Origin of the sequence: Paraburkholderia phymatum (assembly GCF_038900715.1) — a bacterium.
In the GTDB taxonomy this organism is placed as follows: Bacteria; Pseudomonadota; Gammaproteobacteria; order Burkholderiales; family Burkholderiaceae; genus Paraburkholderia; species Paraburkholderia phymatum_A.
The window spans coordinates 115344-303154 of record NZ_JAYMRZ010000010.1 but is presented as its reverse complement, the minus strand read 5'-3'; the positions used below and the strand labels follow the sequence as shown (position 1 = coordinate 303154).

Below are 187811 nucleotides of genomic sequence, written 5' to 3'. Positions count from 1 at the left end.
GATCATGTGCACGCGCGAACTGGGCGATCCGTTCCGGCGCGACGCGCTGTCCAGACCCGTGCGCCTGCTCGACAAGTACAAGGACTACGTCTGAACGAGCGGTCCCGCAGCGCGGCGTTCCCCGGCAGCTTCAGGCTGTGCCGGGGAACGTCGCTTGTAACGCCGCAATAACGATCACATCTTCGTCCGGGAGTCAGGGAGGCAAGCATCATGGACACGACAGGGTCGTTCGGCCCAGCAGTCGAGCCAGGAGCATCCGAAAACAGGCGCGAAACCACCACATCGGTTCGTTCCGAAATTCGAAATCGGATGGCCTCTGACGCGTCCACTTCGTGTGATTCGGACCATCCGCTCAGCCCACACGGCAAACGCATTCAGTACAATACGGCCGATCCATTTTCCGGAACGGCGGACATGAAAAAGGCTGACACTCCGACGCTGCGCGCGTTCGCTCTGCTCGAACATCTCGTCGCCGCGGACGGCCCCGTGTCGCTTGCCGACATCACGCACGACATCGATCTTCCGAAGGCGTCGCTGCATCGCATGCTGACTTCGCTCGAAGCCGGCGGCCTCGTGATCCGCGAACCGGGGCAGAAAAACGCCTACGTGATCGGCCCGCGCCTCGCGCAACTGGGGCTTGGCGTGATGATGCAGTCGAGTGCCCGGCGCCTGAGGCACGCGATTCTCGGACGCCTCGTCTCGGATCTCGGCGAGACGTGCAACCTGACGATGCTTCACGAAACAGAAGTTCTCTATCTCGATCGGATGGAGGCGCCGTGGCCGTTACGCCTCGACCTGAAGCCCGGTTCGCATGTGCCCGCCTATTGCAGCGCGAGCGGCAAGTTGCTGCTTGCGATGCTACCTCGCGAAGAGCGCGCGGCGCTCGTGCGGGCGCTGCAATTGCAGCGTTTCACCCCTAATACGCTCACCGACCCCGCATTGCTCGAAAGCGAGCTGGACCGCATCGCGCACAAGGGTATCGCTGTGGACAATGAGGAATTTGTCGTCGGAATTGCTTGCGTGGCCGCGCCTGTCAGAAACGAACAAGGGGAATGCATTGCCGCTATCGCCGTGCATGCTCCCGTGTCGCGGACGCCGCTTTCACGAGCTCTGGAATTTATTCCCCGGCTACAGGAGGCGGCGAGTGAACTCGCCAGGACGTTTTGATTCCTTGTAGCCGGCTGCTGGAGATAGCTGGTCTCGGGAATGTATTTGCTTCTGCGACGCTTCTTTTTTGACTCGCTCCGTTAGCACCAGCATTCGCGATACGCCTGCCGCCACGAAAATTACTGACGCGGATGCCCTCTGCGTCACCCGCCCCTACGTCTGCCGGTAGTGAAGATTCTGCGGGTGCGACGCCTCGGCGAAGAAGAACCGCCGCGCACCCACAAGTCCCGCCTGCTGAATCACCGAAGCCGCGCAAGTCAGCACGAACGACAGCCCGAACGCCCGCACGCTTGCGCCCGACACGATCAGTTAGAACGGCACGACGAACGCACCAGCCGATAGTCGATCCGATGATCGGCTGTCAGCCGCATGTACGCTGTCAATTCAGTCACGCGCCGTCCTGCGATAATCGTCGTTCCCTTCCCCGTCTTCTTCCAAGGAGTCACAGTGAGCGATACATCAGCCCCGGTTACGGGCGGCGCGGCACCGCGTGTCGCACGTGTTGCGTTTCTCGGCCTCGGTGTCATGGGTTATCCGATGGCAGGGCATCTGGCGAAGTCCGGCCTCGATGTGACGGTCTATAACCGCACCGCGTCGAAGGCTGCGCAATGGGCGTCGGAATATGGCGGACGCGCAGCCTCGACGCCACGCGAAGCAGCGAACGGCGCCGACCTCGTGCTCGCGTGCGTCGGCAACGACGACGATCTGCGCAGCATCGCGGTAGGTGATGATGGTGCTTTCGCCGGGATGGCGTCGGGCGCCGTCTTCATCGATCACACGACGGCCTCGGCCGATGTGGCGCGCGAACTCTTCGCGCTTGCAACGCAACGCGGCCTGCATTTCATCGATGCGCCCGTATCGGGCGGCGAAGCGGGCGCGAAGAATGGCACGCTGACCATCATGTGCGGCGGCGACGCTGACGCGTTCGAACGCACTCGGGGCACGCTGGAGCGCTACGCTGCGGCTGTCACGCTGCTCGGCCCCGCAGGTGCCGGCCAGCTCGCGAAGATGGTCAACCAGATCTGCATCGCGGGCCTGGTCCAGGGCCTGTCGGAAGCGCTGCATTTCGGCCAGCGCGCCGGGCTCGACATGGCGCGCGTGCTGGAGGTGATCGGCAAGGGCGCGGCGGCCAGCTGGCAGATGGCCAACCGCGGCCCGACCATGCTCGAAGGCAAGTTCGACTTCGGCTTTGCCGTCGACTGGATGCGCAAAGACCTCGGCATCTGCCTCGACGAAGCGAAGCGCAACGGCGCGTCGCTACCCGTCACGGCGCTCGTCGATCAGTTCTACGGCGACGTGCAGGCGCTCGGCGGCAACCGCTTCGACACGTCCAGCCTGATCTGGCGGTTGCGGAAGGTGAATCCCGCGGGCTGAGGTTCGTCGCGCACATCAACGCATCACTTGCGCCAGCGCAACGGGCGACGCAAGTGATGCCGTTCGAGCCGCAGCCCCGGCGCTGCATGCGCGAAAGCAGGCATTCCGCCCATCTCGACGCCTTCCAGACGCTCGCGCTCCTCGTCCGCCTCGACCGTCTTGCCCGTATCGATGAAACATGCCGCTATCACGCCCACGGCCAGCAGTCCCGCCGAAATCGTGAATGGCACGTTGTAGCTGCCCGTCGTCTGGATCAGATAGCCGAACACCACGGGCGACACCATCCCCGCTACGCCGAAGCCCGTGTTCATCATGCCGCCCGCCGTGCCCGCGTACTTGCCGGCGATATCGAGTGGCAACGTCCACAGCACCGGGTTCGTGATCTCCAGGAAGAAAAACGACGCCGACAGGAACCACACAGCCGTCAGCGGATTGGTGGCCGAGACCATGGGCAGCAGAAACGCGAGCGACCCGCCCATGCCGACCACCAGCACCGCGCAGCGCGCGAGACGCAGACGTCCCGTCGCCTTGTAGAGCTTGTCCGATACGACGCCGCCGAGCGTATCGCCGATCACGCCCGCGAGTAGCGGCAGCGCCGTGAAGAGCGCGAGATGCTTCAGATCGAACCCGCGCGATTCCTTCAGATACGACGGCAGCCACGTCAGATAGACCCATAGCAGCCAGCCATAGCAGAAGTCGACGAACGTGACGAGCCACATCCGGCGAATCAGCTTGCGCCACGGTGTCGCCATCCGCTTTGCACGGTCGCAGTCGCCGACGCAATAGCCGATTTCTGCCGTTTCTTCCGGCGTGATGCGCCTGTTCTGCTCCGGCGAATTGGTGAAGATGCACAGATAGAGCACGGTCCACGCGAGACTCGCGACGCCCAGCAGAATGAACGCGTCTCGCCAGCCGCCCGCCGCGACGACGGCAAGCACGAGGGGAGGCGTCACGGCGCCGCCCAGGCGCGCGAAACTGTGCGTGATGCCCTGCGCAAAGCCCCGCTCGGCCACGGGCATCCAGTACGTGAACGCGCGCGTGGCTGTCGGAAACGCGCCGCCTTCGCCGATGCCGAGCGCAAAGCGCAGCGCGACGAGCATCGCGACACTGCCGGCGAAGCCCGTCGCGAGCGTCGCCACGCCCCATATGATCGACAGCACGGTCAGCACGGCCTTGGGCCCGTACTTGTCGGACAGCCATCCGCCGATGATCTGCATCATCGCGTATGGATAGGCGAACGCGGAGAACACCAGACCGAGTTCCGCCGATGTCAACCCCATCTCATGACGGATCAACGGACCCGCCACCGCGATGTTCACGCGGTCGATGTATGAGATGAAGTACATCACGCACATGACCGCCAGAATGATGTGACGCGTCTTCACGCGCCGCGTATGCTTTTCCATGCTGTCTCCTGTGTCTCTCGTTATGGAACGCCTACGACGTCGATGGTGTGTCGATAGCCAGGGCGGATCGAGGCCGCTTCTGTGTGTGTCTCCTCGTTGCGCCGCGCTCAGGTATTCAGCAGCTTGAGCCGCTGCACCTTGCCCGACGGCCCGCGCGGCAGTTCCGTGACGAACCGGAACTCCTTCGGTGTCTTGTACCGGCCGAGTTCGCGCAAACAATGCGCACGTAGATCGGCGACATCCAGCGATACGCGCGCTTGTCCTTCTTCGAGCGCCTCTTCTTCCCGCGCGCGCGCGACGATGAACGCGACGATGTCCTGCCCATACGCGCTATCGGGCACGCCAACGGCGGCTGCATCGAGCACGCCCGGATGTCTGAGCAGCGCTTCGTCGATTTCGCGCGGCGCGATGTTTTCGCCGCCTTTGATGATCAGTTCCTTCGCACGGCCGTTGATGTAGAAGTAGCCGTCATCGTCGCGATAGCCGAGATCGCCTGTGCGCAGCCAGCCGTCCGGCGTAAACGCGGCGAGCGTGTCTTCCGGGCGCTTGTAGTAGCCGCTCATCACCTGCTCGCCGCGCAGCACGAGTTCGCCGCATTCGTGTGGCGCGCATTCGCGGCCTTGCCGGTCGATCACCTTGGCTTCCCCGCCTGAAGGCAAGCCGATGCTGCCTACCCTGCGTGCCTGTGCCTCGTACGGATTGCTGAAAATGGGCGCAGCCGTTTCCGTCATGCCCATCGTCTCGATGATGCCGATGTGAAAGCGCGACTCGAACGCACGGTGATGATCGGCGGGCAATGCCGCCGACGCGCTGCGGCAGAACTTCAGCGCCGACATGTCGTATGCGCACGGTTCGTCGCTGTTCAGCAGATATGCGACGATGGTCGGCACAACGTTGATCCATGTGCAACCGTGACGGACAGCATCGCGCCAGAACGTGCGGGCGGAGAAGCGCGGCGTCATCACGACGGAGCCCGCGTGAAAGAGCGGCGCGAGCAGCGTCACGACAAGACCGTTGATGTGATAAAGCGGCAGCGATGCGAGCACGCGATCGTCGGCGCCCAGACGATGCTCGGCCGTGATATTCGCCGAGTTGGCCAGCAGATTGCGATGCGTGAGCAATACGCCTTTCGGGGCGCCCGTCGTGCCGGATGTGTACATCAGCAGCGCGACATCGGATGCGCGCATATCGTTCGATGCGATACCCGCGTCGCCGGATTCGGCGGCGCGTTCGGCCGTTACCGTCGTGAGCCGCGCGTCGCCATCGGTAAGCGTTTCCGCGAGTGCCCGTTCCGCGCGCGGGAGCGTCGGGATTGCGGATGCATCGGGCGCGGTCTGCACGATATGGATTTCGCGCGCGAGACCCTGCGCCTGCAACTCTGCAATCGACGACTCGATCGCCTGGCGCGTATCGCGTTCGACGAACACGGCACGCGTGTCCGAATGCTCGACGATGTAGCGCAACTGCGACGGCTGGCACAACAGATTGAGGGGATGCGCAACGAGCCCGCTGTACATCGCGGCAAGCAGGAGCCGCGCGGTCTGGATGCCGTTGCTCATATAGACGGACACCGTGTCGCCCGCATGCAGGCCGGCGTCGCGAAAACGCGCTTCAAGCGCGCGGCAGTCGTCGCGCAGTTCGCCGAAGGTCAGCGCGGGGCCACGGGTGGTTGTGCCGCCGGCTCCATCTTCATCGGGACAGGCGAGCAGGAACGGCTTGTCGGGATACTGGGCGGCGCGTTCGTCGATCAGCGCACGGAGCGTCGAAGGCATATTCATCGGCCGTATCTCCGGAAGAAGTCACCGAGCAATTCGTCTGCGTCGGGCACGTGCTCCTCGATCGGATACGCGACGCGCGTGATGTTCAGATACTGGTGAAAGCCCAGATTGCTGGAGAAGTTATTGCGTCCCCAGGTGCCGCAGCCCATCGACAGCGAGAACGGCAAGCCATTGTCGAAGTTGCCACCCGTCGCCAGGCAGTGCGCCTGATTGACGATCACGCGCGAAACCGGCAGCGTCGTGCCGAGTTGGACGGCCTGCCCGGCGTCCGCGGAATGCAGGCCGACGGAATGACCCGCGCCCATATACGCATAGATGTTGCGAACGATCTCCGCAGCGGCGTCGAAGTTGCGCGCGCGATAAACCGTGAGCACGGGGGCCAGTTTCTCGCCTGAAAAAGGATGCTGCGCGCCGAAGCCCGTTTCTTCGACCATCAGGAAAGCAGGCTCGCGCATCGCGATTTCGTCGAGACCGGCCAGGCGCGCTATCGTCTGCGCCGGACGCGCGGTGCATTGCGCAGACAACTTGCCGTCGTGCCACATCGCGGCCTGCAGCTTCGCTTTTTGCGCTTCGTCGAGCAGCACGCCGCCGCACGAGATCAATTCGTCGAGCATCGGCCGATAGACAGCTTCTTCGATCACGACACTGTTTTCCGATGAACAGCTGGTCGCGTTATCGAAGGTTTTCGAACGCGCGATCTTGTGCGCCGCATCGCGCAGATCAGCCGACGCCGTGACGAGCGACGCGACATTGCCAGCACCGACACCGAAGGCGGGCGTGCCGCTCGCATACGCCATCCGCACGTTCGCCTGGGAGCCCGTCGCCACCACGAGATCGCATTGCCGCATCAGCTCCGCCGTCGCCGCCTTGCTGATGGGGGCGGGCAGCATCTGCACGAGATCAGTCGAAAGTCCCGCTTTTGCGAGCTGCGTGTGGATGAAGCCGATCAGCAGCGCGCACGACGAATACCCTTTCGGTGACGGCGCGACGATCACTGCATTGCCGCATTTGAGCGCATTGACGACCTTGTTCGCGGGCGTCGCAGCGGGATTGGTCGACGGCGTGATGGCTGCCACCACGCCCACCGCTCGCGCGATTTCTACGATGCCCTTCGACGCATCGCGCGCGATCACGCCAGTCGTCGTTTGATCGTGCAAATCGCGCAGCAGGCCGAGCGTCTTGCGAAAGTTCTTGCGAAACTTGTCGTCGGCGTTGCCGAGGCCCGTGTCCTGTACCGATAGTTCAGCCAGTTGCCGGTTGCGCGCAGGCTCCATGATCGCCCACGCGGCAGCGGCGGCAGCCATATCGAGTGCTTCCTGTCCCGCGTTTTCGAACTCCCGCTGTGCGGCGCGGGCGCGTTGGACTTGCGCCGCGACTGCTCGCCGGACGTCGGCGTCCTGTTGTTCGCCCATCACTTCGGCGGATGTGGCTCTGACATTCATACGGTTTGCTCCGACTGGAAAGATTGGCTGTGAAGTGAATCTAGCCAGCCTTGGGAACCGCGTAGTCCCGTTTTCCAAACGATCCTTTACTGCGTGGTCCTGAGAATCGGAAAATGTGAAATTCGGGACTTTCCATAGTCCCGAAAACCGTATGAATCGATACAAAATCAATCCTGTCCACAAGAAGCACAGGGAGACAGGATGTCGACTTCGAATCAATCGAATGCGGCAGCCGTGCGCGCGTTTCGCGTACTGGAGACGCTCGCAGAAGCGGGCCAGCCTCTATCGATGATGGATCTCGTCAATGCGCTCGGACTGCCGAAGCAGACCGTGCATCGGATCCTCGTGCAACTGATGGATGCATGGCTCGTCACGCGCAGCGCGGGAAGCCGTCTCTACGAATGCTCGCCGCGCGTGCGCACGCTCGCCGTCAATGTGCTGATGCACGCCGGACCAGCCGCCGCGCGCCATGTGCTGCTCGAACAGCTGGTCGCAAAGGTCGGCGAGACCTGCAATCTGACGATGCTTGCCGGCAACGATGTCGTGTACGTGGATCGCGTCGAAACCGAGTGGCCACTACGAATGCACTTGCAACCGGGCTCGCACGTGCCGCTGCACTGCTCGGCGAGCGGCAAGCTTCTGCTCAGCTTTCTTCCGAAGGAACGGCGCGAGCGGATGATCGATACGCTGCCGCTGCGCGCATATTCGGAGCGCACGATCACCGATCGCGATGCGCTGCGGCAGGAGTTGATGACCACACGCAGGCGGTTGCTCGCGATCAACGACCAGGAGCATCTGCAAGGGCTGATCGCGATTGCCGTCCCGGTCATGCTCGATCGCAACCGCGCGTGCGCGGCGATTGCGGTGCAGGCACCCGTCGGCCGCGTGACGCTCGACGACCTGTTGTTGTTCGTGCCCGACCTGCGCCATGCGGCCGACGAAACAGCGAAGACGTTTCGCGAGTGAGCGGAGGGTCGCCCGGCACGCGCTGCGCCCGCCCCGCTCCGCCTGACCCGACCTTCAGTGCGCGCTTGCCGGCGCGCCGTACGCCACTGCGCGGCGCTCGATCGCGCGCGCGGACCATGCCGACACCAGCGCCGACAGCATCACATACGCGCAGACCATCCACGGCTTGCCCTCGTTGATGCGCAGCAATGCCGTGGCGACGATCGGCGTCAGCCCGCTCGCGAAGATGCCCGAGAACTGATAGACGAACGAGATGCCCGTATAGCGCACCTTTGCATCGAACAGTTCGGCAAACAGTGCCGCTTCGGGGCCATACACCATCGCGTAGAAGATTCCGAACGGCACCACGATCGCGAGCCAGATCATCAGCGTGCTCGTCGGCTGCGTCTCGATCAGCCAGAACGCGGGCAGCACCGAAAGTCCGCAGATCAGCGAGCCCCAGCGATACACGCGCGTTCGCCCGATCCGGTCGGAGAGCGCGCCGAAAAGCGGTATGAAGAAGCACATCACGATGGCCGCGATCATCACGCCGAGCAGCGCGTCGGTACGGCTCATCGACACGTGCTGCGTCAGATAGCCGATCGAGAAGACGGCGAAGATGTTGAAGAACACGCCGTCGATATAGCGTGCGCCCATGCCGAGCATGACCGCGCCGCGATAGCGGCTCATCATGTCGACAAACGGAATCTTCGCTTCGCGGCGGCTGCGTTTGAGCGCGAGAAACTCGGGCGTTTCCATCACCTTCAGACGAATGTACAGACCGATCAGCACGAGCAGCAGCGACGCGCCGAACGCGATGCGCCAGCCCCACGCGAAGAACGATGCTTCGGGCAAGAGCCGCGAGACGCCCGCCACCATGCCGGATGCGAGACACAGCCCGATCGACAGGCCGATCTGCGGCAAGCTCGCATACAGCCCACGCTTGCGCGGCGGCGCGTATTCGTAGGCCATCAGCACCGCGCCGCCCCACTCGCCGCCAAGGCCGATGCCTTGCAGCACGCGCAGCGTCAGCAGAAGGATCGGCGCCCAGATGCCGATCTGCGCGTAAGTCGGCACGAACGCGACGCCTGCCGTCGACACGCCCATGATCACCAGCGTGAGAATCAGCGCGGACTTGCGCCCGACGCGGTCGCCGAAGTGGCCGAACAGCACGCCGCCGAGCGGCCGCGTGACGAAGCCGACTGCGAAGGTCGTATAGGCGAGCATCGTGGACACGAGCGAATCGCCGGCGGGGAAATAGAGCCGGTTGAAGACGATGCCGGCGACGACGCCGTACAGAAAGAAGTCATACCATTCGACGGTCGCGCCTATCACGCTGGCGAGTGCGACACGACGGACGACGCGCTGATCGATTGCCATAGCTGCTCCTCCATAGAACGGCCGTGCTGCCCTTGCACGGCGGCATTAGCAAAGACCCTCGTGGTCTCCTCCCGGGCCCGACGCTGCAACGCTGTAAATCAGGCGGCGACTTCCGCTGGCACGTTCGCGCGATCGTGGAGACGGGATGTGCGCGTGTCGTCGAGAATCATGTCGGACGCTTTTTCCGCGACCATCACGATCGGCACGTTTGTATTGCCGGAGACGAGCGTCGGCATGATCGAGCAATCGACGACACGCAGCCCGCGTGTGCCGTACACGCGCAGGCGTTCGTCGACCACCGCGAGCGGATCGTCGATCGTGCCCATCTTCGCCGTGCCCGATGGATGAAAAATCGTCTGCCCATACTCGCGGCAAAACTGCAGCAGTTCGTCGTCCGTCTGCGCGTCCGCGCCCGGGCGCACTTCGCGCTTCAACAGCGCGGCCATCGGCTGCGTGGCGGCGACGCGCCGCGCAAAGCGCACGCCAGCGACGGCCGTGCGCCGGTCGAGATCGGTGGCGAGATAGTTCGGCTGGATCGACGGCGCTTCGAGCGAATTCGTCGAGCGGATACGCACCGCGCCGCGCGATTCAGGCCGCAACTGGCAGACCGAATACGTGCAGCCGGGGAATGCGTGCACGTCGCCGCCGGCAGAATCGGCGGAGAGCGTCGAGAAGTGGAACTGGATATCGGGCGTCTTCGCTTCGTCAGGCAACGCGCGGCAGAACATGCCGCCCTGGTTGATGCCGACGGCGAGCGGTCCGCCGCGAAACAGCGCCCATTGCAGGCCCATCTTTGCGCGGCCCGTCCATGAGCGAAGCTGGTCGTTGGTGGTGATCGGCTTCGTGACCTCGTAGATCAGCCGGATCTGCAGATGGTCTTGCAGGTTTTCGCCGACGCCTGCGCGAGCGGCCACGACGGGAATGCCATGCTCTTGCAGCAGCGCCGCCGGGCCGACGCCCGACAGTTGCAGCAGCTGCGGCGACTGCAATGCGCCCGCCGCCAGTATCACCTCGCGATCCGCATGCACTTCACGCGCCTCGCCGCGCTGCACGTATTGAATGCCCATTGCGCGCGTGCCGTCGAACAGAATCTTCGAGGCCTGCGCATCCGTTTCAACGTGCAGATTCGCGCGCTGCCGAGCAGGTTTCAGATAGGCGACGGCTGTCGAGCAACGCAAGCCGCGGCGTGTCGTCAACTGGTAGTAGGCGACGCCTTCCTGGTCGCCCGTGTTGAAGTCGTCGACGGTGCGCATGCCGAGCCGGTTCGACGCGGCGATGAACGCATCGACGAGTTCATGACGCTGCCGGATCGTCGACGCCCACAGCGGCCCATCGACTCCGCGCGTCGGCCCCTCGCCCAGCTCGTTGTGTTCGAGCCGACGAAAGTACGGTAAGCATTCTTCCCAGCTCCAGCCGCGATTGCCGAGCGCGGCCCAGCGATCGTAGTCCTCCTTCTGCCCACGCACGTAGATGAGGCCGTTGATCGAACTGCATCCGCCAAGCGTGCGGCCACGCGGCCAATACAGCTTGCGGTTGTTCATGTTCGGATCGGGGTCTGTATAGAAGCCCCAGTTGTAGACTGGATGAAACATCGTCTTGCCGTAGCCGATCGGGATGTGAATCCACGCATAGCGATCGGTGGGACCCGCTTCGAGCAGACAGACGGAATAGCGCCCGTCTTCCGACAGACGGTTGGCGAGCACGCAGCCGGCCGAACCGGCGCCGACGACGACAAAGTCGAAACGACGTGGCATAGCAAATGTCTCCCGCAGTCTCCAGCCTGGTTTGCTCGCGTGTTCTGGTGAAACCAAAAAACCGGAATGTTTCGTGTAAATTTATTGACAGAAGGCACCGACTTCAAGGGAACGGCGATAGCATCGTCGAATCTGGTACAGCAATCGAACTTTTTGTTTCACTTTGCACGTCCGAACTGGGGTCCCGAATGCGAAACGACACCGCGCTGCCGCCGAACGATCCGCTGCATGACAACACGCGCGTGCTGCGTCCGCTCGCCGTGCTCGAACAACTGGCTTCGGCGGGACAGCCGTTCTCGCTGTCGCAATTGTCCGTACGGCTGCATATTCCGAAGGCCACGCTGATGCGGCTCATCGAATCGCTCGAGACACAGGGGTATGTCACTCACATGCCGGATTCGCGCGGCGCGGAGCGCGCGATCGCACTCGGTCCGCGCGCCGCGCGCCTTGCGCTCGCCACGCTTGCGAACAACACGTTCACACGCGCATGCCGTTCGCTGTTGCGCTCGCTTGTCGACGCGCTCGGCGAAACGTGCAACCTGACGGCACTCGACGGCGACACGGTGCTGTATATCGAGCGCGTGGAAACGGCCGAGCCGTTGCGGCTGCACATGCAGCCCGGCACGCACGTGCCGCTGCACTGCACCGCGAGCGGCAAGCTGTTTCTCTCGCAGATGCCGCTGGCCGAGCGGCGGCTCGCCGTGTCGCGTCTGACGCTCAAGCGCATGACGTATCGCACGCTGACGGACCGCAGCCTGCTCGAGACCGAACTCGATCGGCTTGGCGTGCGCGGGATCGGTATCGACAACGAGGAATTCGTCCGGGGGATGGTTGCCATCGCAGTGCCCGTGAGAGATGCCGCGAATGGCAATGTGCTGGCGGCGCTGGCCGTTCATGCGCCGACCGCGCGCGCGAATCTCAGCGACTTGCTGGAGGCCGTACCGAAGATGAAGGAGACGGCATTGGCGATCGCGCCGTTGCTACAGTCTGCCGGGACGCTATCGTGCAAAGGCGTTGAAGAATCTTCGGATCAGCACGCAACGTCGCTTTGAGAATCAGCGGATGCGACATGGCCCCGGGCGCCTGAAAGTGCCCGGGGCCGCTTCTGTCTGAGTTTCCGCTTCAATACCGCCGGCCGGAAACGCGCATCCGTTCAGTATCGATCGAATGCTGCGCATGGCCGACATCCTTGCGCCAGCGGCCGCGCTGCCAGTAGACCGCGATCAGCACCGCGAGACTGACCACACCGAACCACAGCGGCTTGCGCTGATCAGGAATGAACGCCATTGCCACGATGATCGCGCCCATGCCGATGATCGCGAACCACGTCAGATACGGGTAGCACCACATCTTCACGCGCAGCTTGCCAGGCGCCTCCCGTTCGAGCCGGGCACGCAGTTTCAGTTGCGACAGCGCGATCAGCACATACACGAAGATCGCGACGGTGCCATACGAATTGACGAGAAACGCGAACACCGTATCAGGCGAGACATACGACATCACCACCGACGCGTAGCCAAACAACGTGCCGATCAGAATCGCGCGCACAGGCACGCCGCGACGGTTGACCTTCGCGAGCGAGCGCGGTGCATCGCCGCGGCGCGTCAGCGCGAACATCATCCGCGACGCGGCATAGAGGCCCGAGTTCAGCGCGGACAGCACTGCCGTCAGGATGATCGCGTTCATCAGATGCGCGGCAGCGGGAATGTGCATTGCTTCCAGCGCGCTCACATACGGCGTCGACATCGCCGGTGAATTCCACGGCACGATCGCGACGACGAGCAGGATCGAGCCCGCGTAGAACACCAGCACGCGCGTGATCACCGAGTTGGTCGCTTTGGCCACGGCGCGTTCGGGCTCGCGTGCTTCGGCTGCTGCAATCGTGACGATCTCCGCACCGAAGTAGAAGCCCGTTGCCGCGACGGCGCCGCTCAGCACCGGGCCGATGCCCTTCGGCATGAAGCCGCCGTGCGCCGCGATCTGCGCAATGGGCGACGCCGCATGATTCGCGTGCGGCCACATGCCGAGCACGAACAGCGTGCCGACGAACAGGAACACGATGATGGCCGCCACTTTCACCGACGCGAACCAGAACTCGAACTCACCATAACTGCCGACGGAAATCAGATTGGTGAGCGTCAGCACGAGCAGCAGCGCAAGCCCGATGGCCCATGCCGGCACCTGCGGCAGCCAGAACTGCACAAGGTGTGCACCCGCCACTGTCTCGACGGCGACGACGATGACCCAGAAGTACCAGTACATCCAGCCCGTCAGAAAGCCGGCCAGTTCGCCCGATGGCTTGCGCTCGCCGAACGCGAGCCGCGCATACTCGTAGAAAGAACCGACGGCGGGCATCGCGGACGCCATTTCACCGAGCATCCGCATCACGAGCACGACGAGGCCGCCCGTCAGCAGGAACGACAAGATCGCAGCGGGGCCTGCCTGCTGGATCACCACGCCGCTTCCCACAAAAAGCCCTGCTCCGATCACGCCGCCTAGCGCGATCATCGTCATGTGCCTTTGCTTCAGACTGCACTTCAGTTGACTGCCATTTTCCGCGTGCTGCATGTCACCTCCGTATCCGTTCAGGACGGCGCACGCGGGCCGCATCGGCCCGCCTGTACTGCTGCGCCGCGTCGGCGCGCGCGGACGCCGGATGACTCCGGCTGCCCGCCGCATCCCGCTGAAGACGTAGTTGTGTGAAGAAAGAATGCGCGTTTCGTGTCCCGCTCGAGCCGCGCCTAACGCTGCTCGTCGCGCAGGAAATACCAGTGGTACAGCATGCGCTGGCCGACGCGCCTGAACGGCGCGAACATGTGCGGGGGCAGCGGCGACGTGAAGATGGGCAGTGTCTGCTGCGCGCCCTTGCCTGCAATGCGCTCGGCAAGCCGCCGACCCGCCTGCGACGAATACGACACGCCATTGCCCCCATAACCGAGCGCGTAGAACACCGATTCCTTCGGATCGGGCTGGAACACGCGCGGCATCATGTCATGGCTCACGTCGACCCAACCCCACCACGAGTAATCGATATCGATGCCCTGCAGCGCCGGAAACTTGCGCTGCAAGCCGTGCACGAGCAACTCGTAGTGCTGGGGGTTCGGCGCGTCGCGGCCCGTGATCGCGCTGCGGCTGCCGATTTGCACGCGGTTGTCAGGCAGCAGACGGTAATAGAAGCGCAGCGTGCGCGTGTCGGTGAGCACCTGGTGCGTGCGGAAATTGCAAGCGTCCAGTTCGGCTTTCGTGAGCGGACGCGTCACCATCGAGTTCGACAGGATCGGCATCACCTTGCTGTGCAGCGACGGATGCAGCCCCGGCGCGGTATAGGCCCCCGTCGCGATGCCGACCGCGCGCGCCCGCACGATGCCGCCCGGCGTGCGCAGGTGATGCACGCCCTTGACCGTTTCCCACCCTATGACGGGACTCGCCGGATGCACTTTCGCGCCCGCTTCGCGCGCGAGCCGCACGTAGCCATAAGCCAGCTTCAGCGGATGAATGCCGATGCCTTCGGGTTCATGCAGTGCGCCCGCTGCTTCCGCATCGTTCACGTACTCGCTGCGAAACGCTTCCGCGCTCATCAGCTCGGACGTATAGCCGAACACGTCCTTCCACACCTTCGCTTCTGCAGCGAGCTTTTCCATGATGCGCGGCCGATGCGCAATCAGAAAATGGCCGCCCGGCTGCGGATCGCAATCGATCATCGCGACCAACGACTTGAACGTCTCGAAGCCCTGCGTAATTTCGTCGTGCATCTTGAGTGCGACGTCCTTGCCCCAGCGCTCGACCCATTGCGAGCGCGACAGACGCCCCGACGCGTTCTGCCCCTGGCCTCCGTTGCGGCTGCTGCATCCCCAACTGACGCGGTTCGCTTCGAGCACGACAGCCTTGATGCCGTGCTCGCGCGCAAGAAAGAGCGCCGTGCACAGGCCCGTGTAGCCGCCGCCGATGATCGCCACGTCGACGTCCATGTCCTGCGTAACGGGACCGTCGTCGGGCGGCGCCGTGCCCGCCGTCGCGGCCCAGTACGTCGGCGCGTACTGCTTGCCCTGGCCGGGGCCGGGTGAAACGAGCGGATCGTAGGTCGGGTCGTAACGGGTGTCGTTGCCGTCCGTGCGCCCGAACGAGGAATCCGCGCCCTCAAGATGAATCACACCGTGTTTCATGCGACTCTCCTCATCGACATCACGCGACTTGCTTCGGACGTTCCTTGCGGAACGCGCGCTTGACTGCAATCAGCCCATCGCGGAACTCGAAAAGATCGCAACCTTCGGCCTCGATGCGCCAGCCCTCCGCATGCGTGCCGCTGAACACCCATTCGGATACGCCTCGCTCGCCCACGACGCAGTGCCTGCCATGGCCCCAATGCGCATCGGGGAAGGTCTTGAAGACGGCTTCGAAGGCCGCGCGCACGGCGTCTTTTCCGACGAAGCGCGTGCCGTAGACCTCGTTCCCGCCAGCGGCATCGAAGATGCAATCGCCCGTCATGAACTCCATGAGCGCGTCGGCGTCGTGGCGGTTGAATGCATCGGAAAAGGCGGCGAGCGTATCCGCGCTGACGGACGCTGTCCTGAGCGTGTCTGACATACCGTGTCTCCTGTTAGATGACTTCTTGGGCCACGCGACGCCTTATCGCGTACGTGGCATCCTCAGTCGACACGGTAGATAATGCCCGCCTTGCGCGGTAGTTCCAGTTGGCGGCTTTCGCCTGGGCCAGCAGAAGTAGAAGCGGCCATGTCGATGCCGGTGCAATGCCAGCATCAGCGGATGCGTGCGTTCAGGCGCGCGCCCGCGGCTTGTGCTCGCGAATGACACGCGCCAGCGCCTGCACGCCGGCGTCGATCTTCTCCGGCTTGATCGCTGAAAAGCCCATGCGAAAGCACTGCTGCCGCTCGAGCCCTTTCATGAAGAACACATTGCCGGGTTCGATCAGAACGCCATGTGCCTGCGCGTCCTCGGCAAGACGCGTCGCGTCGAGCCAGGGTTCGCCTTCGACCCAGCATGATGCGCCGCCCGTGACGGGCACATAGCGCGCTTCGGGCATGTGCGCATCGATTGAGGCCATCAGCAGTTGCGCGCGCGCGCGGTACGCGTGCGCGAGCTTGCGCAGCAGCGTGTCGTGATGCCCGAGCGCAAGGAAATTCGCAAACGCCCGCTGGATATACGCGGCAGGATGGCGAACCATCAGACGCCGCAACGCGCGCAGTTCGCGAATCAGATCGCGCGGCCCCACCACATAGCCCAGGCGCAAGCCGGGCGCAAAGGTCTTCGTCAGGCTGCCGATGTAGATCACGCGGTCCGCCGTATCGAGGCTTTTCAATGCCGGATGTGGCGCGCCCGAGAAATTGTTTTCGCTCTCGTAGTCGTCTTCGATTACGACGAAATCGTGCTGCTGCGCGAGATCGAGCAGCGCCTGGCGTCGTTCGAGCGGCATCGTCGCAGTCGTCGGACATTGGTGGCTTGGCGTCACGTACACGTAGTCGCACTGCGCGAGCACGTCGCGGTCTTCGTCGGTGCGAACGCCACCGGCATCGATAGGCAGCGGCAACAGCCGCGCGTTGCGGTTCAGCAGGATATTGCGCGCATCGGGATAGCCGGGGTTCTCGAAACCAACCGTGGTCCACTCATTCGCGAGCAGATCCGCGACGAGATAAAGCGCCTGTTGGGCGCCAATCGTCACGACGATCTCGTCGGGTTTCGCGAACACGCCGCGCCTGGGAAGCACGCGCGTGCAGATCTGCTGGATCAGCGTCTCGTCGTCGCGTTCGATCAGATCGGGCGCCCAGTTGCGAATCTCCATCACGGAGAGCGCCTTGATGCAGCACTCGCGCCAATCGTTGGTCGGAAAGAGTGTCTGATCGAACTGTCCATAGATGAACGGGAACTGATAGCTCTGCCAGTTGCCGGGCTTCACGATGTTGCGCTGCATCGACGGCGGACGCGACACGCGCTGACGCCAGTCGGGACGCACGACATCGGTGACGCTCGGCGCGTTCGCGGCCTGTATCGACACGAAGTCATGTTGCCCTTCCAGCATCGCCGGATTCACGAAATGGCCGCTGCGCTCACGCGAAATCAGATAGCCCTCTTCGACAAGTTGCTGATACGCAAGCACGACCGTATTGCGCGCAACACCAAGCTGATCGGCCAGTTCACGGCTCGACGGCAACGCACTGTCGGGCATCAACTGGCCGTCGAGAATCGCGGCGACGAGCATCTGGCGAATCTGCCCTTGCAGGCTCATGGTCGACTCGGTCGACCGCTGGAAACGTTGGGTCCAAAGCGCCGGCGAGGTCCGGCTGGGCATGTTTTCTCCTGATGTGCGGCGCGTGGTGCGCGCGGTGCGAGGGACGCTCCGACTGCGCGCTTCCGCCAGATCGGCACCGGATGACAGCGGCTCCTCAGCTGAGAACCAGTCGCCGGACTGCGGGAAAACCCGCCGGGCGATGTCAACGTGGACTCAACGATCGGCAGCGTCTGGCTCCAATTGCTACCGTTTTAATGACGATACTCGAATCAACCCGTTTCGGGCGATTGGGACAAGCCCCCGTCGATAAGAACGGGATTTGCGTGCCACGCGCGCAATCTTCGGGAGACATGCTATGGAACGCCTTCGTACCCCGCATGTTTTTCTGCTTTCCAGACGTACTGCATCTCTGCTGCAATGCCTGTTACCCTCGCAATACAATCTGCTTGCGCGCGCACCAAGCCGGGACGCGCCATTAGCGCGTTTCGCGATGCGCCAGAAATCCAGAGGCATTACGACACCCTGCAGCGCGCGTCCCATCGTATGTGAGATGACTTGTTCGCCGGCCGTTTTTGCGCGACGATGCAAAGTAGTACGGTTGTCCACCGAAAATTTCGATCGCCCACAGCTAATCGCGTATGCGCACATTCATCTTCAAGGATCGCGCGGCTCATGTGATCATCATCGAGATTGACGACGACGGGAATCGCGCGGTGGCATCGCACCGCGGGGAGCCGGTTGGGTGGATCGAGTTCGAACATTGCTCGAACTCGTCCGCCAAGGCGCCGGTCACGTTGCTTGATGCCTATGTCGTGCCTGGGTATAGAAGAAACGGAATCGCCCATACGTTGATTGCTTATGTGAGCGGCGAAATAGGAGGGCCGATCCGGATCGGTGTTCCCACACGCTCCGGCAGCGCCGAGTTCGACACGTTGTGCAGCAATCTCATGCATGAGGGATTGCTCGTTCGTTAAGGTGTTTGAACACAAACCGATATTGTCCTGTGCCAAGTGGCGACGCTACCGACACTCCAACCGCTCCAGCACGTCGTTACGCAACATAACTTCACGGCTGTCAGCGAGAATGTTTTTTGCGACTAGCTGATTGAGGAGCCGACCAGCGTATTCCATCAGGGACACCAGGCCGAACGCCCGACATCAAAGTCCGGATGTATGGCCGCAATCAACGCCTACGAACCATCGCTCACCGCAAGCCTGGCAAACCGGGGGCGTCCATGTATGACTGTCAGGTTTTTATGCAACTTTTCAGAGTCCTCGCGAGCGCATAGGCTTTTGCTGATCGATTCCAGGCGGCGCTTTTGTTCCGCTATTCGTCGTTCGCGTCGATCATGCCAAGTTTGTCTATCGGCCTGGTCTGTGCCGAGCGAAGTGATACCCTGCTCTTCTTTCCCGAAGGCACGTTCACGCGCTCTGCCGGTCTCGCCTCATTTCATCTTGGCGCGTTCCGTGTCGCATGCCTCGCGCAGCGCCCTGTCGTGCCGATTGCGTTGCATGGTGCGCGGGCGGTATTGCGTGACGGTCAGTGGCTGCCGCGCCGTGGCGGCATTACTGTCACGGTGCTCCCTCCGATCCGCCCCGACGGCAACGACTTCAGAGCCATGACGCGACTGCGCGACCGTGTGCATGCTGCCATCCTCGCTCACTGCGGCGAGCCCAGCCTGCAGACTTACGCAGACTGACCGCTGACGCCCGTCAATAGCCGACGGCAGCCGCCGTAGCCGATGATCACTGTGAGCGGCGCGAAAAAGCGAGGGTTTGTGCGCACTATTTCATGTCACTGCCCCCGTGCCGCATCGAGCGCGAGGGTCCTTGCGTCCTCTGGACATGCTTCGACGCACAATGGCCTGATCGTCAGCATATCTATGCTTTCCCTCTATCGAAATTCCAGATATCCCGCCGGCGCAAACCACGAAAACACCGGAATGCGTGTTGCCGAGCGCGCCCGACGTTCGCCTATCGGTAACACAAACGGGCAGCGTCAGCGAGGCACTTTTGATAGTCCTCCTGGCAATTCTGAGCACACCGCCTCTGTTGTTCCGCTACGCCGTCTCGCTCATTCGTCCGCCCGGAAGCGGTGCACTGACATCGCGCCAATGTCGAATTACATGTGCTAGCCTGGACGGACACACAGAGTTGGTCGACTTTCGCGTGCACGTTGAAAGAGCGCGCCCCGAAGACCAACAGGATCGCGCTGACGATCAGCATGTGTATGCGCATGTTCGTCTGCCACCACATGGTCAAGGTTCTCACCCGAATCTTTCGCCCGGACCGCGCTGCGGTTCCCGGCACCGACGTTCGCCGCCTGCGTCTCCGGAACGCGCTGCGCTGTCTGCCAAGACTACTCAGCAATTGTCACTGTCGATAACGATCCTACGGAACATCGCATAAAGCTTATGCCAGGCTTGTCCTGACCGCATCGCTACGCTTCGCCACGGGCCGGATATCCGTTCTTTACTACGAAATCAATCGCACTCAGCACATCACCAAAATGCGGGCGCGCAAAGGGCATCGAGATGACGGACGACGCGTAGAGCGTGCCGTCCGGCTTGATCAGAAACAGGCCAGGCTCAAAGAATTCGGCAGGCTCGGACTCTTTGATCGCGTGGGAGACAAAGAGCCCCCAGTTCCGCGCCTCACTATCCGGAAAGCCATAGCCCACCGCCAACTCGGGCAGCCCCCATTTCTCGCAGCTCTGTTGCGCGCGCTCCCTCGTGTCGCCACTGATGGCCACTACGTCGACACCGCGACGCGTGAATTCGCTCAGTTTTTTGTCGAGTTCTGCGATGTACGTCTTGCAGATGGGGCAGTGGAACCCCCGATAGAAGACGATCATCGTGAACTGCTCAGGGCGCCGCTCGGCAAGTTGCCAGGACGATCCGTTCGTCATCGCCACATTCAGCGCGGGGACAGGGGCGCGAGGTTTCAAATCAGACATAACTAGCTCCCTCAAATCGAGCGCGATACGTCAGCGCTGTCGCAAATTTCTCGCCCGACATTCGGCATCCGCGCGACGTCGCGAAGGCAAGGTCGCGGTCGCTTCCCTTTCAAGCGAACCGGTCGCTATCGCGATGGCTGCCTATCCCGGCGTGATGCGCCTGCCGCTCGCCCCTGAGGACATGCCATGCCGTGGCTCCCCGTACTGCCGCGTCGCTGACGGCGCGCGCAAACGCAAAACCCCACTGCCGCATAAATCCAGGGACATGCCGGACGTCACCTTCGGGCAGGTGTCGCGAATTCACAGCAGTCTTCGCGGCTTTGCGACGATTGCTCGTACCGACCTCCGGCGCGCCGAGTTGCCACTCGACGTCGCGCAACAGAACGGCCACCGTTGGGCTCGTGTGATGGTGGCGCTGTGCTGGATGGCGGCGCACTGCATCACTGCATCAACGAAACTGTGCAACGCCGGTTCGAGGGCACCTTGTCTTTGGTAAGCGTTAGTTAGCGACTGGCGTCTCCACCAATGTCCCGATCAGGCGCAGCAGTTCGGTATGCTCCGGCCCGTTGCCATTTCGAACAAGGAAGTCGCCAACTGAGATCTCGGACGGACGGCCACCTGAGGCAAAATTGGGCTCATGTCGCACAAACACCCGGCCGGAGCCGTAGTCGTGGACAAGTGACCACCTGTCTCCGTTTGCGCTTCTGTAAAGCTCTCGCGCCCTCTGACTCATCGAGTCCTCCTTCATTGCGGCTGAGCATGCAACACTGCGGCGCCGACGGGAATAACACACTCCAATGTACTCGTCCGGTAGGGCCAGGCCAACTGATCCGGCCAGAAACGGGATCGGATCTTGCTGCGTAATTCGTGCACGAGAGAGACAATCATGCTCGGAAATTTTGGCATCCTGGCGCTGGCGGCGCTGTCGCACTCGGGTGATGCCACGCGTGTCGCGATGTGGTCTTTTCCGGGTATGAACTTCCGCGCCGGCGCGCTCGCGGGCTTCTACGTCCCTGCCTGATCCGGCGCAGCCCCGCGGTCGCCTGCGCGCCGGCCCGCGACCATCTCCACCAGCCAGTTCACCACAAGCGCGGTATACGCACGTTGGCTCGGATCGTCCGATAGCCCATGGTCCGCGCCTTCGATGATCCGGTACGTGAGCGAATGTGCCTGCAAAAAGGCCTGCAGATAGCTGGCGATCACGGTGTGCGGCACGATCTCGTCATGCTCTGATTCGACCAGCAGGACATCGCCACCAAAGCGGGCCGCCGCGCGCAACGCGCGATTGTCCGACGATGGCACGATGCGTTTGCGATACGTGACGAGATCATGTTCAACGTGCAGGGCGCGCTTCGGCATGTTCCATCCTTCGTCGAGGTAGAGCGCCGGTACGCGCAGACCCAGCCAGCGCACGGGGCGCAGTTCCGTCAGGATCGCGGCGAGATAGCCGCCATAGCTGCTGCCGATCACGGCAACCGCATCGCGGTCGATCAACGGATGGTCAACGAGCGCATCGTAGGCGGCAAGCAGATCCTGCAGATTGGTTTCCCGCGTCACGTTTTGCTGTTCGTCCAGCGTGCGCCCATGTCCCGTCAGATCGAAAGTCAGGCAGACGCAGCCGAATGCCGCCGTCTGCCGGGCGCGCTCGAGATACTGCCCCTGACTGCCGCCCCAGCCGTGCACGAAAAGAACGCCTGGCACCGTTGTCTTCGGTGCGAGCAGAGTCCCGTCGAGGTAGCCATTCTCGACCTTGATCTGCACACCATAACGCTCTGCTGTCATATGCCGCTGCTCCGTTGCAAGGTATGGCGATCCACCGTGTAATACTTCGTGATGGCGCCCGCGTGCGCATCGACGCCTTGATAGAGGATGCAGGCGCCGTCGGGAAGCTGCACGTTGTCTCCGTAAAGCTCCCGCGTCGACGCGCGCGCCGCATATACCTGAGGGTCCGCCCTGAACATGCGCAACGCACCGAGCTCGGCGCCCGTTGCGCCGCCAACCCGCCACGACTGCTCGAGCACGCCGCAATGGCGCACGCCCTGTGCATCGATGCCCCAGGCGACGTCATAGTTGCGTCTCGATGCGAAGAAGCCGGCGTAATCGTTTTGCACGGCGGCGTCGAATGCACGCGCCTTGCTGATCGCCTCACGGATATCGCTTGTGACGTCGAGCTTCGCAAGCATGTCGAAGCCACCATGCACGACGACCAGGTCTGTGCCGCCATAGACGTGATGGCCGTGGTTGTTGACGGTCAGATGCTGCACGCCATAGTAGCTCGCGACCAGATCGTCGAGCGTCATCTGGCCGACGCTCAGCGTTTCAATGCTGTCCAGCTGCCGTTCGACGACGATGCCTTCGGCTCGCAGCGCCGCGTCGCCAAGCGCGTCGAGTTCCGCTTCCAGTGCATCCATATCGGCGACCAGTGCCTGTCCCGCTCCGCCGATCCCATAAGGGCGCTTGACTCGCACACGGCCCTGCGTCCAGAGCATGCGCGCCGCGTTGCAGGCATCGTCGCGCGAAAACGCGGAATAGCCCGGCAGAACCAGCGAAGCAGTGTGCTCGCCGAAGACGCGCGACCAGCCAGGCGGCGAAGCCTGCGCGTCATCGGGCAGCGCGTGTGCGATCAGCTTAGTCGCGACGAACGGAAACGGCACGACGCCGCCGAACAGATCGCGCACGGATCGTACGCCGAGCTTATGCGCCTGCGTCAGCGTCAAGGTATCGTCGGGGACCAGGTAGCGATGCGCGGGATAGGCATCGCTCTCATTGAACTCACCAGCAAGCGTCGTGCCCTTGAGTTCAGCGATCTGCCTCGCAAGCGCACAAAGCGTATCGACCTCGTGGCCGGCCAGAGCCTTGCGTTGCCCACGATAGATGAGGACAACGGGCAGCGCTGGCGTCGCCGGCGATAAACGCACCTTCATGTTGTCCTCCCCGCGCCGTGGCGCAATAGTCGCGGTATACGTTGCCATGCGCGGACATCATCGGTCGACGCGAACCCTCGCCAGAGAGCAAGGCTTGTGCCTTTGTCTGCGTCACAGCGGTCGATGGCCAATGGTGCCTGCCTGTATCGACGCATTTTCGTCCAGGTCACTTGCTGCGCAATGCGTGCACGGCAAACGGTCATATACACAATTTCCACGATCGCCATCGTTTCGCGGAATCGTCGTCGGGCGAGTCCTTATGGACGACCTCGACGTCGACGGTAACGTCCGTCGTCGCCGAACGCGCGCGCCTACCGGCGCAGCGCGCGCGTCGCAGACGCATTACGGCCGTCGCCTCGGGGCAATTGCCTGCAGGGGACGCCCGATCACGAAGTGCGTGCGCCAGAGGCCGCGCGATCCAGCAGGGGCAGCCCCGCGCGAGCAGGAGCTGGCATGAAGACTGCGGCGAAATACGCTTGTACAGCCTTCCGGCCGGGGAGGTTGTCTGCGCTGACGAGGCAAGCGATGAATCTCAATGTTTCGCAAAAGCTGATCCGGTCGCACCTGGTTCATGGCAGTTTCCAGACGCTCCAGCCGGGTGACGAGATTGGCCTGTCGATCGATCAGACGCTGACACAGGACGCCACGGGAACGCTCGTGATGCTCGAACTCGAAGCGATGAGCCTCGCCCACGCGAAGACTGAGATCAGCGTGCAATATGTCGATCACAACCTGATCCAGGAAGACTACAGGAACGCCGACGATCACCTGTTCCTGCGTAGCGCATGCCAGCGCTTCGGCCTATGGTATTCGCGGGCCGGAAACGGTGTCAGTCATCCGAGCCACCAGGAAAACTTTGGCAAGCCGGGCAAAACGTTACTGGGCTCGGACAGCCACACGCCCGCTGCCGGGTCGCTGGGTATGCTGGCCATCGGCGCTGGCGGGATCGAAGTGGCACTCGCCATCGCTGGCGAGCCCTTCTTTACGCGCATGCCGGAGGTCTGGGGCGTGAAGCTGACCGGGCAGTTGCCGGAGTGGGTCAGCGCGAAGGACGTCGTGCTGGAAATGCTGCGTCGTCATGGCGTCGATGGCGGCGTCGGCCGCATCATCGAATACTATGGCCCCGGTCTCGACGCATTGAGCGCGATGGATCGCCATGTCATCGCAAACATGGGTGCGGAGCTAGGTGCGACCACCACGGTGTTTCCGTCGGACGAAGCCGTGCGGCGCTACCTTCGTGCCTGGCAACGCGAAGCCGACTGGATCGAGCTGGTGGCCGATCCGGGTGCCAGCTACGACATCCGTGGTGAAATCGATCTGGGCGCGCTCGAGCCATTGATTGCCATGCCTTCGAGCCCGGACAACGTGCAGCCCGTGCGCGAAGTCGCCGGTCAGCCGATCTATCAGGCCTACATTGGCTCTTCCGCCAACCCCGGATACCGTGACTTCGCAATGGCCGCCGAGATCGTCAAGGGACGCGTGGTGCACGACCGTGTGTCATTCGATGTCAATCCCACGTCTCGCGCACTGCTCGAGACGCTGACGCGCGATGGGCATATAGGCAGCCTGCTGCACGCGGGCGCGCGCCTGCATCAGGCCGGTTGCAACGGCTGCATTGGAATGGGACAGGCGCCCGCGACGCACGTGCTTTCGCTGCGCACGGTGCCGCGCAACTTCCCCGGACGCTCCGGTACGAAGGAAGACAGGGTATGCCTTGTCAGTCCCGAAACGGCCGCCGCGTCTGCGCTCGCCGGCGCCATCACGGACCCGCGTACGCTCGGCATGCCGTACCCGCACGTCACCGATTGCGATTCGCCGATCGTCGACCGTCAATTGTTCGTCGCACCGCCTGACGCACAAACTGCCTCGAACGTTACGCTCGAGAAGGGACCCAACATCGCATCGCTGCCGTCGTTCGACCCCTTGCCCGATTCCATCACAGGTCCGGTCATCGTCAAGGTCGGAGACAACCTCTCGACCGACGAGATCATGCCGGCGGGCGCGCGCGTACTACCGTTTCGCAGCAATATTCCCCGGATTGCCGAATTCAGCTTCAACGCCGTCGAGCCGACCTATGTCGAGCAGGCGAAGAAGGTGCAAGGACACCTTGTGGTGGGTGGCTGGAACTACGGGCAGGGCTCGAGCCGCGAACATGCGGCATTAGGCCCGCGTTTTCTGGGGTTACGTGCTGTGATCGCGAAGAGCTTTGCACGCATTCATGCACAGAACCTCGCCAACTTCGGCGTGCTGCCGCTCGTGTTTGTGAAGCCGGAGGATTACGAACGCATCGAAGCAGGTCAAACGGTACGGCTCGATGAAGTCAGGCGTCGGCTCGCTGAAGGCGGGGAACTGCACGTCGAGGTCGACGGCGGAAAGCTGTCCTTCGCGGTTCGCCACTGCCTGTCGCCGCGGCAGGTCGAGCAGGTGCTCAAAGGCGGTCTCATCAACTGGATGAGGGATGCGCTCGCACAGCGTGGGTGAGCGCCGAGGCAACGTCGACGAAGGGCAACAGACGGTCATGAAACACGAGATTCAGCGGGCACATCACTATCCCGAGGTCGGGGTGCCACTGTTCTGGCCGTTCGGCCTTGCACTGGAGCTTGAGGAAACGGCACTGCATACCGTAGAGAAGGCAGTTCGATTCATGCGCGAAGTCGAGAAGACTCAGGTGAGCCGTGCCCCGCCGCAGTGGGCAACAAGGAACCGGATCGTCCTCGATCTGCCCACGATGGCGCTGCGCGAATTCTCGCAGGGTAGTTGCGCACCGGTCCTGGTGCTATGTCCGTATGCTGGCCATTCATCGACGATTGCCGATTTTCTCCCGGGCCAGAGTCTGATCGAAACGTTAGTGAATGCAGGCTGTTCCAGCGTCTTCGCGACAGACTGGCGAAGCGCGACGCCGCAAATGCGCTTCTTTAACATCGGCAACTATCTCGCCGAAATCGATCTGTGCGTGAATGAGCTCGGCAACAGGGTCAACCTGGTGGGCCTCTGCCAGGGTGGCTGGTGCGCTGCGATGTACGCCGCGCGTTTTCCGGGCAAGGTGGCGCGGCTCGTGATCGCTGGCGCGCCGATCGATACCGACGTCGGCGACGGGGCAATCACGCAGGCGGCACATGCGCTCCCGTTACGCTTTTACGAAGATCTCGTTCGGGGTGGGGATGGCCTTCTGAAAGGCACATACATGCTGGAGGGGTTCAAGAACCTGCAACCTGTCACGCAGTATTTTGGCAAGTTCGTCGACCTCTACGAGCATCTGGATGATCCGAGCTACGTGACGCGCTTCGAACAGTTCGAGCGCTGGTACGAATACACGCTCGACCTGCCGGGTACCTGGTACCTGCAGGTAATCGATCAGCTGTTCAAGCAGAACCGCCTGGCCAGAGGTGAGTTTGTGGCACTGGGCAAAAGGCTTGATCTCACGAATATTAAGTGCCCCACGTACCTGCTCGCCGGTGCGCACGATCACATTACGCCGAAAGAGCAGGTGTTCGCCGCGAAGGCGCTGCTTGGTACGGAAACCGGGGACGTGCAGGAGGCCGTGGCCAACGGTGGCCATATCGGACTCTTCATGGGGCAGCGGGCACTGCGCGAGAACTGGGTTCCGATTGCGCGCTGGCTTGCGCAGGGGCGCTGAGCGCGCGGTTTTTCGTATCATCCGCGCGACGGTCATACGGAGCGGGAAGGGAGGTCGAAATGGCCAGGATCATCAAAACGAGGCTGATTGCACAAGCACCTGACATCCTTTGGAGAGAGATCGGCCGGTTTGGCGCCGTCGGTCGATGGCATCCCATGCTGTCCAGGGTCGAGAGCGAAGGCGAGCATGAAGGCGGCCTGCGCATGGCCGAGGGCAAGGACGGCAGCCGGCAGATTGAGCGCCTGACCAAAACAGTCCCGGAAGAGCATTTCTATCGTTACCGGATGGAATTCACACCAATGCCGGTTCGCGACTATGTCGCCGAGTTTCGTGTCGATGCCAATGCGGACGGCACGAGCACGGTCGTCTGGTCCGCGGAGTTCGCGCCGCTGTCGGATGATGAGGGAACGACCGAGGCGATCAGCGGCTTTCTGAACGCTGGCCTCGACAACATCGCGACCCTGTACGGCAACGCGCAGATCGCAGATCAGCGACACCCTCACACAGCGCAACGCAACTTTTTCTCGTGCCGCACGAACGAACTCGAAGTGGCCTATGAGGTATCAGGCCCGGCTGACGGACGGCCGCTTGTGCTTGTTCACGGCTGGCCGGACGACGTCACTTGCTGGGACAAGACGATCGCGCGGCTCGGAGACCAGCATTTGCGGATCTACGCGCCCTATCTCCGTGGATCGGGACCGACGCAATTCCTGCATGACGGTACGATGCGCAGCGGTGCGATCGCCGCACTGACACTCGATCTATCAGAGTTTCTGGACGTGCTGGACCTGAAGGACGTCGTACTGGCCGGCTATGACTGGGGCGCGCGCGCCGCCTATGGCGTCGCCGCGCTGTTCCCCGACAGACTCACAGGCATCGTTGCCGCCGCGGCTGGCTATGCCACCGCTATCCCACCAGCGGAAATGCCTTATGAACTGGCGCAGGCGTACTGGTATGAGTGGTATGTCGCAACGACGTATGGAAACAGGGCTTACCGCGACGACCGTGAGCGGCTATGCAGATACCTTTGGGAAAACTGGTCGCCCGCGTGGGCGGACAGGGACACCGAGTTCGATGCGATGGCGGGCTCCCTCTACAACCCCGACTGGGCCGACATCAGCCTGCACGCTTATCGGCAGCGCTGGCATGACGCAGCCGGCGCAAAAGAGCACGAAGAGGTGGAGCGACGGCTGGCGGAATCTCCCACGATCCGTATCCAGACGATCATGCTTCAGGGTGCGGAGGACCGGGACAATATGCCTGTCACGTCCGAAAACAAGGAGCGCTACTTTTCCGACGGCTATGAACGGCGCCTGCTCCCCGGCATCGGACACTTCGTCCCGCGCGAATCGCCAGATGTCTTTGCCGACGCGATATGCGCCATTGCAGAACGCTGAATCAAAGGGAATTCATCTCCTTCTGCAATGCAGGCCAGTAGCGGCCCAAGGGAACGGCTCTTGCGCGAACGATTTATTGCTTCACCAGTACATGTCTTTTCGCCGATGGACTCGTGCGACACGGCGTCGAATTCATCCCGCGTCAAAGCGTACCGGCTGCGCTGGCCCTCGCCTTCGAAAACCGTGGCATCCGTAACATCACCCTACAGATCACGCCTCGTTCCTCGGCACCCAGGTGTTCGCATTTTTTACACCCCTTCGTGCTCCCAGCGTGCCACCCGGCGTTGAGGGCCCGGCGTGCAGTGCGCCTTTGGCGATGCTGCATATGGGAATCCACTACCTCAACATTGCAGAAGCAACATGGAATCTGCCTCAGTACGTCATCACCTATGAGGCTTTATTTAACACTTTCGCAAAACTCGAATCCAGACGTGGATTCGATGAATGCGCCGCTGAGGCGGCGTGGATCGAAACGCTCGCGCATGCAAACAGATGGTTTCGGACGTTGGAACTTGATATGAGTGGGCGCACGCCCCGTGAACTAACAGGACAGCTCGCATCATTGAGCCGATATGGAATTCACCTGCGCACAACTGTGCCAGTCGAGATCGAAATGCTGCATCTCGAACGCTGGTATCCCGTCACATTGAAAAAGCGATTCCCCCTGATGTCTATTCCAGATTCAGTGGAGCGAATCGGTATCTACTTCTGACAAACGCGGCGCCGGCTATGACCTTGAGAGCTTCGCCTGGCCACAGACCGACCCGAACCCTATGCCACAGGAAAGGGCATGCCTTGACGTGGATACATCACCACCCCCTGACACCAATCATCCACATGTGTCCGCTAACGGCAGCATTCAACCAATATTGCTCTACTCCGCCATCCTCATAGCAAGATTGTCGCGCGCAGCCATCCGGTATTTTCGGTCGAGAAGGTTTTAAAATTCATTAATAATCAATGCATTATAGGAGTTTATAACGGTTCAAAATTACCGAAGGCGTACAACCACTTTGCGGGCCTGAGAATCAAGCGTCTATCGACGCATACGCCGCTGGTCGAACAAGCGCTCATGCCGCCGATTCGGCAACCGGCCTCGCAGAAGTTTGCGCGGCGAGTTCCGCGCCGAGTTGCGTATGCACATCGCCCGTCTGGAACGCGTCGCTCCTCAGTACGGCGAGCGCAAACGGAATGTTCGTCTTCACGCCTTCGACGTCGAATGCTTCGAGCGCATCGGCCATTTGCGTGATTGCCGCGTCGCGCGTCGGCGCATGGACGATCACTTTCGCGAGCATCGGGTCGTAGAACGGCGTCACGCGATTGCCTTCGGCGTAGCCTGTCTCGACGCGCACGCCCTTCGCAACGGGCGGCCGGAACACCGTCAGCGGCCCAGGCGATGGAAAGAAGCGCCGTGGGTCTTCCGCATACACGCGCACTTCGATCGCGTGCCCAGATGTCGCGATCTGCGCGGGCAACACCGCGTCGAGCCGCTCGCCCGCTGCGAGCCGAATCTGCGCCTGCACCAGATCGACGCCGGTGATCGCCTCCGTCACCGCATGCTCGACCTGTAGACGCGTATTCATCTCGAGAAAGCTGAACGAGCCGTCCGGCGCGACCAGCATCTCTGCCGTGCCAATCACGTCGTAACCCAGCTCGGCGAGAATGCGCGCGATGTGCGTCCCCGTTTCGTCGATCAGCGCACGCGGCAAATGCGGCGCGGGCGACTCCTCGATCACCTTCTGATGGCGGCGCTGCACTGAGCAGTCGCGCTCGTACAGATGCCGCACGTTGCCATGCCTGTCCGCGAGCAGTTGAAACTCGACGTGACGCGGGCGCTCGATCAGCCGCTCGACGTAGATGTCCGCGTTGCCGAAGCTGCGCTGCGCCATCGAGCGCGCGCGCTCCAGCGCATCGCGTGCCTCGGCGTCGTTGCGAGCGGGCAGCATGCCGATGCCGCCGCCGCCCGCCGCCGGCTTGACCAGCACGGGAAAACCGACGCGCCGCACCGCGTCGAGCTGCGCATCGGCGTCGCCCGTCAACACGCCGCTGCTCGGATTGAGCGGCATGCCGTGGCGCGCCATCAGCTCGCGCGCCTGTGTCTTGTGGCCCATCGCGCGCAGCCAGCGCGCGTCCGGCCCGATGAACGTCGCGCCCAGCGCGCACACGGCTTCGGCGAACTCGGGGTTCTCCGACAAAAAGCCGTAGCCGGGATGCACAGCGTCCGCACGGCTCTCGCGAATCGCGGCGGCGATTGCGTCGACATTGAGGTAGCTCGCAGCGGGCGCGGCCTCGCAGATGCAGATCGCTTCGTCGGCTTGCGCGACATACGGCAAATCGCGGTCCGCCTCCGAATAGACGACGACCGACGCGATCTTCATCTGGCGCAGCGCGCGCAGCACACGTGCGGCGATCGCGCCGCGATTGGCTATCAGAACCTTGTTGAACATGGCAGTCTCATCGGTCTATGGGCACGTAAGGCGGAACGTGAGGCGTCCGCGCCGCGGCTTGCGCACGGCAACGCATCGAGCCGCCACGCGCGCGGCCACGGCGAAATGCGGCGCAGGCTCAAGGGCGAACGCCCGCGCGCATACGCGGCCCCAGATCGGTTTTCATGCGCCCCTGCACGGCATCGATGAAGCGGCACAGATAGCGCCGCGTATGGCGCGGATCGATCACGTCTTCCACGCCGAACGCCTCGGCGGTGCGCAGCGGCGACGCGAGCGCGCGCAGTTCCGCTTCGAGTTCCTGCTGGCGCGCGAGCGGGTTTGCCGCGCTGGCGATGTCGCGCCGGAACGCCGCAGCGACGCCGCCTTCGACGGGCAGCGAACCCCATTCCGCCGACGGCCACGCGAGCTTCAATTCGACGCCGTTCTTGTCGGTCGTGCTCATGCCCGCCATGCCATAGCACTTGCGGATCACGACGGTCAGCATCGGCACCGTCGCCTGGAGACCGACGTACACGGCGCGCATGCCTTCGCGCAACGTCGCCGCCGCTTCGGCCTGCGTGCCCACCATGAAGCCGGGCACGTCGACGAGAAACACGAGCGGAATGTGGAACGTGTCGCACAACTCGACGAAATGGCTCTGCTTGCGCGCCGCCTTCACGTCCATCGCGCCGCCCGCCGCCATCGGATTGTTCGCGACGATGCCGACCACCTTGCCATTGAGCCGCGCAAGACCTGTGATCAGCGCCTTGCCGAACGTCGGCTGCACTTCGAAGAGCGAGCCGCGATCGACAACCAGTTCGATCAGTTTGCGCATGCTGTACGGCTTGCGGCGATCGCGCGGCACGATGCCGAGCAGCGCCTCTTCCGCGCGATCGATCGGGTCGTCGCACGGCACGACGGGCGGCAGCTCCCACACGTTTTGCGGCAGATAGCCGAGAAAACGCCGGATCAGCCCGAAGCACTGCGCTTCGTCGTCGGCCGCGTTGTCGACGGTGCCGGCGACGTCGACGGCCATGTGCGCGCCGCCGAGCGCCTCCTTCGTCACCTTCTGGCCGAGCGAGCGTTCGACCACGGGCGGCCCCGCCGCGAAAATCTGGCTCGTGTCGCGCACCATGATCGACCAGTGCGACAGGATCGCGCGTCCGGCCGGACCGCCCGCCGCCGTGCCGAGCACCGCGCTGATCACGGGCACGACGCCGAGCAGCTGCACGGAGCGCTCGAAGCCGTGGACGCCCGGAAATACCGTGTGCCCTTTGCGCTTGGCCGTGTTGACCGTGCCGCCCGCGCCGTCGATCAGATTGATGAGCGGAATGCGGTAGTGATACGCGAGATCCTCGACGAAGCCGCCCTGCCCGCCCTTGCGCCGGTCGCCGCCCCAGCTCGTGCCGCCGCGCACCGTGAAGTCCTCGCCGCCGACGGCCACCGCTCGCCCGTCGAGTTCGGCGAGACCCGAGACATATGGCGCGGGCGTGACCTTCGTGACGACGCTGTTTTCATACGTCGCATTGCCGGCGAGCTTGCCGACTTCCTGGAACGAGCCTGCATCGACGAGCCGGTCGATCCGCTCGCGGATCGTCAGCCTGCCCTGTTCGTGCTGCCGCGCCACCGCTTCGTCGCCGCCCAACTGTTCGGCCCAGCGGTAGCGCAGCGCGATTTCATCCGCCTCGTTGCGCCAGTCGTCTGCCGTCATGCTGACTTCTCCCATCGTATCGATCCCCATCTCGTTCATGGCCTACTCCAGCTCCAGCACCACAACCGTGTCGCCTTCCGAAACCGGCTGTCCCTCCGCGACGCGAATCTCGACGATGCGGCCGGCGTCTTCGGCGATCAGCGGAATCTCCATCTTCATCGACTCGAAGATCAGCACGGTGTCGCCTTCGTCGATCGCGTCGCCCTGCACTTTGAGCACCTTCCACACCGCGCCAGTCACTTCAGCCTTCATCTCGAGCTTCGGCATCCCGGTATCTCCTCGCTGTTTCGCTGGATTTCGTGAACGTGTCTTCAGTAACTCGATGGCCAGGTGCGCATCAGATGCTGGCCGACGCCGTTCGTCAGGCGCAGCCGGTGAACATCGAGCATGCGGATCAGGAACGCGCGCGTCTCGTGCGGCTCGATCACGTGCTGCACGCCGTAGTTGCCGGCGATGTCGTATGCGCTGCTGTCCTTCTCCATGTCGGCGAGCGCATCGTCGAAGCCCGGCTCGCCGGGCGCGACGCCATGCACGATCTGCGCGGCGTAATGCGCGTTCATGAAGCTCACTTCGGTGCTCGGCCACGCGGCAACTTCGTCGGAGTTGCGTCCGCCGCCCATGTTCAGATACGCCTGTCCATAGCTCTTGCGCAAGATCACCGAAATTTTCGGCACGGTGACGAGCGACAGCGCGCTCATGAAGTTCATGATCTTGCCGGGCGCGCGGCGGCGTTCCGCATCGAGCCCGATGATGAAGCCCGGCGTATCGACGAACATCACGAGCGGGATGTTGAACGAGTCGCATAGCACGATGAAGCGCGTGATCTTTTCGCACGCGTCCGTGTCGAGCGCCCCGCCCTTGTGCAGCGGATTGTTCGCGACGATGCCGACCGTGCGTCCGTCGATGCGCGCGAGCGCCGTCACGGCGACCTTGCCGAAGCGCGCTTTCAGTTCGAACAGACTGTCGCGATCGACGATTGCGGACAGCAGCGTGCGCACGTCGTAGACCTGCGTGCGCTCGCGCGGCAACAGCGAGCCGATGTCGCGCATCGCCTCGCCGGAACCATGCGGCACCGCGCGCACGGGCGGCGCCTCGTTGCAATGGCTTGGCAGATACCCGAGAAACGTGCGCAGCGCGTCGAGCGCTTCGTCGTCGGTATCGGCGACGCGGTCGATCAGTCCAGTGATCTGCGCGTGAAGACGCCATCCGCCGAGTTCTTCCGGGTCGATGCGCTCCCTCACCGCGAGCGACACAAGCAACGGGCTCGACACCGCCAGCACGGCGCCCTTGCGCATCACGGTGAAGTCCGACAGCACCGAATACCACGTCGACGAGCCGTAGCACATGCCGAGCACAGCGGCCACCCACGGCGTTTCGCGCATCCGCTGATACTGCGTCGGGTCGGCGCCGAGCATGCTGCCCATGCCGCGCGCGCCCATCGTGTCCGGCATGCGCGCGCCCGACGATTCGCCGAGAAAGACGAGCGGCAGCCCGCGCGACGTGGCCGCGCGTTTCATCTGCGCGATCTTCTTGCCGTTGGTCGCGCTGCTCGATGCGCCCATCACCGTAAAGTCGTTCGAGACGAGCGCGACTTCGCGTCCTTCGATGCGCGCATAGCCGGCGATCTTGCCGTCGGCGGGCGTGCGCGCGCGATCCGCTTCGAACACGGACGACGTGGCGAACAGCCCCGATTCGACGAACGACCCTTCGTCGACAAGCGCATCGATGCGTTCGCGCGCGTTCATCACGCCTTGCACGCGACGCTTTTCCAGCTTGGCGTCACCGCCCATCGCAAGCGCGGCGGCGCGGCGTTGCGCGTGCGTGGCGTCCGGCTCCGGGCTGTCCCGCTGTTCGATGGCTTCGTGATTGCGGTCGTTCATGGCGTCACCGTTGCGGATGCGCGCTGCGGCGTGTCGTGCTTGCCCAACGGCGCCGCTGTGCGGATCACGCGGCGCTGCGCGAGTTGCGCGATGTCGGACTCGCCGAGCTGCGCGACGTCACGCAGAATCGCATGCGTGTCGCGGCCGATCGCGCCGCCGCTGCGATGAATCCCGCCTGGCGTGCCCGACAGTTTCGGCACGATGCCGGGCACTTTCACCGTGCCGAGCGCGTCGTCGTCCACTTCGACGAGCATTTCGCGCGCGGCGAAATGCGGATCGGCGAACACATCGCGCATCGTGAAGATGCGCGTCGCGGGCACGTCTGCCTGTTGCAGCGCGAACTCCAGGTCGGCAAGCGCATGGGTGCCCGTCCATTCACCGATCAGCGCATCGAGTGCTTCATGATGCTCCGAGCGCGCGCGTCCCGACGCGAAACGCGGATCGTCGGCGAGCGCCGGCTGCTGCATCGCCTGCACGAGACGGCGAAATACCGCATCGCCCATCGCGGTGATGTGGATGAACTCGCCGTCCTGCGTAACGTAGAGATTGTTCGGCGTGCTGTCGGGCAGGCGCGAGCCCGTGCGGCCCGCCACGAAGCCGAGCTTGTCGAACGCGGGCACATGCGGCTCCATGAAACTGAACGCGCTTTCGTACAGCGCCGCGTCGACGCACTGTCCGACGCCCGTGCGCTCGCGTGCGAGCAGCGCCATCGTCGCGCCGAAGGCGGCGTACAACCCCGTGCAGTAGTCGGTGAGCGAGACGGCGACGCGCGCGGGCGGCCGGTCGGGATCGCCCGTCACGTGACGCAGCCCGCTGACCGCTTCGCCGATCACGCCATAGCCCGGACGTTCGCGATACGGACCGCTCTGCCCGAAGCCGCTGATGCGCACCATCACGAGGCCGGGGTGCCGCGCGCTCAGCGTGTCGTAACCGAGTCCCCACTTTTCGAGCGTGCCGGGACGGAAATTTTCGATCAGGCAATCGCACGACGCGGCGAGGCGCGCGACAAGCGCGCGTCCTTCGTCCGAACGCAAATCGATGGACACCAGCTCGCGGTTGCGCAGCAGGCTCGCCGCATAGAGCGATTTGCCTTCGAACTGCTTGCCCATCGTGCGCAGCGGATCGCCCTCCGGCGGCTCGATCTTGATGACCTGCGCGCCGAAATCCGCGAGCAGCCTGCCACAAAACGGCCCCGCGACCGTCGACCCCAACTCCAGCACACGGAAGCCCGTCAACGGCCCTGCGCGCTCTCGCTTGCCCTGCGTGCTGCCTTGCATCTCTGCCTGCCTGTGTCTCGCGGACATCTGCGACTCCCCGGCCGCGCGCGCCGCGCCGCCTGTTCGTTGCCAGCTAGCTTTTCCTGCTCAGACGATGAAGTTCTTGTACCGCTTGATGAATTCGCGCGCGCTGCGCATGTTCTCGCGCCGGCAGCGCTCGGCTTCCTCCGCGTCGCCGCGGCGCATCGCCGCGAGCACCGCGCAGTGCTCTTTCAAGCCCTGCTCGGCACGCCCCGGCAGGATGATCACGCGGCGGATCACCGCCTGCGTCTTCTCGTAGATGCCGTCGATCATCGTCGTCAGCACGGGATTGTTCGCCGCTTCGAGCACGCGCTGGCGGAACGCCGCGTAGCCCGTCAGAAACGCCTCGAAGTCGTTGTTCTCGACATAGGTGCGCATCGGCCCTTCGAACAGATCGACGAGATCCTGCCAGCTCGAAGGGTCCGTCTTTTCGGTGGCGAGCCTCACCAGCAGTCCTTCGAGCACTTCGCGCACTTCATAGAATTCGAAGATCTGCGACGCGTCGAACTTCACGACGATCGCACCGCGATTCGGAATGCGCTCGACAAGGCCGCGTTGTTCGAGCAACGCCAGTACATCGCGTACGCGCGAACGCGCGATTCCGTATTCATCGGCCAGTTCCTGCTCGCGCAGCCGCCCGCCGGGCGGAATGCGCTGCGCGACGATCGCATCGCGCAGCGTGCGGAACACTTCGTCGCCACTGGGCGCGCGCTTCGGCTTCGCACTCTTCGCGGATCTCGCGACCGTGGCGGCGTTCTTCGCCGTCTTGCGCGCCGGCGTGCCGCCCGTCGCGTTGCCTGCTGGTTTGCCCTGTTTCATCGGTTTGCCGGATTGGGTCCGCATGGTATGCCTTCCATTCGATGCTAGTAATAGTCTGCAAACATGTCAACAATCTTGTTTTCATCGGTGATTGCAATCGGGGCGCACATGGAAAATCTGCTTGATACCGGCACAGCCAAGTGAACACAGGGAAAACGTGCATCCGTCAACATTTTTGTTGACATGATTGCATACGTTTTCTAGGCTGAACCGTGCAGGCTTTCCAGGCGTGCGTCGAGGCGCGCGTCTTGCTGGTCCCACGAGCAGACACGAGGAGACACGATCATGGCAGCCTCGGACTATAGTGCGCAGGCGGTTGCCGCCACGAAAGGCAACCGATGGACGATCGCCTGGCTGTTGTTCGCCATCACGATCATCAACTACGCAGATCGCGGCGTGCTAGGCGTGGTCGCACCCGTGCTGATCAAGTCCTTCGAGCTGGACATGCGCCAGTTCGGCCTCATTGCCAGCGCGTTCGGCTGGGGCTATGTGGTGATGGTGTTTCTGGGCGGCGGCATCGTCGGATGGCTCGGACCTAAGCGCACCTACATCTGGTTTTCGACGCTGTGGTCGTGCGCTATCACTCTGGTTGCATTTGCAACGGGCTTTCTGAGCCTCTTCGTGCTGCGGCTTTTGTTCGGCGTCAGCGAAGGCGTCGTCTTTCCGAGCGGCTCGCAACTGATCGGCAACTGGTTCAGCAAGGAAGAACACGGGCGCGCCGCATCGCTGATGGGGGCGGGCATTCCTCTCGGCTCGCTGCTGATCATCCCGTGCGCGGTGTGGCTGACGTCGAGTTATGGATGGCAGGCGCCGTTCGTCCTGCTCGGCGCGATCGGCATTCTGTGGGCGATCCTTTGCAAGTTCTTCGTGCACGATGGACCTGAGCACGCTCGTGCGTCCGCTTCGCCGGCCGCGGATGCCGCGCCGCGCTCGAAGGTGCCGTGGGGCATCGTGTTGCGCAGCCGCACGCTCTGGCTCACAGGCCTCGCGTTCTTCTCGTCGGCCTATGTTCTGTATTTCCTGCTCAACTTCCTGCCGACGTGGCTCGTGCGCGAGCGGCACATCGCGTTCTCGCACGTGAGCTTTCTCGGCGTGCTGCCGTGGATTTCGATGACGATCGGCGCACTGCTTTCGGGCCCCGTATCGGATTTCGTCTACCGGCGCACACGCAATCTGCGCTGGGCGCGTAGCTATCTGGCGGGTGCATGTCTGATTGCGACGGGCGCGCTGATCAGCCTCTCGCTGGTCCTGTCGGACACGCATGCGATCGTGGCGTTGATCAGCACGGCAAGCCTGATCAACTTCATCGCCAATCCCGTGTTCTTCGCGATCCCCGTCGACGCGTGCCCCGAGCATGGAGGCGCCGCATCGAGCCTGACAACGGGGATCGGATCGACGGCCGGCATACTCGCGCCGCTCATCACAGGATTCATCGTCAATGCGACGGGGACTTTCTACATGGCGTTCGCACTCGTCTCGGTGTTGCCGATCATCTTCGGCCTGCTGCTGATCTTTGCCTGCAATCCGTCGAGACTGTGAGCAAACGCCGAGGCGACTAACGAAATGTTCGGCTCGGCATTCACAGGCCGGGATACGTAGGCGCGTTATTGCAGCGCCAGTCCGCGCGGACTGATCGGGCATGTCGAGCGCGTCGATTCGGTCAATGCCTTGTGCACTGCCATCATCTGAAACGCGGAGCCCGAATGCGCGGTTGCAAGAAGCTTTGGACGCAAGGCCACCGTATCGATGCATACGCATCGGATGATGCCACGCCACCATCAGCACCGAAACTGAACTCAGTGCCATCGCGGCACTCGCGATTATCGGGCTGAGGAGAATGCCGAGCCATGGAAGCACTTCCCGGCGCATGAGCCACCGCTAGAAGACCTGCCGAGCTCTTCTCTGTTGATGTAGGTTGGTTCTGGGCCACGCGGCGAGACGGACGTCAGCAGACGCTCACCTGTCCTACTGCGCCCGCTCGGTAAGGGCGCACAAGATTGCGCCCGATTCGGGGACGGGGTGGATCGAGCGGCCCCGCGCCCTTTTTCTGCTTATCTCGGGAGCACGTCCTTCGCCGGGGTGTCGATTGTCGCCGCGGTCGCAACCGGATTAGTGGCCCGCGTGGCTGAATCGCCCATGCCTTCCTTGAAAGCCTTGACGGCAACGCCCAAGTCCGAGCCGGCTGACCGGAGCTTCTTGGTACCGAAAACAAGCGCAACAATGGCTAACACGATAAGCCAGTGACCGATGCTGAGACTACCCATATTACATACCCCTAAAAGCGAGAGAAACGTTGAAGCTGAAAACGGGATGCGCAATATTTACTGGAAGACCCGCACTTGACCCACGGCAGTTCGATGAGCCCACGCATCCGCCGCGTATTCTGGCATAAAAATCAATCGCTTATGCGTCCCTTTTTCGATTTTGGAACCATCGATGGACAAAAATGGCTGGTTTGATCGCGGCAATAATTGCCGATATACGTGTGCTCAACTCGGCATAATGTTGGCCATTAAAAACAGCCTGGCAAGTCGTTCGACAGGAACGTCATTCAGCACTTTGCGGGTCAGCGCTATCGCTGTGGAGCGACCTAGGTCTTTGCAGCTCACTAACTCACTCACTGAGCAGATTCTGGCGAGCATTCTCCAGTCAGCAAGCTGCCATGCCGCACCTAATTAGTAACGCTAATAAAATGTGCTATTCAATCTATTCAAATGGCGCCGTCGTCGTAAGCGCCGATATTGCCTTGCGCCCCGCGACATCGATCTGACGTGCGCCGCGGGGAAAATTACGATGTGCGTGTTGATCACAGTCGCCGTTCGAACGTGATCTACCGATCGAGAGCAGCATGCCGGCATCGCTCGCGCCTGCCATCAAAGACCGGCGCGATCCGATGCGTGCCTGTCGACTAACAGTAAAACACTAGAGCATCGGCCTACTCTGCGACACTGCCCAGCGCGGCGGCACGAATGAGCCGTGTCTCCTGTGCCGTGATCAGATGGCCCGATGCCTTGAGATAGGCCGGGAAATCCGGATGCGTATCACGTGCAAGGCACCGTCGTTCGTAGTCCGTCAGATCTTCATACCCCCAAAGGTGGGTGAACTGGTTCTGCGCTCCGACCACACTTGTCCAAAAACCGAGCGGATGTCCAAGCGTCTCGAGCAGGATTGGCATGGCGAGCCTGTCAAACACATCGAGAAACTCGGGCATCTTGCGCAGCGCGATGGTGTAGACCCGGAAATCCACGAGAGGCTTTGCCAGATACATTGGGTGGATGCTCATGCGTGTACCTTCTCCTTGCAGGTCATGGCTTTGCTGGCGATGGCATTACCCGTGACATAGCCGAAAGTCATGTTGGGCCCATGGGTGATACCGGCGCCCGGATAGTTGCCGCCCATGACGCTGCGCCGGTCATTGCCGACCGCGTAAAGGCCTTCGATCTGGCTGCCGTCGGCGCGCAGGACCTCGCCGGTGACGCTGGTACTGAGGCCATCGAACGTGCCCAGATCGCCCATCACCACCTTCACCGCATAGAAGGGGCCGGTCGTGATCGGCGCGACGCACGGATTAGGCTTGTTGTCAGGATCGGCGAGATAACGGTTGAACGATGTGCGACCGCGACGGAACGCCGGGTCCTCTCCGCGCTCGGCATCGAGGTTGTACGCACAGACCGTCATCTCAAGCGCATCAGGAACAATCCCGCAATTGCGCGCCAGCTCGCGGATCGTCTCGCCCTTGATGAGGTAGCCTTTGCGTAGCAACGGCCCCACGGGCATCGGCGCAGGCTTGGCATAGCCCAGTCCATACTTGCCCAGCGCGACCTTATCGCAGATCAGCCACATCGCCGTCTCCCGCTCACCCTCGCAGGCACGGATCAGCGCCGAGCCAACATCGTGGTAGGAGTTCGATTCATTGGTGAAACGCCGACCGCTGCGCAGCACGCCGATCACGCCGGGCTTATAGCGGTCGAGCAGGTGCGGGAATACGCCCGTGCGGCCCTTGCCGAAGGGCACGCTTGAAACAGGCATCCAGGCCGACGCATCGGAGAAGCCGAGCTTCACGGCACCCCCCACCTTCTCCGCCATGGTCAGCCCGTCGCCCGTATTGCCAACGGGCGTGGGCGAGAGATGCTCACCTCCACGCTTCACATGCGGATAGACCCGCGCGATGCGCTTGAGATCATGCGGAAAGCCGCCGCAAGCCAGTACGACGCCGTGCCGGGCGGTGACGCGAAGGTCACCGTCAGCCGCGCTCGCGCGCACACCGACCACCTTGCCGTTCTCGCTCAGCAGTTCCTTCACGGGCGTCGAAGTGAGGATCGGAATGTCGATCGCCAGCGCTGACTTCGCAAGCCTCGCGGCGAGCGCGTTGCCGCTCGTTACGTTGATCCCTCGCCGGTAAAGCGTCAGCTCCTTGATGTGCGTAGCCAGCCGGCGGGCCACATAGAGGAATGAAACAATAGACTTCGTCGCGCGGAAGAAGTGCTTGAGGTCCGCGTTCGAGGAATTGAACATCATCCCCATGAAGGTAATCGTCTCGAGCGGCGGCTTGAGGCGTTGCATGTCCTTGCCCAGCCCGCGAATGTCATAGGGCGCGGCGAGAATCGAGCGGCCGATGTCGACGCCGCCGGGCGCATCCGGGTGATAGTCCGGATAGAGCGTGGGCACGAACTTCATCTCGGTCTCTCGCTCGAAGAACTCGACCATTTTCGGCCCATTCTCGATAAAGCATTGGACCGCGGCGGCATCGTAGTTGTTGCCCGTCTCGCTCATCATGTATTCGCGCACGCGCTCGACGGTGTCAGCGGGGTTCTGCTGCCGGCCATACTTGCTCAGCGGAATCCACATGACTCCGCCCGACAGCGCGGTGGTGCCACCGAACACGGGCTCTTTTTCGAGCACGATGACATCGAGGCCGCGCTTGCGTGCAGTGATCGCCGTGGCGAGGCCCGCAGCACCCGATCCAACCACGACCAGATCACACTTGATCTCATTGGTCATATCCAGTCTCCTTGTCGTTATGGTGTGATGGCGTTCACGCGGCCGCAGTGGCGTTGAAGCCGGGGCGCGGGACCATGTCCATCAGCATGCAATCGAGCCCGCCGTCGACAAGCACCTCCGCGCCATTGACGTAGGCCGCCAGGTCGGAGGCGAGGAACAGGGCCGGGCCGGCGAGGTCCTCCGGCTCGCCGATGCGACGGCTCGCGGTAGCGGCGGCGCGGCGAGCCTCGAAGCCGGGCTCCTCATAGAACTTCGCGGACAGCGCGGTACGGATCATGCCAGGCAGCACGCAGTTGCTGCGCACACCGCGTGGGCCCCACTCCGACGCCAACTGCCGCGAGAGCAGCAGCACGCCCGCCTTGCTCGGACTATAGGAACCGCTATTGGTCTGCGGATTGAGTGCCGCAATCGAGGCCACGTGGACGATACTGCCCTTGCCCGCCGCCAGCATGTCGCGTCCGAAAGCTCGCGCACAAAGAAGATAGCCCGTCAGGTTCACGGCGATGGCCTGGTTCCAGTCCTCGATCGAGACCGTCTCGAGAGGTCCGGCGCGCAGAAGTCCTGCATTGTTGACGAGCACGCTGGCCGGTCCGAGTGCCGCGCGAACCTCGCCCGCAGCGGCGGCAACCGATGCTTCGTCCGATACGTCACAGCCGATCGCCTGCGCCACCGCACCGGCCTTCCGAAGTTCGCCAGCGACAGCTTCAGCACCGGCAAGATTCCGATCCACGAGGGCCACATGTGCTCCGACATCGGCGAACGCGCGCGCGATGCCGGCACCAATGCCACTGCCCGCACCCGTGACCACGCAGACCTTTCCGTCCAGGTTCAGCCCGTATGGGGCCGAGGCAGCAGCACGGTTTTCACGTTCCTGTCCCATGTCGTTAACTCTCCTAAGATTGCTCATGCGATTAGCTTCCTGAAATTTGTATCGCCATTGAACGCCTCCAGCGCCTGTGGAACAATGGACAGAGATCACATAGAGCAGGACATAACGTGCATCATGGCCAATGACCAACAGCGCCGCCGGACCGTTCTTCATTTCGCGCTCTATGGCGCGGAAGCCGATCAATCATGGGTCGACATGGTGCATTACGAACCCATTCCCCTGCGTGCCGGCCGTTTCGACTTCGACATCAAGCCGCACGTCCACGATGCGCTGATCCAGGTGCTCTACATCACGAGCGGGGGCGGCGAGACCTTCATCGACGGCAAGACCTGGGCGGTCGTTGCGCCATGCCTGATCGTCGTGCCAGCGCGCGCGGTCCACGGCTTTCACTTTCGCAGCGACATCGATGGCCACGTGATCACCGCCGCGCAGCCTGCGCTCGAATCGCTGGCAATGACGGCCGCGCCCGAGCTGCTGGAATTCATGCGCACGCCGACGGTGCTGTCAATCGACCCCGACGTCGAGCGCGGCACACCCCTGGAGACCCTGTTTCAGTCGATCGGACACGAGGCGGAGAGCCACGAGCGCTGGCAGTTCACCGCAGGCGCAGCGCTGACGATCACCCTGTTCGTCAAGATCGGGCGCCTCAGCGAGAGCGCCCGGCTTTCAGCCAGTTCCGAGCAGCGGACAATGGCCGCGCGGATCGAGCGGTTTCGCGCCCTGCTCGACCGCCATTGCCGTGAGCGGCGGCCGGTCGCCAGCTATGCCGACGAGATGGGCGTCACCACCGGCCAGCTCTCCCGTATCTGCCGCGCCACCTTCGGGGTCTCGGCCATCGAGGCGATCGATGCACGCTCGATCCATGAGGCCAAGCGGCTGCTCGGCTATTCGACGCTCAGCGTGAAGCAGATCGCCAGTGAACTGGGCTTTCAGGACGAGGCCTATTTTGGTCGCTTCTTCCGCAAGCAGACGGGACTCCGGCCGACCGAATACCGCTCTGCAGCCCACGATCGATCCCTGCCGCCTGGAAAGGGAGCGGCGGACTGACTCGACCTCGCTCCCTCATCCCGTTCAGGCCGATAACCCACCCAGCTTGACGAACAGGTTCTGCGGGCCGGAATTGGTCAGGTTGTTGCCTCGCACATACTGGATCGGCCTTGCCGGATCGAGCTCAATGTCGCCGATCTTGCGGGCCAGCGCTTTCGTCGCGATCAGCGTCTCCAGCTTGGCAAGCGGCGCGCCAAGGCATTTGTGCATGCCGTTGCCGAAACCCAGGTGGCCGCTGGAATCGCGGTCGATGTCGAACGTCTCGCCTTCTGCAAACTTGCGGCTGTCGCGGTTCGCAGCCGACAGCAGCAATCGCACGACCGCGCCCTTGGGCAGATCGACGCCCGCGACAGTGGTTGCCTCGGTGGTGATGCGGCTCACGCGCTGGACGGTACCGCGATAGCGCGCCACCTCCTCGACGAAACGGTCAGCGTCGGCGGGGTTTTCGCGGATACGTCCCAGCAGATCCGGCCGTTCGGCGAACATGCGAAAAGCGTTGGCGACGAGGATAGTCGTCGTGTCGTGCCCGGCGATGAACACGAAGGCACACAACTCCTTCGCTTCCTTTTCCGACAGCAGCCCGTCCTTCCACATGCGCGCGATATGCCCGCCGATCGACTGGCTGTCGGTGAGAGCGAGCCGCTCCATCGCTTCCTTCAGGTAAGCGAAGAAGGCCTTCGCGCTCTGTTCGTCGGTGCCCGTCCCAGGCGCATTGCGCGCGAGGCGCCCGAAGTAGCTGAAGGTCTCGTCCGACCAGAACTTCATCTTCTCCTCATCCTCGTTCGGCACGTCGATCATCGCCGAGATGGTCGAGATGCTGAGCGGGATGGCGAAATCGTCGACGACATCACCGCCGCCTTTGGCGATCATCGCGTCGAGCAGGTCCTCCGCCCTTTGCGCGATCTGGTCGATAAACGGATCGAGCGCCAGCGGCAGGAAGGACGGCTGGACGACCTTGCGTAACCGCGAGTGGTCGGGCGCATCGAACAGCGTCAGGAACGTCAGCGGTGGCGGGCTGACGACCTCGGAGGAAAACAGCTTCGGGTTGCGGATCGCCTGGTAGACATCGTCATAGCGCGAGAGGAACCACACGTCCGAAGTCGCCGACTCGCAACGCAGCACGGGCGCATGCTCCCGCATCCAGCGATAGTGCTCGTAAGGGTCGCCTTGTGAGCCGTCGTCGACTACCTTGAATGGCTCCAGCCCCTCGGGCCAGTCCAGTTCGTGTGAATAGGGCGGAAGTGTGCTGCCCGTGAATGGGCAGACCTGCGGCACACTCGCCGGCACGGCAGACGGGAGAGAAAGGGGCGCGGCTGCCACGGGCGCCGCCATGGGTGCCGTCTTGCCCATCGCCCTACGCTCCAGCGCCCTGCTCATCGTGGCCTTGGAATGGAGTGCGTGCAGCGCAATCACGTCTCGCGCCTTGTTCAGGTCGCCCAGTTCGAAGGCGGCGACAATGTCCCGGTGCTGCTGGACGATATCGCCGACGATCTCGATCTGGTCGGTCAGCGCGCGGGCGATGTAGTCCTGCACGGCCAGTTGCCGGTAGAGCGCGATCAGCTGGGCGTTCCCGGAAGCTTCGATCGTGAACAGGTGGAAGGCGTGATTTGCGTCGATGTAGCGCGCAACATCGGTAAAGCGCTGCCCGGACACGAACGGCGCCGTCGCCTCGGCGAGCTGGCGGAAGAGGATCAATTGCTCGCTCGACAGCCGGCCCATGGTCAACTGAGCCGCCCCCAGTTCGAGAGCCATGCGCAGGTCGAAGGCTTCATCGACATCGACAGGAGCGATATGCTCCTCGCCCGTCTGAACCACCAGGCCGGTGCCGGCGAACTTCTCATAGTAGAAGTTGCGCGGCGTCAGCCCTTCGGACGAGAGAAAATCGCGCACCGCATCGACCATCGGCGGCGGGCCGCAGAGATAGACATCCGCATCGCCGTCGTTGAGCTGGGAGGCGATGATGTGGTGGGTCACATAGCCCTTGTTGGGATAGGCACTGTCGGGGCTGGAGACGGTGCAGGCATAGGTGAAGTTCGGCAGGCGCTGCGCATAGGTTTCGAGCCGGTCGATGCCAACCAGATCCTCATCGTTGTTCACACCCAGGATCATGTGGATCGGATACGGACTGCCGCCGTCCTCGACGATCTTGTCCAGCATCGAGAGGAATGGCGCGAGGCCCGTGCCACCCGCGAGAAACAGCATCGGGCGCTCGATGGGGCGCAGGTAGAAGCTTCCCATCGGTCCGCGAAACTCGATTGGGTCCCCTACTTTCGCGGATTCGCAAAGCCACGTCGACATCACCCCTTGACGCACATTGCGCACAAGAAAGGACACGTGCGGCTCGGACGGCCCCGAGCTGAAGGAGTATGAGCGTGTCTGATCGGTGCCGGGCACCCGGACGTTGACATACTGCCCAGGAAGGAAGCTGAGATCCGCGCGGTTCTCGAGCTCGACCGAGAAGACGATCGTGCTGTCCGACGCTCGTTGGCAGGCGACGATCCGTCCGCCGTGGGACGACGGGCCGGTACCCGAGACATCGGAGTTCGTGGCGATCTGGATCACGCAGTCGGAGCGTGGGCTCATCTGGCAGGTGAGAACCTTGCGGGCGCTCGCCTCCTCCGGGCTAAGCGCATCGTCCACGCAGTCGCCCAGAACGTACTCGCCGGACTCGCAGACCGCCTTGCAGGTGCCACACACACCATCACGGCAATCGAGTGGAATATTGAGCTTGGCACGAATGGCGGCATCGGTGACGCGCTCGCCCTCCTCGCACTCGATGAAGCGGGTCACTCCGTCCTCAAAACGGAGGGTGATCTGATGGGCCATGGCGGTGTCTCCTCTAGAGCCGCCCGACCATACCGCTCGGCTGGCGGTATGCCCGGGTGGGTGGCGTGCGAGGTAATCTTGTTTCTCGCAGGCGCCCGGTGGGTTTAGTGACGCCAATTTAGAGCCTGAGCCGCGTTCCCCTCAATGGACAGAGACGACATTAACCCGGACAAAACGTGCATTGTGATCGATGCCGGATGACCGTAGTAACCCGAACCTCACCCGCGTTCCGCGTCCAGAAAATACACATCGGCCACATTGAATCCGCTGCGCTTCGGAGCGGGTTGATCGCCGCTGATCTGTCCGCTGCGCGTGCCTGGTGGCCGAGTCGTGCTACGTCACAGCGTGATGAATTTCGAAGCTGCGCAGATCGATGGCGCAACGCCAACGTGAATTGAACCCGGCAAATCGCTATCCCGCGCGCGCATCGCCGATGCGACCGCCCTCTCTCGGCTCTACTACCCGAAGTAGCTGATGCGCGAGACGATCAACGGCACGTTCACAGCGCGAGCGAAATGCTTGTCTGATAGCCGCTTGTAGAGCGTCATGCCCGCGGCGATTCCGGGAAGCAGAGAGGGTATGTTCGGCAGGTCCGCCTACGCGTACCCAACCTTGCCGGCGGAATGTCGCGGAAGACTGATCGTAGCGAGCGCGGATACGTAGCAGCGTTGCATTGAGACCTCACCGCTTTATTACGGCTGCGCAACGCGCTCTGGAGTCGCTTTCGAAAGCGCTATCGCCTGGGCCTGCTGCCCGTGACCCAGCGCCCCGCCGTCATCCCCCGTGAAGATGTCAGCGGGCAATGACACGTTGATGCCGCCCTTCACGCTGCTCGAACAGGAATGCCGCTGCAATGCGCGCGGTCATATTGCGGCGGGCATGTCGCTGATGAATGCACTTTTCGTGCAAGTAGCAAGGTTGTGCGATGCCGGCGACGAGCGCTGTCGCCGTCGCCGCAGCGGCCAGGTCAAGCGCTTTCGCGAACTGGTCGCCGCGCATTTCCGCGAGCATCGGCCTGTCGAGTTCTATGCGGAAAAACTTTGCATCACGGCCGCGCAATTGCGCCGCATTCGCCGGGACGAACCCGGCCATTTGCCGATGTCACTCTTCAACGAGCATCCGATACGAGAGGCACGGCGCGATCTGGTCTATTCACATTTGACGATCAAACAGATCGCGCACGCGCTTGGCTTCGAGAATGCGGCATATTTCAGCCGTTATTTCCACAAGCAGACGGGCGCGACACCCAACGACTTCCGGGCCGCGGCACACACCGACATCTCATTGCGCTGAACGCATGTACCGCTTATACCGCGACTGCGCCCACATAGTTCTCAGCCATCGAAATCGCCGCGCTGCGTGACGTCGTCACATGCTCGAGTTCCGCGACTTGCAATTGCTGCTCGAATGGCGATGCATCGTCGAGACGGTGCATCATGCGCGTCATCCAGTACGAGAAATGCTCTGCGCGCCAGATACGCTTGAGCGCCGTTTCGCTATAGCTGTCGAGCAGATCCGAGCGGTCTTCCTGATAGAACGCGCGCAGCGCATCCGATAGAACTCGCACGTCGGAGACTGCCAGGTTCAGGCCCTTTGCGCCCGTCGGCGGCACGATGTGCGCGGCGTCACCGGCAAGGAACAGGCGGCCATGCTGCATCGTTGTCGATACGAAACTGCGCATGCCGACGATGTTCTTCTGGAAGATCTTGCCTTCCACCACCTTGTGCCCATCGTCGGAATCGACACGTGCGTGCATTTCGGCCCAGATGCGGTCGTCGGACCAGTTGTCGACGGTGTCCTTCGGATCGCATTGAAAGTACATGCGCTGCACGTTCGGCGACCGCGTGCTGACCAGTGCAAAGCCGCGTTCGTGGCGCGCGTAGATCAATTCGTCTGCGGATGGCGGCGCTTCGACGAGTATGCCGAACCAGCCGAACGGATACACACGCTGATAATCGCGGCGCAGCGCTTCGGGAATGGCATTGCGCGAAATGCCCTGCGAGCCGTCGCATCCGATGATGAAGTCGCATTGCAGTTCGCGTGCTTCGCCTTGATGCCGATAACGAATGCTCGGCGTGTCGCTTTCAATATCGTGCAGCGATACGTCCGACACGTCGAAATGCAGTGCTGCATGCGCGGCGACGCGCGCCGCAACCAGATCCTTGATCACTTCGTGCTGCGCGTAGACGGTAATCGCCTTACCCGTCAGGTCCGTGAGATCGACGCGGCGGCGCTTGCCTTCGAAAGCGAGCTCAAAGCCATGATGTAGCGCGCCCTCCGCTTTCATGCGCTCGCCGACGCCTGTTTCCGTGAGCAGATCCATCGTGCCCTGTTCGAGCACGCCTGCACGTATCGTCGATTCGATCTGCTCGCGGCTGCGCGATTCGAGCACGACCGAGTCGATACCCTGCAAATGGAGAAGATGGGAGAGAAGCAGTCCAGCAGGACCAGCGCCGACGATGCCGACTTGAGTACGCATGTGTGTGTCTCCTGAATGCGTGATTGCGAATTTGATTTGGATCAAAGTCTGCCGGTCAACGTTTTATCGAGCAACACAATGACGCGAATAAGCGATATCTAGATTCGCGATAATGGATGGCGAGGGCGTTCCTTTAGTCGTGCGGGTAGCCTTGCCAGACGCGCAATGCGTCGGCTACTGTTGACTCGCGATCTGCTGGCCGTCAATGTCGGGCTTTGATGCTAGAGCGCGTTGTTGATGCGGAAAGTCGTGCAAAGGTTGACGCGACGTCGAACAAACAAGTCTGCGTGGAATTTTTGATCAATCGATCTAAAAATATTCAATAGAGTCAGTCAGACAGAAAAATCACGACGGAGCACTATTGCCGGGGGCGCGCAACCAAACCACAAACCCCTAGTTATCCGCGTGCCCCGCGACAAACGCGACAAACGCGTTATACGGCAGATTCACCGGCGTACCGTCGATCATGAGGCCGTACGTCTCATCGCCGCTATCGAGCACGTAGTACATCACGGACTGGATATTCTTCGTCTTTCTCGCCTGGTAGTAAGTCGCATAGCGCGTCGTGATGTAGTTCGCGCGATACGACTGGGTCTTCTCCGGCCCGGTGTTCCACTCGGTCAGCAGGAACGGCACGCCATAACGCGCCTTGCAGTAAGTCGGCAGATCGAAGCCGGGACCCGAGCCGTCGGAGCCGATATCGAAGATGTCGCCGTACACCTCGTAGTTGTGCCACGTCGTCAGATCCCAGCGCACCAACGGATGACCGCTCGTCCCGTCCGGCTGCCTGCCGTCCCACAATGCATCGGCGGCGCCGATGTCCGCGACGCAGAAGTTGATCCCGCATTTCGCATTGGATTGAGCCGACTTCACGCCGTCGATCATCCCGCGCATCACGCCGCGCATGATCGGCCAGTAGACGTTGCTGAAGTCGACCGCCTTCGTGCCCGCATTGGTCGAGTCGAGAATGATCGCGCCGTCGCGCGTCAATTCGTTTCCGCACTCGTACATCACGACGCCATACGGCGCGAGCGCACGCGCGACTGTCGCGCCGCATGAAAATCCGCGGCTGTATGCCACCGATTCGCTTGCGAACGGCAAGCCGGTCGAATCGCGGATGCCGAGATTGACCAGCACGAACAGCGTCAGCCCCGCTGCCTGGAACGCCCGCGCAAGATTGACGACAGCGCCGAGCGACGTCGGATCGTCGATGCAGCCGACACGATAGGTCGAGCAGCCCATGTTCCGCATGATCGATACGATCTGGTCCGGCGTGTAGCGATAGTCGTAATGCCCGTTGATGCCGTGGAACGTGCCGCTCGTCGCCGCGACGGCGATGCGCGGATCGCTGCACGCCATCCACTGGTCGAGATCGCTGCACACATGGAACTGCCCGTCCGTCGACCGATACCAGAGCTTGCCGCCATACCACAGCAGCATCGACACGTTCGACGTCACGCCGACGGCAGCGTTGTTGCGAAGGACGACGCCGTTGGCCACCGTCCACAGCGCGCCCGCCTTGTCGATGATGTACGCCGACGCGGGAATCGTCGTGCCGTCCGCGGACGTGCCGCCAAGGCGCGGATCGTTGCACGCGAACCAGGTCGTGCCGTTCCATCCATAGAACTGCCCGCCCGTGCCCTGGTGATAGAGGGCGCCGCCGTACCACAGCAGCAGCGTCACGTTGTACGTGTTGCCCGCCGCTACGCCGTTGCGGTAGACCGATCCGTCGACGAGCGTCCAGACGGCGGCCTGATTGTCAGTAATCGAAGCGGCAGGCGGGATCGCCGTGCCGTTCGGCGATCCGGGCGAGCTATCGTTCGACGATCCCGTCGATGAGTCGCTCGACGAACCCTTGTTCGTTCCGCCGGATGAGGCCGGACCCTTCCCGTTCGACGAGCCGGCAGTCGTGCCATTCGCGTCATTCGCCGAAGCGGGCGTCTTGCCGTTCCCGGCCGCCGCGGTCACGCCTGCGCTGCTTGTAGCCGTTGTCGTCGCGGACGTACCCGTCGTACCCGACGCGGTGCCCGTCGTGCTGTCGGCGCTAATGCCGGTCGCGCCGCCCTCGCCGCCTCCCGAGCCGCCGCCTCCGCCGCATGCGCTCAGCACGTGAGCACCGCCGAGTGCGGTCAGTAAACCGAGGAATTGACGTCGTTTGACCATGACAAAAAAATCCACTGCCAGGTCGCGCCCGGCGAAAAGCTTTGATGTGTGAGTGCAGCGTGCGTGTTGATGAAAAGTCGACGGACCGTCCGATACGTTTCGTCATCCTGATGAATGACGCTCGCTCTATCGCTGATGAGGCCATCGACGGTGCTCCGTCGAGTGCGCACATTCGCGCGTCGGCTGACGGGAGTTCAATACAGGAACGATGCGGTAGTTCTTTCCACTTGCATCAGTGGTGATCTACTGGCTGGATATCGGCAGGCGCGGGTCGCGTGCGCAGGGGCTGGGCGAAATAAAAACGATTCTTTCGAAAGTGCGCGCCGCGTGGCAACGATTCGCTTTTGTCGGCGGTCGTCGCGCGCCGCGCAATGCGGGCCTGGAACAGCGCGCGGATCGCATCAGGCCACGAGCACCACGCGAGAAAAGCGGCCATCAGCTGCGTGAGCAAGCGCCTGTTCAATGCGACGAGACCGAAGAATAACTTCCTCGTTAGTGCCCTGTTTGCACGCGCCGCAAGCAATTATTTCCACCGTGACCGCGACCCTGACCGCGACCGTGACCAAGTCCGGCAGACGGTGCGCGACAAAGCCACAGAGCGCGTCACATGTGGATGCCAGAATCAGGGCTAGGGTCCCCTTCGAGCGACCCCGCCCGCGCGCTTCAGCGCTCCGCATCATATGGAGAAAAAGTTTGAAGCATTTCCTTAAAAATTGTAGGTCGATAGGATGCTAACGAATAAAAACCGACATACAATCCCGCCCCATGGCTAATCTCCATCTCCTGCGCCGCTCGGTCAGCAGCACGCTGGTCGTCGCCGCGCGCCGCTGGCGCCGCACGAGCCATAGCGTGCTGTCCGCGTACAACGTGTCGGAAGCCTGCGCGGGTCCGCTGCTGACGGCCAACCGTCTCGGCGAGGCCGTGCGCCAGGTGACGCTCGCGGAGCAAGTCGGCATCGAAGGGCCGTCGCTCGTGCGTCTGCTCGACCAACTGTGCGCGGCGGGCCTCGTGCGCCGCGACGAAGACCCCGACGACAAGCGCGCGAAAACCATCACGCTCACCGACGAAGGCCGTGTCGTCACCGCGCGCATGGAAGAGCGCCTGATGGACCTGCGCGCGCGCGTGCTCAAAGGCGTGAGCCGCGCGGATCTGGAGACGACGCTGCGCGTGCTGAATGCGTTCAACGCATCGCTGGATGCCACCACGACACCGCCCGCATCCGACAAGGCCACACCCGGCGACGACGGCGCATCCGCACGCGCGCCGGACCGCTCCGGCAGCAAAGGCAACGCGTAAGCGCCATGGCCTACCCATCACTGCGCGACTGGCTGTTCTCCGCCAAGACGTTCGCGGCCGCGATGATCGCGCTGTACATCGGCCTTGCGCTCGAATTGCCGCGCCCGTACTGGGCGATGGCGACTGTCTACATCGTGTCGAATCCGTTCGTCGGCGCGACGCGCTCGAAGGCGCTGTATCGCGCGCTCGGCACGGCGATCGGCGCGGCGGGCGCCGTGCTGATCGTGCCGCCGTTCGTCGAGTCGCCGTTTCTGTTCAGCGTGATCGTCGCGTTGTGGACGGGCACCCTGCTCTACCTGTCGATGAACGACCGCTCCGCGCGCAGCTATGTTTGCCTGCTCGCCGGCTACACGCTGCCGTTGATTGCGCTGCCCGCCGTCACCAATCCGACGACTGTGTTCGATCTCGCCATCACGCGTACCGAAGAGATCCTGCTCGGCATCGTGGTCGCGAGCATCGTGGGCAGCGTCGTGTTTCCGAGCCGCCTCGCGCCGACGCTGATCGAGCGCACCGACGCGTGGTTCCGCGATGCCGCGTTCTACGCAAGCGAGACGCTGTCCGGCCACATCGCGGGCGCGCCGATTTCGGCTGCGCGCCAGCGGCTCGCGGCGACCGTCAACGGCCTCGAATTCCTGCTGAGCCAGCTGACCTACGATCACACGCGTCCCGACATCGTGCGCCGCGCGCGCGCGTTGCAAGGGCGCATGCAGATCTTTCTGCCGCTGATTTCGTCGATGGCCGATCCGCTGATCGAACTGATGCGCGAGAGCGGCACGCAGCCGCCCGAAATCGCGGCGCTGCTCGCGGACGTCGCGCAGTGGATCAGATCGCCCGCGCTCGAAGCGAAGCACGCCGACGAACCCGACCGCGAGGCGGAAGCGCTGCGCGAGCGCATCGCCGCGATGAAGCCGCCTGCGGCATCGCTTGCAAACTGGAAGGTGGCGCTGCTGTCGAACGCGCTCTGGCGTCTGGGCCAGGTCGTCGACGTGTGGCAGGACATCCGCTGTCTGCGCGCGAGCATCGTCCACGAAACGGCGCAGTGGAAGCCGCGCTTTCGTCACTGGCGGCTGGGCGGCACCGAGCGTTTCTTCGATCGCGGGATGATGCTGTTTTCGACGGTGTCCGCGGTCGGCGCGATCATCCTCGCGTGCGGACTGTGGATCGCGTCGGGCTGGAACGACGGCGCGGGCGCGGTGACGCTCGCGGCCGTGTCGTGCTGCTTCTTCGCCGCGCTCGACGAACCCGCGCCCGCCGTCTTCAAGTTCTTTCTTTCGACCTGCGCGAGCGTCGTGTTCGCAGGCCTGTACGTGTTCGCGGTGCTGCCGCACGTGCACGACTTCGCGATGCTGGTCGTGATCTTCGCCGGGCCGTTCCTGATCATCGGCACGCTGATTCCGCGCCCGCAGTTCAATCTCGTGACGATGCTCGTCGCCGTCAACACGGCCACGTTCATCAGCATTCAGAGCGCTTACGAAGCCGATTTCTTCGTGTTTCTCAACAGCAACCTGGCGGGCGTCGGCGGCCTGCTGTTCGCGTTCATCTGGACGCGCGCGACGCGTCCTTTCGGCGCCGAACTCGCGGCTGAGCGGCTCACGCGCTCCGCGTGGTCCGATGTCGTGGTGAGCGCATCGACGGCCGCGATCGAGGACCAGCGCAATCTGTACGCACGCATGCTCGACCGGCTGATGCAACTGCTGCCGCGTCACGCGGCAACCGATTCGCACCGTCATCCGTCGATCGAGAGCTTCCGCGATTTTCGCGTCGCGCTGAACGCGCTCGATCTTCGGCGCACGCGCCGCAAGCTGACAGTCGACTTGCAGGACACCATCGATGACGTGCTTTCAGGCGTGCGGCAGTATTTCGAGCAATGCATCGCACGGCGCGCGCGGCAGCCGGTGCCGCCTGCGCTGATCGATGCGATCGATGCCGCCGTCGCGCGCGTGACGTCGCGCGGCATCGAAGAGGCGCAACGCGCATCACAGCGAGCAGAACCGACGCAACCCGCGCAGCCTGGACAGGAACCTGCGCAAGACCAGGGGCAGAGCCGCACTGCCCCGCCCGCCGAACGCTGGCTGCGCGACACGCTGCATGCGCTCGTCGGCATGCGCCTGTCGCTGCACCCGCCGCATACGGCGCCAGGCGGCAATCCGCCCGCGCAAGAGGAGACGCCCGCCTGATGGCCACTCAACCCTTTTCATTCTGTCGACGCACATGATCGGCGAAATCGACGTTCTCGGCGTATTCGTGCCCGCCGTGCTGGTGCTGATGTTCATCGCCTATCTGCTGAATCTGGCGATCCGCACCGCGCTCGCGCGCCTCGGCGTGTATCGCTTCATCTGGCACCGTTCCATTTTCGACCTCGGCATTTATGTACTGGTGCTGGGGCTTGTCGTCATCGTTTCGCACCGGCTCATAACGTGAAAAAAACCTGGTTCTCCGTCGGGCAGATCCTGCTCACTCTCATCGTCGTCGCGATCGCGGCAGCCGTGCTGTGGAAGCTGGTCGACTACTACATGTTCGCGCCGTGGACGCGCGACGGCCACGTGCGCGCCGACGTCATCCAGGTTGCACCCGACGTGTCCGGGCTCATCACGCAAGTGAAGGTCGTCGACAACCAGGCGGTCAAGCGCGGCGACGTCCTCTTCGTGATCGACCAGGCGCGCTACGAGCTTGCGCTGCGCAACGCGCAGGCCACCGCGCAGCAGCGCCGCGCGACGCTCGATCAGGCGCGCCGCGAAGACGCGCGCAACCGCGCGCTGGGCAATCTCGTCGCGCGCGAATCCGTCGAAGAGACGCACTCGCGCGTCGAGCAGGCGGCCGCCGCGCTCGCCGATGCCGAAGTCGCGATCGACACAGCGCGTTTGAACCTGCAGCGCACGGTGATCGTGAGTCCCGTCGACGGCTACCTGAACGACCGCGCGCCGCGTGCCGGCGAGTTCGTGTCGGCGGGACGCGCGGTGCTGTCGGTGGTGGACATGCACTCGTTCCGCGTCGACGGCTACTTCGAGGAAACGAAGCTGCACGGCATCGACATCGGCCAGCCCGTCGACATCAAGGTGATGGGCGAGCCGAACGTATTGCGCGGACACGTGCAGAGCATCGTCGCCGCGATCGAGGACCGCGACCGCCAGCAAAGCGCCAACCTGCTGCCGAACGTGAACCCGGCGTTCAGCTGGGTGCGTCTCGCGCAGCGCATACCCGTGCGCGTCGCGCTCGACGAAATTCCCGCCGACTTCCGCATGATCGCGGGCCGCACGGCGACGGTATCGGTGCGGGGCCTCGGGCCGTCGATCGGAAGGCATGCTTCGGATGCTATTGCTGCATCGGCGCCTGCCGCACCGGCATCGGCATTGGCCTCCGCACGTGCGGGCGCATCGACGGCGAGCGCGGCTATCGCCGGCGCGTCGCCGTCTGGCGCAACGCAACCTGCTTCGGGCGCATCACGATGAAACGCAAACCGTTCATGACGGCAACGCGCGCTCGCCGCGCCTGGCTGCCCGTCCTGCTTCCCGTCGCGCTGGCGCTGAGCGGCTGCATGACGGTCGGCCCGAACTACAAGCTGCCCGACAACGCGATGGTCAACGCGCCCTATGCGAACGCGGCCATCGACGGCGCGGACAACGCGCCCGTCACACAACAGCCCGTGCCGTCGAAGTGGTGGCGTCTGTACGACGACCCCGTGCTCGATCAGCTGGTCTCGCAGGCGTTGGCGTCCAATACCGATTTGCGCGTCGCCGCGGCCAATCTCGCGCGCTCGCGTGCGCAAGTCGATTTCGCGAATGAACAGGGCGGCTTCTCCGGCAAGACGTCCGCGGCTTTCCAGCGCGCTCAGGAATCGGCCGAACAGTTTCTGCTGACGGAGAAGCTTCCCGTCGTCACGGAAGGGGCGCTCGACCTGAGCGTGTCATATGAATTCGATCTGTTCGGCAAGCTGCGGCGCGGCGTCGAGGCCGCGACGGCCGACGACGAAGCCGTCGAAGCCGCGAGCGATCTCGCGCGCATCACGGTGGTCGCGGATGTCGTGCGCGCGTATGTCGAATCGTGCTCGGCCGCCGACGAACTGAAGATCGCCCAGCAATCGCTGTCGTTGCAGCGGCAACGGGTCAAGCTCACGCAGCGGCTGCGCGACGCGGGACGCGGCAACCAGCCGGACGTCACGCGCGGACAGACGCAGGCCGACACGCTCGCCGCCGACATCCCGCGCTTCGTTGCGCGCCGCCGCGCCGCGCAGTACCGGCTCGCGATGCTCCTTGCGCGCGCGCCGTCGGATCTGCCGCCTGCCGCCCTCGCGTGCAACAAGGTGCCGCATCTGGCGCAGCCGATTCCCGTCGGCGATGGCGCCGCGCTGCTCAAGCGCCGCCCCGACGTGCGCCAGGCCGAGCGGCAACTGGCGTCGTCGACAGCGCGCATCGGCGTCGCGACGGCGGCGCTGTATCCGTCCGTGAGCTTCGGCGCGTCGGTGGGCTCGGTCGGCGTCGCAGAGGACCTGTTGGGCGCGACGACGAACCGCTGGGCATTCGGCCCGCTGATCAGCTGGACGTTCCCGATCAACGGGCAACGGGCGCGCGTGCATGAAGCGGAGGCATCGACGGGCGGCGCGCTCGCGCACTTCGACGGTGTCGTGCTGAACGCGCTGCGCGAAACGCAGACGAGCCTGTCCAACTACGCATCCGACACGACGCGCGCCGATGCGCTGCGCACCGCGTACAAATCGGCCGTGCAGTCGGCGGACGAAACGCATCGGCTGTATGCCGCAGGCCGCGAGTCGTTCATCGACGATCTCGACGCGACGCGCACGCTCACGAGCGTCGCCGCGCAGGTGGCGGCCGCCGACGGTCAGGTGGCGATCGACCAGGTGAACCTGTTCCTCGCGCTCGGCGGCGGATGGGAGAAAGACGAGGACGTGGCGGCGGGCGCGAAGAACGAGTAGCCGGCGAATGGAGCGCGGCGCTCACCCACTCTTCGCTCTCGTCGAAAATTATTTCTCCGGCGCGAACGCCGTTCCCGCGAACCGCTCGATCACACCGTTGAACAGCGCCGGCCTTTGCAGCGGCGCGAAATGGCTGACGTTCGGCAGCACGATGAGTTCTGCGCCGGGGATGGTTTGCGCGAGATACGCGGCGTGCTCCTGCCTGATGAACTCGTCGTTCTCGCCGATCGCCACGACGACGCGCACGCCGATTCGCGCGAGATCGTCGGCCGAATAGTCGGGCTGCGTGCGCTGCATCTCGCTGACGGCGGCGACGAACGCATCGAACTCGTCGGGTGTTGCGGACAGCGTCTTGTAGTCTTCCCGATGCCGCTTGAAGCAGCGTTCGATCACGGGCGTCGACACGAATTCCTTTGCGCCGCCCTGGTCCATGTTGCACGCGAAAAAGAACACGCCCGCAACGCGCTCGGGCGCGCGCCGGGCGAGGACCAGCGCGGTGCACGCGCCGTCGCTCCAGCCGGCGAATGCGGCCTTCCGCACATGCAGCGCATCGAGCACGGCGAGCACATCGGTGGCCATCAGTTCGTAGCTGTAGGGTCGCGCGTCGCGCGTGCTGCGCCCGTGCCCGCGGCTGTCGATCAGGATCACGCGGTAGCCGGCATCGACGAGCGACGGCACCTGATAGGCCCAGTTGCCGCGATGCCCGAGGCCGCCATGCAGCAGGACGACGGGCTGGCTCATCGCGGGCTGGCCGCTGCCGTATGTCGACCATGCGATGCGCGCGCCGTCGTTGTCCACGAAGCCCTCGTCGTCCGCAGCGGGCAGCGGCGCGGCGCCGTGCAATGCGAAGTGTTTCAGCTCGTCGTCCGATTCCATGTCGGTGGCTCTATGTGGCGTGGCGCATCGAATGAACGCGTTGTTGTGGCCTCGGCGTGTTTATTCGGTGCTGTTGGGTGCGCTGTTGGGTGAGTGGTCGCGCAGTGGGTTCACGCGCAATGCCGCGCGCCTTCGTTCGTTGCGCATGCCTGCAAGCACAGCGGCCGCGCCGAGCACGCCCATGCCGAGCGAGATCGCGACCACGACGGCGCTCATCCGTCCGTTGCCCGAAAAGAGCCCGACGAGAAGGCCCGCCAGCGGCTGCGTCAGATTGTTGAGCATGATGACGACGCCGAGCGTCTTGCCATAATCCTTCGCGGGAATGATCGCCTGACGCACGCTGCGAATGTAGATGCTGAACATCTTGTCGAAGCCGACGATCAGCAGAAAACCCGCGACATAGCCCCACACAGACGCACTCGAACCCGCGAGCAATCCGCCCGCGAGAATCGCGAGAAACGACACGACGCCCAACGTCTTGCGCGGAATGCGCACCCTCGCGATCAACAACAGAATGACGATCGTCGCAATCGCGCCCGCCGTCTGCACGAACGCATAGAACGCATCCGGACGGCGATGCAGCCCCGTCACCATCGCCGCCGATGTCGCGAGCGTCACGCCGATCACGAGATTTTCGGCGGCGGCCAGCGCGACCAGCCTGCCGAGTCCCGGCAGATGCACGACGTGTGAGAGCGCCGTCTTGACGGGCGCGAACCATTCGACGGGCGCGCTTTCCGTCATCGTCCATTCGAAACGGCTCGCACGCTGCCACAGCAGCGTCGCGCCATCGGCGGCGAAAAACAGCAGCGCCGCCACGCCGACGACGATCTCCCAGCGCCACCAGCCGAGCAGCAGGCCTGCGAGCATCGGACCGAGCACGACGCCAACCTGATCGGCGATCTGCGCATACGACAGCACCTTTTCGAAGCGCTCAGACGTAAAGACCTGCGGCAGCAGCACTTCGCGCGCGACGAGCCCCTGGCTCGTCAATGCACCGCAGACAGCGGAAAGCGCGATCAGCCAGCCGATTCCACCCGCGAGGCCGAAGCCCGCAATGCCCGCAACACACGCGATCGCGCGAAAACGCTGGCTCACGCGCAACACATTGACAGGCGACATGCGATCGCACAACGCGCCGCACACGGGAAACACGACGTAGCGCGGGAACGCCTCGATGAAGAACGCGATTCCCGACCACGTCGCCTGTTGCGTGGTCTGAAAGACGACGAGCGGCACGAGGAAAAGCAGTATCTGCTCCGCGAGCCGCGAGAAGAACAACGATGCGAAGAACGCTTGATGTTGTGCGCGCATGCGGCGACGGAGTCAGTGAGTTCACGCGTTCGCGGCGGTGGTGCCGGCCATGGCGGTCGCTGCAAGAAAAAAGCCCGCGCACCGAAATGCGCGGGCTTCGTTCACAGCGCTACGCTGCGACGCCTCAGGCCGTCACGGCGGCCAGCGCGCCGTTGAGCGTCTTGCTCGGACGCATCACGCCATCGAGCTTCGCGAAGTCGGGCTTGTAGTAGCCGCCGATGTCCGCTTCCTTGCCCTGCACGTCCGACAGTTCGCCGACGATCGTCTTCTCGTTGTCCGTCAGCACCTTCGCGAGCGGCGCGAACTTCGCGGCGAGTTCCGCGTCCTGCGTCTGCGCGGCCAGCTCCTGTGCCCAGTACATCGAGAGGTAGAACTGGCTGCCGCGATTGTCGAGCTCGCCCGTCTTCGGCGAAGGGCTCTTGTTGTTGTCGAGCAGCTTGCCCGTTGCAGCGTCGAGCGTCGTCGCGAGAATCTTCGCCTTCTCGTTGCCCGACTTGATGCCGAGTTCTTCCAGCGACACGGCCAGCGCGAGGAACTCGCCCAGCGAATCCCAGCGCAGGTGGTTCTCTTCGACGAGCTGCTTCACGTGCTTCGGCGCCGAGCCGCCCGCGCCCGTTTCGTACATGCCGCCGCCTGACATCAGCGGGACGATCGACAGCATCTTCGCGGACGTGCCCAGTTCCATGATCGGGAACAGGTCGGTCAGGTAGTCGCGCAGGATGTTGCCCGTCACCGAGATCGTGTCCAGACCGCGGATCACGCGCTCCAGCGAGTAACGCATCGCGCGGACCTGCGACATGATCTGGAGGTCGAGACCCGACGTGTCGTGATCCTTCAGGTACGTCTCGACCTTCTTGATCAGTTCGGCTTCGTGCGGGCGGTACGGGTCGAGCCAGAACACGGCCGGCATGCCCGAGTTGCGCGCGCGCGTGACGGCGAGCTTGACCCAGTCGCGGATCGGCGCGTCCTTCACCTGGCACATGCGCCAGATGTCGCCCTTCTCGACCTGCTGCGTGAGCGCAACCAGCACTTCGCCCGTCGCGATGTCGACGATGCGCGCTTCGCCGTCTGCGGGAATCTCGAAGGTCTTGTCGTGCGAGCCGTACTCTTCGGCCTTCTGCGCCATCAGGCCGACGTTCGGCACCGTGCCCATCGTCTTCGGATCGAATGCGCCGTTGGTCTTGCAGAAGTTGATGATTTCCTGGTAGATGCGCGCGAACGTGCTTTCAGGGATCACGCACTTCGTGTCGGCGGGACGGCCGTCGGCGCCCCACATCTTGCCGCCTGCGCGGATCATCGCGGGCATCGATGCGTCGACGATCACGTCGTTCGGCGCGTGCAGGTTCGAGATGCCCTTCGCCGAATCGACCATTGCCAGCGCGGGACGGTGCTCGTGGCATGCGTGCATGTCGCGGATCACTTCTTCGCGCTTCGATTCCGGCAGCGCCTCGATCTTCGTGTACAGATCGACGAGGCCGTTGTTCACGTTCACGCCCAGTTCGTCGAAGAGCTTCTGATGCTTCGCGAACGCGTCCTTGTAGAACACCTTGACCGCGTGGCCGAAGACGATCGGGTGCGAGATCTTCATCATCGTCGCCTTCACGTGCAGCGACAGCATCACGCCCGTCTTGCGCGCATCTTCCATCTGGTCTTCGTAGAACGCGACCAGCGCCTTCTTGCTCATGAACATGCTGTCGATGATCTCGCCGTCCTGCAGCGCAACCTTCGGCTTCAGCACGATCGTCTCGCCGCTCTTCGTGACGAGTTCCATGCGAACGTCACGCGCGCGGTCGAGCGTGATCGACTTTTCGCCGTGGTAGAAGTCGCCATGCTTCATGTGCGCGACGTGCGTGCGCGACGCCATGCTCCACTCGCCCATGCTGTGCGGGTGCTTGCGCGCGTAGTTCTTGACGGCGGCGGGCGCTCGGCGGTCCGAGTTGCCTTCGCGCAGAACCGGATTCACGGCACTGCCGAGGCACTTCGAGTAGCGCTTCTGGATCGCCTTTTCTTCGTCGGTCTTCGGGTCTTCCGGATAGTCCGGCACCTTGAAGCCCTTCGCCTGCAGTTCCTTGATCGCGTTGACGAGCTGCGGCACCGACGCGCTGATGTTCGGCAGCTTGATGATGTTCGTGTCCGGGAGCTGCGTGAGGCGGCCCAGCTCAGCGAGGTTGTCCGGCACGCGCTGCTCTTCCGTCAGGAATTCCGGGAATTCGCCGAGGATGCGGCCAGCCACGGAGATGTCGCTCGTCTCGACATTGACGCCAGCGGGCGCGGTAAACGTACGGATGATCGGCAGAAAGGCACTCGTCGCGAGCAGCGGGGCTTCGTCGGTCAGGGTGTAGATGATCGTAGGTTGCTTGTTACTCATCGCTTTGCTCTCGGTCGAGAAAGGTTGGGAAATGCCGCCGGCAGTGCCAAGGCCGACGCGAATGCCCCGAATTTTGCCTTATTTTCAATTTTGACGGTTTGAATCGGGCCAGTCAGCACGGCCTCTCGGAAAAAAATTGCACGATTTGAGTCGTCTTCATGCCCTTTATTGACGGCAAGCGGCATTTCACTTCACATCTGCATTCCGCTGCCGGCACAATTTTTCCGGTGCGCGGTCGGTTCGATGCACGTGACGAATGCCGGTGCATCGACCCGGAATTCAACCTTGCTCGCCGCATATGGCGAGCCGATGAAGCGGATTGCAGCCGTCCGCGCCAAAGTGCCTGCTGAGGCTTCGGCGAAGAAAACAGTGTGCGTCTACACTGATGCACCGTCCACTGCCGGGCTTGCGCCGTTCGACCGCTTCGCGCCCATTCAGCCATTGACGATTCCACGCCCGTTTCGCCTGCCTTTGCTGTGCGCCGCTCTCGCCGTGCATCTGGCGACGGCGCCTTGCGTCGCCGGCGCACAGGAGCCCGAGCCTTCGCCGGAGGGCCTCGCCGCAGCGGGCATCCATCACGCGCCGCGCACGGAGCACGGCTTCGAGAACAACGACGGCCCGCTCGTGCGCGGCTCGTTCTGGAAGTGGCGCTGGAACCGTCTGATCCACGGCTTGCCTCCACCGCCCGCGAACGGCTACGCGTTTCCCGTCGATCACCCCGACGTCGAATGGATCAAGGCGAACCGCAGCGAAAACACGATGACGTGGATCGGCCACGCGAGCACGCTGCTGCAGATCGGCGGCACCAACATCCTGACCGACCCTGTGTTTTCCGAGCGCGCGTCGCCGTTCACGTTCCTCGGACCGAAGCGGCGCGTGCCGCCCGGCTTGACGCTCGGCCAGTTGCCGCAGATCGATGTCGTGCTGATCTCGCACAGCCATTACGACCATCTGGATGCGGAGAGCGTCGAAGCGCTGAACGGACAGCCCGGCGGTCCGCCTCTCTTTCTCGTGCCGCTCGGCATCAAGGACTGGCTCGCGAAGAAGGGCATCACGAACGCGCGCGAACTCGACTGGGGCGATGAAACGGATGCGGCGGGCCTCCACTTCTGGTTCGTGCCCGCGACGCACTGGTCCGCGCGCACGCTGACCGACCGCAACGAGACGCTATGGGGCGGCTGGGTCGTGAAGACGCCGGAAGGCGCCGCGCATCCGTACTCGCTGTATTTCGCGGGAGACACCGGCTTTTCCGATGACGCAAAGCGGATCGGCGCGGCGTTCGGCTGTTTCGATCTCGCGCTGCTCCCGATCGGCGCGTACGCGCCGCGCTGGTTCATGGGTCCGCCGCATCTCGATCCGCAGCAGGCCGTGCAGGTTTTCAGGGACGTGCATGCAAAAAAGGCCATCGGCATTCACTGGGGCACGTTCGAGCTGACCGACGAGCCGCTCGACGAACCGCCGAAAAAACTCGCCGAAGCGACCCGCGAAGCAGCCCTGCCCGACGACGCGTTCACGGTCCTGCATCACGGTCAGATGATCGCGCTCGACGATCCCGGTGATCCCGCCCGTTCGCGCGTCGCGTGCGCGCGCTGACAGGCGCATCGAGCGTTCGCGCTGCACTGTGTCCATGCAATTGCCACAGCGAGCATCGGAAAGCACCCGCGATTGTCGGCCAGCACACGTTCGGACGCACGCGAGAAGACGCACATCCGGTTAAACCCTGTCGTGCAAGGCACAACCTCGTGATATTGTCGTACACACACGGGTTCGAGCTTTGCTACGCGGAACTCACGTCATATCCGTTACCTTCGCGAGCGTCGCCATGAGTGATGTACGCCATCTTCTGAGCCAACGCGACCGCATCGAGCTGCTTTGCTGGCTCACATGCGGGAGCCTCGGTGCCTGGTATCTGAACGAAGCCTGGCCCTCGCCGGCTTTTCACGTGGAGGCCGCGCACAAGTGGCTCGACAGGCATAGCCGCACAGCGGACTGGCTGTGCGTCGCGAAGCTGTCGGCCATCGCACTCGACATCGCGCAGCGCCACGCGTCGTTCGTCGAAGCCGACTGGGCGCGCGACGCCGTCGAAGAAATCCTCGATACCGACGAGCTCGATTCGCAGGCGCGTCTCGTGATCGCCGTGCTCGGCGACTGCGAACGCGCGCTCGCCGACCGCCGCATCGCGGACTGAGCGTTCACGCGGGATCAAAGCAGGCCCGCGAGCAGGCGGCGCGAGCGCGTTCGCGCTCGATCGACCACAACCGCCGCATCACCCGCCATTCACTTCGCGTAATCGAGCTTCGGATACCAGTTCGGATCGCGCCCCTCCGGCGTCATGTCGAAGATCGTCCACATCGGCATCAGATCCGGCGCGCCGCGCGGGTCCTGGCCCGGGTCGGCCGTCGGGAAACCCATTTCGGCCGCGTAGAAATGACGGATCGTGCCGTCGCGGCACGTGAACACCTGAAATGCAGGCTCGTCGCCGCCGTCGCTGCCGATTGCGCCGAAGTCGAGGCTGTACTCGCCGTTGACGTCCGAATACAGCTTCAGATCGCGCCAGCCGCGCTCCTTCTTGAACGCGACGAGCCGTTCGATCGGCGAGCGCGCGACGACGGCCAGCGCGATGCGCTGTGCGATGTCGCGCGCCTCGCCGTCCCATGCGCCCAGCAGCGACGTGCACATCGGACACGGCCGCTCGCGCTGCGGCCCGAACATGTAGCTGTAGATGACGAGCGTGTCCTTGTCGCCGAACAGACCCGCCAAATCGACGGGCCCTGCTTCGCCGACGAAACGGTAATCGCCCGTCACTTCGCCGCCCGGCGGCAAGGTGCGGCGCTGCTCGGCGACGCGCTCGATATGGCGCCGCAGCTCGATTTCCTCGGCGAGCAGCGCGTCGCGCGCCTGCCGATACTCGACGCTTTCGTTCGGATAGTGCCTGCCGTTGCGCTTTACGAGCTCGGCGGCGGGCACGAGAGAAGATGCAGAAGACATGGTCGGCCTCCGTTGAAGAAACGTGGAAAGAAGCTGCCCGATGCGCGCAGGGCAGCCGCTGAAGATGCATCGAGGTCAGTCGCGATCCGGCGCGCCGAGCGGAAAGAAGTGCCGATAAGGCCGCGCTTCGTCGACGGCGCGCGCAAACGACGGCCGTTTCAAGAGCCGCTGGCGATACGCGATCACGTGCTCGAACTTCGGATCGATCCGGTGCGTCCAGTCGGCGTAGAAGAGGAACGGCGCGGCGGCGCAATCGGCGAGACTGAAACGCTCGCCCGCCGCCCACTCGCGATTTCGAATCGCTTTGTCGAGCCACGCATACGCGGTTTCGAGCTGCGCGCGCGCATCGGCAACGCCGCGCGCGTCGCGCTCGCCTTCGCTGCGCAAGCTGTCGAAGACGATCTTCTGCTGCGGCGTCGCGACGTAGTTGTCGAAGAAGCGATCCATGAAACGCACTTCGAGCGCGGCGCGCGGATCGTCCGGTATCAGTTGCACGGGGCCGGGATGAAACAGCGCGAGATGCTCGATGATCACGGTCGCCTCGACGATCGTGCGGCCGTCGTCGACGAGCAGCGGAAAGCGCCTGATCGGCCAGCGCGCGGCGAGTTCATCCATTGCGCCGGGTTCGTCGAGGCGGCGGTACTCGAACGGCGTGCCGTTCTCGTACAGCGCGGTGAGTGCCTTCTGGCAATACGAAGAAAACGGATGGGCGTAGAGCTTCAGAGTCATCGTCGTCGTCCTTGCAGTGGTAGCGGCAAATCGGTCCGCTTGATCTGACGACGAACGGCGGCAACGCGAATCGACACGCCCGCGTGAAAAAGTCTTGCTGCACTGCGGCGTTCATATGCGCATCGGCGTGCGTCGGCGTGCAACGACCGCCGCGCTGGGGCGCGTCCGCGCCGCCGCGTTCGAGCAGCAGCGCCCTATTCGCGCAACGATTGCGCGAGCGCGCGAATCAGCGACGCGCAGTCGCCCTCCCACGCGCTGCCGTGCATGCACGCGAGCATGCGCGGCTCGAGCGCGGCGAGCCGTTCGAGCATCGCGTCGGCGTGTTTCGTGTGCGAGTAGTAGTCCATGCTGCGCCGGAACGCTTCGGACGGACCGAGTATGTCGGAGCGCGTGACGGGAGGATGATCGCTGCCCGGTTGCGTGAAGAGATCGCTGCACAGCAGCGTGCGCGTCGTCTCTTCGATCAGCATCCCGCACTCCCACGCGTGCGGCAGATGCGGCGTCGCGAGCCAGCGCACCTTATGTGTGCCGAGAACGACGGCCTCGCCGTCTTCGAGGCCGCGCGCCGGACGGTCGGCGAGATCGTCGACGGACACCAGCTTGGCGATCGCTCCGCACAGCGGCTGCGCGTCGGGCGCAACGGCGAGCCATTCGTTCAGCGCACCGCACTCGTCCGCTTCGACGTGCGAAAAAGCAAGGTGACGCAGCCGCTCGGGCGGAATCACGCAAGCCACCGCCTCGCGCACCAGCGCGAACATCTTGCGCGGGCCCGTATGAAAGAGCAGCGGCTCGTCGTCGACGATCAGATACTGGTTGAACGAGAAGCCGCCCGGACCGTCTTCGAACACGACGGGCGTGTTGATCCGGTAGATGCCATCCGATACTTCATCGATGCTGGTGCCCGACACTGCGTTCGTGATCGTCATGACGAGACCTCCGCGCGCGAGCGTGCATCAGACGATGCACGACAGCGCGCAATCGTGCGCCGGGCACAGCGCGCTATCCGCCCAGCGCGGCCAGATTCAACTGATGAGAGCGCCCGATCCATGCGGCCGCGTCGCGATGATCGCGCAGCGCGTTACCTGTGTTCGGATGAATGAAGACATCGAGCGCGCCATGATTGAGCGTGAGCCACTCGAACAGCTCCGCGAACAGCTCGCGGCCGAACTTGAGCTGATACGACCACATCGGATGCGGACCGACGAGACGCTCGTGAAAACGCCCCATTTCGAGCCTGCCGCCGAAGCGGGCCTGGATGGTCTCGCGCAAAGCCCACGCGGCATCGCGCGTCGCCGGATCGAAATACACGTGAGCGTGCCAGTCGACGATATCGGTCATGATCGGTTGCGGCCGATGCGGCCCTTCGCTGCAAGTCATGTGACGTTCATCATAGGCTTTCGATTGCCGTACAGCCAGGCGAAGCGGCAACGAGCGAGGCTCAGCGAACGTCGATGCGCGCTTCGATCGCGCCGATCAGACCTTCGATCCACTGGCGCAGCATCGCATCCGACAGCGAAACGGGCAGCGAACGCGCGATGATCCCGTACACTTGCTTGCGCTGGATCTTCGATACCCTCGCCGGTTCGAGCCAGTGCGCATTGTCGACGAGCAGCAGCAGCGTTTCGAGCCCGATCACGATCGGCCATACGCATGCGAGCCGCAAGCGTAGCGAGAAACGCGGAATCGCGAGCGTGTAATCGAGCGCCGCGCGGAAATGATCGAGCGACTTGCGCACGAGTTCATGCATCAACGGCTGCGCGCGCGCCGATGCCTGCGCTTGCAGCAGTTGCTGCGGACTCAGCCCGAACCGTTCAAGCATCGAGGACGGCAGATAGCAGCGCCCGATGCGCAGATCCTTGCCGCAATCGCGCAGCACGTTCGTCATCTGCAACGCCTTGCCGAAGCGCACGCCGCGATCGAGCATCGTCGCGGCGTCCGTCTTCAACGTGCCGGGCAAATGCGCGTAGGTCATCTTCGTCCAGAATTCGCCGACGCATCCCGCGACGAGGTACGTATAGCGATCCAGCTCGTCCCACTCGCGCAGCGCGGCGATCTGGCCCGAACGCTCGTCGGGGAACGTGCGCAGATCGAATTCCATGCCCGTCGTCAGCGTCGTGACGATCTCGCGCACGGCGGCGCGGTCGGCCTCGTCGAGTTGCGACAGCACGCCGAGCGCGGGCGCGATCGATTCGAGCAGCACCTTTTCGTCCGACTGCGTCTGCTGGTTCGCCACTTCGCTTGCGAGGCGGCGCGCGAGTTCGCCGTCGTCGGTCGCGCCGTTGACCTGCTCGCGCAACGCAAGCAGCAGTTCGAGGCGTTGCGCGGGCGGGATCAGCGCGGTATCGGCGATCGTGTCGGCGGCGCGCGCGAGCAGATACGCAAGCCCGATCGGGTCGCGCATGCCGGCGGGCAGAATGCGCAACGTCAGATAGAACGAACGGGACACCCCTTTGAGCAACGGACCGAGCAGAAAGGCCCGAGTGGAACTGGACATGAATTGAGGTCGAATCAGGTTGGATCGCGGTTTGGGCAACGCCTGGACGCTTAAGCGCTGCGGCATTGTATCCGGCACGCCGGCTTCGGGCCCTGAAAACCGGTCGAGTGCCTTTCGATGAACAGCAGATGAAGGATCGATGAACTGCGAATGAACGGGCGACGAACGCTCGATGAAGCATGCATGAAGCCACCGCTTCGCGTCGGGTCAAGGCAATCCGCGATCACTTCGCGCAAGCTTTCCTGCTACAATCGAGCACCTCAGACGCAGTACTTCATCTACTCGTTCACCCAAAGGGAGGCGTTCAATGCACGCAATGCACATCGCAGTCTCTCGCGGGTTTCCACGACGCTTCATCGGCTCTTAGAGCCAGGTCGCCGTCAGCGTGGGCACGCAGAGGCCCGCGCTTTTACCAGACAACCGGTCTTATTCGTCCCTGCCGCAACTGGCGGGCATCGGTCGTCTGCTCCCGAATCTCCTGACTGGATAGCGATGCGCGCGTCGCGCCGCACGCTGTGACACATGGCTAGCAAAAAACTCGACTTTGGCGCGCAAGCGTTCAGAAGCGTTCTCGGCTTCACATTCAATCACTGGCGCAGGCAGCCGGCGCGCATCGTCGGCATTGCGCTGTTCGCGCTGATGGCCGCGTTCGCCGACGTGCTCACGCCGATGTTCGCGGGGCGTCTCGTCGACGCGCTCACGTCGGGCAGCGCAGGCGACGCGAGTGGCAAGGCGGCCGCCACGCACGCGGCGCTGATCGCGTTCGTCACGCTGATCGGCCTCGGCATCGGCGGCACGGTGCTGCGTCAACTGGTTTATCGCAGCATCATCGTGATGACGCTCAAGATGATGAGCGCGATCTGCGCGAACGCGTTTCATCGCGTGCAGCGCTTCTCGACGGACTGGCACGCGAACAGCTTCGCGGGCTCGACCGTGCGCAAGATCACGCGCGGCATCTGGGCGCTCGACCTGCTCAACGACACGCTGCTGATCGCGCTGCTGCCGTCGCTGGTGATGCTCGCGGGATCGACGGTTCTGCTCGGCATTCATTGGCCCGTGATGGGCGTCGTAGTAGGACTGGGCTCGCTGCTGTATGTGTCGGTGACGGTCGCCCTGTCGCTCGGCTATGTCGCGCCCGCCGCGCGCCTCGGCAACCTGTGGGACACGCGCCTGGGCGGCGCGCTCGCCGATGCCGTCAGCTGCAATGCCGTCGTCAAGGCGTTCGGCGCGGAAGAGCGCGAAGAGTCGCGGCTCGGCCGCGTGATCGGCAAATGGCGTCAGCGCACGCGCCGCACGTGGCAGCGCGGCACGACCAATGGCGGCGTGCAGGGCGCGATGCTCGCGCTGATGCAGGCGGCGATACTCGGCGCGGCGCTGCTGCTGTGGCTGCGCGACGAAGCGAGCGTCGGCGACATCACGTATGCGCTGACCACCTTCTTCGTGCTGCAAGGGTATCTGCGCGATGTCGGCATGCACGTGCGCAACCTGCAGCGCTCGGTCAACGACATGGAAGAACTCGTCGCGCTCGAGCGCGAGCCGCTCGGCATCGAAGACAAGCCGGGCGCGCGCACCATCGATATCCGCGAGGGCGAGATCCGTTTCGAGAACGTGACGTTCCGCTACGGCGCGCATCGCACGCCGCTGTATCGCGACTTTTCGCTGCGCATCGCGCCGGGCGAGCGAATCGGGCTCGTCGGCCATTCGGGCTCGGGCAAGACGACGTTCATCAAGTTGATCCAGCGTCTGTACGACATCGACGAAGGCCGCATCACGATCGACGGACAGAACATCGCCGATGTGCAGCAGGCGTCGTTGCGCCGCCGCATTGCGATCGTGCAACAGGAACCGATCCTGTTTCACCGGACGCTCGCGGAGAACATCGCGTACGCGCGCCCCGGCGCTACGCTCGACGAGATCGTGCGGGCCGCGAAGCTCGCGAGCGCGCACGAGTTCATCAGCGCGCTGCCGCTTGGTTACGACACGCTCGTCGGCGAGCGCGGCGTGAAGCTGTCGGGCGGCGAGCGTCAGCGGGTCGCGATCGCGCGCGCGTTCCTCGCGGATGCGCCTGTCCTGATCTTCGACGAAGCGACGTCGAGTCTCGACAGCGAAAGCGAAGTGCTGATCCAGCAGGCGATGGAGCGGCTGATGGTCGGACGCACGACGCTGGTGGTTGCGCACCGGCTGTCGACGGTGCGCGCGCTGGATCGCTTGCTCGTGCTCGACAAGGGGCGCGTCGTCGAGGAAGGCAGCCATGAACAGCTGATCCGGCTCGACAACGGCTTGTATCGGCGGCTGTTCGAGCGACAGGCGCTGGAGCTGACGAAAGGGCTGCTCGACGATGGGCCCGTGCGCGGCAACGAGCGGTTTTCCGGCGATGCGAGTCTGATTGCGGGAAAGTAATTGTTCTGCCGGACTTGATGTCCGAGGTGATGTCCGCGGCGGCTTGGCGCCGTCGCGGACATGAAGCCCGATCCACCACCACTTGCTATCATTGACGACTCCGCGACACACCCTTCATCGCGACGCCGCAGGCACCTTCACCATGACACTGCACATCGATACTCCCCTACTCGAATCGCAACCGCTCAGCCGCGCGCTCGGCCGCCGCGTGCTGCTCAAGATGGACGCGCTGCAACCGCCCGGCTCGTTCAAGATTCGCGGCATCGGCTACGCGTGCGAAGAGCATGCGAAGGCCGGCAAGCGGCGATTCGTGTCGTCGTCGGGCGGCAATGCGGGCATCGCGGTCGCTTATGCGGGCCGCGCGCTGTCGATCCCCGTCACCGTCGTCGTGCCGCAGAGCACAGGCGAGCGCGCGAAGGAGCTGATCCGCATGCAGGGCGCCGATGTGATCGTGCACGGCGCGACCTGGCAGGAAGCCAACGCGTTCGCGCTCGAAGAGGCGGGCCCCGACGACGCGTTCATCCACCCATTCGACGATCCGCTGCTGTGGCAAGGCCATGCGTCGATGATCGACGAAGTCGCGCGCACCGGCGCGAGATTCGATGCCGTCGTGCTGTCGGTGGGCGGCGGCGGCCTGATGGCGGGCGTGATCGAAGGCTTGCGGCGCAACGGCCTCGGCAACGTGCCGGTGATCGCCGTCGAAACGGAAGGCGCGTCGTCGCTCGCGCAATCGGTGCGCGCGGGCAAGCGGATCGAATTGCCGGGCATCACGAGCGTCGCGACGTCGCTGGGCGCAAAGCAGGTCTGCGAACAGGCCTTTACGCTGACACAGACGCATCCCGTCGAATGCATCGTGGTGTCGGATGCGGAAGCCGTCACCGCGTCGCGCCGCTTCGTCGACGATCACCGCGTGCTGGTCGAGCCCGCATGCGGCGCGAGTCTCGCGCTTGCCTATCGGCCGACGCAGGCGCTGCAGCGCTTCGATAGCGTGCTCGTGATCGTATGCGGCGGCGCAGGAACGACGATCGAGCAACTGGAACGCTGGCATCGCGAGATGGCGTGAACCTGCTTCACGCGGCTCGTTCAAAGCAGGATCAAACCACGATCAAAGCGCGGCCACCAGCGATTCGACACCGCGCAGATTGTTCCGCCGGTGCCATACGAGCGCATCGAGATTCGTGACGCGCATCTGCGGCAAGCGCGTCATCAGCGTGCGCAGCGCGATCTCGAGTTCCATCATCGCGAGACGCGCGCCGAGGCAATAGTGAATGCCCGCACCGAAAGTCAGCAGATGGCCTGACGGCTCTCGCTCGATATCGAGCGTATCGGGCCGCTCGAAGCGCTCGGGGTCGCGATTCGCCGAGCCGAGCAGCATGAACACGATCGAGCCGCGCGCAAGGCTCGCGCCCTCCACTTCGATATCGTCGAACGCGGTGCGCACGACCATCTGCACGGCCGTATCGTAGCGCGCGCATTCGGCGACGGCCTTCGACATCAGCGACGGCTCCGAACGCAGACGCGCCAGTTGCGCCGGATGCCGGTGCAGCGCGATCAGCGCATTGCCGAGCATGTTCGACGTGGTCTCGTGTCCCGCGACGAAGAGCAGAATCGCGTTCGACACGATCTCTTCCTCCGACAGCCGCTCGCCGCCCTCTTCCGCCTGGATCAGCGACGAAACGATATCGCCGCCGGGCGCGACGCGACGTTGCGCGACCACGGCGCCGAAGTACTGTTCGAGATCGAGCGCCGCCTGATTCGCGCGCGCGAGCGCATCGGTGGAAAGCGGCGCGAGGTCGAACGTGGAGACGAGCAGACCCGCCGCATCGCCGAGCCGCTGCCCTTCGTCGACGGGCACGTCGAGCAGCCGGCAGACGATCTGCAACGGCAGCGGCAACGCGAACTCGCACACCAGATCGACTTCACGCTTGCCTTGCATCGCGCCGATCAGACTGTCCGTCGTCTCTTCGACGATCCGGCGCAGCGTTTCGATCTGCCGCGCATTGAACGCCTTCATCAGCAGCGTGCGCAAACGCGTATGCACGGGCGGATTCATCATCAGCAGCGTGCGGTCGAGCGCCTGAAACACCGGCTGTCCGCGCGCGGCCTCGCCATAACGCGCGACCACGCTCGGCATATACGTCTTGCCCATGCGCCGGTCGGGCAACAGCGCGTCGATGACGGCGTGCCGGCCCGTCAGCATCACGTTGGGCGCGAGCGGCACGAAAGCGCCCGCGCGCCGGATGTCCTCGTAGAACGGATAGGGATTGTCGAAGTACGCCGGCGACGAAAGATCGGTGAATTTCATGCTCGATGCCGCGAAGTTGAAGGACCTGTGCTCACGCTTGCGGATACAGTCCGCGCGCGCGGGCATGCAGACGCGCGAGCCCGAACAGCGCGTTCGCATACGGCGTTTCGACGCCCGTCAGCGTGCCGAGTTCGCAAACCGCGCCGACCAGCGCATCGAGCTCGACGGCCTTGCCCGCTTCGACGTCCTGGAGCATCGACGTGCGCATCGCGCCGAGCTTCAGCGTGACGGCGTGACGATCTTCGGGCGCCTGATCGATGGGAATGCCGAAGCGCGCGCCGATCTCCTTCGCTTCCAGCATCACGCGCGTGACGAAATCGCGCGCGAGCGGGTCGCTGAGAATCTTGTCGGTGGTTGCGCCCGTGATCGCGCTCATCGGGTTCATCGTCATGTTGCCCCACAGCTTGTACCAGACGTCGCGCTGAATCTGCCCGGACGCGGTGGCATCGAAGCCTGCCTTGCGCAGCAGTTCGATCAGCGACGTCACGCGCTCGCTCGCGCGCCCCGTCGCCTCGCCGACGATCAATCCGCGACCCTGATGATGCGCGACGACGCCGGGGGCATCGACGCGGCAACTCGCATGCACGACGCAGCCCAACGTGCGCGCGGCGGGAATCGCGGCCGCAATCGAGCCGTCGGGATCGACGGATGCGAGCCGCGCGCCCGCGAATTCGCCTTGCAGGCCGTCGCAGAACCACCACGGCACGCCGTTCATCGCCGTCAGCACCATCGTGTTCGCGTCGAGAAGCGGACCGATATGCCGCGCGACGTCGGCCATGCCCGGCGCCTTCACGGCGACGATCACGAGATCCTGCGCGCCGAGCGCTTCGGGCCGCTCGCTTGCATGTACCTTCACTGCATGCGGCTCGCCGTTTTCGACGAGGCGCAAGCCGTGTTCGCGCAACGCGTCGAGCGTCGCGCCGCGCGCGACCACGCTCACGTCGCAGCCCGCTTGCGCGAGCTTCACGCCCATCCATCCGCCGATCGCGCCCGCGCCGTAAATGCATGCCTTCATCGTTCTTTTTCCTCAGTGCTTGTAGCTGGCGTCGATCCTGTCGACCTTGCGCACCAGCGCGTCGAACACATCCTGTCCCGCGCCGTAGCGCACGTCGAATTGCAACGCATCGCGCGAGCACCGCGCCGCGATCGCTTCGGGCACCGCGCGCGCCGGGCCCATCGCGAACGTCGCAATCTGGATCTCGCATGCGCGGTTCAGCGTCCACAGATACGCGAACGCTTGCGGCAGCGTCTTGCCCCACGACAGCAGCCCGTGATTGCGCAGAATCACCGCCTGCCGGTCGCCGATGTGCTCGACGAGGCGCGGCCCTTCTTCGGCGTGAATCGTGATGCCTTCGAAGTCGTGATACGCAATGCGCTCGTGCAGCTGCGCACTGTAGAAGTTCGTCTGCTGCAAGCCGCCCTCCGAGCACGCGACGGCAACGCCCGCCGTCGTATGCGTATGCATCACACAATGCGCATCGGCGATGCCCTCGTGCAGCGCTGCGTGCACGGTGAAGCCCGCCGGGTTCACCCGGTGTGCGGAGCCGTCGAGGATGCGCCCTTGCGCGTCGATCTTCACCAGGTTGCGCGCGGTCACTTCACTGTAGTGCAGGCCGAACGGGTTGATCAGGAATTGCTTCGCGCCGCCCGCCACGCTTTCGGGCAGGCGCACGGTGATGTGGTTGTAGATCAGCTCGGTCCAGCCCAGCATATCGAAGACGCGATAGCAGGCGGCCAATTGAACGCGCGCCTGCCATTCGTCGGGATGCATCGCCGGCGCGGCCGCGTTGTCCCGCTCCAGAATCTCCATGTGTGTCTCCTCGCTGCGCGCGTTACTGGCGCGCGCCCTGGCCTGCGACAGCCGCGATCGCCGACGCCACATAGCCGACGTTGCCGCGATTCAGCCCGGCGACACACATGCGCCCCGAGCGCAGCAGATAGATGCCGTGCTCGTTGCGCAGCGTTTCGACCTGCGCGGCGCTCAGTCCCGTGTAAGTGAACATGCCGACCTGCGCGACATAGCGCGCGCGCATCACTTCATCGACGCGCCCCGCGAGGCCGTCGTGAATCGCGTGACGCATTTCATGAATGCGGTCGCGCATCACGCGCAGCTCGTCGTCCCATGACGCGCGCAGCTTCGGATCGCCGAGCACGCCCGCGACGAGTCGCGCGCCGTGCATCGGCGGGTTGCTGTAGTTCGCGCGGATCGTGAAGGTCAGTTGACCGAGCGCGCGCTGCGCTTCGGCCGCGTCTTTGCAGACGACGCTCAGCGCGCCGCAGCGCTCGCCATACAGCGAGAAGTTCTTCGAGAACGAGTTCGCGACGATCAACGGCACGTCCGCCGATGCCAGCATCCGCACGCATGCCGCATCTTCTTCGAGGCCATCGCCGAAGCCCTGATAGGCCATGTCGACGAACGCGATCAACTTGCGACGCTGCAGCACGGGCACGAGTTCGCGCCATTGCTCCGTCGTCAGGTCGACGCCCGTCGGGTTGTGGCAGCACGCGTGCAGCAACACGATGCTGCGCTCGGGCAGCGCGTCGATCGTGTCGCGCATCGCGTCGAAGCGCAGACCGCCCGTTGCGTCGTCGTAGTACGGATACGTGTTCACCGTATGCCCTGCTGCTTCGAACACGACGCGGTGATTTTCCCAGCTCGGATCGGAGAGCCACACCTGCGAGCCCGCGAAGTGACGCTTCAGAAAATCCGCGCCAACCTTGAGCGCGCCCGATCCGCCGACCGTCTGGACCGTCGCGATGCGGCCCGCCGCGCGCGCTTCGCTATCGCCGCCGAACACGAGCGCCTGCGCGGCGTCGCGATAGGCGGGCAGACCCGCCATCGGCAGATACGAACGCGGCGTGCCCTGCGCGACGATGGCCGCCTCGACCTCGCGCACAGCCGACATCACGGGCAGCTTGCCGCTTTCGTCGAAGTAGATGCCGATGCTCAGATTGACCTTGTTCGTGCGCGGATCGCGCTGGAAGTCTTCGTTGAGGCTCAGGATGGGATCGCCGGGGTAGGCTGGGATGTGTTCGAACATGGCATTGTCTCTATCTGCGTTGATGTTGGCTCGACGGTGCGAGAGGTTGCATGAACCGCGGCCGCACGAACCGGCGCGTCGCAACAGTGTCGCTAAAAGCGCGCCTCATCACAATCAATCGATTTTGGATGATTCGTAAGTTTAGCTTTAGAATCGCCCGATGGCCCTCACACGCGTCACCATACGCCAATTCGAGGCGTTTCTCGCGATTGTCGATCAGAACGGCATTGCCGCGGCTGCGGAACGGCTGGGGCTCACGTCGTCCGCCGTCAGCCAGTTGCTGGCTGAGCTGGAGCGCGAGCTTGGCTTTCGTCTGTTCGACCGCACGACGCGGCGCGTGAGCCTGTCGACGGCGGGCCGCGACTTCCTGTCTTCGGCGGAATCGGTGCTGCGCCACTTGCGCGCCGCCGAGCAGACAGCGAGCGATATCCGCAACCGCGCGGCGGGCATCGTGCGCGTCGGCGCGCCGCTCGTGCTCGCGAGCACGGCGCTGCCCTATGCGATCGCGGGCTACGCGTCGCAGAAGCCGAAGGTCGTCGTGCGCGTGGTGGATACGGATGTCGAGCAGCTGGTGGAGCGCGTCGCCAGCGGCGACGTCGATCTGGCCGTCGGCCCGGATCGCGCAACGGGCGACCGCGTACAGCGCGAAGCGATTTTCCGCAGCCCGTGGGTGCTGTGGTGCGCGGGCGATCATCCGCTTGCGCATCGGCGGCGCTTGCGCTGGCACGATCTGCGCGGCACGCCCATCGTCGCAACGGGCCGCGATCACGAAGCGAGCGTCGCGCAGATGCTGGCCGACCAGCCATCGGATGCGCGGATCGCGCCCTTCGAAGTCGTCGACAACGTGACGACGGCCTTCGGTCTCGCCGCGCAAGGACTTGCCGTCACGCTCGCGCCGGCTTACGTGAAGCCGCTTGCGCAGACGTTCGGCCTCGCGATGCGGCGCGTCGTCGAGCCGGAGACGATCCGCGAAGTGTGCATCTATCGCCCTGTGGACCGTTCATTGTCGCCGTCCGCCGATGGCTTCGCGGAATTTCTCGGCGTCTGCCTCAAAACGTGGGACCGTAAGACCCAGGGCGGGGGTGCGGCGAAATGATCAAGGGCTGCGTTCGATGGGAGCGCAGCGCGTTGTCCTTCGCGTGGTTGCGAACGTCTGGTTGCAAAGTCATGAAGCGCTGCGGCTCGTCGGCCCAGCACGAACGCGTGGCTCAAGCCGGCTCACGCGCAGCCGCCATCTCGATCAGCCCCTTCGCCTTCGCAAAAGAGTCGACGAGCGACGCGTCCAGTCCATAACCGTCGACGAGCGCATCCGTCACGTCGTCGATGGCAAGCCAGGTGGCGCGCGCTTCGTCTTCCCACACGAGCGCCTTCAGCGGCAACAGCAGCGCCGCGCACGGATTCGCCTGCATCACGGGCGTGCCGCCCTTCGGGTTGCCGAACACGATCAGGCGCGTCGGGCGCAACGTCATGCCGACCTGCGCGGCGGCATCCGCCTGATCGATATCGACGAAGATCGTCATGCCCTTGTCGGCAAGCAGGCCGCGCAATCGCGCGACCGTCACGGAAAACCCATGCCCGCTCCTGAACGTCGCAACCGACGCGGGAGCTTTCCCTGCGTAGCTATTCGTAGCCTCAGTCATCGCACACCCCGGTGAGCCCATTCAACGCAGTGTAGCCATTGCATCGCGACAACAGAAGCGCGCAACAAAAGATCAAGCCTGTGTGTGGACTTGAGCCTGGGCCTGTGCGGCGAGCGCGCGGAAATTCTCGGGCGTCGCGAAGCTGCGATACTGCGCCTGCATCTCGGGCGTCAGCAGTTCGATCAGCGTGCCGTTCTCGATCCACAGTTCGATCACGTCGAAGAAGTTGTTGCCGCGCGTGCAGCGCACCGCGCGCCAGCCTTCGCGCTCGCCGATCGCGATCACTTCCTCAACGGAGAGCGGCGTCGCGACGGCCATATGAAAGCCGCTGTATTGCGCGCGTGTGCCCGTTTTCGAAGCGAGCGGCTCCCGTGAGTCGCCGGGCGTGAGCGTCAGATCGCTCGGATAGGTCTCGATGATGGTGCCGCGATCGTCGCCCGCGACCGCCATCCAGGCGCCTTCGAAAGGCGAAAACGGCGCGGCGAAACCGCCCCACAATTCGGCCAGCGTGCGCGCGACGCGCTCGGGGTTGTGCGTGGGAATGGACGCGTGAAAGATCATCGAAGCTCTCCAGTGACTCGTGCAGTGACTCGTATCGAACGACACCCAGGCGCAAGGACGGTCTCGAGATTCGCGCGGCGATTGCACGAGCGCGCGCCTGATGCCGGTGCGTCGTGCGTTTTCGTTTTTGTTTTCACGCGCGCGCCATACGGGCGATGCGGACGATACGGGCGAAGTCGAGGGCTGCTGCATGCGCCTGCCTGCAGCGAACCATTCAGCGATCAGTGAGCAATACGACGAGAACGGGGCCGGCTTGCCGCGTTTGAAAAGACGGCAACGGTATGAGCAATTCGATTCGAACGAGCCGCCGACCCATCGATGCCGCGTGTCTCGACATCGCACAGCACGAGTCGCGGGCACGTTGCATCGATCGCCATGCTAGAAGCGCGGCGCGACGCGACCAATCGGGAGTTTTACCAACGGCTTTCGATTCATCCGACGAACTGCTGTCACGCGTTCGCGGATAGCCGATGGGCGTTCGATGACTGACGATAAACCGCCCGCCGTTGCAGCGGGCGGCATGCGACGTTTGTGCAGACTTTAGACGGCCATTACCGTCACGGCCTTCGTCACGAGATAGGCTTCCATTGCCTCAGGTCCGCCTTCCGAACCGTAGCCCGAGTCCTTCACGCCGCCGAACGGCATTTCCGGCGTCGGCGTGGCGGGCTGGTTGATCCACAGCATGCCGACTTCGAGGTTCTGCGACAGCAGATGCACATTGCGGAACGACTTCGTGTACGCATAGCCTGCAAGGCCATACGGCAGACGGTTCGCTTCGGCGATCGCCTCTTCGAGCTTGTCGAAGCCGCGAATCGCCGCGACCGGGCCGAACGGCTCGTTGTTGAACACATCGGCTTCGAGCGACACGTTCGTCAGCACCGTCGGCGCGAAGAAGTTACCTTCCGAGCCGACGCGCTCGCCGCCCGTCGCGATCGTCGCGCCCGTTGCGCGCGCGTTCTCGACGATGCTCGCCATCGCCGTCATACGGCGCGCGTTCGCGAGCGGCCCGAGTTGCGTGCCTTCGGCAAGACCGTCGCCGATTTTCAGGCCCTCGGCATGCTTGATGAGCGCGGCCGCGAATTCCTCGCGGATGCTGTTGTGCACGAGAAAGCGCGTCGGCGAAATGCAGACCTGGCCGGCGTTGCGGAACTTCGCTGCACCCGCTGCCTTGACGGCGAGCGCGACGTCGGCGTCTTCCGCGACGATCACGGGCGCGTGGCCGCCGAGTTCCATCGTCGCGCGCTTCATGTGCTGGCCGGCCATCGCGGCGAGTTGCTTGCCGACAGGCGTCGAGCCCGTGAACGTAACCTTGCGGATCACGGGATGCGGAATCAGGTAGCTCGAAATCTCAGCCGGGTCGCCGAACACGAGGCCGACGGTGCCGGGAGGCACGCCTGCATCGACGAATGCCTTCAGCAGGCCCGCAGGCGATGCCGGCGTTTCCTCAGGCGCCTTCACGAGGAACGAGCAGCCGCTTGCAAGCGCGGCGCTCAGCTTGCGCACGACCTGGTTGACGGGGAAGTTCCACGGCGTGAACGCGGCGACGGGGCCGATCGGCTCCTTGATCACGAGCGACTGCGCGTTCAGGTTGCGCGACGGCACGATGCGGCCATAGACGCGGCGGCCTTCGTCGGCGAACCACTCGATGATGTCGGCGGCCGACAGCACTTCGATGCGCGCTTCGGCGAACGGCTTGCCCTGCTCCTGCGTCATCAGGCGCGCGATGCTTTCGGCGCGCTCGCGCACGAACGCGGCCGCCTTGCGCATCGTCGTGGCGCGCTCGTTGGCGGGCACCTTGCGCCACGCTTCGAAGCCCTTTTGCGCGGCTTCCAGCGCGCGGTCCAGATCGGCCTTGCCCGCGTGCGCGACCTTGCCGATCGGCTTGCCCGTCGCGGGATTGACGACGTCGAGGGTCTTGCCGCTGGCGGCGTCGCACCACTCGTTGTTGATCAACAGACGGGTATCGGTGTAGCTGCTGGATGTGACCATGCTGTATTCCTGAAAGTGGAAAGACGCCGGGCCGCGAGTGTTGCGCGCGGTCCGGATCGGGCTGCTGGGAACGACGATCTTAGCCGATTGCGCGAATCCTTACCTGCGGGCCGCACGGCCGTCTGCGTGTGAAGGCCCGAAAAAGTTACCGGTCACAACGCGTGGAGCGGCAAGGTTGCATCGTCATCGAAGGGATGGAGCGCGTCAAGCGTACTTGAACACGCCTTGCGCGCTGGCGATCAGCACCTTGTGATCGACCCATGCCTCAGCGCGCGCAAAGAACACCGAGCGGCCGCGCCGTTCGAGAAAGCCCTTGCCGATCACGTTTTCGCCGAGGCCCTTGTCGAGATAGCTGATGGTCAGCGACAGCGTGAAAGCATGGATCGGATCGCCTTCGCTATAGAGGCCCGAGTAGCCCGCCGCCGCATCGAGCAGCGTGGCGATCGCGCCGCCCTGCAGCACGCGCTGACGGTTGAGCGTCGCGGGCCGGATCGGCATCGTGAGTTCGGCGTAGCCGTTCTTCCATTCGGTCAGTTCGACCGACAGCGATTCGAGAAAGGGATTGTCGAGAGTGGGTGGCTGCATCGCGGGCTCCTGGTGAGCCCTCCATGCTAATGCAGCCGCGCGCGCAGCGGGAAAAGGCCCGCGCCTTCACGTGCATGGCCACCGCCGAAGGCGGCATGACATCACACCGCTTTCGGCCGCCCCACCGACGCGCGCGTCGTCACCGTGACAGGAAACTCGCGGAAGATCTCCGACTTCGTGCCATAGCACTGGTTGATCAGCCAGCGCACCGCGTTCTGCGTGAGCTGCGCGGTCGGAATATGCACGGACGTCAACGCCGGCGCGGCATAGACGGCCGAGTAGTCGTCGTCGTAGCCGATCACGGAGACGTCACCGGGCACCGAGATGCCCACTTGATGAAAACGCGCGAGCGCGCTGACGGCCATCATGTCGTTCGCGCAGAAGAGCCCCGTGAACGGCACCTTCGAATCGAGCAGCTGGCACGTCGCCGCATAGCCGCCTTCGGGCGAGAAGTCGGATTCGATCAACGGCACCGTATCGCGCGCGATGCCGTGACGCGCGAGTTCGTCGAAGAATCCGTCGAGCCGCTCGACGTTGTCCGATGCCGTAAAAGGCCCTGAAATCACGGCGATTTGCCGGTGCCCATGTTCGAGCAGCGTCGCCGCCGCCAGTTCGCCGCCGCGCCGATGGTCCGCGCAGAACGACGCATCGGGCAATTGCTCGAACGAACGATTGAGAAAGACCATCTTCGGGTGCATCCGGTGCAGCTCGTCGAGGTCTTCGTCATGCAGGTCGTGGCTGATCACGACGACGCCGTCGCAATCGCGCCCGATCAGAAAATGCACGGCTTCAAGCGCCTGCTCGCGCGGCGACGATTGCCCGCAGCCCGTCGCCACGACCACATGACGATGCACCGCGCGCAGTTCGAGATCGGTCTGCTTGAGGATCGTGCCGTAGTACGAGCCGAAGAACGTCGGCACGAACAGGCCGATGATGCCGAGCTGCTGCGTGGCCATCGCGCGGCCGATCGACGAAGGCCGGAAGTTGAGCTCGGCGATCGCGGCCTTCACGCGAGCGGCTGCTTCGGCCGATACAGGTCCTTTCCCGGAAATGGCGCGCGAGGCCGTCGACAGCCCCACGCCCGCCAGATCCGCGACATCCTTGAGAGTCGCCACGGTATCTCCGTCCGCTTGTGTTGTTGCGCGTGCTGCTCAGAGGCGCGCGCCGCCAGCCTCGTCGAACAGCGATATATGCGCGTCGTCGATCGCAAACGCGATGGAATCGCCCACGGCAACGGGCGTTTTCTCCTGATCAATCGACGCGATCTGCATGCCATGATAATCGAGCCAGACGACGCGGTGGTTGCCCATCGGCTCGATAAGCGACACTTGTCCGCGCTGATCCGAGTCCGCGCCGATCCGCACGCGCACGTCCTCGGGCCGCACGCCGAGCACGCATGGCTGGCCATCCGAGGGCTGCGCGGCGAACGCGTAGCGCGACACGTCGACGTCGAGCTTCGCGCCTGTAAAGCGCACGCTGCCGCCTTGCACCGCGAGCGTGCCGTTGAGCAGGTTCATCGACGGCGAGCCGAGGAAGGTCGCGACGAAGAGATTCGCGGGCCGCGCGTACACCTCGGCGGGCGTGCCGAACTGCTGGATCACGCCGCTCTTCATCACGGCCATGCGCGTGGCGAGCGTCATCGCTTCGACCTGATCGTGCGTCACGTAGATCATCGTCGCGCCCAGGCGCTGATGCAGTTGCTTCAGCTCGCGGCGCAATTCCGTGCGCAGCTTCGCGTCGAGATTCGACAGCGGCTCGTCGAACAGGAACACATCGGCTTCGCGCACGATCGCGCGTCCGATCGCGACGCGCTGCCGCTGCCCGCCCGACAGTTGCGCGGGCTTGCGCTTGAGCAGCGGGCCCAGTTGCAGCATGTCGGACGCGCGCGCGACGCGCCGTTCGATTTCCGCCTTCGGCGTGCCGTTGACGCGCAGCGCGAACGACAGATTGCGCTCGACGCTCATCGTCGGATAGAGCGCATACGACTGGAACACGAGCGCGACGCGCCGGTCTTTCGGATCGGCCCACGTCATGTCCTCGCCGCCGATCTCGATGCTGCCTTCCGTCACGTCGATCAGCCCCGCGATGCTGTGCAGCAACGTCGACTTGCCGCAGCCCGACGGCCCGAGCAGCACGACGAATTCGCCCGCGCGCACGTCGAGATCGAGCGCGTCGATCACCGTGTTCGCGCCAAGCTGGATCTTCAGGTCGCGGACCGCGACGTTGGCCATGTTCGCCGCGCTTGCGATACCCGCTGCCGTATCGGTTGCGATCTCGGTTGCCATCTCGGTTGCCATATCGATCCTCTCAGCCCTTCACTGCGCCCGTCGCGATGCCGCGCACGAACCAGCGGCCCGAAACGAAATACACGGCGAGCGGCACGATCGAAGTCAGAATGGTCGCCGCCATGTTGACGTTGTAGATCTTCTCGCCCGTCGTCGTGTTGATGATGTTGTTCAGCTGCACCGTCATCGGCAGGTTCTTCGTGCCCGCGAACACGAGGCCGAGCAGGTAGTCGTTCCAGATGTTCGTCACCTGCAGGATCATCGCGACCACGATGATGGGCAGCGACATCGGCAGCATCAGCTGGAAGAAAATGCGCCAGAAGCCGCCGCCGTCGATGCGCGCGGCCTTGAACAGTTCCAGCGGAATGCCCGCGTAGTAGTTGCGGAACAGCAGCGTCATCACGGGCATGCCGAAGATCGTATGGACGATCACGATGCCCGGCAGCGAGCTGAACAGATGCACGCTCGCGAGCACGCGCACCATCGGATAGATCATCACCTGATACGGAATGAACGCGCCCAGCAGCAACACGCCGAAGAAAAGCCCCGCGCCGCGCGGACGCCAGAACGACAGCGCATAGCCGTTGATCGCGCCGATCACGATCGAGAACACCGTGCTCGGCACGACGATGCGCACCGAGTTCCAGAAGCCGACGCGAATGCCGTTGCAATCGAGCCCCGTGCACGCCGACTGCCATGCATCGCCCCACGGTTGCAGCGTGAAGTGCATCGGCAGCGCGAGCAGATTACCAAGGCGTATCTCGCTCATCGGCTTCACCGACGTCACGAGCATCACGTAAAGCGGCAACAGGAAGAAGAGCGCGGCGACGATCAGAAAGCCGTACACGCCCAGACGCGCGGGCGAAAAGCGCTTTCTGCGCGCATGACGGCGGCGCTGTGAATCGAAAGAGGATGGAAGCGTCGCGCTCATCACACCTCCTTGCGCAATGAAGCGCGGCTGCGCGCGTACAGGAACGGCGCAAGAATCGCGAGCACCGTTGCGAGCAACACGATCGACGCCGCCGACGCGAGGCCGATGTTCGCGCGCCCGAACAGATAGTCCATGATGAACTTCGCGGGCACTTCGCTCGCGGTGCCGGGACCGCCTTGCGTCATCGCGACGACGGCGTCGAACAGCTTCACCACGGCGACGAACAGCAGCACGAAAGCCGTCGATATCGACGGGCCGAGCATCGGTATCACGATGCTCGCGTAGACGCGCCAGCGCGGAATGCCGTCGATGCGCGCGGCCTTCCACAACTCGTCGTCGATGCCGCGCAGCCCCGCGAGCATCACGGCCATCACGAGCCCCGACGCCTGCCACACGGTCGCGATCACGATCGTATAGATCACCCAGTCCTGATCGACGATCCAGTCGAAGCGCGCATGCGTGAAGCCGAGCTTGTGCAGCAGCGACTGCGCGCCGAGTTCGGGGTTGAGTATCCATTGCCATACGAGGCCCGTCGCGACGAACGACATCGCATACGGATACAGGAACACTGTGCGCAGCACGCCCTCCGCCATCACGCGCTGATCGATGAAAATCGCGAGCAGCGTGCCGATCACGAGGCACGCGACGATGAAGCACACGCCATAGATCGCGATGTGCTGCAACGACACGAGCCACCGGTCGTTATGAAAGAGCCGCGCGTATTGCGTGAAGCCGGCGAAGTCGCTCGACGGGAACGTGTGCGAGTTGCTGAGCGACACGCGCGCGGTCCACAGCATCGTGCCGAGATACGCGAAGACGACCGTCAGCATCATCGGGATCAGCGCGATCCACGCGGCGAGCGGCCAGCGCTTGCGCAACGGCCGCGCGCGCGTTCTCGCGACGGGCTCGTCCTTCGTGCCTTTGGCGTCTTTCGCGCCTGTCGCGCCGTTAGCGGCGATCTCGGACAACGCGTGCGACTTGAGCGTCCCCATCGCGCGTCAGCCTTTCAGTGCGCTCGCAAAGGCCTTTTGCGCATCGTCGACCGACTGGTTCTTGTTCCAGAAGTTCGTGATGACGTCCGTCAACGCGCCCTGCAAGTCGGGCGACACGAGCATTTCCGGATTCGGCAATTGACGCGACTTGTCCTTCATGATCGCGATGCCCTCCTTCGCGCACACGTCGAGCTGGTTCACGTCGACGTCGGGCCTAATCGGAATCGAGCCCTTCTTCGCACTGAACGCAACCTGCGCCTGAGGCGACGTCATCACGGTCGCGAGCAGGTTCTGCGCCTTGATCGAATTCGCGTTGTCCGTCTTCGGGAACACGAACACGTCGCCTGCCACAAGATACGGCGAGTGCGGACCGAAGCCCGGGAAGCAGCCGAAGTCCTTGCCCGGCGACTGCTTCGCCGCCGAGAACTCGCCCTTCGCCCAGTCGCCCATGATCTGCACGCCCGCCTTGCCGGAGATCACGAGCGCCGTCGCGTCGTTCCAGTTGCGGCCCGGCGAGCCCGCATCGACATAGTCGTGCAGCTTCTTGAACGACGCGAGCACCTTCCTGAACGCATCGGAGTTGACGGCCTTCGCATCGCGGTCGCGATACACCTTCAGATAGAGATCGGGCCCGCCGACATCGGCGAACACGGCGTCGAACGTGATCTTCTCCTGCCACGGCTGGCCGCCGAGCGCGAGCGGTATCACGCCCGCTTTCTTCAGCCTGTCGAGATCGGCGAGAAATTCATCGAAGTTCTTCGGGTCGCCGGCGATGCCCGCCTTCGCGAACACCGGCTTCGAATAGAAGAACCACGCGGGCATGTGGATGTCGACGGGCGCCGCGTAGTAGTGACCGTTGACCTTGATGCTGTCGAGTATCGATTGCGGAAAAATGGCCGCCCAGTTCTCTTTAGCGGCGACGGCATCGACGTTGTTGAGCAGGCCCTGATCGATCAGGTCATGAAACTGCTTCGACGTGTTGAACTGCGCAGCCGTGGGCGGATCGCCGCCGACAATGCGGTTGATCGCCGTCGCGCGCGCCTGGTCCGCGCCCGCCACCGCGTTGTCGACCCATTGGCCGCCCGCCTGGTTGTACGCGTCGGCGAACTGCCGGATGGCCGCCGACTCGCCGCCCGACGTCCACCAGTGGATGACATTGGCCTTCAGCGGCTCGGCGTGCGCGACCACGCCCGCGATGGCCAGAGCGAGCGCGACAGCGCTTTTCAACCCCCACTGCTTCGTGCTGTTCATTCCGTCTCCTTCGGGCTCGAGGTCCGATTTATCGGGTCGACTGCGAACCAGGCAGCTTGACGCGGCCATGTGTCATTCTTTTGGATTAACTCTTTGCGTCAGTTCTTCTTGCTGCGCTCCTCGATGAACTTCGCGATCAGCTCGCCGCTGCGCTTGACCGTGCGCTGCTGCGTCGCGTAATCGACATGCACGACGCCGAAACGCCGCTCGTAGCCGAACGCCCATTCGAAGTTGTCCAGCAGCGACCACACGAAGTAGCCGCGAATATCGACGCCCTGCTTGACGGCCTGATCGACGGCGGCCAGATGCCGCCTGAGGAACGCGATGCGCTGCGTGTCCTCGACGCGGCCGTCCCGCACCTTGTCGTCCAAAGCCATGCCGTTTTCAGTGATGTAAATGGGCGGCAGGTTCGGATACGCGCGATCGAAGCCCGTCAGCAGATCGCGCAGTCCGTCCGGATGCACCTCCCAGCCCATCTGCGTGCGTTCGACATCGGGCAGCGGCACGTCGACGAAGCCGCGCGCGCCGTCGCTCTTCACGTTGGTGCGGAAATAATAGTTGATGCCGAGGAAATCGAGCGGCGTCGCGATGCTTTGCAGGTCGCCTTCGAGCACGAGCGGTTCGGCGCCGGGCCACAACGCCCACAGATCCGCCGGATATTCGCCCTTGAGCAGCGGGTCCAGAATCCACGCGTTGTGCTGCACTTCGTACAGATGCGCGGCGCGCTGGTCCGCTTCGCTCGCCGACGCCGGCGTGCCGCGCCCGACGTTCGCGACGATGCCCTTCATCGATGCGGGATCGTTCGCGCGCAGCGCCTGCATGCCGTGACCATGCGCGAGCAGCAGATGATGCATCGCCTGTGTCGCGTATCGCACGTTCGCGCGGCCCGGCGCGTGATGACCGTTCCCATAGCCGAGCAACGCCGAGCACAACGGCTCGTTGAGCGTCATCCACGCATCGACGTGGCCCGACAGTTCGCGGCTCATCAGGTCCGCGTAATCGGCGAAGCGATAGACGGTCTCGCGGTTGAGCCAGCCGCCGCGATCCTCCAGATGCTGCGGCAAATCCCAGTGATAAAGCGTGACGAAGGTCTGCAAGCCCTTGTCCTTGAGCCGGTCGAGCAGACGCTTGTAGAAGCCGATGCCCTTTGCGTTGGGACGGCCCGCTTCGTCCATCACGCGCGGCCATGCGATCGACAGCCGGTACGCCTCGAAGTTGAGCCGCGTGAGCAGATCGAAATCGCTTTCCCACCGATGATAGTGATCGCAGGCCACGGCGCCCGTGTCGCCCGCGAGCACCTTGCCGGGCGTCGCCGAAAAGGTGTCCCAGATCGACGGCAGACGGCCGTCCTCGTCGACGGCGCCTTCGATCTGATACGAAGCCGTCGCCGCGCCGAGCAGGAAATCCTTGCGCCACAGCACGGAATCGGGCGGCGGCGTGAAGGGATCGTTGAGAGAGCCGCTGCGGGAGCTTGTGTTCGCGTCCCGATGCGTATCGCGCTGGTCGCGGTTGCGGGATGCCACTGCGTCGTATGCCACGGAACCTCCTCTCGCTGGACAGGTTGGATTCGTCGCCTGGACTGGTCGACTGGGCCCTGCGGAAGCATTGCGTGGAAGCGCTTCCACATATGACCAGCGCACGATAGCAGCGGCGCTTTCAGCGCAGCAATCAGGGTTTGTCTGGAGCGTGCCACGGCTCTCGCGAAGCGCCATGCAAGGGACATGGCGCGCGAATCGCGGATGTCCGCGAAGCCTCCAAAGAAGAGACAAGCACACGCGGACAGCCACAAAACGACGAACGGCGCATGTCGCGCCGTTCGTCGTTTGAGCAATCGCTCCGAAGCAGATGTTCAGGTGTTCGTCATGCCCAGTGAGCGGGCACCCATACGCGGCCGACCCAGTGCCCAGGAATCCACACGGCGACACGCGGCTTCGGCGCGACGTAGACGACATGCGGCGCGGGCGGCGGCACAGCCACGACGACGTGCGGTGCAGGCGGCGGAACCACGACGGGCGCGGGCGCGACCACGACAGCCGGCGGAGGCGGCGCGACGACGACAGGCGCGGGAGCCGGAACGGGAGCCGCGACGACCACCGTCGACGTCGGCGGCGGCACGACCACCGGAGGCGGCACGACGACAGCCGCGCCGACCGTGGTCGTGGTGCCCGTCACCACCGTCGTTCCGCCCGTCGTGACGGTGCCGCCATGCACGACCGTGCCGCTCGTCGTCACCGTGTTGCCGTGCGTGCCCGTCGCGCTGCCCGATGTGACGACGACGCCGGGTGCGACGCTCGTCGCGCTGCCCGAATGCGTGACCGTTCCGCCGTTGCTGCCCGTCACGGTGCCCGAGCGCGAGCAGGTCCAGCCGCCGCAATTCGTCGACGCTGAGTGGTTATAGGTGTTGCCGTTGCCGCCCGTCACTGTGCCCGACGATGTGTACTGGCCCGGTGCCGTGCGCGTCACGTCGCCGGATGTCGAGGCCGTTCTGCCGTCCGAGCCCGTCATCGAGCCCGTGTGCGAGCAGTTGCCGTTCGCGCAACTGGTGTCGCCGGAGTGCTGGACCGAGCGTCCGTTGGGACCGTAGGCCGTGCCCGTGTTCGAGAACTGGCCGGGCGCCGTCCGCGTGACGCTGCCCGAGTTGCTCGCGATGCCGCCATAAGGGCCCATCGCGCCGCCTGCATGGTTGCAGGTGCCGCCGCCACACGACGCCGCATGCGCGCCGCTATACGTGCCGTGCGACGTGTACGCCGTGCCGTGGCCGTACCATCCCGCCCACGCCGGCACGCTGACGAGCGATGCGCTTGCGCCGACCACGGCGGCCGCCGCTGCGAACGCGATGCGCCGCGACACGCCGCGCGCCGTCGTCGCGGACGACGAGCGCTTCAGCAGATCGGAAAATGAGGAGAAGAATTGCGAGCGGATTTTCACGGCGGTGTCCTTCACGGTTCGGGCCACTTCGCAGATGCAGCGTGGCGACGGATCAAACTGTAGAAGAACCTGAGCGCCAAGTCAGTTCAAAAACTATGTCGGGAAATGTCATGGCGGCGTGCAAAAGCTGCCCGCGCGCGGTGGCCGTCGCGACCGCCGTGACATGAGTGGAACTGCGCGCGTCGGCGCATGAAAAAGCGTGCAAAAAGCCTTTAAAAAGGCGGTGAAAACTTTGGAGACTATGGCGATCGATCGCGGCCGCGCGCGCGGGTCGCACCCGTGGCGACGCCGATGCCCAGCAGGATCACGGCGACGATCGCCACGTAATGCTGCGCGACGTGCATGGTGATGAGAGCCCACGAGACGCCGCCAATGAAAATCAGCCAGCCGATCAGATAAATGACCAGGGTCATCCGGGTTCTCCTTTTCGCTTCGACACGCAGGCGTTTCCGCAAGAAGCGTGCCGCCAGGCGGCGCGGAGATCCATCGATTTACGTCGCGCAAACGTGCGAACGTGCAAAGGCGCAAAGGCTCAGACGATCACGTCGGCTCCGTCGGCGGCGCGCTCGGCCCTGGCGGGCTCGCCCCGGCCAGAAGGCATGTCGCGGCCGGCTCGCGCGCGCTGTAGCGCGAGCACTTCCTGATACGCGATCCATGCGCCCGAGCCGCCCGATTTCGCCGCATACATCGCGGCGTCCGCGTTGAGCAGCAGGGCTTCGGCGGAATCGCCGTCCGCCGGAAACTGGCTGATGCCGATGCTCGCGCCGACGGCCATCTGCCGGTCGCCGACCATCACTTCCTCGTCGAGCGTGCGCACGATGCGCGCGGCGATAGCGGGCGCCGCATCGGCCGAGCGCGCGCCCTTCACGAGCACGATGAACTCGTCGCCGCCCAGTCGCGCGACCATATCGCCGCTATACAGCACATGCTGCAAACGCCGCGCGACGATCGCGAGCACGTCGTCGCCGACCGAGTGGCCGTATTGATCGTTGATCTGCTTGAAGCGGTTCAGATCGATGAACAGCACGGCGAGCCGCTCGCCGTTCGCCCTCGCCTCGTCGATCGCTGCCTGCAGCTTCTGCATGAACAGCATCCGGTTCGGCAAGCCCGTGAGTCCGTCGTGACTCGCGAGATGCGTCAGCTCGTGCTGCTTGCTGTGCAGCTCGTCCATCTGCAAGTGGATTTCGCGCCGCATCCGGTCGAAGCAGCGCGCGAGCACACCGATTTCGTCGGTGCGCTTGAGCGGCAGCGCAACCATCGCGTGCTCGGAGAAGAAGTGGGTCGCCGCGTCCGCGAGCAGATGCAGCGGACGCGTCAGCGCGCGCGCAAAGAGAATCGCGAGCAGGATCGCGAATGCGCTGAAGATCAGCACCATGCGCACGATGCTGTCGCCGAGCATGTTCGCGCCCGTCAGCACGTCGTGCAGCGGCTTCGCCAATCCGAGCACGATGAAGCGGTTGCCCTGCGATTCGCCGAACGGCCGGCGCACGAATGCGTACACGTGCCCATGCGCGTCTTTCGGCTGCGACAGCCCGTTCATCAGCACGGGCTGGACAGACTGGCCGAAAAGCGGTTTCGTCGACGCAAAGCTGTCCTGCATGAAGACGCGCCGGCCCTTGTCGAAGCCGAAGGTCTGCGACGGATCGGGATGCACGAGGAAATCGCCCCACTCGTTCGCGAGATAGACCTGATAGTCGGCGGGCAGATCGGCCTGCGAGAGCCGCAGCAGGCTAGCCAGATCGACGTCGATGACGACCGCGCCGACCACGTCGCCATGCGGATCGGCGACGGGCGTGCCGACCCGCAGCGTCGGCTTGCCCTCCGCCGCGTGCGCGCCGTGCTCGTGATTGACGGCGATCGGCGAGATGTAGATGCGCCCCGGCGTCAGCGCGAGCGTATCGAACACATACGCGAACTGGCCTTTTTCCTGTAGCGCGCTTTCCTGCACGCGCACGGTGCCGCGCGCTTCGCGGTCGATGCGGATCAGCTCCAGTCCGTAGTGATTGCGCGCGATGAGGCGCACTTGCAGATACTCGGGATGCTGCGCGATGAAGCTCGTGAACACTTGCGCGAGCCGGTCGCGCATCGGGTTGTCCGGCGACGTGCCGTCGTCGTTGAGCGCGACAGCCGCCGCGGACGGCATCGTCGACAGCACCAGCGCATCGGCGGCGATGTCGCTGATGGCCACCGTGAAGCGCTGGCCGAGCAGTTCCGTCGACGTGAGCAGGCTGCGCTCGGCTTCGCGCACGAGCATCGTGCGGTTCGCCTGATACGCGTAGAAGCCCGTCGTGCCCGACGCGAGCACGCCGATTAGCGCGAGCAGCACCGAGAGCTTGAACGTGAGGCCCTGGCGCATGATCAGAAACGCTCCGGGCGGTCGCCCGATACGATGCGGCTCCACAGCGCCTCGCGCTTCTGGATGTCCTCGACGGGCTCGATCCAGATGATGTGGCTCTTGCCCGTGCTTTCGGGCGGCTCGGTGAGCGTGTTCGCGAGTCCCTGGCGCTGCGTCAGCAACTGGCTGACGCCCGGTTCGAGCATGTAGTTGATCCACGCGAGCGCGAGCGGCCGGTTCGCGGCCGCGTTCGTCATCGACCAGCAGTCGAGCCATGCGAGCACGCCTTCGTCGGGAATCACATAGCCGACGTCGGCGCCCGCGCGGCGCAGCAGCTCGACCTGCTGCGTGCCGTAATTGCCGAACATCAGCGCGGCCTTGTGCTGGACGAAATAGGCGGCGGCTTCCTCGGGCAGGTTGTAGTAGGTGAGCAGGTTGCGCCGCAGATCGACCAGCTTGCGCGTGATCGTCTGGATCTGCGCGCCGTTCAGCTGGAACGGATTCGAATAGCCGAGCGCGAGCGCCGTGAACGAGAAATTATGCTGCGCGCTGTTGTAGTCGAGCACCTTGCCGCGATAGCGCGGGTTCCACAATTCGTTCATCGAATGCGGCGCGACGCTCACCTGCTTGCGGTCGTAGATGAGGCCCATTGTCGAATACGTGAACGGAATCGCGTAGACGTTGCCTTGATTCGTCAGTCCTTCAATCGAAGAGAGCGCGCGAAAGCGCGGCAACTGACGGCTCGTGTTCGGCAAGTGCGCGAGGTCCAGCGGCGCGAGCAGATGCTCATGCGCGTAGCGCTGGATTTCGGCCGTATTCGCCGCGAGCACGTCGAATTGCGGCTGCGTGCCCTGATGCATCTTGTCCCAGAGCGCTTCGTCGGAATCGACGAGCGTGACTTCGACTCTCGCGTGATAGCGGTCTTCGAAGGTTTTGACGACGTCGGCATCGGCATAGCCCGGCCATGCGAGCACGCGCAACACGTTTTCGCCGGCGCTCGCGTGCGCGATCAGCAGAAAGCCGAAAACGAAAAGGATGACTGAGTCAACGAAATGCCTTCGATGCGCGTCGGTGCATGCGATGCCGGAAGGCCCGCTTCGCCGGAAGACACATGAGTAGCACCACCGCATTTCGTTTTCCTTTTTTGCGATCTGTGTTCGATGCACTCCGAACCACGCTTCAACCGGCTTTCGTCCGACGCGGTCCCACGCGATGCGCTCGTTGCCGATGTTGCAACGGCTGGCGCGGGCGAGGATACGCGGTGTCGCGTCGCTTGCGAATCGCGCGTGACGAAATCTTCAGGCGAAGGAACAGCAGTCTAGCTGGAATCGCGCGCGCCAGAAATAAGAGTTGTCAGCGTGTACACGCTGATAACGGCGCAAGCGAGCGCATCTTTAACCCGTCGTTAACGAGTAGAGCGCTCCATCTTTTCAACCATCATTTCAGAAAATTTTAGCGGCGCGATATTTCGCGAGTGTTTTAAACCCGCGTTTATTTTCGTCGATCGTTTTCGCGCCTTTGCCGGCACTGTGCGTAATACGCGTAACTCCTGCCATGCATGCGTTGCGCTCGCGCAGCGCTCACTGCGCGGATACGGCCACGCGTGCGCCCTTCTGCGCAGCGCCCGCCGGATTCAGCTCGAAGCAGAACGCCGTCCCTGCCCCTTCGCGCTCGACGAGCCGTATCTGGCTGTCGTTCAGTTGCAGCATGCGCTGGACGATCAGCAGGCCGAGTCCGCCGCGATGCGCGCCGCCCGACGTGAACGGCCGCTGGAACAGACCCGCGCGCACGTCGGCGGGAATGCCGGGGCCCGTGTCGCTCACTGTCACCGACACCTTGCCGTCGCGCAGCACGAGATCGACATCGACGGCGCCGTCATCGGGCGTGTGACGGATCGCGTTGTCGAGCAGATTGGTCAGCACGCGCTCGATCATGCCGAGGTCCGCCGTCACGTTCGGCAGACGCGGCGCGATGCCCGCGCGCAAGCGGATGCGCCGCGCCTCCGCCGATAGCTCGAACTTCTGGAACACGTCCTGCACCAGATCGACGAGCGAGAAGTCCTCCAGCGCGAGCTGCACGTTGCCGTGCTCGAGACGCGCAAGCTCGAATAGCGACTGCGCGAGCTTGCCGACCTTCACGCTCTGCGCCAGCGCGATCGCGAGATAACGTTTGCGCTCCGTGTCGCTGAGCGAATCCGCTTTCATCGACAGCGTTTCGAGGTAGCCGTGCAGCGAAGTGAGCGGCGTGCGCAGATCGTGAGAAATGTTCGCAACGAGTTCGCGCCGCTCCTGGTCCTGCTTCGTCAGCGCGCGCCATTGCTGTCCGATGCGCTCGGCCATCTGCGCAAACGTCGATTCGAGCGCGGCGATTTCGTCGCGCGAGCGGGACGGCGCGGCGCGCGCAGCCGCACCACCCGACGCGGGAACGGTTGGCTGCGCATCCGGCTCGCCGTTCGCGTCGAACTTGCGCATCGCGTCCGTCAGCCGCCGCAGCGGCCGCGTGATCAGCCCGAACGCCACCACGCCCGCGACGAGGCCGAGCAGCGCGACGACGCCCATCGACCACAACGTCGTGCGCAACACCGAGCTTGCCCTGAAGCGCGCCGCAAGCTCGTCGTGCGCTTCGCCTTGCAGCACGACGTAGATGTAGCCGGGCGGCCGGCTGTCCGCATGCGGCAGCAGCGCCGCGCTGAACACCTTGTGGCCGTCGACGCTGCGCGGATCGTCGCCGAGTATCGGCAGCGGGTCGCCCGCGACGAACTTGCGCACGGGCGCGACATCGACCTGCATCCGCTTCAGATGACCGGCGGGCGCGTCGTCGCCTTCGATATGGCCGTCCTGATCGAGCAGATACACTTCGACGCTCGGATTGACTACCATCAGCTGCCCGAAGACCTGCCGCAGCGCGTCCTTGCGCGCCGCGCCGCCGCTGTCGCCGGAGAGGGCCGGATTGCGCGCGATGTGGGAGGCGAGATCGCGCGACAGGCTCTGTATCACTTCCTTTTCGTGCAGATCGCTGGAGCGGATCTGCAGCCACGCCGACGCGCCGCAGCACGCGAGCAGCAAGACGGAAAACACCAGCGACAGCCGCTGCGTCAACGACAGGTTCACGGCGCTTCTCCTTCGCGCGCGGCGGGATCGGCGACGAACTTGTAGCCGCGCCCCCATACCGTCAGGATGCGGGTCGGCTCGGCGGGATCCGCCTCGATCTTCGCGCGCAGCCGGTTGATGTGCGTGTTCACCGTGTGCTCGTAGCCCTCGTGCTGATAGCCCCATACGGCGTTGAGCAGGTCCATCCGCGAGAACACCTTGCCGGGACGGCTCGCGAAAAAATACAGCAGATCGAACTCGCGCGGCGTCAGCTCGATCCGCTTGCCGTCGATGCTCGCCTCGCGCGTGAGCGGATCGACGAACAGGCCCGCGAGATTCAGGCTGCCCGAGTCTATGCGCGCGTCCTTCGCCATCGCATCGGCGCGCCGCAGCAGCGCCTTCACGCGCGCGACCAGTTCGAGCACGGAGAACGGCTTCGCGAGGTAGTCGTCGGCGCCCAGTTCTAGGCCGAGTATCCGGTGCACCTCGCTCGAACGCGCGCTCGTGATGATGATCGGCGTATAGCGCGCCATCGCGCGGGCACGCCGGCAAATCTCCAGACCGTCGACGCCCGGCAGCATCAGGTCGAGGATCAGCGCGTCCCAGTTGCCCTGTTCCAGCAGCCGCAGGCCTTCGTTGCCGTCGGCGCTATGGACGACTTCATAGCGCTCGTCCCGGAGATGCAGGCTCAGCACATTCGCTATATCGACATCGTCTTCGACGATCAGTACGCGCTTCGGGTGGTCCATCGGCTTGCTTGAATTTGGGGGAAAGGCCGGATTAAACGCTGCGGCGCAACGTTTACAGGTTAGGGTCTGTTTGCATATGAAACGTGCATGCGTTGCCCCGTAAAGGGCCGCTCGCAAGGACTGCAACGCAGCGAATACTGGACGTATTCGCAAGGAGCGTGACGCAGCGAGCGGCCCTTTACGGGGCAACCCCTGACTTTCGAATTCATTCCAGGGGAACGCCCGAAACCGGCCGCATGGCGGCGTCGCGCGTCGCTTGTTTGGCTCGGCCAAACGGCGCTCCTTGCTCCTTGCCCTGCGGCCGGTTTCGGGCGTTCGCATGTACGTTTCATATGCAAACAGACCCTAGCCATTGTGCAGAATTTTCGGCCGCCGAGTTATCACAATTAATTTAAGTTTCCGTGAGGACCCCGATACCACGGCGGACTTACGCTACGGCCACGTTCAATCGAGTTGCACGAAGGAGCACACGATGAAAAGCCGCAGGCAGTTCCTGTTATCGGGCGGCAGCGCGCTCGCCGCGCTGGCCGCGCTCACGCAGTGGCGCGCGTTCGCAGCGGACCCGGCGCACGCCGGCGACGCGGCGAGCGGCACGTCCGGGCGCTTCGAGGTCGCGCATAGCGACGCGCAATGGCGGCAGATGCTCACGCCCGCGCAGTATCACGTGCTGCGCGAGGAAGGCACCGAGCGCCCATACAGCAGCCCGTTGAACGACGAGCATCGCAGCGGCGTGTTCGCGTGCGCCGGCTGCAAGCTCGATCTTTTCTCGTCGCGCACGAAGTTCGAAAGCCACACCGGCTGGCCGAGCTTCTGGGCGCCGCTCGATCACGCCGTCGCGACGCGCGAAGACGGTTCGTTCGGCATGGTGCGCACGGAAGTGCATTGCCGCCGCTGCGGCGGGCATCTGGGACATGTGTTCGACGACGGCCCCAAGCCCACGGGACTGCGCTACTGCATGAACGGCCTGGCGATGACCTTCGCGCCGCAAGCCGGCTGACGCCCTTTTTCGAAGCCCTGTCTCAAGGTCTTTTTCGACACCCTTTCGACGCGCTTTTTCGACGCCCTCATTCCGCACGATCCATCGGCAAATCATCATGCTACTCATCGTTCTTGCTTACCTCGGCGGCGCGCTCACGATCCTGAGTCCGTGCATCCTGCCCGTGCTGCCCTTCGTTTTCGCGCGCGCCGACCAGCCGTTCGCGCGCAGCGGCCTGCCGCTGCTCGGCGGCATGGCGCTCACGTTCGCGCTCGTTGCGACGCTCGCGGCTATCGGCGGCGGATGGGTCACGCAAGCGAACCAGTACGGCCGCTGGGCCGCGATCGTGCTGCTCGGCGTGTTCGGCCTGACGCTGCTGATGCCGCGTTTCGCCGACCGTCTGATGCACCCGCTCGTCAGCGCGGGCAACCGGCTCTCCGCGCTGGCCCAGGCGGATGGGGACAAGCCGCGCATCGGCTCGTCGTTTCTGCTCGGCATCGCGACGGGCCTGCTGTGGGCGCCGTGCGCCGGTCCCATCCTCGGTCTCGTGCTCACGGGCGCGGCGTTGCGCGGCGCAAGCGTCGGCACCACGCTGCTGCTGCTCGCTTATGCGGCGGGCGCCGCGACGTCGCTTGCCATCGCATTGCTGATCGGCGGACGCGTCTTCACGGCGATGAAGCGCTCGCTCGGCGCGGGCGAATGGGTGCGGCGCGGCATCGGCGCGGCAATGCTGGCGGGCGTCGCCGCGATCGCGCTCGGCTTCGATACGGGCGTGCTTGCCCGCGTGTCGACGGTGGCGACGGGCGGGCTCGAACAGCATCTCGTCGACACGCTGTCGCCGTCCAAAGGCACAAGCGACGCAATGAAAGCCGCGAATGCCACGAGCGGCGCGAACACGGCGAGTGCCACTGACACGACGGCCTCGACGAACACAACGAACGCAGCGAACGCAACGAACGCAACGCAACCCGCCGCCGACGCTTCGAATGCGAAGCCGGGCGAAACCAACCAGGCCGCCACAGGCGCGATGATGCGCGCATCGATGCCAGCGGCACCGCTTCCCGTCGAAGGCACGCTGCCGGCGTTGACGGGCGCCGTGCAATGGCTGAACTCGCCGCCGCTCACCAATGAGCAGCTGCGCGGCAAGGTCGTGCTGGTCGACTTCTGGACGTACTCGTGCATCAACTGCCTGCGCACATTGCCGTATGTGAAGGCGTGGTCGCAGAAGTATCGTGACATGGGGCTCGTCGTGATCGGCGTGCATGCACCGGAGTTCGCGTTCGAGCGCAATATCGACAATGTGAAGAAGGCGTCGCACGATCTCGGCGTCGATTATCCGATCGCGATCGACAACAACTACGCGATCTGGCGCGCATTCGGCAACCAGTACTGGCCGGCGCACTATTTCGTCGATGCGCAGGGGCGCATTCGTCATCATCATTTCGGCGAAGGCGAATATGAGCAGTCGGAGAAAGTGATCCAGCAACTGCTCGCGGAAGCCGGCCATCCCGACGCGCTGAAAGTGACGACGGGTCTTTCGCAGCGCGCCAATGGCGTCGAGGCGGCCGCCGACGGCAACGACATGCAGTCGCCCGAAACGTACATCGGCTACGAGCGCGCCGAGAACTTCGTGTCGCCGGGCGGCGCGGCCGCGGACCGCACGCATGCCTACGCCGCGCCGTCGAAGCTTGGCGTGAACGACTGGGGGCTCGCGGGCACGTGGAAAGTGGGCGCCGAGCACGCGACGCTCGCCGCGCCGGACGGACGCATCGTCTACCGATTCCATGCGCGCGATCTGCATCTGGTGCTCGGCCCGGGTGCGGACGGCAAGCCGGTGCGCTTTCGCGTGACGATCGACGGCGCCGTTCCCGGCGACGCGCGCGGCACCGACGTGAAAGCCGACGGCACGGGCGTCGTCACCGAACAGCGGCTGTATCAGCTCGTGCGTCAATCGGGCGACGTGGCGGACCACACGTTCGCGATCGAGTTTCTCGATCCGGGTGTCGAAGCCTATGCGTTCACGTTCGGCTGATCGCGCAGCGTATCCATGGACAAATCGCCAGCAACGCGTATTCGAGGACCATTCATCATGAACATGAAACTCATCACTAGCGCATTGGGCTGGACCCGCACATCGACGGGCCGAGTGATCGCGCTGATCGCGCTCGGCGTGGGCGCGGTCGCCTGGCAGCATGTCGCATCGGCGGAACAGGCGGTCAGGATTCCGCCGCCCACGCAGGACGAAAAAGCCGCCGGCGCGCACACGGAGACGGCCGTGTTCGCGGGCGGCTGCTTCTGGGGCGTCCAGGGGGTGTACGAGCACGTGAAAGGCGTGAAGCAGGTCGCGTCGGGCTATTCGGGCGGCGCGGCGGGCACCGCGCAGTACGAGACCGTCAGCGGCGGCGACACGGGGCACGCGGAGTCGGTGAGCATCACGTATGACCCGACGCAGATCACCTATGGCCGACTGCTGCAGATCTTCTTTTCGGTCGTCCACAATCCGACCGAGCTGAACTACCAGGGCCCCGATCACGGCACGCAGTACCGGTCGGCCGTGTTTCCGCAGAACGCGCAGCAACGCACGATCGCGCAGGCCTATATCGCGCAGCTGAACGGCGCAAAAGTGTTCTCCGCGCCGATCGTCACGCGCGTCGAGGAATTCAAGGGCTTCTATCCCGCCGAGGCGTATCACCAGAATTTCCTCGTGCGGCATCCGGACTATCCGTATATCGCGATCAACGATATGCCGAAGATCGACCAGCTGAAGCAGATGTTCCCCGATGTCTATCGCAGCGAGCCTGTGTTGCTGAAAGCGTCCGCGTCCTCGTCTGCGTCGTGAAGGGTCACGCGCCGACGGCTTCGACGATCCGCTTGCACATCGCCTTGTCCGGATACGGGCCGACGCCCGCATGAACGTTGTCGGTCATGTATTCGGGCCGGCCCGTGCCCGGAATCACGACGGTCACGGCCGGCTGCGCGAGCACGAATTTCAGCAGGATCTGCGCCCATGTCGTGCAGCCGATATCGGCGGCCCATGCGGGCACCCGCTGCTTCATCACGCGCGACAGCAGCCCGCCCCCGCCGAACGGCTGATTGATCACGACGCCGATGCCCAGATCGCGCGCGAGCGGCAGGATGCGCGCTTCGGCGTCGCGGTCGTCGGCGGCGTAGTTGATCTGCACGAAGTCGGGCTTTTCGCTGCGCATCACGCTCGCGACTTCGTCGAAAGCGCTCGACGTGTAGTGCGTGATGCCGATGTAACGGATGCGTCCGCGCGCCTTCCAGTCGCGCAGCGTCGCGATCTGCGTGCGCCAGTCGACGAGGTTGTGCACCTGCATCAGGTCGATGCGCGGCTGCTGCAAACGGCGCATCGATTCCTCCATTTGCGCGATGCCCGCGTCGCGGCCCTGCGTCCACACCTTGGTCGCGACGAAGGCCTTGCGATGCGCGTCGAGCCGCGTGAGCAGCGTGCCCGCGACGGCTTCCGACGAGCCGTACATCGGCGACGAATCGATGACCGAGCCGCCCGCCGCGAACAGCACGTCCAGCACTTGCGCGAGCCGCGCCTGGCCGTTCGTGTCGTCGCCGACGTCGAACGTGCGCCACGTGCCGCAGCCGACGACGGGCAACGCTTCGCCCGTCGACGGAATCGCGCGGCGCTCGACGCGCGGCAGCGGCGCTTGCTGCGCGTGGACGAATGACGGCATGGACATGGCGAGCGGCAGCGTTAGCGCGCGCAGCAGGAAATCGCGCCGCGTTGACGGTTCGACGGAGTGGGACATCGGATGTCTCGGCTGTAGCGAAGCGCTGGGCGTTTCAGTCCGGCATCAACCTGACATCAGCCAGACATCAAGCCGGACGGCGCGCGATGAAATCGATTTCGACGAGCGCATCGCGGGCGAGTCCCGTCACGCCGACACAGGTCCGCGCAGGCAGGCGGCCGGGTGGAAAATGCGCGGCGTAGACGGCGTTCATCGTCGCGTAGTCGCGCTTGAACTCGGTCAGGAAGATACGCGCCGACACGACGTGCTCCAGCCCGAGACCCATGCCCTTGAGCACCAGCACCAGGTTGTCCATCACACGTTTGGTCTGCGCGGCGACGCCTTCGGGCAACGGCGCCGCATCGTCGTCGGGTGACGTGGGCATCTGGCCCGTGACGAACACCCAGCCGCCCGATTCCGTCGCGTGTGAAAACGGGCCGACGGGCGTTGGCGCGCCTTCGACCATCCAGAACTGCGTGGTTTCGCTCATCTGATGACGCTCCGTGAACATTGAAGGCTCGCGCATCCATCGCAATGGCGCGCGAGGAGACTGAGGCGATACCTTAGCGCGCTTCGCCGGATGCTGCATGAACCTGCCTGCAATCGAACCGGATGCTCGCCAGACAAAAAAGAGGCGCCTCTCTTTGCAGAAAAGGCGCCTCACGCTACGGCCGTTATGCGTTGCGGCCGTTATGCGTTGCGGCCAACCGTCATGTATTGCTCTGCCCCGCTGGCCGGCACGCCACGCGGCGGCGCGATGGCTCGCGCGCACCGGCCACTTCGACAACCTCGACGACTTCGCGCCACCACCGCTCGCCCCGATGCGGCGACGCCAGATGGAGCCGCTCGCCCATGCGCGGCGTCGCGAGCGCAATGCCGCGCGCGGCGGCGAGTCCGACGACACGCTCGAACGGCTCCTGCCAGCGATGCATCGCCAGATCGAACGTGCCGTTGTGAATCGGGACGAGCCAGCGGCCGCGCAGATCGATATGCGCCTGCACGGTATCGTCGGGCTGCATGTGGACGTACGGCCATTGCGCGTCGTACGCGCCCGTTTCGAGCAAGGTCACGTCGAATGGGCCGAGCCGCTCGCCGATCGTCCTGAAGCCGTCGAAGTAGCCGGTGTCGCCGCTGAAGAACACGCGCAAGTCGCCGTCGACGATCACCCACGACGCCCACAGCGTGCTGTTGCCGTCGAACAGGCTGCGCCCCGAGAAATGCTGCGCGGGCGTCGCCGTGAACTGCACGCCGTCGATCTCGACGCCCTGCCACCAGTCGAACTGGCGCACCTTCGACGCATCGATGCCCCACTCGATCAGCCGGTCGCCGACGCCGAGCGGCGTCACGAACACGCCCGTCGTCTCGGCGAGCGCGAGCACCGTCTCGCGATCCAGATGGTCGTAGTGATCGTGCGAAAGAATCACGCCGCGCAACGGCGGCAGCGCGTCGCGCGCGATGGGCGGCGCATGAAAGCGCTTCGGTCCCATCCGCCTGAACGGCGACGCGCGCTCCGCGAAAACGGGGTCGGTCAGCCAGAACTGGCCGCGCAGCTTGAGCAGCAGCGTCGAATGGCCGAGCCGGAACAGGCTTCTGTCGGGCGCGGCGTCGAGGTCCGCGCGCGTCAGCGGATCGACGGGCAGCGGACCGGCGGGCGCGGTGCCGTCGGGCTTGTTGAGCAGCACATTCCACATGATGCGCAGCGTCTTGTGCAGCCCTTGCGCGGGCCGCGGCTTCACGTTGCGAAAGCGTTGCCCGTCGTGCTGCGGCGACGTGCTGGACAGCGCGCGTCCGCGCTCTGCCGCTGCGAAACCCAGAATCTGACTGAGGTTGCCGATGATCGAGTTCATTCGAAGCGTCATGGAGTCAAAGGTAGACTGCACAGTGTAGTTTATTATCTCGAAAAGTAAACCCATCGGTGTAAAATCGAATGATGGACGAGAGCGCCACCCCACAACGTCTGACCGACCGCAAGCGCGCGGCCGTGATCGAAGCGGCCATCGACGAATTTCGCGCATCCGGTTTCGAGGCCACCAGCATGGACCGCATTGCGGCGCGCGCGAGCGTGTCGAAGCGCACGGTCTACAACCATTTCCCCAGCAAGGAAGCGCTCTTCGCAGCGATTCTCCAGCAGCTATGGGACGCGAGCGCGGCGGGCGAATCGCCCGGCTATCGCGCGGACGCGCCGCTGCGTCCCCAGCTTCTCGAATTGCTTGCGCAGAAGATGCGGCTGCTGAGCGACGAAGCGTTCATGTCGCTGGCGCGCGTCGCGATCGCGGCGGGCATTCATTCGCCGGAGCGCGCGCGGGACATGATCGCGCGCATCGGCGAGCGCGAAGAAGGACTGACCGTCTGGATACGCGCAGCGGCCGCTGATGGCCGCCTCGCCGTGCACGATCCCGCGTTCGCCGCGCAGCAGCTTCAAAGTCTCGTGAAGGGCTTCGCGTTCTGGCCTCAGGTGACGATGGGACAGCCTCCGCTGACGGCCGCTCAGCAGAAGGCGATTGCCGAAACATCGGCGGATATGTTCCTCGCGCGCTATGAGGCGGCTGCGACCGACTCCCGTCGATAACGCCTGAGCCAGGCAGCGCGACGTGCGCTCACGGCGCGGCAAGCGCAGTCAGCGTATCGCCGAACCCGCCTTTCACTCTCGATGCGATCCGCGCGCTCGTCACCACGCGCGGCGCCGCGCTCCACGCGATGCGCGCGCCCGTCGCGACGAGCAGCCCGACGAGCGCCACATCCTCGCTGCACGCAAGCGGCGGAAATCCGCCCGCGCGGCAATAGGCGAGCGCCGACACGCCCAGATTCGCGCCATGAACATGCCGATGACCATCGGCGTTCAGGTACGCGCGATAGAACGCATCGCGCGTCATCGCATCGTGCGCGCCCCAGTCGTCGATCGTGACGGGACCGCACACCGCTTCCGCGCCGAGCGCCAGTTGCGCAACGAGCCAGTCGGGCTCGACGCGGCTGTCGGCATCGGTGAACGCGAGCCAGCGCACGCCCAGTACCAGCAGCGCCGTCGCGCCCGCCGCCCTCGCCTTGCCGACGTTGCGCACATCGAGCGTCAACGCGTGCGTGTCGAAACAGCGCGCAATCGCCGCCGAGCCGTCCGTGCAGCTATCGAGCGCGACCACGATCCGAACCGTCTCGCCATGCAACTCCGGATGCGCGGACGCAACACGCGCGGCTTGCAGGCAATCGGCGAGCAGTTCTTCTTCGTTGTGCGCGGGGATCATGATGCCAATCATGCAAGCCCCTCGCATTGCGCGACCGAGCGGCGATCCTTCGACCACGCGTCGAGCAGCAGATCATGCTCCGCGTGCTGCACGAGATGCGTCAACGCGGGCAGCGCACCGAAGGCCGCGTGAACGTCGCCGGCCGATTGCAGCCTGTCTTCGAACGGATGTCGCCAATGACACGCGACGAGCGTGCCGTCTTCCGTCAGCGATGCGTACACGCGTTGCGCGAGGTTCACGGTGTCCGCGCGCGACAGGTAGTAGCCGAGTTCGCTGATCACGATCAGATCGAAGCGCTCGTCGGGCCAGTCTTGCGGCATCGCGCGCAATTCGATCGTCACGTTGCGCGTATCGGCGAGACGTTCGCGCGCGAGACTCACCGCGTGTGCGCTGATGTCGCAAACACTCAGACGCTCGCAGCGCTGCGCGAGCAGCAGCGACATCTCGCCGTTCGAACACGCGGGCTCGAAGCCGCACTCGTAACGCTCGCGCGGCAACGCGGCGGCCGTCAGCAGACGCTTGCGCCGTTCGTACCAGCTGCTTCGATAGCGCCAGGGATCGTCGTCCTGTCGATACAGCGCGTCGAAATAGGCCGCGGGCAATGACATGCGGAGTCCTGTGTTGTCGTTGTGCCGTTTTTCGTGTCGTGTGCGTCGTGCGGAATGTGCGCTCTTTCACGCTTCATTCGCGCTTCGTTCGCTCGCGATTCGCGCGTGATTCACACGTCATTCACGCTTCATTCGTGAGTGAGCTTCCAGTGCTCGCCCGCGTCTTCTTCATCGAGCAGCGTCTTCCCCAACGCGCATTCATCGCGTTCCGCGTGGCTCTGCCGCAGGAACACGGGCAGATCGGCGATCGCGTGCGCGAACCATCCGTTCGTGCAGAACGGCACCGCGCCGAGCGCGCGCGACACATGCTCCATCACCTGCCCGGCCGCCTGCTCGACGGCGACACGCACACGCAGCGCGCATTGCTGCGCGTCGTCGCGCGGATGCTCGTCGATCCATGCAGCCGACTCGCGCAACAGCGCGGCGACGGCGGACAGTTCGGCATCGGCGGCGCCGAGATGCGCGCACGCATGCGGATCGGCGTGGCGCCTGACGCTGTCGCGCAGCACCGACGCGAGCGCCGCAGCGCACCCGTACCAGCAGGCGGCGATGCCCGCGCCGCCGTGCCAGAAACCGGGACGCGCGAGATACGCGCCCGCCTCGCCGACCTTGATGGCGCGCGCGCCGTCGAAGCGCACCGCGCCCGTGCCTGTCGCGCGCATGCCGACGGCTTGCCAGTCGCCGACATTGACGGCGATCGCGGCTTGCGACAGTTCGACGGCGGCCAACACCGGCTCGCCGCTGCGCCATGCCGTCACCAGCGCATGCGTGACGTGCTGCGCGCCCGAGCACCACGGCTTGATGCCTTCGAGCATCAACGAATCGCCGCCTGCATCGCGCGCGATCAGCTTGCCGTTGGGCGGCTCGGCGGCCCATACGGCCCAGCTGCCGTCATCGGCGAGATCGGCGCGTTGCAGCTCCGCGAGAATCGCGAGCGCATCGGTATGGCCTTCGTAGAGCTTCACGAGCGACAAATCGCACGCCGCGACGGCCGCGAGACCGCGCCAGCGCGTCGCCGTTTCGCCGCGTCCCGGAAGCGGCAGCCAGTCCATGCCGCGAGCGCGCAACGCATCGAGTGTCGCGGCGCGGCTCGCTGACTCTTCATCGGCATAGCGCACCGTCGCGAGATAACGCTCCAGCGCGGGCACGAGCGCATAGCGCATCGGCGGCCCCGACTCGGCATCCGCTTCGCCGTCGTTCAGGCGCAGTTCGCTGTTGATGTACCACGCAGCGGGCGCTGCGCGCCGCAACGGATCGTGGCCGATGTCCTTCATCTGTTCCTCCGTGACAAAACCTGGCGACGGCATCGCGGTGGTGTTGGCGCTCACCTGACAGAAGCCGGCGCGTGCGAACGACATGCAAGCGATGTGCCCATATGACGCTCGCGCGATGCTCGCAATGACAACTGCGCGATCACCTGCGCGATCGCATTGCGTCGTGCTGCATTCGCACATGCGTGTGCGCTGCGCATTCGAATCTTGTACGGCATGGCGCTTGCGTAAAGCAAGTGGATCGACGCACCGCACCGCTGCGCCGCGGATTCGACCGAGGAAAACGATGACCCATACCAGCGACATGCAGAAGGTGGCCCGGCTCTCCGATCTCGCTAACGGCATGAAGCGCGTCGACGCAAACGGCACGCCCATTCTGCTGATCCGTTCGGGCAAAGCGGTCCATGCATACGGCGCGGAATGTCCGCATGCGGGCGCGCCGCTCGAACAGGGCGCGCTGTGCGATGGCCGGCTCGTGTGTCCGTGGCACAAGGCAACGTTCGACATCGCGAGCGGCGCGATCATCGAGCCGCCCGCGTTGCTGCCGCTGACGCGCTATCCGGTACAGCTCGCGCAGGACGACGTGCTCGTGAGCAACACGCCGGAACCTCAGCCGACTGAACGCGGGGCCACGGCCTCCGCATCCACATCTGCTGACAAACGCACATTTGCGATCGTCGGCGCGGGCGCGGCGGGCGCCGCCGCGTGTGCTGCACTGCGCGAATTCGGCTTCGCGGGACGCACCGTGCTGATCGACCGCGAGCCGCGCACACCCTATGACCGCACGGTGCTGAGCAAATTCGTGCCGTCCGGCGAAATGCCGCCCGACGACATTCCACTGCTCTTGCCCGACGATTTCTTCACGACGCACGCAATCGAAGTGATTCAGGCCAACGTCACGGCACTCGATGCGCGCGCGCGGCGCATCGATATCGGCAGCGCGCCGTCGATCCGGTATGACGCGGCCCTCGTCGCAACGGGCGGCGTGCCGAAGCGTCCTTCGCTGCAAGGCATCGACGGCGATGGCGTGGCGCAGCGCATTCGTCTGCTGCGCAATCGCGACGATGCGCGAAAGCTCGTCGAAACGGCTGCGCAAAGCGAGCACGCCGTCGTGTTGGGCGCGAGCTTCATCGGGCTCGAAGTGGCGTCGGCGCTGCGCGAGCGCAAGCTGCGTGTGACGATCGTTTCACCCGGGAACGTGCCCTTCGAAAAGCAGTTCGGCCCGGATCTCGGCAGGCTGTTCATGCGGCTGCACGACGCGCATGGCGTGCGCTTCCGGATGGGACGCCGCGCGCAGGCCGTCGAGCGCAACGACGCCGACGACGGCGTCTTGCGCGTGACGCTCGATAACCGCGATACCTTGTCGTGCGATTTCATCGTCGTCGGCATGGGCGTCACGCCCGCGACCGGCTTTATCGAAGGCGTGACGCGCAACGACGATGGAAGCCTCAATGCCGATGCGTCGATGCGCGTGGCGGACGGTCTCTACGCAGCAGGCGACGTCGCGCGCTTCGAGTTGCAGGCGTTTGGCGGCGGGCGCGTGCGAATCGAACACTGGCGCGTCGCGCAACAACATGCGCGCCTCGCCGCGCGCGCGATGCTCGGTCTACCCGCAGGCGAGCCGCTCGTGCCGTTCTTCTGGACGTATCACTTCGGCAAGAACTTCAACTATCTCGGTCATGCACGGCACTGGGACGACACGATCTTCACGGGGACGCCCGATACGTTCGAATTCATTGCGTTGCTCGCCGAAAAAGGAAAGCTGGTTGCCGCAGTGGGCTGCAATCGCGACCGGCAGATCGGCGCGCTGGGTGAAGCGATGCGCAAGCCGTTGGACATCGCCGACGCGATCCGGCTTGCGGAGTCCGAATAGGCACGCATATGCATTGCGCTTCGCATCGTGATGCGAAGCGCAATGCGATAGATAAAAGTGAAGCGATGTAGTGAAGCTACTCGTCGCGCCTGTTCGTCGACGCGGCGCGATGCGAAGGACGTCCGCCGCCGCCCGGCGGTTCCGGATGATCGCCCGTGCCGAGCGGCACCTCGGCCGTTTGCTTCGGATGAGGATTCGAACGCTGCGGCGTCGTGGACTTCATCGTTTCCGTCGGCTCGCCGGGGTCTGTCGTCGTGCCTGTCTTAGACCGATCGCCCGATTGCGTCGCTTGGGTCCTTTGAGTCCTTTGAGTCTTTTGAGTGTGCTCCATGTGGGTACTCCTTCTGCTGCTCGCGCTGCTTCTGGAAGATCTACATGCGCGGCTGAAAGCTTTGCATGCGGCGCCAGGTTGTCCGTGGTGCCGCTCTTCGCACGCTACTGGGACACGGTTGCCGCTGCCCGCCCTGATGTGGAGGTGGCTTCTGATTTTGCTGTTGCTGACCACCATCGCGATTCGGTTGACGAGGATTAGCAGGCTGGTTCTGTGTCGACTTCTGATTCACTTGCGACCTCCTTTCGTTGGTTGCTGCTACGTGCCTTTTGTAGTGCGGCAAGCGGTGTTCCTGTCATGTGCGGGGTTGCGCAGCAGCATGACGGAGGAATGGGATTTGCTCTATCCGATGACGTTTCATGACCCGCAATACATAGCGAGGGTTTCAACAAAACGCACAGCGCACCGATGAATCAAGCCCTCAACGTCACACCACAATTGTCCTCTCGACACGCCGCGCGCTCGCTGCTCCGTCCCACGCGCAACTGCCAGCAGCGAGAAAAAGCCGACCACTTTCGCATCCTGATCGACGCCGCCGACTACTTCTCGACGCTGCGGGCCGCGATGATGCGCGCGACTCATTCGATCTACATCGTCGGATGGGATATCGACAGCCGCCTGAAGCTCGTTCCCGGCGAACCACAGGACGATCTGCCCGCCGGGCTCGCGGACTTCCTCTGCGCGCTCGCGGAAAAGAACCGCCACTTGCGCATCCATATTCTCGCGTGGGACTTCGCGATGCTCTACGCGTTCGAACGCGAATGGCTGCCCGTGTACAAGATGGGCTGGCGCACGCATCGGCGCATCCGCTTTCGCCAGGACGGACGTCATCCGCTTGGCGCGTCGCATCATCAGAAGATCGTCGTCATCGATGATGCGCTCGCGTTCGCGGGCGGCATCGACCTCACGCGTTCGCGCTGGGACACGCCCGCGCACGACCCCGATGCGCCGCTGCGCCGCAACGCCGACGATGCACCCTATCAACCGATGCACGACGTACAGGCGATGTTCGACGGCGATGCCGCGCGCGCCGTCGGCGTGCTCGTGCGCGAGCGCTGGCAGCGCGCGACGGGCAAGCCGCTCGACCTCTCGCACACGCCGGCGCACGAAGCGCATGAACCGCACGAAGCACATGAAGCACGCGACGCGCACGATCGCATGCACATCTGGCCCGCCGATGTCGTCCCCGATATCGAAGACGTCGAACTCGGCATCTCGCTGACGGAGCCCGAGTATGAAGGACGGCCCGTCGTCGCGCAGATCCAGCAGTTGTATCTCGATGCGATTGCAGCCGCGAAGCACAGCGTCTATATCGAGAACCAGTACTTCACTGCGAGCCGCGTCGGCGCGAGCCTCGCCGCGCGGCTCGCGGACAGCGGCGGCCCCGATATCGCCGTGGTCGGGCCCGAGCGGCAAAGCGGCTGGCTTCAGGACGCGACGATGGGCGTGCTGCGCGCGAAGCTGCACGAATCGCTGAAGCGCGCCGACGGTCACGGACGTTACGCGATGTACGCGCCGACCATCGGCAGCATCGGCGGACAGATCATCAACGTGCACAGCAAGCTGATGATCGTCGACGACGAATTGCTGATCATCGGCAGCGCGAACCTGAACAACCGCTCGATGGTGCTCGACACCGAATGCAACATCGCGCTCGACGCGCGTGGCGAGCCGCGTGTGCAAGCGGCCATCGCGTCGGTGCGCGACCGGCTGCTTGCCGAGCATCTCGACGTGTCGCCCGACGACGTTCGACGCGCGCTCGACACGCAGCGACTCAACGAGGCCATCGCGACGCTGCGCCACGGCAAGCGCACGCTGATGCCGCTCGATCCCGTCCTGTCCGGCGATCTCGAAGATCTGGCGGCACGCGTGTCCGTGCTCGATGCCGAAGCGCCCATCGCGCCGCACGAGCTCGTGCAGCACTTTCTGCCGGAAGAGCGCAGCCGTCCGCTGACGGGCAAGCTTCTCGCGTTCGGCGCGCTCGCGTTGATCGTCGTCGTGCTCGCCGTGCTGTGGCGCTTCACGCCGCTTCGCGACGCGATCAGCTTTTCCGCGCTCGTGCACGGCGCGCAACAGTTGCATGCGTCGCGTCTCGGGCCGCTTGCAATCGTCGCGGTGTATGCAATCGCCGCGAGCGTGTCGGTGCCCGTCACGCTGCTGATCGCCGTCAGCGGCTTCGTGTTCGGCGCGCTCGCGGGCAGCGCCTACGCGTTCACGGGCACGATGATCTCGGCGTTCATCACGTATTACGCGGGCGCATCGCTCGGTCACGACGCCGTGCGACGGCTCGCGGGCAGCCGCCTCAACCGCATCAGCGAAAACCTCGGCAAAAGAGGGCTCATCGCGGTGATCGTGCTGCGCGTCGTCCCCATCGCGCCGTTCACCGTGATCAATCTCGCAGCGGGCGCGTCGCATATCGGGCTGCGCGATTTTCTCGCGGGCACGGCGCTCGGCATGGCGCCCGGCATCGTGCTCGCAACGACCTTCGCGCATCAGCTGGTCGCCGCCGTCCGGCATCCGACTGCGGCCGGGCTCGGGCTCGTCGCGCTGATCGGCGCGGCGCTGATCGGACTGTCGATTGCCTTGCAACGTCTCTTCGCGCGCCGCAGATGAACGACACGCAACTGAACCAGCACGCCGAAGCGCCCGACGCAGCGCCCCATGTCGACGCGCACGCGCTGCGCATCGCGACGTACAACATCCACGGCGCGATCGGCACGGACGGCGTGCGTTCGGCCGAGCGGATCGCCGCCGTGATCGGCGAACTCGACGCGGACGTCGTTGCATTGCAGGAAGTCCCGCTGGGCGGCAGCTTCGCGCCGAATGCGCTGCCGATCTTGCGCGAAACGACGGGTATGGAGGCCATCGCCGGTCCGACGCTCGATACGCCCGCGCGCCGCTATGGCAACGCGATCCTGAGCCGCTTGCCGATCCGCGCAACACGTGCGCTCGATCTGTCGTTCGGCAGGCGCGAAGCGCGCGGCGCGCTCGATGTCGACGTCGAAACAGGAGGCGCGAGCAGCATGGCGGGCGCGCTGCGCGTCGTCGCGACGCATCTGGGCCTCTCGGCGCGCGAGCGCCGCGCGCAGATCCGCGCGCTGATCGCCGCGTTCGACACGCCGCGCATGCCCGTGATCCTGGTGGGCGACATCAACGAATGGTTCGTCTGGGGCCACGCGCTGCGCATGCTCGTCACGCATTTTCGCGCCGCGCCCGCGCCTCGCACGTTTCCGTCGCGCTTTCCCGTGTTCGCGCTCGACCGCATCTGGATGCATCCGGCAAGCCGCCTGCTCGATGTACATGTGCATCGCAGCATGCTCGCGCGTGTTGCATCGGATCACTTACCACTGGTCGCGCGGATCGCACGAGAGCATCATGTATAGCCAGCCAGCCGAAGGATGCAGGCGCGCTGCCTGCTCCCTCTGCCGGTCCGTTCACCTTTCTTCATGGAGCTGCCAATGGTCAGAAAGAATTACGCCCCGGACGAAAACGCCCCGCGCCAGCCTTACGCGGACAAGGATGTGGGCGTCGGTATGGGCCGGATCCTGCTCGAAGACGAAGACGAAATCGAGGACGACCTGGATGATGAAGAAGACGAGGACCAAGGCCGCTGATCGCGCGAGCGGACGAGGCGAGGAGCCGCCCGGCATTGCATCGCCAAACGCGTAAACAATCCGGCTCATTGACTCCTCATTGACCCGTATCGCATCGCGCCTGCCCTGAACACACTGAACAAGGGCAACGAACGCGGCGAAAGCCCAATGAAAGAACGCAGCGCGCGGCATCGATACCGCGCGCTGCGTTCGTTTCGTCTATATCGCCGTATTTGACTTTTCGATAGACGCTCTGTCGTCTGTCACGCATGCCGTTCGCGCGGTCTGTCCCCGACAGACTGTTCGGCTCGCATCGGCTGCGGCGGGCGTGTCGGATCGAAATCCGCCCAGCGTCCCTGCTGCCAGCGCCCCGTTGCACGCTCGATCGACGCGCCTCCTGCATCGCCCAGCACTTGCGCGGCTTGCTGCTGCGATTCCGGCGTCACGTGGACGGCGAGCAGCACGCCGGAGTCGCGCTGTTCGTAGTGAACGTGCTCGGGCCTCACGTCCTTGCCGTTGTCGCGCGTCCGGTACATCGCGCCGATCAGCGAGCCGATATACGCGCCGACCCCGGCCGCGATCGCGGACACCAGTACAGGCGCTGAAAACGCCGTAAAAATGCCGACGCCGACGATCGCGCCGATCACCGCGCCGACCGTCACGCCCATGCCCGCGCCTTTCGGCGCATCGACGGAATCGGCGTCCTTGTTCTGGTCTCCGCCGATTGGATAGCGCGCGTGCTGCCCGCGCGGATTGACGAAAAACAGCGACACGTCTTCTTCGACGAAACCGGCTCGAAAAAGCCGTTCGGCAGCGGCTTCGGCTGCCGGAAAAGTGGTGAATCGTGCGGCAACGATGAGCGACATGATGCCTCCCTTCTTTCAGACTATGTCCGATCCGGGACGGCGGTGCTCTGCCGTCCCCTACGCGTTGAATTACGCATTGAATTGAGCAAGGCACGCGCCCGCGCGCGCTGCCCTGCGATCATGCAGCGCATCGTCATGCATCAGGTCTTTCGCTCGCCTTGGTCGTTCTGTTCGTTCTGCTCGTTCTGTTCGTCATCGATTTGCGTGTCTTCGATGGAGCCTTCGGCCAGTTCATCCGTAATGCCTTCTTCCGGCTCGTCCTCTCCCGTCGCGCCGATCACGCGATCCACATCGATGTCCTCGTTCTGTTCGAGCGTCGAATCGCCATCGGCGGATGCGCGTTCGCCCGTGCCCGCGCGATCCGAATCGCTCGCGAGTTCGGCTTCGCCTGTTTCGAGCGCGTGATTGTCGAGTTCGTTTTCCTTGTCGAAGTCGTGACGCTTCGCGCCCGTCACGTCGCTGCCGCTATCGGAAGAATCGCTCGGGCCAAGCGATGCGTTGTCGTGCCCCGTCTGTCGCGCCACGGGACGTCCTTCATCGTCGGGATTCAGTGTGCTCATATTGGCCTCCAGAGTGGGTCATCATTCGGGTACTGCCCCGCTCTGTCGTGCCGCAAAAAGCATTCCGCTGCGTTGATGCAGGCTATGTCGAAGCACGAATGGAAACGTGACCTTGCACGTGACGCGCGAAGGAACATCTATTGCTCGCATCGACGATACATGCAGCGCGCACATTTTCTAACGACGTCATGAGCACTCGCAAAACCACTCCGCCATCCGATGACACGGCTTCGTCGAAACGCGCCGCGCGCAACGATGCGGACGTCGAGCCCGATCAGCAGCCGGAGCGCCTCGACGATTGCCGGCGTTGCGCGTTGTGGTCGAAGGCGACGCAAGCCGTCGGCGGCATCGGGCCGAAGCGCGCGCCGATCATGCTCGTCGGCGAGCAGCCGGGCGACAAGGAGGACCAGCAGGGCAAGCCGTTCGTCGGCCCCGCCGGCCAGTTGCTCGACGATGCGCTCGAAGAAGCGGGCGTGGCCCGCCACGATGTCTACGTGACGAATGCCGTCAAGCATTTCAAATGGGAGCCGCGCGGCAAGCGCAGGATGCACAAGACGCCCGCGCAGCGCGAGATCGATGCATGTCACTACTGGCTGGAGCGCGAGCTGAGTTCAGTCGGACCGCGCGTGATCGTCGCGCTCGGCGCGACCGCGTTGAAGGCGATCCTCGATGACCGCGATGCGCGGCTTCAGGCCGTCGTCGGCAAGGTGCTCGAACACGGCGGCCGGCATGTCGTGCCGACGTATCACCCGTCGTTTGCGTTGCGCGCGCCGGATGAGGCGACGCGTCATCGCGCTTACGCGGCCATCGTCGCGGCGTTGCGCGAGGCGGGAACCGTCGCGCATCGGGAAGCAGTGCGAGAGAGCGGCAAGAATTGAAGGAGACGACGGCAAGAAGCCAAAGCCGTCGAATGCAAGACGATGAATCTCGCGCACTAGTCGTGCTGATCGTGCTGATCGAGCGCGTGCTTCAGCTGATCGAACGAATACGGCTTGCGCAACGAAATCCATGCGAACGTCAGCGATGCGTCGTGCAACGGCGCTTCGGCACCCGAAGCGAATACGACCCTCTCCGCCGACTTCATCCCCATCGCCTTGCGCGCGAGATCGAGGCCCGACATGCCGGGCAACGTGAGATCGGTGAACAGCACATCGAACGGCTGACGCTGCAGCCACGCCAGCGCCTCTTCCGCGTCGCCCGCCGCTTCGTACCTGTGGCCCAGCATGCCGAGCAGTTCGCACAGCGCGTCGCGCGCATCCGGCTCGTCTTCCACGACGAGTATGCTCAACACGCGAGTCGTGGCGGGCTCGTCGGCACGCGTCGCGTGCGGGGCACCGTCGAGCATGTCGCGCAGCTTGCGCGCCAGTTGCAAACGGCTGTACGGCTTTTGCAGCAGATCGGCGCCGTCACGGATCTGCGCGTCGAGCCCCGTCGCGTCGCGCGTATGGCCCGACGTGAAGAGCACCTTCAGCGCGGGCCGCATCAGCAGCGCCTGGCGTGCCATCTCCGGGCTCAGCAGCGGCCCGGGCATCACGATGTCGCTGAACAGCAAGTCGACTTTCGCGCCGCTGCGCAACACGGTCAGCGCTTCCGATGCGTCGTTGGCGGTCAGCACGCTATAGCCGAGCTGCGACAGCATGTCGACCACGGTCAGCTGCACGCGCCGGTCATCCTCGACGACGAGCACCGTTTCGTCTCCGCGCAAGATCGCCTCCAGCTCCGTGCCGGCTGGCTCGTCGGGCCGCGTGACAACCGCTTCGAGCGAGCGCGGCAGATAGATCGTCACCGTCGTGCCCACGTCCGGCGTGCTTGACAGTTCGATATGCCCGCCGCTTTGCAGCACGAAGCCGTATGCCATGCTCAAGCCGAGGCCCGTGCCCTGTCCTTCGGGCTTGGTCGTATAGAACGGATCGAACGCGCGCTCGACGACGTTGGCGCTCATGCCCGTGCCCGTATCGGCGACGGTCAGCTTCACATAGTCGCCGGGCTCGATCTGCGACGCCGCCGTGGCCCGCCTGTCGAGCACGGCATTCGACAGTTCGAGCGTCAGCACGCCGCCTGCCGGCATCGCATCGCGCGAGTTGATCGCGAGATTGAGCACGACGTTTTCGAGCTGATGCGTATCGACGAGCACGTTCCACAGCTCGCCGTCCGCAGGCGTGTCGTGAATGTTCACGCGCACGCGTTCGCCGAGTGCGCGGCGCAACAGGTCTTCCATGCGGCGCAGCACGTCGCGCAGATTCGCGACGACGGGCAGCAGCGCCTGGCGACGCCCGAACGCAAGCAGTTGCGCCGCGAGCTTCGATCCGCGTTCGACGGCCTCGATCGCGCGGCCGATGCGCGCCCTGCTCCACGTATCGTCCTGTCGCGCGCCGAGCAGTTCGAGATTGCCGCGCAGCACTTGCAGCACGTTGTTGAAGTCGTGCGCGACGCCGCCCGTCAACTGGCCGAGCGCTTCCATCTTCTGCGACTGGAACAGCGCGTGGCGCGTCTGGTCGAGCAGTTCCGCTGCCTGGCGGCGCTCGGTGACATCGCGAGTGATCTTCGCGAAGCCGATCAGCGCGCCATGATCGTCGCGTATCGCATCGATCACGACGTGCGCCCAGAAGCGGCTGCCGTCGCGCCGCACGCGCCAGCCTTCCGCCTCGAAGCGCCCTTCGCGCGCGGCCGTCGCGAGCCCGCGTTGCGGCACGCCCGCGGCGGCATCTTCCGGCGTGTAGAAGCACGAGAAATGCGAGCCGATAATCTGCTCGTCGGTGTAGCCCTTGATGCGCCGCGCGCCCGGGTTCCAGTTCGTCACGTAGCCTTCCGGCGACAGCATGAAGATCGCGTAGTCGCTCACGCCCTGCACGAGCAGGCGAAAGCGCCGGTCGCTTTCGATCGCGGCATCGTAGGCCTTCTTCTTGTCGCTCATGTCGCGCACGACGCGGCCATAGCCGAGCAGGTCGCCGTCGGGCGAATACAGAGCGGTCATGATGACGTTCGCCCAGAAAAGGCTGCCGTCCTTGCGCACGCGCCAGCCCTCGTCTTCATAGCGGCCCTCGTCACGCGCGCGCTGCAGCCCCGTCTCGGGCATGCCTGCGCGGCGGTCTTCTTCTGTGTAGAGCACGCGCACGTGCTGGCCGAGAATCTCGTCCGTGCTGTAACCGTGAATGGTCTCGCCGCCGCGGTTCCAGCTGATGATCGTGCCATCCGGCGAGAGTGCGAAGATCGCGTAGTCGGTGGTGGACCCGGCCCACATGCGCAGCCATTCGGTGCTGAGGCTAGTGGCGCGCGCATCCATGCCGCTCGCCTCTGCGCACTGCATCGCGTGCGGGGTGTGTGGTTCCGTGCTGGTTCCGGCAAAGTTGCCAGCGAGTTTATCGTCGTCGCGCATCGCCCAAAGTGTGCTCGTCCCTTCTTGCGCGATCCGGCCTCGTGCGGCCTGGTCCGCGCGGTTATTGTATAAGCGCGCGCCGTCGCGGGCATGCCGTTCAAACCCTGACGTCGCGGCGTTTTGTCCGTATCAAAGCGGAAACCTAGTCGTGGAGAGGATTTCCCTGAGCACCATGAAGCTGCGGATTTGCCGCACGCCGGGCAGGTACAGCAATTGCTCCGCGTGCAGACGGTTGAAGCTCTCGCTATCGCGCGTTCGCACGAGCATGAAATAGTCGAACTCGCCTGTGACGACGTGGCATTCCATGCAGCCCGACACCTTTTGCGCGGCCTTTTCGAATGCAGCGAACGTCTCGGGCGTCGAGCGGTCGAGCACGACGCCGATCACAACGAGCATCCCCGCGCCCACCGCTTTCGGATCGAGCAGCGCGACGGTCGCGCGGATCAGCCCCATTTCCTTGAGCCGTTCGACGCGCCGCAAGCAGGCGGGCGCGCTCAGCTTCACCTTCGACGCGAGCGCGACGTTCGAAATCGATGCGTCCTGCTGAAGCTGCTTGAGGATCGCACGGTCGATGCGATCGAGCTGCGAAAGCAGCGTCTGTTCGGCTGGACTCGTGCCTGTACTCGTTTTGCGTAATTTTGTTGCGCACATATGGCTTTATGAAAAACAAAAGGATGTTGATGGAGGTTGTCGCCTTCTGAAAGTATCTCCGGCCGATTTATTTCGCAAGCTCATTTCGCTGGGTCTTTTTTATCATGTCTGTCAGCGCGCGGCTTCGCTTGCGTGCAAACATCGAGCGCTGATGCGCACCCTTCCCAGACCACCGGACTCTCGACCATGAACCTGCAACGCTTTCCCCGCTATCCCCTGACCTTCGGGCCCACGCCGATCCAGCCGCTCAAGCGGCTCTCGCAGCATCTCGGCGGCAAGGTCGAGCTTTACGCGAAACGCGAGGACTGCAACAGCGGCCTTGCGTTCGGCGGCAACAAGACGCGCAAGCTCGAATACCTGATCCCCGATGCGCTCGCGCAAGGCTGCGATACGCTCGTGTCGATCGGCGGCATCCAGTCGAACCAGACGCGCCAGGTCGCCGCCGTCGCCGCGCATCTCGGCATGAAATGCGTGCTCGTGCAGGAGAATTGGGTCAACTATTACGACGCCGTGTATGACCGCGTCGGCAATATCCAGATGTCGCGCATCTTGGGCGCCGATGTGCGGCTCGTGCCAGATGGCTTCGACATCGGCATTCGCAAGAGCTGGGAAGACGCGCTCGACAGCGTGCGCGCCGCGGGCGGCAAGCCGTATGCGATTCCCGCTGGCTGTTCCGAACATCCGCTCGGCGGCCTCGGCTTCGTCGGGTTCGCGGAAGAAGTGCGCCAGCAGGAAGCTGAGCTTGGTCTCAGGTTCGACTACATCGTCGTGTGCTCGGTGACAGGCAGCACGCAAGCGGGCATGATCGTCGGCTTCGCGGCCGATGGGCGCGGGGATCGCGTGATCGGCATCGACGCATCCGCGAAACCCGAGCAGACGCGCGAGCAGATCACGCGTATCGCGAAGCACACTGCGGAACGGGTCGATCTGGGCCGCGACATCACCGCGCAAGATGTCGTGCTCGATACGCGTTATGGCGGCCCCGAATACGGCCTGCCGAACGAGGGCACACTGGAGGCGATTCGTCTGTGCGCGCGGCTCGAAGGCGTGATGACCGATCCCGTGTACGAGGGCAAGTCGATGCACGGCATGATCGACAAGGTGCGGCGCGGCGAATTTCCCGAGGGCTCGAAGGTGCTGTACGCGCATCTGGGCGGCGTGCCCGCGTTGAGCGCTTATAGCTTCCTGTTCCGCGAAGGCTGATTGCGCGGCTACGCGCAGGCGTCACCTCCCCCAACGAAAAATGGCGATGCCATGCGGCATCGCCATTTGTTTTCTGCAACGTGTCGCGCTTACTTCAAGAGATCAGTTCACGCGATTTACTTCACAAGATCGCTCGACATCCATCCTTCCGCGACACCGATCTGCGCGACCTGCTTCGCGACCGAATCAGCGAGCTTCTTTGCATCGCTCGTGACGGTGTCGCCCTTGTGCTCCGAACCGACATGCAACGCGCCGCCCGCCGCCGCCGACGTCGCGACGTGCCCCGCCGCCGCGCCGACACCCGCCGTTTCCGCGACGCCCGGCATATGGCCGCTGTTCGCATCGGCGTCGAAGGTCTGCACGAGTTGCGGCATGCCGCCCGCCGGCTTGTACAGCACCTGCACGTGCGCCTTCACTTCGCTCTTGCCCGCGCCGAGTCCGATCAGCATGCGGCGGCGATGATCGCCCGCGTCGATCGACGCGACATTGCCCTGCACGATCAGCACGTTCTCGTTGGCGGGCGGCGGCGCGTCGGTGCGGATCGCGTGCACGCCCATCGATTGCAGCTTCGCGACCACTTCGTCCGTCAACTCCTCGCCGGCCGCGACGGCTTCTTTCGTCTGCTGCGACGCTTGCGACGTGCCCGAGAAGCTCGCGCTCAGCTTGTGGACGATGCCGCTGTTGTCGAGCTTCACCGCATCCGGGTTGCTCGCGAACGTGTACACGTAGACGTTCTGCGGATTCGCTTGCGTGAGCGTCGCGTACTGGGCCGTGTTCGTGACGCTGGCTGCCGCGCAGCCGCTCAGCAGCATCGCGCTGAATGCGAGTGCAGCCGAAGCGCTGCGCAGAGTCTTGCCACGAACGGAGTGAAGAGAAGCAAACATGTGAAGTCCTGTCATCGGTCAGAAGATTGCGGGTGATCGTCCGATGGCGGGTTGCTACACGGGTGGCGGCATCGGCGATTTCACGGTTGCGTGAATCGCCGGTTTCGTTGTGTTCTGCAGCTCAGCACGCGGAACGCAGTATGGGTGTGCGGCCGCGTGAAGGCCATCGATCAATTATGTCGGCTCATGTCACAGGCCGCCGCGCCTTGCGGGACGGGCTTCACGGGCTGTTTCGGCGCAGCCTTTTTCTTCGACCCGATTGCCGCGCGGATGTGTTGTAATACAACTTATCGGATGTCGAGAAGTGCCCTGCTAACTCTTTGCCACAAGGTTCGGACCATGACGAAAAAGATTGCGTTGAGCGGCGCAGGCGGCCAGTTGGGCCGCTTCCTACGCGTCGCGTTGAACGGGCGCGGCGTGAATGTGCGTTCGGCGGCGGGTTCCCGCGCGCTCACGCCGCTGTTCGACGGCGAAGACGTGATGCACGGCGATCTGCGCGATCCCGCCGTGGTCGACCGGCTGATGCGGGGCGTCGACGTGCTGATCCATCTGGCGGGCACGAGCGTCGAGCGGCCGCTTGCCGAGATCATCGAAAACAATCTGCGTGCGCTCGTCGAAGTGTACGAAGGCGCGCGCCGCCACGGCGTGCGGCGCATCGTGTTCGCGAGTTCGAATCACGCAATCGGCATGTACCCCGTCGAAGACAAGCTGCCGCTCGACTGCGCGTTCCGCCCCGACGGCTTCTATGGACTCAGCAAGGCATGGGGCGAATCGCTTGCGCGCATGTACTGGGACAAGCATGGCATCGAAAGCGTGTGCATCCGCATCGGCAGCTGTATCGAGAAGCCGACCGAATTCAGGCACCTCAGCACATGGCTCGGTCATGACGATTTCCTGCATCTGATCGACCGTTGCATCGACGTGCCGGATATCGGGTTCGAGGTGGTCTGGGGCGTGTCGAACAACACGCGCAGCTACTGGGACAATTCGGGCGCGGCGCGTCTCGGCTACCAGCCGCGCCAGAACTCGGAAGACTACGCCGCCGAAATTCTCGCCAAGCCGAATCCGCTCGATCCTGTCGCGCAGCGCTTTCAGGGCGGCGCATTCGTCACGATCGACTACACGCCGCCAGAGAAACGCAACTCTGCACGCTGAGCGCTTGTATCTGCAACGACTGCGATCAATAAAAAAGCGCCGCAATTGCAGCGCTTTTTACTGCTTCCGATGCGTGAACAACGATCGGCATCAGAACCGATGCACGATACCCACGCCCACGCCGACCATGCTGCGCGATGACGAAGGCGACGAGTTGAAGCCATCGCCGAGCGTCGCGGTCGCGTTGATGATCGATCGGCCGTTCGTGCCGAGCGTCTGCCCGTTCGCTCGCTGATACGCCTCCAATGCATACAGTCCCGTGCGCTTGGACAGCGAGTAGTACTCGGACAGGTTGAACTGCTGATACTGCGCGCTGCTCGCGATGCCGTTGGCCTTCGTCGCGCGCGTGTAGCTGTAGCCCGTCGCGAAGTCCCATGAGGCCGTCGGCTTCCAGTGCAGCACGATGCCGCCCGTGTTCCAGATCGACTCATCGCGGAACGACGAGCCGGTGCCCGGAATGTACTGCACGTTCGTGTACGTCGCCGTGATGTCGAACTGGCTGTTGAACGTGTAGCCCAGACCGACTGCAAAGCGCTGCTGCGCCTGCGCCGTCTGATAGCCGTTGGTCACGGCGGAGATACCGGCCTGGCCTCCCCCGCTCGACGTCGTCGAATCGGCGCCGAATGCGCCGCCGCCGACCGTCGAGTTGTTGATCCGCGAGAAGCCGACTGCAACGCCGACAGGCCCCTGCGCATACTGGATCGCCGTGCTCCACGTCGAGCCCTGGTTCACGCTGCCCGGTACGCCGGCAAACGAATACGAGCCGCTGAACTTGAAGCCGTAGAGCGTCGGCGACATGTACAGCAGCGTGTTGTTCGCGCGATAGATCGTGTCGAGGCCATCGAGATCGCCAGGGTGCGCGCCATAGAAGCCGGTGAGCCAGGTCGTCGGGCTATACGGCGACAGCAGCTGGTAGTACGACGCGTACTGACGGCCCGCCGTCAGCGAACCATACGTGGCGTTCGTCACGCCGACGAAGGCCTGGCGGCTGAACATCAGGTTGGTCGTCGACATCGCGCCGTTGTTGCCGCTGAAGCCCTCTTCCAATGTGAAGATCGCCTTCGTGCCGCCGCCCAGATCTTCCGCGCCCTTCAGGCCGAAGCGGCTGCCTGCCCACACGCCCGTGATCATCTTGAACGCCGAGTGGCCGCCCGACGTCGAACCGAGCGTCGTCGAGCTCGACTGATAGCCGATGCCGTTATCGACGATGCCGTACAGCGTCACGCTGCTCTGCGCGAACGCGGGCGCCGCCGTGGCCAGCGACGCGCCGATCGCCAGTACCGCCTTCACGCCCGGAAATTGCTTCCTTTCCATCCTTATCTCCTCCTTCACTTCGTCTCGATGTTGTTGCGTGGTGTGATTGCGATGCACGGCATGGCGCCGCGACCGCGAGGTTGCTTCGTTGCTCGCTTCCCTTCTTCAACGATCAAAAGACGGCTGGCAGGTATGACGCGTAATCGCGCGAGATGTACGCGCTCAGTGAATCTCCGGCTCGCCGGACGTGGTGCTCGCGCCGCCGCGTTGCAGGAAATCGAAGTCGCAGCCCTTATCGGCCTGGAGCACGTGGACCTGATGCATCGCGCCGTAGCCGCGCGAGAAGCGCGGCTCGGGCGCAACCCATTCGGCCTTGCGCCGCGCGAGTTCATCGTCGGGCACGAGCACGTTCAGCTTGCGCTGCGGCACATCGAGCTCGATCAGATCGCCGTCGCGCACCAGCGCAAACGGCCCGCCGATAAACGATTCGGGCGCCACGTGCAGCACGCACGCGCCGTAGCTCGTGCCACTCATGCGCGCATCGGAGATGCGCAGCATGTCGCGCACGCCTTTTTGCAGCAGCTTCTTCGGAATCGGCAACTGGCCCCACTCGGGCATGCCCGGCGCGCCCACGGGGCCCGCGTGCTGCAGCACGATCACGCAGTTCTCGTCGATGTCGAGGTCTTCGTTATCGATGCGCGCGGCCATGTCGTTGTAGTCGTTGAACACGACCGCGCGGCCCGTGTGCACGAGCAGATGCGGCTCGGCTGCGCCCGGCTTGATCACCGCGCCATCGGGCGCGATGTTGCCGCGCAGAATAGCGAGACCGTTGTCCGGCATCAGCGGATTGCTGCGCCGGCGGATCACGTCGTCGTTGAAGATCTGCGCGCCTTCCAGGTTTTCGCCGAGCGTGCGCCCGTTGACGGTCTTCTGCGAGCGGTCGATCAGGTCGCCCAGTTCCGCCAGCATCGCCTGCAGGCCGCCCGCGTAATAGAAGTCTTCCATCAGATACGAGCCCGTCGGCCGGATGTTCGCGAGCACGGGCGTGCGGCGCGACAGGCTGTCGTAGCGGTCGAGCGTCAGCTCGATGCCCGCGCGGCGCGCGAGCGCGATCATGTGCACGATCGCGTTCGTCGAGCCCGACAGCGCGAGGCAGGTCGTGACCGCGTTGTCGATCGACTGCGCGGTGAGGATGGCGGACGGCTTCAGGTCTTCCCACACCATCTCGACGATGCGCATGCCCGTCTTCGCGGCCATCTGCGCGTGACGCGAGTCGGGCGCGGGTATCGACGCGAAGCCCGGCAACGTGAAGCCGAGCGCTTCGGCGGCGCTCGTCATCGTCGACGCCGTGCCCATCGTCATGCAGTGACCCGGCGAGCGCGCGATGCCGCCTTCGACGCCCTGCCAGTCTTCTTCCGTGATCTTGCCCGCGCGCAGATCGGCCCAGTACTTCCACGTGTCCGAGCCCGAGCCGAGCGTCGCGCCGTTCCAGTTGCCGCGCAGCATCGGACCGGCGGGCAGGAAGATGGTCGGCAGGTCCATCGAGATCGCGCCCATCAGCAGCGCGGGCGTGGTCTTGTCGCAGCCGCCCATCAGCACGACGCCATCGGCGGGATACGAGCGCAGCGTCTCTTCCGCTTCCATCGCGAGGAAGTTGCGATAGAGCATTGTCGTGGGCTTCTGGAACGGCTCCGACAAGGTCTGTACCGGCAGCTCGATCGGAAAGCCGCCCGCCTGCCAGATGCCGCGCTTCACTTCTTCCACACGCTGCTTGAAGTGCGTGTGGCACGGGTTCATCTCGCTCCACGTATTGAGTATCGCGATGACGGGCTTGCCCGCATATTCCTCGCGGCTGTAGCCCATCTGCGCGGTGCGCGAGCGATGCCCGAACGAGCGCAGATCGTTGACGCCATACCAGCGATGGCTGCGCAGTTCTTCTGGCGTCTTCCTCGCCTTCTTTCGTTCGTTGCCGTCGGTGCTCACGTTCGTCTCACTCCAGATCAAGCATCTGTTCCGCTGCGATGGTTCGGCTGCGATGCAGCTGTGCGTCGTGCAGTTGTGCGTCACGCTGATCGCGCCGCGCGGTCGTCACGCGGCGCATCCGTGGTCATTCGATTCGAGTCATTCGATTCGTCCCGTTCGGCAATTACGCATGCGTATTGCCTGCAAGCTCGCGTTCGAACGCGAGCAGTTCGCGCGCGGCCTGTGCAATGGCTGCGTGCTTTTCGACGGGCGCTCCGCTCAGGAGCGGCAGAATCGAGCCCATATCCGCGATGCCCGACAACGTGACGGCATCGTGCAACACGCGAATCAGCGAAATCTCGTCGCGCAGCGTTTCGAGCGGCATGAACGCGTCGTAGAGGCGCTGTGCTTCCGTGTCGCGGCCGGCCTTGACGGCGGCGAGCAACGCCATCACCGCATGCGATGCGATGCAGCCCGAGCCCGTCGTCCACGAAGCGAGGCCGAAGTCGCGCACATGCACGAGCGCCGGGCGCTCGCCCATGCCCGAGATCACGCGCGACGCGCTCACGCTTTCCAGCAGACGCCGCAGATACGGATCGTCGGCCGGATTGTCGCGGACGATCGCGTATTTCACCGCGATCAGCGTGCCGCGATCGACGAGGCGCGCGAGCGTGTCGACGTCCACGTAGTCTTCGCTCTTGATGTAGAGCGTGAGCGGGATGCCCGCCGTATCGACGATGCGCGTGAGCCCCGCTTCGACGCCCGCAGGCGTGGTGAAGCCGGCGAGCGGCAACACCATCGCGGTGCGATACGAGGTCTGCGACAGGATGCGCGCCTGGTCGAGCATCTTGCCGAAGTCCGGGCCGACGGCAGGAATCACGCGCGTCGTGGGCGCGGCGCTCGCCGCCAGCATGTCCAGTACTTCGCGGTATTCGCTGACGGCCACGTGATAGAAATTCGCGTTGCCGCCGTACAGCAGCGTGCGCACGCCACCCGCTTCGATATGGCGGATCAGCTTCTGGTTGGCGTCGACATCGAGCGACAGGTCCGTGCGCCGAGCGAGCGGCGGGACTGCCATCACGGTCGACGCGAATTCGCGCTCGACGATCTGGGACTCGTTCATGAGATCGGGTGATTCGATGGTGGCTGACAAGCCAGAAAGCTACATGGCCGCCGCGATGTTGTCAAACAACTATTTGGGCTGTTGGTGTTTTCCATGAAATCGTTTGACAACACTTTTCTGACCGCATGCGCGTCGCTGCTGACACCAAACATGACGATTGCGCGTTCACGATCACGGGCGACAATGGTTAACTCGAAGCGCTCACCGGCACACCCGCCATCCCGACAGGAGAGTCACATGACCATCAAGTACGCGTTGTTCGCACGTTTCGAAGCGAAGCCCGGCAAAGAAGCGGAAGTCGAAGCGTTCCTGCAGAAAGGGCTCGAACTGGCGAATCAGGAATCCACGACGCCGATCTGGTTCGCGCTGAAGATCGCCGAGCACACTTACGGCGTGTTCGATGCGTTCCCCGACGAGGCCGGCCGCCAGGCGCATCTCGACGGCCCGATCGCGAAGGCGCTGATGGGCGTCGCCAACGAGCTGTTCACGGGGCCGCCGCAAATCGGCCGCATCGACGTGCTCGGCATGAAGAACACGCTCGGCTGAGGCAAGCTCATCTGAAGGCAAGTCCGGCTGACGGCAAGCCTGGCGCAGGCGCAAGCCGTCTGCGCCCGCGGCAATGCGCGCGGTCAGCCGGTCAGCCGGTCAGCCGGTCAGCCGGTCAGCCGGTCAGCCGGTCAGCCGGTCAGCCGGTCAGCCGGTCAGCCAGCATGAAACCGACATGAAGCCGAATACGAACCGCCGCGAGTCAACCTAAAACCACAATCCACACAGGAAACCTCACCCCATGTCCATTCGTATCGTTCAGCTCGGATCGGACCGCGCGCCCGATGAAGGCGTGCGCATCGGCACGGTGCGGCGGCCGCCGCGCGGCGTGCCGAAGGCCGAGTTCGGCAGTCGCAACTACTACGACGTCTGGCTGCCGATCCTGTCGCCGACGCCGGAACTCGTCACTCAGGCGCTCGCCGCGAATACCGACGCCGAATGGCACGCGTTCGTGCGCAAGTTCCGCGCGGAGATGAACAACGGCGATGCATCGAAGGTGCTCGACACGCTCGCCGCGTTGTCGGTGACGTCGAACTTTTCGGTCGGCTGTTACTGCGAGGACGAGAACCGCTGCCACCGCAGCGTGCTGCGCCAACTGCTCGTCGACCGGGGCGCAAAGCTCGCATAACGCTCGACAACCGCGCGATGCGTGTCGCGCCCGACGCCGCGCGATGCGTGTCGCGCGCGCTCACGCAATCGCGCCGCCTCCGTCGACGAGCACCGTCGAGCCCGTCGCGTAAGGCGTCGTCGCGAGATAGACGATCGCGTTCGCAACCTCTTCGGGCTGGCCGACGCGCTTCGCCGGCAAACGGTTCGCGGCGCCTTCGAACATCGCGTCGCGCGCATCGTCGGAGAGCTTCGACCACAGCGGCGTCGCGATCAGCCCCGGCGACACCGTGTTCACCCGCACGGGCGACAGTTCGAGCGCAAGGCCGCGCGCGAGCGAGTCGAGCGCGGCGTTGATCGCCCCTTGCAGCACCGACGTCCTGCTTGGACGCACGGCGAGAAAACCCGACACGAACGTCAGCGATCCGCCTTCCGCGATCTTCGCGGCGCGCGCGACGCGGTACGCGCCCCAGAACTTGCTGTCCATCGCCTTATAGGCGTCGTCGAGCGCCAGCTCGCGCGCGGGGCCCGACGGCGTCTGAGCGGCCGAAATCACGACGTGATCGAATGGCGGTTGCGCGGCGAAGAACGCGTCGATGGCGGCCGCGTCCGTCGTGTCGAGCGTGGCCGTCTGCACGCCGTGTCCGATGTCGGCGGCGGCGTCCGCCAGCTTTTGCGCGCTGCGCGACGCGATCGTCACCTGCGCGCCGAGCGCCGCGAAAGCCTTGGCCGCCGCAGCGCCGATGCCCGAACTGCCGCCGACGATCAGCACACGTGTGGATTGAGGCGAGTTCATGAAGGGACCTCCTGTCGGATACCGTCGATGAAATAAGGTCGATGAAACCGGATTGATCAAATGCACGTCGCATCGCGACAACGCCAGGCTCTCGCCCGAACGTCCCTATGCTAGTCTTCGCGCCACAGAAGAAATACCGCTTTCGGATTGATGAATCCTTTCTTTTTTGAGAAGAATGAACCCTACCCGGATCGACAGCCTGCCCGCGCTGATTGCGTTTTCCCGTGTGGTGTCGGCGGGCAGCCTGTCGGCGGCCGCTAGGGAAATGGACCTGCCGCTCTCCGTCGTCAGCAAGCGGCTCGCGCAACTGGAGAAAAGCGTCGGCGTGCGGCTGATCCAGCGCACCACGCGCCGTCAGACGCTCACGGAAGAAGGCGCGCTGTTTCATGCGCGCGTTGTGCGCATCCTCGACGAAATCGAGCAGGCGGAAGAGCTGCTGTCGCAGCGCCGCCATGAAGTCAGCGGACTGCTGCGCGTGACGGCGCCTGGCCAGCTCGGGCGCCAGAAAATCGCGCCGCTGGTCGCCGGTTTTCAGCTGTTGCATCCGCAGCTCGACGTGCAACTGGAATTGACGGATGCCGTCGTCGATCTCGTCGAAAGCGGCTTCGATCTGGCGATCCGCTTCGGCAGCCTCGCCGATTCATCGCTGATCGCCCGCACGCTCGCGCCGAATTTTCGCGTGCTGTGCGCGTCGCCGGCTTATCTGGAGCAGCATGGCGTGCCGCGTCATCCGCACGATCTCGCCTCGCACCGCTGCATCCTGATCGGCGACCAGCGGCGCGCGGAATGGCGCTTCGAAGGCGACGAAAGCATCGCGGTACGCATCGACGGCGCGATCGTCACGAACGACGGCGAAGCCGCGCATCTGCTCGCGCTCGCCGATGCGGGCATCGCCGTGAAGTCGATCTGGGATGTCGGCGACGACATACTCGCCGGCCGACTGCGCCGCGTGCTGCCGCATCATTCGATGTCGGCGGCGCCGTTGCACGCGATCTATCCGCATAGCCAGCATCTCGCGCCGCGCGTGCGCGTGTTCGTCGATTATCTGCGCGAGCGTCTGGCGCAGGCATGGCGTTGGGATTCGTTGTAGCGCGGTTATAACGCGGTTGTAGCTCGCTTGTAGCCCGGTTCTAGCGCGCGATCCGGCCGCGCGATCGAATGCCTTGCGCATGGAGTCCGGCGCATGCGTTGCGAAGTGCGGGGTCGACGCTGATTTCCAGCGCCTTTTGCGATAATGAGCTGCCATGTGATCGTGTGGTTTCCCGATAGCGTCGGCCTCGACCGTCGGGACATCGACCACCCGCGCGCCGCCTCACAATTTCACCGGAAAAGTCATCCACAATGGCCACAGCCACGTCCCGCACAAGCGACACCGATCTGCCCAACCCGAAGCGCGGCGCCCGCCTGTCGCTCGGCAACCGGATCGTGCTGAGCTTCGGCGTGCTGTTCGTGCTGATGCTCGCGATGGCCGCCATCTCGTACACATGGCTGCGCGTGATGGACGACGAGGCGCTCAGCATGGGCCGCGATTCCGTGCCCGGCCTCTATCTCGCGACCACGTTACGCGCGACGGCGAACAGCGGCTATTCGACGCTCGAACGCGCGCTCTTCGTCGACAGCGATGACGACGCAACGAAGCGCGATCTCGATCGCCTGCCGCAGATCATGCGCCAGTTCGATCAGGTGTCGGCCGAATATCAGGCGACGCTCTTTCGCGACCAGGACCGCGCACACTTTCGCGACTTCAAGGCCGCGTGGGACCAGTACCTTCCGCAACAGCACGAAGCGATGCGTCTTGCCGCGACGTCGAGGCCCGATGCGCAGGCCGCGTTCGTCAAGCTCGCGCCCGCGTGGGACAACGTATTGCGCACGGCGAACGAACTCGTCACCGAGAATCGCGGACAGGCCGACGATTCCGCGAAAGCGATCCGCGATTCGGTGACGAGCATGGAGATCACGCTCGCGTCGGCGCTCGGCGTGACGCTGCTCGTCGCGCTCGTGACGGGCTATTCGCTGTACCGGGCGATCACGGTGCCGATGTCGAGTGTCGTCGAAGTGCACAACGTGATGCGCACAGGCAATCTCACGCAGCGGCTGAGGCTCGGACGCGGCGACGAATTCGGCGCGCTCGAGGACGGCTTCAACCGGATGGCCGACGAACTGACCAGCCTCGTCGCGCAGGCGCAGAAGTCGTCGCTGCAGGTGACGGCTTCCGTCGCCGAGATCGCGGCGACGTCGAAGGAGCAGCATGCGACAGCCAGCGAAACGGCCGCGACCACGGCCGGGATCGGCGCGACCGCGCGGGAAATCGCCGCGGCTTCGCGCGATCTGTCGCACGCGATGGACGGGTTGTCGGTGGCCGCCGGGCAGTCGGCCGCGCACGCGGGCGCGAGCCAGAACGGCCTCGCGCACATCGAGGAGACGATGCGCAGCGCGACGCAAGCGGCAGACTCGCTGGACGCGAAGCTCGCGATCCTTAACGCGAAAACGGTCGACATCAGCGGGGTGGTCGCGACGATCGCGCGAGTCGCGGATCAGGCCAACCTGTTGTCGTTGAATGCGGCGGCCGAAGCGAAAAAGGCCGGCGAACATGGAGCGGGTTTTGCCGTCGTCGCTGCGGAAACACGGCGTCTCGCGGATCAGACGGCCGTCGCCGGGCACGACATCGAACAGGCGGTGAACGCGATCCAGTCGGCCGTAGCGGCGTGCGTGACGGGCATCGACGCGTTCTCCGAAGAAGCGCGGCGCGGGATGCACGACGTGCAGCAGGTGAGCGGACAACTCTCGCAGATCATCCGCGACGCGCAGACGCTTCCGCCGCGCTTCCAGTTCGTCGACCAGGGCATCCGGACCCAGGCCGCGAACGCCCACCAGATGACGCAGGCGCTGTCGCAACTGTCGCAGACCGCGCGGCAGACGGCGGAGTCGCTGCGCCAGTCGTCGCAGGCGATCGACGATCTGACGCTCGTCGCCAATCAACTGCGCACAGGCGTTTCGCGCTTCAAGATCGAAGGGTAACGGCGCGGGCGTTATCGACGGGACCGAAGGCGCCCTAGCCCGGCTTGCCGTCCGCGCGCGGACGCATCAACGGCAGCGCATACGCGAGCACATAGATGACGAAGGCGGCGATCCAGCACAGGCCCGCGCTCCCGATCCAAACCTGATAGAGGCCCGGCGCGACCAACGGACCGACGATGCGCAACGCCGAGCCCAGCGTGACGAGCGCATAGCTCGTGACGTCGCGCTTGTCAGCGACGAGCGGCCTGCCCGTGTGGCCGCGTGCCGTGCGCGTGATCGTCGCGATGATCGCGCCGCCGATCACGCCCGCCGTGAAAGCATGCAACGCAACGGAATGCGGCACGAACCCGAGCGCGCTCGCGCCGAGCAACGCGAAGCCGACGGGCATCCACGCATAGGCGACGTGCAGGATCAGCAGGATGGCGGGCCCGCGCACCTTGTACGAGCGCCAGCCGATCAGGCGCGCGCAGTGAACCGCGCAGGCCGCGAACGCCAGCGCCGCGATAATGACGGGATGCGCGACGGGATGCGCCACGGCTGCGTCGGCGAACAGCGCGGCGAGCGTCAGCGGCGCGGCGAGCGTTTCGACCGGCTTCCAGCGGCGCGTGACGAAACCAGGAATCGCATTCGACGTGAACATCGGAATCACGCGCGCCCCGATCACGCTGACCAGCAGCACGACGACGCCCGCCGCCGCGTACAGGCAACGCAGCGCGAGATCGGGCCGGCCCGTCTGCACGAGGACATGAAACGCGACGTTGAGCGCGCCGAAAAGCAGCAGCACGGGCACCAGAAAATAGTTGCGGCGATTGCCCGCCTTCGCCAGCACGCGCAGCAGCACGAACGCGACAGCGGGCAGAAACGCGCTGTCGACGACCGCGGCGGGCACGGCGGGCCCGCTCCACACCAGCACGCGCGCGCACAGCCACAACAGTGCAAGCGCGGCGAGCACGCGATGGCTCGTCGTCTGCATGCCCGTCCATGCGCGCACTGCTGTCAACAGAAAGCCCGCGACGATCGACGCGGCGAATCCATACACCATTTCGTGCGCGTGCCAGCCGATCGGGTCGATCCTCAGCAGGTAGTTGCCGTTGACGGGCACGCCCGCGAGCATCGCCAGCCATACGGTCAGCGCGAGCGCCGCAAAGACGGCGCCCGCCAGATAGAACGGCCGGAAGCCCAGGTTGAACAGCGCAAAGCGCCGCCCGGGCCGGTGGCGCTCGGGGAACGGGACGAAGGTTGAACGCGGTTCGACGATTTTCATGATTCGCTCGTTGCAGGCATCGGTAGAACGGAACGCGGCGTGGCCGCTGGGTCGTTCGTGACGGGCTTACTCGCAGTGCGTCTCGAATGCGGGATACAGACGCACTTCTTCGCGCGTCATCCGCTGGCGCAGATGCGCGATCACGCGGCCGATTTCACGCGCGAGCTCGATGCCCGAACGGCCGCTTTCGAGTCGATCGAAGAAGCCGAGAATCTCCGACGAAATCGCGCGCATCTCCTGCGCGTACATCTCGCCGAGCGCGCGCGTCTCGTCGTGCTTGCGCATCGCGGGGTACAGTTTGTCGTCTTCGCGCTTCAGATGCGCCGCGACGACGCCGCGTACCTGCTTGAGCTTGCGGCGTCCCTCGTCGGTGACGACGCCGAGCGCGCGGCATTCATCGAGCAAACGGAAGATCTCTTCGTGGTCGTGCTTGAGCGTGGTGATCAGTGACATGTTTGTTGGCCTGCGTGTTTCGCGTGAGGACAGAGTTGCGGCTTCGTATGGCCGCGTAAACCCTTAAACACGTTTTGTGCCAACTACAAAGGTATGGAAAAACAGTGACTTGTGAAGTTCATTAGTCGGTTCGACTGGAGTCATTATGACTCTACCTAGAGTCTGATCGACGTCATGGAGCCGTTACGCCGACTCCCGCTCCACCACGCTAAACCCCACGTCGACGAACGCGGGCTCATGCACGCCATTCAACCGGTCGAGCAGGAACCGCGCGGCGCTCACGCCGATGCGCGTGCCGTCGATGCGCACCGTCGTCAGTTGCGGCGACGTTTCCGACGCGAAGTCGAGGTCGCCGAAGCCGCAGATCGCAAGCCGCGTTGGCACGTCGAGGCCAAGGCGCTTCGCCGCGCCCAGCGCGCCGATCGCGAGCAGATCGGACCCGCAGAACACGGCATCGACCTGCGGCGCGCGTTCGAGCAATCGCGGCAGCGCGGCCTTGCCCGTCGCCAGCGAGCTTGGCGGCTCGACGATCACTTCGGCGACGTCCGTCATTCCCGCTTTCGCGAGCCGGTCGCGGAACCCGGCGCGGCGCGCGAGCGCGCGCGCATCGCTTGCCGATATCAGCGCGGGCCGCTTCACGCCGCGCGACAGAAAACGCTCCGCCACCGCTACGCCGATCTGGTAGTGCGAAAAGCCCACCAGCATGTCGATCGGCGTATCCGTCATGTCCCACGTCTCGACGACGGGAATGCCGACGTTGCGCAGACGCTCGCGCAATGAATCCGTGTGCGCGACGCCCGTCAGCAGCACGCCTTCCGGACGGCGGCTCAGCACGGTATCGAGCAGGCTTTCTTCGTTGGTGTCGCTGTAGCCGCTCAGCGCGAGCAGCACTTCATAGCCCGCGCGCGACATCGTCTCGCTGAACACCTGGATGGTCTCGGAGAACAGCGAGTGCGCGATGGTCGGCACGATGGCCGCGATCAGCCGCGAGCGCGCCGACGACAGGCCGCCCGCGAGCCGGTTCGGCACATAGCCGAGCTTCTGCACGACCTGGCGCACGCGTTCGAGCGTTTCGGGCGCCACGGAAGCGGGATTGTTGAACACGCGCGACACCGTGATCGGCGACACGCCCGCCTGCGCCGCAACATCCGTGATGCGCACGCCCTTCGGACCGCCGCGCGTGCGGCGCGCGGGCGCGGCGCTGTCCTTGAGCGCGAGCGATGCGTCAGTTGGCTTGGCGGTCGACATGAATGCGTGTACCTGAAAATATGGCGCGGCTATTGTAGCCAATGCCTCGAAGCGCCTTTACTCCGTCACGGGCGCGCTGCTCACGTTGTGCGCCGCGTTGCCGCTACGGCGCAGAACAAAGCTCGTCACGATTGCGAAGATCAGCATGCAGGTGGCGGGAATCAGCATTGGCGCCTGCGTGCTGCCCGTCGTCTGCTTGACGAACGGCACGAGGTTCTGCGCGATGAAGCCGCCGATATTGCCGAGCGAATTGATCGCCGCGATGCCCGCTGCGGCGCGCGCGCCGAACAGGAACTTCGGCGGCAGCGTCCAGAAGCACGGGATCAGCAGATACATGCACGGTGCGCCGAAGCACAGCGCGACGAAGCGCAGCGTATTGGTCGGCATGAACACCGACGACAGGAAGAACACCATGCCGAGCAGCGCCGACGCGAGCATCGCGATGATCGCGCGATTGCCCGCGCGCAGTTTCGACGGCAGCCATGCGAGCACGATCGTCGCCATCAGCCACGGGATGATGTTGAGGAAACCGTTCGTCGTGTTGCTGACGCCGAAGCCCTTCACGAGCGTCGGCAGCCAGTAGCTGACGCCGTACACGGAGATCGACAGCATCATGTAGTAGAGCGCCATGCCGATCACGCGCGGCTCGGCGAGCACGCTCAGCAGCGATGCATGATGCGCGGCGTTCTTGCGGGCCTGCGCGCTTTCCGTGTCGAGCGTGCGCGTGAGCCATGCTTTCTCGTCGTCCGAGAGGAACGTCGCTTCACGCGGCGACGCGGGCAGCAGGTACAGCACGACCAACGTCAGCAGCACGGACGGAATGCCCGTGACGACGAACACGAGCTGCCAGCCTTGCAGGCCGAGGAAGCCGCCCTTGTCGAGCAGCCATCCGCAGATCGGCGCGCCGACCATGTTGCCCAGGCTGCTGCCGACCGTGAAATAGCCGAGCATGCGCACGCGATGCCGTTGCGGAAACCACAGCGTCAGGAAATAGATCACGCCCGGATAGAGCCCCGCCTCCGACGCGCCCAGCAGAAAGCGCAGCACGTAGAACATCGTCGCGTTCTTCGTGAACGCGAGCAGGATCGTCACGACGCCCCAAGTGAACATGATGCGCGCCATCCACTTCGGCGCGCCGTACTTGTGCAGCATGATATTGCTCGGCACCTCGAAGATCAGATAGCCGATGAAGAACAGCGATGCGCCGAGTCCGTACGCCACTTCGGAGAGCCCGAGACTGCCGAGCATCTGCAGCTTCGCGAAACTGATGTTCGAGCGGTCGATATACGCGACCAGATACAGGAGGCCGAGCAACGGCATGAGCCGCAGCCCGAGCCGGTTGATGAGGCGCGATTCGTCGATCGCTGAAGTGACGGTGTTCACGGTGTCTCCCGGGCCCGCTGTCTTTGCGCGGGCCTCGTTGTTCAAGCTGTGTTCGTGACGGATGGCGCTTTGTTTCTGCGGCTTTGCTTCGGCGGCTTTGCTTCGGCGGCTTTGCTTCGGCGGCTTTGCTTCTGCCGCTTTGCTTCGGCAGTCTTGCTTCTGCGGCTTTGCTTCTGCGGCTTTGCTTCCGCCGCTTTGCTTCTGCCGCTTTGCTTCGGCAGTTTTGCTTCTGCGGCTTTGCTTCTGCGGCTTCGCTTCTGCCGTTTCGCTTCGGCCGCGCTACTTCTTCGCTTCGCGCCACGCGTCGTACGCGGCGAGCGTTTCGTCGTTCGGCGGATAGTTGCCGCGCAGCGGATTGCCTTGCGCGATGCGCTCCGTGATAAACGCTTCGAGCCGTTCCTGCTCGATCGCATCGCGCGCGACTTCTTCGGCCATTTCGCGCGGCACGATCACGACGCCATCGACATCCGCGACGACGATATCGCCCGGATACACGGGCACGCCGCCGCACGCGATCGGCACGTTCATGTCGACGGCGTGATGCTTCGCGAGATTCAGCGGCGCGCTCGCGCCCGCGCACCAGATGGGCAGGCCGAGTTCCGAAATCGAGCCGCTGTCGCGCACGGGACCGTCGGACACCATGCCCGCGACGCCGCGTTTCGCGAGCCGCAACGCGAGAATCGAGCCCACGGATGCGACCGAGCGCTCGCCGCGGCAGTCCTGCACGAGCACGCTGCCGGGCGGCGCCGTCTCGACGGCCTTGCGCTGCGGATGATCCGGGTTCTGGAACACGCCGACATGATCGAGGTCCTCGCGCGCCGGAATATTGCGCAGCGTGAACGCGGGGCCGACGAGATTCGGCGCGCCGGGCGCGGGCTTCGCGAGCGGCGCGACGCCTTGCAGGAACACGTTGCGCAAACCGCGCTTGAAGAGTTGCGTGGTGAGCGTCGCCGTGCTGACGTGCCGGAGTTGTTCGAGCGCTTCGGCGCTCACGGTCTGCTGTTCGGATGCGGTCATTTTCGGTGGCTTATTACGTGATGTGCGTTAATGGATTTCGGGCTCGTCGCGATTCGCTTCCGGCGACGCCGCGAGTTTTTCTTCGAGGAAGTCGAAGTCGCAGCCCTTGTTCGCCTGCGTGACGTGCAGTTGATGCATCACGCCGAAGCCGCGCTCGAATGGCCGCTTCGGCGGCGTCCACGCTTGCCTGCGCTTCGCCAGTTCCGCGTCGCTGACATCGACATGCAGGCGCCGCGCGGCGACATCGAGTTCGATGATGTCGCCGTCCTTCACGAGCACAAGCGGCCCGCCGACGAACGACTCGGGCGCGACGTGCAGCACGCACGCGCCGTAGCTGGTGCCGCTCATCCGTGCATCGGAGATGCGCAGCATGTCGCGCACGCCCTGCTTCAACAGCTTCTGCGGAATCGGCAATTGGCCCCACTCGGGCATGCCCGGCGCGCCGACCGGGCCCGCATGCTGAAGCACGATCACCGAGTCGGCCGTCACCTCAAGCTCTTCGCTGTCGATGCGCGCGGCCATGTCGTTGTAGTCCTTGAACACGACGGCGGGGCCACGATGTTTCAGCAGATGCTGCTCCATCGCGGCGGGCTTGATCACGGCGCCGTCGGGCGCGAGATTGCCCGTGAGCACGGCGAGACCGTCGCGCTCGACGAGAGGATTGCCGCGCTTGCGGATCACGTCGTCGTTGAAGATCTCCGCGCCCGCGATGTTCTCGCCGAGCGTCTTGCCGTTGACGGTCATCTGCGTGCCGTCGATCAGTTCGCCCAGTTCGACCAGCAGCGCGCGCAGGCCGCCCGCGTAATAGAAGTCCTCCATCAGATACTGGCCGGCGGGACGGATGTTGCCAAGCACGGGCGTCACGCGCGCAAGATCGTCGAAGCGCGCCGTCGTCAGATCGATGCCCGCGCGCCGCGCGACGGCCACGAGGTGCACGATCGCGTTCGTCGAACCCGACATTGCGAGCACGGTGGTGACGGCGTTATCGAAGGACTTCGCGGTGAGAATGTCCGAAGGCTTCTGATCGGTCCACACCATCTCGACGATGCGCTGGCCCGTCAGCGATGCGTACTGCGCGTGCCGCGAGTCCGCTGCGGGAATCGACGAGAAGCCCGGCAGCGTGAGGCCGAGCGCTTCCGTCGCGCTCGTCATCGTCGATGCCGTGCCCATCGTCATGCAGTGGCCCGGCGAGCGCGCGATGCCGCTCTCGATGCCCTTCCATTCGTCCTCGGTGATCTTGCCCGCACGCAGCTCGGCCCAGTACTTCCACGTGTCCGACCCGCTGCCGAGCGTGCGGCCGTTCCAGTTGCCGCGCAGCATCGGACCGGCGGGCAGAAAGATGGCGGGCAGGTCCATGCTGATCGCGCCCATCAGCAGGCCGGGCGTGGTCTTGTCGCAGCCGCCCATCAGCACGCAGCCGTCGAACGGATAGGACTTGAGCAGTTCTTCCGTTTCCATTGCGAGGAAGTTGCGGTAGAGCATCGTGGTCGGCTTCTGGAACGGCTCGGCGAGCGTCATCGCGGGCATCTCGACGGGAAAGCCGCCCGCCTGCCAGATGCCGCGCTTCACTTCCTCGACGCGCTGCTTGAAGTGCGTGTGGCACGAGTTGATCTCGCTCCACGTGTTGACGACGGCGATCACCGGCTTGCCCATGTAGTCGGACGAGTGATAGCCCATCTGCGCGGTGCGCGAGCGATGGCCGAACGAACGGAGATCGTTGACGCCATACCAGCGATAGCTGCGCAACTCTTCCGGCTTCTTGTGATTCGAGGACAAATGAGTCTCCTTGGTAACGCTATCATTTCCGCTCGAAGCAAAGCGGGCGGACACGACGGGCGTTCTTTCTGTGCGGATCGATGACGATGGGATGAACGGATGGTAGCGTTATCATCCGAGGCAGTCCGCCAGGGATTACACGTAGAGGCAGCCTTGAAAATACGTATGCGGAGCGAGGCCGCGTGCCGCGCAGACGCGCGATCCACACGCGAACGCGCGGCGCGGGCGCGGCGCGTTCCGCGTCAGACTTCCTTTGTGTCGAACACAAGCAGTTCGACGCCGGCCTGCGCGAAGTTCTGCAGGTCGGCGGTGGTCGCCGCCGCTTCGGGCGTGGCCATCGCCTGTTGAAGCGCGTCGAAGCTGTCGAAGCTGAGGATGGCGGCGAGCGCATACGGCGATTCGCCTTTCGCGCTCGCGACGGGCCCCACGCTCACTTCATAGCGGCGCAAGCCCGGAATGGATTTGGCGATGGGTACGTGTTTCTCGAAGTAATGGGCGTCGAATGCGTTGCGGTCTGCGGGTACGTTGTACAGCGCGACGAGCTTTGCCATGTCATGCCTCCTGAAACGGACGTTCAGCGTGCAGTGTCATTCCTCTCGAACGGCCCACGATTTTACGCCCGGCCAGTGCAATCCCATCGTGAAGGGGATGTGTTTTCGAGTGCCGCACGCGCCACGCTCCGCACCCAGCGCACTCAGCGCTGCATGCGGCGCCGGAACCCCCACCAGCCCGCGAGCAACGTGAAACTGACGACCAGCAGCACCATCATCCAGAAGCCGTGCTTGTTCTCCGCGAGCGGAATGCCGCCGACGTTCATCCCGAACAGCCCCGCGATGATATTGATGGGCAGCGCGAGCACCGTGACGATGGTCAGCGTGAACAGCGTGCGGTTGGTCTGCTCGTTCAGACGCGCGGCGATTTCTTCCTGCAGCAGCTTGATGCGCTCCGCGAGGCCGGAGAGATCGCCGAGCACCAGCGAAAACTCTTCCGTCGAATCGCGCAGGCTCTGGACGTCGGCGGGCAACAGCCACGCGGGCGGTCGCACCAGCAGACGGAAGATCGAGCCGGGCTCCGGCGCGAGCAGCCTTTGCAGGCGCACGAGCACGCGCCGCATCGCGCCGAGATCGCGGCGGCTCTCATACGCGCGCAGCGACAGGAAGTGATCTTCGATGCGGTCCACTTCGACGCTGGTTCTGCGCACGATCTCGACGAGCAGATCGGCCTGGTCGCGCAGCAGATGGATCAGCAGTTCGGCGGCCGTATCGAAGCTCTCGCCGTTGCGCACCGACGCGCGCAGCCGGTCGACGGAGCGCAGCTGCTTGAGCCGCGCCGTGACCATGATGCGCTTGTGCGTGTAGACCCAGAGCGTCGAGATATCGGAAGGCGTCTGCTCGAAGTCGTACATCACGTCGTTGACGACGGCGAGCAGCGCGCCGTACTGATGCTCGATGCGCGTCGAGTGCGAGCCTTCGCGAAACGCTTCGAAAAAGCTTTCGGGCAGGTCGAGATGCGTGCGCATCCAGCGCTCGCTCGATACATGCGCGAGATTGAAATGGAGCCACAGGAATTCGCCCGGATTCGCGTTCGGTGCCTTGGCGACCTCGTCGAGCCAGTCGGCGGCGGAGTCGGCATCGAGCGCAATGCCGGGCTTGTCGGGAGCAAAACGAAAGCCGCAGACAAGGCCGGAGCGGTCGGCCCCATACGTGGCGGGCGCCAGGTTCAGATTCATGTGCGTTTCGAGGGTGGGGTCCACGAAAGCGCCATTCTGACATGAGCTTGCGGCACTCGCGTTACGTGACAGCCGCTTGACGGTTGCTTGACGGCGTTTTGACTGCTGCTCGACTGCTTGCTTGAAAGACTTTCGACTGCCGCTTGACTGCGGCTCAACGGCCTTTCGACTGGAGAAAAAAGCGGCTTGCCGATGGCGAGTGCGGTGCGATTGCGCGCCATCGCAGCGACACATCATGAAACAGGCCGTCCGCGTCGCACCCGGACGGCCTTGCTCAGTCGATCACGCGTTGAAGCCGCCATCGATCGTGAGGCTCGCGCCCGTCACGAAGCCCGCTTCCGGGCTCGCGACATACGCGACCATGCCCGCGATTTCCTCGGGACGCGCATGACGGCCGATCGCCATCAGGCCATGCAGCGAAGCGGCGAACTCGCTGGACTCGGGATTCATGTCGGTATCGGTCGGACCGGGCTGCACGTTGTTGACGGTGATGCCCTTCGGCCCCAGATCGCGCGCGAGACCCTGCACGAGACCTTGCAGCGCCGACTTGCTCATCGCGTACGCGGCGCCGCCCGCGAACGGAATGCGCTCGGCGTTGCAGCTGCCGATGTTGACGATCCGCCCGCCCTGCCCCATGTGCGGCAGCACGGCCTTCGACGCGACGAACACGGCGCGCACGTTCACCTGCAAGGTCGCGTCGAAATCCTCGAGCGAGAACGTGTCGATCGTGCCCAGGCGCAGCACGCCCGCGTTATTGACGAGGATGTCGATCTTGCCGAGCTGGCGCGCCGTCTCGTTGATCGCATTGGTCAGCGAAGCGGCGTCCGCGACATCGGCCTTGACGGCGACCGCGCGGCCACCCGCCTTCTCGACGCTCGCGACCAGATCGTTCGCGCCCGCGGCCGAGCTGTGATACGTGAAGGCCACCGTCGCGCCCTCGCTGGCGAGCCGGCGTACCACGGCCGCGCCGATGCCGCGCGCGCCGCCCGTGACGAAAGCGATCTTGCCTTGCAGATTCGTGCTCATGCTGTGTGCTCCATGTGATGTTGAAGTGAGTGCAGTATGGCAAGCGGATTCGCATATCGGTAGGATCGAATGCGGACTAACAGTTTCAACCACAGGTATAAGCCGACATCGCGATGGAAGCGCTCAATCTCATCGAATCGTTCATCCAGACGGCCGAAACAGGCAGCTTTTCGGCGGCGGCGCGGCGCCTGGGCCTCACGCCCGCCGGCGTCAGCAAGAACATCGCGCGGCTCGAAGCGCATCTGGGCGTGCGGCTTTTTCATCGCAGCACCCGCAAGCTCACGATGACGCCGGCCGGCGAGCAGTTGTGGGCCGACGCGAGCGCGCCGTTCACGATCCTGCAGGACGCGTTCGAACGGGCCGCCCAGCACGACGGCAAGCCGTCGGGCGTGCTGAAGGTGAGTATGGCCGTCGCGTTCGGGCGCGAGTATCTGGTGCCGCTGCTCGGCGAATTCCTGCAACGCTATCCCGACATCGTGCCCGACTGGCACTTCGACAATCGCGCCGTCGACCTGATCGCGGGCGGCTTCGATGCGGCGATCGGCGGCGGAATCGAACTGACGCAAGGCGTGATCGCACGCGAGCTGGCGCGGCCGTGCGTGATCGTCGCGGCCTCGCCGGCGTATATGGCGGGCAGGCCGATGCCCGCGCATCCGTCCGGGCTGGCCGAACTCGACGGCATCGCGCGCCGCTCGAGCACGACGGGCCGCGTGCGCGCGTGGACGATGCGCAACCAGATCGGCGAAGAGGCGCTCGCCGAATGCCGCATCCGCATGATCTTCGACGACCCCGAAGCGATGGCGCATGCCGCGATGCAGGGGCTCGGCATCGCGTTCCTGCCGACGCCGCATGCCGCTCCGTGGCTCGAGAGCGGCAAGCTCGTGCGGCTGCTGCCTGGCTGGCACGCGGAACTGAGCCCGCTCACGCTCTACTATCCGAACCGCAAGCTGCTGCCCGCGAAGACGCGCGTGTTCATCGACTTCGTCGTTGGCGCGTTTCGCGAAAGACGGCTCGCCGCGCGCTTCGACGCCCGCTGACACATCCGCGTCTTTATCCGGCATCCCTGCCCCGTGGCAGGGTTTCCCACTACAAAAGTGATGGCGACATCGGTCGATATATCAGGCGGAGACATGCGCGTGTCACGTTCCTCAGCGCGCCCAATTTAAGAACCGCCCACCCTGAGAGGCGTCCCAATGCTGAAGCTGAGTTTTACCCAGAAACTGTGGTTGCCGCTCGTCATCAGCCTGATCGCGTTGTTGCTGGTGTCGTTGTCGGCTGCATGGCTGTCGCGCGAGACGCGCATCGAGGAACGAAAGAACGACCTGGTCAACGTCGCGCATGTCGGCCTGTCGCTGGTCAAGGAGTACGCGGCGCTCGCGGAGAGCGGCAAGCTGAGCGAGGCCGACGCCCGCAAGCAGGCGCTCGACCGTCTGCGTGAGGTCCGTTACGGCGAGGATGGCTACTTTCTCGTGATCGATTCGACGCCGCGCATGGTCATGCATCCGATCAAGCCCGCGACCAACGGCAAGGATCTCGCGGGCACCGCCGACGCCGACGGCCGTCACCACTACGTGAGCTTCGCAAAGGTCGCGCAGTCGCCCGAAGGCGGCTTCGTCGACTACGTGTTTCCGCATTCGAAGGCCGCGTCTTCGGCGGGACCGGCTGAGGCCGTCGACAAGATCGGCTATGTCGTGCGCTTCGCGCCGTGGGACTGGATCATCGCGACGGGCGCCTATGTCGACGATATCGACGCCGCGTTCATGCGCTCGCTGTATTGGATCGGCGCGGTGTTCATCGGCATTGCGCTGCTGCTCGCCACGCTCGTCGCGCTCACGAACCGCAGCATTCAACGCACGATAGGCGGCGATCCGGGCTATGCGGCCGATGTCGCGAACGCGATCGCGGTCGGCGATCTGACCGTTTCGATCGACACGCGCCGCAACGACGAACAGAGCCTGTTGCGCGAGATACGCCGCATGCGCGACACGTTGACGGACACGATCCGCGCGATCAAGCACGCCGCCGATCACGTCGCGACGGGCGCGCATGAAATCGCGAGCGGCAATGCGGACCTGTCGTCGCGCACCGAGAATCAGGCCGCTTCGTTGCAGGAGACGGCGGCGAGCATGGAGCAGATGACGTCGATGGTCCGGCAGACGGCCGAGAATGCAAGGACCGCGAGCGAACTCGCCGAGCGCGCCGCGCGGATCGCCAACGAAGGCAGCGAGATGGTCGGCGAGGCCGTGTCGACCATGCGCGACATCTCCATAGAATCGCAGAAGATGGTCGAGGTGATCGCGGTGATCGAAAGCATCGCGTTCCAGACGAACATCCTCGCGCTGAACGCCGCCGTCGAAGCCGCGCGCGCGGGCGAACAGGGACGCGGCTTCGCGGTCGTCGCGGGTGAGGTCCGCACGCTTGCGCATCGCAGCGCGGGTGCCGCGAAGGAAGTGCGTCAACTGATCAGCCGCGCGGTCGACAAGGTCGGCAACGGCGCGGGCCTCGTCGAGCGCACGGGCACGACGATCGAGCAGGCACGCGACGCGATTGCGAGCGTGACGAACGTGATGCAGGAAATCGCCGCAGCGGCGGCCGAGCAAAGCGCGGGCATCGATCAGGTCAATCACGCCGTCACGCAGATGGACAGCCTCACGCAGGAAAACGCGGCGCTTGTCGAACAGGCCGCGGCTGCCGCGCATTCGCTGACCGAGCAGGCCGGGCGGCTGAAGACTTCCGTCGACGCATTCCAGGTTGCCGAAGCCGCCTGACATGCCTGGCACGCGCGACGCGCCTGACACGCGATAGATGCGGCGTCGCGCGAATCTGGTTGGACCAGTTTTCGCGGCGCCGGCTTCGGACTCAGCCCTCCTGATCGCGGACACTGCGCACGTAGTCGATATGCGTGTGCATCGCCGTGCGCGCTTCTTCCGGGCGTCGCGTGCAGATCGCGTCGCAGACCGCACGATGCTGGACCAGCAGTTGCCCGGATGCCTCGCGGCCGCGCAAGCGCACGTCGTTGCCACTGATCGTGATGTGCTCGCGCAGCATCCCGAGCACGCTCGTATGAAGATGCAGGAACATCGTGTTGTGCGATGCGAGCGCAATGGCGTCGTGCAACTGCGCATCGGCGGCCGCTTCGCTTTCCTTGTCGTCGCACGCATGCGAGCGTTCCAGCTCACGCATCAGCGCGCGGATGCGCTTGATGTCGGCGGAACTCGCGCGCATCGCCGCGAAATAGGCGGTCGCGCCTTCCAGCACGCGGCGGAATTCCAGAATGTCGTCGCGCAGCACGGGATGATCGGCGACCAGCTGACCCCACGGCGACGCGATGCCGGCGCGCAACTGATCCGTCGCGAACACACCCGCGCCGCGCCGGCTTTGCAACAGGCCGCGCGCCGCGAGCCGCTGGATCGCCTCGCGCACCGTGTTGCGCGACACGTCGTACTGCTCGGCGAGCGCGCGCTCGGCGGGCAGACGCGAACCCGGCGGCCACGTGCCGTCGAGCAGCGCCGTTTCCATCTTGCGCATCACGCCTTCCACCCTGCCCCTGTTCCTCGTCCCCGTCGCCATGCGGTCTCTCCTGCTTGAATCGCGTCCAGTGGTCCAACCAATTTGAATTGTCGCGCAGAATTCGGAATCATGCGCCAACGATGCAAGCGATCCGCGAAAGCCGCATGCACATGCAGGCAATGCAAAAAGCGGACGCATTCTGGAGCGAGATATGAAGGAAAGGCAATATCCGGCGGCCCCGCGCGACGTCTATCTGTTCGCGACCTGCCTCGTCGATCTGTTCGTGCCCGAAGCCGGACTCGACGCCGTCAGGCTGCTCGAACGCGAAGGGCTCGTGGTGCACTTTCCTCAGGAGCAAAGCTGCTGCGGCCAGCCCGCGTATAGCAGCGGCAATCCCGAACAGGCGCGCGATGTCGCGCGCGCCCAGCTCGATCTCTTCTCGAAGCCGTGGCCCGTCATCGTGCCGTCGGGCTCGTGCGCGGGCATGATGCGCCATCACTGGCCCAAGCTCTTCGCCGACGAACCGGCGCTGGCGGAGAAAGCCCGCGAGCTTGGCGAGCGCGTGTACGAGCTGAGCGAATTCCTGCTGCGCGTACTGCATATCGAACTCCCCTCCACCACCGACGCGGCCGCTGAACGCGTCGTGCTGCACACGTCGTGCGCCGCGCGGCGCGAAATGGGCACGCGCGTGCATGGCGTCGAACTCGTCGATGCATTGCCGGGCGTCACGCGCATCGAGCACGAACGCGAATCGGAATGCTGCGGTTTTGGCGGCACGTTTTCGTTGAAGCATCCGGACATCTCGGGCGCGATGGTGCGCGACAAGGTGGCCTCCGCGTGCGCGACGGGCTGCGAGCGCATCGTTTCCGCCGACTGCGGTTGCCTGCTGAACATCGGACACGCGGCACGCCATCAGGGCGCGCCCATCGAAGTCGAACATCTCGCGAGCTTCCTGTGGCGCCGCACGCAAGGCACCACGGCCCGCAACGAGGGCAACGGAGGCAACGCATGAACGCGCGCGAACGCATGCTCGGACGGTTGCGCGCGGCCGCGCCCACCGACGTTTCGGGCGACGAACTGAAGCGTCTCGACGCGCGCATCGATCTGCATTACGACAGCCGCCGCGCAGCGCGCCCGGCCGTCGAGCTATCGACGCATGCGCTCGCCGAATCGATGCAGGCCATGCTCGCCGCGTCGCATGCCGAGGTGTTTCGCGCGACGGCACGCACGTGGCCCGCGCTGATCGCGCAACGGCTCGCCGATGCGAACGTGAAGTGCGTGCTGCTCGATACGTCGCGTGAGGAAGGCGCGGCATTGCAACGCGCGCTGCCGCTCTCCGTCGCTACACATACATACGACCGTCCGATCGAAAGCTGGAAAGCGAACCTCTTCGAAACGATCGACGCCGGCTTCACGGTCGCGCGCTCCGGCATTGCGTCGACGGGCACGCTGATCGTCGCGCCCGACGCGGGCTCGCCGCGCACGATGTCGCTCGTGCCGCCGCTGCATATCGCGCTCGTCTACGCCGATTCGCTGCATGCGGATTTGCACGCGGCGATGCGAGCCGAGCAATGGCAAGCCGGCATGCCGACGAATCTCGTGCTGATCTCCGGGCCGTCGAAGACGTCGGATATTCAGCAGACGCTCGCTTACGGCGCGCATGGTCCGCGCGAACTGTGGGTCGTGATCGTCGAACGCGAGACCGACAACACTAGCGACACGCACGGAGACGCCGCATGAACGCCACCCCGATGCACTTCGTGCCGACGCAGGACTTCAAGGCGCGCGCGCGTGCCGCGCTCGACGATTCGAAACTGCGCAGCAGCTTTCGCGGCGCAATGGACTTTCTGCAGACGAAGCGCCGCACCCAGTTTCCCGACGACGACGAGTTGCAGCATCTGCGCGATCTCGGCGAAGCGGTGCGCCGTCATGCGCTGTCGCGCTTGCCCGATCTGCTCGTGCAACTCGAAGAAAAGCTGACCGCGCGCGGCGTTCACGTACATTGGGCCGAAACGGCCGCCGACGCCACGTCGATCATTCACGGCATCGCGCAAGCCCACGACGCGAAGCGCGTGATCAAGGGCAAGTCGATGGCGAGCGAGGAGATCGAGCTCAACCATTACCTCGAAGCGCGCGGCATCGACTGCATCGAGTCGGATATGGGCGAGTACATCGTGCAGCTCGCGCACGAAAAACCGTCGCATATCGTGATGCCCGCGATTCACAAGACCAAGGCCGACATCGCGGAACTGTTCGAAGCGCACATTCCCGACACGCGCTACACGGAAGATGTCGACGAACTGATCCAGACGGGCCGCCGCGCACTGCGGCGCGCGTTCGTCGATGCGGATATCGGCCTGTCGGGTGTCAACTTCGCGGCCGCCGACACGGGCACGCTGTGGCTCGTCGAAAACGAAGGCAACGGACGCCTGTCCACGACCGTGCCCGACGTGCACATCGCGATCATGGGCATGGAGAAAGTGGTCGAGAAGCTGTCGCACATCGTGCCGCTATCGAGCCTGCTGACGCGCTCCGCGACGGGCCAGGCGATCACGACGTACTTCAATCTGATCACGGGCCCGCGACGCGAAGGCGAACGCGACGGTCCGCGCGAAATGCACGTCGTGCTGTTCGACAACGGCCGCACGCAGGCCTACGCCGACGAGCAGTTGCGCGCGACGCTGCAATGCATCCGCTGCGGCGCTTGCATGAATCATTGCCCCGTCTATACGCGCATCGGCGGGCATGCGTATGGCACGACGTATCCGGGCCCGATCGGCAAGATCATTTCGCCGCATTTGCTCGGCCTCGACGAAACGGCCGATCTGCCGACGGCGTCGAGCCTGTGCGGCGCATGCGGTGAAGTGTGCCCCGTGCGCATTCCGATCCCCGAACTGCTCGTGCGTCTGCGCACGGAAGCAAATCGCAATCCGAACGAAGCGGTCGCGAATCCGTTGCGTGGACAGGGCGCGAAGTTCAGCCGCGAGGAGCAGTTCGTGTGGCGCTTCTGGAGCGGCGCATTCGCGCATCCACGCGCTTACCGAATGCTGCGCTGGGCCGCGACGCGTCTGCGCGCGTTCGCGCCGAAGAACCAGATGGGCTGGACCCAGCACCGCGAGCCGCTGAAGCCCGCGGCGCGCAGCCTGCACGACCTGATGCGCGAACGCCGGCAGCCCGAATAGCCCGCGCGCTTCGCAGCTTCGCAACCCACACCGACGCGCACGCATCGCCCATGAGTGGCGGTGCGTCCGCACGCGGCTGCACGCCGCCGACAACGATTCATTGACGCATACTCGGAGGAGACCGACATGCACCCGTGGTATCAGACCTATCTGCCGCTCGGCAGTCTATGGCTCTCCGCGCTCGCGGCCAGCATCCCGATCATCTTTTTCTTCGTCGCGCTTGCGGGACTGCGGCTGAAGGGGCATGTCGCGGCGGCAGGCACGCTGCTGCTTTCGCTTGCGGTGGCCGTGTTCGCGTATGGCATGCCCGTGCAACAGGCGCTGGCCGCGGCGGGCTTCGGCTTCGCATACGGCTTGTGGCCGATTGCGTGGATCATCGTGACGGCCGTGTTCCTCTACAAGCTCGTCGTGAAGACGGGGCAATTCGACATCATCCGCGCATCGGTGCTCGCACTGACGGATGACCAGCGCCTGCAACTGCTGCTGATCGGCTTTTCGTTCGGCGCTTTCCTCGAAGGCGCGGCGGGCTTCGGCGCGCCCGTCGCGATCACGGCGGCGCTGCTCGTCGGTCTCGGCTTCGACCCGCTGAAGGCAGCTGGCCTCTGCCTGATCGCGAACACGGCACCCGTCGCGTTCGGCGCAATGGGCATCCCTATCATCGTCGCGGGCCAGGTGACGGGCATCGATCCGTTCCTGATCGGCGCGATGGCGGGCCGCCAGTTGCCGCTGCTCTCGCTTGCCGTGCCGTTCTGGCTCGTGTTCATGATGGACGGCAAACGCGGCGTCAAGGAGACGTGGCCTGCCGCGCTCGTCGCGGGCGGCAGCTTCGCGATCACGCAGTACTTCACGTCGAATCACATCGGGCCGGAACTGCCGGACATCACGTCGGCGCTCGTGAGCCTCGTTGCGCTCGCATCGTTCCTGAAGGTGTGGCAGCCGCGCCGCGCAAACGATGCGGCACGCGGCACGGTCAGCGGCGGCGCAGCGGCGCTGTCGGGCTTTGGCGGTGGATTCGGTGGATCGAATGGCGCGACGGGCGTGAGCCGCAAGGCATCGCCGTATACGCTTGCGCAGACCGTCCGGGCATGGGCGCCGTTCGGCATTCTGACGGCCGTCGTGACCGTGTGGAGCCTGCAACCGTTCAAGGCGCTGTTCGCCGCGAAGGGCGCGCTCGCCGGCACGATCCTCAAGTTCAACATCCCCGGTCTCGATCAGCTCGTGATGAAGACGGCGCCCATCGTCGCGACGCCGAAGGCCTACGAGGCCGTGCTGAAGATCGATCTGCTTTCCGCCGTCGGCACGGCGATTCTCGTGACGGCGCTGATCTCGATGGTCTTGCTGCGCGTGAAGCCGCGCGATGCGCTCGCGACGTTCGGCGAGACGGTGAAGGAATTGCGCCGCCCCATTCTGTCGATCGGTCTCGTGCTGTCGTTCGCGTTCGTCGCCAACTACTCGGGCATGTCGTCGACGCTCGCGCTGCTGCTGGCCGGCACGGGCGCCGCGTTCCCGTTCTTCTCGCCGGTGCTAGGCTGGCTCGGCGTGTTCCTGACGGGCTCGGACACGTCGTCGAATGCGCTCTTCTGCTCGCTTCAGCACACGACCGCGCATCAGATCGGCGTGTCGGACACGTTGCTCGTGGCCGCGAACACGTCGGGCGGCGTGACGGGCAAGATGATCTCGCCGCAGTCGATTGCCGTTGCGTGCGCGGCGACGGGCCTCGTCGGACGCGAGTCCGAACTGTTCCGCTTCACCGTGAAGCACAGCCTGCTGTTCGCGATCGTGGTCGGCCTGATCACGCTGTTGCAGGCCTATGTGCTGACGGGCATGGTGCCGGGCTGATTCCCTGACGCCCGTTGTTGTCAAAAACGCCCGCTGTCATGCGGGCGTTTTTACGTCTCGCTCCACATGCGCAGCAGGTTGTGATAACAACCGACCAGCGTGCGGCGCGCGGCCTCGTCGCCATTCGATGCATTGAGCCGCTGGATCGCGCCGTCGAGATCGAACAGCATCGCGCGCTGCGCGTCGTCGCGCACGAGGCTCTGTACCCAGAAGAAACTCGACACGCGCGCGCCGCGCGTCACGGGGCGCACCTGATGCAGGCTCGTGCCCGGATAGACGATCGCATGTCCTGCCGGCAGCTTTACTTCGTGTACGCCGAACGTATCTTCGATCAGCAGTTCGCCGCCATCGTATTCGTCGGGCGGCGTGAGGAACAGCGTGACGGAAATATCGGTGCGCACGCGTGCGCCGCTGCCCGGCACGAGGCGAATCGCGCCATCGACGTGATTGCCGAAGTGCATCCCGCCTTCATAACGATTGAAGAGCGGCGGATACACCTTGTTCGGCAGTGCGGCGCTGATGAAGAGAGGGTGACGCTCCAGCGATGCGATGATCCGATCGCCCAGCTCGAGCGCGATCGGCGAGCCTTCGGCAATCTGCTGGTTGCGCTTGACGGGCGCGCCCTGATAGCCGGCTGTCGCGCGGCCGTCGACCCATGCGTCGCTGGCTTCGAGTTGCGCGCGCATGCCGGCGACTTCGGCGGGACTCAGTACGTCCGGGATCGAGACAATCATTGTTCAACGTTCCTGCACAACAGTGCGTCAACGCGCGCTTTCCTGCTCGAAGGGCTTCGTGCAGGAAAGCGCGCGGTTTTTCGTGGACCTGGTGGACCTGTCGCTTCGGGCGATCAGAAGAAGCGATAGTTTAACGTCGCGAGGAACGTGCGGCCGAGACCCGGCACCGCGCGTCCGCCGTCGGATGGAATCAGCGCATCGTAGTAGTTCTTGTCCGTGAAATTCAGCACGTTGAGCTGGACGTCGTAACGCTTCGCGTGATACGCGGCCATCGCATCCCAGCGCGTGTAGCCGCCGACCTGCACGAAGTTATTGTTCGCCGCATAGCGCGACGACACGTAGGTCGGACCGCCGCCGACTTCCCAATGCGGCGTGAACGCGTACGTGGTCCACAGCGTCAGCATGTTGCGCGGCGTATTCGCGGGCACCTTGCCTTGCGTGCCGTCGAACGCTTTCAGGATCTCGCCGTTCATATACGTGTAGCCGCCGAACACCTGCCACTTGTTCGTGATGTGGCCGGCCAGACCCAATTGATAGCCGCGCACGCGGATATCGCCGTCGAGCGTATAGGTGCCGTCCGCATTCAGCGTGCGCGCATTCGTCTTCTCGATGTTGAAGAGCGATTGCGTCACCGACAGGCCACCGCCAAGCAGATCCCACTTCGAGCCGACTTCATACGACTTGTTGTGCTCGGGCGGCAGATTCTGTTGACCGCTGGTCAGCGTCAGCGCTTCGAGCGACGGATCGAACGACGTGCCATACGACACGTAGTACGACTGCCAGTCGGTCGGCTGCCAGATGATGCCGCCGCGCACGCTGGTGAAATAGTTCGTCTGCGTCGCATAGCCCGGCGCGTTGATCGAATTGTGGATCGACGCCTCGTAGCGGTCCCAGCGCACGCCGCCCACCACCTTCCAGTGCTGGCCGATCGAGACCGTGTCGTTCGCATAGATGCCCACGCCGTTCGCACTCGATTCAGCGAGATTGGTGGCCACTTCCCTCACGTTCGACGGACGCGGCGTGTACGGCGGATTGACGAGCGGCACGACGCCGATCGTATTCGAAGGCAGTCCCGGCGAAGTCGCGGTGAAGCTCTGGTTGCTATACGTTTCGTGGCTCAGATCGATGCCCGTGACCACCTCGTGCTTGAGCAGACCCGTATCGAACTTCGCCTGCAGGTCAGTCGAGTTGTAGATCGAATGATCGTTGATGTTGCGGTCCTTGCCCTGCAGCTTGACGAACAGCTTCGACGGATCGAGCGTCGTGAAGTTGCCGTTGGTGAGCGCCGTCGACGTCGCGAGCGGGCCCGTCAGCACCGATGCCGCATTGGTTGCGCGCGCATCCGTGCTGTAGTGGCTGAACTGCGTCTGGTTGCGCAGGACGAGGCCGTCGTCGAAGCGGTGCTGGATGCGCGCGCTGAACGTCTGCACGTCCTGAATCGTGCGGTCGTCGGTATAGCCGTAGAACGTGCCGCGATTCACGGGCGCGGGATGGCCGTTCAGCGGCGGAATGCCGTAGTCGGGCTGATCGCGGTTGTGCTGGATCAGCGCGGACAGCGTGATCTCCGTCGGCGTGCCGATGCCGAACTTCACTTCGGGCGCAACGCCGTAGTCCTTGTTCTTCATCACGTCGCGCGACGAGCCGAGGCTCTGGCCGAATGCGTTGATGCGGAACGCGGAGGTGTCGGTGATCGGCGTATTGAGGTCGACCGTCGTGCGATAGCGGTCGTGCGTACCCGCCTGCACGGAGACGTCGGCGCGCTTTTTCAGCTCCGGCTCCTTGCTCACCTGGTTGATCACGCCGCCCGTCGAGCCGCGCCCGAAGTACAGCGACGACGGGCCATACAGCACGTCGATCGATTCGAGGTTGAACGTGTCGCGATAGTACTGGCCGCGATCGCGGAAGCCGTCCAGATAGATGTCGGTACGCGCCGAGAAGCCGCGCAGGTTGATGTTGTTGCCGATCTGCCCGCCTTCCGCCGCGCCGATCGTGATGCCGGGCACGTTGCGCAGCGCGTCGCTGAACGAGCTCGCCGCCTGCGATTGCAGCACGGCCTTCGGCACCACCGTCACCGCCTGCGGAATGTCGCGCAGCGCGGTCGGCACCTTGGCGCCCACGCTCGACGTTTCCGGCTGGAAGTCGCCGGAGTTGTCGGCCTGGCCCGTCACCTTGACGGCGGGCAGCGTGGCGTTGTCGGAAGGCTGGCTGGCGGAGGGCTGGCTGGCGGGAGGCGTCGACGAGTCGGCCTGGGCAATGCTGGCTGCCGGTGCTGCGGCAGGCGTCGTCGTTTGAGCGTAGAGCGGCGTCGCAAAGACGGCCATGACAGCCGCTGCGAATGGCGTAGTTCGATGCATCTCGATTCCTGTCGTTGTCGCTGATTTTTCTTGGTGCGACGGGCAAGCGGCACCCGTCCGGTTCGCGCGACGGACGCGCGAATCGCCCCGCCAAGCCGGATTTCCGCCGGACTGGCATTTTCCTAAATGCGAATCGCTATCATTACATGAACGGTTACAATTCGCAATATGCCCGAGGCATCTGTGGTCATCGCGCGTCACCCGAGCTCTTTCAGCGCGCGAACTTTCCGTCGGCTTCGGCTAAAAAATGTGCGTGCATGACTGCTTCAACGGCGACACGGGAATAGGGATTCGCACTCGCTCTCGTTCAACGATGCGATGGGGACGAAGGAATCGGATGCTTCACGTCATACGTAAGCGCCGCTCAGCCCACGGTGAGTCGTCACGACACGCGAAGCGCCAGCTTCTTGCCAATGCGTTCGCGCTCGCATCACAGCCACGTTGCAACGCGTTTTCCCGGAGCGCTCCATCCGTGCGCCGTTAGGAAAATGCCTTGTTTTGCAGGGCTTTTACGATCGGCAGCCCGTCAGGACCGCGTTTTGCAACGGCCGGAACCGGATGCGGGTATACGTTAATTTGTACACGCGGCGCCTCCCCGTTTTACTGGATGAAAGCCAGGTCGTCCGAACTACTTTGATCAGACATGATCGAGGGGTCGGACGTCGTTCATTTGTACCGGAGGTGTAGCATGGCGAATCTGTCCAGCAGTGCAATCGATGAATTCAAAGCTCTCACGCGAGGCCAGGTGGTGTTGCCCGGCGATCCATCTTTCGATGAAGCGCGCAGCATCTGGAATGGAATGATCGACCGTCGCCCCGCGATCATCGTGCGCTGCGCGGGCACGGCCGACGTGCGTCGCGCCGTCAATTTCGCGCGCGACAACGGCCTGCTGCTGGCCGTGCGCGGCGGCGGCCACAATATCGCGGGCAGTGCCGTGTGCGAAGACGGCATGCTGATCGACCTGTCGCCGATGAAGTCCGCGCGGATCGATCCCGTCGCGCGCCGCGCCTATGTCGAGCCGGGCTGTACGTTGCGCGACTTCGATCACGAAGCGCAGGCCTTCGGTCTCGCCACGCCGCTCGGCATCAACTCGACGACGGGTGTCGCAGGCCTCACGCTCGGCGGCGGTTTCGGCTGGCTGAGCCGGCGCTTCGGGATGTCGGTGGACAACCTGATTTCGGCCGACGTCGTTACCGCCGACGGCGAACTGCTGCGCTGTAGCGCCGACTCTCACGAAGACCTGTTCTGGGCGATTCGCGGCGGCGGCGGCAACTTCGGCGTCGTCACGATGTTCGAGTTCCAGTTGCACGCTGTCGGCCCGGAAGTGTACGGCGGCCTCGTCGTGCTGCCGATGGATCAGGCCCGCGATGCGCTCGTCAAATATCGCGCCGCCTTCGAAACGTGGCCCGACGAACTGACCGTGTGGGCCGTCGCGCGCTTCGCGCCGCCGCTGCCCTTCCTGAGCGCCGACGTGCACGGCAAGCCGATCATCGCGTTCGCCATCTGCTACACAGGGCCGGCCGCGAATGGTCCGGGCGCGGTCGACGAGGTGCGCAAGTTCGGCACGCCGTATGGCGAGCATCTCGGGCCGATGCCGTACACCGCATGGCAACAGGCCTTCGATCCGCTGCTCACGCCCGGCGCGCGCAACTACTGGAAGTCGCACAATCTCGCGACGCTGGACGATGGCCTGATCGACGCGTTCGTCGATGCGATCGGCAATCTGCCGTCGCCCCAGTGCGAGATTTTCTTCGGCGCGATCGGCGGACAGACGATGCGCGTCGCGCCCGATGCGACCGCCTACTCGAATCGCGACGCGAAGTACGTGATGAACGTGCACGGCCGCTGGACGGAAGCCGCCGACGACGAGCGCTGCATCGCGTGGGCGCGCGCGTTCTTCGATGCATCGGCACCGTTCGCGCTCGGCAGCGTCTACGTGAACTTCATGACGGAAGAAGAAACGACGCGCATCGGCTCGGCGTATGGTCCGAACTACGAGCGCCTCGTCGCCGTGAAGGATCGCTATGATCCGCAGAACCTGTTCCGTCACAACCAGAACATCAAACCGTCCGCGATGGCCTGATTACGAAGCAGGAGCGCGCGTAGTCGTGGCACCGCGCGCATGAACTTCACGATTGCCGGATAGCAAACGCTTTCTCATTGCTGTCCGGCGCTTTCGCATTTGCACTTTCGCATTTGCACTTTCGCATTTGCACTTTCGCATTTGCACTTTCGCATTTGCACTTTCGCATTTGCACTTTCGCATTTGCACTTTCGCATTTGCACTTTCGTTTTTGCGCTTTCGTTTTTGCGCTTTCGTTTTTGCGCTTTCGTTTTTGCGCTTTCGCCATCGCCTTGCGCTGCACTGCGCGATGCGCGCATACCCGACCTGACGTTAAAGTATCGTGCGCACTCCCGACGCAACCTTTTCCTCTCCGCTTTCCATGCGCATGCGCATCGCCTTGCTGACGATCGTCGCGATGTTCGCATTCGCGGGCAACTCGCTGCTGTGCCGCGTCGCGCTCAAAGGCACGTCCATCGATCCCGCGACGTTCACAACCGTGCGCATCGTGTCCGCAGCCGTCGCGCTATGGATCATTCTGCGCACGCGTCGGGTTTCGCTGCCGGTCGGCGGCAACTGGATTTCGGCCTTCGCGCTGATCGCATACGCCGTGGCATTTTCGTTCGCGTATGTATCGCTCGCGGCGGGCACGGGCGCGCTGCTGCTGTTCGGCGCCGTGCAGGCGACGATGATCGGCTACGCTCTCGTGCGTGGCGAGCATCTGCGCGCGCTTCAATGGATCGGCGTCGCATGCGCGCTTGCGGGCCTCGTCGGTCTGGTGCTGCCGGGCCTCAGCGCGCCGGCTCCCCTTGCGTCGCTGCTGATGCTGTGCGCGGGCGTCGCGTGGGGCGTGTATTCGCTGCGAGGCAAAGGCGCCGCCGACCCGATCGCCACGACGGCGGGCAATTTCATGCGCGCGGCTCCGTTCGCAGTGGCCGTCAGCGCCAGCACGTTCATGCACACGTCGATCGACGCAATGGGGCTGTTTTTCGCCGCGCTATCCGGCGCGTTGACGTCGGGCGTCGGCTATGTGATCTGGTACGCGGCCCTGAAGGAACTCAGGGCCGCCACGGCCGCGACCGTGCAACTGAGCGTGCCGCTGCTTGCCTCGATCGGCGGCATCGCACTGCTCGGCGAACCGCTGACCGCGCGTCTCGCGCTGAGCTCAATCGCGATTCTGGGCGGCATCGCGCTCGTCGTCGCGCGCCGCTGACGGCCATACGCTTCGGTCACTACGCTGTCGCGAGGCGAACACGGCGCATCGAGACGCAGCGCCCGCCCTTGCGCGAAATCGCTTACTGATCGACGCCGACGATCACGCTCGACGCCTTGAAGATCGCCGCAGCCGGCTTGCCGCTCGCGAGGCCGAGCCGCTCGACGCTGTCGTTGGTGACGATGGCCGCGATCTGCGCGCCGCCCGGCGCCGAAACGATGACCTCGCTATTGACGGCGCCCTTCGTGACCGAGGCGACCGTGCCCGCGACACAATTGCGCGCCGACACCTTGCTGCTGTCCGCATCGACCATCACGATCACCGACGACGCCTTCACGAGCGCGAACGCCGGCTTGCCCGCCGCGAGTCCCAGCGACGACGCGCTGCCGTGCGTGATAACCGCGACGATGTCGAGGCCGTCCTGGGTGCGCAGCGTGATTTCATCGTTGACGGCTCCTGTCTTCACGGCTGTGACCTGACCGGCGAAGTGGTTGCGGGCGCTCGTACGCATGGCGATGGCTCCTTTGGGTTGCCGTTGTTCGCTGTCGCAACGCAGGCAACGGCGATCAGTGGAAGCTCGCAGTGTACCGCGCGCGAATGACGGCCCGCTATCCAGGGTGCCGCATCGGACATGGCACCCCGGTTGCTGCAATGGAACGATGAAACCCGGGATGAACCTTCGAAAGGAGCCGCCATGAAAACGATCGATCTGTCGCAGCGCATCGAGGAAATCGAACTGGCCCTCGCCGCTACCTTCGAATCGCCGAAATCGCCGACCGTCAGCGCGTATCAGGAGGGTGCGACCACGTTTCTCACGCTGTCGTGGGTCGTCGAAACGGGCCGCGACACGACGCTCGACGCGCGCTGTGTCGCGAGGCTCGAGATCAGCGATCATCAGATCAACCACTATGCCGCGCTCGACACCGCGAAACGACGCATCGTGCAAGGCCGTTTGAAAGACCTGGTGCGGCAGCGCGTCGCTGCGATGCGCTCGGATCCCGCATCGGCGGAAGACTGCTCGCTGCAGTTCGACATCGACGACGCCGTATTCGACGTGCCCGACGAGCCTTACAACATCTAGCGTCGGCGGCGGCAGACGGCATCATTGGCACACATCGCGCGCACGACTTCCCGTCCTTTTACGGGGACAATAGACTATGCTATCGCGCGAGCCGCAACGCTCGCGCGACCACGCGCCGCCGCATACAACCCGAGTCTATTGCCGATGAACGCCACCACCGACGAATCCCCGCGCCCCGCCATGCGCGCGCTCACGCCGCTCGAAGCGCGCGTGCTGGGCGTGCTGTTCGAGAAGCAGCACACTGTGCCCGATACCTATCCGCTGTCGCTCAACTCGCTGGCGTCGGGCTGCAACCAGAAGACCTCGCGCTCGCCCGTGATGAACGTCAGCGAAAGCGAGATCATGGATGCGATCAACAGCCTGAAGCGCCTGTCGCTCGTGCTCGAAGGCAGCAGCAGCCGTGTGCCGCGCTACGAGCACAACATGGAGCGCGTGCTCGGCTTGCCGCGCCAGTCGGCGGCGCTGCTAACGGCCTTGCTGCTGCGCGGTTCGCAGACGGCGGCCGAACTGCGGCTCGCGACGTCGCGCCTGCATGGCTTCGCCGATACGTCGTCGGTCGAGGCGTTTCTCGAAGAACTCGCGGCCAACGATCCGCCGCGCGTCGTCAAGCTCGCGCGCACGCCGGGCGAGCGCGAAAGCCGCTGGACGCATCTGCTGTGCGGCGAGCCGTCGCCCGAGCTGACACGCGGCGCGGCCCTCTCCGACGAAGCGCTGCCACCCGGCGAGCTCGAATCGCTGCGCGCGCAGCAACAGCAGTTGAGCGAACGCGTCGAGCGGCTCGAGGCGCTCGTCGAGCGTCTTGCGGGCGAACTGGGCGTATCGCTCGACGATCCGAAGGGCAGCCCGTCATGAAGCCGCGCATCGACGCATAGAAAGGGAGACGCATGTTTGTCGTGTACTGGCTCGAAGAAGGCAATGCGTCGACGGCAACCGCTCGCTTCGAGCGCTTCGGCGACGACGACATGACGCAGGCGCTCGCGTTCACCGAGGCCTTGCGCAAGAAACAGGCGGCGGGCGGCGATGTGAGCTTCGTCACGTTGTGCAGCGAGAATCCGCGCTCCGTCGGCAAGGCGGGCGCGGCGGACCCACCCGCCGGTTACGCATGGAAGAAGCGCCGCCCGTAATGCCCGTTGCGCGCGAGCGCGTTCGCGCATGAAGTCTCTATGGCAGAAAATTCACTGCTTCAGTAGGCGATCGGCGCCCGCCGATCGCGATTCAACCCATCTTCCAGCGCACATTTCGCAACACAAACGCGCCCGCCAAAAGCGCGAATGCGAAGCTGTGTAAAACATTCAGGATTCCGGAAGCAAACGTCAACTTTCATTGTCGGAGCGGCGTTCTACGCGTTTGGGCCGCGAACCGTCCCGGGCGCGCCTACCTGCCCCCGCATGGCCGAATGACAAGAGGAAGACGACATGACACACACGCAATCGAACCGCCGCGCGCATCTGCTGCTGGGCGCAGGTCTCGCGCTGCTATTGGCGAATGCAGGTTGCACGTCGCTGCCCTGGCAGATGGCTCCCGAGGACCGGTCGTCTGGCCAGCCGACGCAAGCGGCGTCATCGGCAAGCCAGCCGGCGGCGCGCGTGACGGCCAGCACGGCGAAGCCGCTCGCGCCCGTGAAGGAAGGCTATTACCGCGTCAAGCCCGGCGACACGCTCTATCGCATTGCGACGGCTCACGGCCAGCGCAGCGACGACATCGCCAGATGGAACAGCTTGCAGGATGTGAACCACATCGAACCGGGCGGCGTGTTGCGCGTCGCGCCGCCCGATGCAGCCGAAGACAGCAAGTCCCTTGCGACTACGCCCGCGCAAGCCGCGCCCAAGGCGTTCGCGAAGCGCGAAGCCGCCGCCGACAGGAACGACGGCGACAAGAGCAACAAGACCCGCTTCGGCTGGCCCGCGCGCGGCACGCTCAACGCGGTATACGGACAGGGCAAATCGAAGGGCATGGTGATCGCGGCCAAGGCCGGCGATCCGGTAAAAGCAGCCGCCGCTGGCCGCGTCGTGTTCGCGGGAGACGGCGGCAAGCCGTATGGGAAGCTGATCGTCATCAAGCACGACGACACGCTCGTAACGGCCTACGGACACAACCGCAAACTGCTCGTCAAGGAAGGCACGACCGTCAAGCGCGGCGAGATGATCGCCGAAATGGCGGAGAGCGCAAGCGGAGCAGGCCTGGGAGCCGGCTCGCTGCGATTCGAAGTCCGCAAGGACGGCAAGCCCGTCGATCCCGCGCCCTATCTGCCGCGCGTCGGTTCGTGACGGACGCACGCGCTGCGAAAGAAAAAACCGCGAACGGCCTGCACCGTTCGCGGTTTTTGCATCTCGCCACGCGCTCTGCCTAGCGCGCGGCGTTCGCGTCCAGCAGCGGATCGAGACGCCCCGCCGTCTCCAGCGCGTTCAGATCGTCGAAGCCGCCGACATGCGCATCGCCGATAAAGATCTGCGGCACCGTGCGGCGTCCCGTGCGCTCGACCAGCGCAAGCGCCGTCGCGCGATCGTTCTGCACGTTGATTTCGCTGTACGACAGGCCCTTGCTCGCAAGCAGCGCTTTGGCCGCGAGACAGTACGGGCAAGTCGGCGTCGTATAGATCGTGATAGCGGACATGGTTAACTCCTTATGTGTGTGTCGAAAGCGATGGGTTACTGGCCGTTACTGCCCGCGATAGACGCCGTCGTATGCGGACGGCGGCGCCGAGAGCGAACGCGCGCGCGTCGCGCGCAAGCCCGAAGCGGAGCTGCCGTTCGTCGACGGACCATACGAAGCCGCGATGAACGCATGCGCGCGATGGAACGCATGCGGCGCGGCAGACGAATAGCCGGCGGGTTCGGGATAGCGGGTATCGCTTTGCGGAAGCTGGCCGGACTGCCCGGCGGCGACGAGTTCGGCGCGGCCTTGCGCGCGCGTCGCGAGCGATGACGATTGGGCGTGGCTTGCAAGCGGCACACCGAGTGCGGCGGCAAGAACGAGCGCCTGATAAACGCGATTCACATTCATGTTGAGCACCTTCGAGAAGAGTCGCCGTCGGCGACGGGACGACTCGACTGTAGGTGTGCGAGGCCGCGCCGTTAATGTCGGCGCGACTCATGAAGATGCTCGTTCGGCTCACCGGTTGCCGGCGCAACGGCGACGAAGCGCGATGCGCGCTTGCCGCGTGTGCGCCGAAGCCTTGTGCGACAAGGGTTGCTGACCGATGCACGAAGCCGCCGGGTGCAGCTGATCGCTTTCTGAAACTCTCTATTTCGCCGCGTCGGCGGAAGCGCCCTGCATGTGTCCGCCCGATGCGCGCCAGCGCGCCGGCGTCACGCCGATCTGCTTCTTGAACACGCGCTGGAATGCCGCTTCCGACTGATAGCCGACCATCTCGCCGATATCGCCGACGGGCGTCGTCGATTCGAGCAGCGAGCGGCCCGCGATCGTCATGCGGACTTCGGTGAGCACATCGGTGGCCGAGCGGCCGATCGCTTCCTGGAACTGCCGCACGAAGGTCGCGCGCGACATGTTGCAGAGCGCCGCGAACTGGTCGAGCGTCCACGGCTTGCCGGGCGACTCGAACATCGCCGACACGGCCGGCTGCAGGCGCGGACGCCCCGCCAGCGCCAGCAGACCGAGCGGCGGCTGGGCCGATTCGCTGGCGAAACGCAGCGTCAACGCAAAAAGCGCCGCCGACAGATGATTGACGAGCGTCTCGCTGCCGGGGCACTCGTCCATCGCCTCTTCGCGCATCAGCTCGATCAGGCGCGCGAGCCGCGAACCCGCGACGCTTTTCACCGAATGCTCGCCGCCGCCGTTCGGCTGCGCGCAGCCATTTGCGTTCGCGTGCGCGCCGCTGCGCACCACGAGCCGTGACGGCAGATGGTCGCGCAGCAATCTGTCCGGCACGGCGCCGAGCAGAAAGCGGCCGCACAGGATGTCGGCGGCTTCGCCCGTGCCGCCGTTCTCGGCGACCGTCAGTGTGATGTTGCGCCGCTCCGTCGCCGGGACCGGCTTCGCGCCGCTGCCGTCATGGATGCGATGCGCGCCGCCCGTCGGAAACACGATGATGTCGCCCGCCACCAGCTTCTCGGGCGGGCCGTTGCCGTCTTCGAGCACCGCGTGCCCCGACAGCAGCACGTGGTACGGAATCTCCCGCACGCCCGCAGGGCCTTCTTCGATCGCCCACGGCGCGCCGAAATGACAGCGGATATCCACGCGTCCGCTCACCGGCATCAGCGACAGAAAGCGGCTTAGCAGATCCATTTGAGCCGAATGAGCATGTATTTGAATCGTTCGAGGATTAGCACGCCGGACGGCAACCCGTACAGTGGCACCAGTGCAATGCAAACCGATTCTACTGGACGGCAGCGAGGCGCGCGGCAGCAACCCCACGGTAGCAACCCATGGGACGTCGCCACCCGCCCGTCAGAGCGAGGAACATCATGAAGACGCTTCATATCGATGTTGCTGTTATCGGGGCCGGCAGCGCCGGTCTGTCCGCGTTTCGCGCCGCGAAGGCCGCGGGGGCGAGTGCCGTGCTGATCGAAGGCGGCGCTTACGGAACGACCTGTGCGCGCGTCGGCTGTATGCCGTCGAAGCTGCTGATCGCCGCCGCCGAAGCCGCGCATGCGGCGCGACGCACCGCGCCGTTCGGCGTGCATGTCGACGGCGCCGTGCGCATCGACGGACGCGAGGTGATGGCGCGCGTCAAAGGCGAGCGCGACCGCTTTGTGGGCTTCGTCGTCGAGTCGACGGAAGGCATCCCGGCCGAAGAGCGGCTGATCGGCTACGCGCAATTCATCGACGACAACGTGCTGCAAGTCGGCGACCATACGCGAGTGCATGCGAAGAGCGTCGTGATCGCGACGGGCTCGTCGCCGTTCGTGCCGCCGATGTACAAGGCGCTCGGCGACCGCGCGATCGTCAACGACGACGTGTTCGCGTGGGACGACCTGCCGCGCAAGGTGGCCGTGATCGGCGCGGGCGTGATCGGGCTCGAGCTGGGGCAGGCGCTCGCGTGGCTCGGCGTCGACGTGACGATGCTCGGCGCGCGCGGCCGTGTCGGTCCGCTGAGCGATCCCGCCATCAAGGGCTATGCGCAACGTGTGTTCAGCGAGTCGTTCCGTTTCGAGCCGCATGCGCAAGTGGAAGCGGCGACGCGCGAAGGCGACAGCGTGCATCTGCGCTATCGCGACAGCGCGGGCGAGTTGCGCGAAGACACGTTCGACTACGTGCTGGTCACGGCGGGCCGCCGGCCGAATGTGGACCGGCTCGGGCTGCACAACACGACGCTCGAACTCGACGCGCGTGGCGTGCCCGTGTTCGATCCCGTGACGCTGCGAGCGGGCACGCATCCCGTGTTCATCGCCGGCGACGCGAACAACGTGCTGCCGCTGCTGCACGAAGCGGCCGACGAGGGCCGCGCGGCCGGCGAGAACGCCGCGCGCTATCCCGACGTGCAGCCGCTCGTGCGCCGCGCGCCGATTTCAGCGGTGTTCACGGAGCCGGGCATCGCGATGGTCGGCGAGCGTCACGCGGACCTCGCCGCCGATTCGTTCGTGACGGGCGAAGTGAGCTTCGAAGACCAGGGCCGCAGCCGCGTGATGCTGCGCAATCGCGGACTGATGCACGTGTATGTGGACAAGGCATCGCGTCGTTTCGTCGGTGCAGAGTGGATCGGGCCGGATGCCGAACACATCGCGCACTTGCTGTCGTGGGCGCTGCAGATGAACCTCACGGTCGATGCGATGCTCGCGATGCCGTTCTATCACCCCGTCGTCGAGGAAGGACTGCGGACCGCGTTGCGCAATGCAGCGGCGCAATTGTCGAAGGCCTGATGAACGTACGGTTGGGTCACTGGTTTGCCGGCGACGAGCGCGGCAAGCCAGAGGATCGCATCGTCACGTACCCTCTTCATGCGGCGGCAGGTACTCCATGTGCTCTTCTTCGTATAGCCGATAGATCAGTTCGAGCATCTGCGTGAGATCTTCCGATTCGTCGAGCTGCCGCATGCTCATGATGATCGGCGATACCAGATTCGAATCGTCGAGTTCCTTGTAGCTCACGTCGTCGCGCTTGAGTCCGTACACGCTGGTCGGCACGACGGAGATCCCCTCGCCCGCCGCGACCAGTCCCAATGCGATCTGCAGTTCGCGCGTCTCGTAGATGCGCTGCGGCTCCAATCCACGATCGCGGAACGCGGCGAGCACCTGGTCCGCGTAACTGGGGCGCGGCGCTTTCGGGAAGATGATCAGCGTTTCGTTGACGAGATCGTGCAGCGACAACACCGGCTTCAATTCCGACAACGGATGACCGACGGGCAGTCCGACGATCATCCGCTCCTCGCGCAACACGATGCGCTTGATGCTCGGGTCTTCATGCCGGATGCGCCCGAAGCCCACGTCGATCACGCCTTCCTTGAGCGCCTTGATCTGATCCATCGTCGACATTTCGACCAGCGTCAGCTCGACAGCGGGATGCTCGTGGCGAAAGCGGCGAATGATCTTCGGCAGCATGCCATACAGCGTCGAGCCGACGAAACCCACCGACAGGCTGCGCTCGATCTTGCCGACGCGACGCGTCATCGATTCCAGCTCCGCTGTTTGCGCGAGCAATTGCACCGCGTGCGAATAGAAGAAGCGCCCTGTGTCCGTCAATTCGACGGGCCGTGAGTTGCGCACGAAAAGCTGCACGCCGAGCAGGTCTTCGAGCTGCTGCATCTGGCGGCTCAGCGGCGGCTGCGCGATGTGCAGCCGCTGCGCGGCGCGCGTGAAGTTGCGCTCCTCGGCCACGGCGACGAAATAACGCAAATGGCGCAACTCCATGACGATACCCCTCGGATATGGACCTCATACCAATTCAGTGTTGGACGCGCCATATGTGCGCCAACTACTCTTCACACAACCGCAGCGCCCTAACAAATTATACCTTTCGGGTAGCAACCGAATGGGCGAGCGAGACAGCAACCCTGTTGCAGGAGACATCCGATGATCCCCATCTACCCGGACCGCAGTCCGAAGCTCAAGCACATCGACGACTATCTGGTCGAAGATCCGGCGCGCGGCGACTACCGCCTGCATCGCAGCGCCTTCACGGACGAAGCGCTGTTCGAACTCGAGATGCAGCGCATCTTCGAGGGCAACTGGATCTATCTCGCGCACGAAAGCCAGATTCCGTCGAACAACGATTACTTCACGACGACGATGGGCCGCCAGCCCGTGGTCATCACGCGCAACCGTCAGGGCGAGCTCAACGCGCTCGTCAATTCGTGCACGCATCGCGGCGCGATGCTGTGCCGCCACAAGCGCGGCAACAAGGCGACGTTCACGTGCCCGTTCCACGGCTGGACCTTCAACAACAGCGGCAAGCTGCTGAAGGTGAAAGACCCGCAAGAAGCGGGTTATCCCGAGTGCTTCAATCACGAGGGATCACATGATCTGAAGAAAGTCGCGCGCTTCGAAAACTATCGCGGCTTTTTGTTCGGCAGCCTGAATCCCGATGTGAAGCCGCTTACCGAATATCTGGGCGAAGCGGCGCGGATCATCGACATGATTGTCGACCAGTCGGAAGACGGACTCGAAGTGCTGCGCGGTTCGTCGACGTACACGTATGAAGGCAACTGGAAGTTGACTGCGGAAAACGGCGCGGACGGCTATCACGTGTCGGCCGTGCACTGGAATTACGCGGCCACGACCAATCACCGCAAGGAAAAGAACGCGGCCGAAGACAAGATCCGCGCAATGGATGCGGGCGGCTGGGGCCGCCAGGGCGGCGGCTTCTATGCGTTCGAACATGGCCACATGCTGCTGTGGACGCGCTGGGCCAATCCCGAAGACCGTCCGAACTTCAATCGCCGCGACGAATTCGCCGCGCGCTGCGGCAATGAAACAGCCGACTGGATGATCCAGAACTCGCGCAATCTGTGCCTCTATCCGAACGTGTATCTGATGGATCAGTTCGGCTCGCAGATTCGCGTGCTGAAGCCGCTTTCCGTGAACAAGACGGAAGTGACGATCTATTGCATCGCGCCCAAGGGTGAATCCGATGAAGCGCGCGCGCGCCGCATTCGCCAGTACGAAGACTTCTTCAACGTGAGCGGCATGGCGACGCCCGATGACCTCGAAGAATTCCGCGCGTGCCAGCAAGGCTACGCAGCGCGCGCCGTCGAATGGAACGACATGTGCCGCGGCTCGACGCACTGGATCGAAGGCGCGGACGAAGGCGCGCAAAAGATCGGCCTCAAGCCGCTCCTGAGTGGCGTGAAGACGGAAGACGAAGGGCTTTACACGATCCAGCACCGCTATTGGGTGGAGACGATCCGCAACGCGCTCGTCAACGAGAGGCAAGCAGCCAGCGCAGAAAGCGCGGCAAGGAGCGCAGCATGAGCACGCCTATCACAACGCCGACGCTCGCTGAGATTCAAGCGTTTCTCTATCGCGAAGCGCGTCTGCTCGACGACGAGCAATGGGACGAGTGGCTCGATCTGTATCACCCGGACGTCGTGTTCTGGATGCCCTCGTGGGACGACACGGACCAGCTCGTCACGGACCCGCAGCGCGAGATCTCGCTGATCTACTACCCGAGCCGCCAGGGCCTCGAAGATCGTGTATTCCGCATCAAGACCGAGCGGTCGAGCGCGACGATTCCCGACACGCGCACGAGCCACAACATCAGCAATGTCGAACTCGAAAGCGAAGACAACGGCGTCTGCACGGTGCGTTTCAACTGGCACACGCTGAGCCATCGCTACAAGACCAATTACAGCTACTTCGGCATGTCGCGCTATGTGATCGATTTCAACGGCGAGTCGCCGCAGATTCTGAAAAAGTATGTCGTGTTGAAGAACGACTACATCAATCAGGTGATCGACGTCTATCACATCTGAGCGCGCGTCACGGTCCGCCACGAGTCGACCCCAAGACGCGAGCAGCACAGGAAAGTCAGGAGCAGTCCATGGAACATCGCATTGCACTTCAGTTCGAAGACGGCGTCACGCGTTTCATCACGTGCCGCGATAACGAAACGCTGTCGGATGCTGCCTATCGGCAGAAGATCAACATTCCGCTCGATTGCCGCGACGGCGCATGCGGGACGTGCCGCGGCTTTTGCGAATCGGGCTCGTATGACCTGCCGGAATCGAGCTATATCGAAGATGCACTGACGCCCGAAGAGGCCGCGAAAGGCTATGTGCTCGCCTGCCAGACGCGCCCGCGCTCCGACTGCGTGATCCGCGTGCCCGCTTCGTCGGCTGCGTGCAAGACAGGCGTCGCGCGTCACGAAGGCACGCTTGCGAGCGTACACAAGCTCTCCGATTCGACGATCGAATTTTCGATCGACGTCGATGCACCCGACCAGCTGTCGTTTCTCGCGGGCCAGTATGTGAACGTCGAAGTGCCTGGCAGCGAGCTGTCGCGCTCGTATTCGTTCAGCTCCGCGCCGGGCGAATCGCGCGTGTCGTTCGTCGTGCGCAACGTGCCTGAAGGCAAGATGAGCACGTATCTGAGCAGCCACGCGCAACCCGGTCAACGCGTGGCGTTTTCGGGGCCATACGGCGCGTTCTATCTACGCGAAGCGGCCCGCCCCGTGCTCTTTCTCGCAGGCGGCACGGGCATCGCCCCGTTCCTGTCGATGCTCGACGTGCTGGCCGCGAAAAAGGTTGCAAATGACGCGGTGAAGCAGCCGGTGCGGATGGTGTACGGCGTGACCAACGACATCGATCTCGTCGCGCTCCCGCAACTCGATGCCGCGCGAGGCAAGCTGCAAGCCTTCGAGTACCGCACCTGTGTCGCCGATTCGTCGAGCAGTCATCCGCTGAAGGGCTATGTGACGGCGCACGTCGAGCCTGAATGGCTCAACGGCGGCGACGTCGATGTGTACCTGTGCGGACCCGTCGCGATGGTGGATGCGGTACGCGGCTGGCTCGGCGAAATCGGCGTGACGCCCGCGAGCTTCCACTATGAAAAGTTCTCTGCCACCAACGCGGCCTGACGATCATGAACCAACGCTTCGAAGGAAAAGTCGTCGTCGTGACGGGCGCGGCGCAAGGTATCGGGCGCGGCGTCGCCATCGCGGCGGCAAGCCAGGGTGCGACGCTCGTGCTATGCGACCGCTCGGATTTCGTGCATGACGTGGCGGCCGAAATCTCGGCGCCGGGCGCGCGCTGCATCACCGTCATCGCCGATCTGGAAACGTATGCGGGCGCATGCAAGCTGGCGGACGCGGCGCTCGGCACATTCGGCCGCATCGATGTGCTGATCAACAACGTCGGCGGGACGATCTGGGCGAAGCCGTATCAGGAATACGAAGAAGCGCAGATCGAAGCGGAAGTGCGGCGCTCGCTCTTTCCGACGCTCTGGTGCTGTCGCGCGGTGCTGCCTTCGATGATCGAGCGCAAGCGTGGCGCGATCGTCAACGTCTCGTCGATTGCGACGCGCAGCATCAATCGCGTGCCCTATGCGGCATCGAAAGGCGGCGTGAATGCGCTGACCGCGAGTCTCGCATTCGAGCACGCCGCCGACGGCATACGCGTCAACGCAGTCGCGACAGGCGGAACAGAAGCGCCCGTGCGGCGCGTGCCGCGCAACACCGATAAGCAGACGGAACAGGAAGCGCTCTGGTATCAGGCCATCGTCGACCAGACGAAAGCGACGAGCCTCATGCATCGCTATGGAACGATCGACGAACAGGTGGGCGCGATTCTCTTTCTCGCATCCGACGAAGCGTCGTACATCACAGGCACCGTGTTGCCCGTGGGCGGCGGCGATCAGGGTTGAAGTCTCGCGCGCAAAAAAAACGCGGCCAAGGCCGCGTTGAAGCGTGGTTGTCTGCTTGCGTGCAGACAGGATAAAACACCGCTAAGTCTAGAGCATTGCGCGAAACAAAAAACGTCGCAACAGGAAATGGACTATCGTTGTTTCCGCAATATTCCGCATTGGATGGCGATGCACCGCAATTGCGCGTCTCATCTCACAGTAAGTTGCGCCAGAGAAAAACAATAGGCGTCGAAGCGCACCGACCCCTACATGACGGCGGCGTTTCAGCATGCGAGCGGCCAGACGCGCGACGCCACCACCAACACGATCACCGACGCGCAGGCATCGATCGGCTCGTATGGCTATGCAGGCACGAGCCACCAGGAGATGGTCAACCTCGGCATTCGCCACAAGTTCTGAAACGGCATGCGATGCATCGGCTGCGCGACGCCCGATGCATTTTCGTCGCGCGCGTCCGACCGAAATTGGCTCAATCATTCTCTCGATAATGGCTCTTTCTACAGGCCATTACGATCGGTAATCTCCGTGTGACGGGCTGCGAAGCCCACCTATACGGAGATCATCGGATGAACATGAAAGTCTTTCTTGCGGGCGCGACGGGTGCCGTCGGCAGCGCGCTCGTGCCTCTGCTCGTCGATGCGGGCTATACCGTCTATGGCAGCACGCGCCGCCCCGAACGCGCGGCGCGGCTCGAACAGACAGGCGCAGTACCCGTCATCGTCGACGTGTTCGATGCGCATGCGCTCGGCGAAGCGCTGATGCGCATCCAGCCCGCGTGTGTGATCCATCAGCTGACCGACCTGCCACCCGCGCTCGATCCTTCGAAGATGGCGAACGCGCTCGCGGGCAATGCGCGGATTCGCGACGAAGGCACACGCAATCTGCTGGCGGCGGCGTTGGCGGCGGGCAGCACGCAGTTCATCGCGCAGAGCATCGCGTGGGCTTATCGCGAAGGCGCGCAGCCCTACGACGAAACACAGCCACTCGACACACATTCCGAAGGCAGCCGGCTCGTCACCGTGCGCGGGGTCGTGTCGCTCGAAACGCAGGTGCTGGAGGCGCCGCTCGCCGGCGCCGTGCTGCGCTATGGGCAACTGTATGGACCGGGGACGGGCTTCGATCACGCGCACGGCGCGAGCCCGCTGCACGTCGACGCTGCGGCGTTCGCCGCGCTGCTCGCATTGCAACGCGGCACACGCGGCGCATTCAACATCGCCGAAGACAATCCCGTCGTGTCGACGGAAAAGGCGAAGCGCGAACTCGGCTGGTCGGCGAACTGGCGGCGTCCGATTGCGGGCGTCGAGCGATGAACGCCGCGCGGCAGGCTCATCGCGATGTGCGGCATGCGCGGACGCTCGCCACGCTGTCGCTGCTCGCTCGCTCCGCAAAACTGCTCGCCGGGTTCGTCACCGATTCGGATTGCGCGCCGCTCGTGCTGCCGCCCTGAACGGGGTACACGCGCTCACGCGCTCGCGCTTCACGTGAGGTACAGCATCCGCTGCAACACGCGCGCAAGCGTTCTCGCCCCCGCGTCGATCTCTTGCACGCCGATGCCCGCGAAGCCCAGCACGAGACCCGCAGGCGCTTCGCGCTGCACCGAGTACGACGACAACGCTCGCGTCTCGATGCCCGCTGCGGCGGCAAGACGGGCGGCGAGCGCATCGTCGGCGCCTGGGGGCAGGAACGCGGGCGCATCGAGTCCCGCGACGATGGGCGGCAGGGCAAGCAGGCCCGTCCAATGCCGGCGCGCCGCTTCGCGCAGCGCCCCGGCACGCTCGCCATACAGCTCGCGCATGCGGCGCACATGCCGGCCCGCGTGTCCCTCGGCGATGAACGCGTGCAGCGTCGCCTGCTGATCGAGCGGCACATGACGGCTCGTCAGCGACAGCGCCGCGACGAACGGCTCGACGAGACGCTCGGGCAGCACCGCATACGCGATGCGCAGCGCGGGGAACAGCAGCTTGCTGAACGTGCCGCAATAGATCACATGATCCGCGTTGTCGAGACTTTTGAGCGCGGCAAGCGGACGCCCTTCGAAGCGATATTCGCTGTCGTAGTCGTCCTCGATGACGAGCGCGCGATGCGTGTGCGCCCAGTCGAGCAGCGCGAGCCGCCGCTCCAAAGAAAGCGCGGGACCGAGCGGCGCCTGCCGCCCCGCCGTGACGTAAGCGAGCCGCGCGTGCGGCGCGAGTTGACGGCCCGCCGCGACATCGATGCCGTTCGTATCGACGGGCACGGCGGCGATGCGCGCGCCCGCCGCTTCGAACAGCAGACGCGCGCCGGGATAGCCAGGGTCTTCGAGCCACACCGTATCGCCGGGATCGAGCCATAACCGCGCCGACAGATCGAGCACCTGCTGCACGCTGCCGACGATCGCAATATGATCCGCCGAGCACGCGATGCCGCGCGTCACGCGCACGTGCGCGGCAATCGCCTCGCGCAGCGGCGCATAGCCTTGCGCCTCGCCGTCCGCGAGCATCGAGCGGTTCGACTGGCGCGAGCGGCGCGCGGCGACACGCGCCCACAGCGCGAACGGAAACGCCTGCAAATCGGGCTGGCTCGGACGAAACGCACGCGACGGAAACGAGCGCCCCTCGACGGCAAACATGCTGCGCGCGAGCAGCCGTCCACGCGCGGACAACCCGATGCCTGCAGTGCTGCCGCCATCAGCAGACGGGCCGACGCTCGCCGCCCGACGAACAGCCCGCGCGTTAGCCGATGCCGACGCCGAAACCGACACCGGCGCGGACTCGAGCCGCACATCCGGCAGTTCGCTCGCGACGAAACTGCCGCGCCCGACGGCTCCCGACAGATAACCCTCGGCTGCCAGTTGCGCGAACACGCCCAGCACCGTGCCGCGCGACACGCGATGACGCGCGGCCAGGTCGCGGGTCGCGGGCAGGCGCGCGCCAGGTGCAAGCCGCCCGTCCAGGATCGCCGCGCGCAGTTCGCCGTATAGCCAGCGCTGCAACGGCATGCCGTCGGGTCGCGCGTTGAGCGCGATGTCGATTTCGGTTGCGCGGCGCATTTTCGATGTGACTCCTTGCGTAAATGGCTCGATGTGCAATCGACGGAACGTTAATTCCACCAGGCCAATTCCGGCATTATGCCGACACAACAATTCTCTACGTCAGACAAAAGCCGGCCGCGCAATTGATAAACTGCAGTAGTCGGCGAATGCGCACCGGACACACTTTTCCGCCCGGCCTGCCTCTTGCTTCACGTTGCAGACCCGCCAATGGCGCGCGTCACCCGCCGACAGACGAACATGCCGAGAACAACCGTGTCAGGCAAAGCCCAGGCAAGCTGCCGCCGCGCATCGATTGCGTGGACGGTGAAGCTGTGCCGCATACCGCGCTCGCGCATCGCCTTGCAAACGCGTCCTGTCCCACGGGACAAATCTGCTGCGGGCCGGTCGCCGCGCCCTCTTTCGACGACGTCATGAAACTGCCCCTCACCCCGCAACGGCCTTCCGGCAACCGGGTCTATCCATCGGGAACGCCGGGGCTGCATGGCCTCACGTCGGTGATTACGTTCGTGGTCGTCGTATGCGGGCTGTACTTCGCGCGCGAGGTGCTGATCCCCATCACGCTCGCGGTGCTGCTGAGCTTTTTGCTCGCGCCGCTCGTCGGCCTGCTGCGCCGGTTTCATTTCGGACAGTTGCCGTCGATCTTCGTCGCGGTGCTCACGGCTCTCGTCACGCTGCTTGCCGTCAGCACGCTGATCGGCGCGCAGGTCGCGCAGCTCGCGAGCTCGCTGCCGCAATATCAGGCGGCCATTGAGCGCAAGGTCGAGACCGTGCAGGAGAAAACGGTCGGACGCGCCGATGCGCTCCTCTCGCGCGCCGCCTCCGCGCTCGCGCGCGTCACGCCCGACCGTCCTGCGCCGCCTCACGAACCGGGCCGCTCGCAGAAGCCGACCGTCGCGGCGCCGCTGCCCGTCGAAGTCCACGAGCCGATTCCGTCGCCGCTGGAGGTCGCGCAGCGCGTGTTCTCGCCGGTCGTCGGGCCGCTCGAGACGATGTTCATCGTGCTCGTCGTGACGATCTTCATCCTGTTGCAGCGCGAGGATCTGCGCGACCGGCTGATACGCCTGTTCGGCGCGCGCGATCTGCATCGCACGACCACTGCGATCAACGATGCCGCGAGCCGTCTGTCGCGCTACTTCGTCGCGCAACTGGGCGTGAATCTCGGCGCGGGCGCGACGATCGCGATCGGACTCGCGATCATCGGCGTGCCGGGCGCGCTGCTGTTCGGCGTGCTGACTGCGCTGTTGCGTTTCGTGCCGTATATCGGCACATGGATCGCGGGGCTGCTCGCCGTGATTCTCGCGGCCGCGATCCAGCCGCAATGGACGATGGCCGTGTGGACGCTCGTGCTGTTCGTCTCCATCGATGTCATCGCCGGGCAGGTCGTCGAGCCGCTGCTGTATGGGCATAGCTCGGGACTTTCGCCGCTTGCCGTCGTCGTCGCGGCGATTTTCTGGAGCTGGCTGTGGGGGCCCATCGGCCTCGTGCTGTCGACGCCTCTCACGTTGTGCCTCGTCACGCTGGGCCGCTATGCGGAGCGTCTGAAGTTCCTGACGGTGCTGCTCGGCGATCAGCCCGCACTCACGCCCGCGCAGAATTTCTATCAGCGGCTGCTCGCCGACGATCCGCACGAAGCAATCGTGCAGGCCGACCGCTTCCTGAAAGAGATGCCCCTCACGCGCTACTACGACGACGTCGCGCGCGAAGGCTTGCGGCTCGCGCGCAACGATGCGCTGCGCGGCGTGTTCGCGCCCGAGCAGCTCGCGCGAATGAACGAGACGCTCGTCGATATCGTCGAGAACCTCGAGCAGTTCGAAGGCTTGCCGGAGCACAAGCCCGACCCGAATGCGCTCGATGCGCTGCCCGCCGTGCTGCCCGAAGACGCCGCCGCGCAACGCGTCGTGTGCGTGGCGGGCCGCGGCGCATTCGACGAAGTCACGACGGCCATCGCGCTGCAATTGCTGACGCGCCGAGGCTTCGCGCCCGTCGTGACGAACTACGCGCACTTCAGGCGCGGCCACGCGGATACGCTCGGCATCGAGGGTGCGGCGATCATCTGCGTGATCACGCTCGATGCGCCCGAAGCGCCGCCCTATCTGCGCAATCTGTTGCGGCGCATTCGCGAGCGCGTGCCCGGCGCGCAACTGATCGTCGGTATCGGCGGACAATCGGCGCGCGTCGATGAAGTGGGCGCGCTGAACGGCACGCACAACGCGAACGCATTCGGCGATCTCGTCAATCAATGCGTGCAGGCCGCCTGCGCGATGGCCTCGCCGCTCGTCGAGAAGTCGGCTCGCAGTATCGGCGCGTGAACGGGCCGCCCGTCGTTCAGCTCATTCATGTGGCTGGGCAACGCGTCACGCGCTTCATACGTTCAGCGTATTTCTAACGATGAGACGTCGTTTGCCCGCATGTTCATGCGGCAAAAAATCCCTGCGGTGATAAGCTGAATGAAAGCGCGCGTTGCATTGTCCGCAAGCTTTCGTCATTCGCTGCCGGGAGGCCCATGCCCGCGTCCGCCCCGCATTGCAGGCAACAGATACGGCTGTGCACGGCCCGCGACGGCGTGCGCATCGCGTATGCGACGACAGGCAAGGGACCGCCCATCGTCAAGGCCGCAAACTGGCTGAGCCATCTGGAATTCGATCTCGACAGTCCCGTCTGGCATCACATGATTGCGGAGCTGTGTCGCGAACACACGCTGATCCGCTACGACCAGCGCGGCTGTGGTCTGTCCGATCATGACGTCGCGGATATCTCGTTCGATGCGTGGAAGCACGATCTCGTCTCCGTCATCGATGCGAGCGGCGCCGATCGCTTTGTGCTGCTCGGCATTTCGCAGGGCGCATCGATTGCGATCACGTATGCCGTTGCGTTCCCCGCGCGCGTATCGCATCTGATCCTCCACGGCGGCTATGCACGCGGAAGGCTCGTCCGTTCGCGCACCGAGCAGGCGCGCGAAGAAGCCGAGACGCTGATCAAGCTCGCCGAGATCGGCTGGGGCCAGCACAATCCCGCGTTTCGCCAGTTCTTCACGACGCAGTTCATTCCGGGCGGCAGCGCCGAGCAGCATCGCTGGTTCAACGAACTCGAACGCATTTCGACCACGCCGCAAAACGCCGCGCGCATCATGCGCGTATTTAATAGCATCGACGTCGTGGATCTGCTGCCGCACGTGCAGTGTCCGACGCTCGTCATGCATGCGGTGCGCGATGCGCGCGTGCCGTTCGAAGAAAGCCGCCTGCTTGCCAGCATGATTCCGGGCGCGCGCTTCGTGCCGCTCGAAAGCGACAACCATCTGACGCTCGATAGCGAGCCCGCGTGGCAGCGCTGGCGCGATGAAGTGCGCGCGTTCCTTCCGCCCGCGAATGCCGCCGACCCGGTGTTCTCATCGCTCACGCGGCGCGAGCGCGAGATCGTCGAACTGATCGCGGGCGGCCGCGACAATGCGCAAATCGCCGCGCGACTCGGCCTCTCCGAGAAGACAGTACGCAATCACATCACGAGCATCTTCTCGAAGCTCGAAGTGGAAAGCCGCGCGCAGGCGATCGTGATGGCGCGCAAGGCAGGCTTCGACGCGCCCGCTGCGTGACGATCACGTAAAACGATCACACAAAACGATCACGTAAAACGATCACGTGACGCTCATGCGCCGCTTTGCGCGGCGCACGTCAGGGCGCGCATCGGGGCGTCTGTCCCGGCTTTTTTCCGCGTTGTTGCAGTGCTCTTCGGCCACACCGGGACGCGCGTCTCATGTCCGCTGCGACGCCCGTCAACAGAATGCGTTCCTGAGCGATACGTCACGACACACAATACGCACCTGGCCGCGGCGCAGCGCTTTGAGTCGGCGCCTTCCTGCATCGTTCTCTTTCCGGCGCCATCCCCACTGCAATCCCGCAACTGCCTCATCGCAAGCACAGCCCGCTTAGCTTCAGCGCCGGGGCCGACAGGAGTTCGAAGATGCAAGCTGTAGAGTATTCACTGCCTTCTCATCGCTACGCAAAATGCGTCGAAGTGTCCAAGCGCATCCGCTGGGACATCGACAACGACGTGATACGCGGACGCACGCTCGATACCACTCAGAAGTTCTTGCCGGACGGTCTGTCCCAGGCCTATCGCCTGCCGTTCCTGAATGAAGCCGAACGCCGTTTCTGGTCGCAGGTGCAGGGACGTACTTACGCCAATATGTTCCGGCTCGTCGAACGCTTCATCGGTGCGAAGATGCTCGAACTCGGACGCGATCACGCGCTAGGCGACCAGATCGCGCTCGAAGCGATCGTGCGTCTCACCGACGAAGAACTGAAGCATCAGGAACTGTTCCGCCGCATGGAATTGCTCGCGGGCGCGGACATGCCCGCCGGTTATCGTTTCCTGCCCGATGCCGACGATGTCGCTTCCTTCGTGCTCGGCAAATCGACATGGTCGATTCTCGCGCTGACGTGCCACATCGAAATCTTCTCGCAGGTGCATTACCGGCAGAGCATCGAAGCCGACGACAGTCTGTCGCCGCTCTTCAAGGACGTCTTCATGTATCACTGGAAGGAAGAGTCGCAGCACGCGATCATCGACGAACTCGAATGGATGCGCGAGGACGCGAAGCTCGGCAAGCCAGAGCGCGACGCCGCTGTCGGCGATCTGATCGCACTGGTGGCGGGCGTCGATGGGCTCGTGCAGATTCAGGCGAAAGAAGATGCCGCGTACTTCTGCGAGCATGTGGACCGCACGCTGATGCACGCCGAAATCGCGGACGTGGAGGCGGCGATGCTCGACGCGTATCGTTGGCAATACATCGTGTCGGGTGTCGAAGAGCCGCGCTTTCGCGCGCTGCTCGGCAGCCTGATCGATGAAGAGCAAGGCAAGCGCATCTTCGACGCGCTCACGCCGATCATGAAGCCCACGCTGCAACGTCAGACGCTGCCGCTCATCTGAATCCGTTGCATCTGCGAGCAAGCGACAATGCAAAAAAAAGCCCCGGCACGCGAACGATGCCGGGGTCAAGCTTGCGCTGCTGTGTTCTGCTGCCCTACGCGTGCAAGGCGTGCAAGAAGAGGCAGTCTGAAGTCGGATGAAGAAATTATTGTGAAACGTTAGCAAAGAATGAGTTAACAATTCGACCGGTTCTTTTTATGGAAAGTCGCCGGAAAGGAAGTGAAATACGCGAGTCACGGCACAATTGCGCTTCAAAGAACTCCGGCATTAAGTGCCACGCCTTTTTCGACTCGCGCGGCTAATGCGGCATATTCGACGGGCACGCTTTCCAGCGGCGCTCTCGCCTGCTTTGCGACCGGCTTGCCTAAAGCGAACTCGACACAGCATTTCGCCAGCACGTCGGTCGGATCGACGAGGTGCGCGGTGCGGCCTCTGCGCGAAACCGTGGCCGCTTGCGGAAAGAGCAGCGGCAATTCCGTGCACGCCAGCAGAATGACTTCGACTTCCTGCAACAGCAGGCTCTCGATGGCGGCAATGATGTCGTCGACGCATTCGCCGCTCGTGAAGCCCGCTTTCACGCCGCGCGTCCCGTAGATTGCCTTCGTCACCCGTGCCTGCATGGCGGCGGACGGCAAGACCTGCGTCAGTCCGCGTGCTTCGAGCGCGACTCGATACACGCCGCTAGCAAGCGTGCCATCGGTGGCGAGCAGCCCGACACGTTCGACGGCGGGAAACGTCGCACGCAGATGATCGGCCGTCACGCTCATCATGCTGACGATGGGCACGCGCAAGCGCGCTTCGATCGGCGCGATGAATGCATGCGCGGTATTGCAAGGAATGGCGATCACATCGGCGCCGCCGTCTTCGAGTTTTCGGCAAGTCGCGTAGAGCGCGAGCGTCGGGTCCGCGCCGTTGCCCATCAGATGATCGGTGCGATCGGGGATCTGCGGGTTCTGTTCGACGATGATCTTGATGTGGTCCTGGTCGCGCACGGCCGGCGTATTGCGCACGACCTTGTGCATGAAGTCGACGGTCGCGGCGGGCCCCACTCCGCCGACGACGCCGAGCGTGACCTGATGCGCCGCCTTGCGATGATCGGCTGCGATCAGATGCTTCGCGTAGGCCGCGTATGAATCGACGATGGGTACCGCAAGCGTGCCGAGCCTTTGCACCGATAGCGCGCTATCGGTCGTGGCCGGCAACAGCACGTCGACGCCCTGCGCAATCAACGCATCGCAAGCGTCACGCAGCGCGCCCGCGCTCTTGACCTCCACACAGACCGCTTCTATACGCACGCGCTCGCCGTAGCGTTCGAAGAGCCGCCGTTCGCACAACAGCGGCGAAGTCAGCACGCCGACCCGCCGCGCGAACGGAAAACGCTGCCGGATATGAGCGAAGAGCGCAGCGATCATATCGACCACGACGACACTCGTATTGGCCTGCAATTCGTCGATGAACAGATGGCTCTCGAAACACGGCAACGCCACGGCCAGCACGCCGCGCGCTTCGAAATCGCGAATCGCGTCGAATGTGCGCAGCTTGTGTTCCGCAGAAGCGACAACAGGCGGATAAGGCTCGCGGCGCTTGTCATTCGCGGCGCGCTCGCCGGCAATATCGAGCGGCTGAAAATGACGTGCGGCCGAATTCGCGCAATGCATCTTGCGCAATAGCTCAACACTTGCGAGACGCGCCGCGCCGCCGACAATGCCGAATGCGCGCCGCCCAATAACAGACGATGGTTTCATTAAGCCCTCGCTGGCTTGTTTTATTGGAGGCACGCATTCCGGCAGCCGCATTGCGCGTTGCCGGCGCCCTGTTTCAATCGGCTTTGCCGCGCCATTCAGAATATAAATCCGAATGAACGCTTATGTCGCATGAATAAAGCCGATGGCCGACTCATAAACAACACGTTTTACGTTTATTCCTTTGCATTTGCGTGCAGCGATTATGTTCGCCGCTCTAATTCCGCTGGTTAACCCTGGCCAGCGCCGTAATTGTCAATTAAAGGCGTTGAATGCATTTGAAAACACTTCGCGTCTCGGGTCCGGCCCTTGCTCAATTCGGTGCCTTGGGGAGGTGTGACGGGAGATCAACGGGATGGCTACAAAAAGCTCGCGCGACAGCGATGACGTATTGCAATGGCGGCCGATTTCCACGCACATGTCCGATCACCGGCGCGTACTGGTCGTCGACGATTACGCGGATGCCGCCGATGCGCTGCAACTGCTGCTGTACGCGAATGGCTTCGAATGCCGCGCGATGCATGACGCCGGGCAAGTCTGCGCATTCGCGACCGAATGGCAGCCGTTTGCCGTCGTGCTCGACATCGCGATGCCGGGCGTCGACGGACTCGAACTGGCGCGCCGTCTGCGCGCGTCGCCGTCGACTTCGCACATGCTGTTGATCGCGTGCACGGGCTACGCATCGCAGTCCGACCGCGAGCGCGCGCGCGAAGCCGGCTTCGATGCGCATTGCGCAAAGCCGTTGACGCCGCAACGCCTGCTTGCCCTGTTGAAGCAGGCCGTGTCCGAATCCGATAACGCGCAGCGAAACGACGGCTTGTAATTTGTACACGCATCGCGCCGTTTATCGAGCGCATTCATACCATGCAGGTCTCATCGCGCTCGCCGCTGGCGACGCCGAACGTTGCGGGCGCAAAGTGGGCACGCGAACTGCTGTCATATCGTTAGTCCTTGCCCATCAAGGGTTTCACAACCCTCATCGGCGCGGTAATGCACCCAGGGAGGCGCAAACCGGCGGACTTTGCGTTGACAGACAGGAGAACTCAAATGCATAGAAGAAATTTCATATTCAGCACGGGTGCCGCACTCGCCGCCGGCAGCATGGCTCTCGCCGGCTGCACGACGACGCCTTCTAACTCCACGACAGCAACCAGCAACGCGGACAAGCGCAGAGCGATCAATTCGAGCGTCGACGAAACGCTGTCGCGCCTCTATACGAGCGTCCACGGCTCGCGTGAACTCGTCACGAAAGCGCGCGGCGTGCTCGTGTTTCCGTCGGTCATGCAGGCGGGCTTCTGGATCGGCGGACAGTATGGGCAAGGCGCATTGCGTGTCGGCGGGCAGACAGTCGGCTACTACAGCACGGCAGCCGGCTCGTTCGGCCTGCAGATCGGCGCGCAGTCGAAGGGCGTGATCTTTCTCTTCATGACGCAGGACGCGCTCGACCGCTTCCGCAACAGCCAGGGCTGGTCGGTCGGCGGCGATGCGACGGTCGCGCTGGTGAAGGTGGGCGCGAATGGCAACATCGACTCGACGACGGCCACGGCGCCCGTTCAGGCGTTCGTGCTGACCAACGCCGGCCTGATGGCGGGCATATCGCTCGAAGGCGCAAAGATCTCGCGGCTCGATATCTGAGTCTCGAACGCGAATTTGCGAGGGTGCAACGCGCCCCGCAAATTCGCAGCGCTGCCGCGGCTCGTCATGCGCCCCTGTAAAAAAGCGCCATTTTCAAGGCGTGTTTTACATCCCACCTGCGGCACGCATCGATTCACCAAGTTGACGCATTTCATCCCCTACAGTGCTCCATGCACGGCAGCACAGCCTGACGCAATGATCCGAGCAATGCGACGCCCCGCGCCGAAGCGTCAGCGCGGACGTCGCGCGCATATGGCACATTGCTTGCTGCTTATCGACGCCGCCCGTCCCACGCCTCTCGCCGACACGATCCGCCACGCGGATCGCGCCAGTCTTTACGGCAGCATTTCAAGCGTCTGATTCGATCCACTCGATCTACTTCTTTCACCGGGAGTCATAACCTTGGCGCTGAACGTCCTTCTCGTCGCCTCGGAGGCGATGCCGCTGGCGAAATCCGGCGGTCTGGGCGATATGGTGAGTGCGTACGCCACCGCGTTGCGCGATGCGGGCGTCGATTCGACCATTCTCTTGCCTGCGTACCCGTCGGCGCTCGCGCGCGCCAAAGGCGTCACGCCGATTTGCCGTATCGGTGGGCTGCCCGGCGGCGACGCGCGGCTCTTGCGCGCGCATGCCCGACACCGATGTGCCCGTGCTGCTGTTGCAGATGGACAACCTGTACAAGCGCGACAGTCTCTATCAGGACGATCAGGGCCGCGACTATCTCGACAACGCGATCCGTTTCGCGTCGCTGTCGGCGGCGGCCACGCGCATCGCGCGCGGCGTGCGCGGCGTGCAGAAGCCCGACATCGTGCACGCGCACGACTGGCACACGGGCCTCACGCCGCTCCTGATGAAGCTCGCGAACGTCAGAGCAAAGAGCGTGTTCACGGTCCACAACCTCGCGTTCCAGGGCAACTATCCGCTCGCGCTCGGCAGCTGGATGGGCGTGCCACCGGAACTGCTCGCGCCCGCGCTGTCGGACCCGCGCAGCATCGAATTCTATGGCGCGCTCAGCATGATGAAGGCGGGCATCGTGCACGCGCACCAGGTCGTGACCGTCAGCGAAAACTACGCGCGCGAAATCCTCACGCCGCGCTTCGGTCATTTGATGGAAGGCGTGTTGCATGCGTGCGCGCACAAGCTGTCGGGCATCACGAACGGGATCGACGGCAACACGTGGAATCCCGCGACCGATCCGCTGATCGCGCGCCCCTACTCCGCCGACGACGTGCGCGGCAAGCAGGCCTGCAAGCGCGATCTGCAACAGACGTTCGGCCTGACCGTCGATCCGTTCGCGCCGCTCGTCGCAATCGGCAGCCGTCTCACGTCGCAAAAGCTCGCCGACGTCGTGGCCGAAGCGCTGCCCATGATGCTCGCGCGCCACGCGCGCCTGCAAGTGGCGATTCTCGGCAAGGGCGACGCATCGCTGGAAGCGGCGATGCGCGATCTCGCGTCCGCGTGGCCGCGGCGCGTCGGCGTGCATATCGGCTATGACGAAGCGCTCGCGCACGTGCTGCACGCAGGCGCCGACATCCTGCTGCACGGCAGCCGCTTCGAGCCGTGCGGTCTCACGCAGCTCTACGCGATGCGCTACGGCACGATTCCTGTGGCGTCGCGCGTCGGCGGGCTGCGCGACACGATCGTCGATTACACGCCCGAGCGTTCGCCCGAACTCGGCCTGCCCGAAGACGGCGCGACAGGCTTCCTGTTCGACGGCGAAACACCGGAAGATGTAGCGGCCGCGCTGCAACGCGCGCTCGATGCGTTCATGCGGCCATCGTCCTGGCACACGCTACAGCGCAACGCGATGCGCTGCGATTTCAGCTGGCGCAAGCCGGTGCATGCGTATCTGAAACTGTATGGCGCATTGACGGACGCACGTCCGGCGCAACCGCGTGTCGATGTCGTGGCCGCCGCTTCCACACAGCGTCGCGCGAATGCGGGCGCTCAGGCTGCCAACGCGCGGTCCGGCTGGGCGAATGGCGCGGCTGCATCGCAGGAGACGGTGGCGCGCAGCGCGTGAATGTCTGACGTGTCAGCGACGGGCTTTGAGGTTCGATTTATTCAGCCCGTCGCTGAGATCTTGAGATAAGCGCTAGGCCGTCAGCCGTTCTTCGAGCCGATCGAAGATCCGTTGCGTTTCGCCCTTCGCGTGCAGCGCGAACAGCAGCATCGAGCGGCCCGTCACCTGATAGACATCGCCTGACTCGAAGTCCGGCAATTCGTCTCGCTCGGGCGCGTTCGTATCGATCATGCAGCTCCATTGATCGCTGCCCGGTATCTCCGGCAGCGTGAAGTCGACGACATCGTGATACGCGTTGACGACCAGCAGCAAGGTCGCATCGGATGCGGGCTTGCGAATGCCGCTCGCCTGCGCGCGCCCGTCGATCACAAGGCCGAAGCAGCGCATCGTCGCATCGTCCCATTGGTCGCCCGTCAACTCGACGCCTGCGGGACTCAGCCACTTCACGTCCATCACGCCGATGTCCTCGCGCATCTCGCCCGTGAGAAAGCGATTGCGTCGCAGCACGGGCAGCGCGTGGCGCAGCGTCGTGAGCTTGCGCACGAAGTCGGTGAGCGCGCGGCCGTCGTCGTCGATGCCCGCCCAGTCGACCCAGCTGATCTCATCGTCCTGGCAATACGCGTTGTTGTTGCCCATCTGCGTGCGGCCGAATTCGTCGCCGGCAAGCACCATCGGCGTGCCTTGCGAAAACAGCAGCGTCGCGAGCATGTTGCGCTTCTGGCGCTCGCGCAACGCAATCACTTCGGCATCGTCGGTCGGCCCTTCGACGCCGCAATTCCACGAACGGTTGTCGCTATGGCCGTCGTTGTTGTCCTCGCCGTTCGCTTCGTTGTGACGCTCGTTGTATGACACGAGATCGTTCAGCGTGAAGCCGTCGTGCGCGGTGATGAAGTTCACGCTGGCCCACGGGCGCCTGCCGCGCCGGTTGAAAAAATCGCCCGATGCCGTGATGCGTGTCGCGAGATCGGCGGCCTCGCCTTCGTCGCCTTTCCAGAACGCGCGCACCGTGTCGCGAAAGCGGTCGTTCCATTCGGCCCAGCCCGGCGGGAAGCCGCCCACCTGATAGCCGCCCGGCCCGCAATCCCACGGCTCGGCAATCAGCTTCACGCTGGAGATGATCGGGTCTTGCCGGCAACTGTCGAGAAAGCCGCCGCCTTCGTCGAAGCCATACGGCTCGCGCCCGAGGATGGTCGCGAGATCGAAGCGGAAGCCGTCGACGTTCATCTCCGTGACCCAGTAGCGCAGGCTGTCCGTCACCATCTGCAGCACGCGCGGATGCGACAGGTTCAGCGTGTTGCCCGTACCCGTATCGTTGATGTAGTAGCGGCTCTGCTCGGGCATCAGCCGGTAGTACGACGCGTTGTCGATGCCGCGAAACGACAGCGTCGGCCCGCGCTCGTTGCCCTCGGCCGTGTGGTTGTACACGACGTCGAGTATCAGTTCGAGGCCGGCGTCGTGCAGGCGGTCGATCATCGCCTTGAATTCGTCGACCGCGCCGGGGCCGCGCGCGAAGTAACGCGGATCGGCGGCGAAAAAGCCGATCGTGTTGTAGCCCCAGTAGTTGGTGAGTCCCTTGTCGAGCAGGTGTTGATCGTTGACGAACGAATGAATGGGCAGCAGTTCGATCGTCGTCACGCCGATACGCCGGATATGGTCGATCACGGCCTTTTGCGCGAGGCCGTCGAAGGTGCCGCGCATCGCTTCGGGCACGCCGGGGTGACGTTTCGTATAGCCGCGCACGTGCGTCTCATAGACGATCGTACGGTCCCACGGCACGCGGATGCGAGTGGGATGCGTCCAGTTGAACGTCTGATCGACGACCTGGCACTTCGGCATGAAAGGCGCGCTGTCGCGCTGGTCGAATGTGAGGTCGTCCTCAGATTTCAGCGTGTAGCCGAATAGCGACGGGTTCCAGCGCAACACGCCCACATGCGCCTTCGCATACGGATCGAGCAGCAGTTTGTTCGGATTGAAGCGATGACCGGCCTCGGGTTCATAAGGACCATGCACGCGATAGCCATAGACGGTGCCCGGCTTCAATCCGGCGACATGCACGTGCCACACTTCATCGGTGTATTCGGGCAGCTCGATGCGTTCGAGTTCCTTCTTGCCCTTGTCGTCGAACAGACACAACTCGACCTTCGTTGCATTGGCGGAGAAGAGCGCGAAATTGACGCCCCTGCCGTCCCATGTCGCGCCGAGCGGAAAAGGCAGGCCCTCGGCAATGCGGGAATCGATCGGCATGGTGTGTTCCTCAGGCGAATTGAACGGGCGCGGCGCATGCTGCATGCAAGGCAGCAGCGCTGCGAGCAGCAATCGATGTACCCAATCGATGTACCTATAGGCGAACGCTAACGCACTTCCGCGCGTTTCGCTCGACGACGGTGTCAACGATAGAGCGGCAGCGTCACCCTGAACGTCGAACCCTGACCGCGCCCCGCGCTCTCGGCCGCGACGGTGCCGTGATGCAGATCGACGAGATGCTTGACGAGCCATAGCCCGAGGCCGAGTCCCGCGACGCGCCCGCCGCTTTCGGGATCGACCTGGCGAAAGCGCTCGAAAATGCGCGTCAGCGCATCGGGCTCGATGCCGCAGCCCGTATCGCGCACCGACAGTTCGGCCTGCTGGCCCTTCACCGTCACGCTCAATTCGATTTCGCCCTGCGCGCAGAACTTCACCGCATTCGACAGCAGATTCCACGCGACCTGCTTCATCCGGCTTTCGTCGGCCATCACGATGCACGGCGCAAGCTCGCCGACCACGAAGCGCAGCCCTTTCGCTTCCGCCGACATGCGCATGTCCTCCGCGACGTTGCCAGCGAGCGCGCCCAGATCGACGGGCTGCAGGTTCACGGACAGCTTGCCCGTGGCGATCGCGCCGCTGTCGAGCAGATCGTCGACCATATGCGCAAGCTGATGCGCGTTGCGCTCGATCACGCCCGCCGCGCGCGTCACGTGCGCGGGATCGGCGGCACGTTGCAGCAGCGTGGTCCAGGACAGAATCGCGCCGAGCGGCGAGCGCAATTCGTGGCTCACGGCCGTGACGAAACGATCCATCGCGCGCGCCGCTTCGTCGCTATGCTTGCGCGCGCGCTTTTCCGATTCGGCGATCGCGCGCTGCTCGAGCTCGGCCTCCTTGCGCGACGTGATATCGAGCGTAAAGCCGACGATCGACTTCAGCGTGTTGTCGTCATGATGGCGCCCGAGCCCGCGCAGCAGTACCCAGCGCACCGTGAGATCGGGCCACGTGACGCGGAACTCGACTTCGAAGTGCTCGCGTCGAGCAAGCGCCCGTTGCATCGCGTCCTTCACGCGCGAGCGGTCGGCGTCGTCGATCAGCTCGTCGAAAAGGCGCTTCTCGGTGAGCGAGTCGGACGCAGAAAGGCCGAGATTGATCTTGCATTGTTCGGTCGCGTCGATCGCACCCGTCGCCGGATCGAGTTCCCACGCGCCGACATGCGCGAACTCGAGCGCCTGACGCAACTGCTCGCGATGCATGCGCAGTTCCGCGTTCGCTTCGTCGACCAGCACCTGACGCCGGCGCACCTGCGAACGCAGCGTTTCGCGCTCGCGCTCATCGCGTTCGGTGATCGCGAGCGACTCGGTCACGTCCATCATGCACATCGCGATCAGCGGCGCCTGGCCGTCGCTCGGCTCGATCAGCGACGCGCGCGCCTGCCAGTAGCGCGGCATCAGCGTGCCGTCGCTGCTGTTTGGCGCAGGTGTGTCATAACGGATCAGCGAAGAAAGACGCGGCTCGCCAGGCACGAGACCGGCTAGCAGCGAATCGAGCCAGCTGCGGCGCAATTCCCGCTGCGATTGCGGACCGACCTGATTGAGGTCGTGGATCGAACAGCCCTGGATGTCGGACAGCGTGACACCGTGCATCTCGCGATAACGCGCGTTCGCGGCCACGACCTCGCAGCGCTCGTCGAGGATGAGCCACGCGTCGGGCAACAGCTCGAATACCTGCGTGGCATCGACGGAGATCACTGTGCGCGATCGGCTGGATAGTCTGTCCATAGCCCTACAGTCTACCTGAAACGACACCATTAGACCCGACATAACGCGCCGCATGACGCGTATTGCGTGGCATGACGGGGCTTGAAGCCACACGGCATGACGCCGTAAAAAACATCATGGCCGCGGGTCAGAACTTACAACGGCATCGATAATTTTTGCGAAGCGCAACGCTCTGCGGCAGCAGCGCTCATGCCGCTTCACGCGTGTCCGCGCGCGGGGTCGAAACGTCCGGAAGCCTGCCCCTGCTTGGCGGCGACGTGTGTGCTTCATGGCTGCAAGATGACGATGCGGCCATTCGAGTGAACCGTGTCGTGCACTGGGCACGCGTCGTGCATGCGCCGGAACCAATTAAACGACGACACATCGCATGCGCCGGATTCCGGTCTGCGAGTAAGAAGCTTGCCTGTGTACATGGATTCGAACGCAATATCGGATAGCCGTCTTCCTACCATCCTGCTCATCGACGACGAGCCGGATCTGTTGATTGCATGGGCGCTCCTGCTCGAACTGGAGGGCTTTCACGTGCTCACGGCCTTCAATGCCCGCCAGGGCGTCGAACTGGCGCAGCGCGTGCATCCCGCGCTCGTGATCACGGACCTGATGATGCCCGAAATGAACGGCGCCGAAGTGTGCCGCACGCTCAAGAGCGATCCCGGACTCGACGGCATGCCCGTGATCCTGTGGAGCGCTTCGCCCGATATCCCTACCGATCTGAAGTGCGAATGCACGTTGCACAAGCCCGTTGCACGCGAGATCCTGCTCGGGCAAGTCGATCTGCTGCTAGGTCGCGAGCATGCAACCGATGCCGCTTCGCCGCGCTCGGGCAGCGCGTCGTTGAACTAGCCGGCTATCGTCTTTTGCTTTTGATGCGTTCCGGCATCCGCCTCGCGTATGAGCGCGCTGCATGAGCGCGCTTCCGCGCGCACGAGAGAAGAAACGAATCGAACTGAAACGGGCCGCGTCGCAACGCGGCCCACGCCTTGTCGTTGTACGCTCCCCGCGTTGCTCTTCGCGCGCGATCAGACGCGCCGTCAGCCTATCTCCGGCGCGCGCGTTTCGAGTGTGCGCAGCATGTCGTCGAGCTTGCGGGCACGCGTGCGCTGCGAGGGCACCAGCGCCGCCGCGAGCACGGTGTTCAGCCGGGTGCGCCAATACGAGAGCGGGAACCGATGCTCGGCGGCCATATGGCTGAGCACGCGCTCGAGGTGGTGCAACTCGCTTTCCAGTTGATAGTTGTCCATCGTTGGTCCCCGTGTTCTTTTTCCAGTCGGGACGGCGCTCGCGCGCCGCATCGAACGCCGGATATCCGCGCGTCCGTCCGGCGCAATGAGCACACGCCATTCCTGATTCTTTTATGCGCGCGCAAAGAGACTCGCGCGCCGGACTGCACCTTTGGACTGCACCTACACGTACGCGCGCTCGCGCATCCACTTGGTCATGATCCACTTCTCGCCGCCCGTGACAGGCGCACCGCCGTGCAGCGTCAGCGGATCGAGTTGCCCGCGTCCGTTCATGTAGCGGAAGTAGACGGCGCCGCCCCGTCGCGCCATCACGGTGATGCCCGCGTCCGGAAACACCGTCTCGCCGCCGCCTTCGACATCGCTCAGATAGACGATCAGCGTCGCGACCCGCTGGCCGCCGCGCGCCGTATGCAGCGCGCTGCCCGATTGCGCGGGCGGAAAATAGTCGAAATGCGGGCGATACTCGCCGCCCGCCCTGTAGTGCAGGATCTGCAGACCCTCGCCGTGTTCGAGCGGCCAGTTCATCAGCTCGGCGATGCGGCGGTCCAGCCGCTCGATGAACGCGTCCTCGCAGCGCTGAAACCAGAAGCCCTCGCTGGTGCGCAACGTGATGACGTCTTCCTGTCCGCTGTCGGGATTGACGGTCGTCGAGCGCTTCAGCCTGTTTCGCGCGCGCTCGATCAGCTCCGTGCATTCGTCGCCCGACAGCACGTCGTCGAATGCGATCACCTGCGGGCGATCGACGCGCAGCACGACGGGCACATCGCGGTCGTGCGTGCGCACGATATTGCCCGCGGCAACGGGACACGCATCGTATTCATAGGCACGCTCGCCGTCCGATGGCTTGACGGGGTCGGCCTCCACGCTGTTTTCGGCGACTGCGCGGCCCACGATCTCACGCGCAGCCAATGCATCGAAGCCCGCCTGCACCATCGCGTCGACCATCGATTCCTGCGTGCACCCGCGACTCACGTTGGTCGCGAGCCATTCCTGCCATGCAGCATCCACGACTTGCATTAGAGCCTCGCTATGTCGTTCGTTCTGCCTGCGTCGCAAACGGAATACCACGCATGTCCAGCGGCACGATGCCTGCCTGCATGGCGCCGCGCATGCACGCATTCCGCCTGCCCATCAGAGGCGCTTCCTGCGCCCTTCATGCTCCCCCTTCATGCGCGCTTCATGCCCGCTTCATGCGCCCTTCATGCTCGCCTCAGCCCGCTTCATGCGTTCCTTGCACGCCACGCCGCCAGCAGATGTCTGGCCTGCGCGCGGATCGCGTTCTGCGCGAACGGCGTCCAGCCGAACAGCGCGCCTTGCGCGCCGAATGCCTGACTCGCCCAGCGCCACAGATCGAAGCGATCGTGATGCTCGACGATCAGCGCGTCGCGGAACACGAAGCGCGCGTCGATCGGATTGACGACCGTCCTGCCCGTCTGACTGAACACATAGCTTGCGACCCAGTGCGCGCTGCCGCTGGCATCGTCGGCAGCGACATGACCGAAAGCAATCGTCAATTCCTGCGCGCGCGACACCAGCATGCGCCACATGTCGGACACTTCGGCGCCGTGCAGCTCGCCAAAGACGGGATCGCTGAACGTCACGTCGGGCGCGTAGCAGGCCGCCATCGCTTCGACGTCGAGCCGCTGGAACGCCTCGTAGAACCGTTCGATCAATGCCGCATTCGGATGAGTCATGTCGTTGTTGTCGTGGACGTCCCGGCTGCCGATGCCTTCATTCAAGGTACATCACGCCGATTTGTTTGCGCAATGTTTCAAGCGTGCCGCCGTCGTTCACCGTCGTTCACCGTCGTTCATCGCCCCTGCACGACGCGTGGTTCACGCCGTCTGCGTCTCCGATCGATGAATCGATATGCCTTCCATCGGGTCCGGCTCCGCGTTCCACGGCGCGCGTTCGATCATCCGTTGCGCGTCCGCATAGCCCGCCTGCCAGCGCCGCCTGATGCCGTCCGCCGAAAAGTCGATGTCCTTGTGCAGCTCGTCGCTGCCGAAGCTCGGCGCGTCGAGCTCGATCACCTGCATCGTGGTCCCGCAGCCCCAGTTGAGCAACTCCTTGACGGCCTTCGTATCGCGTTCGTTTTCGGGCAGATGCTTGCCCAGTTCGCGGATCACGTGACGCAGCCGGTGAATCTGCCGCTGCCGCTCGAGATGGCTCTCGGCGCGGCTCGAATACTGGATGTCGCGCTGGCGGCTCATCGCTTCGTGGATCGATGCGGGCTCGTCGCCGTGCGCGGGCCACAACTGCACGGTGAAGATCACCGAGCTGTGGCGCGGCCGGTCGTCGAGCACGGCTTCGAGCGGCGTGTTCGAATAGATGCCGCCGTCCCAGTACGCCTCGCCGTCGATGCGCACGGACGGAAAGCCCGGCGGAAACGCAGCCGATGCCATCACGTGCTGCACGTCGAGCGCTTCGTCGCGATTGGTGAAATAGCGCATCTGCCCGCTGCCGACGCCGACCGTGCCGACCGTCAGCCGCGTTGCCTTGCTGTTCAGATACTCGAAGTCGATCAATGACGCGAGCGTCTCGCGCAAGGGCTCGGTGTGATAGAACGCGGCGTGCTCGAGGCCGACGGGCACTTGCAGGCCGCCGAGCCACGCGTCTGCACGCGGCGTGAAGAACGCCGGAATGCCGTGCGACATGATCGACAGATTGCGCATCCATTGCTCGTAGCCCGGCATCCACGCGGCCCATGCGCTCCACGCGGCCGTCAGATACGCGGGGATGTTCGTGGCGGCGGACGCGGGCGCGAAGGCCGACAGCCAGTTGTTGTGATCGTCCGCGAAGCTCTTCCACGTGACGCGCTCCCAGAACGCGCGCAGACGGGTCATCCTGTCCGCCGGGCGATTGCCCGCGATGATCGCGCCGTTGATCGCGCCAATCGACGTGCCGATCACCCAGTCGGGCTCGATCCCCGCGTCGTGCAACGCCTCGTAGACGCCCGCCTGATACGCGCCGAGCGCGCCGCCGCCTTGCAGCACGAGCACGACCTGCGCATCGATCGCGGGATGCGCGGACGTTTCGCCGGCAACCGCTTCACGCGGACGCGCGGACGCGCGGGATGCCTGCGCTGCCGCATGCATCGACGGTTTTTTCACACGGCTCGGCCTGGTTGAGCTGGGCATTGCGTTTAGCCTCGTTCAGCAACGGTTTCGCGGAAGATTCGCTGTCCATTTTGACAGAGGCGGCCGGAGAAATCAGGGCAAGGCCGCGCGGACGCGTCGCGAGCAGCCGATTCACGCCGCTGCTCGCTGCTTCATGCTATCCGCGCAGGCGTGGCACGCGCGCCGACGTCGCCGCTATCGTCAATCCGGCTCGCTGTGATCGTCGTGGCGCTTGTCGGGCTTGAGTTCGGCGCTGTCCGGCTCGCGCATCTGGTAGGCATCCATCAGCCGATAAAGCGTGACGCGGGAAATGCCCAGGTCGCGCGCAGCCTCGCCATAGCGCCCGCGATGCCGCAGCAGCGCGCGTTCGATGGCCATGCGTTCGGCCGCCTCGCGCGCGACGTTCAGCGACACGGGCGTCTGATCCACCAGATGATCCAGTTCGAGATCCTTCGCGGTGATCAGCCTGCCTTCTGCCATCACCACGGCCCGTCGGATGCGATTGCCCAGCTCGCGCACGTTTCCCGGCCACGTGTGCCGATGGATGGCTTCCATCGCATCGGGCGCGAAGCCCTGCAAGCGTCGTCCCGCGTCCCGCCGGAAATGACCGAGCAGCTGAAACGCAAGCAGTTCGAGGTCGCCGCCCCGCTCGCGCAACGGCGGCGCGACGATGCGCAACACGCAAAGCCGATGATAGAGATCGTGTCTGAAGCGCCCGTCGGCGATGGCCGCATCGAGATCGACGTGCGTCGCCGAGATGATCCGCACATCGACGTCGAT

162 protein-coding genes and 3 pseudogenes (1 of these 165 only partly in view) are annotated in these 187811 nt (G+C 64.3%); 67 read left to right on the top strand and 98 right to left on the bottom strand.

The window, feature by feature from the left end:
* Nucleotides 1–414: 414 nt before the first annotated feature.
* Nucleotides 415–1167, top strand: a complete 753-nt coding sequence (locus tag VSR68_RS20375; protein ID WP_342941558.1) for an IclR family transcriptional regulator — start codon at nt 415–417, stop codon at nt 1165–1167.
* Between the two features lie 447 nt (nt 1168–1614).
* Nucleotides 1615–2541, top strand: coding sequence for an NAD(P)-dependent oxidoreductase (locus VSR68_RS20365; protein ID WP_342941557.1), 927 nt, complete (start codon nt 1615–1617; stop codon nt 2539–2541).
* A 23-nt stretch (nt 2542–2564) separates the two neighbouring features.
* Here VSR68_RS20365 and VSR68_RS20360 read toward each other — a convergent pair whose 3' ends face one another.
* From VSR68_RS20360 to sauS, 3 genes are all read right to left on the bottom strand, one after another.
* Complete coding sequence (locus tag VSR68_RS20360) at nt 2565–3947, bottom strand: MFS transporter (protein ID WP_342941556.1); 1383 nt, start codon at nt 3945–3947, stop codon at nt 2565–2567.
* 107 nt (nt 3948–4054) lie between these two features.
* On the bottom strand, nt 4055–5725 hold the full coding sequence (locus tag VSR68_RS20355; protein WP_342941555.1) for an AMP-binding protein: 1671 nt from the start codon (nt 5723–5725) through the stop codon (nt 4055–4057).
* Nucleotides 5722–7167 carry an acylating sulfoacetaldehyde dehydrogenase gene (sauS, locus tag VSR68_RS20350; protein WP_342941554.1) on the bottom strand — a complete coding sequence of 482 codons (1446 nt, stop codon included), beginning with the start codon at nt 7165–7167 and terminating at the stop codon, nt 5722–5724. The genes VSR68_RS20355 and sauS overlap by 4 nt, the downstream gene beginning before the upstream one ends.
* A gap of 201 nt (nt 7168–7368) precedes the next feature.
* Here sauS and VSR68_RS20345 point away from each other — a divergent pair, with 201 nt between their 5' ends.
* The gene (locus VSR68_RS20345) at nt 7369–8133 is read left to right on the top strand and encodes an IclR family transcriptional regulator (protein ID WP_342941553.1); all 765 of its coding nucleotides are present in this window, start codon (nt 7369–7371) and stop codon (nt 8131–8133) included.
* 54 nt (nt 8134–8187) lie between these two features.
* On the opposite strand, the gene VSR68_RS20340 is transcribed toward VSR68_RS20345, so the two are convergent.
* A complete protein-coding gene (locus VSR68_RS20340) occupies nt 8188–9492 on the bottom strand; it encodes an MFS transporter (RefSeq protein ID WP_342941552.1) in 1305 nt (434 codons plus the stop codon).
* Nucleotides 9493–9590: 98 nt separating this feature from the next.
* On the bottom strand, nt 9591–11246 hold the full coding sequence (locus tag VSR68_RS20335) for a choline dehydrogenase (protein ID WP_342941551.1): 1656 nt from the start codon (nt 11244–11246) through the stop codon (nt 9591–9593).
* A 188-nt stretch (nt 11247–11434) separates the two neighbouring features.
* On the opposite strand from VSR68_RS20335, the gene VSR68_RS20330 reads away from it, so the two are divergent.
* Nucleotides 11435–12298 (top strand): IclR family transcriptional regulator, encoded by an 864-nt coding sequence (locus VSR68_RS20330; protein ID WP_342941550.1) that lies wholly within the window; start codon nt 11435–11437, stop codon nt 12296–12298.
* A gap of 70 nt (nt 12299–12368) precedes the next feature.
* On the opposite strand, the gene VSR68_RS20325 is transcribed toward VSR68_RS20330, so the two are convergent.
* The 4 genes from VSR68_RS20325 to VSR68_RS20310 form a co-directional block, all read right to left on the bottom strand.
* Nucleotides 12369–13814: an amino acid permease gene (locus VSR68_RS20325; protein WP_342941549.1), complete on the bottom strand. Its 1446-nt coding sequence runs from the start codon at nt 13812–13814 to the stop codon at nt 12369–12371.
* Between the two features lie 173 nt (nt 13815–13987).
* A complete protein-coding gene (locus tag VSR68_RS20320; protein ID WP_342941548.1) occupies nt 13988–15409 on the bottom strand; it encodes an FAD-binding oxidoreductase in 1422 nt (473 codons plus the stop codon).
* A gap of 19 nt (nt 15410–15428) precedes the next feature.
* Nucleotides 15429–15830, bottom strand: a complete 402-nt coding sequence (locus tag VSR68_RS20315) for a nuclear transport factor 2 family protein (RefSeq protein WP_342941547.1) — start codon at nt 15828–15830, stop codon at nt 15429–15431.
* 190 nt (nt 15831–16020) lie between these two features.
* The gene (locus VSR68_RS20310; protein WP_342941546.1) at nt 16021–17550 is read right to left on the bottom strand and encodes a PLP-dependent aminotransferase family protein; all 1530 of its coding nucleotides are present in this window, start codon (nt 17548–17550) and stop codon (nt 16021–16023) included.
* Nucleotides 17551–18128: 578 nt separating this feature from the next.
* Here VSR68_RS20310 and VSR68_RS20305 point away from each other — a divergent pair.
* The gene (locus VSR68_RS20305; RefSeq protein ID WP_342941545.1) at nt 18129–18464 is read left to right on the top strand and encodes a GNAT family N-acetyltransferase; all 336 of its coding nucleotides are present in this window, start codon (nt 18129–18131) and stop codon (nt 18462–18464) included.
* 344 nt (nt 18465–18808) lie between these two features.
* A complete protein-coding gene (locus tag VSR68_RS20300; protein WP_342941544.1) occupies nt 18809–19189 on the top strand; it encodes a lysophospholipid acyltransferase family protein in 381 nt (126 codons plus the stop codon).
* 740 nt (nt 19190–19929) lie between these two features.
* Here the strand turns inward: VSR68_RS20300 and VSR68_RS20295 are convergent.
* Entirely contained in the window at nt 19930–20445 is a 516-nt protein-coding gene (locus VSR68_RS20295) for a peroxiredoxin-like family protein (RefSeq protein WP_342941543.1), read from the bottom strand.
* A gap of 133 nt (nt 20446–20578) precedes the next feature.
* Here VSR68_RS20295 and VSR68_RS20290 point away from each other — a divergent pair, with 133 nt between their 5' ends.
* Together VSR68_RS20290 and VSR68_RS20285 are read left to right on the top strand one after the other, a co-directional pair.
* Nucleotides 20579–20941: a hypothetical protein gene (locus VSR68_RS20290; protein ID WP_342941542.1), complete on the top strand. Its 363-nt coding sequence runs from the start codon at nt 20579–20581 to the stop codon at nt 20939–20941.
* A gap of 390 nt (nt 20942–21331) precedes the next feature.
* Nucleotides 21332–21466, top strand: a complete 135-nt coding sequence (locus tag VSR68_RS20285) for a hypothetical protein (protein ID WP_342941541.1) — start codon at nt 21332–21334, stop codon at nt 21464–21466.
* Here the strand turns inward: VSR68_RS20285 and VSR68_RS20280 are convergent.
* Nucleotides 21451–22227, bottom strand: a complete 777-nt coding sequence (locus tag VSR68_RS20280) for an alpha/beta hydrolase family protein (protein WP_342941540.1) — start codon at nt 22225–22227, stop codon at nt 21451–21453. The two genes, VSR68_RS20285 and VSR68_RS20280, sit on opposite strands and share 16 nt — an antisense overlap.
* A complete protein-coding gene (locus VSR68_RS20275) occupies nt 22224–23369 on the bottom strand; it encodes a DUF3182 family protein (RefSeq protein WP_342941539.1) in 1146 nt (381 codons plus the stop codon). The genes VSR68_RS20280 and VSR68_RS20275 overlap by 4 nt, the downstream gene beginning before the upstream one ends.
* A gap of 525 nt (nt 23370–23894) precedes the next feature.
* Here VSR68_RS20275 and VSR68_RS20270 point away from each other — a divergent pair.
* The 4 genes from VSR68_RS20270 (at nt 23895) to VSR68_RS20255 (ending at nt 29115) form a co-directional block, all read left to right on the top strand.
* Nucleotides 23895–25850, top strand: coding sequence for an aconitate hydratase (locus VSR68_RS20270; protein WP_342941538.1), 1956 nt, complete (start codon nt 23895–23897; stop codon nt 25848–25850).
* A 37-nt stretch (nt 25851–25887) separates the two neighbouring features.
* The gene (locus VSR68_RS20265) at nt 25888–27006 is read left to right on the top strand and encodes an alpha/beta fold hydrolase (protein WP_342941537.1); all 1119 of its coding nucleotides are present in this window, start codon (nt 25888–25890) and stop codon (nt 27004–27006) included.
* Between the two features lie 59 nt (nt 27007–27065).
* Nucleotides 27066–28403: an alpha/beta fold hydrolase gene (locus VSR68_RS20260; RefSeq protein ID WP_342941536.1), complete on the top strand. Its 1338-nt coding sequence runs from the start codon at nt 27066–27068 to the stop codon at nt 28401–28403.
* A gap of 325 nt (nt 28404–28728) precedes the next feature.
* On the top strand, nt 28729–29115 hold the full coding sequence (locus VSR68_RS20255) for a hypothetical protein (RefSeq protein WP_342941535.1): 387 nt from the start codon (nt 28729–28731) through the stop codon (nt 29113–29115).
* A gap of 358 nt (nt 29116–29473) precedes the next feature.
* Here VSR68_RS20255 and VSR68_RS20250 read toward each other — a convergent pair whose 3' ends face one another.
* The 6 genes from VSR68_RS20250 to VSR68_RS20225 all read right to left on the bottom strand — a co-directional run bounded on the left by VSR68_RS20250 (nt 29474) and on the right by VSR68_RS20225 (nt 36561).
* Complete coding sequence (locus VSR68_RS20250) at nt 29474–30850, bottom strand: acetyl-CoA carboxylase biotin carboxylase subunit (protein WP_342941534.1); 1377 nt, start codon at nt 30848–30850, stop codon at nt 29474–29476.
* 118 nt (nt 30851–30968) lie between these two features.
* Complete coding sequence (locus VSR68_RS20245; protein ID WP_342941533.1) at nt 30969–32579, bottom strand: acyl-CoA carboxylase subunit beta; 1611 nt, start codon at nt 32577–32579, stop codon at nt 30969–30971.
* Nucleotides 32580–32582: 3 nt separating this feature from the next.
* Entirely contained in the window at nt 32583–32807 is a 225-nt protein-coding gene (locus tag VSR68_RS20240; RefSeq protein WP_342941532.1) for a biotin/lipoyl-binding carrier protein, read from the bottom strand.
* A 44-nt stretch (nt 32808–32851) separates the two neighbouring features.
* Nucleotides 32852–34420 (bottom strand): acyl-CoA carboxylase subunit beta, encoded by a 1569-nt coding sequence (locus tag VSR68_RS20235; RefSeq protein WP_342941531.1) that lies wholly within the window; start codon nt 34418–34420, stop codon nt 32852–32854.
* Nucleotides 34417–35697: a CoA transferase gene (locus tag VSR68_RS20230; protein WP_342941570.1), complete on the bottom strand. Its 1281-nt coding sequence runs from the start codon at nt 35695–35697 to the stop codon at nt 34417–34419. The genes VSR68_RS20235 and VSR68_RS20230 overlap by 4 nt, the downstream gene beginning before the upstream one ends.
* Before the next feature lie 87 nt (nt 35698–35784).
* Nucleotides 35785–36561, bottom strand: a complete 777-nt coding sequence (locus VSR68_RS20225) for a GntR family transcriptional regulator (protein WP_342941530.1) — start codon at nt 36559–36561, stop codon at nt 35785–35787.
* Nucleotides 36562–36822: 261 nt separating this feature from the next.
* On the opposite strand from VSR68_RS20225, the gene VSR68_RS20220 reads away from it, so the two are divergent.
* A complete protein-coding gene (locus tag VSR68_RS20220) occupies nt 36823–38076 on the top strand; it encodes an MFS transporter (RefSeq protein ID WP_342941529.1) in 1254 nt (417 codons plus the stop codon).
* 512 nt (nt 38077–38588) lie between these two features.
* Here VSR68_RS20220 and tatA read toward each other — a convergent pair.
* The 4 genes from tatA to VSR68_RS20200 all read right to left on the bottom strand — a co-directional run bounded on the left by tatA (nt 38589) and on the right by VSR68_RS20200 (nt 42418).
* Nucleotides 38589–38801: a Sec-independent protein translocase subunit TatA gene (tatA, locus tag VSR68_RS20215; RefSeq protein WP_342941528.1), complete on the bottom strand. Its 213-nt coding sequence runs from the start codon at nt 38799–38801 to the stop codon at nt 38589–38591.
* Between the two features lie 671 nt (nt 38802–39472).
* The gene (locus VSR68_RS20210; protein WP_342941527.1) at nt 39473–39820 is read right to left on the bottom strand and encodes an NIPSNAP family protein; all 348 of its coding nucleotides are present in this window, start codon (nt 39818–39820) and stop codon (nt 39473–39475) included.
* Nucleotides 39817–41538, bottom strand: a complete 1722-nt coding sequence (locus VSR68_RS20205; protein ID WP_342941526.1) for an FAD-dependent oxidoreductase — start codon at nt 41536–41538, stop codon at nt 39817–39819. Before VSR68_RS20205 ends, VSR68_RS20210 begins: the two co-directional genes overlap by 4 nt.
* A gap of 34 nt (nt 41539–41572) precedes the next feature.
* Entirely contained in the window at nt 41573–42418 is an 846-nt protein-coding gene (locus tag VSR68_RS20200) for an SDR family oxidoreductase (RefSeq protein WP_342941569.1), read from the bottom strand.
* A 123-nt stretch (nt 42419–42541) separates the two neighbouring features.
* Between VSR68_RS20200 and VSR68_RS20195 the strand changes: the two genes are divergently transcribed.
* Nucleotides 42542–43474, top strand: a complete 933-nt coding sequence (locus VSR68_RS20195) for a helix-turn-helix domain-containing protein (RefSeq protein WP_342941525.1) — start codon at nt 42542–42544, stop codon at nt 43472–43474.
* A 24-nt stretch (nt 43475–43498) separates the two neighbouring features.
* On the opposite strand, the gene benC (VSR68_RS20190) is transcribed toward VSR68_RS20195, so the two are convergent.
* The gene (gene benC, locus VSR68_RS20190; protein ID WP_342941524.1) at nt 43499–46300 is read right to left on the bottom strand and encodes a benzoate 1,2-dioxygenase electron transfer component BenC; all 2802 of its coding nucleotides are present in this window, start codon (nt 46298–46300) and stop codon (nt 43499–43501) included.
* 813 nt (nt 46301–47113) lie between these two features.
* On the opposite strand from benC (VSR68_RS20190), the gene VSR68_RS20185 reads away from it, so the two are divergent.
* Nucleotides 47114–47593, top strand: a complete 480-nt coding sequence (locus VSR68_RS20185; protein ID WP_342941523.1) for a helix-turn-helix transcriptional regulator — start codon at nt 47114–47116, stop codon at nt 47591–47593.
* A 13-nt stretch (nt 47594–47606) separates the two neighbouring features.
* Here VSR68_RS20185 and VSR68_RS20180 read toward each other — a convergent pair whose 3' ends face one another.
* The 3 genes from VSR68_RS20180 to VSR68_RS20170 form a co-directional block, all read right to left on the bottom strand.
* Nucleotides 47607–48779: a 4-hydroxybenzoate 3-monooxygenase gene (locus VSR68_RS20180; RefSeq protein WP_342941522.1), complete on the bottom strand. Its 1173-nt coding sequence runs from the start codon at nt 48777–48779 to the stop codon at nt 47607–47609.
* A gap of 393 nt (nt 48780–49172) precedes the next feature.
* Nucleotides 49173–50942, bottom strand: a complete 1770-nt coding sequence (locus VSR68_RS20175; protein WP_342941521.1) for a hypothetical protein — start codon at nt 50940–50942, stop codon at nt 49173–49175.
* 232 nt (nt 50943–51174) lie between these two features.
* Complete coding sequence (locus tag VSR68_RS20170) at nt 51175–51393, bottom strand: hypothetical protein (RefSeq protein WP_342941520.1); 219 nt, start codon at nt 51391–51393, stop codon at nt 51175–51177.
* A 314-nt stretch (nt 51394–51707) separates the two neighbouring features.
* Between VSR68_RS20170 and VSR68_RS20165 the strand changes: the two genes are divergently transcribed.
* The 5 genes from VSR68_RS20165 to VSR68_RS20145 are packed head-to-tail and all read left to right on the top strand — an operon-like array spanning nt 51708 to nt 57168.
* On the top strand, nt 51708–52238 hold the full coding sequence (locus VSR68_RS20165; RefSeq protein ID WP_342941519.1) for a MarR family winged helix-turn-helix transcriptional regulator: 531 nt from the start codon (nt 51708–51710) through the stop codon (nt 52236–52238).
* 5 nt (nt 52239–52243) lie between these two features.
* A complete protein-coding gene (locus VSR68_RS20160) occupies nt 52244–54415 on the top strand; it encodes an FUSC family protein (RefSeq protein ID WP_342941518.1) in 2172 nt (723 codons plus the stop codon).
* Between the two features lie 34 nt (nt 54416–54449).
* On the top strand, nt 54450–54659 hold the full coding sequence (locus tag VSR68_RS20155; RefSeq protein WP_342941517.1) for a DUF1656 domain-containing protein: 210 nt from the start codon (nt 54450–54452) through the stop codon (nt 54657–54659).
* A complete protein-coding gene (locus VSR68_RS20150; protein WP_342941516.1) occupies nt 54656–55687 on the top strand; it encodes an HlyD family secretion protein in 1032 nt (343 codons plus the stop codon). Before VSR68_RS20155 ends, VSR68_RS20150 begins: the two co-directional genes overlap by 4 nt.
* Nucleotides 55684–57168: an efflux transporter outer membrane subunit gene (locus VSR68_RS20145; RefSeq protein WP_342941515.1), complete on the top strand. Its 1485-nt coding sequence runs from the start codon at nt 55684–55686 to the stop codon at nt 57166–57168. The genes VSR68_RS20150 and VSR68_RS20145 overlap by 4 nt, the downstream gene beginning before the upstream one ends.
* A 48-nt stretch (nt 57169–57216) precedes the next feature.
* On the opposite strand, the gene VSR68_RS20140 is transcribed toward VSR68_RS20145, so the two are convergent.
* The 4 genes from VSR68_RS20140 to VSR68_RS20125 form a co-directional block, all read right to left on the bottom strand.
* Nucleotides 57217–58044 carry an alpha/beta hydrolase gene (locus VSR68_RS20140; protein ID WP_342941514.1) on the bottom strand — a complete coding sequence of 276 codons (828 nt, stop codon included), beginning with the start codon at nt 58042–58044 and terminating at the stop codon, nt 57217–57219.
* Between the two features lie 60 nt (nt 58045–58104).
* A complete protein-coding gene (locus VSR68_RS20135) occupies nt 58105–59355 on the bottom strand; it encodes an MFS transporter (protein WP_342941513.1) in 1251 nt (416 codons plus the stop codon).
* Nucleotides 59356–59479: 124 nt separating this feature from the next.
* The gene (locus VSR68_RS20130) at nt 59480–61723 is read right to left on the bottom strand and encodes an NADP-dependent isocitrate dehydrogenase (RefSeq protein WP_342941512.1); all 2244 of its coding nucleotides are present in this window, start codon (nt 61721–61723) and stop codon (nt 59480–59482) included.
* Nucleotides 61720–61908, bottom strand: a complete 189-nt coding sequence (locus tag VSR68_RS20125) for a hypothetical protein (protein ID WP_342941511.1) — start codon at nt 61906–61908, stop codon at nt 61720–61722. The genes VSR68_RS20130 and VSR68_RS20125 overlap by 4 nt, the downstream gene beginning before the upstream one ends.
* A 262-nt stretch (nt 61909–62170) precedes the next feature.
* Between VSR68_RS20125 and VSR68_RS20120 the strand changes: the two genes are divergently transcribed.
* On the top strand, nt 62171–63316 hold the full coding sequence (locus tag VSR68_RS20120; RefSeq protein WP_342941568.1) for an MBL fold metallo-hydrolase: 1146 nt from the start codon (nt 62171–62173) through the stop codon (nt 63314–63316).
* Nucleotides 63317–63545: 229 nt separating this feature from the next.
* Nucleotides 63546–63911, top strand: coding sequence for a hypothetical protein (locus VSR68_RS20115; protein WP_342941510.1), 366 nt, complete (start codon nt 63546–63548; stop codon nt 63909–63911).
* An 89-nt stretch (nt 63912–64000) separates the two neighbouring features.
* On the opposite strand, the gene VSR68_RS20110 is transcribed toward VSR68_RS20115, so the two are convergent.
* From VSR68_RS20110 to VSR68_RS20090, 5 genes are all read right to left on the bottom strand, one after another.
* On the bottom strand, nt 64001–64711 hold the full coding sequence (locus tag VSR68_RS20110; RefSeq protein WP_342941509.1) for a DUF899 family protein: 711 nt from the start codon (nt 64709–64711) through the stop codon (nt 64001–64003).
* Nucleotides 64712–64786: 75 nt separating this feature from the next.
* Nucleotides 64787–65440 carry a glutathione S-transferase family protein gene (locus VSR68_RS20105; RefSeq protein ID WP_342941508.1) on the bottom strand — a complete coding sequence of 218 codons (654 nt, stop codon included), beginning with the start codon at nt 65438–65440 and terminating at the stop codon, nt 64787–64789.
* Nucleotides 65441–65634: 194 nt separating this feature from the next.
* On the bottom strand, nt 65635–66366 hold the full coding sequence (locus VSR68_RS20100; protein ID WP_342941507.1) for an FprA family A-type flavoprotein: 732 nt from the start codon (nt 66364–66366) through the stop codon (nt 65635–65637).
* A 73-nt stretch (nt 66367–66439) separates the two neighbouring features.
* Entirely contained in the window at nt 66440–66778 is a 339-nt protein-coding gene (locus tag VSR68_RS20095) for a DOPA 4,5-dioxygenase family protein (protein ID WP_342941506.1), read from the bottom strand.
* A 100-nt stretch (nt 66779–66878) separates the two neighbouring features.
* A complete protein-coding gene (locus tag VSR68_RS20090; RefSeq protein ID WP_342941505.1) occupies nt 66879–67934 on the bottom strand; it encodes a phytoene/squalene synthase family protein in 1056 nt (351 codons plus the stop codon).
* Between the two features lie 522 nt (nt 67935–68456).
* Here VSR68_RS20090 and VSR68_RS20085 point away from each other — a divergent pair.
* Nucleotides 68457–70334 (top strand): ABC transporter ATP-binding protein, encoded by a 1878-nt coding sequence (locus tag VSR68_RS20085; protein ID WP_342941504.1) that lies wholly within the window; start codon nt 68457–68459, stop codon nt 70332–70334.
* 142 nt (nt 70335–70476) lie between these two features.
* Nucleotides 70477–71397 (top strand): serine/threonine dehydratase family protein, encoded by a 921-nt coding sequence (locus tag VSR68_RS20080; RefSeq protein ID WP_342941503.1) that lies wholly within the window; start codon nt 70477–70479, stop codon nt 71395–71397.
* 42 nt (nt 71398–71439) lie between these two features.
* Here VSR68_RS20080 and VSR68_RS20075 read toward each other — a convergent pair whose 3' ends face one another.
* The 4 genes from VSR68_RS20075 to VSR68_RS20060 are packed head-to-tail and all read right to left on the bottom strand — an operon-like array spanning nt 71440 to nt 75680.
* Nucleotides 71440–72639 (bottom strand): cytochrome P450, encoded by a 1200-nt coding sequence (locus VSR68_RS20075; RefSeq protein ID WP_342941502.1) that lies wholly within the window; start codon nt 72637–72639, stop codon nt 71440–71442.
* 31 nt (nt 72640–72670) lie between these two features.
* A complete protein-coding gene (locus tag VSR68_RS20070; RefSeq protein ID WP_342941501.1) occupies nt 72671–73654 on the bottom strand; it encodes a 2-dehydropantoate 2-reductase in 984 nt (327 codons plus the stop codon).
* Nucleotides 73655–73666: 12 nt separating this feature from the next.
* Entirely contained in the window at nt 73667–74449 is a 783-nt protein-coding gene (locus VSR68_RS20065; protein WP_342941500.1) for a class II aldolase/adducin family protein, read from the bottom strand.
* Between the two features lie 22 nt (nt 74450–74471).
* Nucleotides 74472–75680, bottom strand: coding sequence for an amino acid aminotransferase (locus tag VSR68_RS20060; protein ID WP_342941499.1), 1209 nt, complete (start codon nt 75678–75680; stop codon nt 74472–74474).
* Nucleotides 75681–75840: 160 nt separating this feature from the next.
* On the opposite strand from VSR68_RS20060, the gene VSR68_RS20055 reads away from it, so the two are divergent.
* Nucleotides 75841–76776 carry a LysR family transcriptional regulator gene (locus VSR68_RS20055; RefSeq protein ID WP_342941498.1) on the top strand — a complete coding sequence of 312 codons (936 nt, stop codon included), beginning with the start codon at nt 75841–75843 and terminating at the stop codon, nt 76774–76776.
* A 112-nt stretch (nt 76777–76888) separates the two neighbouring features.
* Here the strand turns inward: VSR68_RS20055 and VSR68_RS20050 are convergent, their stop codons facing one another.
* The 16 genes from VSR68_RS20050 to VSR68_RS19975 all read right to left on the bottom strand — a co-directional run bounded on the left by VSR68_RS20050 (nt 76889) and on the right by VSR68_RS19975 (nt 95015).
* Nucleotides 76889–77320: a DUF302 domain-containing protein gene (locus tag VSR68_RS20050; RefSeq protein ID WP_342941497.1), complete on the bottom strand. Its 432-nt coding sequence runs from the start codon at nt 77318–77320 to the stop codon at nt 76889–76891.
* 72 nt (nt 77321–77392) lie between these two features.
* Nucleotides 77393–77881 (bottom strand): hypothetical protein, encoded by a 489-nt coding sequence (locus VSR68_RS20045; RefSeq protein ID WP_342941496.1) that lies wholly within the window; start codon nt 77879–77881, stop codon nt 77393–77395.
* Between the two features lie 540 nt (nt 77882–78421).
* Entirely contained in the window at nt 78422–79870 is a 1449-nt protein-coding gene (locus VSR68_RS20040; RefSeq protein ID WP_342941495.1) for an NAD-dependent succinate-semialdehyde dehydrogenase, read from the bottom strand.
* Nucleotides 79871–80074: 204 nt separating this feature from the next.
* Complete coding sequence (locus VSR68_RS20035) at nt 80075–80455, bottom strand: PaaI family thioesterase (protein ID WP_090873191.1); 381 nt, start codon at nt 80453–80455, stop codon at nt 80075–80077.
* Nucleotides 80456–80556: 101 nt separating this feature from the next.
* Nucleotides 80557–81570, bottom strand: a complete 1014-nt coding sequence (locus VSR68_RS20030; RefSeq protein ID WP_342941494.1) for a LacI family DNA-binding transcriptional regulator — start codon at nt 81568–81570, stop codon at nt 80557–80559.
* Between the two features lie 36 nt (nt 81571–81606).
* A complete protein-coding gene (locus VSR68_RS20025; RefSeq protein WP_342941493.1) occupies nt 81607–82740 on the bottom strand; it encodes an ABC transporter ATP-binding protein in 1134 nt (377 codons plus the stop codon).
* A gap of 22 nt (nt 82741–82762) precedes the next feature.
* Nucleotides 82763–83671: a carbohydrate ABC transporter permease gene (locus VSR68_RS20020; RefSeq protein WP_342941492.1), complete on the bottom strand. Its 909-nt coding sequence runs from the start codon at nt 83669–83671 to the stop codon at nt 82763–82765.
* Nucleotides 83671–84663, bottom strand: a complete 993-nt coding sequence (locus VSR68_RS20015; RefSeq protein ID WP_342941491.1) for a sugar ABC transporter permease — start codon at nt 84661–84663, stop codon at nt 83671–83673. The genes VSR68_RS20020 and VSR68_RS20015 overlap by 1 nt, the downstream gene beginning before the upstream one ends.
* A gap of 6 nt (nt 84664–84669) precedes the next feature.
* Nucleotides 84670–85914: an ABC transporter substrate-binding protein gene (locus VSR68_RS20010; protein WP_342941490.1), complete on the bottom strand. Its 1245-nt coding sequence runs from the start codon at nt 85912–85914 to the stop codon at nt 84670–84672.
* Between the two features lie 98 nt (nt 85915–86012).
* Nucleotides 86013–87452, bottom strand: coding sequence for a GH1 family beta-glucosidase (locus tag VSR68_RS20005; protein ID WP_342941489.1), 1440 nt, complete (start codon nt 87450–87452; stop codon nt 86013–86015).
* A gap of 322 nt (nt 87453–87774) precedes the next feature.
* Nucleotides 87775–88842 (bottom strand): hypothetical protein, encoded by a 1068-nt coding sequence (locus VSR68_RS20000; RefSeq protein WP_342941488.1) that lies wholly within the window; start codon nt 88840–88842, stop codon nt 87775–87777.
* Nucleotides 88843–89081: 239 nt separating this feature from the next.
* Nucleotides 89082–89255 carry a hypothetical protein gene (locus tag VSR68_RS19995; RefSeq protein WP_342941487.1) on the bottom strand — a complete coding sequence of 58 codons (174 nt, stop codon included), beginning with the start codon at nt 89253–89255 and terminating at the stop codon, nt 89082–89084.
* Nucleotides 89256–89374: 119 nt separating this feature from the next.
* Nucleotides 89375–91201 (bottom strand): diguanylate cyclase domain-containing protein, encoded by a 1827-nt coding sequence (locus VSR68_RS19990; protein WP_342941567.1) that lies wholly within the window; start codon nt 91199–91201, stop codon nt 89375–89377.
* Nucleotides 91201–92307 (bottom strand): ABC transporter substrate-binding protein, encoded by a 1107-nt coding sequence (locus VSR68_RS19985; protein ID WP_342941486.1) that lies wholly within the window; start codon nt 92305–92307, stop codon nt 91201–91203. Before VSR68_RS19985 ends, VSR68_RS19990 begins: the two co-directional genes overlap by 1 nt.
* A gap of 450 nt (nt 92308–92757) precedes the next feature.
* Complete coding sequence (locus tag VSR68_RS19980; RefSeq protein WP_342941485.1) at nt 92758–94287, bottom strand: HAMP domain-containing sensor histidine kinase; 1530 nt, start codon at nt 94285–94287, stop codon at nt 92758–92760.
* Nucleotides 94284–95015 carry a response regulator transcription factor gene (locus VSR68_RS19975; RefSeq protein ID WP_342941484.1) on the bottom strand — a complete coding sequence of 244 codons (732 nt, stop codon included), beginning with the start codon at nt 95013–95015 and terminating at the stop codon, nt 94284–94286. Before VSR68_RS19975 ends, VSR68_RS19980 begins: the two co-directional genes overlap by 4 nt.
* A 472-nt stretch (nt 95016–95487) precedes the next feature.
* Between VSR68_RS19975 and msrB the strand changes: the two genes are divergently transcribed.
* The 3 genes from msrB (at nt 95488) to msrA (ending at nt 98830) form a co-directional block, all read left to right on the top strand.
* On the top strand, nt 95488–96012 hold the full coding sequence (gene msrB, locus VSR68_RS19970; protein ID WP_342941483.1) for a peptide-methionine (R)-S-oxide reductase MsrB: 525 nt from the start codon (nt 95488–95490) through the stop codon (nt 96010–96012).
* 97 nt (nt 96013–96109) lie between these two features.
* On the top strand, nt 96110–98023 hold the full coding sequence (locus VSR68_RS19965) for a cytochrome c biogenesis protein DipZ (RefSeq protein WP_342941482.1): 1914 nt from the start codon (nt 96110–96112) through the stop codon (nt 98021–98023).
* Nucleotides 98024–98080: 57 nt separating this feature from the next.
* Entirely contained in the window at nt 98081–98830 is a 750-nt protein-coding gene (gene msrA, locus VSR68_RS19960; protein WP_342941481.1) for a peptide-methionine (S)-S-oxide reductase MsrA, read from the top strand.
* A gap of 4 nt (nt 98831–98834) precedes the next feature.
* Here the strand turns inward: msrA and VSR68_RS19955 are convergent, their stop codons facing one another.
* The 3 genes from VSR68_RS19955 to VSR68_RS19945 all read right to left on the bottom strand — a co-directional run bounded on the left by VSR68_RS19955 (nt 98835) and on the right by VSR68_RS19945 (nt 101599).
* Nucleotides 98835–99773 (bottom strand): aldo/keto reductase, encoded by a 939-nt coding sequence (locus tag VSR68_RS19955; RefSeq protein WP_342941480.1) that lies wholly within the window; start codon nt 99771–99773, stop codon nt 98835–98837.
* Nucleotides 99774–99840: 67 nt separating this feature from the next.
* Entirely contained in the window at nt 99841–100242 is a 402-nt protein-coding gene (locus VSR68_RS19950; protein WP_342941479.1) for a RidA family protein, read from the bottom strand.
* A 220-nt stretch (nt 100243–100462) separates the two neighbouring features.
* On the bottom strand, nt 100463–101599 hold the full coding sequence (locus VSR68_RS19945) for an MBL fold metallo-hydrolase (RefSeq protein WP_342941478.1): 1137 nt from the start codon (nt 101597–101599) through the stop codon (nt 100463–100465).
* Nucleotides 101600–101682: 83 nt separating this feature from the next.
* Between VSR68_RS19945 and VSR68_RS19940 the strand changes: the two genes are divergently transcribed.
* Nucleotides 101683–102321 carry a TetR/AcrR family transcriptional regulator gene (locus VSR68_RS19940; RefSeq protein ID WP_342941566.1) on the top strand — a complete coding sequence of 213 codons (639 nt, stop codon included), beginning with the start codon at nt 101683–101685 and terminating at the stop codon, nt 102319–102321.
* A 28-nt stretch (nt 102322–102349) separates the two neighbouring features.
* On the opposite strand, the gene VSR68_RS19935 is transcribed toward VSR68_RS19940, so the two are convergent.
* From VSR68_RS19935 to VSR68_RS19925, 3 genes are all read right to left on the bottom strand, one after another.
* Nucleotides 102350–103003, bottom strand: coding sequence for a glycosyltransferase (locus tag VSR68_RS19935; protein ID WP_342941477.1), 654 nt, complete (start codon nt 103001–103003; stop codon nt 102350–102352).
* On the bottom strand, nt 103000–103599 hold the full coding sequence (locus tag VSR68_RS19930) for a class I SAM-dependent methyltransferase (RefSeq protein WP_342941476.1): 600 nt from the start codon (nt 103597–103599) through the stop codon (nt 103000–103002). The genes VSR68_RS19935 and VSR68_RS19930 overlap by 4 nt, the downstream gene beginning before the upstream one ends.
* Nucleotides 103600–103727: 128 nt before the next feature.
* The gene (locus VSR68_RS19925; RefSeq protein ID WP_428983541.1) at nt 103728–104873 is read right to left on the bottom strand and encodes an acyl-CoA dehydrogenase; all 1146 of its coding nucleotides are present in this window, start codon (nt 104871–104873) and stop codon (nt 103728–103730) included.
* 283 nt (nt 104874–105156) lie between these two features.
* Here VSR68_RS19925 and VSR68_RS19920 point away from each other — a divergent pair, with 283 nt between their 5' ends.
* A complete protein-coding gene (locus VSR68_RS19920) occupies nt 105157–106743 on the top strand; it encodes an FAD-dependent oxidoreductase (RefSeq protein WP_342941474.1) in 1587 nt (528 codons plus the stop codon).
* Nucleotides 106744–106819: 76 nt separating this feature from the next.
* Here the strand turns inward: VSR68_RS19920 and VSR68_RS19915 are convergent, their stop codons facing one another.
* Complete coding sequence (locus VSR68_RS19915; RefSeq protein ID WP_342941572.1) at nt 106820–106966, bottom strand: hypothetical protein; 147 nt, start codon at nt 106964–106966, stop codon at nt 106820–106822.
* Between the two features lie 516 nt (nt 106967–107482).
* On the opposite strand from VSR68_RS19915, the gene VSR68_RS19910 reads away from it, so the two are divergent.
* The 3 genes from VSR68_RS19910 to VSR68_RS19900 all read left to right on the top strand — a co-directional run bounded on the left by VSR68_RS19910 (nt 107483) and on the right by VSR68_RS19900 (nt 110688).
* Entirely contained in the window at nt 107483–109687 is a 2205-nt protein-coding gene (locus VSR68_RS19910) for a VTT domain-containing protein (RefSeq protein ID WP_342941473.1), read from the top strand.
* The gene (locus tag VSR68_RS19905; protein WP_342941472.1) at nt 109684–110457 is read left to right on the top strand and encodes an endonuclease/exonuclease/phosphatase family protein; all 774 of its coding nucleotides are present in this window, start codon (nt 109684–109686) and stop codon (nt 110455–110457) included. The genes VSR68_RS19910 and VSR68_RS19905 overlap by 4 nt, the downstream gene beginning before the upstream one ends.
* A 75-nt stretch (nt 110458–110532) precedes the next feature.
* Nucleotides 110533–110688 (top strand): hypothetical protein, encoded by a 156-nt coding sequence (locus VSR68_RS19900; protein ID WP_342941471.1) that lies wholly within the window; start codon nt 110533–110535, stop codon nt 110686–110688.
* A gap of 242 nt (nt 110689–110930) precedes the next feature.
* On the opposite strand, the gene VSR68_RS19895 is transcribed toward VSR68_RS19900, so the two are convergent.
* Entirely contained in the window at nt 110931–111533 is a 603-nt protein-coding gene (locus VSR68_RS19895; RefSeq protein ID WP_342941470.1) for a hypothetical protein, read from the bottom strand.
* 281 nt (nt 111534–111814) lie between these two features.
* Nucleotides 111815–112093: pseudogene (locus tag VSR68_RS19890) on the bottom strand (chemotaxis protein); the annotation flags it as partial.
* Between the two features lie 155 nt (nt 112094–112248).
* Between VSR68_RS19890 and VSR68_RS19885 the strand changes: the two are divergent.
* Complete coding sequence (locus tag VSR68_RS19885; RefSeq protein WP_342941565.1) at nt 112249–112971, top strand: UdgX family uracil-DNA binding protein; 723 nt, start codon at nt 112249–112251, stop codon at nt 112969–112971.
* A gap of 56 nt (nt 112972–113027) precedes the next feature.
* Here the strand turns inward: VSR68_RS19885 and VSR68_RS19880 are convergent, their stop codons facing one another.
* Complete coding sequence (locus VSR68_RS19880) at nt 113028–115469, bottom strand: PAS domain S-box protein (RefSeq protein ID WP_342941468.1); 2442 nt, start codon at nt 115467–115469, stop codon at nt 113028–113030.
* Between the two features lie 129 nt (nt 115470–115598).
* Nucleotides 115599–116120 carry an Lrp/AsnC family transcriptional regulator gene (locus tag VSR68_RS19875; protein ID WP_342941467.1) on the bottom strand — a complete coding sequence of 174 codons (522 nt, stop codon included), beginning with the start codon at nt 116118–116120 and terminating at the stop codon, nt 115599–115601.
* A gap of 186 nt (nt 116121–116306) precedes the next feature.
* On the opposite strand from VSR68_RS19875, the gene VSR68_RS19870 reads away from it, so the two are divergent.
* Nucleotides 116307–117323, top strand: a complete 1017-nt coding sequence (locus VSR68_RS19870; RefSeq protein ID WP_342941466.1) for a 1-aminocyclopropane-1-carboxylate deaminase — start codon at nt 116307–116309, stop codon at nt 117321–117323.
* 116 nt (nt 117324–117439) lie between these two features.
* Here VSR68_RS19870 and VSR68_RS19865 read toward each other — a convergent pair whose 3' ends face one another.
* Nucleotides 117440–118207 (bottom strand): DUF4410 domain-containing protein, encoded by a 768-nt coding sequence (locus tag VSR68_RS19865; protein WP_342941465.1) that lies wholly within the window; start codon nt 118205–118207, stop codon nt 117440–117442.
* A gap of 339 nt (nt 118208–118546) precedes the next feature.
* Here VSR68_RS19865 and VSR68_RS19860 point away from each other — a divergent pair, with 339 nt between their 5' ends.
* Nucleotides 118547–119362 (top strand): NAD(P)-dependent oxidoreductase, encoded by an 816-nt coding sequence (locus VSR68_RS19860; RefSeq protein ID WP_342941464.1) that lies wholly within the window; start codon nt 118547–118549, stop codon nt 119360–119362.
* Between the two features lie 90 nt (nt 119363–119452).
* Here VSR68_RS19860 and VSR68_RS19855 read toward each other — a convergent pair whose 3' ends face one another.
* From VSR68_RS19855 to VSR68_RS19845, 3 genes are all read right to left on the bottom strand, one after another.
* Nucleotides 119453–120676, bottom strand: a complete 1224-nt coding sequence (locus VSR68_RS19855) for a porin (RefSeq protein WP_342941463.1) — start codon at nt 120674–120676, stop codon at nt 119453–119455.
* 162 nt (nt 120677–120838) lie between these two features.
* Nucleotides 120839–122599, bottom strand: coding sequence for an L-arabinonate dehydratase (araD, locus tag VSR68_RS19850; protein ID WP_342941462.1), 1761 nt, complete (start codon nt 122597–122599; stop codon nt 120839–120841).
* Nucleotides 122600–122762: 163 nt separating this feature from the next.
* Nucleotides 122763–123701 (bottom strand): dihydrodipicolinate synthase family protein, encoded by a 939-nt coding sequence (locus tag VSR68_RS19845; protein ID WP_342941461.1) that lies wholly within the window; start codon nt 123699–123701, stop codon nt 122763–122765.
* A gap of 237 nt (nt 123702–123938) precedes the next feature.
* Here VSR68_RS19845 and VSR68_RS19840 point away from each other — a divergent pair, with 237 nt between their 5' ends.
* Nucleotides 123939–124247 (top strand): antibiotic biosynthesis monooxygenase, encoded by a 309-nt coding sequence (locus VSR68_RS19840; protein WP_342941460.1) that lies wholly within the window; start codon nt 123939–123941, stop codon nt 124245–124247.
* A gap of 241 nt (nt 124248–124488) precedes the next feature.
* The gene (locus tag VSR68_RS19835) at nt 124489–124875 is read left to right on the top strand and encodes a DUF488 domain-containing protein (RefSeq protein WP_342941459.1); all 387 of its coding nucleotides are present in this window, start codon (nt 124489–124491) and stop codon (nt 124873–124875) included.
* 60 nt (nt 124876–124935) lie between these two features.
* Here the strand turns inward: VSR68_RS19835 and VSR68_RS19830 are convergent, their stop codons facing one another.
* Complete coding sequence (locus VSR68_RS19830) at nt 124936–125649, bottom strand: SDR family oxidoreductase (RefSeq protein ID WP_342941458.1); 714 nt, start codon at nt 125647–125649, stop codon at nt 124936–124938.
* Nucleotides 125650–125824: 175 nt separating this feature from the next.
* On the opposite strand from VSR68_RS19830, the gene VSR68_RS19825 reads away from it, so the two are divergent.
* Both VSR68_RS19825 and VSR68_RS19820 read left to right on the top strand, forming a co-directional pair.
* On the top strand, nt 125825–126739 hold the full coding sequence (locus VSR68_RS19825; RefSeq protein WP_342941457.1) for a LysR family transcriptional regulator: 915 nt from the start codon (nt 125825–125827) through the stop codon (nt 126737–126739).
* A gap of 251 nt (nt 126740–126990) precedes the next feature.
* The gene (locus VSR68_RS19820; RefSeq protein ID WP_342941456.1) at nt 126991–128667 is read left to right on the top strand and encodes a methyl-accepting chemotaxis protein; all 1677 of its coding nucleotides are present in this window, start codon (nt 126991–126993) and stop codon (nt 128665–128667) included.
* A 34-nt stretch (nt 128668–128701) separates the two neighbouring features.
* On the opposite strand, the gene VSR68_RS19815 is transcribed toward VSR68_RS19820, so the two are convergent.
* The 9 genes from VSR68_RS19815 to VSR68_RS19775 form a co-directional block, all read right to left on the bottom strand.
* Nucleotides 128702–129931 carry an NnrS family protein gene (locus VSR68_RS19815; RefSeq protein ID WP_342941455.1) on the bottom strand — a complete coding sequence of 410 codons (1230 nt, stop codon included), beginning with the start codon at nt 129929–129931 and terminating at the stop codon, nt 128702–128704.
* A 66-nt stretch (nt 129932–129997) separates the two neighbouring features.
* Nucleotides 129998–130384 (bottom strand): hemerythrin domain-containing protein, encoded by a 387-nt coding sequence (locus tag VSR68_RS19810; protein WP_342941454.1) that lies wholly within the window; start codon nt 130382–130384, stop codon nt 129998–130000.
* Nucleotides 130385–130567: 183 nt separating this feature from the next.
* Nucleotides 130568–131632, bottom strand: coding sequence for a LacI family DNA-binding transcriptional regulator (locus VSR68_RS19805; protein WP_342941453.1), 1065 nt, complete (start codon nt 131630–131632; stop codon nt 130568–130570).
* A 57-nt stretch (nt 131633–131689) separates the two neighbouring features.
* Complete coding sequence (locus VSR68_RS19800; RefSeq protein WP_342941452.1) at nt 131690–133015, bottom strand: MFS transporter; 1326 nt, start codon at nt 133013–133015, stop codon at nt 131690–131692.
* Nucleotides 133016–133294: 279 nt separating this feature from the next.
* Nucleotides 133295–134032 (bottom strand): ribonuclease activity regulator RraA, encoded by a 738-nt coding sequence (locus VSR68_RS19795; RefSeq protein WP_342941451.1) that lies wholly within the window; start codon nt 134030–134032, stop codon nt 133295–133297.
* A gap of 27 nt (nt 134033–134059) precedes the next feature.
* Nucleotides 134060–135808 carry an L-arabinonate dehydratase gene (araD, locus tag VSR68_RS19790; protein ID WP_342941450.1) on the bottom strand — a complete coding sequence of 583 codons (1749 nt, stop codon included), beginning with the start codon at nt 135806–135808 and terminating at the stop codon, nt 134060–134062.
* 242 nt (nt 135809–136050) lie between these two features.
* Entirely contained in the window at nt 136051–136359 is a 309-nt protein-coding gene (locus tag VSR68_RS19785; protein WP_342941449.1) for an EthD family reductase, read from the bottom strand.
* A gap of 143 nt (nt 136360–136502) precedes the next feature.
* The gene (locus VSR68_RS19780) at nt 136503–137537 is read right to left on the bottom strand and encodes a transporter (protein ID WP_342941448.1); all 1035 of its coding nucleotides are present in this window, start codon (nt 137535–137537) and stop codon (nt 136503–136505) included.
* Between the two features lie 282 nt (nt 137538–137819).
* Nucleotides 137820–138563, bottom strand: coding sequence for an SDR family oxidoreductase (locus VSR68_RS19775; protein ID WP_342941447.1), 744 nt, complete (start codon nt 138561–138563; stop codon nt 137820–137822).
* A 113-nt stretch (nt 138564–138676) separates the two neighbouring features.
* Here VSR68_RS19775 and VSR68_RS19770 point away from each other — a divergent pair, with 113 nt between their 5' ends.
* Together VSR68_RS19770 and VSR68_RS19765 are read left to right on the top strand one after the other, a co-directional pair.
* Nucleotides 138677–139600, top strand: coding sequence for a LysR family transcriptional regulator (locus tag VSR68_RS19770; protein WP_342941446.1), 924 nt, complete (start codon nt 138677–138679; stop codon nt 139598–139600).
* Nucleotides 139601–139756: 156 nt separating this feature from the next.
* On the top strand, nt 139757–141331 hold the full coding sequence (locus tag VSR68_RS19765) for a methyl-accepting chemotaxis protein (protein ID WP_342941445.1): 1575 nt from the start codon (nt 139757–139759) through the stop codon (nt 141329–141331).
* 91 nt (nt 141332–141422) lie between these two features.
* Here VSR68_RS19765 and VSR68_RS19760 read toward each other — a convergent pair whose 3' ends face one another.
* On the bottom strand, nt 141423–142133 hold the full coding sequence (locus VSR68_RS19760) for a FadR/GntR family transcriptional regulator (RefSeq protein ID WP_342941444.1): 711 nt from the start codon (nt 142131–142133) through the stop codon (nt 141423–141425).
* Between the two features lie 151 nt (nt 142134–142284).
* On the opposite strand from VSR68_RS19760, the gene VSR68_RS19755 reads away from it, so the two are divergent.
* The 4 genes from VSR68_RS19755 (at nt 142285) to VSR68_RS19740 (ending at nt 147094) form a co-directional block, all read left to right on the top strand.
* Nucleotides 142285–143085, top strand: a complete 801-nt coding sequence (locus tag VSR68_RS19755) for a (Fe-S)-binding protein (protein ID WP_342941443.1) — start codon at nt 142285–142287, stop codon at nt 143083–143085.
* Complete coding sequence (locus VSR68_RS19750) at nt 143082–143813, top strand: lactate utilization protein C (RefSeq protein ID WP_342941442.1); 732 nt, start codon at nt 143082–143084, stop codon at nt 143811–143813. Before VSR68_RS19755 ends, VSR68_RS19750 begins: the two co-directional genes overlap by 4 nt.
* Nucleotides 143810–145255 (top strand): LutB/LldF family L-lactate oxidation iron-sulfur protein, encoded by a 1446-nt coding sequence (locus VSR68_RS19745; RefSeq protein ID WP_342941441.1) that lies wholly within the window; start codon nt 143810–143812, stop codon nt 145253–145255. Before VSR68_RS19750 ends, VSR68_RS19745 begins: the two co-directional genes overlap by 4 nt.
* A gap of 126 nt (nt 145256–145381) precedes the next feature.
* On the top strand, nt 145382–147094 hold the full coding sequence (locus tag VSR68_RS19740) for a lactate permease LctP family transporter (RefSeq protein ID WP_342941440.1): 1713 nt from the start codon (nt 145382–145384) through the stop codon (nt 147092–147094).
* 50 nt (nt 147095–147144) lie between these two features.
* Here VSR68_RS19740 and VSR68_RS19735 read toward each other — a convergent pair whose 3' ends face one another.
* Together VSR68_RS19735 and VSR68_RS19730 are read right to left on the bottom strand one after the other, a co-directional pair.
* Nucleotides 147145–147828 carry a Fe2+-dependent dioxygenase gene (locus VSR68_RS19735; protein ID WP_342941439.1) on the bottom strand — a complete coding sequence of 228 codons (684 nt, stop codon included), beginning with the start codon at nt 147826–147828 and terminating at the stop codon, nt 147145–147147.
* A 113-nt stretch (nt 147829–147941) separates the two neighbouring features.
* Nucleotides 147942–150182 carry a TonB-dependent siderophore receptor gene (locus tag VSR68_RS19730; protein WP_342941438.1) on the bottom strand — a complete coding sequence of 747 codons (2241 nt, stop codon included), beginning with the start codon at nt 150180–150182 and terminating at the stop codon, nt 147942–147944.
* A gap of 688 nt (nt 150183–150870) precedes the next feature.
* On the opposite strand from VSR68_RS19730, the gene VSR68_RS19725 reads away from it, so the two are divergent.
* Together VSR68_RS19725 and VSR68_RS19720 are read left to right on the top strand one after the other, a co-directional pair.
* The gene (locus VSR68_RS19725) at nt 150871–152265 is read left to right on the top strand and encodes an FAD-binding oxidoreductase (RefSeq protein ID WP_342941437.1); all 1395 of its coding nucleotides are present in this window, start codon (nt 150871–150873) and stop codon (nt 152263–152265) included.
* A 361-nt stretch (nt 152266–152626) separates the two neighbouring features.
* Nucleotides 152627–153457, top strand: coding sequence for a DMT family transporter (locus VSR68_RS19720; RefSeq protein ID WP_342941564.1), 831 nt, complete (start codon nt 152627–152629; stop codon nt 153455–153457).
* Between the two features lie 82 nt (nt 153458–153539).
* On the opposite strand, the gene VSR68_RS19715 is transcribed toward VSR68_RS19720, so the two are convergent.
* Nucleotides 153540–153968 (bottom strand): TOBE domain-containing protein, encoded by a 429-nt coding sequence (locus VSR68_RS19715; protein WP_342941436.1) that lies wholly within the window; start codon nt 153966–153968, stop codon nt 153540–153542.
* Between the two features lie 183 nt (nt 153969–154151).
* Between VSR68_RS19715 and VSR68_RS19710 the strand changes: the two genes are divergently transcribed.
* The 4 genes from VSR68_RS19710 (at nt 154152) to VSR68_RS19695 (ending at nt 156805) form a co-directional block, all read left to right on the top strand.
* Entirely contained in the window at nt 154152–154538 is a 387-nt protein-coding gene (locus VSR68_RS19710; RefSeq protein ID WP_342941435.1) for a hypothetical protein, read from the top strand.
* A gap of 144 nt (nt 154539–154682) precedes the next feature.
* On the top strand, nt 154683–155390 hold the full coding sequence (locus VSR68_RS19705) for a YceH family protein (protein ID WP_342941434.1): 708 nt from the start codon (nt 154683–154685) through the stop codon (nt 155388–155390).
* Between the two features lie 32 nt (nt 155391–155422).
* On the top strand, nt 155423–155662 hold the full coding sequence (locus tag VSR68_RS19700) for a hypothetical protein (protein ID WP_152756320.1): 240 nt from the start codon (nt 155423–155425) through the stop codon (nt 155660–155662).
* Nucleotides 155663–155953: 291 nt separating this feature from the next.
* Nucleotides 155954–156805 (top strand): M23 family metallopeptidase, encoded by an 852-nt coding sequence (locus VSR68_RS19695; RefSeq protein ID WP_342941433.1) that lies wholly within the window; start codon nt 155954–155956, stop codon nt 156803–156805.
* A 79-nt stretch (nt 156806–156884) separates the two neighbouring features.
* On the opposite strand, the gene grxC is transcribed toward VSR68_RS19695, so the two are convergent.
* The 3 genes from grxC to VSR68_RS19680 form a co-directional block, all read right to left on the bottom strand.
* Nucleotides 156885–157151 carry a glutaredoxin 3 gene (grxC, locus tag VSR68_RS19690; protein WP_342941432.1) on the bottom strand — a complete coding sequence of 89 codons (267 nt, stop codon included), beginning with the start codon at nt 157149–157151 and terminating at the stop codon, nt 156885–156887.
* A 45-nt stretch (nt 157152–157196) separates the two neighbouring features.
* On the bottom strand, nt 157197–157541 hold the full coding sequence (locus VSR68_RS19685) for a DUF4148 domain-containing protein (RefSeq protein WP_342941431.1): 345 nt from the start codon (nt 157539–157541) through the stop codon (nt 157197–157199).
* Between the two features lie 240 nt (nt 157542–157781).
* Nucleotides 157782–158783 (bottom strand): AraC family transcriptional regulator, encoded by a 1002-nt coding sequence (locus VSR68_RS19680; protein WP_342941430.1) that lies wholly within the window; start codon nt 158781–158783, stop codon nt 157782–157784.
* 179 nt (nt 158784–158962) lie between these two features.
* Here VSR68_RS19680 and VSR68_RS19675 point away from each other — a divergent pair, with 179 nt between their 5' ends.
* Complete coding sequence (locus tag VSR68_RS19675) at nt 158963–160357, top strand: dihydrolipoyl dehydrogenase (protein ID WP_342941429.1); 1395 nt, start codon at nt 158963–158965, stop codon at nt 160355–160357.
* Nucleotides 160358–160420: 63 nt separating this feature from the next.
* On the opposite strand, the gene VSR68_RS19670 is transcribed toward VSR68_RS19675, so the two are convergent.
* Nucleotides 160421–161344 (bottom strand): LysR family transcriptional regulator, encoded by a 924-nt coding sequence (locus tag VSR68_RS19670; protein WP_342941428.1) that lies wholly within the window; start codon nt 161342–161344, stop codon nt 160421–160423.
* Nucleotides 161345–161506: 162 nt separating this feature from the next.
* Here VSR68_RS19670 and benA point away from each other — a divergent pair, with 162 nt between their 5' ends.
* The 7 genes and pseudogenes from benA (at nt 161507) to VSR68_RS19635 (ending at nt 166739) form a co-directional block, all read left to right on the top strand.
* Entirely contained in the window at nt 161507–162904 is a 1398-nt protein-coding gene (gene benA / locus VSR68_RS19665) for a benzoate 1,2-dioxygenase large subunit (RefSeq protein WP_342941427.1), read from the top strand.
* Entirely contained in the window at nt 162901–163404 is a 504-nt protein-coding gene (gene benB / locus VSR68_RS19660; RefSeq protein WP_342941426.1) for a benzoate 1,2-dioxygenase small subunit, read from the top strand. The genes benA and benB overlap by 4 nt, the downstream gene beginning before the upstream one ends.
* A gap of 68 nt (nt 163405–163472) precedes the next feature.
* Nucleotides 163473–164507, top strand: a complete 1035-nt coding sequence (gene benC, locus VSR68_RS19655; protein WP_342941425.1) for a benzoate 1,2-dioxygenase electron transfer component BenC — start codon at nt 163473–163475, stop codon at nt 164505–164507.
* A gap of 5 nt (nt 164508–164512) precedes the next feature.
* Nucleotides 164513–165292, top strand: coding sequence for a 1,6-dihydroxycyclohexa-2,4-diene-1-carboxylate dehydrogenase (locus VSR68_RS19650; RefSeq protein ID WP_342941424.1), 780 nt, complete (start codon nt 164513–164515; stop codon nt 165290–165292).
* Nucleotides 165293–165520: 228 nt separating this feature from the next.
* Nucleotides 165521–165691: pseudogene (locus tag VSR68_RS19645) on the top strand (porin); the annotation flags it as partial.
* Nucleotides 165692–165858: 167 nt separating this feature from the next.
* Nucleotides 165859–166602, top strand: coding sequence for an NAD(P)-dependent oxidoreductase (locus VSR68_RS19640; protein ID WP_342941423.1), 744 nt, complete (start codon nt 165859–165861; stop codon nt 166600–166602).
* Nucleotides 166599–166739: a hypothetical protein gene (locus VSR68_RS19635; protein ID WP_342941422.1), complete on the top strand. Its 141-nt coding sequence runs from the start codon at nt 166599–166601 to the stop codon at nt 166737–166739. Before VSR68_RS19640 ends, VSR68_RS19635 begins: the two co-directional genes overlap by 4 nt.
* A 30-nt stretch (nt 166740–166769) precedes the next feature.
* On the opposite strand, the gene VSR68_RS19630 is transcribed toward VSR68_RS19635, so the two are convergent.
* Nucleotides 166770–168320, bottom strand: coding sequence for a PLP-dependent aminotransferase family protein (locus tag VSR68_RS19630; protein ID WP_342941421.1), 1551 nt, complete (start codon nt 168318–168320; stop codon nt 166770–166772).
* A gap of 413 nt (nt 168321–168733) precedes the next feature.
* Here VSR68_RS19630 and VSR68_RS19625 point away from each other — a divergent pair, with 413 nt between their 5' ends.
* The 3 genes from VSR68_RS19625 (at nt 168734) to VSR68_RS19615 (ending at nt 173249) form a co-directional block, all read left to right on the top strand.
* Nucleotides 168734–170632, top strand: coding sequence for an AI-2E family transporter (locus VSR68_RS19625; protein WP_342941420.1), 1899 nt, complete (start codon nt 168734–168736; stop codon nt 170630–170632).
* Between the two features lie 194 nt (nt 170633–170826).
* Nucleotides 170827–171912 (top strand): alpha/beta fold hydrolase, encoded by a 1086-nt coding sequence (locus VSR68_RS19620; RefSeq protein ID WP_342941419.1) that lies wholly within the window; start codon nt 170827–170829, stop codon nt 171910–171912.
* 368 nt (nt 171913–172280) lie between these two features.
* Nucleotides 172281–173249: a hypothetical protein gene (locus tag VSR68_RS19615; RefSeq protein ID WP_342941418.1), complete on the top strand. Its 969-nt coding sequence runs from the start codon at nt 172281–172283 to the stop codon at nt 173247–173249.
* A 251-nt stretch (nt 173250–173500) separates the two neighbouring features.
* On the opposite strand, the gene VSR68_RS19610 is transcribed toward VSR68_RS19615, so the two are convergent.
* Entirely contained in the window at nt 173501–174994 is a 1494-nt protein-coding gene (locus VSR68_RS19610) for an amino acid racemase (protein WP_342941417.1), read from the bottom strand.
* 352 nt (nt 174995–175346) lie between these two features.
* Here VSR68_RS19610 and VSR68_RS19605 point away from each other — a divergent pair, with 352 nt between their 5' ends.
* The 3 genes and pseudogenes from VSR68_RS19605 (at nt 175347) to glgA (ending at nt 178649) form a co-directional block, all read left to right on the top strand.
* Nucleotides 175347–175814 (top strand): response regulator, encoded by a 468-nt coding sequence (locus tag VSR68_RS19605; protein ID WP_342941416.1) that lies wholly within the window; start codon nt 175347–175349, stop codon nt 175812–175814.
* A 224-nt stretch (nt 175815–176038) separates the two neighbouring features.
* Nucleotides 176039–176626, top strand: coding sequence for a BPSL1445 family SYLF domain-containing lipoprotein (locus tag VSR68_RS19600; protein ID WP_342941415.1), 588 nt, complete (start codon nt 176039–176041; stop codon nt 176624–176626).
* Between the two features lie 438 nt (nt 176627–177064).
* Nucleotides 177065–178649, top strand: a pseudogene (gene glgA, locus VSR68_RS19595) (glycogen synthase GlgA).
* 72 nt (nt 178650–178721) lie between these two features.
* Here glgA and glgX read toward each other — a convergent pair.
* Both glgX and VSR68_RS19585 read right to left on the bottom strand, forming a co-directional pair.
* Nucleotides 178722–180893, bottom strand: a complete 2172-nt coding sequence (gene glgX / locus VSR68_RS19590; RefSeq protein ID WP_342941414.1) for a glycogen debranching protein GlgX — start codon at nt 180891–180893, stop codon at nt 178722–178724.
* Between the two features lie 143 nt (nt 180894–181036).
* The gene (locus tag VSR68_RS19585) at nt 181037–182641 is read right to left on the bottom strand and encodes a sensor histidine kinase (RefSeq protein WP_342941413.1); all 1605 of its coding nucleotides are present in this window, start codon (nt 182639–182641) and stop codon (nt 181037–181039) included.
* A 441-nt stretch (nt 182642–183082) separates the two neighbouring features.
* On the opposite strand from VSR68_RS19585, the gene VSR68_RS19580 reads away from it, so the two are divergent.
* On the top strand, nt 183083–183514 hold the full coding sequence (locus tag VSR68_RS19580; RefSeq protein ID WP_342941412.1) for a response regulator: 432 nt from the start codon (nt 183083–183085) through the stop codon (nt 183512–183514).
* 188 nt (nt 183515–183702) lie between these two features.
* On the opposite strand, the gene VSR68_RS19575 is transcribed toward VSR68_RS19580, so the two are convergent.
* The 6 genes from VSR68_RS19575 to VSR68_RS19550 all read right to left on the bottom strand — a co-directional run.
* Complete coding sequence (locus VSR68_RS19575) at nt 183703–183912, bottom strand: hypothetical protein (RefSeq protein WP_342941411.1); 210 nt, start codon at nt 183910–183912, stop codon at nt 183703–183705.
* Between the two features lie 162 nt (nt 183913–184074).
* Nucleotides 184075–184929, bottom strand: a complete 855-nt coding sequence (locus tag VSR68_RS19570; RefSeq protein WP_342941410.1) for a 2OG-Fe(II) oxygenase — start codon at nt 184927–184929, stop codon at nt 184075–184077.
* Between the two features lie 203 nt (nt 184930–185132).
* Nucleotides 185133–185606, bottom strand: a complete 474-nt coding sequence (locus VSR68_RS19565; protein WP_342941409.1) for a nuclear transport factor 2 family protein — start codon at nt 185604–185606, stop codon at nt 185133–185135.
* Between the two features lie 141 nt (nt 185607–185747).
* Nucleotides 185748–187010: a patatin-like phospholipase family protein gene (locus VSR68_RS19560; RefSeq protein ID WP_428983540.1), complete on the bottom strand. Its 1263-nt coding sequence runs from the start codon at nt 187008–187010 to the stop codon at nt 185748–185750.
* Complete coding sequence (locus VSR68_RS19555) at nt 186964–187167, bottom strand: hypothetical protein (RefSeq protein WP_342941571.1); 204 nt, start codon at nt 187165–187167, stop codon at nt 186964–186966. Before VSR68_RS19555 ends, VSR68_RS19560 begins: the two co-directional genes overlap by 47 nt.
* 65 nt (nt 187168–187232) lie before the next feature.
* Nucleotides 187233–187811: the 3' portion of a sigma-54 dependent transcriptional regulator gene (locus VSR68_RS19550; RefSeq protein ID WP_342941407.1), read on the bottom strand. The gene runs 810 nt beyond the window's last position; only the last 579 of its 1389 coding nucleotides appear in the window; its start codon lies beyond the right edge, outside the window; its stop codon occupies nt 187233–187235.

Coding starts and splice junctions, on each gene's coding strand:
- VSR68_RS20375 (WP_342941558.1), top strand. CDS start 415: ATGAAAAAGGCTGACACTCCGACGCTGCGCGCGTTCGCTCTGCTCGAA.
- VSR68_RS20360 (WP_342941556.1), bottom strand. CDS start 3,947: ATGGAAAAGCATACGCGGCGCGTGAAGACGCGTCACATCATTCTGGCG.
- VSR68_RS20355 (WP_342941555.1), bottom strand. CDS start 5,725: ATGAATATGCCTTCGACGCTCCGTGCGCTGATCGACGAACGCGCCGCC.
- sauS (WP_342941554.1), bottom strand. CDS start 7,167: ATGAATGTCAGAGCCACATCCGCCGAAGTGATGGGCGAACAACAGGAC.
- VSR68_RS20345 (WP_342941553.1), top strand. CDS start 7,369: ATGTCGACTTCGAATCAATCGAATGCGGCAGCCGTGCGCGCGTTTCGC.
- VSR68_RS20340 (WP_342941552.1), bottom strand. CDS start 9,492: ATGGCAATCGATCAGCGCGTCGTCCGTCGTGTCGCACTCGCCAGCGTG.
- VSR68_RS20335 (WP_342941551.1), bottom strand. CDS start 11,246: ATGCCACGTCGTTTCGACTTTGTCGTCGTCGGCGCCGGTTCGGCCGGC.
- VSR68_RS20330 (WP_342941550.1), top strand. CDS start 11,435: ATGCGAAACGACACCGCGCTGCCGCCGAACGATCCGCTGCATGACAAC.
- VSR68_RS20325 (WP_342941549.1), bottom strand. CDS start 13,814: ATGCAGCACGCGGAAAATGGCAGTCAACTGAAGTGCAGTCTGAAGCAA.
- VSR68_RS20320 (WP_342941548.1), bottom strand. CDS start 15,409: ATGAAACACGGTGTGATTCATCTTGAGGGCGCGGATTCCTCGTTCGGG.
- VSR68_RS20315 (WP_342941547.1), bottom strand. CDS start 15,830: ATGTCAGACACGCTCAGGACAGCGTCCGTCAGCGCGGATACGCTCGCC.
- VSR68_RS20310 (WP_342941546.1), bottom strand. CDS start 17,550: ATGCCCAGCCGGACCTCGCCGGCGCTTTGGACCCAACGTTTCCAGCGG.
- VSR68_RS20305 (WP_342941545.1), top strand. CDS start 18,129: ATGCGCACATTCATCTTCAAGGATCGCGCGGCTCATGTGATCATCATC.
- VSR68_RS20295 (WP_342941543.1), bottom strand. CDS start 20,445: ATGTCTGATTTGAAACCTCGCGCCCCTGTCCCCGCGCTGAATGTGGCG.
- VSR68_RS20290 (WP_342941542.1), top strand. CDS start 20,579: ATGGCTGCCTATCCCGGCGTGATGCGCCTGCCGCTCGCCCCTGAGGAC.
- VSR68_RS20285 (WP_342941541.1), top strand. CDS start 21,332: ATGCTCGGAAATTTTGGCATCCTGGCGCTGGCGGCGCTGTCGCACTCG.
- VSR68_RS20280 (WP_342941540.1), bottom strand. CDS start 22,227: ATGACAGCAGAGCGTTATGGTGTGCAGATCAAGGTCGAGAATGGCTAC.
- VSR68_RS20275 (WP_342941539.1), bottom strand. CDS start 23,369: ATGAAGGTGCGTTTATCGCCGGCGACGCCAGCGCTGCCCGTTGTCCTC.
- VSR68_RS20270 (WP_342941538.1), top strand. CDS start 23,895: ATGAATCTCAATGTTTCGCAAAAGCTGATCCGGTCGCACCTGGTTCAT.
- VSR68_RS20265 (WP_342941537.1), top strand. CDS start 25,888: ATGAAACACGAGATTCAGCGGGCACATCACTATCCCGAGGTCGGGGTG.
- VSR68_RS20260 (WP_342941536.1), top strand. CDS start 27,066: ATGGCCAGGATCATCAAAACGAGGCTGATTGCACAAGCACCTGACATC.
- VSR68_RS20255 (WP_342941535.1), top strand. CDS start 28,729: ATGGGAATCCACTACCTCAACATTGCAGAAGCAACATGGAATCTGCCT.
- VSR68_RS20250 (WP_342941534.1), bottom strand. CDS start 30,850: ATGTTCAACAAGGTTCTGATAGCCAATCGCGGCGCGATCGCCGCACGT.
- VSR68_RS20245 (WP_342941533.1), bottom strand. CDS start 32,579: ATGAACGAGATGGGGATCGATACGATGGGAGAAGTCAGCATGACGGCA.
- VSR68_RS20240 (WP_342941532.1), bottom strand. CDS start 32,807: ATGCCGAAGCTCGAGATGAAGGCTGAAGTGACTGGCGCGGTGTGGAAG.
- VSR68_RS20235 (WP_342941531.1), bottom strand. CDS start 34,420: ATGAACGACCGCAATCACGAAGCCATCGAACAGCGGGACAGCCCGGAG.
- VSR68_RS20230 (WP_342941570.1), bottom strand. CDS start 35,697: ATGCAAGGCAGCACGCAGGGCAAGCGAGAGCGCGCAGGGCCGTTGACG.
- VSR68_RS20225 (WP_342941530.1), bottom strand. CDS start 36,561: ATGCGGACCCAATCCGGCAAACCGATGAAACAGGGCAAACCAGCAGGC.
- VSR68_RS20220 (WP_342941529.1), top strand. CDS start 36,823: ATGGCAGCCTCGGACTATAGTGCGCAGGCGGTTGCCGCCACGAAAGGC.
- tatA (WP_342941528.1), bottom strand. CDS start 38,801: ATGGGTAGTCTCAGCATCGGTCACTGGCTTATCGTGTTAGCCATTGTT.
- VSR68_RS20210 (WP_342941527.1), bottom strand. CDS start 39,820: ATGAGCATCCACCCAATGTATCTGGCAAAGCCTCTCGTGGATTTCCGG.
- VSR68_RS20205 (WP_342941526.1), bottom strand. CDS start 41,538: ATGACCAATGAGATCAAGTGTGATCTGGTCGTGGTTGGATCGGGTGCT.
- VSR68_RS20200 (WP_342941569.1), bottom strand. CDS start 42,418: ATGGGACAGGAACGTGAAAACCGTGCTGCTGCCTCGGCCCCATACGGG.
- VSR68_RS20195 (WP_342941525.1), top strand. CDS start 42,542: ATGGCCAATGACCAACAGCGCCGCCGGACCGTTCTTCATTTCGCGCTC.
- benC (WP_342941524.1), bottom strand. CDS start 46,300: ATGGCCCATCAGATCACCCTCCGTTTTGAGGACGGAGTGACCCGCTTC.
- VSR68_RS20185 (WP_342941523.1), top strand. CDS start 47,114: ATGCCGCCCTTCACGCTGCTCGAACAGGAATGCCGCTGCAATGCGCGC.
- VSR68_RS20180 (WP_342941522.1), bottom strand. CDS start 48,779: ATGCGTACTCAAGTCGGCATCGTCGGCGCTGGTCCTGCTGGACTGCTT.
- VSR68_RS20175 (WP_342941521.1), bottom strand. CDS start 50,942: ATGGTCAAACGACGTCAATTCCTCGGTTTACTGACCGCACTCGGCGGT.
- VSR68_RS20165 (WP_342941519.1), top strand. CDS start 51,708: ATGGCTAATCTCCATCTCCTGCGCCGCTCGGTCAGCAGCACGCTGGTC.
- VSR68_RS20160 (WP_342941518.1), top strand. CDS start 52,244: ATGGCCTACCCATCACTGCGCGACTGGCTGTTCTCCGCCAAGACGTTC.
- VSR68_RS20155 (WP_342941517.1), top strand. CDS start 54,450: ATGATCGGCGAAATCGACGTTCTCGGCGTATTCGTGCCCGCCGTGCTG.
- VSR68_RS20145 (WP_342941515.1), top strand. CDS start 55,684: ATGAAACGCAAACCGTTCATGACGGCAACGCGCGCTCGCCGCGCCTGG.
- VSR68_RS20140 (WP_342941514.1), bottom strand. CDS start 58,044: ATGGAATCGGACGACGAGCTGAAACACTTCGCATTGCACGGCGCCGCG.
- VSR68_RS20135 (WP_342941513.1), bottom strand. CDS start 59,355: ATGCGCGCACAACATCAAGCGTTCTTCGCATCGTTGTTCTTCTCGCGG.
- VSR68_RS20130 (WP_342941512.1), bottom strand. CDS start 61,723: ATGAGTAACAAGCAACCTACGATCATCTACACCCTGACCGACGAAGCC.
- VSR68_RS20125 (WP_342941511.1), bottom strand. CDS start 61,908: ATGCCGCTTGCCGTCAATAAAGGGCATGAAGACGACTCAAATCGTGCA.
- VSR68_RS20115 (WP_342941510.1), top strand. CDS start 63,546: ATGAGTGATGTACGCCATCTTCTGAGCCAACGCGACCGCATCGAGCTG.
- VSR68_RS20110 (WP_342941509.1), bottom strand. CDS start 64,711: ATGTCTTCTGCATCTTCTCTCGTGCCCGCCGCCGAGCTCGTAAAGCGC.
- VSR68_RS20105 (WP_342941508.1), bottom strand. CDS start 65,440: ATGACTCTGAAGCTCTACGCCCATCCGTTTTCTTCGTATTGCCAGAAG.
- VSR68_RS20100 (WP_342941507.1), bottom strand. CDS start 66,366: ATGACGATCACGAACGCAGTGTCGGGCACCAGCATCGATGAAGTATCG.
- VSR68_RS20095 (WP_342941506.1), bottom strand. CDS start 66,778: ATGACCGATATCGTCGACTGGCACGCTCACGTGTATTTCGATCCGGCG.
- VSR68_RS20090 (WP_342941505.1), bottom strand. CDS start 67,934: ATGTCCAGTTCCACTCGGGCCTTTCTGCTCGGTCCGTTGCTCAAAGGG.
- VSR68_RS20085 (WP_342941504.1), top strand. CDS start 68,457: ATGGCTAGCAAAAAACTCGACTTTGGCGCGCAAGCGTTCAGAAGCGTT.
- VSR68_RS20080 (WP_342941503.1), top strand. CDS start 70,477: ATGACACTGCACATCGATACTCCCCTACTCGAATCGCAACCGCTCAGC.
- VSR68_RS20075 (WP_342941502.1), bottom strand. CDS start 72,639: ATGAAATTCACCGATCTTTCGTCGCCGGCGTACTTCGACAATCCCTAT.
- VSR68_RS20070 (WP_342941501.1), bottom strand. CDS start 73,654: ATGAAGGCATGCATTTACGGCGCGGGCGCGATCGGCGGATGGATGGGC.
- VSR68_RS20065 (WP_342941500.1), bottom strand. CDS start 74,449: ATGGAGATTCTGGAGCGGGACAACGCGGCCGCGCCGGCGATGCATCCC.
- VSR68_RS20060 (WP_342941499.1), bottom strand. CDS start 75,680: ATGTTCGAACACATCCCAGCCTACCCCGGCGATCCCATCCTGAGCCTC.
- VSR68_RS20055 (WP_342941498.1), top strand. CDS start 75,841: ATGGCCCTCACACGCGTCACCATACGCCAATTCGAGGCGTTTCTCGCG.
- VSR68_RS20050 (WP_342941497.1), bottom strand. CDS start 77,320: ATGACTGAGGCTACGAATAGCTACGCAGGGAAAGCTCCCGCGTCGGTT.
- VSR68_RS20045 (WP_342941496.1), bottom strand. CDS start 77,881: ATGATCTTTCACGCGTCCATTCCCACGCACAACCCCGAGCGCGTCGCG.
- VSR68_RS20040 (WP_342941495.1), bottom strand. CDS start 79,870: ATGGTCACATCCAGCAGCTACACCGATACCCGTCTGTTGATCAACAAC.
- VSR68_RS20035 (WP_090873191.1), bottom strand. CDS start 80,455: ATGCAGCCACCCACTCTCGACAATCCCTTTCTCGAATCGCTGTCGGTC.
- VSR68_RS20025 (WP_342941493.1), bottom strand. CDS start 82,740: ATGGCAACCGAGATCGCAACCGATACGGCAGCGGGTATCGCAAGCGCG.
- VSR68_RS20020 (WP_342941492.1), bottom strand. CDS start 83,671: ATGAGCGCGACGCTTCCATCCTCTTTCGATTCACAGCGCCGCCGTCAT.
- VSR68_RS20015 (WP_342941491.1), bottom strand. CDS start 84,663: ATGGGGACGCTCAAGTCGCACGCGTTGTCCGAGATCGCCGCTAACGGC.
- VSR68_RS20010 (WP_342941490.1), bottom strand. CDS start 85,914: ATGAACAGCACGAAGCAGTGGGGGTTGAAAAGCGCTGTCGCGCTCGCT.
- VSR68_RS19995 (WP_342941487.1), bottom strand. CDS start 89,255: ATGACCCTGGTCATTTATCTGATCGGCTGGCTGATTTTCATTGGCGGC.
- VSR68_RS19985 (WP_342941486.1), bottom strand. CDS start 92,307: ATGCGGTGGTGCTACTCATGTGTCTTCCGGCGAAGCGGGCCTTCCGGC.
- VSR68_RS19975 (WP_342941484.1), bottom strand. CDS start 95,015: ATGGACCACCCGAAGCGCGTACTGATCGTCGAAGACGATGTCGATATA.
- msrB (WP_342941483.1), top strand. CDS start 95,488: ATGAAAAGCCGCAGGCAGTTCCTGTTATCGGGCGGCAGCGCGCTCGCC.
- VSR68_RS19965 (WP_342941482.1), top strand. CDS start 96,110: ATGCTACTCATCGTTCTTGCTTACCTCGGCGGCGCGCTCACGATCCTG.
- msrA (WP_342941481.1), top strand. CDS start 98,081: ATGAACATGAAACTCATCACTAGCGCATTGGGCTGGACCCGCACATCG.
- VSR68_RS19955 (WP_342941480.1), bottom strand. CDS start 99,773: ATGTCCCACTCCGTCGAACCGTCAACGCGGCGCGATTTCCTGCTGCGC.
- VSR68_RS19950 (WP_342941479.1), bottom strand. CDS start 100,242: ATGAGCGAAACCACGCAGTTCTGGATGGTCGAAGGCGCGCCAACGCCC.
- VSR68_RS19945 (WP_342941478.1), bottom strand. CDS start 101,599: ATGAACTCGATCATCGGCAACCTCAGTCAGATTCTGGGTTTCGCAGCG.
- VSR68_RS19940 (WP_342941566.1), top strand. CDS start 101,683: ATGGACGAGAGCGCCACCCCACAACGTCTGACCGACCGCAAGCGCGCG.
- VSR68_RS19935 (WP_342941477.1), bottom strand. CDS start 103,003: ATGATTGGCATCATGATCCCCGCGCACAACGAAGAAGAACTGCTCGCC.
- VSR68_RS19930 (WP_342941476.1), bottom strand. CDS start 103,599: ATGTCATTGCCCGCGGCCTATTTCGACGCGCTGTATCGACAGGACGAC.
- VSR68_RS19925 (WP_428983541.1), bottom strand. CDS start 104,873: ATGAAGGACATCGGCCACGATCCGTTGCGGCGCGCAGCGCCCGCTGCG.
- VSR68_RS19920 (WP_342941474.1), top strand. CDS start 105,157: ATGACCCATACCAGCGACATGCAGAAGGTGGCCCGGCTCTCCGATCTC.
- VSR68_RS19915 (WP_342941572.1), bottom strand. CDS start 106,966: ATGAAGTCCACGACGCCGCAGCGTTCGAATCCTCATCCGAAGCAAACG.
- VSR68_RS19910 (WP_342941473.1), top strand. CDS start 107,483: ATGAATCAAGCCCTCAACGTCACACCACAATTGTCCTCTCGACACGCC.
- VSR68_RS19905 (WP_342941472.1), top strand. CDS start 109,684: ATGAACGACACGCAACTGAACCAGCACGCCGAAGCGCCCGACGCAGCG.
- VSR68_RS19900 (WP_342941471.1), top strand. CDS start 110,533: ATGGTCAGAAAGAATTACGCCCCGGACGAAAACGCCCCGCGCCAGCCT.
- VSR68_RS19895 (WP_342941470.1), bottom strand. CDS start 111,533: ATGTCGCTCATCGTTGCCGCACGATTCACCACTTTTCCGGCAGCCGAA.
- VSR68_RS19880 (WP_342941468.1), bottom strand. CDS start 115,469: ATGCGCGACGACGATAAACTCGCTGGCAACTTTGCCGGAACCAGCACG.
- VSR68_RS19875 (WP_342941467.1), bottom strand. CDS start 116,120: ATGTGCGCAACAAAATTACGCAAAACGAGTACAGGCACGAGTCCAGCC.
- VSR68_RS19870 (WP_342941466.1), top strand. CDS start 116,307: ATGAACCTGCAACGCTTTCCCCGCTATCCCCTGACCTTCGGGCCCACG.
- VSR68_RS19865 (WP_342941465.1), bottom strand. CDS start 118,207: ATGTTTGCTTCTCTTCACTCCGTTCGTGGCAAGACTCTGCGCAGCGCT.
- VSR68_RS19860 (WP_342941464.1), top strand. CDS start 118,547: ATGACGAAAAAGATTGCGTTGAGCGGCGCAGGCGGCCAGTTGGGCCGC.
- VSR68_RS19855 (WP_342941463.1), bottom strand. CDS start 120,676: ATGGAAAGGAAGCAATTTCCGGGCGTGAAGGCGGTACTGGCGATCGGC.
- VSR68_RS19845 (WP_342941461.1), bottom strand. CDS start 123,701: ATGAACGAGTCCCAGATCGTCGAGCGCGAATTCGCGTCGACCGTGATG.
- VSR68_RS19840 (WP_342941460.1), top strand. CDS start 123,939: ATGACCATCAAGTACGCGTTGTTCGCACGTTTCGAAGCGAAGCCCGGC.
- VSR68_RS19835 (WP_342941459.1), top strand. CDS start 124,489: ATGTCCATTCGTATCGTTCAGCTCGGATCGGACCGCGCGCCCGATGAA.
- VSR68_RS19830 (WP_342941458.1), bottom strand. CDS start 125,649: ATGAACTCGCCTCAATCCACACGTGTGCTGATCGTCGGCGGCAGTTCG.
- VSR68_RS19825 (WP_342941457.1), top strand. CDS start 125,825: ATGAACCCTACCCGGATCGACAGCCTGCCCGCGCTGATTGCGTTTTCC.
- VSR68_RS19820 (WP_342941456.1), top strand. CDS start 126,991: ATGGCCACAGCCACGTCCCGCACAAGCGACACCGATCTGCCCAACCCG.
- VSR68_RS19815 (WP_342941455.1), bottom strand. CDS start 129,931: ATGAAAATCGTCGAACCGCGTTCAACCTTCGTCCCGTTCCCCGAGCGC.
- VSR68_RS19810 (WP_342941454.1), bottom strand. CDS start 130,384: ATGTCACTGATCACCACGCTCAAGCACGACCACGAAGAGATCTTCCGT.
- VSR68_RS19805 (WP_342941453.1), bottom strand. CDS start 131,632: ATGTCGACCGCCAAGCCAACTGACGCATCGCTCGCGCTCAAGGACAGC.
- VSR68_RS19795 (WP_342941451.1), bottom strand. CDS start 134,032: ATGACCGCATCCGAACAGCAGACCGTGAGCGCCGAAGCGCTCGAACAA.
- VSR68_RS19785 (WP_342941449.1), bottom strand. CDS start 136,359: ATGGCAAAGCTCGTCGCGCTGTACAACGTACCCGCAGACCGCAACGCA.
- VSR68_RS19780 (WP_342941448.1), bottom strand. CDS start 137,537: ATGAATCTGAACCTGGCGCCCGCCACGTATGGGGCCGACCGCTCCGGC.
- VSR68_RS19775 (WP_342941447.1), bottom strand. CDS start 138,563: ATGAGCACGAATCTGCAAGGCAAGATCGCTTTCGTCACGGGCGGCGCG.
- VSR68_RS19770 (WP_342941446.1), top strand. CDS start 138,677: ATGGAAGCGCTCAATCTCATCGAATCGTTCATCCAGACGGCCGAAACA.
- VSR68_RS19765 (WP_342941445.1), top strand. CDS start 139,757: ATGCTGAAGCTGAGTTTTACCCAGAAACTGTGGTTGCCGCTCGTCATC.
- VSR68_RS19760 (WP_342941444.1), bottom strand. CDS start 142,133: ATGGCGACGGGGACGAGGAACAGGGGCAGGGTGGAAGGCGTGATGCGC.
- VSR68_RS19755 (WP_342941443.1), top strand. CDS start 142,285: ATGAAGGAAAGGCAATATCCGGCGGCCCCGCGCGACGTCTATCTGTTC.
- VSR68_RS19750 (WP_342941442.1), top strand. CDS start 143,082: ATGAACGCGCGCGAACGCATGCTCGGACGGTTGCGCGCGGCCGCGCCC.
- VSR68_RS19745 (WP_342941441.1), top strand. CDS start 143,810: ATGAACGCCACCCCGATGCACTTCGTGCCGACGCAGGACTTCAAGGCG.
- VSR68_RS19740 (WP_342941440.1), top strand. CDS start 145,382: ATGCACCCGTGGTATCAGACCTATCTGCCGCTCGGCAGTCTATGGCTC.
- VSR68_RS19735 (WP_342941439.1), bottom strand. CDS start 147,828: ATGATTGTCTCGATCCCGGACGTACTGAGTCCCGCCGAAGTCGCCGGC.
- VSR68_RS19730 (WP_342941438.1), bottom strand. CDS start 150,182: ATGCATCGAACTACGCCATTCGCAGCGGCTGTCATGGCCGTCTTTGCG.
- VSR68_RS19725 (WP_342941437.1), top strand. CDS start 150,871: ATGGCGAATCTGTCCAGCAGTGCAATCGATGAATTCAAAGCTCTCACG.
- VSR68_RS19720 (WP_342941564.1), top strand. CDS start 152,627: ATGCGCATGCGCATCGCCTTGCTGACGATCGTCGCGATGTTCGCATTC.
- VSR68_RS19715 (WP_342941436.1), bottom strand. CDS start 153,968: ATGCGTACGAGCGCCCGCAACCACTTCGCCGGTCAGGTCACAGCCGTG.
- VSR68_RS19710 (WP_342941435.1), top strand. CDS start 154,152: ATGAAAACGATCGATCTGTCGCAGCGCATCGAGGAAATCGAACTGGCC.
- VSR68_RS19705 (WP_342941434.1), top strand. CDS start 154,683: ATGAACGCCACCACCGACGAATCCCCGCGCCCCGCCATGCGCGCGCTC.
- VSR68_RS19700 (WP_152756320.1), top strand. CDS start 155,423: ATGTTTGTCGTGTACTGGCTCGAAGAAGGCAATGCGTCGACGGCAACC.
- VSR68_RS19695 (WP_342941433.1), top strand. CDS start 155,954: ATGACACACACGCAATCGAACCGCCGCGCGCATCTGCTGCTGGGCGCA.
- grxC (WP_342941432.1), bottom strand. CDS start 157,151: ATGTCCGCTATCACGATCTATACGACGCCGACTTGCCCGTACTGTCTC.
- VSR68_RS19685 (WP_342941431.1), bottom strand. CDS start 157,541: ATGAATGTGAATCGCGTTTATCAGGCGCTCGTTCTTGCCGCCGCACTC.
- VSR68_RS19680 (WP_342941430.1), bottom strand. CDS start 158,783: ATGGATCTGCTAAGCCGCTTTCTGTCGCTGATGCCGGTGAGCGGACGC.
- VSR68_RS19675 (WP_342941429.1), top strand. CDS start 158,963: ATGAAGACGCTTCATATCGATGTTGCTGTTATCGGGGCCGGCAGCGCC.
- VSR68_RS19670 (WP_342941428.1), bottom strand. CDS start 161,344: ATGGAGTTGCGCCATTTGCGTTATTTCGTCGCCGTGGCCGAGGAGCGC.
- benA (WP_342941427.1), top strand. CDS start 161,507: ATGATCCCCATCTACCCGGACCGCAGTCCGAAGCTCAAGCACATCGAC.
- benB (WP_342941426.1), top strand. CDS start 162,901: ATGAGCACGCCTATCACAACGCCGACGCTCGCTGAGATTCAAGCGTTT.
- benC (WP_342941425.1), top strand. CDS start 163,473: ATGGAACATCGCATTGCACTTCAGTTCGAAGACGGCGTCACGCGTTTC.
- VSR68_RS19650 (WP_342941424.1), top strand. CDS start 164,513: ATGAACCAACGCTTCGAAGGAAAAGTCGTCGTCGTGACGGGCGCGGCG.
- VSR68_RS19640 (WP_342941423.1), top strand. CDS start 165,859: ATGAACATGAAAGTCTTTCTTGCGGGCGCGACGGGTGCCGTCGGCAGC.
- VSR68_RS19635 (WP_342941422.1), top strand. CDS start 166,599: ATGAACGCCGCGCGGCAGGCTCATCGCGATGTGCGGCATGCGCGGACG.
- VSR68_RS19630 (WP_342941421.1), bottom strand. CDS start 168,320: ATGCGCCGCGCAACCGAAATCGACATCGCGCTCAACGCGCGACCCGAC.
- VSR68_RS19625 (WP_342941420.1), top strand. CDS start 168,734: ATGAAACTGCCCCTCACCCCGCAACGGCCTTCCGGCAACCGGGTCTAT.
- VSR68_RS19620 (WP_342941419.1), top strand. CDS start 170,827: ATGCCCGCGTCCGCCCCGCATTGCAGGCAACAGATACGGCTGTGCACG.
- VSR68_RS19615 (WP_342941418.1), top strand. CDS start 172,281: ATGCAAGCTGTAGAGTATTCACTGCCTTCTCATCGCTACGCAAAATGC.
- VSR68_RS19610 (WP_342941417.1), bottom strand. CDS start 174,994: ATGAAACCATCGTCTGTTATTGGGCGGCGCGCATTCGGCATTGTCGGC.
- VSR68_RS19605 (WP_342941416.1), top strand. CDS start 175,347: ATGGCTACAAAAAGCTCGCGCGACAGCGATGACGTATTGCAATGGCGG.
- VSR68_RS19600 (WP_342941415.1), top strand. CDS start 176,039: ATGCATAGAAGAAATTTCATATTCAGCACGGGTGCCGCACTCGCCGCC.
- glgX (WP_342941414.1), bottom strand. CDS start 180,893: ATGCCGATCGATTCCCGCATTGCCGAGGGCCTGCCTTTTCCGCTCGGC.
- VSR68_RS19580 (WP_342941412.1), top strand. CDS start 183,083: ATGGATTCGAACGCAATATCGGATAGCCGTCTTCCTACCATCCTGCTC.
- VSR68_RS19575 (WP_342941411.1), bottom strand. CDS start 183,912: ATGGACAACTATCAACTGGAAAGCGAGTTGCACCACCTCGAGCGCGTG.
- VSR68_RS19570 (WP_342941410.1), bottom strand. CDS start 184,929: ATGCAAGTCGTGGATGCTGCATGGCAGGAATGGCTCGCGACCAACGTG.
- VSR68_RS19565 (WP_342941409.1), bottom strand. CDS start 185,606: ATGACTCATCCGAATGCGGCATTGATCGAACGGTTCTACGAGGCGTTC.
- VSR68_RS19560 (WP_428983540.1), bottom strand. CDS start 187,010: ATGCATGCGGCAGCGCAGGCATCCCGCGCGTCCGCGCGTCCGCGTGAA.